At 45.5% G+C, this 230,686-nt stretch carries 204 protein-coding genes, 3 tRNA genes, 12 pseudogenes and 1 riboswitch (2 of these 220 cut by a window edge); of the genes and pseudogenes, 156 read left to right on the plus strand and 63 right to left on the minus strand.

Going from position 1 to position 230,686, the window contains the following annotated elements:
• The 5 genes from ACH19P_RS03595 to ACH19P_RS03615 all read left to right on the plus strand — a co-directional run.
• Positions 1-325 carry the 3' portion of a ClpXP protease specificity-enhancing factor gene (locus tag ACH19P_RS03595; RefSeq protein ID WP_462157134.1) on the plus strand. The gene continues 161 nt to the left of window position 1, outside the view, so only the last 325 of its 486 coding nucleotides appear in the window; its start codon lies beyond the left edge, outside the window; the stop codon is at positions 323-325.
• Positions 326-546: 221 nt separating this feature from the next.
• Positions 547-1,065 carry a shikimate kinase AroK gene (gene aroK / locus ACH19P_RS03600; RefSeq protein ID WP_347391207.1) on the plus strand — a complete coding sequence of 173 codons (519 nt, stop codon included), beginning with the start codon at positions 547-549 and terminating at the stop codon, positions 1,063-1,065.
• A 21-nt stretch (positions 1,066-1,086) separates the two neighbouring features.
• A complete protein-coding gene (gene aroB / locus ACH19P_RS03605) occupies positions 1,087-2,157 on the plus strand; it encodes a 3-dehydroquinate synthase (RefSeq protein ID WP_462157135.1) in 1,071 nt (356 codons plus the stop codon).
• The gene (locus ACH19P_RS03610; protein ID WP_462157136.1) at positions 2,157-3,581 is read left to right on the plus strand and encodes a hypothetical protein; all 1,425 of its coding nucleotides are present in this window, start codon (positions 2,157-2,159) and stop codon (positions 3,579-3,581) included. The genes aroB and ACH19P_RS03610 overlap by 1 nt, the downstream gene beginning before the upstream one ends.
• A gap of 64 nt (positions 3,582-3,645) precedes the next feature.
• Positions 3,646-4,524: a Dam family site-specific DNA-(adenine-N6)-methyltransferase gene (locus ACH19P_RS03615; protein WP_462157137.1), complete on the plus strand. Its 879-nt coding sequence runs from the start codon at positions 3,646-3,648 to the stop codon at positions 4,522-4,524.
• Here ACH19P_RS03615 and ACH19P_RS03620 read toward each other — a convergent pair.
• Entirely contained in the window at positions 4,483-4,659 is a 177-nt protein-coding gene (locus ACH19P_RS03620; protein WP_462157138.1) for a DUF2970 domain-containing protein, read from the minus strand. The two genes, ACH19P_RS03615 and ACH19P_RS03620, sit on opposite strands and share 42 nt — an antisense overlap.
• Positions 4,660-4,668: 9 nt before the next feature.
• The gene (locus ACH19P_RS03625; protein ID WP_462157139.1) at positions 4,669-4,986 is read right to left on the minus strand and encodes a hypothetical protein; all 318 of its coding nucleotides are present in this window, start codon (positions 4,984-4,986) and stop codon (positions 4,669-4,671) included.
• A gap of 233 nt (positions 4,987-5,219) precedes the next feature.
• Between ACH19P_RS03625 and rpe the strand changes: the two genes are divergently transcribed.
• The 11 genes and pseudogenes from rpe (at position 5,220) to speD (ending at position 15,450) form a co-directional block, all read left to right on the plus strand.
• Positions 5,220-5,894, plus strand: coding sequence for a ribulose-phosphate 3-epimerase (rpe, locus tag ACH19P_RS03630; RefSeq protein WP_462157140.1), 675 nt, complete (start codon positions 5,220-5,222; stop codon positions 5,892-5,894).
• Positions 5,891-6,550, plus strand: coding sequence for an HAD-IA family hydrolase (locus tag ACH19P_RS03635; RefSeq protein ID WP_462157141.1), 660 nt, complete (start codon positions 5,891-5,893; stop codon positions 6,548-6,550). The genes rpe and ACH19P_RS03635 overlap by 4 nt, the downstream gene beginning before the upstream one ends.
• A 19-nt stretch (positions 6,551-6,569) precedes the next feature.
• Entirely contained in the window at positions 6,570-7,574 is a 1,005-nt protein-coding gene (gene trpS / locus ACH19P_RS03640; RefSeq protein WP_462157142.1) for a tryptophan--tRNA ligase, read from the plus strand.
• Positions 7,575-7,637: 63 nt separating this feature from the next.
• Positions 7,638-8,220, plus strand: a pseudogene (locus tag ACH19P_RS03645) (anthranilate synthase component II).
• A gap of 10 nt (positions 8,221-8,230) precedes the next feature.
• Complete coding sequence (locus ACH19P_RS03650) at positions 8,231-9,391, plus strand: HDOD domain-containing protein (protein ID WP_462157143.1); 1,161 nt, start codon at positions 8,231-8,233, stop codon at positions 9,389-9,391.
• A 370-nt stretch (positions 9,392-9,761) separates the two neighbouring features.
• Positions 9,762-10,972, plus strand: a pseudogene (locus tag ACH19P_RS03655) (aspartate aminotransferase family protein).
• A gap of 95 nt (positions 10,973-11,067) precedes the next feature.
• A complete protein-coding gene (gene astA, locus ACH19P_RS03660) occupies positions 11,068-12,087 on the plus strand; it encodes an arginine N-succinyltransferase (protein WP_462157144.1) in 1,020 nt (339 codons plus the stop codon).
• Between the two features lie 12 nt (positions 12,088-12,099).
• Entirely contained in the window at positions 12,100-13,569 is a 1,470-nt protein-coding gene (astD, locus tag ACH19P_RS03665) for a succinylglutamate-semialdehyde dehydrogenase (protein WP_462157145.1), read from the plus strand.
• A 124-nt stretch (positions 13,570-13,693) separates the two neighbouring features.
• Positions 13,694-14,041, plus strand: a complete 348-nt coding sequence (locus tag ACH19P_RS03670) for a DUF3802 family protein (protein ID WP_462157146.1) — start codon at positions 13,694-13,696, stop codon at positions 14,039-14,041.
• 101 nt (positions 14,042-14,142) lie between these two features.
• Positions 14,143-14,550, plus strand: a complete 408-nt coding sequence (locus ACH19P_RS03675) for an OsmC family protein (RefSeq protein WP_462157147.1) — start codon at positions 14,143-14,145, stop codon at positions 14,548-14,550.
• A gap of 93 nt (positions 14,551-14,643) precedes the next feature.
• Positions 14,644-15,450, plus strand: coding sequence for an adenosylmethionine decarboxylase (speD, locus tag ACH19P_RS03680; RefSeq protein ID WP_462157148.1), 807 nt, complete (start codon positions 14,644-14,646; stop codon positions 15,448-15,450).
• 28 nt (positions 15,451-15,478) lie between these two features.
• On the opposite strand, the pseudogene ACH19P_RS03685 reads toward speD, so the two are convergent.
• A pseudogene (locus ACH19P_RS03685) lies at positions 15,479-16,377 on the minus strand (phosphoribulokinase).
• Positions 16,378-16,579: 202 nt separating this feature from the next.
• On the opposite strand from ACH19P_RS03685, the gene ACH19P_RS03690 reads away from it, so the two are divergent.
• Positions 16,580-17,455, plus strand: coding sequence for a TolB-like translocation protein (locus tag ACH19P_RS03690; RefSeq protein WP_462157149.1), 876 nt, complete (start codon positions 16,580-16,582; stop codon positions 17,453-17,455).
• A gap of 16 nt (positions 17,456-17,471) precedes the next feature.
• Here the strand turns inward: ACH19P_RS03690 and ACH19P_RS03695 are convergent, their stop codons facing one another.
• The 5 genes from ACH19P_RS03695 to ACH19P_RS03715 all read right to left on the minus strand — a co-directional run bounded on the left by ACH19P_RS03695 (position 17,472) and on the right by ACH19P_RS03715 (position 20,088).
• On the minus strand, positions 17,472-18,146 hold the full coding sequence (locus tag ACH19P_RS03695) for a site-specific integrase (protein WP_462157150.1): 675 nt from the start codon (positions 18,144-18,146) through the stop codon (positions 17,472-17,474).
• Between the two features lie 5 nt (positions 18,147-18,151).
• A complete protein-coding gene (locus ACH19P_RS03700; protein WP_462157151.1) occupies positions 18,152-18,505 on the minus strand; it encodes a DUF2750 domain-containing protein in 354 nt (117 codons plus the stop codon).
• 5 nt (positions 18,506-18,510) lie between these two features.
• Positions 18,511-19,098: a glutathione S-transferase family protein gene (locus tag ACH19P_RS03705; protein ID WP_462157152.1), complete on the minus strand. Its 588-nt coding sequence runs from the start codon at positions 19,096-19,098 to the stop codon at positions 18,511-18,513.
• 70 nt (positions 19,099-19,168) lie between these two features.
• Positions 19,169-19,450, minus strand: a complete 282-nt coding sequence (locus tag ACH19P_RS03710; protein WP_347391185.1) for a peptidylprolyl isomerase — start codon at positions 19,448-19,450, stop codon at positions 19,169-19,171.
• 95 nt (positions 19,451-19,545) lie between these two features.
• Positions 19,546-20,088: a glutathione peroxidase gene (locus ACH19P_RS03715; RefSeq protein WP_462157153.1), complete on the minus strand. Its 543-nt coding sequence runs from the start codon at positions 20,086-20,088 to the stop codon at positions 19,546-19,548.
• Positions 20,089-20,166: 78 nt separating this feature from the next.
• On the opposite strand from ACH19P_RS03715, the gene ACH19P_RS03720 reads away from it, so the two are divergent.
• Complete coding sequence (locus ACH19P_RS03720) at positions 20,167-20,661, plus strand: N-acetyltransferase family protein (RefSeq protein ID WP_462157154.1); 495 nt, start codon at positions 20,167-20,169, stop codon at positions 20,659-20,661.
• Here the strand turns inward: ACH19P_RS03720 and asd are convergent.
• Together asd and rsgA are read right to left on the minus strand one after the other, a co-directional pair.
• Positions 20,654-21,520 carry an archaetidylserine decarboxylase gene (gene asd / locus ACH19P_RS03725; protein WP_462157155.1) on the minus strand — a complete coding sequence of 289 codons (867 nt, stop codon included), beginning with the start codon at positions 21,518-21,520 and terminating at the stop codon, positions 20,654-20,656. The two genes, ACH19P_RS03720 and asd, sit on opposite strands and share 8 nt — an antisense overlap.
• A 69-nt stretch (positions 21,521-21,589) precedes the next feature.
• Positions 21,590-22,651: a small ribosomal subunit biogenesis GTPase RsgA gene (gene rsgA / locus ACH19P_RS03730; RefSeq protein ID WP_462157156.1), complete on the minus strand. Its 1,062-nt coding sequence runs from the start codon at positions 22,649-22,651 to the stop codon at positions 21,590-21,592.
• 117 nt (positions 22,652-22,768) lie between these two features.
• Here rsgA and orn point away from each other — a divergent pair, with 117 nt between their 5' ends.
• The 7 genes from orn (at position 22,769) to ACH19P_RS03765 (ending at position 29,348) form a co-directional block, all read left to right on the plus strand.
• Positions 22,769-23,314 carry an oligoribonuclease gene (gene orn / locus ACH19P_RS03735; RefSeq protein WP_462157157.1) on the plus strand — a complete coding sequence of 182 codons (546 nt, stop codon included), beginning with the start codon at positions 22,769-22,771 and terminating at the stop codon, positions 23,312-23,314.
• Between the two features lie 177 nt (positions 23,315-23,491).
• Positions 23,492-23,567: transfer RNA gene (locus ACH19P_RS03740), tRNA-Gly, on the plus strand.
• A 51-nt stretch (positions 23,568-23,618) separates the two neighbouring features.
• Positions 23,619-23,694: transfer RNA gene (locus ACH19P_RS03745), tRNA-Gly, on the plus strand.
• A 135-nt stretch (positions 23,695-23,829) separates the two neighbouring features.
• A tRNA-Gly gene (locus tag ACH19P_RS03750) sits at positions 23,830-23,905 on the plus strand.
• Positions 23,906-24,054: 149 nt separating this feature from the next.
• Positions 24,055-26,169 carry a methyl-accepting chemotaxis protein gene (locus ACH19P_RS03755; RefSeq protein WP_462157158.1) on the plus strand — a complete coding sequence of 705 codons (2,115 nt, stop codon included), beginning with the start codon at positions 24,055-24,057 and terminating at the stop codon, positions 26,167-26,169.
• Positions 26,170-26,196: 27 nt separating this feature from the next.
• On the plus strand, positions 26,197-28,167 hold the full coding sequence (locus ACH19P_RS03760; RefSeq protein ID WP_462157159.1) for a sensor histidine kinase: 1,971 nt from the start codon (positions 26,197-26,199) through the stop codon (positions 28,165-28,167).
• Positions 28,168-28,223: 56 nt separating this feature from the next.
• Positions 28,224-29,348 carry a response regulator gene (locus tag ACH19P_RS03765; RefSeq protein ID WP_462157161.1) on the plus strand — a complete coding sequence of 375 codons (1,125 nt, stop codon included), beginning with the start codon at positions 28,224-28,226 and terminating at the stop codon, positions 29,346-29,348.
• A 42-nt stretch (positions 29,349-29,390) separates the two neighbouring features.
• On the opposite strand, the gene queG is transcribed toward ACH19P_RS03765, so the two are convergent.
• Entirely contained in the window at positions 29,391-30,557 is a 1,167-nt protein-coding gene (gene queG, locus ACH19P_RS03770) for a tRNA epoxyqueuosine(34) reductase QueG (protein ID WP_462157163.1), read from the minus strand.
• A gap of 12 nt (positions 30,558-30,569) precedes the next feature.
• Between queG and ACH19P_RS03775 the strand changes: the two genes are divergently transcribed.
• The 18 genes from ACH19P_RS03775 (at position 30,570) to rplI (ending at position 48,023) form a co-directional block, all read left to right on the plus strand.
• Positions 30,570-32,057, plus strand: a complete 1,488-nt coding sequence (locus ACH19P_RS03775) for an NAD(P)H-hydrate dehydratase (protein ID WP_462157164.1) — start codon at positions 30,570-30,572, stop codon at positions 32,055-32,057.
• Positions 32,058-32,063: 6 nt separating this feature from the next.
• On the plus strand, positions 32,064-32,534 hold the full coding sequence (gene tsaE, locus ACH19P_RS03780) for a tRNA (adenosine(37)-N6)-threonylcarbamoyltransferase complex ATPase subunit type 1 TsaE (protein ID WP_462157165.1): 471 nt from the start codon (positions 32,064-32,066) through the stop codon (positions 32,532-32,534).
• The gene (locus ACH19P_RS03785) at positions 32,527-33,867 is read left to right on the plus strand and encodes an N-acetylmuramoyl-L-alanine amidase (protein WP_462157166.1); all 1,341 of its coding nucleotides are present in this window, start codon (positions 32,527-32,529) and stop codon (positions 33,865-33,867) included. Before tsaE ends, ACH19P_RS03785 begins: the two co-directional genes overlap by 8 nt.
• An 8-nt stretch (positions 33,868-33,875) precedes the next feature.
• Complete coding sequence (gene mutL, locus ACH19P_RS03790) at positions 33,876-35,717, plus strand: DNA mismatch repair endonuclease MutL (protein ID WP_462157167.1); 1,842 nt, start codon at positions 33,876-33,878, stop codon at positions 35,715-35,717.
• Between the two features lie 17 nt (positions 35,718-35,734).
• Entirely contained in the window at positions 35,735-36,652 is a 918-nt protein-coding gene (gene miaA, locus ACH19P_RS03795; RefSeq protein ID WP_462157168.1) for a tRNA (adenosine(37)-N6)-dimethylallyltransferase MiaA, read from the plus strand.
• Positions 36,653-36,732: 80 nt separating this feature from the next.
• Entirely contained in the window at positions 36,733-36,993 is a 261-nt protein-coding gene (hfq, locus tag ACH19P_RS03800; protein WP_462157169.1) for an RNA chaperone Hfq, read from the plus strand.
• A gap of 18 nt (positions 36,994-37,011) precedes the next feature.
• Positions 37,012-38,295, plus strand: a complete 1,284-nt coding sequence (gene hflX / locus ACH19P_RS03805; RefSeq protein WP_462157170.1) for a ribosome rescue GTPase HflX — start codon at positions 37,012-37,014, stop codon at positions 38,293-38,295.
• A gap of 147 nt (positions 38,296-38,442) precedes the next feature.
• Positions 38,443-39,618: an FtsH protease activity modulator HflK gene (gene hflK / locus ACH19P_RS03810; RefSeq protein WP_462157171.1), complete on the plus strand. Its 1,176-nt coding sequence runs from the start codon at positions 38,443-38,445 to the stop codon at positions 39,616-39,618.
• A 2-nt stretch (positions 39,619-39,620) separates the two neighbouring features.
• Positions 39,621-40,499 (plus strand): protease modulator HflC, encoded by an 879-nt coding sequence (gene hflC / locus ACH19P_RS03815; protein ID WP_462157172.1) that lies wholly within the window; start codon positions 39,621-39,623, stop codon positions 40,497-40,499.
• Between the two features lie 70 nt (positions 40,500-40,569).
• Complete coding sequence (locus ACH19P_RS03820) at positions 40,570-40,764, plus strand: DUF2065 domain-containing protein (protein ID WP_462157173.1); 195 nt, start codon at positions 40,570-40,572, stop codon at positions 40,762-40,764.
• Positions 40,765-41,042: 278 nt separating this feature from the next.
• Complete coding sequence (locus ACH19P_RS03825; protein WP_462157174.1) at positions 41,043-42,359, plus strand: adenylosuccinate synthase; 1,317 nt, start codon at positions 41,043-41,045, stop codon at positions 42,357-42,359.
• A 118-nt stretch (positions 42,360-42,477) separates the two neighbouring features.
• A complete protein-coding gene (locus ACH19P_RS03830; RefSeq protein ID WP_462157175.1) occupies positions 42,478-43,101 on the plus strand; it encodes a tetratricopeptide repeat protein in 624 nt (207 codons plus the stop codon).
• A 133-nt stretch (positions 43,102-43,234) separates the two neighbouring features.
• Positions 43,235-45,673, plus strand: a complete 2,439-nt coding sequence (gene rnr / locus ACH19P_RS03835; protein WP_462157176.1) for a ribonuclease R — start codon at positions 43,235-43,237, stop codon at positions 45,671-45,673.
• Between the two features lie 12 nt (positions 45,674-45,685).
• Positions 45,686-46,420 carry a 23S rRNA (guanosine(2251)-2'-O)-methyltransferase RlmB gene (rlmB, locus tag ACH19P_RS03840; RefSeq protein ID WP_347391162.1) on the plus strand — a complete coding sequence of 245 codons (735 nt, stop codon included), beginning with the start codon at positions 45,686-45,688 and terminating at the stop codon, positions 46,418-46,420.
• A 186-nt stretch (positions 46,421-46,606) separates the two neighbouring features.
• Positions 46,607-46,948, plus strand: coding sequence for a 30S ribosomal protein S6 (rpsF, locus tag ACH19P_RS03845; RefSeq protein WP_105187948.1), 342 nt, complete (start codon positions 46,607-46,609; stop codon positions 46,946-46,948).
• An 18-nt stretch (positions 46,949-46,966) separates the two neighbouring features.
• A complete protein-coding gene (priB, locus tag ACH19P_RS03850) occupies positions 46,967-47,296 on the plus strand; it encodes a primosomal replication protein N (protein ID WP_462157177.1) in 330 nt (109 codons plus the stop codon).
• Positions 47,297-47,307: 11 nt separating this feature from the next.
• The gene (gene rpsR, locus ACH19P_RS03855) at positions 47,308-47,535 is read left to right on the plus strand and encodes a 30S ribosomal protein S18 (protein ID WP_010386263.1); all 228 of its coding nucleotides are present in this window, start codon (positions 47,308-47,310) and stop codon (positions 47,533-47,535) included.
• A gap of 35 nt (positions 47,536-47,570) precedes the next feature.
• Complete coding sequence (gene rplI / locus ACH19P_RS03860) at positions 47,571-48,023, plus strand: 50S ribosomal protein L9 (RefSeq protein ID WP_347391160.1); 453 nt, start codon at positions 47,571-47,573, stop codon at positions 48,021-48,023.
• Positions 48,024-48,498: 475 nt separating this feature from the next.
• On the opposite strand, the gene ACH19P_RS03865 is transcribed toward rplI, so the two are convergent.
• Positions 48,499-48,948: a hypothetical protein gene (locus tag ACH19P_RS03865; RefSeq protein ID WP_462157178.1), complete on the minus strand. Its 450-nt coding sequence runs from the start codon at positions 48,946-48,948 to the stop codon at positions 48,499-48,501.
• Positions 48,949-49,494: 546 nt separating this feature from the next.
• On the opposite strand from ACH19P_RS03865, the gene ACH19P_RS03870 reads away from it, so the two are divergent.
• The 7 genes from ACH19P_RS03870 to ACH19P_RS03900 all read left to right on the plus strand — a co-directional run bounded on the left by ACH19P_RS03870 (position 49,495) and on the right by ACH19P_RS03900 (position 57,871).
• Positions 49,495-50,058, plus strand: a complete 564-nt coding sequence (locus tag ACH19P_RS03870) for an RNA polymerase sigma factor (protein WP_462157179.1) — start codon at positions 49,495-49,497, stop codon at positions 50,056-50,058.
• Positions 50,051-50,548 (plus strand): hypothetical protein, encoded by a 498-nt coding sequence (locus tag ACH19P_RS03875; protein ID WP_462157180.1) that lies wholly within the window; start codon positions 50,051-50,053, stop codon positions 50,546-50,548. The genes ACH19P_RS03870 and ACH19P_RS03875 overlap by 8 nt, the downstream gene beginning before the upstream one ends.
• Before the next feature lie 9 nt (positions 50,549-50,557).
• A complete protein-coding gene (locus ACH19P_RS03880; protein ID WP_462157181.1) occupies positions 50,558-51,517 on the plus strand; it encodes a DUF4097 family beta strand repeat-containing protein in 960 nt (319 codons plus the stop codon).
• Positions 51,518-51,654: 137 nt separating this feature from the next.
• A complete protein-coding gene (dnaB, locus tag ACH19P_RS03885) occupies positions 51,655-53,034 on the plus strand; it encodes a replicative DNA helicase (RefSeq protein ID WP_462157182.1) in 1,380 nt (459 codons plus the stop codon).
• A gap of 5 nt (positions 53,035-53,039) precedes the next feature.
• Entirely contained in the window at positions 53,040-54,119 is a 1,080-nt protein-coding gene (alr, locus tag ACH19P_RS03890; protein ID WP_462157183.1) for an alanine racemase, read from the plus strand.
• Positions 54,120-54,269: 150 nt separating this feature from the next.
• The gene (locus ACH19P_RS03895; RefSeq protein ID WP_462157184.1) at positions 54,270-55,250 is read left to right on the plus strand and encodes an FHA domain-containing protein; all 981 of its coding nucleotides are present in this window, start codon (positions 54,270-54,272) and stop codon (positions 55,248-55,250) included.
• A 14-nt stretch (positions 55,251-55,264) separates the two neighbouring features.
• The gene (locus ACH19P_RS03900) at positions 55,265-57,871 is read left to right on the plus strand and encodes a protein kinase domain-containing protein (protein WP_462157185.1); all 2,607 of its coding nucleotides are present in this window, start codon (positions 55,265-55,267) and stop codon (positions 57,869-57,871) included.
• Here ACH19P_RS03900 and ACH19P_RS03905 read toward each other — a convergent pair.
• The 4 genes from ACH19P_RS03905 to ACH19P_RS03920 form a co-directional block, all read right to left on the minus strand.
• Positions 57,858-58,403, minus strand: coding sequence for a hypothetical protein (locus ACH19P_RS03905; protein WP_462157186.1), 546 nt, complete (start codon positions 58,401-58,403; stop codon positions 57,858-57,860). The two genes, ACH19P_RS03900 and ACH19P_RS03905, sit on opposite strands and share 14 nt — an antisense overlap.
• Positions 58,404-58,541: 138 nt before the next feature.
• Complete coding sequence (locus tag ACH19P_RS03910) at positions 58,542-58,973, minus strand: secondary thiamine-phosphate synthase enzyme YjbQ (protein ID WP_462157187.1); 432 nt, start codon at positions 58,971-58,973, stop codon at positions 58,542-58,544.
• On the minus strand, positions 58,970-59,437 hold the full coding sequence (locus tag ACH19P_RS03915; RefSeq protein ID WP_462157188.1) for a chemotaxis protein CheX: 468 nt from the start codon (positions 59,435-59,437) through the stop codon (positions 58,970-58,972). Before ACH19P_RS03915 ends, ACH19P_RS03910 begins: the two co-directional genes overlap by 4 nt.
• Positions 59,438-59,483: 46 nt before the next feature.
• Positions 59,484-59,918, minus strand: coding sequence for a transcriptional repressor (locus ACH19P_RS03920; protein WP_462157189.1), 435 nt, complete (start codon positions 59,916-59,918; stop codon positions 59,484-59,486).
• Positions 59,919-60,034: 116 nt separating this feature from the next.
• On the opposite strand from ACH19P_RS03920, the pseudogene ACH19P_RS03925 reads away from it, so the two are divergent.
• The 6 genes and pseudogenes from ACH19P_RS03925 (at position 60,035) to ACH19P_RS03950 (ending at position 64,400) form a co-directional block, all read left to right on the plus strand.
• A pseudogene (locus tag ACH19P_RS03925) lies at positions 60,035-60,642 on the plus strand (MarC family protein).
• A 90-nt stretch (positions 60,643-60,732) separates the two neighbouring features.
• The gene (dusA, locus tag ACH19P_RS03930) at positions 60,733-61,731 is read left to right on the plus strand and encodes a tRNA dihydrouridine(20/20a) synthase DusA (protein WP_462157190.1); all 999 of its coding nucleotides are present in this window, start codon (positions 60,733-60,735) and stop codon (positions 61,729-61,731) included.
• Positions 61,732-61,870: 139 nt separating this feature from the next.
• Positions 61,871-62,077: a PspC domain-containing protein gene (locus tag ACH19P_RS03935; RefSeq protein ID WP_462157191.1), complete on the plus strand. Its 207-nt coding sequence runs from the start codon at positions 61,871-61,873 to the stop codon at positions 62,075-62,077.
• Positions 62,078-62,158: 81 nt separating this feature from the next.
• Entirely contained in the window at positions 62,159-62,641 is a 483-nt protein-coding gene (locus tag ACH19P_RS03940) for a copper chaperone PCu(A)C (RefSeq protein WP_462157192.1), read from the plus strand.
• A gap of 8 nt (positions 62,642-62,649) precedes the next feature.
• On the plus strand, positions 62,650-63,636 hold the full coding sequence (locus ACH19P_RS03945; RefSeq protein ID WP_462157194.1) for a DUF2333 family protein: 987 nt from the start codon (positions 62,650-62,652) through the stop codon (positions 63,634-63,636).
• 11 nt (positions 63,637-63,647) lie between these two features.
• Positions 63,648-64,400: a TIGR04219 family outer membrane beta-barrel protein gene (locus ACH19P_RS03950; protein WP_462157195.1), complete on the plus strand. Its 753-nt coding sequence runs from the start codon at positions 63,648-63,650 to the stop codon at positions 64,398-64,400.
• Between the two features lie 47 nt (positions 64,401-64,447).
• On the opposite strand, the gene ACH19P_RS03955 is transcribed toward ACH19P_RS03950, so the two are convergent.
• Entirely contained in the window at positions 64,448-65,032 is a 585-nt protein-coding gene (locus ACH19P_RS03955) for an SRPBCC family protein (RefSeq protein WP_462157196.1), read from the minus strand.
• Between the two features lie 115 nt (positions 65,033-65,147).
• Between ACH19P_RS03955 and ACH19P_RS03960 the strand changes: the two genes are divergently transcribed.
• On the plus strand, positions 65,148-67,340 hold the full coding sequence (locus tag ACH19P_RS03960) for a bifunctional diguanylate cyclase/phosphodiesterase (RefSeq protein WP_462157197.1): 2,193 nt from the start codon (positions 65,148-65,150) through the stop codon (positions 67,338-67,340).
• A gap of 27 nt (positions 67,341-67,367) precedes the next feature.
• Here ACH19P_RS03960 and ACH19P_RS03965 read toward each other — a convergent pair whose 3' ends face one another.
• On the minus strand, positions 67,368-68,153 hold the full coding sequence (locus tag ACH19P_RS03965) for an META domain-containing protein (RefSeq protein WP_462157198.1): 786 nt from the start codon (positions 68,151-68,153) through the stop codon (positions 67,368-67,370).
• 251 nt (positions 68,154-68,404) lie between these two features.
• Positions 68,405-69,097, minus strand: a complete 693-nt coding sequence (locus ACH19P_RS03970) for a substrate-binding periplasmic protein (protein ID WP_462157199.1) — start codon at positions 69,095-69,097, stop codon at positions 68,405-68,407.
• Positions 69,098-69,277: 180 nt separating this feature from the next.
• Here ACH19P_RS03970 and ACH19P_RS03975 point away from each other — a divergent pair, with 180 nt between their 5' ends.
• The 3 genes from ACH19P_RS03975 (at position 69,278) to ACH19P_RS03985 (ending at position 71,210) form a co-directional block, all read left to right on the plus strand.
• A complete protein-coding gene (locus ACH19P_RS03975; RefSeq protein WP_462157200.1) occupies positions 69,278-69,748 on the plus strand; it encodes a hypothetical protein in 471 nt (156 codons plus the stop codon).
• Positions 69,749-69,812: 64 nt separating this feature from the next.
• Positions 69,813-70,544, plus strand: coding sequence for an EAL and HDOD domain-containing protein (locus tag ACH19P_RS03980; protein ID WP_462157201.1), 732 nt, complete (start codon positions 69,813-69,815; stop codon positions 70,542-70,544).
• Positions 70,545-70,583: 39 nt separating this feature from the next.
• Positions 70,584-71,210 carry a paraquat-inducible protein A gene (locus tag ACH19P_RS03985; protein WP_462157202.1) on the plus strand — a complete coding sequence of 209 codons (627 nt, stop codon included), beginning with the start codon at positions 70,584-70,586 and terminating at the stop codon, positions 71,208-71,210.
• 10 nt (positions 71,211-71,220) lie between these two features.
• On the opposite strand, the gene ACH19P_RS03990 is transcribed toward ACH19P_RS03985, so the two are convergent.
• From ACH19P_RS03990 to ACH19P_RS04000, 3 genes and pseudogenes are all read right to left on the minus strand, one after another.
• Positions 71,221-72,711 carry a Ppx/GppA phosphatase family protein gene (locus ACH19P_RS03990; protein ID WP_462157203.1) on the minus strand — a complete coding sequence of 497 codons (1,491 nt, stop codon included), beginning with the start codon at positions 72,709-72,711 and terminating at the stop codon, positions 71,221-71,223.
• Positions 72,698-74,777: pseudogene (gene ppk1, locus ACH19P_RS03995) on the minus strand (polyphosphate kinase 1). Before ppk1 ends, ACH19P_RS03990 begins: the two are co-directional and overlap by 14 nt.
• 107 nt (positions 74,778-74,884) lie before the next feature.
• Positions 74,885-75,385, minus strand: coding sequence for a glycine cleavage system transcriptional repressor (locus tag ACH19P_RS04000; RefSeq protein ID WP_462157204.1), 501 nt, complete (start codon positions 75,383-75,385; stop codon positions 74,885-74,887).
• A gap of 314 nt (positions 75,386-75,699) precedes the next feature.
• Between ACH19P_RS04000 and ACH19P_RS04005 the strand changes: the two genes are divergently transcribed.
• The 10 genes and pseudogenes from ACH19P_RS04005 (at position 75,700) to ACH19P_RS04050 (ending at position 86,666) form a co-directional block, all read left to right on the plus strand.
• Positions 75,700-77,931 (plus strand): ABC transporter permease subunit, encoded by a 2,232-nt coding sequence (locus ACH19P_RS04005; protein WP_462157206.1) that lies wholly within the window; start codon positions 75,700-75,702, stop codon positions 77,929-77,931.
• A 16-nt stretch (positions 77,932-77,947) separates the two neighbouring features.
• Positions 77,948-79,597 carry a phosphate ABC transporter permease PstA gene (pstA, locus tag ACH19P_RS04010; RefSeq protein WP_462157207.1) on the plus strand — a complete coding sequence of 550 codons (1,650 nt, stop codon included), beginning with the start codon at positions 77,948-77,950 and terminating at the stop codon, positions 79,595-79,597.
• 30 nt (positions 79,598-79,627) lie between these two features.
• Positions 79,628-80,453: pseudogene (gene pstB, locus ACH19P_RS04015) on the plus strand (phosphate ABC transporter ATP-binding protein PstB).
• 47 nt (positions 80,454-80,500) lie between these two features.
• Positions 80,501-81,202 carry a phosphate signaling complex protein PhoU gene (gene phoU / locus ACH19P_RS04020; RefSeq protein ID WP_462157209.1) on the plus strand — a complete coding sequence of 234 codons (702 nt, stop codon included), beginning with the start codon at positions 80,501-80,503 and terminating at the stop codon, positions 81,200-81,202.
• 269 nt (positions 81,203-81,471) lie between these two features.
• Positions 81,472-82,149: a TIGR00153 family protein gene (locus ACH19P_RS04025; RefSeq protein ID WP_462157210.1), complete on the plus strand. Its 678-nt coding sequence runs from the start codon at positions 81,472-81,474 to the stop codon at positions 82,147-82,149.
• Positions 82,150-82,221: 72 nt separating this feature from the next.
• Positions 82,222-83,490 (plus strand): inorganic phosphate transporter, encoded by a 1,269-nt coding sequence (locus ACH19P_RS04030; protein WP_462157211.1) that lies wholly within the window; start codon positions 82,222-82,224, stop codon positions 83,488-83,490.
• A 100-nt stretch (positions 83,491-83,590) separates the two neighbouring features.
• Positions 83,591-84,505, plus strand: a complete 915-nt coding sequence (locus ACH19P_RS04035) for a hydrogen peroxide-inducible genes activator (protein ID WP_462157212.1) — start codon at positions 83,591-83,593, stop codon at positions 84,503-84,505.
• A 139-nt stretch (positions 84,506-84,644) separates the two neighbouring features.
• Positions 84,645-85,187: an RNA polymerase sigma factor gene (locus tag ACH19P_RS04040; RefSeq protein ID WP_462157213.1), complete on the plus strand. Its 543-nt coding sequence runs from the start codon at positions 84,645-84,647 to the stop codon at positions 85,185-85,187.
• Positions 85,180-85,785: a hypothetical protein gene (locus ACH19P_RS04045; protein ID WP_462157214.1), complete on the plus strand. Its 606-nt coding sequence runs from the start codon at positions 85,180-85,182 to the stop codon at positions 85,783-85,785. Before ACH19P_RS04040 ends, ACH19P_RS04045 begins: the two co-directional genes overlap by 8 nt.
• Positions 85,782-86,666, plus strand: coding sequence for a hypothetical protein (locus ACH19P_RS04050; protein WP_462157215.1), 885 nt, complete (start codon positions 85,782-85,784; stop codon positions 86,664-86,666). Before ACH19P_RS04045 ends, ACH19P_RS04050 begins: the two co-directional genes overlap by 4 nt.
• Before the next feature lie 43 nt (positions 86,667-86,709).
• Here the strand turns inward: ACH19P_RS04050 and ACH19P_RS04055 are convergent, their stop codons facing one another.
• Complete coding sequence (locus ACH19P_RS04055) at positions 86,710-86,913, minus strand: hypothetical protein (RefSeq protein WP_462157216.1); 204 nt, start codon at positions 86,911-86,913, stop codon at positions 86,710-86,712.
• A 410-nt stretch (positions 86,914-87,323) separates the two neighbouring features.
• Positions 87,324-89,825: a two-component system response regulator gene (locus ACH19P_RS04060; protein ID WP_462157217.1), complete on the minus strand. Its 2,502-nt coding sequence runs from the start codon at positions 89,823-89,825 to the stop codon at positions 87,324-87,326.
• A 139-nt stretch (positions 89,826-89,964) separates the two neighbouring features.
• Here ACH19P_RS04060 and queA point away from each other — a divergent pair.
• The 8 genes and pseudogenes from queA (at position 89,965) to ACH19P_RS04100 (ending at position 99,354) form a co-directional block, all read left to right on the plus strand.
• Positions 89,965-91,003, plus strand: a pseudogene (queA, locus tag ACH19P_RS04065) (tRNA preQ1(34) S-adenosylmethionine ribosyltransferase-isomerase QueA).
• Between the two features lie 594 nt (positions 91,004-91,597).
• Positions 91,598-92,722: a tRNA guanosine(34) transglycosylase Tgt gene (gene tgt / locus ACH19P_RS04070; protein WP_462157218.1), complete on the plus strand. Its 1,125-nt coding sequence runs from the start codon at positions 91,598-91,600 to the stop codon at positions 92,720-92,722.
• Between the two features lie 79 nt (positions 92,723-92,801).
• Positions 92,802-93,140: a preprotein translocase subunit YajC gene (gene yajC / locus ACH19P_RS04075; RefSeq protein WP_462157219.1), complete on the plus strand. Its 339-nt coding sequence runs from the start codon at positions 92,802-92,804 to the stop codon at positions 93,138-93,140.
• A 13-nt stretch (positions 93,141-93,153) separates the two neighbouring features.
• The gene (gene secD / locus ACH19P_RS04080) at positions 93,154-95,013 is read left to right on the plus strand and encodes a protein translocase subunit SecD (protein WP_462157220.1); all 1,860 of its coding nucleotides are present in this window, start codon (positions 93,154-93,156) and stop codon (positions 95,011-95,013) included.
• A 12-nt stretch (positions 95,014-95,025) separates the two neighbouring features.
• Complete coding sequence (gene secF / locus ACH19P_RS04085; protein ID WP_462157221.1) at positions 95,026-95,970, plus strand: protein translocase subunit SecF; 945 nt, start codon at positions 95,026-95,028, stop codon at positions 95,968-95,970.
• Positions 95,971-96,098: 128 nt separating this feature from the next.
• On the plus strand, positions 96,099-96,614 hold the full coding sequence (locus ACH19P_RS04090) for a hypothetical protein (protein ID WP_462157222.1): 516 nt from the start codon (positions 96,099-96,101) through the stop codon (positions 96,612-96,614).
• 70 nt (positions 96,615-96,684) lie between these two features.
• Entirely contained in the window at positions 96,685-98,472 is a 1,788-nt protein-coding gene (locus tag ACH19P_RS04095) for an EAL domain-containing protein (RefSeq protein ID WP_462157223.1), read from the plus strand.
• An 87-nt stretch (positions 98,473-98,559) separates the two neighbouring features.
• Complete coding sequence (locus ACH19P_RS04100) at positions 98,560-99,354, plus strand: YggN family protein (protein WP_462157224.1); 795 nt, start codon at positions 98,560-98,562, stop codon at positions 99,352-99,354.
• A 7-nt stretch (positions 99,355-99,361) separates the two neighbouring features.
• On the opposite strand, the gene yacG is transcribed toward ACH19P_RS04100, so the two are convergent.
• The 9 genes and pseudogenes from yacG to trmL form a co-directional block, all read right to left on the minus strand.
• Positions 99,362-99,601, minus strand: a complete 240-nt coding sequence (gene yacG / locus ACH19P_RS04105; RefSeq protein WP_462157225.1) for a DNA gyrase inhibitor YacG — start codon at positions 99,599-99,601, stop codon at positions 99,362-99,364.
• A 64-nt stretch (positions 99,602-99,665) separates the two neighbouring features.
• Entirely contained in the window at positions 99,666-101,345 is a 1,680-nt protein-coding gene (pilB, locus tag ACH19P_RS04110) for a type IV-A pilus assembly ATPase PilB (protein ID WP_462157226.1), read from the minus strand.
• Positions 101,346-101,434: 89 nt separating this feature from the next.
• Complete coding sequence (coaE, locus tag ACH19P_RS04115) at positions 101,435-102,055, minus strand: dephospho-CoA kinase (RefSeq protein WP_462157228.1); 621 nt, start codon at positions 102,053-102,055, stop codon at positions 101,435-101,437.
• Positions 102,048-102,938 carry a prepilin peptidase gene (locus tag ACH19P_RS04120; RefSeq protein ID WP_462157229.1) on the minus strand — a complete coding sequence of 297 codons (891 nt, stop codon included), beginning with the start codon at positions 102,936-102,938 and terminating at the stop codon, positions 102,048-102,050. Before ACH19P_RS04120 ends, coaE begins: the two co-directional genes overlap by 8 nt.
• A 9-nt stretch (positions 102,939-102,947) precedes the next feature.
• A complete protein-coding gene (locus ACH19P_RS04125; RefSeq protein WP_462157230.1) occupies positions 102,948-104,183 on the minus strand; it encodes a type II secretion system F family protein in 1,236 nt (411 codons plus the stop codon).
• Between the two features lie 93 nt (positions 104,184-104,276).
• On the minus strand, positions 104,277-105,968 hold the full coding sequence (pilB, locus tag ACH19P_RS04130; protein WP_462157231.1) for a type IV-A pilus assembly ATPase PilB: 1,692 nt from the start codon (positions 105,966-105,968) through the stop codon (positions 104,277-104,279).
• Positions 105,969-106,216: 248 nt separating this feature from the next.
• Positions 106,217-106,567, minus strand: a complete 351-nt coding sequence (locus ACH19P_RS04135) for a pilin (RefSeq protein ID WP_462159306.1) — start codon at positions 106,565-106,567, stop codon at positions 106,217-106,219.
• A 397-nt stretch (positions 106,568-106,964) separates the two neighbouring features.
• Positions 106,965-107,806, minus strand: a pseudogene (nadC, locus tag ACH19P_RS04140) (carboxylating nicotinate-nucleotide diphosphorylase).
• A gap of 18 nt (positions 107,807-107,824) precedes the next feature.
• Positions 107,825-108,289: a tRNA (uridine(34)/cytosine(34)/5-carboxymethylaminomethyluridine(34)-2'-O)-methyltransferase TrmL gene (gene trmL, locus ACH19P_RS04145; protein ID WP_462157232.1), complete on the minus strand. Its 465-nt coding sequence runs from the start codon at positions 108,287-108,289 to the stop codon at positions 107,825-107,827.
• A gap of 112 nt (positions 108,290-108,401) precedes the next feature.
• On the opposite strand from trmL, the gene ACH19P_RS04150 reads away from it, so the two are divergent.
• Positions 108,402-109,355, plus strand: a complete 954-nt coding sequence (locus ACH19P_RS04150; protein WP_462157233.1) for a cation diffusion facilitator family transporter — start codon at positions 108,402-108,404, stop codon at positions 109,353-109,355.
• Positions 109,356-109,360: 5 nt separating this feature from the next.
• Here ACH19P_RS04150 and ACH19P_RS04155 read toward each other — a convergent pair whose 3' ends face one another.
• Positions 109,361-110,200 carry a 23S rRNA (adenine(2030)-N(6))-methyltransferase RlmJ gene (locus tag ACH19P_RS04155; RefSeq protein ID WP_462157234.1) on the minus strand — a complete coding sequence of 280 codons (840 nt, stop codon included), beginning with the start codon at positions 110,198-110,200 and terminating at the stop codon, positions 109,361-109,363.
• Between the two features lie 261 nt (positions 110,201-110,461).
• On the opposite strand from ACH19P_RS04155, the gene zapB reads away from it, so the two are divergent.
• The 3 genes from zapB to ACH19P_RS04170 all read left to right on the plus strand — a co-directional run bounded on the left by zapB (position 110,462) and on the right by ACH19P_RS04170 (position 112,083).
• On the plus strand, positions 110,462-110,683 hold the full coding sequence (zapB, locus tag ACH19P_RS04160) for a cell division protein ZapB (RefSeq protein WP_462157235.1): 222 nt from the start codon (positions 110,462-110,464) through the stop codon (positions 110,681-110,683).
• Positions 110,683-110,979, plus strand: a complete 297-nt coding sequence (locus ACH19P_RS04165; protein ID WP_462157237.1) for a cell division protein ZapA — start codon at positions 110,683-110,685, stop codon at positions 110,977-110,979. Before zapB ends, ACH19P_RS04165 begins: the two co-directional genes overlap by 1 nt.
• Positions 110,980-111,087: 108 nt before the next feature.
• Positions 111,088-112,083, plus strand: a complete 996-nt coding sequence (locus ACH19P_RS04170) for an MBL fold metallo-hydrolase (RefSeq protein ID WP_462157239.1) — start codon at positions 111,088-111,090, stop codon at positions 112,081-112,083.
• A gap of 97 nt (positions 112,084-112,180) precedes the next feature.
• On the opposite strand, the gene ACH19P_RS04175 is transcribed toward ACH19P_RS04170, so the two are convergent.
• Positions 112,181-114,970, minus strand: coding sequence for a S9 family peptidase (locus tag ACH19P_RS04175; protein ID WP_462157240.1), 2,790 nt, complete (start codon positions 114,968-114,970; stop codon positions 112,181-112,183).
• Between the two features lie 167 nt (positions 114,971-115,137).
• Between ACH19P_RS04175 and ACH19P_RS04180 the strand changes: the two genes are divergently transcribed.
• The 7 genes from ACH19P_RS04180 (at position 115,138) to ACH19P_RS04210 (ending at position 122,131) form a co-directional block, all read left to right on the plus strand.
• Positions 115,138-115,581: a YaiI/YqxD family protein gene (locus tag ACH19P_RS04180; RefSeq protein WP_347391656.1), complete on the plus strand. Its 444-nt coding sequence runs from the start codon at positions 115,138-115,140 to the stop codon at positions 115,579-115,581.
• 22 nt (positions 115,582-115,603) lie between these two features.
• A riboswitch (TPP riboswitch) is annotated at positions 115,604-115,722 on the plus strand.
• Between the two features lie 126 nt (positions 115,723-115,848).
• Positions 115,849-117,798, plus strand: coding sequence for a phosphomethylpyrimidine synthase ThiC (gene thiC, locus ACH19P_RS04185; RefSeq protein WP_462157241.1), 1,950 nt, complete (start codon positions 115,849-115,851; stop codon positions 117,796-117,798).
• A complete protein-coding gene (locus ACH19P_RS04190) occupies positions 117,798-118,805 on the plus strand; it encodes an FAD-dependent oxidoreductase (RefSeq protein WP_462157242.1) in 1,008 nt (335 codons plus the stop codon). The genes thiC and ACH19P_RS04190 overlap by 1 nt, the downstream gene beginning before the upstream one ends.
• A 12-nt stretch (positions 118,806-118,817) precedes the next feature.
• Positions 118,818-119,015 (plus strand): sulfur carrier protein ThiS, encoded by a 198-nt coding sequence (thiS, locus tag ACH19P_RS04195; protein WP_462157243.1) that lies wholly within the window; start codon positions 118,818-118,820, stop codon positions 119,013-119,015.
• The gene (locus ACH19P_RS04200; protein ID WP_462157244.1) at positions 119,016-119,807 is read left to right on the plus strand and encodes a thiazole synthase; all 792 of its coding nucleotides are present in this window, start codon (positions 119,016-119,018) and stop codon (positions 119,805-119,807) included.
• 7 nt (positions 119,808-119,814) lie between these two features.
• On the plus strand, positions 119,815-121,353 hold the full coding sequence (thiE, locus tag ACH19P_RS04205) for a thiamine phosphate synthase (RefSeq protein ID WP_462157245.1): 1,539 nt from the start codon (positions 119,815-119,817) through the stop codon (positions 121,351-121,353).
• The gene (locus ACH19P_RS04210) at positions 121,346-122,131 is read left to right on the plus strand and encodes a HesA/MoeB/ThiF family protein (protein WP_462157246.1); all 786 of its coding nucleotides are present in this window, start codon (positions 121,346-121,348) and stop codon (positions 122,129-122,131) included. The genes thiE and ACH19P_RS04210 overlap by 8 nt, the downstream gene beginning before the upstream one ends.
• 40 nt (positions 122,132-122,171) lie before the next feature.
• Here ACH19P_RS04210 and ACH19P_RS04215 read toward each other — a convergent pair whose 3' ends face one another.
• Positions 122,172-123,095 carry a manganese-dependent inorganic pyrophosphatase gene (locus tag ACH19P_RS04215; protein ID WP_462157247.1) on the minus strand — a complete coding sequence of 308 codons (924 nt, stop codon included), beginning with the start codon at positions 123,093-123,095 and terminating at the stop codon, positions 122,172-122,174.
• Positions 123,096-123,223: 128 nt separating this feature from the next.
• Here ACH19P_RS04215 and ACH19P_RS04220 point away from each other — a divergent pair, with 128 nt between their 5' ends.
• Positions 123,224-123,703, plus strand: coding sequence for a hypothetical protein (locus tag ACH19P_RS04220; protein ID WP_462157248.1), 480 nt, complete (start codon positions 123,224-123,226; stop codon positions 123,701-123,703).
• Between the two features lie 3 nt (positions 123,704-123,706).
• Positions 123,707-124,516 carry a bifunctional DNA-formamidopyrimidine glycosylase/DNA-(apurinic or apyrimidinic site) lyase gene (gene mutM / locus ACH19P_RS04225; protein ID WP_462157250.1) on the plus strand — a complete coding sequence of 270 codons (810 nt, stop codon included), beginning with the start codon at positions 123,707-123,709 and terminating at the stop codon, positions 124,514-124,516.
• Here the strand turns inward: mutM and ACH19P_RS04230 are convergent, their stop codons facing one another.
• From ACH19P_RS04230 to ACH19P_RS04250, 5 genes are all read right to left on the minus strand, one after another.
• The gene (locus ACH19P_RS04230; protein WP_462157251.1) at positions 124,517-125,047 is read right to left on the minus strand and encodes a GAF domain-containing protein; all 531 of its coding nucleotides are present in this window, start codon (positions 125,045-125,047) and stop codon (positions 124,517-124,519) included.
• A 55-nt stretch (positions 125,048-125,102) separates the two neighbouring features.
• Positions 125,103-125,594, minus strand: a complete 492-nt coding sequence (locus ACH19P_RS04235) for a DUF3299 domain-containing protein (RefSeq protein WP_462157252.1) — start codon at positions 125,592-125,594, stop codon at positions 125,103-125,105.
• A 7-nt stretch (positions 125,595-125,601) separates the two neighbouring features.
• Positions 125,602-126,891, minus strand: coding sequence for an ABC transporter permease (locus tag ACH19P_RS04240; RefSeq protein ID WP_462157253.1), 1,290 nt, complete (start codon positions 126,889-126,891; stop codon positions 125,602-125,604).
• Positions 126,888-127,577 carry an ABC transporter ATP-binding protein gene (locus tag ACH19P_RS04245; protein WP_462157254.1) on the minus strand — a complete coding sequence of 230 codons (690 nt, stop codon included), beginning with the start codon at positions 127,575-127,577 and terminating at the stop codon, positions 126,888-126,890. The genes ACH19P_RS04240 and ACH19P_RS04245 overlap by 4 nt, the downstream gene beginning before the upstream one ends.
• 73 nt (positions 127,578-127,650) lie before the next feature.
• On the minus strand, positions 127,651-128,727 hold the full coding sequence (locus ACH19P_RS04250; protein ID WP_462157255.1) for a CDP-glycerol glycerophosphotransferase family protein: 1,077 nt from the start codon (positions 128,725-128,727) through the stop codon (positions 127,651-127,653).
• Positions 128,728-128,968: 241 nt separating this feature from the next.
• Here ACH19P_RS04250 and ACH19P_RS04255 point away from each other — a divergent pair, with 241 nt between their 5' ends.
• The 4 genes from ACH19P_RS04255 (at position 128,969) to ACH19P_RS04270 (ending at position 135,458) form a co-directional block, all read left to right on the plus strand.
• Complete coding sequence (locus ACH19P_RS04255; protein ID WP_462157256.1) at positions 128,969-130,069, plus strand: phosphoribosylaminoimidazolesuccinocarboxamide synthase; 1,101 nt, start codon at positions 128,969-128,971, stop codon at positions 130,067-130,069.
• Positions 130,070-130,293: 224 nt separating this feature from the next.
• Positions 130,294-131,124 carry a sulfurtransferase gene (locus ACH19P_RS04260; RefSeq protein ID WP_462157257.1) on the plus strand — a complete coding sequence of 277 codons (831 nt, stop codon included), beginning with the start codon at positions 130,294-130,296 and terminating at the stop codon, positions 131,122-131,124.
• Between the two features lie 147 nt (positions 131,125-131,271).
• Entirely contained in the window at positions 131,272-134,391 is a 3,120-nt protein-coding gene (locus ACH19P_RS04265) for an efflux RND transporter permease subunit (protein WP_462157258.1), read from the plus strand.
• Between the two features lie 8 nt (positions 134,392-134,399).
• Complete coding sequence (locus ACH19P_RS04270) at positions 134,400-135,458, plus strand: efflux RND transporter periplasmic adaptor subunit (protein WP_462157259.1); 1,059 nt, start codon at positions 134,400-134,402, stop codon at positions 135,456-135,458.
• A 96-nt stretch (positions 135,459-135,554) separates the two neighbouring features.
• Here the strand turns inward: ACH19P_RS04270 and ACH19P_RS04275 are convergent, their stop codons facing one another.
• A complete protein-coding gene (locus tag ACH19P_RS04275; protein WP_462157260.1) occupies positions 135,555-136,523 on the minus strand; it encodes a class 1 fructose-bisphosphatase in 969 nt (322 codons plus the stop codon).
• Between the two features lie 173 nt (positions 136,524-136,696).
• Between ACH19P_RS04275 and ACH19P_RS04280 the strand changes: the two genes are divergently transcribed.
• The 7 genes from ACH19P_RS04280 (at position 136,697) to panP (ending at position 145,390) form a co-directional block, all read left to right on the plus strand.
• On the plus strand, positions 136,697-139,126 hold the full coding sequence (locus ACH19P_RS04280; RefSeq protein ID WP_462159307.1) for a zinc-dependent metalloprotease: 2,430 nt from the start codon (positions 136,697-136,699) through the stop codon (positions 139,124-139,126).
• Positions 139,127-139,222: 96 nt separating this feature from the next.
• Positions 139,223-140,578 carry a UDP-N-acetylmuramate:L-alanyl-gamma-D-glutamyl-meso-diaminopimelate ligase gene (gene mpl / locus ACH19P_RS04285; protein WP_462157261.1) on the plus strand — a complete coding sequence of 452 codons (1,356 nt, stop codon included), beginning with the start codon at positions 139,223-139,225 and terminating at the stop codon, positions 140,576-140,578.
• Positions 140,575-141,198 carry a flavin prenyltransferase UbiX gene (locus ACH19P_RS04290; protein ID WP_462157262.1) on the plus strand — a complete coding sequence of 208 codons (624 nt, stop codon included), beginning with the start codon at positions 140,575-140,577 and terminating at the stop codon, positions 141,196-141,198. Before mpl ends, ACH19P_RS04290 begins: the two co-directional genes overlap by 4 nt.
• Complete coding sequence (locus tag ACH19P_RS04295) at positions 141,199-142,119, plus strand: ABC transporter ATP-binding protein (RefSeq protein ID WP_462157263.1); 921 nt, start codon at positions 141,199-141,201, stop codon at positions 142,117-142,119.
• A 3-nt stretch (positions 142,120-142,122) separates the two neighbouring features.
• A complete protein-coding gene (locus ACH19P_RS04300; protein WP_462157264.1) occupies positions 142,123-142,890 on the plus strand; it encodes an ABC transporter permease in 768 nt (255 codons plus the stop codon).
• Complete coding sequence (gene trmB / locus ACH19P_RS04305; protein WP_462157265.1) at positions 142,890-143,555, plus strand: tRNA (guanine(46)-N(7))-methyltransferase TrmB; 666 nt, start codon at positions 142,890-142,892, stop codon at positions 143,553-143,555. The genes ACH19P_RS04300 and trmB overlap by 1 nt, the downstream gene beginning before the upstream one ends.
• Positions 143,556-143,764: 209 nt before the next feature.
• Entirely contained in the window at positions 143,765-145,390 is a 1,626-nt protein-coding gene (gene panP, locus ACH19P_RS04310) for a pyridoxal-dependent aspartate 1-decarboxylase PanP (protein WP_462157266.1), read from the plus strand.
• On the opposite strand, the gene ACH19P_RS04315 is transcribed toward panP, so the two are convergent.
• The 3 genes from ACH19P_RS04315 to ACH19P_RS04325 are packed head-to-tail and all read right to left on the minus strand — an operon-like array spanning position 145,385 to position 148,378.
• Positions 145,385-146,326, minus strand: coding sequence for an alpha/beta fold hydrolase (locus ACH19P_RS04315; RefSeq protein WP_462157267.1), 942 nt, complete (start codon positions 146,324-146,326; stop codon positions 145,385-145,387). The genes panP and ACH19P_RS04315 overlap by 6 nt on opposite strands.
• Positions 146,327-146,332: 6 nt before the next feature.
• On the minus strand, positions 146,333-147,694 hold the full coding sequence (locus ACH19P_RS04320) for an ATP-binding protein (protein ID WP_462157268.1): 1,362 nt from the start codon (positions 147,692-147,694) through the stop codon (positions 146,333-146,335).
• Positions 147,695-148,378: a response regulator gene (locus ACH19P_RS04325; protein WP_462157269.1), complete on the minus strand. Its 684-nt coding sequence runs from the start codon at positions 148,376-148,378 to the stop codon at positions 147,695-147,697.
• 168 nt (positions 148,379-148,546) lie between these two features.
• On the opposite strand from ACH19P_RS04325, the gene ACH19P_RS04330 reads away from it, so the two are divergent.
• From ACH19P_RS04330 to ACH19P_RS04375, 10 genes are all read left to right on the plus strand, one after another.
• Complete coding sequence (locus ACH19P_RS04330) at positions 148,547-149,005, plus strand: Spy/CpxP family protein refolding chaperone (RefSeq protein ID WP_462157270.1); 459 nt, start codon at positions 148,547-148,549, stop codon at positions 149,003-149,005.
• A gap of 96 nt (positions 149,006-149,101) precedes the next feature.
• The gene (gene acuR, locus ACH19P_RS04335) at positions 149,102-149,734 is read left to right on the plus strand and encodes an acrylate utilization transcriptional regulator AcuR (RefSeq protein WP_462157271.1); all 633 of its coding nucleotides are present in this window, start codon (positions 149,102-149,104) and stop codon (positions 149,732-149,734) included.
• A gap of 73 nt (positions 149,735-149,807) precedes the next feature.
• Positions 149,808-150,791 (plus strand): acrylyl-CoA reductase (NADPH), encoded by a 984-nt coding sequence (gene acuI / locus ACH19P_RS04340; RefSeq protein ID WP_462157272.1) that lies wholly within the window; start codon positions 149,808-149,810, stop codon positions 150,789-150,791.
• A gap of 148 nt (positions 150,792-150,939) precedes the next feature.
• Positions 150,940-151,920 carry a methyltransferase domain-containing protein gene (locus ACH19P_RS04345; RefSeq protein WP_462157273.1) on the plus strand — a complete coding sequence of 327 codons (981 nt, stop codon included), beginning with the start codon at positions 150,940-150,942 and terminating at the stop codon, positions 151,918-151,920.
• Entirely contained in the window at positions 151,893-153,080 is a 1,188-nt protein-coding gene (locus ACH19P_RS04350) for a GspE/PulE family protein (protein WP_462157274.1), read from the plus strand. Before ACH19P_RS04345 ends, ACH19P_RS04350 begins: the two co-directional genes overlap by 28 nt.
• Before the next feature lie 6 nt (positions 153,081-153,086).
• Entirely contained in the window at positions 153,087-154,181 is a 1,095-nt protein-coding gene (locus tag ACH19P_RS04355; protein WP_462157275.1) for an ATP-binding protein, read from the plus strand.
• An 820-nt stretch (positions 154,182-155,001) separates the two neighbouring features.
• Entirely contained in the window at positions 155,002-156,018 is a 1,017-nt protein-coding gene (locus tag ACH19P_RS04360; RefSeq protein ID WP_462157276.1) for an extracellular solute-binding protein, read from the plus strand.
• A gap of 13 nt (positions 156,019-156,031) precedes the next feature.
• Entirely contained in the window at positions 156,032-157,663 is a 1,632-nt protein-coding gene (locus tag ACH19P_RS04365) for an ABC transporter permease (protein ID WP_462157278.1), read from the plus strand.
• Complete coding sequence (locus tag ACH19P_RS04370) at positions 157,663-158,703, plus strand: ABC transporter ATP-binding protein (protein ID WP_462157279.1); 1,041 nt, start codon at positions 157,663-157,665, stop codon at positions 158,701-158,703. The genes ACH19P_RS04365 and ACH19P_RS04370 overlap by 1 nt, the downstream gene beginning before the upstream one ends.
• Before the next feature lie 70 nt (positions 158,704-158,773).
• Entirely contained in the window at positions 158,774-159,679 is a 906-nt protein-coding gene (locus ACH19P_RS04375) for a Dyp-type peroxidase (protein ID WP_462157280.1), read from the plus strand.
• Between the two features lie 33 nt (positions 159,680-159,712).
• On the opposite strand, the gene argR is transcribed toward ACH19P_RS04375, so the two are convergent.
• The gene (argR, locus tag ACH19P_RS04380) at positions 159,713-160,180 is read right to left on the minus strand and encodes a transcriptional regulator ArgR (protein ID WP_462159308.1); all 468 of its coding nucleotides are present in this window, start codon (positions 160,178-160,180) and stop codon (positions 159,713-159,715) included.
• A gap of 226 nt (positions 160,181-160,406) precedes the next feature.
• Between argR and mdh the strand changes: the two genes are divergently transcribed.
• The 5 genes from mdh to lpdA all read left to right on the plus strand — a co-directional run bounded on the left by mdh (position 160,407) and on the right by lpdA (position 168,556).
• Positions 160,407-161,342 carry a malate dehydrogenase gene (gene mdh / locus ACH19P_RS04385; protein ID WP_462157281.1) on the plus strand — a complete coding sequence of 312 codons (936 nt, stop codon included), beginning with the start codon at positions 160,407-160,409 and terminating at the stop codon, positions 161,340-161,342.
• A gap of 283 nt (positions 161,343-161,625) precedes the next feature.
• A complete protein-coding gene (gene pdhR / locus ACH19P_RS04390; RefSeq protein ID WP_347391616.1) occupies positions 161,626-162,375 on the plus strand; it encodes a pyruvate dehydrogenase complex transcriptional repressor PdhR in 750 nt (249 codons plus the stop codon).
• Between the two features lie 88 nt (positions 162,376-162,463).
• Complete coding sequence (aceE, locus tag ACH19P_RS04395; protein ID WP_462157282.1) at positions 162,464-165,130, plus strand: pyruvate dehydrogenase (acetyl-transferring), homodimeric type; 2,667 nt, start codon at positions 162,464-162,466, stop codon at positions 165,128-165,130.
• Positions 165,131-165,140: 10 nt separating this feature from the next.
• Entirely contained in the window at positions 165,141-167,000 is a 1,860-nt protein-coding gene (gene aceF / locus ACH19P_RS04400; protein WP_462157283.1) for a pyruvate dehydrogenase complex dihydrolipoyllysine-residue acetyltransferase, read from the plus strand.
• Between the two features lie 143 nt (positions 167,001-167,143).
• On the plus strand, positions 167,144-168,556 hold the full coding sequence (gene lpdA, locus ACH19P_RS04405) for a dihydrolipoyl dehydrogenase (protein ID WP_347391613.1): 1,413 nt from the start codon (positions 167,144-167,146) through the stop codon (positions 168,554-168,556).
• Positions 168,557-168,652: 96 nt separating this feature from the next.
• Here lpdA and ACH19P_RS04410 read toward each other — a convergent pair whose 3' ends face one another.
• From ACH19P_RS04410 to ACH19P_RS04435, 6 genes are all read right to left on the minus strand, one after another.
• Entirely contained in the window at positions 168,653-168,982 is a 330-nt protein-coding gene (locus tag ACH19P_RS04410) for a hypothetical protein (protein ID WP_462157285.1), read from the minus strand.
• Positions 168,983-169,184: 202 nt separating this feature from the next.
• Positions 169,185-170,144, minus strand: a complete 960-nt coding sequence (locus tag ACH19P_RS04415) for a DUF2608 domain-containing protein (RefSeq protein ID WP_462157286.1) — start codon at positions 170,142-170,144, stop codon at positions 169,185-169,187.
• Positions 170,141-172,144 (minus strand): GMC family oxidoreductase, encoded by a 2,004-nt coding sequence (locus ACH19P_RS04420; RefSeq protein ID WP_462157287.1) that lies wholly within the window; start codon positions 172,142-172,144, stop codon positions 170,141-170,143. The genes ACH19P_RS04415 and ACH19P_RS04420 overlap by 4 nt, the downstream gene beginning before the upstream one ends.
• Positions 172,141-172,641 (minus strand): hypothetical protein, encoded by a 501-nt coding sequence (locus ACH19P_RS04425; RefSeq protein ID WP_462157288.1) that lies wholly within the window; start codon positions 172,639-172,641, stop codon positions 172,141-172,143. Before ACH19P_RS04425 ends, ACH19P_RS04420 begins: the two co-directional genes overlap by 4 nt.
• Complete coding sequence (locus ACH19P_RS04430) at positions 172,634-173,938, minus strand: hypothetical protein (RefSeq protein WP_462157289.1); 1,305 nt, start codon at positions 173,936-173,938, stop codon at positions 172,634-172,636. Before ACH19P_RS04430 ends, ACH19P_RS04425 begins: the two co-directional genes overlap by 8 nt.
• A gap of 119 nt (positions 173,939-174,057) precedes the next feature.
• On the minus strand, positions 174,058-174,603 hold the full coding sequence (locus ACH19P_RS04435) for a GNAT family N-acetyltransferase (RefSeq protein WP_462157290.1): 546 nt from the start codon (positions 174,601-174,603) through the stop codon (positions 174,058-174,060).
• A gap of 68 nt (positions 174,604-174,671) precedes the next feature.
• Between ACH19P_RS04435 and ACH19P_RS04440 the strand changes: the two genes are divergently transcribed.
• Entirely contained in the window at positions 174,672-175,343 is a 672-nt protein-coding gene (locus ACH19P_RS04440; RefSeq protein ID WP_462157291.1) for a tRNA-uridine aminocarboxypropyltransferase, read from the plus strand.
• 86 nt (positions 175,344-175,429) lie between these two features.
• Complete coding sequence (locus tag ACH19P_RS04445; RefSeq protein ID WP_462157292.1) at positions 175,430-177,526, plus strand: TonB-dependent receptor; 2,097 nt, start codon at positions 175,430-175,432, stop codon at positions 177,524-177,526.
• A gap of 81 nt (positions 177,527-177,607) precedes the next feature.
• On the opposite strand, the gene suhB is transcribed toward ACH19P_RS04445, so the two are convergent.
• Positions 177,608-178,411, minus strand: coding sequence for an inositol-1-monophosphatase (gene suhB / locus ACH19P_RS04450; RefSeq protein WP_462157293.1), 804 nt, complete (start codon positions 178,409-178,411; stop codon positions 177,608-177,610).
• 258 nt (positions 178,412-178,669) lie between these two features.
• Between suhB and trmJ the strand changes: the two genes are divergently transcribed.
• The 11 genes and pseudogenes from trmJ to ACH19P_RS04505 all read left to right on the plus strand — a co-directional run bounded on the left by trmJ (position 178,670) and on the right by ACH19P_RS04505 (position 187,517).
• Positions 178,670-179,401: a tRNA (cytosine(32)/uridine(32)-2'-O)-methyltransferase TrmJ gene (trmJ, locus tag ACH19P_RS04455; protein WP_462157295.1), complete on the plus strand. Its 732-nt coding sequence runs from the start codon at positions 178,670-178,672 to the stop codon at positions 179,399-179,401.
• A gap of 164 nt (positions 179,402-179,565) precedes the next feature.
• Positions 179,566-180,057 (plus strand): Fe-S cluster assembly transcriptional regulator IscR, encoded by a 492-nt coding sequence (gene iscR, locus ACH19P_RS04460; protein WP_347391602.1) that lies wholly within the window; start codon positions 179,566-179,568, stop codon positions 180,055-180,057.
• 34 nt (positions 180,058-180,091) lie between these two features.
• On the plus strand, positions 180,092-181,309 hold the full coding sequence (locus ACH19P_RS04465) for an IscS subfamily cysteine desulfurase (RefSeq protein ID WP_347391601.1): 1,218 nt from the start codon (positions 180,092-180,094) through the stop codon (positions 181,307-181,309).
• 34 nt (positions 181,310-181,343) lie between these two features.
• Positions 181,344-181,727, plus strand: a complete 384-nt coding sequence (iscU, locus tag ACH19P_RS04470; protein WP_462157296.1) for a Fe-S cluster assembly scaffold IscU — start codon at positions 181,344-181,346, stop codon at positions 181,725-181,727.
• 12 nt (positions 181,728-181,739) lie between these two features.
• Positions 181,740-182,063: an iron-sulfur cluster assembly protein IscA gene (gene iscA / locus ACH19P_RS04475; RefSeq protein WP_462157297.1), complete on the plus strand. Its 324-nt coding sequence runs from the start codon at positions 181,740-181,742 to the stop codon at positions 182,061-182,063.
• A gap of 91 nt (positions 182,064-182,154) precedes the next feature.
• Complete coding sequence (gene hscB / locus ACH19P_RS04480; RefSeq protein WP_462157298.1) at positions 182,155-182,682, plus strand: co-chaperone HscB; 528 nt, start codon at positions 182,155-182,157, stop codon at positions 182,680-182,682.
• A gap of 32 nt (positions 182,683-182,714) precedes the next feature.
• Positions 182,715-184,578 (plus strand): annotated as a pseudogene (hscA, locus tag ACH19P_RS04485) (Fe-S protein assembly chaperone HscA).
• Between the two features lie 3 nt (positions 184,579-184,581).
• The gene (fdx, locus tag ACH19P_RS04490) at positions 184,582-184,920 is read left to right on the plus strand and encodes an ISC system 2Fe-2S type ferredoxin (RefSeq protein ID WP_347391596.1); all 339 of its coding nucleotides are present in this window, start codon (positions 184,582-184,584) and stop codon (positions 184,918-184,920) included.
• Between the two features lie 156 nt (positions 184,921-185,076).
• A complete protein-coding gene (locus tag ACH19P_RS04495) occupies positions 185,077-185,979 on the plus strand; it encodes a sugar phosphate nucleotidyltransferase (protein ID WP_462157299.1) in 903 nt (300 codons plus the stop codon).
• Positions 185,980-185,983: 4 nt separating this feature from the next.
• Complete coding sequence (locus ACH19P_RS04500; protein WP_462157300.1) at positions 185,984-187,057, plus strand: phosphotransferase enzyme family protein; 1,074 nt, start codon at positions 185,984-185,986, stop codon at positions 187,055-187,057.
• 223 nt (positions 187,058-187,280) lie between these two features.
• Positions 187,281-187,517 carry a hypothetical protein gene (locus ACH19P_RS04505; RefSeq protein WP_462157301.1) on the plus strand — a complete coding sequence of 79 codons (237 nt, stop codon included), beginning with the start codon at positions 187,281-187,283 and terminating at the stop codon, positions 187,515-187,517.
• Positions 187,518-187,539: 22 nt separating this feature from the next.
• On the opposite strand, the gene ACH19P_RS04510 is transcribed toward ACH19P_RS04505, so the two are convergent.
• Positions 187,540-187,791 carry a YfhL family 4Fe-4S dicluster ferredoxin gene (locus ACH19P_RS04510; protein WP_462157302.1) on the minus strand — a complete coding sequence of 84 codons (252 nt, stop codon included), beginning with the start codon at positions 187,789-187,791 and terminating at the stop codon, positions 187,540-187,542.
• A gap of 433 nt (positions 187,792-188,224) precedes the next feature.
• On the opposite strand from ACH19P_RS04510, the gene ACH19P_RS04515 reads away from it, so the two are divergent.
• From ACH19P_RS04515 to ACH19P_RS04530, 4 genes are read left to right on the plus strand one after another with little or no spacing between them, the layout of a single operon-like run.
• Positions 188,225-190,147, plus strand: coding sequence for a DUF3604 domain-containing protein (locus tag ACH19P_RS04515; protein ID WP_462157303.1), 1,923 nt, complete (start codon positions 188,225-188,227; stop codon positions 190,145-190,147).
• Positions 190,144-190,386 (plus strand): hypothetical protein, encoded by a 243-nt coding sequence (locus ACH19P_RS04520; RefSeq protein ID WP_462157304.1) that lies wholly within the window; start codon positions 190,144-190,146, stop codon positions 190,384-190,386. The genes ACH19P_RS04515 and ACH19P_RS04520 overlap by 4 nt, the downstream gene beginning before the upstream one ends.
• Positions 190,370-191,026, plus strand: coding sequence for a peptidyl-prolyl cis-trans isomerase (locus tag ACH19P_RS04525; protein ID WP_462157305.1), 657 nt, complete (start codon positions 190,370-190,372; stop codon positions 191,024-191,026). The genes ACH19P_RS04520 and ACH19P_RS04525 overlap by 17 nt, the downstream gene beginning before the upstream one ends.
• Positions 191,026-192,009, plus strand: a complete 984-nt coding sequence (locus ACH19P_RS04530; protein ID WP_462157307.1) for a HupE/UreJ family protein — start codon at positions 191,026-191,028, stop codon at positions 192,007-192,009. Before ACH19P_RS04525 ends, ACH19P_RS04530 begins: the two co-directional genes overlap by 1 nt.
• Positions 192,010-192,063: 54 nt before the next feature.
• Here the strand turns inward: ACH19P_RS04530 and ACH19P_RS04535 are convergent, their stop codons facing one another.
• Complete coding sequence (locus ACH19P_RS04535) at positions 192,064-193,863, minus strand: amidohydrolase (protein ID WP_462157309.1); 1,800 nt, start codon at positions 193,861-193,863, stop codon at positions 192,064-192,066.
• 268 nt (positions 193,864-194,131) lie between these two features.
• Between ACH19P_RS04535 and ACH19P_RS04540 the strand changes: the two genes are divergently transcribed.
• From ACH19P_RS04540 to ACH19P_RS04550, 3 genes are read left to right on the plus strand one after another with little or no spacing between them, the layout of a single operon-like run.
• A complete protein-coding gene (locus tag ACH19P_RS04540) occupies positions 194,132-195,862 on the plus strand; it encodes an HAD-IIB family hydrolase (protein ID WP_462157311.1) in 1,731 nt (576 codons plus the stop codon).
• Positions 195,855-197,096, plus strand: coding sequence for a glycosyltransferase family protein (locus ACH19P_RS04545; protein WP_462157313.1), 1,242 nt, complete (start codon positions 195,855-195,857; stop codon positions 197,094-197,096). Before ACH19P_RS04540 ends, ACH19P_RS04545 begins: the two co-directional genes overlap by 8 nt.
• A 2-nt stretch (positions 197,097-197,098) precedes the next feature.
• On the plus strand, positions 197,099-198,880 hold the full coding sequence (locus ACH19P_RS04550; RefSeq protein WP_462157315.1) for a sugar phosphorylase: 1,782 nt from the start codon (positions 197,099-197,101) through the stop codon (positions 198,878-198,880).
• Between the two features lie 24 nt (positions 198,881-198,904).
• Here ACH19P_RS04550 and trhP read toward each other — a convergent pair whose 3' ends face one another.
• On the minus strand, positions 198,905-200,251 hold the full coding sequence (gene trhP / locus ACH19P_RS04555) for a prephenate-dependent tRNA uridine(34) hydroxylase TrhP (protein ID WP_462157317.1): 1,347 nt from the start codon (positions 200,249-200,251) through the stop codon (positions 198,905-198,907).
• 285 nt (positions 200,252-200,536) lie between these two features.
• Between trhP and ndk the strand changes: the two genes are divergently transcribed.
• The 10 genes and pseudogenes from ndk (at position 200,537) to ACH19P_RS04605 (ending at position 212,098) form a co-directional block, all read left to right on the plus strand.
• On the plus strand, positions 200,537-200,968 hold the full coding sequence (gene ndk, locus ACH19P_RS04560) for a nucleoside-diphosphate kinase (RefSeq protein ID WP_105200219.1): 432 nt from the start codon (positions 200,537-200,539) through the stop codon (positions 200,966-200,968).
• Positions 200,969-201,201: 233 nt separating this feature from the next.
• Positions 201,202-202,333, plus strand: a pseudogene (gene rlmN / locus ACH19P_RS04565) (dual-specificity RNA methyltransferase RlmN).
• Between the two features lie 90 nt (positions 202,334-202,423).
• The gene (gene pilW, locus ACH19P_RS04570) at positions 202,424-204,721 is read left to right on the plus strand and encodes a type IV pilus biogenesis/stability protein PilW (protein WP_462157319.1); all 2,298 of its coding nucleotides are present in this window, start codon (positions 202,424-202,426) and stop codon (positions 204,719-204,721) included.
• Positions 204,718-205,683, plus strand: coding sequence for a RodZ domain-containing protein (locus ACH19P_RS04575; RefSeq protein WP_462157320.1), 966 nt, complete (start codon positions 204,718-204,720; stop codon positions 205,681-205,683). Before pilW ends, ACH19P_RS04575 begins: the two co-directional genes overlap by 4 nt.
• 5 nt (positions 205,684-205,688) lie before the next feature.
• The gene (ispG, locus tag ACH19P_RS04580; RefSeq protein ID WP_462157321.1) at positions 205,689-206,807 is read left to right on the plus strand and encodes a flavodoxin-dependent (E)-4-hydroxy-3-methylbut-2-enyl-diphosphate synthase; all 1,119 of its coding nucleotides are present in this window, start codon (positions 205,689-205,691) and stop codon (positions 206,805-206,807) included.
• Positions 206,808-206,919: 112 nt separating this feature from the next.
• The gene (hisS, locus tag ACH19P_RS04585; RefSeq protein WP_462157322.1) at positions 206,920-208,194 is read left to right on the plus strand and encodes a histidine--tRNA ligase; all 1,275 of its coding nucleotides are present in this window, start codon (positions 206,920-206,922) and stop codon (positions 208,192-208,194) included.
• A 20-nt stretch (positions 208,195-208,214) separates the two neighbouring features.
• A complete protein-coding gene (locus ACH19P_RS04590; protein WP_462157324.1) occupies positions 208,215-208,850 on the plus strand; it encodes a YfgM family protein in 636 nt (211 codons plus the stop codon).
• A gap of 12 nt (positions 208,851-208,862) precedes the next feature.
• Positions 208,863-210,035, plus strand: a complete 1,173-nt coding sequence (gene bamB / locus ACH19P_RS04595) for an outer membrane protein assembly factor BamB (RefSeq protein ID WP_462157326.1) — start codon at positions 208,863-208,865, stop codon at positions 210,033-210,035.
• A gap of 89 nt (positions 210,036-210,124) precedes the next feature.
• A complete protein-coding gene (gene der, locus ACH19P_RS04600; RefSeq protein ID WP_462157327.1) occupies positions 210,125-211,603 on the plus strand; it encodes a ribosome biogenesis GTPase Der in 1,479 nt (492 codons plus the stop codon).
• Between the two features lie 108 nt (positions 211,604-211,711).
• Positions 211,712-212,098: a VOC family protein gene (locus ACH19P_RS04605; RefSeq protein ID WP_462157329.1), complete on the plus strand. Its 387-nt coding sequence runs from the start codon at positions 211,712-211,714 to the stop codon at positions 212,096-212,098.
• A gap of 15 nt (positions 212,099-212,113) precedes the next feature.
• On the opposite strand, the gene ACH19P_RS04610 is transcribed toward ACH19P_RS04605, so the two are convergent.
• Together ACH19P_RS04610 and ACH19P_RS04615 are read right to left on the minus strand one after the other, a co-directional pair.
• Entirely contained in the window at positions 212,114-212,863 is a 750-nt protein-coding gene (locus tag ACH19P_RS04610; RefSeq protein ID WP_462157331.1) for a glycosyltransferase family 25 protein, read from the minus strand.
• Positions 212,864-213,123: 260 nt separating this feature from the next.
• A complete protein-coding gene (locus ACH19P_RS04615; protein WP_462157333.1) occupies positions 213,124-214,233 on the minus strand; it encodes a tRNA nucleotidyltransferase in 1,110 nt (369 codons plus the stop codon).
• Positions 214,234-214,397: 164 nt separating this feature from the next.
• Here ACH19P_RS04615 and ACH19P_RS04620 point away from each other — a divergent pair, with 164 nt between their 5' ends.
• The 3 genes from ACH19P_RS04620 (at position 214,398) to ACH19P_RS04630 (ending at position 216,628) form a co-directional block, all read left to right on the plus strand.
• Entirely contained in the window at positions 214,398-215,324 is a 927-nt protein-coding gene (locus ACH19P_RS04620; protein WP_462159309.1) for an ExeA family protein, read from the plus strand.
• 10 nt (positions 215,325-215,334) lie between these two features.
• The gene (locus ACH19P_RS04625) at positions 215,335-216,315 is read left to right on the plus strand and encodes a general secretion pathway protein GspB (protein WP_462157334.1); all 981 of its coding nucleotides are present in this window, start codon (positions 215,335-215,337) and stop codon (positions 216,313-216,315) included.
• 184 nt (positions 216,316-216,499) lie between these two features.
• Positions 216,500-216,628 (plus strand): hypothetical protein, encoded by a 129-nt coding sequence (locus ACH19P_RS04630; protein ID WP_462157336.1) that lies wholly within the window; start codon positions 216,500-216,502, stop codon positions 216,626-216,628.
• Between the two features lie 27 nt (positions 216,629-216,655).
• Here ACH19P_RS04630 and ACH19P_RS04635 read toward each other — a convergent pair.
• A pseudogene (locus ACH19P_RS04635) lies at positions 216,656-216,805 on the minus strand (transposase); the annotation flags it as partial.
• A 145-nt stretch (positions 216,806-216,950) separates the two neighbouring features.
• Between ACH19P_RS04635 and ACH19P_RS04640 the strand changes: the two are divergent.
• Together ACH19P_RS04640 and ACH19P_RS04645 are read left to right on the plus strand one after the other, a co-directional pair.
• The gene (locus ACH19P_RS04640; RefSeq protein WP_462157338.1) at positions 216,951-217,514 is read left to right on the plus strand and encodes an SEL1-like repeat protein; all 564 of its coding nucleotides are present in this window, start codon (positions 216,951-216,953) and stop codon (positions 217,512-217,514) included.
• Between the two features lie 20 nt (positions 217,515-217,534).
• Positions 217,535-217,735, plus strand: a complete 201-nt coding sequence (locus tag ACH19P_RS04645) for a hypothetical protein (protein WP_462157340.1) — start codon at positions 217,535-217,537, stop codon at positions 217,733-217,735.
• A 531-nt stretch (positions 217,736-218,266) separates the two neighbouring features.
• Here the strand turns inward: ACH19P_RS04645 and ACH19P_RS04650 are convergent.
• A complete protein-coding gene (locus ACH19P_RS04650; protein WP_462157342.1) occupies positions 218,267-219,481 on the minus strand; it encodes an HD-GYP domain-containing protein in 1,215 nt (404 codons plus the stop codon).
• A 127-nt stretch (positions 219,482-219,608) separates the two neighbouring features.
• The gene (gene putA, locus ACH19P_RS04655; RefSeq protein ID WP_462157344.1) at positions 219,609-223,412 is read right to left on the minus strand and encodes a bifunctional proline dehydrogenase/L-glutamate gamma-semialdehyde dehydrogenase PutA; all 3,804 of its coding nucleotides are present in this window, start codon (positions 223,410-223,412) and stop codon (positions 219,609-219,611) included.
• A gap of 285 nt (positions 223,413-223,697) precedes the next feature.
• On the opposite strand from putA, the gene ACH19P_RS04660 reads away from it, so the two are divergent.
• Positions 223,698-224,180, plus strand: a complete 483-nt coding sequence (locus ACH19P_RS04660; RefSeq protein WP_462157345.1) for a winged helix-turn-helix transcriptional regulator — start codon at positions 223,698-223,700, stop codon at positions 224,178-224,180.
• Positions 224,181-224,374: 194 nt separating this feature from the next.
• Here the strand turns inward: ACH19P_RS04660 and ACH19P_RS04665 are convergent, their stop codons facing one another.
• Positions 224,375-224,869: a TIGR04211 family SH3 domain-containing protein gene (locus ACH19P_RS04665; protein ID WP_462157347.1), complete on the minus strand. Its 495-nt coding sequence runs from the start codon at positions 224,867-224,869 to the stop codon at positions 224,375-224,377.
• Positions 224,870-225,069: 200 nt separating this feature from the next.
• Between ACH19P_RS04665 and ACH19P_RS04670 the strand changes: the two genes are divergently transcribed.
• Both ACH19P_RS04670 and ACH19P_RS04675 read left to right on the plus strand, forming a co-directional pair.
• Entirely contained in the window at positions 225,070-226,593 is a 1,524-nt protein-coding gene (locus tag ACH19P_RS04670; RefSeq protein WP_462157349.1) for a CYTH and CHAD domain-containing protein, read from the plus strand.
• Complete coding sequence (locus ACH19P_RS04675; protein ID WP_462159310.1) at positions 226,556-227,236, plus strand: START domain-containing protein; 681 nt, start codon at positions 226,556-226,558, stop codon at positions 227,234-227,236. Before ACH19P_RS04670 ends, ACH19P_RS04675 begins: the two co-directional genes overlap by 38 nt.
• A 70-nt stretch (positions 227,237-227,306) precedes the next feature.
• Here the strand turns inward: ACH19P_RS04675 and metK are convergent.
• A pseudogene (gene metK, locus ACH19P_RS04680) lies at positions 227,307-228,459 on the minus strand (methionine adenosyltransferase).
• A 318-nt stretch (positions 228,460-228,777) separates the two neighbouring features.
• Between metK and tkt the strand changes: the two are divergent.
• Positions 228,778-230,686 carry the 5' portion of a transketolase gene (gene tkt, locus ACH19P_RS04685; protein ID WP_462157351.1) on the plus strand. The gene runs 83 nt beyond the window's last position, so the window shows 1,909 of its 1,992 coding nt (coding positions 1-1,909); it begins with the start codon at positions 228,778-228,780; its stop codon lies beyond the right edge, outside the window.

A 230,686-nucleotide genomic window follows, 5' to 3' on the forward strand; every position in this document is an offset into this window, starting at 1 on the left:
AGTAACTCAGTTTTCTATGGATAATAGTTTGCTGACTTTTAACGCACGTTTCGGTGGTCAGCCTATGCAAGTGTTTGTGCCTATGGGTGCTGTGCTTGCAATCTATGCCCGAGAAAACGGTGAAGGTACCGTATTTACTCAAGATGAGACTTACGAAGAGCAGGAACGTTCTGGAGCAGTACCATCAATTGCAGAAACTGACGAAGTGGTTCAACCGCAAAGTGGTTTAGAGGCAGTTGACAATCCAAATCCGCAAGCTAGTCGTGATAAAAGTCAGGACGACAATAAAGGCAAAAAAGGTAGTCACTTAAAAGTGATTAAGTAGCCTATTCAGATTCGGCTAAAATAGAAATCCTCTGCAAGAAAAGACTCATCGTCTTAAGTGTGTGGGATTTCTATAATCGACCGACCGCCTACTGTAATTATTTGCAGTATTATGCTTGAAAATAGGCATAAATTACTGAGATAATCTCACCCTTGAATTTTGGGGCCAGTCGCGAGGCGGGGTTTTATTTCAAATTTTAGAGTTCGTTTGTACTAAAAGATATGGCTGAGAAACGTAATATATTTCTAGTGGGTCCTATGGGGGCCGGAAAGAGCACAATTGGTCGCCACATTGCAGACCAACTACACCTTGAGTTCTATGACTCAGACAACGAAATTGAGCGCCGCACAGGTGCGGACATCGCGTGGGTATTTGATATCGAAGGCGAAGAAGGTTTCCGTCGTCGTGAAGAAGCAGTGATCACTGATCTGACTGAGCTTCAAGGTATCGTACTTGCAACAGGTGGTGGCTCAGTAGTCAGTAAAGAAGTACGTAACAAACTGTCTGCACGTGGTATTGTTGTATACCTAGAGACCCCAATTGAAAAGCAAGTTGCGCGTACACAACGTGATAAGCGTCGTCCTCTACTGCAAACTGAGGAAGCACCGAAGAACGTATTAGAGCGCCTAGCTGAAGAGCGCGAACCACTTTATCAAGAAGTGGCTGATATCGTTGTGCGTACCGATGAACAAAGCGCCAAAGTGGTCGCAAATCAAATCATCGAGAAACTTAATTTCTAAATACCTCAAGGAGAATTGCGCATGCTGGAACTAAATGTTGAACTTGGTGAGCGCAGTTATCCTATATTCATTGGTAGCGATCTTCTGACTGATAGTCAGCGGCTCCTGCACTATGTAGGCAATCGCAGACCTGTGATTGTTACCAATGAAACCATCGCTCCTCTTTATCTCGATACGCTTAGTCAAGCGCTCGCTTCACAAGCACCTTTAATATTTGTGATGCCAGATGGTGAGCAATACAAAACCTTAGAATGGTTTGAGCGCATCAATGCATTTTTACTTGAGAATAATTGTGGTCGTGATACTTGTTTGATTGCTCTTGGGGGTGGTGTAATTGGTGACCTTACTGGGTTCGTTGCAGCTTGCTATCAGCGTGGTGTGCCATTTATTCAAATTCCAACAACGTTACTTTCCCAAGTAGACTCTTCAGTTGGTGGTAAAACAGCTGTAAATCATCCGTTAGGCAAAAACATGATTGGTGCTTTTTATCAGCCTCAAGCCGTGTTTATCGATACTGCTGTGCTAGCCACTTTACCAGGCAAAGAATTTGCGGCAGGTATGGCTGAGGTGATCAAATACGGCCTTATTTATGATACTGAGCTATTTGTTTCATTAGCGGCTCAAGTGGAGTCAATTAAATCTTTGCACCCAGAGCTCTTGCCTCAGATTATCTATCGCTGCTGCGCTATCAAAGCCGAAATTGTAGCGCAAGATGAAAAAGAGTCTGGTATACGAGCTTTACTTAATCTAGGGCACACCTTCGGTCACGCCATTGAAGCGCAAATGGGTTACGGAAAATGGCTTCACGGTGAAGCAGTTGCAACAGGTATGGTGTTAGCGGCGAAATTGGCGGTGATGCGCGGTAACTTAAGTGCTGATGAATTAGCACGTGTAGTATCGGTTATTAAAGCATATGAACTGCCAACCGAGTTTCCACAGGAAATGACGTTTGAACAATTCATGACACATATGCGCAAAGATAAAAAGAACAAAGCTGGTCGCATTCGTTTTATTCTGCCAACCGAGTTTGGTCGATGTGCGCTGGTTGACGATGTGTCTGAGCAAGAGCTACAGAGTCTGCTCGCACACTAATGCAATCGCAAATTCTCCCATCACGTGAGGCGCTCGCGAAACGAATTGCCCTTCAGTTTAGTTATGGCCAGAACCTGATTCACCTTGTTGCAGGATCAGGGTTCGGGAAAAGTTATTTACTCGAGCATTTTATTACGGACCATTATGACAACTTTAACAAGGCTTATGTGCATGCCAAAGCATCGAGTCAAGATGCTGATATTCAAACCTATTTACTAGAGCATAGTTTCTCTTACCCGCTAGTAGATGTGTCGTTGTCTCTACGCGAGAACTTCTTACGCCTTGTTAAAGAGCTGGGTCCACGCGAGATCCTGTGGGTTATCGACAATGCTAAGCAGCTGTCCGAAGAGTTACTGGCTGAATTGGAATGGCTTGCACAACACGCGCCGTGTACTTTATTTGTGTTGTGTGCTTCATCGCAAAGTGGATTGTTAAGCAGCGCCATTGATATTCACCTGGAACCTTTGCCTTATGCCGAAAGCCTGCGTTTATTAAGTTACTTTTACACCAACCTTCCACACCGAGAAGATCCTATTTTTGCTGAGTTCTTAAACGAATGTAAAGGCAACCCGGCATTGTTACTACAATGGCAGCAACGTGAACAACAAATGCCTAAGGCTGAGAGGAAGGCGAATAAAACTAAATGGTTAGTCGCGGGTGGATTACTGGTTGCTTTGTTAGCAATTGGTGGCGTATATCAGTATCAGCAGCCTAGTGCCTCTGGGTTGTTAGAGGAATTATCTCAGAACCCTCAACTCGTTGAAATAAAAGCGATTGATGACGATGAAAAACAAAACGATGCGGCATCATTGTCGAATAATACCGTGATCGCAGAGGCGCTTTCGAGTCAGCATATTGAGACACCGGTTGAGCCTTTGCTTAACCCCGAGCCTCAGGTTGAAGAATCCGATGCATTGTCCAAGGGGATGCAGGCTACTACACTCATTGAGACGAAGGGTTCTACAAATTTGCAGCCAGAACAGTCAGCAGATATTAGCCAGAATCAAATAGCAGAGTCGGCATCTGCAGAAGTATTGTCTGAAGGCTCACAAATACAGACTGTTGAGGATTCCTCAGCTCCAAAAGCAACTGATTTGGTAGCAGATGATTCAATGCTTTTTGACCATGCGTGGTATCTAGCACAGAATGATGAACAGTGGCTCTGGCAGTTAACTATCATGTCTAAAGAGCAGCAGATCGAAGACTTCATAAATCGCTTTAACTTAGCTGACAACACCAAACATTACTTCAGAGCCGACAAAGGCTGGCACGTGCTTACGTGGTCAGTGGTTGGGGAGAGAGAGTCAATCCAACAACTGCGAGCTGAAATGGAAGAAAAGGTACCTGGAATAGAGCCTTATGCGAAACAAATTAAGCAGATAAAAGCCGAGATAAATTCGCAACCCGTTGCACAAATGCGGTAGAATTTGGCACCGGCTTAGGTTAAGCATACTAAGAATAAAACGTAGAAACGAGCTAGAAGAATTGATGCAGAAGAAAACCCGTGCTTTCCTAAAATGGGCGGGCGGAAAATACAGCTTGGTTGAAGACATTGCCAAGCGCTTAAACCAAGCCCAAGAGCTAACAGGGAGCACAGCATCTACCCTAGTTGAGCCGTTTGTTGGTGCCGGTTCCGTATTTTTAAACACGGACTTCGAGCATTATGTACTGAATGACATCAATGCTGATCTTATTAATCTCTATAAAGAATTAACACACGCACCTGATGAGTTTATTAGTGACGCACGCAAACTCTTCACTCAGCTAAATAATGACCCTGATATTTATTACGGTTTACGTACTCGTTTCAACGAAAGCCGAGATGCTTATGAGCGCGCGATTCTTTTTCTTTACATGAATCGACATGGCTATAACGGTCTGTGTCGCTACAATTTAAAAGGTATCTTTAACGTACCGTTTGGTAAGTATAAAAAGCCGTACTTTCCAGAACATGAAATGTACTTCTTTGCGCAAAAGGCACAGCGTGCCACATTCACTTGTCAAAGTTACAAAGATGTTTTTACGTCATTGCCAAGTGCTGCCGTCGTATATTGTGACCCGCCATATGTACCTTTGAGTAAAACGGCGTCATTTACCAGTTATGCTAAAGGAGGCTTTAACCTCGATGATCAAGCCAATCTAGCCAATTTAGCTGAGCAGGCTGCTGGTACGCAAAATACATCTGTCCTCATATCTAATCACGATACTGTCTGGACGCGCAAAATATACGAACAAGCTGATATCGATGTGCTCGCTGTTAAACGCACCATTAGTCCAAAAGGGAATGGCCGCAATAAAGTAAATGAATTGATGGCGATGTATTTATCAGGCCGGGAGTACAAACTGAACCAAGGCGACCACAGCTAAAACGAACATTACAAAAAATACGATGGCAATGGCGATGATGATACTTGGTTTGTGGTGGGTAAAATCATGCTCTCGCTTTGCGCTACTTTGCACACCAAAAAAGGCGGCAAGAACAGCTTGAATTTGAGACCACATACAATGGGATTAGTAACTTTTGTTTGAGAATTGACGAGCGTTTTTCTTGTTGTCGTCACGACTGAGTAGTTCTAACAAGTCTAAATAATGGAATTGGGCGCTTCGGCTGTCACCGGTAAACCAAGCTAACCAAGATTGCTTTGCTTGCTGGTTGGCGCATTGATCACTGCGCTCGTTTGAGTATGATGAGTTGCTTGCTGAACATACACATCCTGTATTTGCATTGGAAGAAGAGCTGCCTTGGATACTGTAGGCACCAAACATGACGGCGAACGCGGCAACGCTCCCCAGCAGCATGTGTTTTTTTACTCCTAACAACATATCCATCTCCACTCCTTAAGCTATCCGTTAAGCTTACGCAAGATTGGTTAAAAAAACAACTGAACTTTTGGGAATAATGCTGTGTTTTTCTTTAAAAATAATGGCTTTATGTTTCATAAATGTTAACTTTTTGGGTGTAACATGCTGTTTCTAAATAACTGTTAAAGTCTCGCTTGCGCGCCCGCACAGTTACGTCTTTTTTTGATACAGTATAAGCCCCCGTTCAAAGGAGTTATGTAATGAAAGAGTACCTTATCGCGCCTTCGATTCTGTCGGCTGACTTTGCGCGCCTAGGCGAAGATGTTGAGCGCGTGATTGAGGCTGGTGCTGATGTTGTGCATTTTGACGTTATGGATAACCATTATGTTCCCAATCTTACTTTCGGACCTATGGTGTGCAAAGCGTTAAGAGATTACGGCATCACAGCGCCGATTGACGTGCATCTTATGGTTAAGCCTGTTGATTCATTGGTGCCAGAATTCGCAAAGGCTGGTGCAAGTATCATCACCTTTCACCCCGAGGCGAGTGAGCATGTTGACCGCACTCTGGGTCTGATCAAAGAGCATGGTTGTCAAGCTGGGTTGGTCTTTAACCCTGCAACACCATTGCATGTACTGGAGCATGTTATCGATAAGCTTGATGTCATCTTGTTAATGTCAGTGAACCCAGGATTCGGTGGTCAAAGCTTCATTCCTCATACGTTAGAAAAACTACGACAAGTCCGCAAAATCATCGATGACAGCGGTCGTGATATTCGTTTAGAAGTGGATGGCGGTGTGAAAGTAGAAAATATTGCAGAAATTGCCGCTGCAGGCGCTGATATGTTTGTTGCTGGCTCCGCTATTTTTAATCAGCCTGACTACCAAGTGGTTGTACAACAGATGCGCGCAGAATTGGCGAAGGTCGCACAGTGAAATACGAGGCTATTTTATTCGATTTAGATGGCACGTTAGTAGACAGCGTACCAGATATGTATATCGCTACCAATTTAATGCTTACAGACTTGGCTCGTCCAATTATCTCTCACACTATGGTGAGCCAGTTTGTAGGTAACGGTATAGAGCAGCTCGTTATTCGTGCGTTAAGTGGTGATATGTATGCTAATCCAATGTTAAGCGAAACTGAAATCCAGCGCGCGACAGAGTTATTTTACACCCATTATCATGAGGTTATTGGTCAATCGAGCGGCTTGTATCCACATGTTTTGACTGTGCTGGCTGCATTTTCCCAAATCCCCAAAGCAGTTGTGACAAATAAAGCGCGTCGATTTACCGTCGAATTACTCGAAAAAATGAACTTAAGTACGCATTTTGAAGTATTGGTGTGTGGCGATGATGGAGCCAAAAAGCCCTCTGCAGAACCCGTTTTAAGCGCGTGCCAACAACTCGGTGTTGAGCCGACAAAATGCCTGATGATAGGGGATTCAAAATCCGATATTTTAGCTGCTCAAGCAGCGCATGTTGATTGTCTAGCTTTAACCTGCGGATATAACCAAGGTGAGGACCTAAGCCAGTACAATCCACAGTACCTCTGTGGGCAATTCTTAGATATAATCACGGCCATTAATTGATAAGTAACAAAGGAACATCATGAGTAAACCAGTAGTGTTAAGCGGCATTCAGCCAACAGGTGGTATGACAATCGGCAATTATGTTGGCGCCATTAACCAGTGGCTTAGTTTGCAAGAACATCATGAAAGTTACTTTATGCTCGTTGATTTGCATGCAATCACTATTCGCCAAGAGCCAGAAGTTCTGCGCTCTCGCGTGCTTGATGGTGTTGCTCTGTATGCAGCTTGTGGTATCGATCCTGAGAAAGCAGCACTGTTTGTTCAGTCGCAAGTACCAGAGCATGCCCAGCTCGCGTGGGTACTGAACTGTTACGCACAGATGGGTGAGCTTAACCGTATGACTCAGTTTAAAGATAAGTCATTGAAGCATGCAAACAACGTAAATGTTGGTTTGTTTGCCTACCCAGTATTGCAAGCTGCTGACATCTTACTTTATCAAGCAGATCAAGTGCCTGTAGGTGAGGATCAAAAACAACACCTCGAGTTGACTCGTGACATCGCGACACGCTTTAACAACTTATATGGTGAGGTATTTAAATTGCCAGAGCCGTATATCCCAGAATTCGGTGCGCGAGTGATGAGCCTTCAAGACCCACTGAAGAAAATGTCTAAATCTGACGACAATCCAAATGGCTACATTATGTTGTTAGATGAGCCGAAGAAGATTGAGAAAAAACTCAAAAAGGCAGTGACCGACTCTGATGAGCAAGCTCGTATTTATTTCGACCGTGAAGAAAAGCCAGGAGTTTCTAATCTACTGACGCTTCTTTCGGTGGCAACAAAGCGCTCTATTGACGAGCTTGTGCCAGAATATGAAGACAAAATGTATGGTCATTTGAAGAAAGACACTGCAGATGCAGTTGTGGCGATGATTGAACCTATTCAACAACGTTTTGCTGAGATCCGTGCAGACCAAACGTTGTTGGAAAAAATCATGGCTTCAGGTGCAGAAAAAGCGCGCGCTAAAGCAGAGCCAACTCTGAAGGCTGTGTACGACGCACTTGGATTTATACCTCGTCGATAGAACTCGACTGAGCTAACTTACTTCTAAAGCCAAGCTTAGCTTGGCTTTTTAATGGTAGATTCCATGTTATTGATGATTCGACAACTACGATTCATTCACCTTTAACCTAGTGCAGTATTTCCAGCGTTTAGACCAAGATGTGCTAGTCAAACGCAATGACGAGATTGATGTCGAGCAGATAAAAGAGCTAAAGCCAAAACATATAGTTTTGTCTCCAGGCCCATGTAGCCCGAATGAAGCAGGTATTTGCTTGGACGTGGTGCGCCGTTACCAAGGAGAGATACCCATTTTAGGTGTGTGTTTAGGGCACCAAACAATCGCCCAAGCATTGGGAGCTGAGGTCGTTCGAGCAAGGCAAGTGATGCATGGTAAAACTTCTTGGATTCACACCACAGATAGTGGTTTATTTGCTGGGCTCCCGAACAAAATTGAAGTATGCCGCTACCATTCTCTGGTAGTTAACCCCCAAACACTCCCTTCTTGCTTGCAAGTGACTGCTTGGACAGAGAATAACGACGGCACAATGGATGAAATTATGGGTTTGGTTCATACTTCAAAGGCGTTAGAGGGGATTCAATTCCATCCAGAAGCTATCCTAACTGAACATGGCTTGGATATGCTGCAACATTTTATAGATAGATATTAACGACCAAGGCATGGCGACAAAAGAAGAGCAAATAAGACAGCGAGTAAATGCCCTTGAGCAGCGATTTAACGATTTGTTGCTGGGACATAGCTTTGCCCAACAACAACTCGGTTTTATCAAGACTTTTGACTCCGAATCGGATGAGTCGCTGAAAAAACGCACTCTGTTGGCAGTAGAGCAAGCTGCTCAATCTAAACGCAAACAAGATACCTCAAAACAAGCACAGTTTAGGGCAAAGGTAAGTACCAACTTACATGCGATAATTGATAATGCAATCACTGCTCAGCTTGAAGACTTGGATAACCTGTATTCTGAGGTACTCGGTATTCAAGATGCAGTGCCAGCAATGATTGATATTTTAGCTGCCCGTGCTGCGAATATTAGTCGCTTGGAACCTTTGGTCAATGACCTTAGTTGGCTCGGTCGTGAGCTCGTCGCTTTGGTCAACCTTCCCCAGTATCGCCAAGAACGAAATACCCGAGCAGTGAAAATAGATACTCCAGCGCTAGCTCTACGCTATTTGGGCCTAGAGAATCTTAAGCTCACAGTCCCTACATTTGCCATGCGCCATTGGTTGCCACATAGCACTGAGCCTTTCAGCTTGCTCAAGCGAAAGCTACGAGAGTCTGCGATGACTCGTGCAATTGCATCGCATGAATTGGCGAATGCGAAAGAGCAAAATAGTTTTTCGGCCTATATCGGCTCACTGTTTATGGAATTGGGTAAAGTAACGCTGGCGAGACTCTATCTGCGTATTTTCCAGCAGATTTGGCAACGTAAAGTACGTTTGGCACGCGAGGAGGGGAACAAAGTACTCCATGATGCACTTATTGGGATTGAGCCGGATCCTCTGTACCTACGTAACTTATTTGTAGAGCGCTCGATGGAAGTTACCCGCAGACTCGTAGAAAAAATGGAGCTGCGTTACCTTCCTCTCAATGCATTACTAGATGATATTGCGCTGGCTGAGCCATACCTGCAGTCGGGAGAAGCAAAAACCATCGTGCAGGCTAGTTGCTTCAGCCAATGTCTGATGCTCAAAGAACATCAGCTTATCGAGCCAGATGAACAAGCTTTGTGGTTTAAATATGTGGGCCTCGAAGAGGATCAGATTAAACTGCTGGAAAATGCGAATTTAAACAGCTTGGCTCTAAAAATTGACGCAAATTAAGCGTCAACTGAAAATTTTTTGTAAATTTTTTTACGTATATTCATTCAAACTGCCAACATCGTTTGCCCTCACAGCCAATATAGGTCTGCTGGGATTCGTCACTGTTGGCAATATAATAGTTATTCACTCAGGGTGAAAATCTACCCTCAATCCCTTTAAACACGCGGTCTACATGAAAGCTTTGCATGAGACTTCGCTTCGATTTTCTGAAATAATGCTGCAATCCAAGTAGTGCTACTGCCACGTTAATCGTGGTTTTTACAGTGTTAACCTAGAGCAACCAAACGCACTCATTCACATATGAAGTTATTGGTTGAATCTCACTCTCACCGAGCACCCTAGCGTTAACCAGACTCAATGAGGAATGAAAATGACAGTTAATCGCGCTTTATTTGATGAAGTAATGGTTCCTAACTACAACCCGTCTGAGGTTATTCCGGTACGCGGCGAAGGTGCGCGTGTATGGGATCTAGCAAGGAAAAGAATATATCGATTTTGCCGGCGGTATCGCGGTTAACTGTTTAGGCCATTGTCACCCAGCTCTTGTTGCTGCATTAAAAGAGCAGGGCGAGAAAATTTGGCACCTATCGAACATTTGGGCAAATGAGCCTGCATTACGTCTAGCTAAGAAAATGACCGATGCAACATTTGCTGAGCAAGTGTATTTCGCGAACTCAGGTGCAGAAGCAAACGAAGCTGCTTTAAAGCTTGCACGTCGTTGGGCACTTGATAACTATGGTGCGCAAAAGTCGAAGATTATCGCGTTCAATAAGGGTTTCCACGGTCGTACATTCTTCACTGTAACTGTGGGTGGTCAGGCTGCTTATTCTGATGGTTTCGGACCAAAGCCTGGTGACATCGTGCACTGTGACTACAACGACCTAGATGCATTTAAAGCCCTTATCGACGACAACACCTGTGCGGTTATGATGGAACCACTACAAGGTGAAGGCGGCATCATTGCTCCAGAAGCTGAGTTCGTAAAGCTAGTTCGTGAGCTGTGTGATAAGCACAATGCACTGCTTATTTTCGATGAAGTACAAACAGGTGTAGGTCGTACTGGTGAAGCTCTACGCATATCAAGGGTTGGGCGTAACGCCAGATATCATGAGCTCTGCAAAAGCGCTTGGCGGTGGTTTCCCAATCGGTGCGATGCTGACAACCAAAGAAATAGCTAAACACCTTAAACCAGGTACTCATGGCTCGACTTATGGTGGTAACCCACTGGCCTGTGCAGTAGCTGAGGCGGCATTTGACACAATCAACGACCAAGCTGTGCTTGATGGCGTAAAAGAAAGAGAAGCGCTATTCAAACAACTACTTAATGACATAAACGCGAAATATGATGTGTTTAGCGAAGTACGTGGTAAAGGCCTGCTTATTGGTGCCGTTGTGAATGATAAGTTCAAAGGTCGTGCACGTGAATTCCTAGTAGCGAGCATGGAACACGGCTTAATGTCGCTTGTTGCTGGTGCTGATGTAGTGCGTTTCACGCCGTCGTTGGTTATTTCTGAAGAAGAAATCCGTGAAGGCATGGCGCGCTTCGAAAAAAGCGGTAGCAAGTTTAGTTTAAGCCGCTAGCCAGAAAGCCTGTTTAGCGTTATTTGTGAAGCTTGTACTACTGTATGTGAGTGCAAGCTTCTGTTCGGTTTAACTTTTAGGGAGTAAGCGGATCTATGATGATTCTTCGCCCAATCCGACAAGAAGATTTTCAAGAACTGCTCGTTATTGCAGAAGAGTCGGGTCATGGATTTACCTCGTTACCTTTGAACGAGGAACTACTGCGCAACAAAATTGAGCGCTCAGTCGAATCATTTTCAAAGCCTACCGACAAAGCGGGCGACGAAGGTTATTTGTTTGTTCTTGAAGACAGCGAAAGCGGTGAGATTGCCGGCACATGCGGTATTGAAGCGGCAGTGGGTCTCGATGATGCATTTTATCATTATCACCAATCAAAAGTGATTCACTCTTCACGTACACTAGGTGTATATAAGGCCGTTGATATTCTTACGCTGTGTAATGATTACACCGGTGCGACGGAGCTTTGTACCCTGTTCCTAAAAGAAAAGTTTCGCCAGAAATTCAACGGGAAGTTGCTTTCAAAGTCGCGCTTCTTGTTTATCAATCAGCACCGAGAGCGCTTTGCGCCGACAGTCATTGCTGAGATGCGCGGCGTGTCTGATGAAAATGGCAACAGTCCGTTTTGGCAGTGGCTTGAAGAGCATTTTTTCTCAATGGACTTCCCAACAGCGGACTATCTCACGGGAATTGGTCAAAAAGTATTTATTGCTGAGCTAATGCCGAAATACCCAATTTACGTCAATCTGTTGAGCAAAGAGGCGCAACAGGTAGTAGGTGAAGTGCACGACAATACCCGTCCTGCTATTGAGCTACTTAAGAGTGAAGGGTTTACCTTTAATGGTTATGTCGACATTTTCGATGCCGGTCCAACGGTTGAAGCTAAAGTTGACAATATTCGTACAGTCATGAATAGCACAATGCGCACAGTAGAAATTGGTGACGCGCAAGGTGAAACCGCGCTGATGGTTGCAAACCAATCGATTGCTGATTACCGCGCGATGGTGATAGAAGCCAACATTGATTGCAATGACGATACAACGATTATTTTAAGCCAGCACGTTGCTGATGCCCTAAAAGTGAAAGAGGGTGACAGTGTGTGCGTGGCAGCATTATAAGGAGCCATAACAATGACTCATCAAGCACAATTTATTAATGGCCAATGGCTTGCCGGTGAAGGCCACAGTTTTAGTTCGATAAACCCAGCGAACAATCAGGTTCTGTGGGAGGCGAATACAGCGACTGCAGAGCAAGTGAACTTTGCTGTAAATGCTGCACGCGAAGCGTTTATTCCATGGTCTGATAAGTCATTCGAAGAGCGTCTCGAAATTGTGAAGGCGTTTGCCGAGCAACTGAAAGAAAATGCTGAAGAGTTAGCCGTGCTTATCGCCCAAGAAACGGGTAAGCCGTTGTGGGAAACCCGCACTGAGGCTGGCGCTATGGTAGGTAAAATTGCTATCTCAGAAAAGGCGTACCTCGAGCGTACTGGTACGGTTGAAAATGCGATGCCTGTGGGCAAAGCGGTAATCCGTCATCGTGCGCACGGTGTTGTGGCGGTATTTGGCCCTTATAACTTCCCAGGCCATTTGCCGAACGGTCATATCGTCCCAGCACTTCTTGCGGGCAATACCGTGGTATTTAAGCCATCAGAACTGACGCCTGCGGTTGCAGAACTTACTTTGAAAATGTGGCAACAAGCGGGCCTTCCTGACGGTGTGATTAACCTAGTTCAAGGTGAAGTAGAAACGGGCAAAGCGCTTGCTTCACACCGTGATATCGACGGTTTGTTCTTTACTGGTTCATCACGTACAGGTCATATTCTTCATGAGCAATATGCAGGTCAACCAGGTAAAATCTTGGCGCTGGAAATGGGCGGTAATAATCCATTGATCGTTAAAGACGTATCTGATGTCAAAGCAACAGTTCACGATATTATCCAGTCGGCATTCATTTCCAGCGGTCAGCGTTGTACGTGTGCTCGTAAACTATTTCTACCTGTGGGCGCAAGTGGTGACGCAATTCTTGCGCAGCTTATTACAGCCACCAAAAACATCAAGGTGGATGTGTATGATGCGCAAGAGCAGCCATTTATGGGCTCAATGATTTCTGAAGCAGCTGCTAAAGGTATGGTGGCTGCACAACAGCAATTAATTGATTTAGGCGCGCACTCGCTGGTTGAGCTAACGCATACGCAAGGTACAGGCTTTGTGACTCCAGGGATTATTGAATGTACCAATGTGACTGACTTCCCAGACGAAGAACACTTTGGTCCACTACTTAAGGTGTTCCGTTACACGGATTTTGATGCGGCTATCAAATTAGCGAATGACACCGCATTTGGTTTGTCAGCGGGTCTATTGGGTGACAATGAAGCTGACTACGAATATTTCCTACGCCGTATTCGCGCTGGTATTGTGAACTGGAACCGACCAATCACCGGGGCTTCTAGTGCTGCACCGTTTGGTGGAATCGGTGCATCGGGCAATCATCGCGCAAGTGCATACTATGCTGCGGATTATTGCGCATACCCAGTGGCATCGGTGGAATTAGAGCAAGTCACTTTGCCTGCCACATTGAGCCCTGGCTTAAGTTTAGACTGAGCATTTGATGCTATTACCTAAAAAAAAGCAGCTTCGGCTGCTTTTTTTGCCTTTTTTATTGGCTAGCATTTAGGCTCGCTTTCTGCTTAAATCTATTAAGTATTCTAAGAAGTTAAGGTGTTTCATGGTACTCGATAGGGAAGGTTATGATGATCTCATCATGCACCTGACGCAAAATTTGGCATTGTTCGAAAAACCAGGCGTTGTAGAGCCAAATGCGCCCACAGTGATGGAGCTTATCGAAGATGTGATAGCTGAGCACGTCATGCTGATTTGTCAGCAGCACACCGAATTAGATACCGATCAGCGCAGCCAAATTGTGCGTGAAGTCGACGGTATTGTTTACGACTTGCAAGAAGTGCTTAGTTCGGTCGTGAATCACCCCGTTACCAAAGAGCAACGCGAATTTATTGATGAGTTTGCGGGCTTAATCAAAAATCTCTTCGACAATGCCGTCGCCAATTTAGCCTAACCTAGTATATAAACCTCGAAAGTAATAACTAATTGCTAGTTTGATTCGCTAGGCTGCTGATTTACAATCGCGTTGAATCAAATAAAAACAATGAGGTTAACATGCAAGCGAAAGTAAAATGGGTTGAAGGCGATACCTTTATCGGCACATCACACTCTGGCCACAATGTGGTATTCGATACGGGTAGCGACAGCAAAGCACCTTCCCCTATGGAAATGGTTTTAATGTCTGCAGGCGCATGTTCATCTGTGGATGTTGTAAGTATCCTGCAAAAAGCACGTCAGCAAGTAAAAGATGTTCAAGTTGAGCTCACTGGTGAGCGTGCAGAGACGGTTCCTCGTGTGTTCACAAAAATTAATCTTCACTTTATTGTCAAAGGCATAGAGGTTAGTGAAAAGCACGTAGAGCGTGCGGTTTCACTGTCAGCAGACAAATATTGTTCAGTCGCTTTGATGCTGGAAAAAGGTGTTGAAATCACTCATAGTTTTGAAGTGCAAGAAATCGCATAAAAAGTACTTTTTTGAGGGACCAAATTAGGCTAAAATCCGCGCTCTTTTTAAAGGCCGTTGCGGCTTTTGTGACTAGGTTGAGGTTGGTTTACAGTGAACAAGCCCTTTGACAAAATTAAGCTTCATGGTTTCAATAACCTAACTAAGAGCTTAAGTTTTAGTATTTACGACATTTGCTACGCGAAAACGGAGCAACAACGTAAAGAATACATAGAATACATCGATGAGCAATACAGCGCTGATCGTCTTACTGACATCTTAGGTGAAGTGGTAGACATCATTGGTGCGAATATTCTCAATGTTGCTCGTCAGGATTATGACCCGCAAGGGGCCAGTGTAACGATTCTGATTTCAGAAGAACCTGTGGACGAGCAAAGCTTCGATAGTGAAGAAACGCCAGGACCATTGCCTGAATCAGTTGTCGCTCACCTTGATAAGAGCCATATCTGTGTGCACACATATCCTGAATCACACCCGCATGATGGTATTTGTACATTCCGTGCTGATATAGAAGTATCAACATGTGGCATCATTTCACCATTGAAAGCGTTGAATTTCCTTATTCACTCGCTGGAGTCAGACGTGGTAACGATTGATTACCGTGTGCGTGGCTTTACTCGTGATGTGAATGGTGTGAAACACTACATCGATCACGCAATCAACTCGATTCAGAACTACATGACTGAAGACACACAAGAGTTGTACCAGATGATGGATGTGAACGTGTATCAGGAAAACCTGTTCCACACTAAGATGATGCTTAAAGAGACAGACCTAAACGCTTACTTGTTTGGTGTGACGACGGATGAACTTGCTGAAGACGAGCAAGATGAAATTCGCGAGCGTCTGAACCGTGAAATCCAAGAGATTTTCTACGGCCGCAACCTACCAGAAGCTTAATCCCATATAGCTTCTGTTTTAGCGCCAATTAGATTGGTAAATCAGTTGGCGCTAAATGTTCTAATGCCCGCTTTTTAACAAGCAACTCCTTGATTAACGGCGTTAATAATAACTCCATTGCCAAGCCCATCTTTCCACCTGGGACAACGAGTGTATTCATGCGTGACATGAAGCTGCCGTCGATCATCTGTAAGAAATATGGGAAGTCGACGTTGTCGATGCCACGAAAGCGGATCACCACAAAGCTTTCATCCAGTGATGGAATATCTTTGGCGCTAAATGGGTTCGAAGTGTCGACCGTCGGTACGCGCTGAAAATTGATGTGGGTACGAGAAAACTGCGGGGTAATATGGTTAATGTAATCATCCATACTACGCACGATGGAGTCCATTACCGCTTCGCGAGAATGGCCTCGCTCAGAGGTATCGCGAATGAGCTTTTGGATCCACTCGAGGTTAATAATCGGTACCATGCCAATCAGTAAGTCGACATGTTTTGCAACGTCGTGCTCTTCGTCAACAACACCGCCATGCAGCCCCTCATAGAACATCAAATCTGTGCCGGTATCTAAGTCTTGCCAAGGCGTGAACGTACCAGGTAATTGATTGTATGGAACCGCTTCATCGAAAGTGTGTAAATAGCGGCGCACTTTACCGCTGCCAGTTTCGCCGTAATTACTGAACAGCTCTTCTAGTGCACCAAAATCATTCGCTTCGCGACCAAAATAGCTGATATGTCGACCTTGCTGCTCTGCTTCGCGGATCTTTTATCCATTTCTGGACGCGTATAGCGGTGAAAGCTATCCCCTTCGATGAAGGCCGCATTGATATCCAAACTGCGAAAAATATGCTTAATCGCATTTGTGGTCGTTGTGGTGCCTGCACCTGATGAACCAGTAATGGCTACGATGGGGTGTTTTGCCGACATAAGTTTAATCGTTTGTTAATTCAAATACCCTTTATAAAGGTCGGCAGATGTGAAATCAAGTGGCGGGCAGGGTGTTGACATCCTCGCGTTGGCAAAGAGTTCGCCATAATTTATTGCTCTTTTGACGTGGCAAGCCACTAAATTAGCGTCGGCAAGCGAAAGCGTTTAAACTGGCAGCAGGTAAACTTAAAAAATTATAATAATGAAAAAGTATTCTACGCTTGGTGCTTTGTGTGCCGCGCTCCTAAGCTCATCAACATTTGCCCAAAGCCAAATATTCCTTCTTCACAATGATGCCAAAAATGTACCTCGAGTCGATGCTGTGAGTGAAGCGGGTAATTACAGCAATCAGCCTGTAATCACAGACAAAGGCGTATATTTTAGTTACGAGGTAGGTGAAGCGGAGTCAGCGCAAAAAGACATTTTCTTCTATGACTTTACCTCAGGCCAGCGCGCCAATGTTACCAACACTGCACAATACAGTGAATACTCACCGACAGTGACACCCAGTGGTGATGCTTTGTCTGCTGTAGTCGTTGAGCCTGGAGGTGCCCAAAGATTGTGGCGTTATGCTTTATCAGGCGCTGATAAGCCCATGCGACTAGTGGAAAACGCGTTAACGATTGGGTATCACGCTTGGGGTCCTAGCGATGATCTCCTTGTATTTGCGCTGGGCGAGCCTCATCAGGCGATGTATTTTACCCTCAAAGCGCCAAGCGATGTGAGGCATGTATCCGATAACCCAGGGCGAGCATTCAGTTATAGCCGACTGCTTAATGGTTTCACCTTTATACAAGCAGAGCAAAATTGGCTGAGTAGCTTCAACCCAGAAAGTAATGAAGTAACACAGCTTTATCGTTTGCCGCAAGACGTTCAGGATTACACCTGGGTAGAAGATGGCACGATCGCCTACGCTTCCCATGGCCGCATTTACCAAAAGCAGCTGCAAAGCGCGAAACCTGCGAAGCTCTGGTATGATTTAAGTGCACATTGTGCAGGTCAAATTACTCGTTTAAGTTATTTAGTGGGTGGTGAGAAACTAGCGTTCGTTTGTGAAATGGACAATACACCGGAGTAACTCGCCGAAAATAAGGCTAATGTCGGTCTAAAAAGCGCTGCCAGTGGCCTTGAGGATTCACAACCCGCACACCTTTGACTATTTTGTGCAGTAGTCGTAAATCTTCAAAGGTGTTGTCAGGGTAGTCTTTTAACCCCATCAGATAATAAAACCCTGCTTTGCTATTGAGTTGCATAGCGCTGATGCGAATGAATTGCTCGAAGTTGAGGCGCAGACTGCTCAATGCTGTCTTGTGACCATATTGATCCACGGTCGGCAACTGGCACTTTTGCATATAGCCTGCACGCTCCCCTTCTCCGGAAAACCAAATTCGAGCTTTTTCGCTGTAACGCCCCGACTTGGAGGGCAAATCGAACAGTAAACGGGTGTGTGCGTGTTGTTCTAAAAATGCGAGATAATCCGTTAAGCCAGCATTGAACAGTTGTGGATGAATAGGAATCTTACGAGGTTTTATCTTGCCATGAGTATGTAAGTGAAAATAAGGTGTGCTGGTATTTATATTGATATCGCATAGCTCAATGCACCCAAGCTCGTCACTAAAGCCACCAGTGTAATACGCTAGTAACGGCAGCCAAAAATGCCAATGCTTAGGTTGTTCACGAGGGGTTTTCTCATCGCCGTAGACATACCCTGAAAACAGGGTATGTAACTCCATGCTCGAAAATGGGCGTCGGCCTAAATGGGTTTTCACGGTGTTTAGTCAGTAAATGCACTTATCAGCGATTTCGCCGATAACTCCGTACACACTTGTTGATCCCAATTGATCCCCACCATGACATTGTCTTCCAGCAGTTGCGGAGCAAAATCTTCAATGACTTCATCCAAAGCCATGTCCATCGGTTCAAAACCTTGCCAATCACCGACACATTGAGCGGCGGCGAGCGCTTGTGAGTGCCAAAGTAACAGTACATCTTGTTGTTCATCGTAGGCAGAAGAGACTGACGCGATACCGCCATCGTCTGATGTTAATAGCCACACCACTTTAGTTTTCTCTACATGCTCACAGAACACGTCCCATTGTGATTCTATTTCGATATCTTGTTGGCTCATGTTAGTTACCCTTGTCTCGGATCTGTGTGTTGGGCCCACTTTGTTTGCTGATATTGCTGCAAGAAAACTTGGAGAGCGGGGTAGGCACTTAGGTTAATAATTTCTCTAAATGATAGCCAATCAATTAAGCAAAATAGACTGATGTGCAGATAATCATGTTGGATTCGTTCAACTTGAAAGTTCAGTTCTTCAAGGCACGAAGCAATGCGTTTCTTTTGCAAGGTGAAAAACAAAGCATCTGAGTCAATGTCTAGGCCTGAGCGCTGGCTCAGAAGTAACTCTACCCCTGAGTCATTGGCGGCATTAATGGTTGTCAGAATGTTCTTCTCATGCCAATTTAAAGGCGCCAAACCGCGCTGCTGGGTAATGTAATCAAATACCACATTGGAATCCAATATGACTTGCTCGCCATCGACTAAAAATGGGATCTTCGCTACTGGGCTATATGAAAGCAATTTTTCACGGCCTTCAGGTGAAAAGATATCAATGTGCTCGTAAGGAATATCTAGGTTATGTTGCTCGCAAAACATGCGTAAACGGCGAGCGTATGGAGATGTATTAGAACCGAACAATTGCATTGCTAAGCCTGCCATATTCTGAACTCTGAATTGAGAGCTTCAACATAACAGGCTTTGAAGTCAATGCAACTGAAATTTAAAGGAATTAGTCGCTGCGACTGGTTACTTCAAGAAGGTGGTAACCGAATTGTGTTTGCACGGGTCCTTGCACTACATTTAATGGTGCTGAAAATACCACTTTATCGAATTCGGGTACCATCATGCCCGGGCCGAATTCACCAAGCGCGCCACCATCTTGTGAGCTTGGGCATAACGAATGGCGCTTTGCCAGTTCTGCGAAATCAGCACCTTGTTCAATTTGTTCCTTGAGGTCGAGGCATAGCGCCTCATTATCTACCAGTATGTGTCGCGCACTCGCTAAAGCCATACTTCACTCCATTTAATGATTGTTATTAATACTGCAATATGAATTGTCCCTCAGAATGAGGGACAAAGATAAGTTTAGACAAAGATTGCTGTTTGTCATTTTAGTGCTTGTTCGACTGCGCTAACCATTTCTTTAGACATCGGTTTAGTGCGGCTGTTAAATCGGGTCACCTCTTTGCGGTCTTTAGATACAAGGTACTTATAGAAATTCCATTTCGGTGAGCTGGTTTTGTCGTTTAAGTACTTAAAGATTGGGTGAGCGTCATCCCCTCTCACGCTAGCGGGTGCAAGCATCGTGAAGGTCACGCCATAGTTTATAAAGCACACTTTCGCGGTGTCTTGTTCTTCATCTTCTTCTTGGAAGAAATCGTCTGATGGCACGCCAATCACCACGAGACCTTGGTCTTTGTATTGTTGATGCAGCTCTTCTAGCTCCTTGAATTGCGGTGTAAAGCCGCAATTACTAGCCGTGTTGACGATTAAAAGAGGAGAGTCTTTAAACTCGCAAAGGTTAATGGTTTCATCTGAGCGTAGTTTTCTCACTTCAACGTTGGTGAAGTCATCACATTGTTGCGCGAATACAGGATTTACAAAACTTGTACTGAGTAAAACCAATGCAGGAATTATTGCTTTAATCATTTTGCTCTCTTTTTAATTGTTTAGAGTCATCACTACGTTATTATCACACCAAGTGATCAACTACCATTTTAGCCAGTTATGTTCGAAAAAGCCCAGCTACATGATTTACCAGATATCGTTGCTATATATAACCAGACAATCCCGAGTCGCATGGTGACAGCTGACACAGAGACTGTGACTGTAGAGTCGCGCAGAGAATGGTTTCTGTCGCATCATGACGCCCGACCTATTTATGTTTACAAAGAACAAGGCCGCGTTGTGGGATGGGTGAGCTTTAAATCGTTTTACGGTCGCCCAGCTTACGATCAAACGGTTGAAGTGGCGATTTACCTGTGCGAGACAGTGCGTGGTAAAGGGCTAGGAAAACAAAGTGTGCAGTTTGTTGAGCACGAGGCGCAACGTTTGGGGATAACGACCTTGTTGGCGTTTATTTTTAGCCACAATACAGTGAGCTTGAAACTATTCAAAAACGCCGGCTTTAGTCATTGGGGAGAGTTGCCGAATGTCGCGAAGATGGATGGTCAATTATACAGTTTGACCATCCTAGGTAAGTCACTTGTGTTGACTAGTTAGTTCTTTTCGCAAATGGGGTGCCCATGCGCGTGACTGCCTCTGGCACTTCTGAATCAAGGAAGTCAGCTTGATTTGCACCCCACGCCATGACCACTGTTGAACCTAATTTGAAACGGCCCATTTCTTCACCCTTCTTAAGATGAATTGCACGATCACCTGTGCTTGGATAATCCCAACTAAATACGTCTTTCCCCGCTGGTGGTGTCACTGTGCCTGCCCAAATTGTTTCAATGCTGGCCACAATCGTTGCGCCGACAAGTACCATAGCTAATGGGCCCATTTCGGTGTCGAAAATAGCGACCACACGTTCGTTGCGAGCAAATAGATTAGGCACATTTTGGGCGGTCAATGGATTTACCGAGAACAGATCACCAGGGACATAGATCATACGCGTTAATGTGCCATCCACCGGCATATGAATGCGGTGATAATCCTTCGGTGCAAGGTAAATCGTGGCAAATTTGCCACCGAGAAACGGTTCTGCATCTTGGGCGTTACCGCCGAGTAAGGCTTCAAGGCTGTAGTAATGACCTTTTGCCTGCACTAATTGACCATCGAGGATATCACCCAATTGGCTAATCGCTCCATCAACGGGATGCGCAACGATGTTTTCATCTTCTGCAAGCGGGCGAATACCCGGTTTAAGAGGGCGAGTGAAGAACTCATTGAACGTAGTGTAATGTTCAGGCGCTTCGTGCAAGGCTTCGCTCATATCAATCTTGTATTGCTTGATAAACAGTTTGATAAGAGCAGTTGTAAGCTTTCCAGCTTTAGCCGCCGCTAACTTGCCTACTAGGCGAGAAACACCATGCTTTGGTAGGGCATATTGAAACGCAATCTTTACTTTGTCTAAGTTCACTGTGTAATTCTCAAAAATGTTTTATGACTATAAGGGTCTGTTTAATTGGCAGTTTACGTTATGTGCTAATTAAACACGAGGGTTTCGCGCCCCAGCGCGACCATCCGCCATGGATTCAATTATGCGGTGGTAGTTGTCAAAGCGAAACTCTGCTATGTGGCCATTCTCAACTGCTTCACGTAACAAGCAGCCCGGATCATCGAGATGTTTGCAGTCTCTAAACTTACAGCCACCTAAGAATTCACGAAATTCTTTGAAGCACCACGCTACGCGTTCTGGTTCTAAGTGCCAGAGACCGAATTCACGGATCCCGGGTGAATCAATAAGGTTTCCTCCGCTTGGTAAGTGATGTAGGCGCGATACTGTGGTGGTGTGTTGACCTAAACCACTGTTGGACGACACCTCTTGAGTGAGGATTTCCGCGTCAGGTAACAGGGAATTTACCAGGCTTGATTTGCCCACACCACTTTGGCCTACAAAGATACTGTTTTTACCAACCAACTTTTCTTTGATAGTGTCCATGCCTTCACCACTGTGGCTGCTGACAAGATGAATGTCGTAGCCGAGTTCATGGTACTCAGCCAAAATTTCGATAAACATGTCGCGATCTTCATCCTCTAACATGTCTACTTTATTAAGCAGCAACACAGGAGGAATGCCCATATCTTCGCAGGCGACGATATAACGGTCGATAATTTGAGTGCTGAACTCAGGCACGACGGCTGAAACCATCAATATTTGGTCGATGTTTGCAGCGACAACCTTCACACCATCATAGAAATCAGGACGTGTTAGCTGTGAGCGACGTTCTTCGACTAGCTCAACGACACCGGCGATATCGCCGTCACTGACATTAGCGCGACGGAATAAAACTTCATCACCACAGACTAAGCTCCCCACCGTGCGGCGGATATTACAGCGCAGAACATCTCCGTCAGGGGTTTCTATATCAGCATGTTGTCCAAAGCGACTGACCACTACACCGGTTTCTTGATGACCAAGATTATCCGAGTCGAACTCAGTTTGAGGGGGATTGTCAGTTGGGCTTTCTTTGGCGCGTTGTAAGCGCTTTTCATGGTTCGCTCGAATGCGTCGAGTTTGGCCTTTGGACAGTTTTTTCTTTTTTGCCACGCGGTCTCTGTTACTTAGCTAAGCTAAAGCTTTTAAAAAAGCTTTAGGTCTATGAGGTAAGCTAATATGATATATGTTATTGCGTTAAACCGAAAGTAAAGCAAAGGTTGGGTTGATATGGCTGTGAACGAAACAAACTTAGTGTGGTTAGATTTAGAAATGACAGGCTTAGAACCTGAACATGATCGTATTTTAGAAATTGCCACTATAGTGACCGACAGTGAACTCAATATTCTTGCTCAAGGTCCGGTTATCGCTATTCATCAAAGTGACGAGCTACTCGATTCGATGGACGAGTGGTGCACTAACCAGCATGGTAAATCAGGTTTGACAGCCCGAGTAAAAGCCAGTCAGGTGAGTGAACAGGAAGCCATGGATGAGACCATTGCCTTTTTGCAGCAATGGGTGCCAAAAGGGGCCTCGCCTTTGTGCGGGAATTCGATTGGCCAAGACCGTCGTTTCTTAGTGCGCTATATGCGTGAGTTGGATAATTACTTCCATTACCGCAGTATCGACGTAAGCACGATTAAAGAACTCGCTCGACGTTGGCACCCTGAAGTTCTCACCAAGGTTAAAAAGCAGGGATCGCACCTTGCACTGGACGATATTAAGGATTCCATCATGGAATTGCAGGTTTATCGTACAGAAATCTTCAAAATTTAAAAAAATCCCAAAAAAGGGCTTGCAAAGAGGGGGCAATATTGTAGAATCCTGCCCCGCTTAAGACGAACAGCAACGCTCAAGTTTTATGCATCTAAGAAGCGGCTTAGCTCAGCTGCTAAATTGCGAAGCCGCGACCTCAAGGTTGCGACCAGCGATAAATAAAGAGCACTCTGTGAAGCGGCACTAGCTCAGCTGGTAGAGCGCGACCTTGCCAAGGTCGAGGTCACGAGTTCGAACCTCGTGTGCCGCTCCAAATTTTCAAACCTTGCTTGGGTTTGAATCTTAACTTAAAGCATCTTATGAAGCGGCACTAGCTCAGCTGGTAGAGCGCGACCTTGCCAAGGTCGAGGTCACGAGTTCGAACCTCGTGTGCCGCTCCAAACTTTCAATAGTTTGCTCAACTGTTGAATTTTATTTTTCGAGCATCTTATGAAGCGGCACTAGCTCAGCTGCTAAATTGCGAAGCCGCGACCTCAAGGTTGCGACCAGCGATAAAACAAAGAGCACTCTGTGAAGCGGCACTAGCTCAGCTGGTAGAGCGCGACCTTGCCAAGGTCGAGGTCACGAGTTCGAACCTCGTGTGCCGCTCCAATTTTCCCCCAAGACATTTCGGACTGAATTTATCCCCTAATGTACTGTACCTTAAATAGGTTCAAGTGTTTGATTGTGCTATTTTTTTTACCTATTTAGAAAGCCTAAGCTAAGCTTTACCTAGTTATTCATTATCAAGGTGTTAGCGGATGCGTAGTCAGCCTTTAGCTAAAAAATTACTCCTAGCCAGTTGTGGTGCACTTTTTCTTGCTGTTACTTTGCTTATTGGTATTTTGTGGTGGCAATTAGAAGCTAGTAATGATGAAGCTATGAAGCAAGCCAATGCACTTATCAGTGCAGAAGTTGAACAAAAGTTATTAGCTAAGGCGGGTCAGGATGGTGAGAAAATTCTCGGCCTTATAAATGAAGCGTACCGTATTCCATATACAATGGCTGGTATTCTAGGGCGCACGCAAAGTAAGCCGTTAGCACGTGATGATATCGAAGCAATCAATCGCGCTGTTCTAACCCAAAACACCATTGTTTCGTCTATTTACTCCCAATTTGAAGATAATGCGTATGACGGTGCTGATGATCAGTACTTGTCTGGTTATCAACATTCAGTCCCTGGTCACGGTTCACTCGAAATCTATATGGTGCGCAATGCAGATGGTTCGATTGAGCAGCAGGTGGTTGAAGACGCTGATGAAAAGCATGTATCGACCGTTAATGACATGGGTATCCGAGAGGCTGAGTGGTACTTGTGCGCTATCGATACGAAAAAACCCTGTTTAATGGAACCCTACCTTTACGAAATTTCTCCCGGTAATTCAGAGATGATGACATCTCTAACAGCCCCAATTCTGGCTAACAGCCAGTCGATAGGTGTCGCTGGAATTGATTTGAATCTACCCATCTTCCAGAAAGTTACCGAAGAATTGTCCTCAGCCTTATACCAAGGGAGTGCAAAAGTATCATTGATTAGTGCAAGAGGGCTGATTGTTGGCAGTAGTCACTACAAAGCGCAGTTGGGTAAACCGCTTTCCGGTATCGTCGATAAAGCAGTTTGGCAACAGGTTGAAAGTGCCAAATCAGTTGATGTCTCGCAAATTGGTGGGCGATTTGTAGTGAGTTATCCGATCAAAGTGAAACTGGCTGACTCAACTTGGAAACTTGTGATTGAAGTACCTGAAGAACTAGCCATGGCGGGGGCAAGGCAATTACAAACAAATTTGATCGACAACGCCAATGAGTTAAAAACGGTACTCATCATTGTTGCATTAATCGTATTAGCCGCTGCAACAGCAATGATGTACTTGCTTACGCGCACCATTGTTAAACCTATCGAGCAGATCAGACTGCGGATGGAGAACCTGGCGAGTGCTGAAGGAGATTTAACGCAATCTTTGAACGTTGACACGCACGCTGAGCTTATTGCTTTGGGTAATGGTTTCAACGCCTTTATTGAGAAATTACGTACTTTGATTGCGCAATTAAAGCAGTTATCAGATCGCACTATGGGCCAAGCGAATAGCGCCTCGGAAGTCGCAGTGCATACTCAGGAAAATGTCGAGCGCCAGTTCAGTGAAATTGAAAGTGTTGTTACGGCGATGAATGAAATGAGTTCAACAGCATTAGAAGTCGCGCGCGCATCTGAACAATCAGCACAACAAACAGAAGAGATTAATCGGTTAGTTCAAGTGAGCGAGCGCAGCTTGTCACAAGCGGTAGAACAGGTGCAAACAATGTCATCTGAAATCAACGATGCCAACGATGCAGTTTCTAAAGTCGCGTCGCGTAGTAATGACATCAACCAAATACTCGATGTGATCAGAACGATCGCTGAGCAAACGAACTTACTCGCACTTAATGCCGCTATTGAGGCCGCACGTGCGGGAGAGCAAGGACGAGGGTTTGCAGTGGTCGCAGATGAGGTACGCGCATTAGCGTCGAAGACTCGCGCATCCACTGATGACATCAGCGCCCTTATTACGCGTTTACAACAAGAGGTGAGCAGTGCATCTGGCATTATTGAACAGGGAGTATCGCGAGCGGGGGACGCAGTAGCACAAACCTCAAGTGCATTCGAAGCCTTGCATGAAGTGGTTGAAAAAGTGAATGAAATTACAAATCAGGTGACTCATATCGCCACTGCTGCAGAAGAGCAAAGCTCTGTTACTGAAGAAATAAACCGCAACCTTACAATGATTTCTGATGCAGCTTCACACTTAGCTGATTTATCGAAACAAACAGGTAATGGTTCGAGAGAGCTTATCCAGCTTGTGCAAGAACAAGATGCGCAATTAAGCCGGTTGAAGACGTAAATCTGGGCGGGGAGATGCAGTCGCACTATGATTAAACGGCAAATACTTATCATTGACGCCACAAGTGTGCTCGCCATGCGCATTAAAGTATTACTCGAATTACTTGAATGCGACGTCAGGCTCGTTCATTTTTCCACTCTGGATCACGATGCGACCTTAGAGCCGGCTGATATGTATGTGATTGCTCATGGTGTGCCACTGCATATCGCACAGCAGCTAAAGCCGCAAATTGCAGAATCGAGTTTAGCCTTGCTGGCCCCAAAAGCTGAGCAAGGAGAGGTGTTCACAAATTTTGCCGAACTCAATAAGTTGTTTTTTAACGCTCAGGTCATTTACCCATTTTTTGAAAACAAAGAAATTAGTGCGCTATTTGAAAGCACTTTAGAAATTGACGGTCCGCAATCTTTATCTCTGCCCAGTGTCTTGTTAGCGGCAGAATCCGACGACGCTGAGGATATCTGCGGTTGGCTTGAAGGGGCGCATATTAAAGTCGCTCGCGCCCATTCTCTGATGGAAGTGCTGTCGATTAACACCGATCAAGATATCGATATCCTCATCACTTTCTATCGCGTGGGCAATGAAAGTGGCAGTGATATTTATCAGCAGTTGCGGCGCACAAGGCCTCATTGCCGATGTATTTTACTGGCTAAAGATAGTCACAAAGCAGAATTGCTTGAAGCTATTCGTATCGGTATAGAAAGTGTGATTGAACTGCCTGCCGATCACAATATGTTGATGCAGTCAGTGCACAAACTTTGGCAGAATGAACTTCTGAAACGCCATAATGCGCAGCTTGTTGAGCGCTTGCAAGACACCGTTGATGCATTAATAGAGAAGGATAGTCTGCTGCGGGTTATATTTAAAAATACCCCAGATGCAGTGATCATTTTTGCGCGCAATGGCGCGCTTATTGACGCCAATGATGCAGCCGCTCAATTGTTAAATATCAACAGTGATGAAGTGGGCAAAGTGTCCTTGTTCAATTTCTTAAGCCCTCAGTCCGAAGGGGAGTTGGTAAAGGCGATTGGCAGCGGCACAAGTTTAAATCAGTACCGCTGTGAGATTGAATTGCAAACCGCGCATCGGGGGCTCATCGCTATGGTGGCGTCTTTCAGTGAAGTGGATTACCACGGTGCCATAGCGTATGCAGTGATATTTAAAAATGTCACGGAGCTCAAAGAAAAACAGGCATTACTTGAAGAAGCGCGCTCAGAATTAGAATTACGCGTAAAAGAACGCACTCAAGAGTTAGAAACTGCGAAAGATGCTGCAGAAGCGGCGAATAAAAGTAAGTCTGAATTCTTGGCCAATATGTCCCATGAATTGCGTACACCGATGCATTCTATCCTTAGCTTTTCCAAATTTGGTTTAGACAAACTAAATCAAGGTGAAGCGCCAAAAGACAAATTAACAAAATATTTAGAGCGGATTCAAACAAGTGGCACTCGATTGCTTTCGTTACTGAATAACTTACTCGACTTGTCGAAATTGGATGTGGGTAAATTTCCGTTTCATCCGCAGCCTGTCAACATACGTCAATTGATTGAGGCCAGTACAGAGGACGTGTCAGGCACTGCAATCGAAAAGCACATTGAGCTGCACGTTCACTCTCAGTGCAATAATCATGAAATCGAATGTGACAGTGCGCAAATTACACAAATTATGACTAACCTGTTGGGCAATGCATTGAAGTTCAGCCCAGAGAAAAGTGCCATTCGGGTGCTTTTAAATGACAGTGTCAACGAGCTGCAAATACAGGTAGTCGATAACGGTATCGGTATACCAGAACAAGAGTTAGAACACGTTTTTGATAAATTTTCTCAGAGTAGTCAAACAGATAGAGGCGCTGGTGGAACAGGTCTCGGGTTAGCCTTATGTCGTGAGTTTGTGCTTTTACACTCAGGTCACATAGAAGCCAAATTAAACCCAGAAGGCGGCACGATAATAGAGTTGAAATTACCGCGGACACAGCCGCGAGATGCAACACAAAATCAATGACATGGACGAATTTTGACTATAGTTAATGTAAGAAATAAGTATGAAAGGACGGGCATATGACGGTGCAAAAAGTACTGGCGGTAGACGACGAGGAGTACAACCTCGAGATCATAGAAGAAATCCTTGAAGGCGAGGATTTTGAATTGAGAATGGTTGATAGTGGTCCCGCGTGCCTAGCGATTGTTGGTGAATACCATCCTGATGTCATTCTATTGGATGTCAGTATGCCGGATATGAACGGCTATGATGTGTGCCGCCAGCTTAAAGCGAATCCTGAAACTGACGATATCGTGGTGATGTTTGTGTCGGCCAGAGGCACGGTAGAAGAGCGCATGGAAGGCTATGCAGTCGGGGCAGAGGATTACATAGTTAAACCTTTTAGCCACGATGAACTGAAATCGAAGCTTATGCATCTCAAGGGATTTTTGGAAGAAAAAGAGACCTTGCAGCAGCAAGTGGATGATGCCACTTCAACCGCGTTTAACGCGATGGCGAATAGCTCCGAGATGGGAGAAATAGTCAATTATGTTGAGCGTATCGGTGATATTTGGGAAGTCGAACAACTTGGTTTAGAGCTGTTACATTGCTTAAACCGTTTTGGTTTGCAAAGTAATGCGGAGCTGCGTATTGAGGATAAAACACATCACTTCGCGCTTTCTGGGGTATGTTCACCCATCGTAATTGAGCTTTTTGACATGCTTAAAAGCCGTGGTCGACTCCATGAGTTCTCGCAGCGACTGTTGGTGAATTATGAATCGGTCAGCTTGCTGATCCTCAATATGCCAGAGCATGAGCCGGAAAAACATGGGCGTATTCGCGATCACGTATGTTTCTTAGTGAGCGTTACCGAGCAGCAATTGGGCGCTATTTTAACGCGTAAGGCGTTGGAACTCAGGCAACAGCAATTATCTGAAGCTGTGACACGCATTGAAGAGCAATTCCGTGGCTTAATGTCGTTAATGGATAACACCCGAGCTGAAAACGAGCAGGTATTTCGCTCCCTGCAAGAAGATCTTGAATCACGTATTCCGATGATGGGATTGGATGAAGACCAAGAGCTATTTATTTATAAAAAGGTTGATGACACCATTCAGAAGTCAGTTGCCAGAGCGGATTCAGTCGAGCAAGTACGGGCTGCGTTTGAACTTATCGAACAAGACCTTGCTAAGTTACTAGCTTAGGGCGTGTTGACATTTGCTATGTGTTTTTGCAGCAGGCATTAGTTAAGCGTCTCGTGGCAGTCCTTTTTGCACAGCGCGGATTAAGCGCTGTGTTTTTTTCTCAGTCGGAATTATTGCCACCGCAATCATTGAGCGCTTTCGTTCTTGCTCAGCTAAGGCCCATTGAATGTGCTCGTTAACTAGCTCATCGCCCAGAGTTAGTTTTTCTGTAAGCGCTGTGACTGTCTCCTCGCTATAGGGCGCATTACCAAGCGCAATAGCAATATTTCGCAACCAACGCTGATGGCCAATTCGGCGAATAGGGCTGCCTTCGGTGTGTTTTAAAAACGTTTGCTCATCCCAGCTAAATAGGCTTAAAAGGTCTTTGTCTTTGAGTTGCTCGCGTGCATAAAAGTCCGCTTCTTCAGTAATTTCTCCATAACGATTCCATGGGCAAATCAGCTGGCAATCATCACAACCATATATGCGATTACCCATTGCACTGCGGTATTCCAAAGGAATAGCGCCTTTAAGTTCAATAGTCAGGTAGGAAATACATTTACGTGCATCGATAACGAAAGGCTCGACAATTGCGCCGGTCGGGCACATGGTGATACAGGCCACGCATTTACCACACTCGCCTTGGCTTGATTCATTATTTTCAGGGTCGTCCACGGGCAGCGGAATGTCGATAAACAATTCACCAAGAAAGAACCAAGATCCTGCTTTTTTATCAATGAGTAAGCTATGCTTACCTATAAAACCGAGCCCTGCTTTTTCGGCGAGTTGGCGTTCCAAGACTGGGGCGGAATCCACAAAGGGACGAAAGCCCAGTTCGCTCACATGGTCACTGATGCGCTGGCCGAGCTTTTTGATGCGATTACGCATTAGTTTGTGATAGTCACGACCCAGAGCATAGCGGCTAATATAGGCTTTATTCGGGTCGTTTAGTGTTTTGGCGAACCCAGCATCCGGCGGTAGATAATGCATTTTGAGTGCAATCACTCGCACTGTGCCGGGCACAAGTTCATTTGGGCGACTGCGCTTAGTGCCATGTTCAGCCATGAAGCTCATTTCGCCGTGGTAGCCTAAATCTAACCAACGTTGTAGCTGTGATTCATATTGGCTGAGATCGATGTCACAAATCGCCGCATCAGCAAAACCAAGTTCGTTGGCCCATTGCTTAATTTGTAGGGCTAGTTCAGGATAATTAAGAGTGTCTTGAGGCAAAAGTTAACAACCATGGATTTGAGCTACAGTACTAATTTACCACAGCAAGCTTACACTCCCCAACAATTGAAGGACAACGAACCGATTGCTGCCAAGCACTGTGCCCTAAGTATGCCAGAGCTGATGACTAATGCAGGCGCGGTAGTGGCGCAATGGGTCAAGCAACATTATAGCCAGCAACATGCGGTGTTGATTATTACTGGGTGCGGTAATAACGCAGGAGATGGTTTTGTTGTTGCTCAGCAGCTTACAGACGCAGGCTATGACGTTGATGTTTGGCCACTGATGAGCCCATCCCGTTTATCTGGTGATGCGAAGTCTATGTATGATGTCTACAAAACTTCGGGTGGGCAATGTGTGCATCAACCTAGCCTGAACCGTTATGGGGTGATTGTGGACGCGGTGTTTGGGATTGGCCTTGATAGACCCCTTGAGCAAGAGCTGCATGCGCACTTTGCGCGCCTTAACGAAGCAAAAGCTACACGAATTGCGATAGATGTACCCAGTGGCGTTAATGCCTTAACTGGTGCAGTGTATGAACACGCATTTGCGGCGCATCACACCATTACCTTTATCGGCCTTAAACAAGGTTTACTGACTGGGCGTGCTAAAGCGCAATGTGGCGTATTGTGGTTCGCACCTTTGGGAGTCGACCAAGCATTTGCCCACCTATGTGCTCCCAGCACCAAGCGATTAATGCACGACCAAATGATGCAAAAGCGAGTTTATCGCCCACCGAGCGCTCATAAAGGATCAGCGGGTCATGTTCTGGTTGTTGCTGGTGGTCTGGGTATGGCTGGAGCGGCACGATTATGTGCCGAAGCGTCATTACGTTGTGGTGCTGGTCTTGTCAGTGTTGCTACTCACCCCGAAAACGCAAATGCGGTACTGCAAGGGCGGTATGAATTGATGGTACACGGCATCAAGGATGCGGGCGCATTGGTGCCTCTGATGGAAAAGGCAGATGTGGTTGCCATCGGGCCTGGATTGGGGCAATGCGAATGGGCTAAAAGTCTTTTTGAGCAGGTTCTTACGCAAGGTAAAAACATTCTTAAAGTCATCGATGCAGATGCCCTTAATTTGTTGGCTCACAATCCTGTGGAGATTAAAAATGCGGTGCTTACCCCACACCCGAAAGAGGCGGCCCGCTTATTACAAAACACTGTCGCCGACGTTGAAAGTAATCGTTTTTATGCAGCCAAAGCGCTGGCGCATAAGTTTCGTATCACGGCTTTATTAAAGGGGCCGGGAACTTTGATTGCTCATGAGCAAGGGATTCATATCAATACCAGTGGTTCAGAGGTACTAGCGAGTGCAGGGATGGGTGATGTATTATCTGGTATTATTGCGTCGTTATTGGCACAAGGCCTCAATGATCGTGATGCAGCGTGTCTGGGAGCCTATTTACATGGCTTTGCTGCGCAGCAAGCCTCAAACCAAGGTGGCAAAGGGTTGCTGGCCAGTGATTTATTTCCAGTTTTGAGATCTTTAGTAGGATAAGCGTAAATGAGTGAGCAATTTCACCAGTTTCTAGCTGATGAGTCAGCGACCGTTGCCTTTGGAAATACCCTCTCGGGGTTAGTAGCGCAAGGCGTGGTGATTTATTTATATGGTGACTTAGGTGCAGGCAAAACAACGCTTACGCGCGGTATCGTGCAAGGGTTTGGTCATAAAGGCAAGGTTAAGAGTCCGACCTATACCTTAGTTGAACCTTATGAACTTCCAGAGGTCAATATATATCACTTTGATTTATATAGATTAGCTGATCCAGAAGAACTTGAATTCATGGGGATCAGAGATTATTTTGATGATACAGCTGTGTGTATTCTAGAGTGGCCAAGTAAAGGCGAAGGTGTGATCCCTCGCGCTGACTTAAAAATCACGCTAGAGTATACAGGGGAAGCGCGTGAAATCAGTATTGTTGCTCAAACCGAGCGTGGTGCTGACGTAGTAACGAAGTTAAAAGGCAATGCTTAAAACAATTACAATCGCAAGCAAGATTACCTTAAGTAGCATACTCTTTCTGTGGGCCGTGGCCGCCTCGGCACAAAACAAGATTGAGGGTGTGCGTGTATGGCCATCGCCGGACAGTACCCGCGTGGTCTTTGATATGTCTGAAAAACCGGATTACAGCTTCTTTATGCTCAGTAATCCACGGCGTTTGGTTGTTGATATAAACGATACACAGCACCGAACCACCTATCCAGATATCGAGAAAAAGCATCAGATTATTGATGTAATTCGAGCCAGTTCACCGAAGAAAAAAGGCTCTACTCGCGTCGTATTTGAATTGACCAAACCCAGCAAACCTGTCGTGTTTGCATTGGCGCCAACAGGTCCATATAAGGACCGTCTAGTGATCGATCTCTACGATAAAAGCGATGGTCAAGAAGCGCAAAAAACGCCAAAAAATAGAGTGCTAGAAACAAATCGCGATATCGTGATTGCCATTGATGCGGGGCATGGTGGTGAAGACCCCGGTTCAATTGGTCCTAGTGGCACGTATGAAAAAGATATCACCTTACAAATAGCCAAACGCTTACAAAATTTGATTAATGCGGAGCGTGGTATGAAAGCGCACCTTGTGCGCAGTGGTGACTACTTTATCAAAGTGAATTCTCGCAGTGGTAAAGCGCGTGATAGCAAAGCTGATTTTCTAGTTTCAATTCATGCAGATGCATTTACCAGTCCTAAGCCTCGCGGTGCTTCTGTGTGGGTGTTGTCACTACGCCGAGCTAATTCTGAAATCGGTAAATGGATTGAGGATAGGGAAAAGCACTCCGAACTCCTTGGTGGTGCCGCGGATGTTATTCGCGACACGGCGAGCGAGAAATATTTGGCACAAACACTATTAGACATGTCTATGGACCATTCCATGAAAACCGGCTTTAAGGTTGCCGAAGAGACTGTTAGAGAATTAAGTAAAGTGGCCACTATGCATAAGCGCTATCCGCAAGCTGCGAGCTTAGGCGTCTTGAAGTCACCAGATATACCTTCTATCTTGGTTGAAACTGGTTTCATCTCCAATCCTCAAGAAGAGCGTTTACTGAAATCACCCTCTCACCAACAAAAGTTGGCACAAGCCGTGTTTAAGTCTATCCGCGGTTACTTCATGGACAACCCGCCTGATGACTCTTTATTTGCAACCATAAAAGCACAAAACCCGACTCGCCATAAAATCCAACGTGGTGAATCCCTGAGTGTTGTTGCGAGTCGCTATGGGGTGTCAATTGGTGCTATTAAACGCGCAAATAAATTGAAGACAGATACCGTCTATATTGGCCAAGTTCTGACTATTCCCCGAACTTAAGAGATCCTATGAGCATTGAAATATTGCCAGCGCGATTAGCAAACCAAATCGCCGCGGGTGAAGTGGTTGAACGTCCTGCTTCTGTCGTAAAAGAGTTGGTTGAAAACAGCTTAGACGCTGGAGCAACACGCATTAGGGTCGATATCGAGCGCGGTGGACACAAGCTTATTCGCATTACTGATAACGGCAGTGGGATTGCTAAAGATGAATTAACACTCGCGTTGTCGCGTCATGCGACCAGTAAACTCAAGTCGCTCGATGATCTAGAGAATATCTGTTCACTCGGCTTTCGTGGTGAGGCCCTCGCATCAATTAGTTCAGTTTCTCGTCTCACACTAAAATCAAAACCAGCTGCCCAAACTGAAGCTTGGCAGGCGTTTGCTGAAGGCCGAGATATGGCGGTTCAGGTGCAGCCAACGGCGCACCCTGATGGCACGTCCATAGAAGTTAAAGACTTATTTTTTAACACCCCTGCAAGGCGCAAATTCTTACGCACTGAGAAAACAGAGTTCAGCCACATTGATGAATTACTCAAACGCATCGCACTGAGTCGCTTCGATATCGCCTTGACGTTGACACACAATGGCAAAGTTGTGCGCCAGTATCGTCCGGTGTCGAAAGAGCAAGCTGTGAAGCGAGTTGCACAGGTCGCTGGCAAAGGGTTTGCTGAGCAAGGCATGCATTTACAAAGTGGTGACCATGGTTTGTATTTGCATGGCTGGATCATGCCCCAAGAAACACAAACAGAGCCGCAATACACCTATGTAAATGGGCGTATGATGCGCGATAAGCTCATTTTGCATGCCATTCGTCAAGCTTTTGAAGAGCATGTTGGAGCCAATCATGTGCCTGCCTTTGTGTTGTATGTGGAAATTGACCCGCGGCAAGTAGATGTGAATGTACACCCAGCAAAACATGAAGTGCGCTTTCACCAGGCACGGTTAGTTCATGACTTTATTCTGCAAGCCGTGAAGCAACTGATTGCCACTGAACAAGACTTGTTTGCTCGTCCTGAGGTTCTGCAAAATAATTCTGAAAATCATGTCACAGAGCATGTCAGTGCACACTATCCTAAATCACCTTTGCAGCCACTGGGCTATGATAACTCTCCAGCTCCAAATTCAGCATCAGCGTATTCAGGCAGCGCAGGAGGAGGCGGTGGTAGTCGCAGTTATACACCACCAAGCTTAACGCCGAGTGCCCAGAGCATCGCGCATATCAATCACTTTTATCAAGGTGTCAATGAATCGCAGGCACAGCACTTCGCAGAAGTGGGCACGGAGCAAAGTGAGCACGCGTACATGCATCGTCCAGCGTTAACTGCAAGCAACGAGGCACAGCTGGTTGATTTATTATCGCTAAAGCTCGGGCGTTGCGCTCTGGCCATCAATGGGGATTTGTATCTTAGTCACTGGCGTTATGCACTCATACCAGCCTGGCAGCTTCAATTACAGGACGAAGCTCAGTTGCTCGGCAGAGCGTTGCTGCTGCCAGTGCGTGTCGCTATCAGTAAAGAAGAAAGCATACGATTGGCGCAGTGGTCGTCTTGGTTGTCGGTTGTTGGCTTTGATTTGGAGGTGGCTGCGCAGCACGTTATGGTGAAGCGTTTACCGAGTGCCTTATATTCACTGGACGCGAAACAAGTCATTGAATGTGTACTTGATACTCCTGATACTGAAAATGAAACGGAGGCAATGTGGTTGCAATGGCTCGCACAGCACGTACCAGAGAGTTATTTTGAAAGTAACGACTTCTTAACGTGGCAACAGCAATTACAAAAATCCACAGAGATAGTTCAGCATTTGCAAGAAAAAGCCGTTAAAATAGACGTATCTGACTACCTCAAATAAATAAGCGTTTAAATTCTGTGAGTTCACTGCCAGTTATATTTTTAATGGGGCCCACAGCCTCAGGTAAAACTGATCTTGCCATCGACTTGTGTGGCCATTTTGACACAGAAGTGATCAGTGTTGATTCGGCTCTTGTCTATAAAGACATGGATATTGGCACGGCAAAACCGAATGCTGAAGAACTCGCACGTGCGCCGCATCGTCTGATAGACATTATCGACCCCGCACAAAGCTATTCAATGGCAGACTTTCGTGCTGATGCGCTGCAAAACATCAAAGAGTTGCACCAACAAGGCAAGGTGCCGTTATTGGTTGGTGGCACCATGATGTATTTTAAAGGCTTACTCGAAGGCTTATCTCCACTTCCAGAAGCGGACGAAGCCGTGCGTGCTCAGTTGGAGCAAGAGGCGCAAAAAATGGGGTGGCCTGCGTTGCATGCGCAGTTGGCGAATGTAGACCCCGACGCGGCAGCCAAAATAAATGAAAATGACTCGCAGCGAATTAATCGCGCACTCGAGGTGTATCGTATCTCAGGTAAGACCATGACTGAGCTACAAAGAACTAAAGCGCCGGCGCTTGGTTTTCCAGTACATCAATTTGCTATTGCACCGAGTGATCGCTCAGTGTTGCACGAGCGAATTGAGAAAAGATTTAAAATAATGCTAGATCAAGGGTTTGAAAATGAAGTTTTGGCCCTATATCAAAGAAACGATTTACACCCTGATTTGCCGTCGATACGTTGTGTTGGCTATAGACAAATGTGGGATTACATCGCTGGCGAAATTGGCTATGATGAGATGGTCTTTCGTGGCGTTGCTGCGACCCGTCAGTTGGCAAAAAGACAGCTAACGTGGTTACGCGGGTGGGATAACCTCACGTGGCTTGAAAGTGGGGACGGGCAAAACTTGCAACGTGTTGTAAGTTCGCTAAGCTAATATTATTGGGACGATTTTTCTTTTTAAGTATGTTCCATATATAGTTACATAATAACACCTACAAACTAAGGAAAATAACAATGGCAAAAGGCCAATCGTTACAAGACCCATTTTTGAATGCGTTACGTCGTGAGCGTGTTCCAGTTTCTATCTTTTTAGTAAACGGCATTAAACTACAAGGTAAAATCCAGTCTTTCGACCAATTTGTTATCTTGCTAGAGAACACAGTTAACCAGATGGTGTACAAGCACGCGATTTCAACCGTCGTGCCTGCCCGATCAGTGAATTTCCATGGTGTGCAAGGAACAGACGCACCCGAGTCAGAAGAAGGGAATTTTTAATCAGTAGGAGCGTAATGCTTGTTTGACCGTTATGAAGCCGGCGAACAGGCAGTCTTAGTTCACATCGAATTTCCTCATGAAGGCGATAGAGAAGACCTTCAAGAGTTAGAAATGCTTGTGTCTTCTGCAGGTGTTAGTAGTCTGGCGATTGTGCAAGGCAGTCGTCAGGCACCGCACCCGAAGCTATTCGTCGGCACGGGGAAGGCAGAAGAAATTGCTGAGATTGTCCAATTCCACAATGCAGATGTCATTATATTCAACCACGAATTAAGCCCATCACAAGAGCGCAATTTAGAAAAAGTGTGCAAATGTCGCGTGCTTGATAGAACGGCCCTTATTCTTGATATTTTTGCACAACGTGCGCGAACGCACGAAGGTAAGTTGCAAGTTGAGCTCGCTCAGTTGCGACACATTTCCACACGCCTAATCCGCGGCTGGACCCACTTAGAACGCCAAAAAGGCGGGATCGGTTTGCGTGGTCCGGGTGAAACTCAGTTAGAGACCGACCGTCGGCTACTGCGTGCGCGCATTAAAAACATTCTCAAACGTCTCGATAAGGTTGCCAAACAGCGTGAGCAGGGGCGCCGAGCCCGAAACAGAAATGAGATTCCAGGTGTGTCTTTGGTGGGTTACACCAACGCCGGTAAATCGACGTTATTTAACCGCCTGACTAATTCAGAGGTGTATGCAGCGGACCAGTTATTCGCAACTCTTGACCCCACTTTGCGTAAGCTTGAAGTGCCAGATATTGGTAGTGTCATCCTTGCCGATACCGTGGGCTTTATTCGTCACTTGCCGCATGATTTAGTTGCTGCATTTAAAGCTACACTAACGGAAACCCGTGAAGCAGACCTTCAACTGCATGTGATCGATGCGGCTGATCCACGCCGTAAAGAAAACATCGAGCAAGTGCAAGAAGTGCTTGAAGAAATCGACGCGAATGAAATTCCACAATTGTTGGTGTACAACAAAATTGATCAGCTTGAAGACGTGGAGCCGCGCATTGATAGAGACGATGAAGGTCGTCCGCGTCGGGTCTGGTTATCAGCGCAGCAAGGGCTAGGCATTGAGTTGTTGTCACACGCAATTAGCGAATTGCTTGCTAAGCAGATGCTCAACTCACAGCTGTGTGTACCGCCTAGTCAAGGTCGACTGCGTGCGGCTCTGTATAACCTTAACAGCATTAACAGCGAAGGCTATGACGAACAAGGAAACTGGTTGCTAAACGTTAACGTGCCTATGAGTGAGTGGAATAAGTTAAGAAAAGAAATCGGTGAACAAATCGATGCTTACCTTACTTAGCCATTGAAAATAGGCTAAAGTAGCCCCAGCAAAGAGATTTATTTAGTCCGTTAGTTTGACCATTTCGGCGACTAACTATGACAAACAGGGCAATGCTAAGTTACCATTGTCCTGAGTATCGAATTTAGACAACTATGGAGTAGAGCTATGGCCTGGAACGAGCCGGGTAACAATGGCAATGATAAAGACCCTTGGGATAATAAAGGTGGTCGCGATCAAGGCCCACCCGATTTAGACGAGGTACTGAAAAAGTACAGCGAAAAATTCGGTGGACTGTTCGGTGGCAACAAGGGCGGTAATCGAAATAGTGGTGGCCTAGGTGGCCCGGGATTATTTTTCGTCGTTATTATCGCACTGGTTATTTGGGCGCTAAGTGGTTTCTATACAGTAAAAGAAGCGGAGCGTGGCGTGGTGCTACAATTCGGCAAATTTGCTCGTATTGCTGAGCCAGGTCTACGCTGGAAGGCCACGTTTATTGAAAACGTGATCCCAGTTGATATTGAAGCAGTGCGCTCATTATCAGCGTCTGGTTTCATGCTGACTGAAGACGAGAACGTAGTAAGCGTTGAGTTTGAAGTACAGTACCGAGTGGTTGACCCATACCTATATAAGTACAGTGTGACTGATGCTGATCACAGCTTACAACAAGCACTCGACAGTGCGCTTCGTTATGTTGTTGGTCATGCAAAAATGGACCAAGTACTGACAACGGGTCGTGAAGATGTTCGTCAACGTACGCGTGAAGAACTCAACCAGATTATCGAACCATACAAGCTAGGTTTGATTGTAACCGACGTGAACTTCAAAGACTCGCGCCCACCGGCGCAGGTAAAAGACGCATTTGATGACGCGATTGCAGCACAAGAAGATGAAGAGCGTTTCATTCGTGAAGCAGAAGCCTATGCGCGTGAAATCGAACCGCGTGCACGTGGTCAAGTAACGCGTATGACTCAAGAAGCTGAAGCGTACCGCGAGCGCGTAACATTAGAAGCACAAGGTGAGGTGGCACGTTTCGAAAAGCTATTACCTGAGTACGAAAGTGCGAAGCAAGTTACGCGTCAACGTTTATACATTGAGGCGATGGAGCAAGTGCTCGGTAGCAGTTCTAAAGTGCTTGTTGATGTCGAAGGTGGTAACAACATGATGTATCTACCTCTGGACAAAATCATGGAGCACAGCAACAAAGGCAAACAAGTGACTATTCCAAGCGCGAACAGCATTGGTGAGTTACGTAACAAGCTAGGCACCAGTGCAGCAGATAACAGCCAAGTAAACTCAGGCAATGATCGTTTTGCTAAAGACCGTTTTAATGGAGGACGATAACCATGAGAGCATTTAGTTTAATCCTCATTTTAGCGGCTGCAGTACTTTCATTTTCGTCAGTGTTTGTGGTTCCAGAAGGTCAGCGTGCTATTGTCTTGTTGTTCTCTAAAGTACAAAAAGACGATACAGATAATGCTGTGGTATACGAGCCAGGTTTACATTTCAAAGTGCCGTTTGTTTCACAAGTTCGTAAACTCGACGCACGTATTCAAACGCTTGACGGTGTGCCAGATCGTTTCGTAACGAGCGAGAAGAAAGACTTGATCGTTGATTCATATGTGAAATGGCGCGTACAAGATTTCAGTGACTTTTACCTACGTACTCGTGGTGATAAAAACTATGCTGAAACGCTACTAAGCCAGAAAGTGAATAATGGTCTTCGTACAAACTTCGGTGCGCGTACAATCCGTGAGATTGTGTCGGGTGAGCGTAGTGAGCTGATGGCTGATGCTTTGGTTCAAGCCTCAGAAAGCGCACGTGAGCTGGGTATTGAAGTGCTGGATGTACGTGTGAAGCAAATCAACTTACCTGATGAAGTCAGTACGTCAATCTATCGTCGTATGCGCGCAGAGCGTACTGCGGTTGCAAAGGAACACCGCTCAGAAGGTCAGGAAAAAGCAGAAGAAATTCGTGCTGAAGTAGACCGTCGTGTAACGGTTATGCTGGCAGATGCAGAGCGTAATGCGCGCTCAGTCCGCGGTGAAGGTGATGCGCAGTCTGCAAACATTTACGCGAATGCATACAATAAAGATCCAGAGTTCTTTAGCTTCTTACGTAGTCTTGATGCGTATAAAAATACCTTCAAAGACAAACAAGACGTGATGGTTATTGAGCCGGATAGCGAATTCTTCAAATACATGAAGAGCGCAACAGCGCAATAATTGATTCGTATAGTAAGGCCCTGAGCGTAGAACCTCAGGGCTTTTTTTTGCCTATAGGATGCAAATACATATGACATGGCAGATTGTTCTCAGCGCCTTTGCACTGATGCTGATTTTTGAAGGGCTCGGCCCTGCTTTGTTCCCAAGAAAGTGGCGGGCTTACATGGTTCAGCTAGGGGCAACAGACGAAAAAGCACTAAAAATTATTGGCATCATTTTAATCGTGGTTGGTGGGCTACTATTCCACCTAATACAGTCGCTGTAACACACCGAGCTTAAATTAATATCAACTCGCCGAAATAACAAATCTCGATAGCTAGCTAAACATTATGTTCGCGGTGATAAAGTTTTTCTTTTGTAGAATAACTACATAAGAAATATCCCGTGTTGTAATTGCATCATTTATCCAGCACTTAATCTGGTTACATTCTTCACAGATTTGGTAAAAAAAAATCATTAGCAGAAAAAATAGCCAAAACGGGGTGATCTGTGGTGTGCTTTTCTGCTAAAATCTGCGCCTAATTTTTTCTAAGTGAATTTGCAATGGGTAAAAACGTCGTTGTATTAGGCACCCAATGGGGTGACGAAGGGAAAGGGAAGGTTGTTGACCTTCTTACAGATAAAGCATCTTTAGTAGTACGCTACCAAGGTGGCCACAACGCTGGTCACACGCTAGTGATCAATGGTGAGAAAACCGTACTGCACTTGATCCCATCGGGTGTACTGCGTGACAACGTTAAATGTATCATCGGTAACGGTGTAGTACTTGCTCCTGACGCATTAATGAAAGAAATCGGCATGCTTGAAGAGCGTGGCGTACCAGTGCGTGAGCGTCTTCTTATTTCTGAAGCATGTCCGCTAATCTTGCCTTATCACGTAGCGCTTGATGTTGCGCGTGAAAAAGCACGTGGCGCGAAAGCAATCGGTACAACAGGTCGTGGTATCGGTCCTGCGTACGAGGACAAAGTGGCTCGTCGCGGTCTACGTGTAGGTGATTTGTTCAACCCAGAGCAATTTGCAAACAAGCTTCGTGAGATCCTTGAGTACCACAACTTCACTTTAGAAAATTATTACAAAGTTGAGCCTGTAGACTTCCAGAAGACATTTGACGATGCAATGGCAGTGGCAGAGATCCTTAAAGCAATGGTTGTTGACGTGACTGAGATGCTTGACCAAGCTCGAGTAAACGGCGAAAACATCCTATTCGAAGGTGCACAAGGTACACTTCTTGACATCGACCACGGCACATACCCGTATGTAACGTCTTCAAACACGACCGCAGGTGGTGTTGCGACGGGTGCTGGTTTTGGTCCGCTTAACCTAGACTACGTATTGGGTATCGTTAAAGCATATACAACACGTGTAGGTTCAGGTCCTTTCCCTACAGAGCTTTACGACGGCCTTGATAAGCAAGACCCAGTTGGTAAGCACTTAGGCGAAAAAGGTCACGAGTTCGGTGCGACAACAGGTCGTCTACGCCGTACTGGTTGGTTTGATGCAGTGGCAATGCGCCGTGCGGTACAAATCAACAGCATCTCTGGCTTCTGTATGACTAAGCTAGACGTACTTGATGGCATTGAAACTATCAAAATCTGTACTGGTTACCAGCTTGAAGATGGCACAGTGACTAACGTGACTCCACTTGCCGCTGAAGGTTATGAGAAAGTAACGCCAGTGTACGAAGAAATGCCAGGTTGGAGCGAAAACACATTCGGTGTAACTCGCGTTGAAGACCTACCAAAAGCAGCAATTGATTACATCAAACGTGTTGAAGAAATCACAGGTGTGCCTGTTGATATCATCTCTACCGGTCCAGACCGTGTTGAGACCATGATTGTACGTAACCCATTCGGTGAGTAATCACAGATTGTGTTAAAAAAAGCTGCTACGGCAGCTTTTTTTGTGCCTAAAGATTCTAACTTTGGCACTGCATTTGCTAGATAAACAGTAATAAACCTGAGAGTGTCAAAGGAGCGTTATGCGTTTTTTACTTACCAGTTGTGTACTGCTTGCCTCTGTAATGGGCGCAGCTAAAGCCGCCGAGCCTATCGAAGCGGTGCAGTTGTACACGCAAGATGAACTGGTGAAGCTTATTCGCAAAAATGCGCACTTGAAACGCGTGAAAGACGACGATTGCCAGTTGGTGCAAGATATTGCCGCTCGCGCCAGTAAAATGGAATTACCTGCCTATCAGTTTTTATATGGTGACATGCTTGCTTACAATGTGTGTGTTGAGCGCGACGTAGAGTTAGGTGTGTATTACATGCGCCAAGCCGCAGAGCAAGGCTTAGCTGAAGCACTGGAGCAACTTGGACGTTATTATGACACTGGAAAATTGGTTCAGGCTGACAAAGCGATAGCAATTGTTTATTTGCGAGAAGCTGCAGCACAAGGGAGTTTGCCTGCGCAGATGCGCTTGGTAAAACTCTACAATAGTGGCTATGGCAGTCCGCAAGACTACGAAGATGCCTATCGTTGGCTATTCCACTCAACGGTAGTTGATACAGCAATGCACAAGCAGATAAGCACTCAATTGGCCACACTTGCGAAGAAAATGCCTGACTCTGTTGTTGCCCGCGCACGATTGCCTATGGATAACTAAGCAGCAATTCGCACCAACTTAGCCCCTTTACGGCAAAAAATCATAACCGACCCAAAACTTTAACAGTAATTCCCTGTTGCCTTTTTCGTATATGGGTTAAAATAACAGCATAAATCATAGTTTAAGATAGTGAATGACCAAACAGGATCCACACCTCGATAGAGAACAGCAAAAATACGACAATCCCGTCCCCAGCCGAGAGTTTATTCTCGACCACATAAAGAAACGCGCTAAACCTGCCACCTTCAGCCAATTGTGTAGCGAACTCGACGTATTTGAAAGTGACCGTCAAATTGCTTTTAAACGCCGTTTGCGTGCAATGGAACGTGAAGGCCAACTGCACTTCAATAAGCAGAAATGTTACGTCATTCCAGATGACAGCGGTTTGGTAAAAGGCAAGGTTATTGGCCACCGTGATGGCTTTGGTTTCTTGCAAGTGGAAGGTGAACCAAAAGATTGGTTTATTGCGCGCCACCAAATGAATATGGTGTTGCACGGCGACGTGGTGCTTGCGAAGGCTGCTTCACGAGGACAGGGCGGCAAAGTCGAAGCGCGTATTGTTAAAGTGCTTGAGAACGAGCGTGCGCCTATTATTGGTCGTTACTTTGTTGAACACGGCATGGCTGTTGTTGTGCCGGAAGACCCACGTATTACCCAAGATATCATCGTGTTGCCAGGCGCTGAAAAAGGTGCACGCCATAATCAAATGGTGCAAATCGAGATCACCCAAAGCCCAACGCGTCATATGAATGCGGTTGGCAAAGTGACCGAAGTATTGGGTGAGCACTTGGCGCCAGGTATGGAAATTGAAGTTGCACTGCGCAACCACGAGATCCCACACCAATGGCCTGAAGAGGTAGAGCAACAAGTTGCGCCGCTGGGTGAATTTGTTGAAGACAAAGACAAGCAAGGGCGTGTTGATTTGCGCCATTTACCTTTGGTGACCATCGATGGTGAAGATGCTCGTGACTTTGACGATGCCGTATTTTGTGAGCGTAAGAAATCCGGCGGCTGGCGTTTATGGGTAGCCATCGCCGATGTCTCACATTACGTGCAAAAGAGCTCACCACTGGATAAAGAAGCCATCAACCGCGGTAACTCAGTGTACTTTCCTGAGCAAGTTATTCCGATGTTACCTAAGGTGCTGTCTAACGGCTTGTGTTCGCTAAATCCTAAAGTTGACCGCTTATGTATGGTCGCCGAAATGACAGTGTCAGATGCCGGTAAGCTTTCGGGGTATCGTTTTTACGAAGCACTGATGAACTCGCATGCGCGCCTTACTTATACCAAGGTGCACGCCATCTTAGAGGGCGATGAGCGCTTGCGCGAAGAATATGCGCCGCTAGTGGGTCATCTGCAAGACCTGCAACAGATGTACATGGCGCTTAAGTCGGCACGTCAGCAACGTGGCGCTATTGAGTTCGAAACCTTGGAAACGCGCTTTGTATTCAATGCTCACCGCAAGATTGAGTCAATTGTGCCTGTGGTGCGCAATGATGCGCATAAGCTCATCGAAGAGTGCATGATTTTAGCCAACGTCGCAGCAGCACGTTTGTTGGAAAAACACGAAGCTAGCGCGCTTTATCGTGTACACGATGAGCCAGATGCGGAAAAAATGTCGCACTTTAGGCAGTTCTTAGCGGAACTCGGTGTAGAAAATCCTTTTGGTGAATCACCTGAGCCAGGTGAGCTGACGTCAGCTTTGGATAAGTTGGCCGAGCGCCCAGAGATTGAACTAATCCAAACCATGTTGCTGCGCGCGATGAAGCAAGCGGTTTATCAAGCGGATAACATTGGTCACTTTGGGTTGGCATTGCCAGCGTATGCGCACTTTACGTCGCCAATTCGTCGTTACCCTGACTTGGTAGTGCATCGTGCGATTAAGGCTATTTTGAAGTCCCAAGGCCAGCAAACCAGTGGTGCGTATGAATATACCCCTGATGAAGCCGACCAACTTGGTGAACAGTGCTCGATGACCGAGCGCCGTGCTGATGATGCAACGCGCGAAGTGGCTGATTGGCTCAAGTGTGAATATATGCAAGACCATGTGGGCATGCAATTTGGTGGGGTGATCTCATCCGTCACTAACTTCGGCGTATTTGTGCGTTTAGACGATTTGCAAATTGACGGCCTCGTACACATTGCCAGTTTGGGTGATGAGTACTATCACTATGATGGTGCCAAACATTGCTTGGTAGGCGAACGCACCAACAAGGTGTATCGCATGGGCGATAAAATCCGCGTTCAGGTTGCATCTGTATCATTAGAAGACCGCCGTATTAACTTGGTGCTTGCGAGCGACAGCGAAGACAGATACAGTCGCCGCCGCGCGAAGCCATCAGTGCGCGATCAGTTAAAGTCGGGTGATATTCCTGGTAAGGCCAAAAAACCTAAATCAGGCTCAAGAGGTCCAGCTAAATCCGGCGATAAGCCGCACGGTAAGTCAGGTAAAGGCAAGTTCAAAAAGAGCGCAGACAAAGACAAAAAGGGGGCCGTGGCGAAGAAAGCCAAGGCCAAGAAGGCAAAGAAAAAGTCTCGTGCAGGTAAAAATGCGCGCAACAAAGCAAAATAGTAGAGAGTGTTTGTGAGTAACGAACTAATTTTTGGCTTTCACAGTGTTGAAGCCATTTTGAGTAAAGAGCCAGAGCGCTTTTTAGAGATCTACGCACTAAAAGGACGCGAAGATAAGCGTCTCAATGAGGTGATTAATCAAGCGCGCAAGTTTGGTATTTCCATCCAGTTTATGCAGCGTAAAGCCCTCGATGACAAAGCCAAAGGTGAACAACACCAAGGTATCATCGCCAATGTGCGAGCGGGTAAGCAATACAGCGAAAAAGATTTAGATGACATCATCAAGCGTGAAGAAACGCCATTTTTACTGGTTCTTGATGGTATCACTGACCCGCACAATCTCGGCGCATGTTTACGTAGCGCTGACGCGGCGGGTGTACACGCCGTGGTTGTTCCCAAAGATAAGTCGGCAAAGCTCACTGCAACAGCGCGTAAAGTGGCCTGTGGTGCAGCTGAAACTGTGCCTTTAGTGCAGGTCACTAACCTTGCACGTACGTTGCGTGAGATTAAAGACGCAGGCGTGTGGGTAGTGGGCACCGCAGGTGAAACTGACACCACCTTGTTTGAAGCAAACCTTACAGGTCCGATTGCCGTGGTGATGGGGGCTGAAGGTGACGGCATGCGCCGATTAACCCGCGAACATTGCGATGTGCTGGTAAAAATACCGATGGTTGGCACCGTTTCGAGCCTGAATGTGTCGGTGGCAACGGGTATCAGTTTGTTTGAAGTGCTTAGACAACGCGCATAATAATCTGTATTCGCATGAAGCCCGCATTATCGCGGGCTTTTTTATGCTTGTAACATACGAATTAAGTTGATTAATTCACCAGCAATACGTAGAATACGCGCTCATTTCGACCTTTTAACTTTAATTCCTTGCCTTAAACCGAGTGGTCGAAACGGTGGAAGGCTATATTAACCGTAAGGAATACCCATGCGTCATTACGAAATCGTATTCATGGTTCATCCAGATCAAAGTGAACAAGTAGCTGGTATGATCGAGCGTTATACTGGTTCAATCACTGAAGCTGGCGGTAAGATTCACCGTCTAGAAGACTGGGGCCGTCGTCAATTGGCTTACCCAATCGAAAAGCTTCACAAAGCACACTATGTTCTAATGAACGTTGAAGCACCAACTGAAGTAATCAACGAGCTTGAAACTTCTTTCCGCTACAACGATGCAGTGCTACGTAACCTAGTTATGCGCACTAAAGATGCAGTAACTGAAGCTTCTCCTCTTGCTAAAGAAGAGAAAAAAGAAGCTGCTGAAGCTTAATCGTTCTGCGTGGTTGTAATGGCTGATAGGCCTAGTGAGCTTGCGCTCAACTTAGTCGAACTGGGTGGCATTATTTGTAAGGCCCCTAAATTCAGTCAAAGCCCAGCCGGTGTGCCACACTGTATCTTTGTGCTAGAGCACAGATCAATACAGTTAGAAGCCGAGCTTAACCGACAAAGTTATGTTCGTATTCAAGTGGTCGCAAGCGGCAAAGAGCATCAACCTGCAACACAATATTTGCAAGTTGAGCAACAAGTACGAGTTAGGGGATTTTTAAATCGCCACCAAGGCCGAAACGGTCTGAGTCAACTGGTATTACACGCTCAGCAAATTGAAAGAATTAATTGAGGAAAATACTCATGGCACGTTACTTCAGACGTCGTAAGTTCTGCCGCTTCAAAGCGGAAGGCGTACAACAAATTGATTATAAAGATCTAGCTACTCTTAAAAACTACGTTACAGAAAGTGGCAAAATCGTACCTAGCCGTATCACAGGTACTAGCGCTAAGTATCAGCGCCAGCTAGCAACCGCTATCAAGCGTGCTCGCTACCTAGCCCTTCTTCCATACACTGACTTACATAAGTAAGCAGCGGATTAACTGTTTTTAAAAGGTGTAGAGACATGCAAGTTATTCTACTAGACAAGATCGCAAACCTAGGTGGCCTAGGTGACCAGGTTTCAGTTAAATCTGGCTTCGCACGTAACTTCCTTTTCCCAAAAGGTAAGGCAGTTCCTGCAACTAAAGCTAACATCGAAACTTTCGAAGCACGTCGTGCTGACCTTGAAGCTAAAATCGCTGAAGAGCTAGCAGCTTCACAAGCACGCGCTGAAAAACTTGAAGCACTTGCAGAAGTGACTCTAGTTTCTAAAGCAGGTGACGAAGGTAAACTATTTGGTTCAATCGGTACTCGTGACATCGCTGACGCGATCTCTGCAACTGGTATCGCTGTAGCTAAATCAGAAGTTCGCCTACCTACCGGTACTATCCGTGAAACAGGTGAATTCGACGTAGCAATCCAGGTTCACTCAGAAGTTACTGCAACTATCAAAGTGATCGTTATTGCTGAAGCTTAATCGCTGATTAGCTTTATGTGAAAAACCGCGCCAAGGCGCGGTTTTTTTATGCCTACTTTTAGGTCGCTGATAATCATACTCATGTAGGTCGGTGCTATGCGCCGACAAAGATGTTTGTGGGTAAATCTTGTCGGGCCGCCGACGCCGGTGGTTACTGATAGGTTTTGTCGCGGTGGCGACGACACCCAAAGGGGGAGTAATTCGACTCCCCCTTTGGAAACCCCGCGAACCCGTGATTCGCAAATGCTTACGAACTCAGCGTTTTTGTTAAACGTTCCGCTTAGCTTTCAACACGGTTTAACTCGTCGTCCTGACTCGGTAAACCTAGCTCGATATCCCTATCTCGCTGTCTCAAGCACACTGCACAACAAAAGCTGATTTCTACAGCGCGAATCAAAACGGGAGACGGTAATACCTGTGGCTTATGATTGACTCATTTGCGAGCTCTTTGCGTTTGATAATAATGCATTTCTCGCTATGGTAGCTTTTTCTTTTTATTTGGGAAGTTATCATTATTATGCTTAGGTAGCAGAATATCTGATGGGTATGGATCTGAGACCGATATGCAAGAAATCACTGCATTATTCGCTTTAGTCCCTTTCTCGGTCTCAAATGATACACCTGGATACTGAATCGGTTCATGAACTTTATGATTTATAATGCATTTGCCAAAGGCGTCATGAACTTTTGATATAAAGTCACCAAGACCAACTATATCTAAAACCTTTTCTTCAAAAGGCTTAAACACGGAAACCTGTGTAATTATTTGTGTATTAGAATCAACAAAGAGCCATATCGATTTAGTTTTAATGACTTCCAAATTTCCACGCTTCTCAATTGACTGTATTTCGAGAGTAGAAAAGTCGATTGAGTTTTTATGAACTCCAATCTTATAAAGACTCGTTCCTTTCCCTGGAATAATCACAATCCTCTCCTTTGGTCTTGAGCTAAAATATCAGATGGTTAGATTACCTTCGATAGAAACAAATTCCAATTGGCGTATTTTTTTAAACTCGAATCCATATTTTAACTCGGTGTGTCAGTGATTGCCCCTTGCGTTTGCGTTGAGCCGGATGGTGTTGGTAGCACAACGAGGCAGGGATAGCCGAGTTAAGCGAATCGAGGCGGGAGGCCGAGTTTCGCTGGGTGCGTAAGCCACGCCAGTAGGCGAGACAATTAGCAAACGCTGGGGTACGGGGGGATTTCAAAGGGGGAATCGTATTATTCCCCTTTTGGGTGCCGTCGCCACCGCGACAATAACTCACTTCAAAGTGCCGTCGCCACCGCGACAAGAACTCAATTCAAAGTGCCATCGTCACCACGATCACCCAACTTTCAAACCCATCCCAAACCCCAACTATTTCCCTTTGAAAAATAAATTAAAAAATTTTTTAAAACCATTTAAACCCTTTGTACTTTTGTGCGCGTCTAATACAGTAACAAAGCAAATAACAACAACAGGATGACGCAGATGTTGGTTAATGCCGAACAGGCATTCTCACAAACACAAACGGCGCAACAGGAACAAAGCACCATTGAGCGAGCCCAGCAGGGTGACCAAGATGCCTTTTATACCCTGTATCAGAATCACGTGAAACGTGTCTATGCGCTCTGTCTTCGCTTAGTGGCTGATCATGCGCAAGCGGAAGATGTGACACAGGAAGTGTTTGTGCAGTTGTGGCAGAAGATCCACAGCTTTGATGGTAAATCACAATTCAGTACATGGTTGCATCGGGTAGCGAGCAACATTGCTATTAGCTACCTGCGAAAGCAAAAGAACTGGATTCAAAAAGTCGTAAGTAGCGAAGACACGGGTATGGAGCATGAACAGGTTGCTCAATGCCAAGAGCTCAACGGCCTTGATAAGTTGATAGTGCGTTTACCAGAGCGAGCAAGACAAGTGTTTGTGCTGCATGCGGTGGAAGGTTATCGCCACGAAGAGATTGCACAAATGATGAATATGGCGGTGGGGTCTTCAAAATCCCAATACCACCGCGCACGTGGGTTGTTACAGGAGTGGTACGAGAATGAGTAAGCCAAACTTCGAACAGTTTTTAGATGAGCAACTGCAATCGCAGCAAGAAGAAATCAGCCCAAGCCGTGATTTATGGCCAGGTATCGAGCATGCGATTAACTTGCAGCAAAGCGCCCAGCAAGAAAAAGCAAAGCGTAATTGGGCAATGCCTGCGTTTGGCACGGCAGCGGCAGCAGTATTAGTCACACTAGTTGGCTTGAACATGCCGATGCAGCAAGACAGCACCCAGTTCGCGCTTATCAGCGATGCCTATGAGCAGCAAAAACAAAGTTTGTTGGTGCAGTATCAATCGCAACCAGCACTCACAGATAACTGGAAGACGCAACTCGCTGAGCTCGAGCAAGCAGAAAAAGCGATTAAAGACGCCCTAGAAGATGACCCAAATAACCGCGCATTGCTTGGCATGTTAGCGCAAGTGTATCAGCAACAACTTGATTTAATTAATAAAGTGCATTCACCAAAACAAAGCACTGTATTACAGCATATTTAGGAGAACGACATGAAAGCATTAGCATATACCCTAGCAATGGTGCCTTGTTTAGCACTGGCAGGTGAAAAAATTGATGAGCAAATTTCTGTTCCAGCCGATGGCCGTATTTTTATCGATAATCAACGTGGTGACATCATCATCAAAGGGTGGGACAAAGCGAGTCTGCAAATCAAAGGCGAACTGGATGATAAAGCAGAAGGTTATACCTTAGAAACCCGTGGTCAACGCACTGACTTTATTGTAAAAATGCCGAAGAAATACAACAGCGGCTGGGGATGGGGTAACAACGACGATAGCGATGGTTCAAAGCTCACTATCTACATGCCAATGCAAAGTGCATTGAGCTTAGAAGGCGTAAACGTTGATGTTGACGTGAGTGAACTGACAAGCGAGAGCCGTATTGAAACCGTAAATGGTGACATCGACGCAAAAGATTTATCGGGCACATTAGTGTTTGAAACAGTTAACGGTGATGTGAATGGCACGAACTTAAAAGGTGATATTCGCTATCAAACGGTTAACGGCGATATCAATGATGTTGACTCAGAAGGTCAGCTGCGCATGACACTGGTTAACGGTGATGTAACCAGTAGCACAAAATCAGAAGACATTCGTTTTGAGAATGTAAACGGTGATTTAACGCTGCGTGCGAACACTTTAGGTAGCCTAAAGCTAAATACCGTAAACGGTGAGCTGGAAGTGTATGTAAAAGAGCTCAAAGCGAACGCACAAATTCGTGCAGAAAGTGTCAGTGGCGACTTTGATTTGTATTTGCCAACAGATGTGTCAGCACGCTTTGATTTAGAAGCACACGCCGGTGGCGATATTCGTAACGAATTGAGCAAAGATAAAGCGGTAGAAGCGAAATATGGTCCAGGTGAAAGTTTAAGCTTTACGCTTGGTCAAGGCGAAGCCGAAGTGGAAGTGACGACCATCAGTGGCAACACAAACCTGCGCAAACACAACTAGATTTGCACCTTAATTGGACAGCAACTCCCAACTTAGCGGGCCCTTGGCCCGCTTCTTTTTTAAAAATGTGACACAGCAGTTGCATAGCCCTCTTAAGCCGATAGAATAAAGCCATTGAACTCGCCGCTTGAGTAACTATGGCAAAGATAGATAAACAGGTTGATAGCCTAAAAGTACCCCCGCATTCCATTGAAGCTGAGCAGTCTGTGCTCGGTGGCCTCATGCTTGATAACGAAGCCTTTGACCGAGTGGCGGAAATTGTGGTGTCTCAGGATTTCTATACCCGCACGCACCGGTTTATTTTTGAAGCTATGGAACGGCTGGTGGAGGCCGGGCAACCTATCGATTTGATCACCATTTCTGAGTCTCTGGAAAAGAATAATCAGCTTGAAGGGATTGGTGGCTTCGCTTACTTGGGTGAAATAGCGAAGAACACACCCAGTGCTGCGAATATTTCAGCATACGCCCATATCGTGCGCGAACGAGCGGTGATCCGCGAAATGATTGGTGTTGCCAATGAGATTGCAGAAGCGGGCTTCAATCCTGAAGGGCGTGGCAGTCACGAGTTACTCGATTTGGCCGAGAGTAAAGTATTTAAAATTGCTGAACAGCGCACAAAAAGCACTGAAGGCCCGCAGAACATCCACACAATTCTAGAAAAAACAGTCGATAAGATTGAAGAGTTGTATCAGTCACCGCAAGACGGTGTAACGGGTGTGAGCACTGGTTATTCTGATTTGGACAAAATGACCGCGGGTCTGCAACCATCTGATTTGATTATCGTGGCGGCACGTCCATCAATGGGTAAAACCACCTTTGCGATGAACTTAGCCGAACATGCGGCGATGACTCGCGATAAACCTGTGGTTATTTTCTCACTGGAGATGCCCTCGGAACAGATCATGATGCGTATGCTCGCGTCATTAGGTCGGATTAACCAAACTAAGGTACGTACTGGTCAGCTCGATGATGATGATTGGGCGCGCCTGTCATCGACCATGGGGCTGTTGATTGAAAAAGGTAAGATGTACGTTGATGATGCATCGGGCCTAACGCCAACTGATGTGCGCTCTCGCGCGCGTCGTATTGCACGTGATCACGGCGGTATTAGTATGATCATGGTCGACTATCTTCAGCTGATGCGTGTACCGAGCTTGTCAGATAACCGTACATTAGAAATTGCGGAAATTTCTCGCTCACTTAAAGCGCTCGCAAAAGAATTAGAATGCCCAGTTGTAGCTCTGTCTCAGCTTAACCGTACGCTAGAGCAACGAGCTGATAAACGCCCAGTTAACTCTGACTTACGTGAATCGGGCTCAATCGAGCAGGATGCCGACTTAATCATGTTTATCTACCGCGATGAAGTGTATAACGATGACAGTATGGATAAAGGCACGGCAGAAATTATTATCGGTAAGCAGCGTAACGGTCCAATCGGTAAGGTGAGGTTAACCTTCCAAGGGCAATACTCGCGCTTCGATAATTACGCCGGACCGGCAATGGATGATGAGTACTAACGACTATGGCGCTGGCCACCGCATCAATTGATTTTTCAGCCCTTGAAGCCAATTTGGCACGTGTTAAAGCGCTTGCGCCTAACAGCAAAGTCATGGCGGTACTTAAAGCCAATGCGTATGGCCACGGCTTGGTGAAAATCGCGCAGCGCCTTGCTGCAGCGGATGCCTTCGCGGTGGCACGTATTGAGGAAGCGTTGGCATTGCGCACCGGCGGAATTACAAAGCCTATCGTATTGTTAGAGGGCTTCTTCAAAGCCAGTGATATTGAGATTATGCTGGCAAATAACTTCCAAACGATTGTTCACGATGAATACCAACTCGAAGCGTTGGAAAAAGCTCATCTGAGTGGCCAAATCAAAGTGTGGTTGAAAGTGGATACTGGGATGCATCGTCTTGGTATCGAGCCGCAACAATTTGAACATTTCTATCAGCGTTTAAAGCAATGCGACAATGTCTGTGAAGATGTGCAATTGATGACCCATTTTGCCTGCGCCGATGATGTCAATAATGCCTACAATAACAAACAACTTGCTACTTTCATGACCTTGGTACAAGGCAAGGAAGAAGCACTGTGTTTGGCCAATTCAGCCGCTATCATTAACTATCCACAAAGTCATGGCCAGTGGGTTCGTCCGGGCTTGATGATGTATGGCGTATCGCCAGTGCAAGGTCAGGTATCCGCCGATATAGGGCTTACTCCAGTGATGAGTCTGCGCAGTGAGGTTATCGCTGTGCGCAAAGTGCGCCAAGGTGAACCTGTGGGTTATGGCGGCAATTGGCAAACCGATAAAGATACGCAGTTGGCTGTCGTCGCAATTGGCTATGGTGATGGCTACCCTCGTCATGCAGTCAATGGTACGCCAGTACTTATTAATGGTGTGCGTTATCCCTTAGTCGGTCGTGTATCGATGGATATGATCACCGTCGATATTGGCGCACAGAATCACAATGTGAAAGTCGGAGATGATGCTGTGATGTGGGGGGTACACCTACCCATCGAAGAAATCGCTGACTGCGCAGATACCATTCCCTATGAATTACTATGTAATATTACCCCGCGTGTGAGCTACGAGTATTTAGACTAGTTTTTTATTTTTGTTCCCATTATGTTTACTTTTGTAGTGTAAAAGTATTGCAGCTTGTTAAGCTGTTGTTTATTTTTGCCTAAAAAAAGCAGAGAATGGAGTTTCTACCTTCTACAATGATAAATATAGGTACAGGCGCTCGGAGCAAACATGGCTTACCTAATAGAACTGGAAACGGACAAAGTAGTTTATTTACACGCCCACCATAGCTTTGGGCGATTTCAATACAGTGTGGATACACTGGTTGTTGACCCAAGCGTGTCAAAAATTCACACCATCATTGAGTGGCAAGGCAATAGCTGGCAGGTGCGTGATTTAAGCCGAAATGGCACATGGCTTAATGGTAAACGGCTCGAAAAAGAACAAAGCGAAGCATTACACTGCAATGATGTCATTACCTTTCCAGGAAATAACGCCAAAGGATTCCGCGTCGCTAATTTAGACAAGCCTCAAGACTTGTTGTTAGTACTGAACGCTAAGGGGGAACCCAGTGAGCAATCAATAGGGCTCTCTAGTTACAACCTGATTCCAGAAGAAAACCCTGAAATTGCAGTGTTTAGTCAGCGAGACAGCGGCATGTGGTGTTTTGAGCGTCTTGACGGTCCCATGGTTGATCACACGATTATCATTGAACACGATCAGGTCAGCGACAGCACCAATACATACCAGTTACATTTGAGCCGACTCGAGGCTGCAACGACCCTGCGTGAAGTGGTCAGTACGCGATTAGAAGATCTGAACTTTGTTTTTCATCTAACGTTGGACGAAGAGTCAGCAGAGTTATTGATCAAAGGGCCTCATGAGGAAGTGGATTTATGCGAGCGTTGTCACCATTATCTGACGCTCAATCTAGCGCGTTATAAGGCGCAAGACGCCGCTAAAGGCGTACATGAGTTGAGCCAAGGTTGGGTTGATACTGAAGTGATCGCCAAAGACCTAGGTATCGATTCTCGCTACCTCAATATTCAAATTCATCGCGCGCGCAAACAATTTAGTGATGCCTTGTCTCATATCCAAGGTGCCGATAACGTCATTGAGCGTAAGCTACGAAAAGTCCGCTTTAATGCCAGTAACTTTGAAATCTACAAAGGCCATCAACTGGAAGGGTCGATCAAGCGCGCGTCGAATTAAGGCAGTTTAGTACCATGCAACAATTAGCACACTATGAGCTTAAAAGGCTGGTATACCAAGGCGCGATGGGCGCGGTGTATGAAGCCTTTGATTCTAAGCTGGAGCGAGTTGTCGCTGTAAAAGTACTTCAGGGTGAATCATTAAGTGATGAAGCACACGCAGACGCCCTAAATGAAGCACGTTTCCTAGCCCGCTTAAATCACCCGAATATCATCCAAGTCTATGATTGTGCTGAGTATGAAGATTTGCACTTCTTAGTGATGGAGTTTTGTCGAGGTAAAAATTTACTGCAATATCAAAAGCAGCATTTATTGAGCCTAGAGCAAAAATTGAGTGTCCTTATCGACATCGCCAAAGGGTTAGAGCATGCCCATCGTAACGGCATTGTCCATCGCGACTTAAAGCCCAGCAACATTCTCATCAGCGATGCGGGTGTGGTTAAAGTAGCAGACTTTGGTATCGCTGAGTTCATGGGAGCAGCAGCTACCACCAAAGCCAGTGCAGGTACCAAAGGTTATATGTCACCGGAGCAGATCAAAGGGGAGCCACTTAGCCATAACAGTGATTGGTTTTCATTTTGTGTGCTGGCCGTTGAGTTTCTTTCTGGACGCCACCCTTTTGCAAACAGTGAATATACTGATATTACTCATGCTATTTGTGCCGGTGAATTTAATGACTTCGCTGATTGCGGCGAAGCATTGCCTCCTCAGTTAGTAAATATCTTCAAGCAAGGGTTATCGGTCGATCAACATGAACGCATCAACCTACGCCGTGGCACTCTCAGTAAACAACTAGAGCAAATCTTACAAATTCTTGTCCAGCAAGCCATCCTCGAACAGCAAACTGAGCCATTGAATAATTTAGAGCCTGCTCCAGAGCTCGAGCCAAATACATCGCCTCAAAAAAAGGCTCAGACCAGCCTCAAAATCAAGAATATTGTTTTAGTTGTTGCATTATTTTCGATACTCGGTGTGATGACTTATGTCGCAAAACATGCATTATATCGACCTGATGTAATCGCGATATTACCTACGCAACTAGATGAATTACCTAGTGAATTCAACTATTACGAAAGTACGATTCGAGGCGCAATTCAAAGTGCGATTTGGCAGGAACTGTCCGCGCAAAATGAACACCTTGTCAGCCACGCAGAACTGTCAATTATTGCCAAAGGAGCGGGTGATATTCTTGGGCAAAATCCTAAGCAGTATTTCCAAATGTTGGCACAAAGCACCGGCGCAAATGTCATCGTTACCAGCGTGGTTGTGTGTCAACAAAGCTATTGCTCGCTTGAAGTTGCGCGTTTAGAGGAGCCTGATTGGCAAGTAGCCGATGCCAAACAATGGCAAGCGAATATTACAGATTCTAGTAGCATGCATGAGTCAGCCCGTTTCTATACAGCGGCGTTGTTCAATCGCACTATGATTTCTGAGGCCGAAAATGAGCAACTTAAGGAACAGGTATTTGGTTACTACAGTCGTTACTATCAACACGGTGAAGTGAGTAAGGCATTTTTTGAGCAAGTTGTCAGTACGGTGGCAGAACAGCCTAACTTTGGTGTGACCTATACATTAGCTCGAGAGTTAGCGTTGCAATTGGAAAGTGTTACAGGAGACGCATCGTTCATTAAAACCGTGAATGGTTTGCTAAATGATGCACCGACGCAATACAAGCAATCATTAGGTTACTTGAGGAATCGAGCCCACTTGCTGTTAGCGTTAGGTGAAACTCAAGAAGCGGATGATTACATTCAGAAAATACGAGCACAAGGTGGAGCAGAGGCTGAGTATTACAACTTAAAGGCGTCGCTGTTTATACGTCAAGATGCACGGCAAGATGCGCGCGCAATGTTGGAAAAATCGCTAATTGCACGACCAAACATCAATGTGCAAAAGAAATTGGCGACGTTGATGTATGCGCTGGGTGAAGTTGAATCCACCAAAGCTATTTTACAAGACATAGTCAATAAAATACCGACAGAAAAAGACGCTCACCAACTGTTAACTGTTATCGCTTTGGTCGGTGGTGACTTTAAAGACGTGGTACAGCGCTATGAGTCACTACTAGAAGAAAATGCAGACCAAAAGGATTACGCCAACATCAACACGTTGAGCAACTTGTCATTAGCCTATCTTTATTCACAACATTACAGCCAAGCACAGCTTATCGCTGGGCAAGCGTATCAACTGGCTCCCAATAATTCCGCGATTGTGCTTAATTATGCTGATGCATTGACGCTCTCTGGCAGGGTAATACAGGCGAAAGAACATTATCAAATGGTCATAGACATCAATAATGGTGACGACTCTGCTTATTCCTGGTCGGATAGAGCGCAAGCCTATGCGCATTTGGGAGACTATCAGCAGGCAACGGTAGCGATTAAAGCCGCGCTCGAATCTGGTGCCAATTTGGGGGATGTGTTTTACGCAGCAGCGATTGTGTATAGTACCTCAGGGGATAAGCATTCAGCGTTGTACTATGTACAAAAGTCATTGGACTCGGGATATCATCCAAACTGGTTTGAGGTACCTTGGTTCAAGCCGTTGTGTGAAAACGCACAATTTGTGTCGTTATTGAATCAACCCCAACGGCTTTGTGCAGAGGTGGTTAATCCTCTTTAGGGCGGTCAACCACCACTCGAGGGTCTTGAGACATATAAAACTTGCCTGTACTGATTTGTTTTGCAGTGTAGCGGAAGTCAATACTCAAGGGCTGAGGCTCAGCAGAAGGTTGAACCTCAATAACTTGATCCGAAGGGGCATTGCTTTGTGCAGCATATTTGTACGTAAAGCCCACTTGTTGCACGGTGATGGTAAGTTGACGGTTATCGTCACTTAATTGTGAAGAGATATTGTAATTACAGTTACTTTCGCTATTCACATACTCAACACCATTACCGAAGAATTCCCAATCTGTGTCTTCAATATTCACGACTAAGATAGCGGCTTGGCGCTTAGCAATGCCTTGATTCTTTGCATTATTCGAGAAGGTGATATTGAATACATCCTGTGTATCCGGTACCGCCTCGTTATTTTGTATAAGCTGAGTAACCCAACGCTGCGTAGCGCTAGGTGATAGCATAAAGTTTTGTTGTGCAGTGTGGTCGTTAGGCTCGCATGGCACAATAAGCGTGCTAGATTCAGTGGCAGTCATATCTTTTCCTTGTTGTTATAGGTAACGATGGCTGTTTAACTATAGCTACTTTATTGCAATAAAAATCAAATTGTAATTGCTTGTAATAAAAGATTTTTAATTGGTTGTACCGCCTTAGTATAACGTTTACTTATGAGGCTAGGAAAAGAGCTGACCTTGTATCGTTGCAACAATGCGTCGGCGAGTGGCCATATCACGATGCTCACCAAGATATATGCCTTGCCATGTGCCTAGCACCAACTGACCATCTTTAATTGGTAGAGTAAGCTCACAACCTAGTGTACTTGCCTTAATGTGAGCAGGCATGTCGTCGTCACCTTCATAGATGTGGCGATAGAAGGGTTGGCGCTCTGGGGCTGACCAAGTGAAGTGTGACTCCATGTCTTGGCGTACCGTGGGATCGGCATTTTCATTAATTGTCAGGCTAGCAGAGGTATGCAAAAGCAACAAATGTACTAAGCCAATTTGGTAGTCTCTGATCTCTGGTAGTGCTCGAAAAAGCTCTTCATCAATAAGGTGAAAGCCTCTGCTTTTCGCATTAAGAGTTACCTGACGTTGTTGCCAACTCATAAGGTGTCGAAGCTGACTTCAATGCTGGCGTTACCGGCCGCTGAAGTGAAAGGAATCAGCAATGTTTTACCCTTACATTTATGACATATAGTGTGGCTTTTGCCTGCAACAACAATCGGTGTCGCCATGTCAAAGTCGTAACCTTTATCACCTAATAAGTTTTTTGCGCCACCTGCGACCATGTTTGTGATTTCACCCAACATGTCTGTAACCTCCTCATTGATGCGTGGAGGACGTTCACCGAGCATGCGCTCCATAACAGTGAGCGCAAGGTTTTCATCAAATGTGATAGACAAAGAGCCTTTTGTTTGTGGCCCAACCATACCAATCAAACCAGATACGTCACCCACTGCAACTTCATCCGTTTTTACGCGAGGTTTACCGGGGGCAAGTTCTGTGCTCGCCATTGTGGCAAGTACATTAAGAAGAGAAGATAAAAATGGATTGATAAACTCAACGTTCATAATCAAATACCTAAGTCACCGTATTGAAAAGTTTTGCGATGCGACTTTAAGACTGACAGCTTTGGCAAATACCATGCGCTTCAATCGTTTGAGAACTCACACTAAATCCTAATTCTAGTGCAAGTGAGCTCAGTTCATGCGAAATGACACCAGAATGCAACTCATCTACGTGACCACATTGATCACATATCAACAGTTGTACTGGGTGAATAGACTCAAAGTGATGACACAACATAAATGCGTTAGTGCTTTCGATTTTGTGGATAAACCCTTGATCAGAAAGGAAATCTAAAGCACGGTAAATCGTAGCTGGTTTTGCACTACTTTCAGTCAGTTTTAGCTGTTCTAATAAATCATACGCGCCGACACCACTTTTGGTACTAGCGAGTAATCTAAATACTTTTTCTCGAATTGGAGTGAAGCGAGCGCCCTTGCTATCGCACATTCGTTTAGCTTTATTGACCAGCGCATCTACGTTCATAACTAACCTTTTTTCCACTTTGAGCGAACTATATTAGCATACTATGCAATAGAAAAATTACTATCTCTGTATTGCGCTCAAGGTTATAATTTTGTTTTAGGTACTGGGGAGTTAGCGTGAACGAGTTACTAGCTACATTTATCTTCTTTTTTGCGGTAATAGACCCAATCGGTACCATTCCAGTCTTTATCGCTGTTACTCGCGGCGAAGATGCTGCGTTTAAACGCAAAGTCGCCTACAAGGCCGTAAGTGTGTCTGCTGTGGTTTTATTGTTTTTCGTTTTAGTGGGGAAATCCTGCTCAATGCCATCAGTATTCCATTAGCTGCCTTTCAAATAGCTGGAGGGATCGTTCTGCTTCTTTTCGCATTAACGATGATTTTTGGTGAGGGTAAACCGGAGTCAGAAATTAAAAGTATGCGCGATTCAACCGAAACAGCTATTTTCCCATTGGCAATTCCTTCTATAGCCAGCCCAGGCGCGATGCTTGGGGCCGTATTAATGACCCGTAATGAGCAATTCACCTGGGTTGAACAAGCGATTACCTCATCAGTTATGCTGGGTGTGTTGGTACTTGTGTTAGTACTTTTGTTACTCGCGCGCTATGTTCACAACCTCATTGGTGACAGTGGCGCAAGTATCATCTCTCGGGTGATGGGGCTTATTTTGAGCTCGGTTGCGGTCGCTAATATCCTCGGCGGTATCAAAGACTATTTTGCTCTGTAGTTAAAAGAGTTGTGTTGGGTGAAATTTATCGCAGAGTTGCGTATAATTCGCGCCCTTATCGCGCAACCCAGTGAACTCAGGTAATAAGCAATGACTCAAGTAACTTCAACAACACCATCATGGCATAAAGATACGTTTCGTCGTTTCAGCGTCGCGCCAATGCTGGATTGGACCGATCGTCATTGTCGTACTTTCCATCGCATCATGAGTAAAGAAGCGGTGCTATACACTGAAATGATCACCACGGGAGCGATAATTCATGGCAAAGGTGACTATCTACACTTCAACCAACACGAACAACCTGTGGCATTGCAATTGGGTGGTTCAAACCCAGATGAATTAGCGCATTGTGCCAAATTAGCCGCTGAACGAGGGTATGCTGAGATCAACTTGAATGTGGGCTGCCCATCTGATCGTGTTCAAAATGGTCGTTTTGGTGCGTGTTTAATGGCTGAGCCTAAGTTAGTTGCCGAAGGGATCGCCGCGATGAAGGCTCAAACAGATATCCCTGTCACTGTGAAAACACGCATCGGTATTGATGAGCAAGATAGCTATGAGTTTTTACTCGAGCTTATCGATGCGAATCATGAAGTAGGTTGCGATGATTTTATTATCCATGCTCGCAAAGCGTGGCTTCAAGGCTTGAGCCCAAAAGAAAACCGTGAAATTCCGCCGCTTGATTACCCTAGGGTCTATCAATTAAAGCAAGATTATCCGCACTTACATATCAGCATTAACGGTGGCATCAAGACCATCGAAGAGTGTAAGCATCACTTAGAGCATGTTGATGGTGTGATGATTGGCCGCGAAGCGTACAGTAACCCATACTTACTCGCTCAAGTTGATGAAGCCTTATATGGACAGTCGCCATTTACCTTAACTCGTCACGAAGTTGCCCAACAGATGTTGAATTACATTGATGATGAGATGCGTGAGGGCGCTCGTTTTTGGCATGTAGCGCGCCATATGCTTGGTTTATTCCAGGGGATGCCAGGAGCGCGAGGCTATCGTCGCCATCTCTCTGAAAATGGCCATAAACAAGATGCGACAGCGCAGACGTTAGTGAAGGCGCTTGAGTTTGTAAGTTAATAGCTTAATCGACCATAATTTGGTCTAAGCCACTAACATATCTTTTTTCATAATTTATAAAAACCTTACTAATCAGTGAGTTATTGTTTGGCATGCAACTTGATGATGTTTTAGTAGTTTAACATCAGGAGTATGGACAATGGCTCACTCTACATCAACACGTTTTTACCGCGACGCCCTTGGTAAAAAATTATCTGGGATTTGCTCTGGTTTCGCCAAACGTCATAATTTACCGGTTTGGCTTACACGCCTAGCTGTCATTATTCTGTTTCTTAATGCACCAATTCTAGTTGCCGCTGGATATCTGATTTGTCACTTCGTATTTGATGAAGGAATTGTTGTTTAGGTCACTGATTTTACTAAAGACACTAAGGTGTCATTAAGCTATATTAGGGTACAGTTAAAGTAAATCGATCAGGGAAGCGCTATGTTGCGTGTTTTTACTACCTTAATGGTGTCAGCTGCCGCATTATTTTTCTGTACCTTCAGCTTTGCTCATTCTGAAATCATGGTGAGTGATGCCAAAGTTCGTCAATTCTTGCCCGCTAGCACGAGTTCTGTTGCCTATTTGTCTATTATGAATCATGGTGACTCGGAGCGAGTGTTAAAAGAGGTTGATATTGAATCAATCGGTCGGGTAGAAATCCATACGCATGACATGCAAGATGGCATGATGAAAATGCGCAAACTAGATCAGCTCACGCTTAAGCCTAATGCAACACAGGTATTTCAAAGTGGTGGGCTACACTTAATGTTGTTTGAGCCAGAACAGCAGCTCAATCCAGGTGAAGATCTAAAAATGACATTGTATTTTGCTGACGGCGATCGCGTCTTTACACAGGCAAAGGTTTTTAGCCTAATGGAAGAAACGCCAAGCAGCGAAGGTGGGCACAAGCACCATCATAACTAGGAGTTAATATGTCACAGCACAAAGGAAAAATCGCTGCAGCGATCGCTGCAATCTTTCTACTTTTCTATCTTATCGCTGTTTATTGGAGCATTGAACCAGACCGTTTTGACGTACTGGAAAATGCGAAGCAACAAGCGGTACAGCGAAATGAACAACTAGTAACAGGTTATGTGACCACATCTACGCTTATCACCGTCAGCGAAACGCTTTTGCACAAACCCGGCGGTTATTTGAGTAACGATATGATGCCGCCGAGTGTGATGATGGACAACATGCCGGCATGGGAATATGGCGCCTTAGAAATGGTGCGCGATCTCGCGTTATCCATGCGTAAAGACTTTAGCCGATCTCAATCGCAATCAACTGAACATCCAGATCTGAAAAAAGCACAACCGCAATTTAATATCAGTAGCACAGCGTGGATGTGGCCAAGTGCAGAGGGTGAGTATCAAAAAGGTATCGACTTACTTGTTGAGTATCGCTCACAGATTGCAGACAGTGGTGACCGTCAAAGCCAATTTTATGCGCGCGCTGATAACCTCCGAGCGTATGTCAAAGAAGCAGAAAAGCGGCTGGGCAGTTTGAGTCAGCGATTGAGTGCGAGTGTTGGCCAAGACCGCGTGAATACGGATTTAGCAGGAGACAAAGAAGCGAACCAAGCAACCTATGCGCCATCGCAACAACAGGTGCGTACATCATGGTGGCAAATTGACGATGTGTTTTATGAATCTCGTGGCGCGACATGGGCGTTATTGCATTTCTTGAGTGCAATCGAACATGACTTTGCCGATGTGCTCGAAAAGAAAAATGCGCGAGTCAGTGTGCAGCAAATTATTCGTGAACTGGAAGCAACACAAGAGCCTGTGTGGAGCCCAATGGTTCTCAATGGTAATGGTTTTGGTTTTGTCGCTAACCATTCTTTGGTTATGGCTAATTATATTTCGCGTGCTAATGCGGCACTTATTGAATTAAGCGAGTTACTCGCACAAGGATAACTGGGGATAACATGAAAAAGTATTTACTCGCAGCGGCAGTGTCGTTGGCTACAGCAGCGCCTGTTGCACAAGCTGATACCTTATTGGGTCTGTATATCGGTGCCGAAGGATGGCAAGCAGAGCCTGAAGGTAGCTTTGGCAGCAATGGGTATGACCAACAGACATTTAATTTTGAGGACGAGACGCTGACAAGCTACTATGCAGCGTTGGAGCATCCGATTCCATTGGTTCCTAATGTTAAAATCCGTTATACAGAGATGGACATCAAGGGGATGACAACCCTTAACCAAACATTTGAATTCCAAGGTGTAGATTTTGCTGTAGGCACTGACATTACAACGCAGACGGATTTAAGTCACACAGACTATGTTTTGTACTACGAAATTCTCGATAACGGTGCGGTGTCAATTGACTTAGGTCTTGCTGCGAAGCAATTTGATGGTGATTTTTATGTATCAGATAGCAATTCTGCAGTGACAGCTAATGTGTCTGGGTTCGTTCCGCTAGCCTACGCGCGCGGTGAAGTTGGTTTGCCATTCACCGGATTAAGTGTGTTTGCCGAGGGAAGCATGTTCGCCCTTGATGATAGCTCAGTTCATGACTATCAGCTCGGTGTACAATGGGAATTTATCGATAATGTAGCTGTAGATGTTGCAGTGCGTGCGGGTTATCGCTCAATGCTGATTGAGCTAGACGACATCGATAATATCAACACAGATTTAGATGTGTCAGGTCCGTTTGCCGGCTTACAAGTCCACTTCTAATACATCTACAAGAAAGCGGCTTATAGCCGCTTTTTCTCTTTATAGGGTTAATCTTCTGAGCTTTGCAGGACCGGCTCAGGTAATTCCGCATCTGTTTTTAAATTATTTAAGCTGTGAATAATGGTGTTTTGCAGCTGGTGCTGTGCAAACCACGCGAGATAGGGCCCAAAAACAGGAATGGATACATCTCCGTTTTGTGACCACGTCACAACAGTGCCCTGTGCCGTCGACTGTATTTCTATCGAACCTGTGGATAAATACTCACTATTAATTAATACCTGAAAAAACAGTTCGGATTCTGTCATATTGATGATACTAAGCTCACCTTTGGAAGATTCACCGGACCAATAAATATTTGCACCCACTCCTTGAGATTTTGCCGGCACGACAATCTCTGCACCACTTTCAAATTGAGCAATGGCCAGCCATGAGGGCCAGCGACTCAAGTCTATAAGCAAAGGCGCGACTTGCTCCAGAGGGCGGCTAATAGTAATACTGTGTTTTGCTTGGTAACTTGGTGACAGAGTAAGGCCTAGAATTACCCAAAGCAGCACCAGTAATACTAACACTTTTAGTAATTTATTTAAGGGCTTAAGCACAATGATGATTGCCTCTAAAACGATACTTTTCAATTATAGCCTGAAGATTAGACTATACTGTTAAAGGCAAATTTTCTATTGTAAGCATAATGAATAATAGTGAAGTTAATTTCGCACCAACTCGACTTTCGGGGTTATAAGGTAGGGCATGTCATCTTCTAGCAGTGAATACATTTTTCTTAACGAAGAATTAGAGGAGCAGCCAAAGTTACTGGATGGTTATTGGGATATCTTGATAGTCGATGATGACAAGGAAATTCATGCGGTAACTGAACTTGCTTTGTCTAATTTTGAGTTTGAGGGTAAAGGCCTTAAATTTCACCATGCCTATGATGGGCAACAAGCTGTCGAATTGTTGGCGACGTTGCCGTGTATATCGGTGGTTCTACTTGATGTCGTAATGGAAACCGATGATGCTGGCTTGGTGGTGGCTAAACGTATTCGTGAAGAGCTACATAATCACTTAGTGCGTATCGTGTTGCGTACTGGGCAGCCCGGTTTTGCGCCTGAAGAGCAGGTCATTAGAGAGTATGACATCAATGATTACCGCACTAAAACAGAACTAACCCGTGCCAAATTGGCGACGACCTTGGTGACGGCTTTACGTTCTTACAATCAAGTTACGCAGTTATCTGTTCAAAGTAGCCTATTAAGCCAAGTACTCGGTGCTAATGAGGCAATTTTACGAACCACCGAATTAGCTGATTTTTGTGTGTCTGTCATCGATCATCTCGGCTCTTTCATTGGGGCGAATAAACCAAAAGGGCTTATTTGTGGTTTGTCTCGAGCCGGTGAAGTGCTTATCCATGGAGAGGCGCATTACGGTAGCAAGTTGTGTGACCAACCGCTGATTAACAGCAAACTCGATGTACAATTAATATCGCAGATTTCGGACACATTAGAATCCAAGACTCACCAACACTCAGAATTAGGAAATACTTTTTATTTTAAAGCGCATCAAGGCCAGTATGCTGTTCATCTCGCCTGTGAAACGTGCTTACAAGTGTCTTTCTTACCCTACCTTGAAGTGTTCTTGACTAACGTTGGAATGGGTCTAGACAATGTGCTTTTAGTCAAAACTCTCAAAGAAGTAGCATACGTTGATAGCCTCACAGGACTCAGTAGCCGCAATGGTTTTCTCAAGGAGCTTGAGCAACCAACCAAGCTATCAGACTGTTATGATTATGTTGTACTTATCGACATAGCAAGGTTTGCGGACATCAATGAGGGCTTGAGCCAAGAAGTTGGCAATCAATTATTGAAAAGTATCGCGCTGCGATTGCAACAAAGTTGTGTGAAAGCAAAGGTTATAGCCCGTCTAGGTGCTGATGTATTTGCTCTGGTACTCAATGAACGCACAACCCCACTTGCGCAGCTGCAGCAACATCTTGCTGAGCCATTTGTTGCCGGTGATTATCATTTACCCATTAATTTTAGTTTTGGAGTGTGCCCTCGTTCCTCATTTGGTGAAGATTCTTTGACAACGCTCAAGCGAGCGTCGATAGCACTGAGTCTGACAAAGAGCACTGCAAGTGTTAATTTTTCTTATTTTGACAGTTCAATGGAAGAACAAGCCGCGTGGCGTTTGAGTGTGGTGTCTGAGCTTCGTAAAGACTTTGAGGAGCGAAAACTTGAATTGTGGTACCAGCCGCAGATTGATTTGGCCACAAACGAGGTGTATGGATGCGAAGCGTTATTGAGATGGAAAAATAGCACGGGTAATTTCGTGCCGCCGGATGTGTTCATTCCCCTAGCCGAAGATGCAGGGTTGATAGTGGATATCGGTCAATGGGTGTTAGAACAAGCTTGTGCGATGCAAAAGCACTTAGCGAGCAAAGGAAAAGACCTGCGCATTGCAGTGAATGTTTCTGTCCCTCAGTTCAAGGTTAAAGGCTATGTAGACAAGGTTCAGGCAACGTTAGAACGCTTTGATGTATGTAGCAGTAAAATTGAGTTAGAAGTTACTGAAAGTATTGTAATGGATGACATCGCCAATGTTGTTGTAACGCTCAATGAATTGAAGAGGTTAGGCTTGGAAGTGGCAATCGATGATTTTGGTACGGGCTTTTCATCATTAAGTTACCTACAACGATTACCATTTGATCGCCTTAAAATAGATCGCGACTTTATCAAGGGAATTCCTGACCAAGACAGTGGAGAAATCGCTGAAATGGTTGTTTCTCTAGCGAAACGTCTTAATGTACGGGTACTTGCCGAAGGCGTTGAAACAAAAGAGCAAGAAGCCTTTTTGAAATCGATTGGATGTGATGAAGCACAGGGATATCTTTTTGCTAAACCATTGGATGGAATTGCGTTAAATAAGTTTTTGGGAACACAATAACGGCGCCAGTCGGCGCCGCTGATATATTTACTTCATGTGGACAGCTTTAAACGTTGCCAGCTTATCACCTTGCTCGTCTTTCAGTGTCAACATGTCACCTTTAATGTGATAAGAGAAAGTATTCGTTAACGCGTCGCTGAGTTGCTTCTCTTGTTCCATTAACTCAAAACACATTTTCTTAGTACTGGCTAAAGATTTAAAGCGCAAACCAAAATGTTGGCCTTTTACGTAGCTCCCCGTTACTTGGTTACAGCTTAAGAAGCCTGATACACGCCCGTCAGCATGAAGTGTAATTTGCGGCTCACGTTGTTTAACTTCAACAGTGTTACCTGCTACTGTCGTTGCTTTCCAGTACGTGTTGACCAGTTGTTCATTTGGTTTTGCTACACGCTCTAACATCACTTTTATAGGGCTAACGTTTTGTGTGGTGCCGAATGGGTCATTGTTTTGTGTAGTGATGTAACGCAATTCACCATTGTGCATAATCTTGGCACTGACACTGTAACGCATGCGTTCTTTTATCGAATCCGAAGGATAATTCAGTGTTACTTCATATGGGGGAGCTCCATTTAGCTCAATTGTTTGTGTTGCGATCACCTGAGCTGGCGCATCCATTCTTGATACATCTGACAAGCTGACCGTTAACATTGAGCCTGGAGGCTGTAGACTACGATCCTTGTAAAGTACTTGCACTTGCATGCTTTTCATTTGCTGTTCAACCTGCGTTTCTTGGTTTTGTTCAACAGTATTACTACATGCGCCTAACAACACACTACTTAAGGCCACAGCTGAGAAAATAACCTTTTTACTCATAATCTAAACTCCTTTAAAACTGCATTTACTTTATGTATTAGTGTATTAATTGTGCCTTAATACACCGAATTTATTACGGCCTTTTAGGCATTTAACGTGATCTGAGTCATGCTCGCATGAGATTGTTGTACGGCAATCCGTGAATACAGAACAACTCTCATATTGCTTTTTCAATTTAAGCAGATAGAACACCCGTCGTTAAAATAGGTAAGCACTGATTGTAGCCACAATAGAACGTCAAAGGAAATAATCTAAAAAATCATTGGCGACAAATATTTTTCTTCAAGTTGTTGGGGAAGCCCTTGTGACTTTAACGTCTCGATTGCAGCGTTTATCTTCGGTAATAATTTCTTATGGTCGCTACGCAAGCGAATATGTAACTGCCCTTGTGAATGCACCGCTCCAAAAGCGATTGCTAAATTCAGTTGGCGAGACCAATACAAAGCAGGTAAGTCACCGATAATCGCCACATCGATTCTCTTTTTGTGGATTGCCAAAACTAATTCACGTTCCGTGGCAAAGTCGACGCGCTTAAACTCATGATCATTATGATAATAATACCCTCTTACAGTGCCAACTGAAGCGCCAATAATCGACTGAGGTAATGCATAATTACTCACCTTACTAGGTAATGCCACGAGCACTTCTTGTACCGGGAGTAGGGCGTCTGAAAATACGAACTGCTCCAAATTCCTTTCTTCTTCAGTGAGCCAGGTTGGGCTAACAATTTCAAAATCGAGTTGTTGGTTAAGCATTAATTGCTGAGTTCGTTTAGCTGGCAACGTGACATGTTCTATCTCAATACCCGCTTGCGCCATTACCTGGATAACGAATTCATGCGAAATCCCAGGGTGTTCTTGCACTCCAGTTGAGTAAGGGTAATAGCTGCCACTTGCAGTAGCACTATATTTAAGAGGAGATGCCTGGACGCTCAGAATTAGCATGCTGAGTATGACAAACAAAAAACAGCGCAAAGGTCACATAGTCACAGTGATTAATGCCTTAAGCATAGTTTGTAAGCGTCAGATATAAAGAAAATTAATTATTGATTTTGTTTTAATAATGACATTGCTACGTTTTTGATTAATATAAAACTATCAGATTATGCAAATGTAAGGTTTCATATGCATCAGCAACGTCATATCGAAGTTGACGCTTTTGAGGCTCAGTATGTCGCTAGACAAGCCATCTTCTCCATTGATAAAGAATTGGTGGCCTATGAATTGTTGTATCGAGATTCACCAGAGAATTGTTTTCCTGCAGGAATGGGGGATTCGAAAGCGACTGGGCGTATGTTCTTTGACCTTATATTATTGCAAGGTTTGGAGAAGGTGAGCGATGGACTCACTGTGTTCATTAACCTTGCTACCGACGCATTACTTGAAAACCTCCCAGAGCTAGTCCCTGCAGAAAATACCGTGATCGAAATTGTCGAGCGCAGTCGATCGATTCCTTCTTTGGTAGAAGCAATCAGAACGTTAAACGACAAAGGCTATCATTTTGCGTTGGATGATTACGATTGTGACCCTAAGTGGGAACCACTCTTAGAATTGGTTGACTATATAAAAATAGAAGTTGAACCTGAGATTCGATAAGACCATCTCACTTATCAAAGAGTTAAAGTCTAAATATCCCTACACCCAGATTATCGTAGAACGGGTGGAAACACATTCACAAGTGCAGCAAGTCATTGCGGCAGGCGCTGATTTCTTGCAAGGGTATTTTTTCTCTGTGCCTTTGATGCTGGAATTTAAAAACATCAGCCCAGCACGCCAATCAATTTTAAAGTTATTGGCTGAGACATTGCACCCGGAACTTGATTTTAAAGAAATCAGCAAATACTTAGGGTTGGATGTGTCTTTGACGGCCCGCGTACTAAAAATGGCGAATAGTGCGAAAACGTCGCCGATAACCATTTGCTCGCTTGAGCAGGCTGTTACGTATCTAGGAGAAGACGCGATCAGGCGCTTTATTCGGATTCTAGCGCTCGGAGAGCTCGGAACAGACAAACCCACAGAATTGACAAAGTTGGGCTTGATGCGAGCGCAATTAATTGCAAATCTCATCGCACCTGCGGGCAAGCAAATGGTCGAGCAGGGCTACTTATTAGGTTTGCTCTCAGTATTGGATGCTGTGCTTGATGTGCCCATTGAAACTTTGGCTCAGGAATTCTCATTAAGCGGTGATCTACGTAGTGCGCTTTTGGATGCCAATGGCATGCTTGGGCAAGCTTTGGGTGTGGCGTATGCGAGTGAGTTATGTCAGTGGCAATTAGCTGAAGAGATACTGCAGACCATCCGTCCTGCCAGCGATGTACAAGTGCTGTATCGTTCCTTAAATCACGCACGAACGTATTGTGATGAAATGATGCGATTGCTTAGTGAAGAGTGACGCAGTACTCTCTTGGGAAAGCCTTCAGGGAGAATCATTGTGCGCCGTACTATTCTTTTATCTTTACTCATTTCCTCACTTGTCCTACTCACATATGCAGTGACCCAACCCGCGCTGACTTTGGAAGCAAAAATCGCTAAATCAGAACTGGCCAATACTGCGGTTGAAGCCATCACAGAAGATGCCCAGAGTAACAGCCGGCAAATGCTCTATTCACTGTCACAAATGCTTGGGTTAGATAAGCTAGAGGGCCACATTGATGCCTATGGCAAAACCCGAAGCATCTGGGGGACTGTCATCGAATTATTTGAGCACGATAATCGTTTAGTCGCGGTTTTGGTTGCAATGTTTTCGGTTGTTGTACCCGTGTGTAAATCTTTGATGCAGTTTGTCGTCTTGTTATTGCCAAGTGCGCGGATTTCGCCGCCATTGAGTCGTTTGAGTGGGGCCATGAGTAAGTGGAGTATGGCGGATGTATTTGTGCTGGCTCTAATTATCGCATTTTTGGGTGGCAATGCCGATGGTCACTTTGGCCAGTTAGTCATTATGAATGCATACCTGCACGAAGGTTTTTGGTTGTTTCTAGCCTACTGTCTAATGTCTATCATTATTAGCATGTTCTTAAAGCCAATAGACGGGCCAACAGAACAAGCACCTCAACACTAGTTTTTACTAATTACGACACCTTTAATGTCAAGCCGAGCTTTTTCCACTGCTCTTGCTCGGCGTCTAAGTCCGCAGCAAATAAAGAGTTCTCTTTCAACCACCGGCCTTTGAAAGACAGGTGCAAACTGTTTGCTTTTACTGCCAAGTTGAAAGGGGTGCTGGTCGCCCCTTGGCGTTTGCGATTTAACAATGCCGCGAGTCGAAACAGAGCAATCAAGCGATATAATACACCCGAGGGTAATTCAATAAACTCGGGCATTTCCCTCAGCTTCACTTTTTTGCGATGAAAACGAATTAACATTACGAGCAGGTGCTGTTGTTCTTGGGTAAAACCTGGCAGTTGCGTATTCGCAATAATGTAGGCGCTGTGCTTGTGAAGTCCTGATGAATTAATACTTAAACCGACTTCATGAAGTTGCGCAGCCCACATTAAGCTTGAAATCAACTCAGGGTCGTCGAGATGCCACGCCTCTTTTAATTGCGGATATAACCACTCCAATGTGGTGCAAATGTTTGCAGCATGTTGGGTATCCACGACGTAACGCTGGCTTAAGTTTTCAATTGTGCTCTGGCGAATATCTTTCGCTGTCAGCTTCTCTTGTAGCTCATGCAGTAACCCTTCGCGTAGCGAGTAATCACAATATTGCAGCTCCTCAATCGCGAAGTTTTGCATAATAGCAATGAGAATGGCCAAACCGCCGCAGAATGTTGCACGCCGCTCCAATGGTAGTTCTGTGAACGGAAGTGCTTCAATGTGCCCAGCGTCACACGCTGTTTTCATGAGTTTGTGTAAGCACTCTAATGTGAGTGGATTGTTTAGGTCACCCTCGTGGCAAATTGCACATAGCGTTTTTGCCGTGCCTGAGGTTGCTAACACATGTTGCCACCCTAACTGGCTAAAGGTATTGGAAATTGATTCTAACTCTTGCTCTGCGCGCACAATGGCACGGTTAAAGCGCTTTTGAGTGATTTTACCGTCTTTAAAAAACTGCTGAGAAAAGCTCACGCAACCCATATTGCGGCTACTTAATGCGCGGTGCTGATGATGCTCGCCAATGACTAGCTCAGTGCTACCGCCACCAATATCGATGACTAAGCGCTGTTCATCGTGGTGAACGTGCTGTGCCACACCTTGGTAAATTAATCGTGCTTCTTCTTGTCCGGAAATGATATCGATGTGAAACGGAAATACCGCACGAGCACGCTGCATAAAGCGTTTTATGTTACGTGCTCTGCGCAGTGTATAGGTGGCCACCACCTTAACGTTGGACGGCGGAAAATCAGCGAGTGTTACTGCAAACTGACGCAGAACATGCACGGCCCGCTCTATGGCATCATCGTCGAGATGATTTTTAGCATCCAATCCAGCAGCCAAATAGACGCGTTGCTTTTCTTTGTGTAACACCTCAAAACGACCATCGACTTCGCGAGCAAGTAATAAGTGAAAACTATTCGAGCCTAAATCGACGGCGGCATAAGTGGTTACATCATTGGTTTGCAAGGCTGGCTTCCCATTTCTTTAAAAAGTCATGTATGGCGATTTGTGAACGGATTCTTTTTCTTATTACCGCGTCGCACGTAGTTATTTTTTTGTTCGGTATCGATAATACGTGCTTTAGTTCTGTCACGCCATTGCAGCTCGAGGATCTCCAAAATGACTTGTTTCAATCTCGGACTGTAGATGGGTGTGCCGACCTCTACTCGGTGATCGAGGTTGCGCGTCATCCAATCGGCTGACGATATAAACACTTTAGTGTCATCGCCTTTACCGAACACCATCACACGAGGATGCTCTAAGAAACGGTCAACAATACTGATAATTTTTATGTTGTCACTCAATCCTTTAATACCCGGCACCAGTGAACACATGCCTCGGATGATCATGCGAATTTTCACACCTTGTTGCGATGCTTCATAGAGCTTGTCGATTAATTCCTTGTCAACTAAATTGTTGATTTTAATTAAAATATTACCATGTTTTTTCAGCTGGCATTGTTGCTCAATAAGCTCATATATACGGGCGCGAGCATTAATAGGTGACACCATTAAGTGGTTGAATGTAAAGGGCTTGTAGCTATGCTCGATGAATTTAAAAACGTTGTCACATTCTTCACACAGTGCTGGGTCTTTGGTGAAGAGACTGAAGTCGGTGTATATCTTGGCCGTTTTTTCGTGAAAATTACCCGTGCCTATGTGGGCGTAGGACACAATTTGTCCTTGTTCTCTGCGGTGAATAACACACAGTTTTGAGTGCACTTTTAACGAAGGAATTCCAAAGATTACCTTGATGCCTGCTTCATCCAATGATTTAGCCCATTGAATGTTATTTTGCTCATCAAAACGGGCTTTGAGCTCAACCATGACGGTGACTTTTTTACCATTTTTGGCGGCATTAATAAGTGAACCAATCAGACGTGAATGGCTGGCGACACGATAAATATTCACTTTGATATGCAGCACGTCAGGATCGAAAGAAGCTTGGCGCACATAGTTCAAAAAGTGATTAAAGGTGTGATAGGGGTAGTACAGCAGAATGTCGTCGTTTGAAATGGCATCAAATACGCTGCTGCAGCTATCGAAACTATGCGAACGGATAGCTGGAAGAGGTTTATTCTCCAAATATCTGCGGCCAACATTAGGAAACGATAAAAAGTCCCTGAAGTTACGGTAGCGCCCCGCTGGAATCAGTGCGTCAAAACGGTTAATGCCCATGCGTTTACGCAACACTTTAAGCATGTCAGCTGGCATGGTGTTGTCGTAAACGAGGCGCACTGGCTCAGAACGCAAACGCTGTTTAAGCCCTTTTGACATTTTGTCTAATAGGCTTTCTTCAATCTCATCATCGAGATTGTACTCGGCATCGCGCGTAAGTTTGATTGAATAGCCACGCAGTTTCTCGAATTTAAAGAAGTTCGCGAACACGTCTGCAAGATAAAAATGAATGATGTCATCGAGCAATACGATGGTCTTATGTCGTCTCGTTCTTTCGGCTGGGAGCTGGATGAAACGCGGTATCCGATTGGTGGGGACCTCTAGTAAGGCATAGTTGTTTTTTTCTTCACGCATTTCCACGAACAAATACGTCATTGTGTCGTTGATGTTCTCTGCGTAATTTTTATTTTGGTTAAGTAAGATGGGGGATAAGTGTTCGACTATCTCAGTTTTAAAATATTCACCAAGCCACTGCTGGTGGTTTTCACTGAGGTTATCCGGGCGCTCAATATGAATATTATGCTCGTTTAGGCCCTTTAAGATATCTTCATAAGCAACGTTAAAATCGTGCCCTAGTTTGAGTACTTTTTCCTGAATTAGCTGCATTAAGGCTTCGTCTTCTTCGAAGTCAGTGTCAGGTAATTTGTTAAGTAAGATACGGCGTTTTACATCAGCAACACGCACCTGGAAAAACTCATCGAGGTTATTAGAAAAAATACCTAGAAAGCGAATACGCTCAATGATGGGATTGTTTTTGTCTTTGGCTTCTTGCAATACACGCTCGTTGAACGAAAGCCAACTGAGTTCTTTAGGGTAATAGCTGGTGGATTGCATAGCGATTTGTTCAAAGTTCATAACGTACTTATATAAACAGCTTGGCTAAGTACGCTAATTTATTACTAATATATGACCGAAAGATGACACGTTCCGTACCTGCGCCACCTTTCAATCATCTGTTATCACTAACTTTCTACATCAACAATCACGTCGGGAGTGATTGATTCAAGGGCCTCAATAACCGCATCTCGGTTCATACCTGGAGGCAGTGAAACAGTCGCAACTGCACTGAACAGAGGAACTCCCCAGTTCGGTGCGCTTTGTTGCTTTGACGTTAAGTGAGTGATATTCGCGCCTTTGTGGCGAATGACTGAAGCAAGTTCTTGGACAATACCAGGGCGGTCATTTCCAGTAATGACTAAGTTGATTTGCTGAGGCGCTTCGTCCTGAATAATTTCACCCGATTCAACACGGATTTCCAGTTGAACCAAGTCATTTAGAGCATTCTGAAGCTCTCTTAAGTGTTCTTCAGCTACTTCAACTTGAACGATCCCCGCAAACTTACCAGCCAAATGTGAGAGGTTGCTGGCCAACCAATTACCGTGATGATTAAGGATAACTGAGGAAAGGTCTTCAAGTAGACCCGGGCGGTCTTTGCCAAGGACGGTTAATACTAACTGCTGCATAAGATAAGATTTCTTTATTATTGTGAGTTGAATACGTGTTCAAAAAGTAATACAAAAATATCAGAAAACTCGTTAAGGCAATGTTAATTAACAAAATTTATAAGGATTTGGTAATTTCGAGTGTCTAACACAAGCAAGTATTGACCCCTTTTCTGGGTTTGTCCAATTCTTCGCAACAACCAATCTTTGATTGTGTTTTTTACCTTTATTTACTGAAGTTTGCCGTATTTTAGTATCTGTTTGAGGGTTGTGTAACAAAACTGTCATTTTGATGAAATATAATCCGCGCATCGTAAAGATTTAAGGGTAAGTTGATGACTTCAAATCCGCAAAACCTGTCATTTAGCACGGATAGAAGCCGTCTGTTTAAAGACAAAATAGCGCAGTTCAGTATCACCTCTGGTGGGGTAATGGTACTTGTGGCGTTGTTGCTTATATTTTTCTATCTCCTCTACGTAGTACAACCTATTTTTGAGTCTGCTCATATTCAAGAGCGCGATAATTTTAGTGTCGCAACGAAAGACGTCGTAGGTCTCGGTCTCGAAGAGCAAACTGAAATTGCTTATATGCTTGAACGCAACGGCACCGTTGATTTTTACAACATCCAAAAGCAAGGTTTCGGGACGCAAATCGCTGAGTTGCATGCTGAGCTACCAGCATCAGTAACCAGCTTCGCTAACAGTGCTCCGCATCAAGGCTTGTATGCCTATGGTTTGGACAACGGTGAGGTGGTGGTTGTAAAACCTAGCTTCCGCGTCACCTTCCCTAATAACCAACGCAAATTAACACCGGTATTGAATTATCCACTAGGTGAAGCGCCTTTAGTGGTAGACGGTGAAGGTGAAGCGATTAAGCGTTTTGCGTTTGCGCAAAGCGAAGAAAAGCTAGCGGTTGTTGCCCTTACTGCTGACAAGCGTGTTGTTTTCAGTGCATATGTTGGCGAAGAAAACTTCATGACTGGAGAAGTAGAGTGGGTTGCTGAGCAATCAGAGCTAGAAATCGATGGTCGAATTGATGAGTTGCTCATTACACCGGATGCAAGTCGCGTTTTCGTTCGCTCTGCAAACCAAGTATATATCTTCGACACGCGTTATATTGATGAAATTGAACTGACTCAAGTTCTTGCTGCGAATGAAGAAAATGCCAACATTATCTCAGCGCAATTGCTTGCTGGCGCAAACTCTTTAATGCTTGCAAACGACAACGGCGAAGTATCGCAGTGGTTTGAGGTGAATACCGATGAAGGTAAAGCCTTTAAGAAAATTCGCGCATTTGAAACCTCAAAACAAAAATCTATCAACATCTATTCTGAGTTCTATCGCCGTACATTCTTTACGACTGATGCGAGCGGTGAGTTAGGTGTGTACTACACCACCAGTGAAGCAGAGCTTTGGCATGGTAAAGTGTCGGATGGCCCAATTAAGAACTTTGCAGTGGCACCGCGTGCAAATGCAGCATTAATCCTTGCTGATAATAAAGTGAGCGTTGTCGAAATTGAAAATGAGCACCCTGAAGTAACGTGGTCTGGCTTGTGGCAAGAAGTATGGTACGAAGGCTATCCTGAGCCAGATTATATCTGGCAGTCTACTTCGGCAAGCGATGACTTCGAGTCTAAATTCTCGCTCGTGCCAATCTCATTCGGTACGTTAAAAGCGGCGCTATACGCGATGCTGTTCGCGGTTCCAATTGCATTATCGGCAGCTATTTACACAGCGTACTTTATGTCGAGCGAGCTGCGTAAAGTGGTGAAGCCAACGGTTGAAATTATGGAAGCATTACCAACGGTGATTCTAGGCTTCCTTGCTGGTTTGTGGCTAGCACCTTTGATTGAAGAGAATTTGCCAGCCATTATTGCGCTGTTAGTGCTATTGCCTATTGCTATCTTATTGACGGCATTTGGCTGGAACAAGCTACCTGAGCATATTCGTCATCGTATTCCTGAAGGCGCCCACTCTGTGATCCTTATTCCTGTTGTGTTGTTCATTGGTTGGTTGTCATTTGCCATGAGCGGCTCAATCGAGCTGTGGCTGTTTGGTGGTAACGTGCGTCAGTACATCACCAACGAATTGGGTATGACCTTTGACCAACGTAACTCTTTAGTTGTGGGTATCGCAATGGGTTTTGCGGTTATCCCAACCATTTTCTCAATTGCAGAAGACGCTGTATTCAGTGTGCCTAAACACCTCTCAAATGGTTCACTTGCCTTAGGTGCAACGCAATGGCAAACACTTGTGCGTGTAGTACTACTAACTGCGAGCCCAGGTATTTTCTCTGCGATAATGATGGGGTTAGGTCGTGCTGTGGGCGAAACCATGATCGTGCTTATGGCTACGGGTAACACGCCAATTATGGATTGGAGTATTTTCCAAGGTATGCGTACGCTCGCTGCCAACATTGCTGTAGAGATGCCAGAATCAGAAGTAGGTAGTTCGCATTACCGTATTCTATTCCTAGCTGCATTTGTGCTGTTTATTTTCACTTTCGTCTTTAACACGCTTGCTGAATTTGTTCGTCAGCGCCTGCGTGAAAAGTACAGCTCACTGTAATTAAGGGAGAAACGACATGATAAGACAATGGTTTAAGTCTGGTTCTCCTTGGATTTGGATGACCGGTGGTGCGGTAAGCATCAGTTTGATTTCAGTTATTGGTTTGTTGGCATTAATTGCATGGCGTGGTTTGGGTTTCTTCTGGCCGTCAGAAGTACATGAATTTCACGTTGAAGGTTCACAACCTAAGCAAACAGTTATTGGTGAAATATATGACCGTGAAGTGGTGCCTGCGAGTCGAATCCGTCAATCGGGCATCGACTTAGGTGATTTCCAAGGTGAAGAAGTCACACGTTTCTTGGTAAAAACAGGTAACCGTGAGTATGTTGACCTGGATTTTCGTTGGATTCTAGAAACAGACATTCAAAGTCAATCAACACCTGAAAATTTAGCTGTGTTTGAACGCTCTAAAAACGGTAACTTCTACGGCTATATTGAAAAAGTCATCGAGAACGGCAAAGAAGTTCAAGGCGACAAAATCACTAAACTCGAGGAACTAGTTGAGCGTGCTGTGGATCTGAATGATCGTGCATTGGACCTACAAAACGGTGACATTGGCCACATTAACTATGAGTTAGAGCGTTTACGTTTAAAAGAACGTGCGTATGAGCTTGATGAAGAACTAACACATGAGCGTGTTGCTGAGCTTGAAACTGAGCGTAAAGCATTGCGTGAGCAATACAAAGAGCTAGAGAAAACACTTTTCCAACTGCGTGATGAAGCGAAACGTGACCAAGTGGTTGTAAAAGACATGCGTGGTGAGCTGGTAACATTACCGCTGTATCAAGTGCTTGATTTTTGGCAGCCGAACAACATGGGCTTTTTCGCTAAAGTCGGCCACTATTTTGGTCAGTTAGGTAAATTCTTATCTGATGACCCGCGTGAAGCAAACACCGAAGGTGGTGTGTTCCCTGCGATTTTTGGTACCGTATTTATGGTTATGTTGATGGCGGTAATTGTGACTCCATTTGGTGTGGTTGCAGCAATTTACCTGCATGAGTATGCGGCGAAAAATGCCGTGACTAAGATGATCCGCATCGCGGTAATCAACTTAGCAGGTGTACCATCAATCGTTTACGGTGTCTTCGGTCTTGGTTTCTTCGTGTACATGCTTGGTGGCAGTATTGACCAATTGTTTTACCCTGAAGCGTCACCTAGTCCAGTATTTGGTACGCCGGGTGTTATTTGGTCAGCATTAACACTGGCAATTTTGACGCTACCTGTTGTTATCGTATCAACGGAAGAGGGGTTATCACGTATTCCAAGCCAAGTGCGTCAAGGTTCACTCGCTTTGGGCGCGACCAAAGCAGAAACTTTATGGCGTATTGTTGTGCCAATGGCGAGCCCCGCGATTATGACCGGTCTCATCTTGGCTGTTGCCCGTGCGGCAGGCGAGGTAGCACCACTGATGCTAGTAGGTGTGGTAAAAATGGCGCCAACACTTCCGCTTGATGGCAACTTCCCATACGTGCATTTAGACCGTAAATTTATGCACTTAGGTTTCCATATTTATGATGTAGGCTTCCAAAGCCCGAACGTAGAAGCTGCGCGCCCACTGGTATACGCAACAGCATTCTTACTGGTAACAGTGATTATTGCTCTGAACATCACCGCGATTGGTATTCGTAACCACTTGCGTGAGAAGTTCCGCGCGCTAGACAACTAATGTAAAGATTTGAGATAGGTAAAAAACGTTATGATTACAGTTGCAACAGAAGTTAACGCAGACAACGCGCTAAAGTTGGATTTAGAAAATCTGACGCCAGAGCAAACTGCATTACAAATTAAAAACCTCGATCTTTACTACGGTGACAAGCAAGCATTGACTAATGTAAGCATGGATATCCCGAAAGGTCAGGTAACTGCATTCATCGGCCCATCAGGTTGTGGTAAATCAACGCTTTTACGTTGTATCAACCGTATGAACGACTTAGTGGATACGTGTCGTATCGAAGGTGAGATATTGCTGCATGGTGAAAACATCTATGACAAGCGCGTAGATGTAGCCGCGCTACGTCGCAACGTTGGTATGGTATTCCAGCGTCCAAACCCATTCCCTAAATCTATTTATGAGAATGTGGTCTACGGTCTGCGCCTTCAAGGTATAAAAGAAAAGCGTAAGCTTGATGAAGTGGTTGAAAAATCATTGCGTGGTGCAGCGTTGTGGGACGAAGTAAAAGACCGTCTTCACGACAGCGCGTTCGGCCTTTCAGGTGGTCAGCAGCAGCGTCTTGTTATCGCGCGCTCGATTGCTATTGAGCCAGAAGTATTGCTTCTTGATGAACCAACTTCGGCACTCGATCCAATTTCGACATTGGTAATCGAAGAGCTAATCAGTGATTTAAAAGACAAATATACGGTTGTGATCGTTACGCACAACATGCAACAGGCCGCTCGTGTATCAGACCAAACAGCGTTTATGTACATGGGTGAATTGATTGAGTATGCAGATACAAACACGCTATTCACCACGCCGAGTAAAAAAGAAAACCGAAGACTATATCACTGGTCGTTATGGTTAATATGTGATGCTTGCTATCATTAATGGGTAAGAATTAAGAAGGGCATTATGGAACACAATATCAATAAGCACATTTCTGGTAAGTTCAACGAAGAGCTCGAAAATGTGCGAAACCATGTGTTGAGCATGGGTGGTTTAGTTGAGCAGCAACTAAACAGTGCACTTGATGCTGTTGCTAAAGGCGACAGCGAACTTGCAAAGAAGGTAAAAGAAAACGATTACCGTGTGAATGCGATGGAAGTCAATATTGATGAAGAGTGCACACGCATTATCGCCAAGCGTCAACCAGCTGCAAGTGATTTACGTTTGGTAGTAGCTATCGCTAAGACGATAGCTGACCTAGAGCGCATTGGTGACGAAGCTGAGCGGATTGCTAAAGTGGCACTCGACTCGTTCACGAAAGATCAGCAAGGCTTGCTCGCGAACATGGAAAACATGGGTCGCTTAGTCGCTAAAATGCTGCACGATGTACTCGATGCATTTGCGCGTATGGACGCACAGAAGGCGTTCGAAGTGCACAAAGCGGATGAAAAAGTAGACCGTGAATATGAAGCGCTAACGCGTCAAATCATGACGTACATGATGGAAGACCCGCGCTCAATTCCGCGTGTGATGGAGCTCATCTGGTCTGTGCGTTCACTCGAACGTATCGGCGATCGCTGCCAGAACATTTCAGAATATGTGATTTACTTTGTTAAAGGTAAAGACATTCGCCATGTCTCACAAGAGACCATTGCGAAGACCCTTTAATTAGGTTTATCAATAAAGTGGGCAGAAAGGACTTTTGCCCTTTTTTATGCTTGTTTTTTTCAGTGTTTTTGAGTTGGCAAAACAATGATGAATTGAGCATGAAAATTCATGCGTTTGGGCGATTAATGGGGTAAAATTACGCCCGAAGCATATACGATATAAATCGAAAATAAATTTAAAACTAGTCGTGATTCTAGAAGTAATAGTAGGGCACTTCTATGACTAATTTATGACGATTTTATTGCAAACTAAGATTCAAAGGGTCAGTTATGCCTAGTAATGCGTTTTTAGGGGTTTTTGCAAAATCACCTATTAAACCAATCGAAGATCATATCAAGAAGGTACACAAAGCCAGCGCCATGCTTATCCCGTTTTTTGAGCACGTGTTCGAAAAACAATGGCATGAAGCGGAAGAGTTACGCCTTAAAATTCGCTCACTAGAACGTGAAGCCGATGATTTAAAACGTGAAATTCGTTTAAATCTGCCGCGTGGATTGTTCTTGCCTGTTGAGCGTACCGATCTACTCGAGCTGATCACTCATCAAGATAAGATTGCTAATAAAGCAAAAGACATCGCTGGACGCGTTGTTGGTCGTGAAATTATTATTCCAGAATCAATTCAAAAAGACTTCTTGCAGTACTTATCTCGTTGTGTGGATGCAACTAAACAAGCATCAAAAGCTATCAATGAACTAGACGAGTTGTTAGAAACTGGCTTCCGTGGTCGTGAAGTAACACTTGTTGAAAAAATGCTAGTGGAACTAGATGCTATCGAGCAAGACACGGACGACATGCAAATTAAATTGCGTCAGGAATTACGTCGCATCGAAGACACAATGAACCCCGTTGACGTGATGTTCTTATATAAGATCATCGAATGGGTGGGTGATTTAGCAGATATCGCTGAACGAGTAGGTGCTCGTTTAGAAGTCTTGCTAGCCCGTTAACATTGCCAGGATTTAACACAATGAGCAGCTCAGTGTTAAATCACACAAAGTTAAAACAATAAGGTTTTTCTGATGGATATTATTTCGTCCTACGGTACCGTGTTAGTGCTTGTAGCCGCAGCGGTAGGTTTCTTCATGGCTTATGGTATCGGTGCAAACGATGTAGCCAATGCTATGGGTACTTCTGTGGGCTCTAAAGCTCTAACGATCAAACAAGCAATCATCATTGCGATGATTTTCGAATTTGCTGGCGCCTATTTGGCTGGCGGTGAAGTAACATCAACGATCCGTAAAGGTATTATTGATGCCGCCCCATTCGCTGATATTCCTGAGTTAATGGTCTTAGGTATGATTGCAGCGCTATTTGCTGCGGGTACGTGGTTATTGATTGCCTCTTTCCTAGGCTGGCCCGTTTCTACGACTCACTCAATCATTGGTGCAATCATTGGTTTTGCACTAGTAGCAGTGGGCAGTGAAGCAATTCAATGGGCTAAGGTCGCGGGCATTGTTGGTAGCTGGATTGTTACCCCGGCAATCTCTGGTTTCATTGCTTACCTCATCTTTATGAGCGCGCAAAAGCTGATTTTTGATACCGATAAACCACTTGAAAATGCGAAGCGTTTTGTACCTTTATACATGGGTCTTGCTGGTTTTGTTATGTCACTTGTGACTATCAAAAAAGGCTTAAAGCACATCGGTGTTAACTTGGGTGCTGTTGAAGGCTACGCGCTTTCAATTGGTATCGCTGTAGTAATTGCTATCATTGGTAAAATCGTCATTCAACGTATGAAGATGGACCCGAAAGCGGATAAGAAAATGCAATTCAACAATGTTGAAAAAGTATTCGCTGTCTTGATGGTATTGACTGCATGTTGTATGGCATTCGCACACGGTTCAAACGACGTCGCTAACGCAATCGGCCCACTAGCAGCGGTTGTAAATATCGTTGAAAACAACGGTGAAATCGCAAAGAAAGCAGCGCTTGCTTGGTGGATCTTACCACTTGGTGGTATCGGTATCGTTGTGGGTCTTGCCGTTCTGGGTAAGAAAGTAATCAAGACGATTGGTGAAGGTATCACTCACCTAACACCAAGTCGCGGCTTCGCTGCTGAGCTTGCAGCTGCGTCTACTGTGGTTATCGCCTCAGGTACTGGTCTTCCTATCTCTACTACGCAAACCTTGGTTGGCGCAGTATTGGGTGTAGGTATGGCACGCGGTATCGCGGCATTGAACATGAGCGTAATTAGAAATATTGTTGTTTCTTGGGTAATTACGTTGCCTGTTGGTGCTGCACTTGCTATTGTAATCTTCTACATATTACGAACAGCATTTGGCGTATAAAGTGTAGGCGTCATACGCCTACCACGACTAAAACAGTCTTTTAGCTTGAAAAGATCTCAACGCCCTAGGTGTTGGGGTCTTTTTATTTGTGGGCATAAATATGACAAACCTTCCCAGTATTAAGCAGCTACAGTATCTTCTTGCCGTGCACCAGCATCAGCATTTTGGCCGCGCTGCGGCCGCCTGTTACATAGGTCAATCCACTCTCAGCAGTGCGATTCAAAATCTTGAAGAAAACTTGGGTGTACAACTAATTGAGCGTGAAAATCGCAGCTTGATGTTTACCGCCATTGGCGAAGAAGTAGTAACTAAAGCCAAGAAAATAATTGATGATACGATGAGTGTGAAAGAACTTACTCGTAGTCACCTGCATCCATTGAGTGGCACGCTCACTATCGGTATTATTCCAACTATTGCGAGCTTTGTTGCAGCGCCATTGCATTGTTTTAGTAAGGCAACATTTAAAGACCTTAACTTAGTCTTGGTTGAAGACACCAGCGACAATCTGCTTGATAAGTTGGAGCATGGTCACATCGATATCGCGCTACTGGCGTTACCTTATGAAACCAGCCGCTTCCATACGCAAATTCTTGCTAAAGATAAATTCTACCTAGTTCATCACAAAGACTATCAAATCGATGAGCATGTTGATTACAACGAATTGCCAGAGAACAGCGTGTTCTTGCTGGAGCGCGAGCATTGTATGACGGGGCATGCTCTCAGCGCCTGCAACTTAGAACGAGCTAGCTGTATAAATCCATTTGAAGCGGCAAACTTACATACTCTGCTTTCTATGGTGGAGTACAAGCTCGGCGTGACCTTCTTACCGCAAATGGCTATAAACGCTGGCATATTGGATACCAAGCCACTGGTTGCCAAAAGCTCTGATTCTGATGCACACCGTGATGTTGGTTTGGTGTGGCGTAAAACCACAGGACGAATTGGTGATTTCAGGCTCTTTAGCGATAAAGTGGGCGAATTTTTGCGTACGTGTTGTACAGTAGGCAGTGAATAAGTGTACTTTATAACACGATGAAAATATTGAACTAAAGCGGCATTGGCCGCTTTTTTTGTATTTTAGTTAAAATTATTCAAACTTTTTATTCTGACAATGCAACTAACCTAATAACACGATAACAAGATTGCACAACAACGTGATTTTTAATACTGAAGAACGGCTCATAAGAAAAGCGCAAAGCGGTAGTAATAAGGCTTGGTTGGCGCTCGTCAGGCAGCATGAGAAGCGCCTATATAACCAATGCCTGAGGTTATTGCGCCATCCGGATGATGCCTTAGATGTGATGCAAGAAACCTTAATCAGTGCGTATCAAGGTTTGAATAAATTCGATGGCCGAAGTCAGTTGCACACGTGGCTTTTTCGTATTGCTTATAACAAAGCCGCAGAGCACTTTCGTCGCCATCGAGAGCATCAGAGTATGGATTCGGTGGCAGAGCCAAGCAGCAATGTTTTGCACATGGAGCGCCCGCTGATGCAGGCACAGCAGAATCAGCAAGTTGTTGAGCATCTAGCGAAGTTACCCTTTGAGCAAAGAGTAGTCGTCGAAATGAAGTTTTTTCAGCACTGTACATTTGAAGAAATTGCCCAGCAGTTGGATGTGTCTCCCAACACTGTGAAAACCCGTTTATATGCCGCTTTAGGTCGCTTAAAGCCGCAATTGGAGGTGAGCGATGGCTGATCAACCGTATCTAGAAGCTCTATTCGAGCGCGCATTAGAAGGTGAGCCGTTAACCGAAGCGCAATGGGAAGAGCTTAATCAAGATCCTATTTTTGCGCAGATGCTAGACCAAGCAAAACACTGGCAACAAAGCGCAGCACAGTTTGAAGAACAAGAAGTGCCAGCGCAGTGGCAAGCACAACGATTATTTACATCTTCGTCATCATCCACTGCTTTCGTACCCTGGCTCGCAGCCAGTGTGATGGCCGTAGTAATGGTCTTTGGAGGAGCCAAAGTCATGGAGACGAATGAGCAACTTGTCGCGCAGATTAAACAGCAACAACAGTCTATTGAAGTACAACAACAGCAAATGCAACAGCTCAGTGACGCGCTTTTTGCGCAATCACAATGGCAGCAACAGGCGTTGGCTGATGTGGCTACGCAAACAGTCGATATCGCCCGCAGCGAACGTCAAGATGCGTTGTCAACATTGGTTGATTACATCAATACTCAACGGGCTGAAGATAATGCTTACCTACGATTGCAACTTAATGATATTGCAGAACAAATTGAACAGCAGCCGCCGTACAGCACGGCTTATAATGTAGAGAGTAAATGATGAAAAATTACGTTTTAGCAAGTGCCATGGCACTGGGTGTGTTTTCACTCACAAATTCGGCTCAAGCTTCAGAGTTTGAATCGGTCAATCGCCAAATCAGCATTGTAGAAAATATTCTGAGCACAGCTCTGAAACAAGACCTATCGCTCAACTCAGTGCAGATATCCAGTACTTACCTTGCACAGCAAGGAGTACTGTATCGAGTTCGTTTGGATAACCATTTTGTCTTTGTTTCTGAAATTGCAGATGTTCCGTTGCCTCCTTTACCACCAGAGGTCGTCATTACAGCAGATTCAATGACGATGAGTGACGGCCATGTGGAATTTATTAATGGCGATATAGAAGGTGGTGAGCATGAGGAAATTATTATCTCACTCGAGGGAATTCGCGAACAATCTGAGCAGATGCGGGAGCAAGCCGAGCAGCAAAGGGAGTTAGCATTTAGACTGCGTGAATTGAATCGTGAACAACGCGAGATTGAAGTTCAAACAAAATTAAGTAATGAAACCAAAGAGCTATCTGAGCAGTTAACTCAAGTTGAGCGTGAAATAGTGAAGGTCAAAGAGCAAAAAGATGCCCTAAGTGCCAAAAATAAAGTGTTGGTAAAAAGAGTCAAAGCTGAACGACTAAAGCAAAAAGAAAAGCAGCAGGAAAAGCAGCAGGAACAGTTAAAATCAGCATTAACCAGCGTTGCCAGAAGTCTGTGTGATTATGGTGTAGGTATGCGTGACATCAAAGACGATGAATATGTGAACATTGAATTTTCCCAATCTCGCGCAAAGCATATGGCCGTCTTTAAAAAGGCTGATATTAATCGTTGTGTGAGTGGCAAAATGGACTACCAAAAGTTGTTAAACAGCGCGCAACAATACTCGCTCTAAGCAACTAACCAACTTAGTAATGTTCCCCTCTCTGGGTGTAAATCTAGAGGGGGGTTTTTGTTCCTGCTTGATACTTCTCCATCGTCGGGAGAAAGAGCAAATACACCCAAATGACTAGGTTAAAGTAGGGGACCAAACCCAGTCCTAAATATAAACGCTCGGGGTAGCCTTTTTGTTTGGCATGAGCATAGCATTGATAAGCAATAAAAACGTTTACGCACAGAAGCAGAGTTACTAAAAAAATCATACCTATATCCTTTACTCTGGGGGATATACAAAACGATGTAGCCCGCAGATTTACTGTTTACCTCCTCGCTAACGTGTAGCTAGCGAATCGGCGTCCTCACCATTACTGGTTGTGTACATTCCTTTGTGGGTCGTTATTAGTATTATACCAACTAGCAAAACTCCTTAATCATTTTGATGGATTAAACTCGTTGCTACCTGTGTTAAAAATTTCTCTTTTAGAACAACTAAATATCGAAATTTTAGCCTTGTTATCAACGCAGTTTTATTGCCTCAGAATAGATTACTTAATTAAGCTAATTGGTATTACCGATTACCTTCGGTGTTTTTCATAGCGCACCAAGAAGCTTCAAGTATAGCTAACTGAAATTAAGGCGAGAGGTATCGTTGAAAAAAAACGCGAGACGATTGTTAGTCTGATGTTTTTGCAGCGATTATTTTTTGATTATTTTCTAAGGCGTATAAAGGAGCGGGTTTGGCTATGTAATAACCCTGTGCGTAATCAACACCTATTTCTTTAAGAAGATGATAAATTTCTTTATTTTCAACGTATTCTGCAACTGAGCCCTTCGAAAGTGACTTGGCGATATCATTGATAGCTTTAACCAGCGCATAATCAATTGGGTCACGTTGCATGTCGCGCACAAATGAGCCGTCAATCTTCACATGCTGTGCAGGGAGGCGTTTCAAGTAGTCAAAGGTGCTAAAACCTGTGCCGAAATCATCAATCGAAAAATCACAGCCTAGTTCGTTGAGTGCTAATATCATCTCTCGCGTCGCTTCTAAGTTACCGACACTCGCGCTTTCGGTAATCTCAAAAATAACCCGCTTTGGATCGACTTGATACGTCTGCAGCATGTCTTTGATATGTGGTAATAAACGGTCGTCGAGCAGGGATTGAGCTGACAAGTTTATGGCGATGCGTTGAATTTCAGGATGTGTGCTTAAATCCTCAATGGATTGACGCACCACACACTGGTCCATTAGATAACTATCGTTAAGCATTTCTAATGCGGGGATGAAATGATTGGGATAAACAAGTTCATCGTTAATTTTCAAGCGCAGTAGCGCTTCATAGTAAGCGATGCGTGAGCGTTTAATATCCCACACCGCTTGATAGTGCAATTCAATGTGATTTTGCTGTAACGCAGAACGCACGCTGTGACCCCACTCTAATCCAGACTGCATTGCATTACTTTGTGAGTCTCTTGCATCATAGCAATGGACCAAGTTTCGCCCTTGGCTTTTGGCGATATATAAGGCGATATCGGCTTGCTTTAAGCACTCACTTGCGTCTTTATTTTTTACCGATATTTGCGTAACACCGATTGAGCAGCTGATTGAATAGACTTGTTCTTGGCAGTGGAACTGGTGACTATCAATGGCCATACATATTGATTCGGCGATAATATGGGCATCAAGCAAGGAGGTATCTTGCAAGAGCATGGCAAACTCATCTCCCCCAATTCTAAAAATCATATGCTGTTCTTCGATATGTTGTAAGAACAATTCTGCGACCTCTTTGAGGACTGTGTCGCCCTCTTGGTGCCCTTTACTGTCATTGATGATTTTAAAATGATCGAGGTCGATGTAGATAAGCGCATGCTCATCTTGATTTTGTGTGCCGCTGCACAAGGAGCTTAGTTGTGAATCGAAACAGTAACGGTTGTATAGTCCTGTTAGGGTGTCATGAAGCGCAAGATGCTGAAGTTTGAGCTCTGCCTGTTTACGCTCTTCAATATTGTCGATTGAAACAGTAATAACATCGCCGTTACTGGTATCACTGACGTGCTGTAATCGGCACTCGAACCAGACTAGTTGCTTGTCTTTGGTCCATAACTGAATTTCAATTTTCTTACGTTTCGCTTGAGTTTGACTAATAGCTTGAAGCGTAGCGCTAAGTCGTTGTTTGTGTTCCTCATAGCAATAATCAATGAGTGATTGACCGATACTTTGTTTGAGACGAAATCCTGTATTGCTTTCCCATGCAGGGTTTATAAAGCGAATTTTTCCATGACCATCAAGCTCCATGACTACTGTGTTTAGGTGCATCAAGATACGTTGGTGCGCGGAGTACAGCTCCTTGTATTTAGATTGGCTTTGGCTCAGTTGCGCTACTTTCTTTTCAAACTCGCTGTAACTGGCAATAAAGTCTTCGCGGCGAGCAGCATGATCGCACACCTTCATGAGCAGGGCATCATCGTATGGGCGGCGGATGAAGTCCGTTACCCCACTGAGTAATAATTGTTCTGCATAATCAGCGTCTTGGCTGTCAATGATAGTCACAATTGCTTGACTAGCATTGTGCGCTAAGATGTTTTGTACCAGTGTATTAGCACTTTCGGCGTTGGCGATACTGGCATCAAGCAAAACAATAGCAAAGTGCCCTTGCAAATAGGTACTTAGAGCTTCTGAGGCGCTGTTACAAATTTGCACTGCAAAGTTAAGCGCTAATGCATTGCTCATTTGCTGTGCTTTTTCATTGTCGCCTTCGAGTAATAGCAAGCTTAAGCGGCTGGATTTTTCCAATTGTGTAGAAAGTACATTGGCCAAAATTTGTGGTAACAGATCTTGGCGCTCAATTGGCACGACGGCATCTATGCCATAACTCCGCGCGGTGGTTTCTGCAATTCGCTCGCAATAAAACGGTGGCGTCAAAACGATAGGTGTGTGTTTTGGTGTTTTCAGTAAGCCTGAGCGGATCATACGAGAAAAACGCCAGCCATCGATTTGGCCAACGTCTAACCCTGTGATCACTAGATTGACAGGTCGCTCTTTGAGTATGCTAAGTGCTTGTTGAGAATCACTTAGCTCAATGACGTCAAATATTTCCAAGCGTCCCAGTGTTCGCTTTATTAAAGCGCGCTCTGCAGCACTGGCGTTGACTATCATTAAACTCAGCGGCATTGCCATATTTACTACCTGAAGTTCTGAATTTGTTTTTAGAACTGTAGGTTATAGTGAATTGAAGGGACAGACAAGTTCAGACGCTTGATTTCATACTAGGTAATCACTAGACTTGGCGCGATTTTAAGCACCCGGAGAGTCTGATATGCGCGTGGCCGATTTTAGTTTTGATTTGCCTGAAGAGTTAATAGCCCGCTTCCCTCAAAAAGAGCGAAGTGAAAGTCGCCTTTTAAAAGTCGATGGAAATTCTGGGGCGACGTCACATCATATCTTTAAGGACATTATTGATTTCATTGAACCGGGCGATTCTGTTGATCTTCAATAACACTAAGGTGATCCCTGCGCGTATGCACGGGCAAAAAGCCTCAGGCGGCAAGGTGGAAGTGTTGGTTGAGCGAGTACTAGACAACAAACGTGTTCTCGCTCACGTGCGCTCAAGCAAATCACCCAAACCGGGTACTATGCTTATTCTCGAAGGCAAAGCCGAGATGGAAATGGTTGGACGCCATGGTGAGTTATTTGAATTGGTGCTTCAAGGTGATGCGTCAGTGTTAGAGACTCTAGAAGAAATAGGGCACATGCCATTACCGCCTTACATTGACCGCCCTGACAACGACGAGGATAAGCAACGTTATCAAACTGTATACGGCGAAAAGCCTGGTGCTGTTGCAGCACCTACGGCCGGTCTGCATTTCGATGAAGCATTGATGCAAGGTTTAAGAGATAAAAACGTCGACATGGCATTTGTTACTTTGCATGTGGGGGCGGGTACATTCCAGCCTGTGCGTGTGGACAGCGTTGAAGATCACCACATGCATTCGGAATACATTGAAGTACCCGAAGATGTTGTTGCTGCAGTGCAAGCTGCAAAAGCACGCGGTGGCCGTGTGATCGCTGTAGGTACAACGTCGGTGCGCTCCCTTGAGTCGGCTGCTAAAATCGGCGGTGGCACCTTGAAAAGTTACTTCGGTGACACGGATATCTTCATTTTCCCGGGTTACAAGTTCAATGTGGTCGATGCCATGATCACTAACTTCCATCTACCAGAATCAACATTAATCATGTTAGTCAGCGCATTCTCAGGGCAAAAGCACATCATGGATGCGTATCACGAGGCGATAGCACAGCGTTATCGTTTCTTTAGTTACGGTGATGCGATGTTTTTGACTAAGCAAACCGACTAGAGCTGTGTCGGTTTTTTGTGGCCAGTCTCGTGCTGGCTATTGCGATTTTTGCAGGTGCCTTTATAGGCCATTAATCAGTTTTACACAGGCACCAGCAGGTATCGATCGCCCCGTTAGGATTCGCGCTGTAGAAATCAGCTTTTGTTGCGGAGTGTGCTAGAAACAGTGAGATAGGGATATCGAGCTAGGTTTACCGAGGTAGGATACCTCGTTAAACCGTGTTGAAAGCTAAACGAAGCGTTTAACAAAAATCTGGGTTCGTAAGCATTAGCGAATCACGGTTGCCCTAGGAGTTCTTAGAGGAAATGGGCAAGCATTTCCTCTAAGCCGGCGTCGGCGGCCCGACAAAGCCTGAATTTGACGGTCACAGCTGCGTGGCTGTAAGCAATTTACCCTGCCGGCATCCATGCCTCCACCTCCTCGCGCTGCGACGATACTTAATCGTCGTTCACTCGTCGCCCCTTTTATTTGTTCGATTCGCCCCAATTCATAGTATTGCTTGCACAAAAAAGGTAGAATCGGGCGGTTAAATTGCGTACTCAAGCGCAACAGTTTTGAAGAGTTGGACTGTTTTTCCGACCGATTGAGGATCACATGAAGTTTGAACTAGATACAACCGACGGTAAAGCTCGCCGCGGTCGCTTAATTTTTGAGCGTGGTGTTGTTGAAACACCTGCATTTATGCCAGTAGGTACGTACGGTACCGTGAAGGGCATGACCCCTGAAGAATTGAAAGGCACAGGTGCGCACATTTGCTTGGGTAACACCTTTCACCTGATGCTCCGTCCAGGTACAGAAATTATCAAGCAACACGGTGATTTGCATGATTTCATGGGCTGGGACAAACCAATTCTTACTGATTCAGGCGGTTTCCAAGTATTCAGCCTAGGTGCAATGCGCAAAATATCTGAAGAAGGTGTGTTGTTCAGCTCGCCGGTGAATGGTGAAAAGATCATGCTTAGCCCTGAAAAAGCGATGCAAGTGCAACGCGATTTGGGTTCAGACATCGTCATGATTTTCGATGAATGTACGCCTTACCCAGCGACTGAGAAACAAGCGAAGGACTCAATGGAGCTCTCGCTACGTTGGGCAAAGCGCTCGAAAGAAGGCCATGGCGATAATCCATCGGCACTTTTCGGAATCATCCAAGGTGGCATGTATCCTGAGCTACGCGCACAGTCGCAAGCTGGTTTAGAAGAAATCGGTTTTGATGGTTATGCACTGGGTGGTCTATCGGTGGGTGAGCCAAAAGAAGACATGATCAATATTCTTGATCATCGTGCATACAAAATGCCGGAGCAAAAGCCACGTTACCTAATGGGTGTGGGTAAGCCGGAAGACATCGTTGAAGCCGTACGCCGTGGTATTGATATGTTCGACTGCGTGATGCCTACACGAAATGCCCGAAATGGCCATTTGTTTATCACTGATGGCGTTGTGAAAATCCGCAATGCAGTGCATAAGACGGATACTTCACCGCTTGATAGCGAGTGTGATTGCCATACCTGTACGAATTTCTCTCGAGCTTACCTTCATCACTTAGACAAGTGTAATGAAATACTCGGCGCACGATTGAATACCATCCATAACTTACGCTATTACCAGCGTTTAATGGAAGGTCTTCGTGAAGCAATTGCTGCTGGAGAGCTTGACGCGTTTGTAGCAGACTTTTATGCTCGCCGTAATATGCCAGTTCCAGAACTCGCAGAAACAGAATAACTGCTAGCCCGCCTTGTGCGGGCTAGCGTGTAAATTAAGACAATAAAATTATTAGTTACTTAGTGAAGGGGAAAACCTGATGAGTTTATTTATTTCAAACGCTCACGCGAGCGCGGCAGGTGCTGCACCAGCTGGTGGTGGTTACGAGATGCTAATCATGCTAGCTATCTTCGGCCTTGTATTTTACTTCCTTATCTACCGCCCTCAGGCAAAGCGTGTAAAAGAGCACAAGAGCCTAATGAGCGCGTTAGCGAAAGGCGATGAGGTACTTACTCAAGGTGGTCTCATCGGTAAAATCACCAAGGTGTCTGAAGAAAAAGACTTCGTGATGATTGCACTAAACGACCAAGCTGAAGTGACGGTTCAAAAAGCGTCAATTTCTGCAGTGCTTCCTAAAGGCACAATGAAGTCACTATAAAAAGGAAAGATACGTGTTAAATAAGTATCCGTTATGGAAGTATTTACTCGTGCTTTTAGTGCTAGCGGTAGGGGTGCTTTATGCTACCCCTAACATCTACGGCCGAGATCCTGCTATTCAGGTAACTGGTGCCAAAGGTGCAGACGCAGACTTAAGCGCACTTGATACTGTAAATACCATCCTTACAGAAAATAAAATTGAATCGAAATCGAGCAAGCTCGAAGACGGGCAAATCCTAGTTCGCTTTAAGAACGTAGAAGAACAACTCAAAGCACAGGATATTTTGCGCGACAACTTAAGTGAAGATTACATTTCAGCTATCAACATGGCGCCGGCTCAGCCTGAATGGCTAAAAGCGCTGGGTGGTAACCCAATGAAGCTGGGTCTTGACTTAAGTGGTGGTGTGCATTTCACCATGGAAGTGGACATGGTTACCGCAATGGACAATGCACTGAACCAGATGGAACAAGACTTCCGCTCAGATTTACGTGAAGAAAAACTACGTTATCGTACGATTCGTCGCGTTGCCGGTGCCGATTCAGTGCAAGTGGTTATGCGTGATGCCGCTGACAAAGCAGCGGCAGAGAAATTCTTGCAAGGTCGCTACCCGAACTACCTGTTCAATGATGACGGTAACAACGAAGAAGGCTTTGTTGTAGCGATGAGTGAATTGCGTATCAAAGAATTACGTGATTACGCTATCAAGCAAAACGAAACCATCATTCGTAACCGTATCAACCAAATTGGTGTTGCCGAGCCAAATGTACAGCGTCAAGGTGCAGAGCGCATCATCGTGCAATTGCCAGGTGTACAAGACACCGCTCGTGCGAAAGAAATTTTGGGTGCGACAGCAACGCTAGAATTCCGCGAAGTTGACCAAGATGCTGATCCAGGTCTGGCTTTGCAAGGTCGTGTGCCTCCAGGCTCTGAAGTCATTAACGATCGTTCAGGTCGTCCAGTGGTACTGAAAAAACGCGTTATTTTGGAAGGTAGCCACATTACTGGTGCCCAATCGAGTATGGATGAATATCAACGTCCACAGGTGAATATTTCACTTGATTCGAAAGGTGGCGCGAAGATGGATGCATTTACCAAGCGTGCTATCGGTAAGCCAATGGCAACGGTATTTATTGAGTACAAGCCATCGGGTAAGATTGATGCTAACGGTAAAGCTCTGCCTCCGATCAAGGTGGAAGAGGTGATTAACGTAGCAACGATTCAGGCTCGTCTGAACCGTAGTTTCCGTATCACCGGCCTTGATAGTCCGGCAGAAGCGCATAATCTCAGTCTATTACTCCGAGCAGGTGCGCTTGTTGCGCCAATTCAAATCGTTGAAGAGCGTACGGTTGGTCCTAGCCTAGGTCAGGAAAACATTGAAGCCGGTATGACTGCAGTTGTACTTGGTTTTGCGTTTGTACTCGCGTTCATGTTGCTTTACTACAAAGGTTTTGGCCTTGTTGCGAACCTTGCACTTGCAGCTAACCTTGTGATGATTGTGGGCGTGATGTCGATGATCCCAGGTGCAGCGCTCACCTTGCCAGGTATTGCCGGTATCGTACTGACCGTCGGTATGGCAGTAGATGCTAACGTGCTGATTTTTGAACGTATCCGTGAAGAGTTGGCCGATGGCCGTAGCCCTCAACAGGCAATTCACTTCGGTTACGACAGTGCATTTAGCACCATTTTTGATGCCAATATCACCACACTTATCGCGGCGATTATCTTGTTTGCAGTGGGCACAGGTCCAATTGCAGGCTTCGCAGTAACCCTTGCGATTGGTATTTTGACATCGATGTTTACCGCAATTGTTGGTACACGTGCCGTGATCAACTTAATCGTTGGCGGCAAACGCATCGAAAAGCTGTCGATCTAGGAGCAATCAAGCATGCAATTATTAAAAGTAAAAGGCACTTTGCCATTTATGAAAGCACGCAAATTAGCAATGGGTTTCTCCATTTTGCTGATCCTCGCTTCTGTTGCGTCGTTTTTCGTAAAAGGTCTTAACTTTGGTTTGGATTTCACTGGCGGTACAGCCGTTGAAGTTGGTTTTTCACAACCAGCAGAGCTGAGCACTGTACGTAAAGTACTTGCTGAAAATGGCTTTGCAGAGGCGTCTGTACAGTTATTCGGTTCGAGTAAAGACGTACTCGTGCGCCTTCCTCCTCAAGGTGAAGGGGTGAAAGCGGAAGTAATCGGTAACCAAGTAATGACTGCACTGAAGCAAGCGGATGCTGATGCACAAATGCGTCGTATCGAGTTTGTTGGCCCAAGTGTGGGTGAAGATCTCAAGGAGCAAGGCGGCTTAGCGATGCTAACCGCGCTTATTTGTATCTTGCTCTACGTTGCATTGCGCTTTGAATGGCGTTTTGCATTGGGTGCGGTATTTGCGTTATTCCACGATGTGGTTTTGACAATGGGTTTATTCTCTTTGTTAAACCTTGAGTTTGATTTAACCATTTTGGCGGCAATACTCGCGGTAATAGGTTACTCACTCAACGATACTATTGTTGTATCTGACCGTATTCGTGAAAACTTCCGTAAAGTACGCACTGATGACACACTCGAAATTATCGATATTTCACTCACACAAACATTGAATCGTACCTTGGTAACGTCAATCACCACTATTTTGGTATTGATAGCCTTGTTCGTATGGGGCGGTCAAACCATTCATGGCTTTGCTACTGCGTTATTGTTTGGTGTGTTCATCGGTACTTACTCATCAGTATACGTAGCAAGTTCTGTTGCTGTAGCACTGGGTGTAAGTAAGGAAGACCTTATTCCAGTAGAAGTGGAAAAAGAAGGCGCAGACTTAGACGCTATGCCTTAATTTGTGTTTTCACAGAGGACAATGCCGCTCGTATCGAGCGGCATTTTTTTGTGCTAATTTTTTGAGTAAGCGACCTTATACCAACTCGCTCTATTAAGTGGGTTGGTATTGAAATGAAGGATGACTGTGTGAAACGCTATTTTATGTTTCCTCTTTTATTGCTGCTCGCAGCGTGCGGCAAAGCACCAGCGGATAGCGAGACAAGCTCAGAAGCACCTATGCTCGTAGTGCAGAGCTATCAGCAGCAATTGCACAGCATGATGATGAAGCTGCAACTTGGAAATGAGTATAAATCGCTTCATGGCGACACTGAGCATTTAGCTGCACTTTCGTTGGTCCTGTTATCGACGCACAATGCAGCATTTAGTCAGTGTGAAGGTTATTTGGCACCAGTGATTTCTACCGCTTTGCAATTTTCAGGTATGCCAAGCCATGAAATTAAACATAAATTCTTGGATGAAGGAATGCTGCCGGAATTTGACGATCCTTTGTGCTACCACATAAAAGAACTTGCTACTCATCCTTCTTATATGGCGGCGTTATCGGTAGAGCCAACAACAGTCAATTACGCTGAAATTGCTCTGCAATTAAGAGAACTTCAAGAGCATTTATTGTTGCTGTACCCATCATTGCGGGAAAAGTAACCACTTCATTTTATTGTCATAATTCACTGTTAATGTACGTTGTTGTTTGTGCTTTTAGTGTGGTAAGCGAGTGAACGCCCAATTGGCAGGTGAATTGACGCAGATATTGCAGCGTGGAACGATCACAACTGTATTCCAACCTATTTTTGCCATTGATAGGCAGCAAATCCTCGGTTATGAGGCGCTAAGCCGAGGCCCTAATGATAGTGCTCTTTGTTCCCCGGGTGCTTTATTCAGCTGTGCAACAACACTCAACAAGTTGTCTGAACTGGAACTGCTTTGTCGTGAGACGGCTATTAAGACGTTCGCAGTACTTAATCTCCGTGGTAAATTATTTCTAAACGTCAGCCCGAATACTCTACTCGATCCTGAACACCCAAAAGGGCAAACTCTCAGCTTGTTGAAAAAGCATGGTTTGGGGGCGCATCAGGTAGTAATTGAATTAACGGAGCAGGACAAAGTAGACGATACCAATTTGTTGCTCAGTGCCGTAGAGCATTACCGAGAACTGGGCTTTTCCATCGCCATTGATGATTTGGGGGCGGGTTACTCGGGGTTAAAGCAATGGTCAGAGATTCAACCTGATATAGTGAAGATAGATCGTTATTTCATAGATGAATGTGACTGTAGTGTCGTTAAGCGCGAGTTCTTAAAATCCATATCTGAACTTGCCAAAGCCACTAATACACGCGTAATTGCTGAGGGGATTGAGCGCCCTGAAGAGCTTCATTTATTATCCAAATTAGGTATTAACAATGTACAGGGCTTTCTTTTAGAAAGACCATCTGCTCAGCCAAGTATCGAATTTAATGCGCACATGTTCGAGGCCAAAAGCATGGCTAAAGTGCTTGAGTCAGAGCAAGATCATTCTATGTCGATTGGTTGGTTGGCAATATCTCAATTAGCTGTGAGTCAACGAATCACATGCAAAGAGGCTCAGAAAGTATTCGAGAGTGATAAATCTTTAATATCGGTTGTTGCCGTTGATGACGACAATAAACCGATCGGAATGCTTTATAAAGAGCAACTTACTGAAATATTCGCGTCCCATTACGGGCATGCTCTATTCGACAAGAAGGCGATTGGGGCGGTGATGGATCGCCAACCATTTATTGTTGATGAAAATGAAAAGCTAGACAGTGTTAGCCAGCGAATCTCTGACAGTGATGTTGATATTCGCCGAGATATTATAGTGACACGAGAGACGCACTATATTGGCGTGGTGCCACTAAAGCATATTCTTAAACACATGACCGAAGAAAAAGTGAGAAATGCGCAACACGCGAATCCGTTAACTATGCTGCCAGGCAATATTGCCATTAATGACGCAATTGAGCAGCGTATTTATAATCAAACTCCTTTTACACTTGCATATTTCGACTTGAATCATTTTAAACCATTCAACGATCTCTACGGGTATGCAAAAGGTGACGCGGTCATTAAGTTAGTTGCAGATTTACTACAAGAACAATGCCATGCGTCTCACTGCTTTCTGGGGCACATAGGTGGAGATGACTTTATGGTCATTTTTGATGATGAAAACGCATTGCCAATTTGTCAGAAAATCGCTTCAGAATTTGATGTTCTCGTCTGCGATTATTTTAATGCTGAGCATATTAGAGCCAAAGGCTATTGGAGTCATGATAGGCAAGGTAAGGCGTGTTTTACACCCTTGCTCTCTATTGCTATCGGCTTAGTCAGCCCAGATGTCGCTCATTGTCAAAATGCCCATCAAATTGCAGCACTCGCCGCCGATGCCAAGAAAGAAGCAAAATCACAAACCGGTAGTTATGTCTTTGAGTGTCAACGGACCCAACCTGCGGCCCCATTATATCGTTTAGACCATTATCAGGCATAGGCAGCTCACAACCCCCCTTTGGCATATTGTTATTTGCTTATTTGTGACACTTTGATAATCTTTGGCGCAGTTTTTATGGGGAATGTTATGAAGCTTCGTCACCTAGCTATTTCACTTAGTTTAATTAGTGCATCTGTGAGCATAGGTGTCAATGCTGCAAGTGCCGAGCACAAGCAATGTGACGTAGAGCTTACTCATGGTTTGATAATCACCGAAGATACAATTCGAATTGTCGATAACAACCAAACCCGAGTGCAAATAAACCATGGGAATCAATTACTCGTAAAAGGGCAGTGGATAGAATTAAATGCTCAAGAGGCTCAGGTGCTTGAGCAATACAACAAGATGATCAGGGATACCGTTCCAGAGCTGGTTGATTTGGCCACAGATGGCGTCAATATTGGCCTGAGTGCCATTGAAAATGTTGTGACTGGATTGTCTGACAAAGAGCCTCAAGAGTTGAAAACTCAACTTCAATATGTAGAGCGTGCACTGCGTGATAAATTCAAACGTGGTGATGATTTTTTCTATATCGCCCCCCAATCGCTGTCTAAACTGGACGACTTCTTTGCGCAGGAAGTATCAAAAAAAATTCATACCGCTATTCAAGGCTCTTTGGGAGCTATGTTGGTTTCATTAGGGGATGCACTGCAATCTCAAGAAGGCAATATAGAAGATCGCATCAGTGATGTAGGTGAGCGTATGGATATTATTACTTCTGAAATAGACAAATCATTGCAGAAAAAGGCAGAGCAACTGGCGCAGAAATCTCAAGAGTATTGCAACTGCTTAAATGCGCTCGATAGAACGGAATCGAAACTTCAAAAGATTGTGCCTGAGTTGGCCGATTTTGATTTGGTAAAAATAAAATCGGGCAGCTAAAGCGACGCTAATCTTTGAAGAAAGAATCTTCACTCTGAGCTAACATCGCTTCAACTTCTTCAATAAATGCTTGTGCATCACCATGTTTTTGCTCGGTTGATAGCGGGGTAGAAATAGTATTGGATTCAGAAGACCACTCACCTAGGTCAATCAGTTGACAACGCTTCGAGCAAAATGGTCGAAATGGACTCACTTCTCCCCAAACAACATCATTGTTACAGGTAGGGCATTGAACAGTTGTTGGCATTACGAATTATCCTAAGGTGTCCGCTAAGGCCGCCAGTGTAACCAACGGACCGGCAAATTTGAAGCTACAATTGCGTCACGCGATTGACTTCAGAAATTGACGTAACGCCTGCAGCGGCTTTGTGTAGACCCGATTCACGTAGCGTGGTGAAACCATCGTTCTTAGCCAGTCTAGCTAGGTCTAAAGAGCTTGCTCCATCCATAATTGCTTGTGCCAGCGGAGGTGTAATCTCCATGACTTCATACAAACCTGTGCGGCCCTTAAAGCCATCTGTGCACTCATCACAGCCGACTGCTTTATACAATTTCAGGCGACTCAGCTGCTCTTCTGTAAATCCTTGATTTAATAGCTCATCATGGGGAAGTTTATCAGGCTCTTTACAATGCTTACAGAGTTTACGAGCTAATCGCTGGGCAATAACCAACGTTACCGAGCTTGCAACATTGTAGGCTGGTACACCCATATTCAATAAGCGTGTTAGCGTCTCTGGTGCAGAGTTAGTGTGTAGGGTCGACATAACCAAGTGCCCTGTTTGTGACGCTTTAATCGCTATTTCAGCCGTTTCCAAGTCACGTATCTCACCAACCATCACTACATCTGGATCTTGACGTAAGAAAGCTCTGAGAGCGTTAGCAAAGGTCAAGTCAGCTTTAGTGTTGATTTGGACTTGGTTTATACCTTTAACGTTTATCTCTACTGGGTCTTCAGCGGTGGAAATATTACGCTCGGCGGTGTTGAGTATACTTAGACCTGAATACAAAGACACCGTTTTACCCGAACCCGTCGGGCCCGTAACTAGAATCATACCGTGAGGTTGACTTAATGCACGAAGATACTTTGCTTTTTGATCTTCTTCATAACCTAGAGCATCAATACCCAAAGAGATATCTGAGGAGTCGAGAATACGCATAACGATTTTCTCACCCCAAAGGGTAGGCAAGGTACTGACACGAAAATCTATTTGATGACTTTTAGAAAGCGAGATTTTAATACGACCATCTTGCGGTTTGCGCTTCTCGGATATGTCCATTTTCGCCATGACTTTAATACGGGCCGCAATGCGGTTTGCAAGCGCCCACGGTGGGTGAGCCATTTCGTGTAGTACGCCATCAATACGAAAGCGTACGCGGTACTCACCGTCATAAGGTTCAAAGTGTAAGTCCGATGCTGAGCGGTTGATGGCATCTCGTAAAATTTTATTGATGTAGACGATGATAGGCGCATCATCATCTGAATATTGATCTTCATCGACAACATTTTTGGCTTCTTCTTTATGAAGTTCAGCCAGCTCGTCGGTGTCTTTTTGAGATAATTCTAGCGCATGGGTTGCATCGAATAGCCGTTCAATCAGCTTGTCAATGTGCTGAAAGTCTGCCAATACAACATCGCATTGCAAGCCAGTACTGAATTCGTAGTTTTCGAGGGCACCATAATCAGTTGGATCAGAAACAGCTAAAACGAGTTTTGAGCCCTTTTGGGTAAGGGGGATAACCCGGTGCCTGCGAATTAACTTTTCTTTGAGTAAATTTTTGTCGATTCGGTTTTCGTCAAACTGACTAAGATCGAAAAGAGGGACGCGAAATAATTCAACGCATTGATTGAGCAGCTCGTTGTGGCTCATGTTACTGCAACGGACAATCAACTCTGCCGCACTACTACAGCGATCTTGCTCCAGTTTAACCTTGTCATTGTCAAGGCGACCTAGAGTTATAAATTTACGGATCAGTGGCGAATTGATGTTCATACAATACCGATATAACGCAGTTAAAGTCTAATTATAATAAGCTTATAAAAATTAGGTTATTACAGAGTATAACGTTATTGTTGTCTATATTAGCAAGATTGCAAACTAGCTAAGTGTAAATAGCATTGATGATAACGTAATACTTTATTTTTTAGCTCAGAAATAGAGCTCGTATTACTGATGATATCATCACTTTTTCGTACTTTCTCGGTACGGCTCATTTGAGATTCAATTATTGTTCGAATGTGTGACTGCTGTGCACTGTCGCGAGCGCTTGCTCTGGCGACTTGTAGGTCAACGGGCAGGTCAATTAATAGCGTACGGGAGCAATATTTATCTAAGTTATTTTCGAATAGCAAGGGCGCTTCTAAAATCACGTAGCCGCTTTGCGCCTGATTGAGCTGGTCAAGCATTTCAGCCCTAATCATGGGGTGTAGTAGGGCATTCAACCACGTTTTTTCTTCGTTATTACTGAAAATAATGGCCCTGAGTTTCGCTCTATCTAACTCTTTTTCAGGTGTAAGAATATCATCACCGTATCGTGCGGTGATCGTGATGAGGCCCTGAGTACCCGGTTCGACAACTTGGCGAGCCACTTTGTCGGCATCGACAATGTCGATGCCTAATTCTTCAAAGTGCTGGCTGGCGGTTGATTTACCCGAACCGATACCACCAGTCAAACCCAATATCCAAGGCGTAGTATTAGCCAAGTACCATACTCATATATGTTGATTGGATTTGCTCACCCCACAGCAGCGCAATCCATCCAGCTATCGCAATGTATGGGCCAAAAGGAATCGGAGTGGCTTTGTCTTTGCCTTGAATTGACAGCAGAGTGATACCAATAACTGCACCAACAACGCTCGATAGGAGAATGATCAGAGGCAATGATTGCCAACCGAGAAGCGCTCCAAATACTGCGAGTAATTTGAAATCACCATATCCCATACCTTCCTTGCCAGTGACTAATTTAAACAACCAGTACACGCTCCACAAACTTAAATAACCAATTGCAGCGCCGATAATGGCCTCACTTGGTGGGATGGTTATACCAAACACACTCGCAATGAGCGCCAGCCATAAAAGTGGCAATGTGATTTGATCCGGCAACAACATGTGATCGATATCAATAAACGTCAGTGCCACTAGCGCCCAAGTTATTATGATAAATAACAAGGCAAGTGATGTTGCACCCAACTGCCAAGCCACGACCAAACTAATCGCAGCAGTTAATGCTTCAATAGCTGGGTAACGCTTTGATATAGGCGCTTTACACGTTGCACACTTTCCACCGAGTATTATCCAACCTAAGACTGGGATGTTATGCCAAGGTTTGATCTTTGCATTGCACTTTGGACAGCTTGAGCTTGGGGTTATGAGGTTAAAGGTCTTGTTTTCTTCGTTAGAATCCGAGCTATTCAGCTCGTCAGCAAGAAGAAGCCGACATTCGCTCTGCCATTGGTTTTGCATCATTTTTGGAATGCGGTAGATCACCACATTTAAAAAGCTACCAATAGCCAGCGATACTAAAAAAACCGTGGTCATAAAAAACCACGGCTGAGATTGCATCAAATTAATTACTTCTGAGAACATAGGGTTTTACTAACCGCCTACTACTTGTCCTAACTGGAAAATTGGAAGATACATGGCAATAATCAAACCACCAATCAGTACCCCCAGAACGGCCATAATCATTGGTTCTAGTAAGCTAGATAGGCCATCGACGGCATCGTCTACTTCCTGCTCATAGATGTTTGCAACTTTCGCCAGCATGTCATCGAGTGACCCCGATTCCTCACCGATGGCGACCATTTGAATAACCATATCCGGGAATATGTTTGAGTTACGCATCGCCCAGTTCATTGGGTTGCCTGAGCTCACCTCAGACTTAATCTCTAAAATCGCATCTCGATACACGGCGTTTCCGGAAGCGCCCGCCGCTGAATCTAGAGCATCCACTAGTGGAACACCCGCCGCAAATGTGGTCGATAATGTCCGAGCATAACGTGCGACGGCGGCTTTGTTTAAAATCATTCCTATGACAGGCAGTTTTAGAATTGCAGCGTCGACTTTGTCACTGAATTGTTTATTCCTCATTCTCGCTTGTTTAAATAAATAGCCACCAACTCCAAGCCCTATTACTGCTACCCACCAATAGCTTTGCATAAATTCTGAAATACCTATCACCATCAACGTGAATGCTGGTAATTCGGCGCCAAAGCCAGCAAATATTTCTTGGAATTGAGGCACCACGAAAATGAGTAGAATTGATGTTACTAAAGCAGCAACAACAATAACTGCAGTGGGATAAAATAGTGCCTTTTTGATTTTAGATTTAAGTGCTTCTGCTTTCTCCTTATAAAGAGCAACGCGGTCAAAAATTCTATCTAATGCACCCGATTGTTCGCCTGAAGCGACTAGGTCGCAGTATAAATCATCAAAGTATTTAGGGTGTTTGCGAAGCGCTGTACTGAGCGGTTGACCCGCTTTTACTTCATCTCCGATAGTACGTAGCAGTGATTGCATCCCCTTATTTTCTGAGCCATCAGCAATCATGTCGATAGCTTGCACTAAAGACACACCAGCCAACAACATAGTCGCTATCTGCCGTGTTAACATCGCAATTTCTTTAGCTGTAATTTTTTGCTTGCCACCACCAAACAAAGGTCTTGGCTTTTTCTTTACTTTTGATGGGGTTATGCCTTGCTTTCTGAGTTGAGCTTTAACTAAGGCAATACTAGAACCATTCAGTTCACCTTCGAGCTTTTTACCACGAGAGCTAACACCAACCCACTGAAATGTGTCTAGTTGATTTATTTGTTGTTTTTGCTTTGCCATGATTCATCCAAAACCCTGATTTATCACTCTATATTAACATGATGTTTAAGATTTGCTTATTTTAAGTATAAGCTATTTCGATTAATTTGGGGTCTACACATTGGTTACACGATTCACTTCAACCAAGCTAGTCACTCCTTGTGCTGCTTTTTTCAAGCCAGACGCCCTTAGGTTATTGACACCTTCTTGCTTAGCTACAGCTGCAATTTCTAATGAATTACCACCGCGCATAATGATTTCTGCAATTTTAGGTGTGATTGGCATTACCTCATAAATACCGACACGGCCTTTATAACCTTCGGTACATTCGTCACAGCCTTTGGGTTTAAAAATGGATAAATTTACTATCTGGTCTGGGGTGAAACCTTGCTTGACGAGTTCCTCATGGGGCAACGTTTCTTCTTCTTTACAGTGGTTACACAACCTACGAGCAAGACGCTGTGCAATAATTAAGCTAACAGAACTGGCGATATTATAAGATGGCACGCCCATATTCATTAATCGAGTTAGTGTTTCTGGTGCTGAGTTGGTGTGCAAGGTTGATAGCACTAAGTGACCAGTTTGTGCCGCTTTGATAGCTATTTCTGCTGTTTCTAAGTCACGAATCTCACCGACCATGACCACATCCGGGTCTTGACGAAGGAAGGCTCTTAGTGCGTTTGCGAAGGTCATATCTGCACGGGCGCTAATTTGTACCTGATTAATACCTTCGAGGTTTATTTCAACAGGGTCTTCGGCAGTCGATATATTGCGTTCTGTGGTATTGAGAATATTTAAGCCAGTATACAGAGAAACCGTTTTACCTGAGCCGGTAGGGCCCGTTACCAAAATCATGCCTTGCGGTTGAGCAAGTGCGTTCATATACAAGTCTTTTTGTTCAGGTTCATAACCTAATACATCGATGCCTAACATTGCGCTTGAACTGTCCAAAATACGCATAACAATTTTTTCGCCCCACAAAGTAGGCAAAGTACTTACACGAAAATCGATGCTTTTTTTCGCGTTTATTTTTAATTTTATGCGACCATCCTGAGGTTTTCTTTTCTCAGCTAAGTCCATGTGGGACATAACTTTGATACGTGCAGCGATACGGCTTTCTAAATTTACCGGCGGCGAAGCGATTTCATGAAGTACGCCGTCAACACGAAAGCGAATGCGATAGCGTTTTTCATAAGGCTCAAAATGCAAGTCAGAAGCACCACGTTTAATTGCATCCATCAAAATTTTGTTGATGTAAACAATGATGGGGGCATCATCCTCTTTTGAATTGACATCCGTGGCTAAGTTTTTCTTTTTGCCATCATCCGCCTCGACTCCTTCGAGGTCTTTCATATCCCCTTCAGATAAATCGAGACCTGATGCGCTGTCAAATACAGATTCTATCGCTTTGTCGAGGTAATCATAGCGTACAACCACGACTTCTGTTTGCATGCCTGTATTGAATTCATAGTCTTCAAATGCGTTAAAATCAGTCGGATCCGCGGTGGCAATATAAAGTGTCTTACCCTTTACAGCGATAGGTAAAAGGCGATGTTTGCGAATCAGCTTTTCATTTACAAATTCAGAACTGGGGAGAGATTCATTATCGAATAGAGACAAATCAAATTGAGAAACATGAAACATCTGACTTGCACGAGCTTGCAATTGCTCAGGTTTCATATTTGCAGCTTTACAGATTAGTTCAGCTAAGCTGGAATTGTGCTCATTTGAGGTGTTACTTAATGAGCTCAGCTCTAACACCCCCAAGTTGGCAAGTCGTCTAGCCAATGGTGAGTTTAAGTTCATGATTTAGATGGTCTTACAAAGCATTTATATAAATCTAACACATTTAGCGATATCTAACATCATATGTGGGGATTTTTACCAAACACTGAACTCGGAATCCTAATCAACACTAGACTTACTTCGAATTGTTGCTAAGAAGCATAGCGGCTCTTCAAAAGATACTCTGGATTTCTATTTGAATTGGCGTTCTTTACGAGGGAGTAAAAGTAGAGCGCAGGATTGTCCCTGCGCTCCTGTAAGATAATAAATTATGCACCTGGAGTAAGAACGCAATTACCACCGTTTGACATATCACAGCTGATAGAGCCAGTGCCTGGGTCAGCAGGATCTGCAGTTATTGCGGTGTCGAAGTCTACCACAGTGTCAATAGTGTCACAGGCTGACGTGTTAGGAACTGTATATGTAGTAACATTCGGGTCATGCAGTTCTGCAAGTGCTGTCTTTGCATACGCATTTACTTCAGCTAAACAGGCATTGTCAGCCGAACGGATTGTGTAATTTTGATACGCTGGCAACGCGATAGCTGCAAGGATACCGATGATCGCTACTACGATCATTAATTCGATAAGGGTAAAACCCTTTTGTTGTTTGCGGGTCATTTTTTCCATTTTCCTCTCCTAAAGGATTATTGGGCAAAGTTAAGGTAACCTGAGTAACTGGCTTCACAAATGTAAAAACAATCACTCTAAACGTGAACAAAGCCCTAGTTAATTTGGGCAAAAAGCTTCATTCACTAGGAAGACCTAATCACGTTAAGTTAAGCAAAGTATAGTCGATTTTCAAATAGCAACTAGCTTTCGCATTAAATTAACAGCCAATATAAGCTTCCATTGTTACAACTATATTGATTTATAACAAAGTATTACTTTTTTTTACAAACCTAATTCTTTGAAACTAGATGCTACCATGTGATTTTTGCTTTGGGTAGTCCCTTTTATAACAAAATGTAACATCTGTACCTTGGCTTGCAACTTTTTTGTGCACGCTGAACGCAAATTAAAAACGCATTGATAAATCAATTGCTTTTACGTGCTTAGTTAGCGCGCCGCTCGACACAAAATCCACGCCAACGTTAGCATATTGTTGCAGCGTGTCCAGCGTAATGTTACCAGAAACCTCCAATTTTGCCTTCCCTGACGTCATTTTGACCGCTTCACTCACATCTTCCAGAGAAAAGTTATCGAGCATAATGATATCAGCGCCCGCAACTAATGCTTCTTGAAGCTCGGTTAGATTTTCTACTTCCACTTCCACCGGCTTTTCTGGGTGGTTGGTTCGCGCTTGAGTTACTGCTGCAGAAATGCCGCCACAAGCCGCGATATGGTTTTCTTTTATTAAGAACGCATCGAACAATCCAATGCGATGGTTGTGACCACCGCCACATTTTACTGCATACTTTTGCAGTGCACGTAAGCCTGGAATGGTTTTACGTGTATCGAGGATTTTCGTGTTTGAACCAGCAAGTACTTCAGCGTAAACAGAAGCCGCTGTGGCCGTTGCGCTAAGTGTTTGCACAAAGTTAAGGGCGGTGCGCTCAGCCGTTAAAATTGCGCGGGCATTGCCTTTGGCAGAAAAAGCAGCTGGTCGGCAGTGACCTTGTCGCCATCTTCAACTTCAAAAGACAGCTCAACACTTGAGTCTACCTGCTTGAACACTTCCTCTACCAAAGCCTTGCCACAAAATATCGCGTCTTCTCGGGTGATTACTTTTGCATGAGCTTGTTGATTTGTAGGAATAAGTTGTGCGGTGATATCGCCGTCTTGGGCGCTTTGTCCATCTAAATCTTCAGCCAGTGCTTGTGCAACCAAGCGAGAAATTAAATCTGTATTCACAGTCATTACAAAATACCTATAAATTTATACTGCACCGTCGAAGTCGAGCTGACGCCAAGATTCGAAAACAAACACTGCCACCGCATTCGATAAGTTCATACTACGGCTGTTGGCCTGCATCGGAATACGCACACGTTGATCTTCTGGTAAGGAGAAAATGATGTCTTCAGGAAGGCCGCGTGTTTCAGGGCCAAAAAGTAGCGCATCACCTTGCTGGTAATCAACTTCATGGTGATACTTTTTACCTTTAGTTGTACACGCGAAGATGCGCTTTGGCTGTTGTGAGTCGATGTAGCTTTGCAGATTTGCGTGACGCTGAACTTGAGAAAACTCATGGTAATCCAATCCCGCACGTTTAATACGCTTGTCATCCCATTCAAAACCTAATGGCTCGATTAGGTGTAATCGATACCCTGTGTTGGCACATAAGCGAATAATATTTCCCGTGTTTGGCGGGATTTCAGGCTGAAATAATATGATGTCTAGCATAGTGATAATCGGAACATGCTCGCCAACAGGCGTTGCGTGGCTAAAATTGGCGTAAGTATATCAAATTTAGCTACAATAACGCACTCCCAGTGATTTAAAGAGAGCAATTTTGGTGGCCAACGAAGTAAACGATGTAAAACCAGCTAAAGGTAATACCCAAGGTTATGACTTTTGGGTGAAGCTTTCGAGTTTAAGTACGTTGGTGTTAGTAAGCCTTATGATCGCCGCAAAAGCATGGGCATGGTTAGCTTCAGGTTCGGCTGCGATGCTCGGCTCGCTGACAGATTCGCTATTGGATGTCAGTGCCACCTTGATGAACTTTTTTGTGCTTAGTTATGCGCTGAAACCTGCCGATGATGACCATCGCTTCGGCCATGGCAAAGCGGAAGCCTTGGCGGGTTTGGGGCAGGCGGCATTTATAGCGGGGAGCGCTTGCTTACTTGCTTTCCATGCTGTTGAACGTTTTATTAATCCGATTCAAGTAACCCATTCATTACTCGGTGTATGGGTGAGTGTCTTTGCTATTTTCTGCACCCTAGCTGTGGTCTTTGTGCAGTACCAAGCAATTAAAAGAACTGAATCAGTGGCACTTAAAGCGGACTCTTTGCATTATAAAGGTGATTTACTGTTGAATTTAGCAGTGTTGGTCGCGTTGTTATTGGCTTATTTTGGGGTGATGGGGGCTGATCCAATCTTTGCCGTGTTCGTCGCCGCTTACCTACTTTACAACGCATGGCAAATAGCGACAGAAAGCGCAGCTCATCTAATGGATAAAGAACTACCAGAAGAAGAAAAAGAGCAAATTGTTGCTGTTGCTTGCGCTCACAAATCTGTGCATGGAGTCCATGCGCTAAGAACACGACAGGGCGGTAAAATCCGCTTCGTGGAATTTCACCTTGAGCTCGATGACAACATAACCCTTATGCAAGCGCACCGTATAGCTGATGAAGTTGAAGTGCTAGTAAAAGAAGCATTTAGTTTGCAAAAACACCCAGAGTTTGGTGGTGAGGTGGATGTTCTCATCCACCAAGACCCAGTTTCTGCGGTGCGTAAAACTAACCTGTAAGCACGTTATTCAGTGACCAGCTGCTCTGCTCTGTAAAAGCCAGTTTTATCACTGAGTAGGGATACGAGCTCAGGCAACACTTCGTGCATTGTTTGCATCAGGGTGTAAGGGGGGTTGATGGCAATCATGCCAGAAGCGGTCATGCCGTGGACGTCAGTATCAGCACTGGTTGCGAGTTCAAAAAGTTGGATGTTTTTGATGCCGCTTTGAATCAAACGTTGCTCAACTCTATCAATACGTTCTCTATCTACCACCGGATACCACAACAAATAGGTGCCGCTATTGAATCGTTTATGCGCTTTGACCAAGCTATCTACAGCCTTGTCATAGTCGGTTTTGATCTCATAAGGCGGATCCATCAATACACACGCTCGGCGTGACAGTGGTGGCACCAGACCTAACAAACCTTGAAAGCCATTTTCGCCTTTCACACGCAAAGAGCGTTTGCCGGCCATATTTTTCTCAAGCAAGGCTAAATCTTGCGGGTGTAACTCAAAAAACCAACCCTTGTCTTGTTTGCGTAGGAATTGCTCAGCCACTTTCGGGGAACCAGGATAGTGCGCAAGAGCATTAGTTTCATTGAGGCTCTTGATTAAATCTACATATTCAGTGATAGCCGCTACTTTGCCATGGTATTGCCACAATTTCGCGATGCCATCTTCGTACTCTTTGGTTTTTTGCATGTCTGCATTTTCAAGGGCAAAGTAGCCAGCACCGGAGTGCGTATCAATGTAATCAAAAGGCTTGTCTTTTTTCACCATATGTTTGAGTGACTGTGCAAGCACCAGATGCTTTAAAACATCTGCAGGATTTCCGGCATGAAAGGAGTGGCGATAACTGAGCATAGTGATTCCGTAACTGTGTGTATAAACGTATTTTACTGATATTTGCCTAGGAGCGACAGGCAAAATCGGCGCATCTTAAAAATAACTAAAAGGTTAAAAATTAATCTGATTACGTAAACACCCGCTGAACTAAAGTCGTTTGAAAATGAACCGCTTGTTAATACTGGCAAAATTTACAGGAAATCGGCTACAAGTCCTAGCTTCGCTGGTCATATTGCTTTACATTTGCATACTCTAATCAACAGTTTAAAGAGCGCATTTATGAATCAAGATACCCTTTCCCAACTCGAACAACTGGTCGATAAACTAATTGCACGCAATTCAGAATTGAGCCAAGAAGTAACAAGTCTGCGTGAAAACTACGCAAAGCTCCAAGACGAGAATGAAACTCTGCAACTTGAAGTACTAGAAAGCGAAGAGAAGCAAAAAGAAACGAGCACCACCTTGAGTTCGCTACTTGAGAAACTTCAAGCGGCTAGCTAATGAGTGACCAAGGGAACAGTGTGAAGGTTAACTTGCTTGGCAAAGAGCACCAATTTGCGTGCCCTTCAGGACAAGAACAAGCTTTGCGCGCTGCTGCCGAAAACTTAAATATCAGCGTTGAGCAAATGCGTACGCGTTCTGCAGTTCGAAACGATGAAAAAGCGCTCCTTATGGCAGCACTGAATTTGTCTCACGAATTGTTGGAAGCAAAATCGCAGCTGCAGCAACGTAGCGTTCAAGAGCACGCACTGTGCGACAAGCTCAAAGCAGCTTTGAATGAACATGAACCGAAGTAAAGGCGCGATCAGCGCCTTTTTTATAGCCTGATTTTCTTTGTAGTCTATAAATACACTGCGCACTGCTGCAGAAAAGATAATAAACGTCATCAGATTCAGAGGAAAGCCATGAAACGACAATTAGCTACTCTCATTGCCGCGCTAGCAATAGCAAATCAAGCACATGCTCAGCAAACGTGGCACAGGGCCTCCCCACATGTGGACTTTGTACAACAAAGTGAAAAGCTGCGTTTTTATGATTCCAACCAAGCACTCGTTCAAGGGGAGAAGTGTGCGTTGTTGGTTGATGCGCCAGGAGAGTTTGCACAAACTGAGGCGTTCATTACCCAACTCAAAGGTAAATTAACGGTACCGCTTTGTTACCTTGTGGCCTCACACGCCCATGATGACCATTTATTGGGATTAGCCATGGTGCAACAGCAGTTCCCTGAAGCACAGCTGGTTGTCCATGAGCTCTTAGGCACATCGTTTCATCGCGCTCACGAGCAATTAAATAAGCGCTTAGATGGATTTGCGAAAAGTATCGCCTTAAGCGAGCAACGTATGGATAAGCTCCCTGAGCAGGAACAGGCGCCGTGGCAAGAGAAAATCAATCGCGCCCAAATAAGGCTCACGCAGTGGCAAAGCCTTAAATTTGCAGATCCAAAACTCGTTATTTCTAAGCCTAAGTTACTCGATTTAGGCGGCTTGCCGGTGCAGATCATGCCCTTTGCTGCGCACACAGAAGGCGATTTAGTGGTATTGGTCGAGGATGATAAAGTGCTGGTAGGTGCCGATATTGTTGATACCTTGCCGTATCCCGGCGAGGGAGATTTTGATGTGTGGCTCAACACGCTTACCGGATTTTCCGCATTACCTGTGAATTTCGTTCTGCCAGGGCACGGCGAGATGATGCAATCTTCTGAGTTACAGGCACCCGCTAAATGGCTCAAAGCCATTCAAGCGCATGTACAGGCAAATCCAAGTATGGATTTGGCGGCGTTGGTGGAGAGCTTCCCGAAAGACTTTGAGCCTAAAGAAGAGGGCTTACAAAAGCGTGCTTATGCGATGTTTTTGGAAGCAGGTATCAAACGCGCAAAACAACTCGCAGATAAAAGCGAATAAATGCAGGTGATACTGCAAAAAAAGGCAAACCAATGTGGTTTGCCTTTTTCTTACGCTGAGCACAGTCCGTGCTCAGATAATTTGCATTTAATCCGTATTATTCTTCAGCAAACTCAATGCCTTCGGTCATCCATGTTGGTGCAGGCTTGCCTTTGAGGTGATGGTCAAAGTACTGCATCATGCGAATCGAGAAATCGACCTGATTCGGGAACTTCTTGAGGTGATGCGGTTCGCCTTCATATTCTAAGAAAATCACATCTTTTCCTGCACGGCGCAGCGCGAGATAATATTGAATACCTTCTTGCCATGGTACCGCGCCATCGTCATTACCGAACATGATCATGATCGGTGTATTCACTTTGTCAGCAAAGAACACCGGTGAATTTTCAATATACAGCTCAGGGGCATCGTATAGTGTCTTGCCAATACGACTTTGGCCCGTTTCGTACTGGAACTGACGCGCAAGACCTGATTTTAAACGAATACCACTGTATGCCGAGGTCATATTTGAAACCGGCGCACCAGAGACAACCGCTTTAAACATATCGGTTTGCGTCACCATAAATGCACTTTGGTAGCCTGCCCACGAATGGCCTTGTAAACCAATTGCATCTGGGTCAGCAACACCCGAATCAATCAAGGCTTGTGCTGCATTAATCATGGTTTTAGTTGATGATGGCCCCGGGTGACCAATCTCAAAACGAATATCCGGTAAGAACACCGCGTAACCATTAGACGTAAACATCGGGAAGTTAGGACGGTGATTCAATTCCATTTTGGGGAAATCAAAGCGGCGTTGGCTCATGTAGCGGTAAAAATAAATCACTACTGGTACGCGTTTGCCTTCAACGTAATCTGCAGGCTTAATCAATACGCCTTGCAAATCTTCACCGTCATAACCTTTGTAACTTACCAGTTCAGGCTTTTGCCCCCACTTGAAGTTGGCTAATTGTGGGTTGAGATCCGTGACTTGCTTAGCATTTGCAAGGTTTTCACCTGCAACCCAATAATCAGGGAATTGCGAGTAAGTTTGTTCAGTGAATAAATACGTTTTCGCCTGTTTGGCTTTTTTCACCACATCGAATCGTGCATCCCCATCGCGCAACATGCTCAAAGAGTTATCCGCAAGGTTCAACTGTGCAACGCCCGTTTGTTTGTTTTGCAGATCAAACACGCTCAGCATGATTGCTTCATTGGCAGCAAAGCCGAGCTTATCGCTATCAAGATTGATTGCGCGGTACTGTTTGTTGCTGTTCTTGCCAGAAGTGAGCGCTTTTGCCTCGCCAGTTTTAACATCAAATGCCCAAATATCATGCTTTGAGTTAACTAGCACTTTGGAACCATCTGCGTACCAACCCGCTACACCGTAACTGCTGATTGGAGATGGGTAGTCATGTTGATCGTCAGCAAATACCGCATTAATTGCTTTGCTTAACGGTTTTACCTTGTTGCTGCCCAAGTCTTTGAGTTGCCATACGCCTTTGTCAAAGAAAACCGCATGTTGCCCCGTGGGGGAGAGGCTAGGACGATGCGGGTGTTCGGCCACAATGAGTTTTTTCTCACCGGTTTGCACATCAACCGCATAGTAATCACTGTAGAAGCCCTTGTAGGTGATTTGTGCCAAGTAGGGCTGATTGTTGTAACCAAGCAGGTAGCTGGCTTCTTTATTTAAACGTAGTTCTGGCACTTGTGCGTCTGCAAGTTGCACAACTTTGTCACCATCAAGATGGTACACCGCCTGGTAGTGGCGATATTTGTTTTCTTCGTTCCAGGTAATCTCTGCACGTGGTTTAATTTCAGCGTCGCTGTGGTGCCACATATTCATCTTAGCTTGCGCCATGATGGTGTCGTAATCACGCAGTGATTGCTTGTCTTTGTACTTGTACTCTTTCGCTTTGGGCTCAAGATTAGGGCGCGCCGTAAAGTACAAACGTTTGCCATCTTCTGACCAACTTAGTTTGCCTTTTTTACCTGCTTGCCAATTGCTTTTTAGGTCGCGTAATTGGTTGTCTTGCACATTGAAAAGCATCGTGCGGTAGTTACGGCGACGACTGTCGTCATTTACATAGTTACCCGCATTGAAAGCGACTAAATTCTGGGTGGGGTGCCAGTCAATAGCGCTTAGGGTGACGCCTGGCTCATCAATTAAGGTCGCCGTTTCTAAGTTCTCTAACGTTATAAGGTTGACTTGGTTGGCACTGCCATCTGCACTGATGCTGTTATAGAGCATGGCTGAGCCGGTGTGGCTAAGTGCATAGTCGAGTACTGATTCGTACGTACTTTGTTCGCCTGATTTTAGGTCGACCAAAATCAGATTAAAGGCCTTGTCTTTCTTGTCGGCTTTAATTTCAGCCTTTTTATCTTTTTTTGCGTCGCCAGGCTTGTCTTCATCATCCGCTTTGTTTGCTTTGACATCATGACGATACGCGAGCCAGCGACCATCGTCTGACAGTTGGTAATCTTTGACCTCGGTAAACACTTGTTGCTCACCTGTGGCAGTGTTCACTAACACAAGGTTGTTTTTGAGCTTTTCTTTTGCTTTTTTATCCGCCGTTTCACTCTCGAGCAGAGAGGGCACTTGCATAAACGCAGCCCATTGGCTGTTTTTATTGAGTTGTGCTTTGGTACCGCGTTCAACCGAACTGATCAGTGCATTAGTTTCAAGGTTATACACGAGGCCTTGTGCATCGCCGCGATAAGGTGTTGAACTAAAAGCTAAAAACTTACCTTGCTCACCAAGGACTGTTGATTTGGGATAGTTAAAATCGAATACATCGCTGAATTCGAGAGCCTTTTTGGCACTCTCTGAGGCCAATGCGTCGGTGCTCGCCAGTGGACTTAGTGTTGCCACAAGCGCTGCGGTTAGTAGGGTTAATGCAGGTTTCATAAAAGCCGCTTCCTTATTATTTTTGCCCCATTGTATGCGATTAAAAATCAAGCGCGAATAAACGCGATAAATTACTTCTGGAGACGATGAATCGCCAAGGTAAGGAGCCGTTTTTATTTGTGATGATGGCGCGTATACTCATGTTTTAAATTTTAGTGATGATGCCTATGACTATTTGGGTTGATGCTGACGCCTGTCCGGTGGCAATTCGCGAGATTATTTGTCGCGCAGCAGTAAGAACAAAAACCACCACAGTATTTGTGGCTAACCAATATATTCGTTTACCCGCGTCTGACTTTTTACGCATGCAACAAGTGATGCAGGGTTTTGATGTCGCGGATAACGAAATCGTCAAGCAAGTGCAAAGCGGTGAACTGGTGATCACCAGTGACATCCCACTGGCATCGGAAGTGATAGATAAAGGCGCGTTGGCCTTAAATACGCGTGGCGAGCTCTATACTAAGGAAAATATTAAGTCACGCTTGAATATGCGGGATTTTATGGACACACTGCGCAGCAGCGGTATTCAAACTGGTGGCCAACCGCCGCTGAGCGCGCAAGATAAACAACAATTTGCGAATCACCTTGATCGTTGGCTTGCACAACGTTAATCATCTAGGCTAGACTGCTGGCGAAAACTTGTCGGAGTGCCCTAACCAAATTATTTGGTATATGAGGGCTGAGATCGCAATTGCGGGATCCGTTAACCTGATCAGGCTCATACCTGCGTAGGGAACAAGCTAGCCTCGGCACGCTTGTGCCATTTGGCACAAAATAAGCCCAGCCTCAGCTGCGCGCATGCGCACGGACCAAAGGCAAATACCCTTGGTATTGCCACCTCCAGACAAGACTAACTCAACCAATAAGTGAGCAATGTCATGTCAACAACGAACAAACCAACTCGTCGTCAAACTCGAGAAGCAGCAGCCAACTATATTCATAACCTGACTGGTCAGCCTTTTCCAAATTCGCACAAAGTCTATGTTGAGGGCGCACATCCGGGCGTGCGCGTGGGGATGCGTGAAATTACCTTGAGCGACACCTTTGTCGGCGGCACAGAAGAGAACCCAGTGTTTGAAAAAAACGCGCCTATTCGAGTTTACGATACCTCGGGCCCATACACCGACTCTAGCTTTGAGCTCAATGTTCGCAAAGGCTTACCACAAATGCGCCGTGCTTGGATTGAAGGGCGTGACGACACCGAAGTTTTGCCAAGTAAAAGTTCGCAGTTTGCCCAGCAGCGCATGGCAGATGAAGGCTTAGATCATATTCGCTTTGAGCATTTACCTGAGGTGCGCCGCGCCAAAACGGGTAAAAATGTAACCCAAATGCACTATGCCCGCCAAGGTATCATTACCCCAGAAATGGAGTACATTGCTATTCGTGAAAACATGGGCCGTGTACAACTGAGTGAGCAGCTGCGTAAAGAGCAACACCAAGGGCACTCTTTTGGTGCCAGCATTCCCGAGTTCATCACACCTGAATTTGTGCGCGATGAAGTCGCTCGTGGGCGTGCGGTGATCCCAAACAACATTAACCATCCAGAATCAGAACCGATGATCATCGGTCGTAACTTCTTGGTAAAGGTGAACGCCAATATCGGCAACTCATCAGTCACTTCGTCGATTGAAGAAGAAGTGGAAAAAACGGTGTGGGCGACGCGCTGGGGTGCCGACTCCATCATGGACTTATCAACGGGCCGCTACATTCACGAAACCCGAGAATGGGTTGTGCGTAACTCGCCTGTCCCAGTGGGTACAGTGCCGATTTATCAGGCGCTTGAGAAGGTCAATGGCGTAGCCGAAGATCTCACATGGGAGATTTTCCGCGACACTTTGATTGAACAAGCTGAGCAAGGAGTGGATTACTTCACCATCCATGCCGGCGTATTGCTGCGTTATGTGCCGATGACAGCAAAGCGAGTGACGGGCATTGTTTCACGCGGTGGTTCTATCATGGCGAAATGGTGTTTGGCGCACCATAAAGAAAACTTTCTCTACACCCATTTTGAAGAGATCTGTGAGATCCTCAAACAATATGATGTGTGTTTCTCGTTAGGGGATGGGTTGCGTCCGGGCTCGATTGCTGATGCTAATGATGAAGCGCAGTTCAGTGAATTACGCACCTTAGGCGAGCTGACCAAGATTGCATGGCGCCACGATGTGCAGGTGTTTATCGAAGGTCCGGGTCACGTGCCAATGCATATGATCAAAGCCAATATGGATGAGCAACTGGCGCACTGCGACGAAGCACCTTTTTACACGCTTGGGCCGCTGACCACAGACATCGCCCCAGGTTACGATCACTTCACCTCGGGCATTGGCGCAGCGCAAATCGCCTGGTATGGCTGTGCCATGTTGTGTTACGTGACGCCCAAAGAGCATTTAGGCTTGCCGAATAAAGATGATGTAAAAGAAGGCCTGATCACCTACAAAATTGCTGCGCATGCCGCCGATTTAGCTAAGGGTCACCCAGGTGCGCAAGAACGTGACAATGCCTTATCTAAAGCACGATTTGAATTCCGTTGGCTTGATCAATTTAACCTGGGTTTAGACCCAGAACGAGCGCGTGAATATCACGATGAAACTTTGCCGCAAGAGTCGGGCAAAGTCGCTCACTTTTGCTCCATGTGTGGTCCTAAATTTTGCTCGATGAAGATCACACAAGAAGTACGTGATTACGCCAAAGATCTGGAGCAAAGAGGCATCGACCCAAGCACCTTAGGTGAAGAAATTAATGTGCGCATGGTGGATGTGGAATCTGAAATGAAAGCCAAATCTGATGAATTCAAAGCTTCGGGCAGCGAGCTTTATCATAAGGCTTTTTAATGAAAAAAGTCGCAATTGTTGGCTTTGGTGTGTGCGGTCGGGTGGCCGCACTCATGCTTGCGAAGCAATATGAAGTGCACGTGTTTGAGCGCGATGACGCACAGGCACTAAACAGCGCGGGTTATGTGGCGGCAGCTATGTTGGCGCCGCTTGCAGAGTCCGTGCATGCGAGCGCAGAGGTCGTGCAATTAGGGGTTGAGTCATTAGCGTTGTGGCCTAAGTTGCTGGCGCAATTAGAGGCTGAAGTGTTTTTGCAAACAGCTGGTACGGTGGTGGTGGCACATGCGCAAGACAAAGGTGCGATGACCCACTTTTGCCAGCACCTAAAACCCGCACTTGCAGGCACACATGTGCCACAAACGCTGAACCAGCGCGAGTTGGTGAAACTGGAGCCACAATTAGCGGCGCGTTTTCACAGTGGCGTGTATTTACCGGGTGAAGGGCAGCTCGACAATCTTGGTTTTTACCAGCAAAGCTACGAATCCTTGAATAATCGTGGTGTGCAGTTTCATTTTCAAAATGAAACCACCCCCGAGTTGCTCAGTGAACAGGGCTTCACTGCGGTGATTGATTGCCGTGGACTCGGGGCGAAAAGCGCAATTAAGCTGCGTGGTGTGCGCGGGGAAGTGGCACGTGTTATTGCTCCTGAAGTGACCCTCACTCGGCCAGTACGGTTAATGCATCCGCGTTACCCCATTTATATCGCGCCTAAAGAGCATGGGCATTTTGTCATTGGTGCTACGGAAATTGAATCGCAAGACTTGCGCCCCCCGACAGTACGCAGCACCTTGGAGTTATTATCAGCGGCGTATTCTGTGCACAGCGGCTTTGCCGAAGCGCATATTGACGCGTTACAAGTTGGCTTACGCTCCGCTACTGAGGACAACAATCCATGTGTGACTCACGAAGGTAACATTACGCGAATCAATGGGCTATACCGCCATGGCTACATGATTGCCCCCGCGGTGGTGAAACAGGCGCTGTCTCATCTCACGACTTCTGTATAAAGGAGAAAATCAATGCAAATCTACATTAATGATGAAGTGTTTTTAGTATCTGAGCTAGCAAGCGCAGAGCAAGCTATTTCGCAGTTCGACGCCAAACCACCTTTTGCGCTGGCGCTCAACGGCCAATTTGTGGCCCAGCAGGACTATGCTCATACACTACTTAAAGCAGGAGACCGCATTGATATCCTCTCTCCTATCCAAGGGGGTTAAATGAGTGACTTATTGAATATCTACGGGCAAGAATTTAGCAGTCGTTTATTAATTGGTTCTGCACTTTACCCTTCGCCGAAGTGCATGAGTGACGCCATTCGCGCGAGTCAAAGTGAGATTGTGACTGTGTCTTTACGTAGGCAGCACTCGGCGGCCGCAGGGGACGACTTTTGGCAGCTGATCAAAGAGACGGGACTCACCGTGCTGCCCAACACCGCGGGGTGTCACAGTGTGCAAGAAGTACTTACACTGGCGCAAATGTGCCGCGAAGTGTTCGCCACTGACTGGATAAAACTAGAGCTAATTGGTGATGAGTACAACTTGCAACCGGACCCTATCGCACTACTCGAGGCCGCTGAAAAGCTCTTGGCATTAGGCTTCAAAGTGCTGCCTTATTGCACTGACGATCTGGTTATTTGCCAACGACTCGTTAATCTTGGTTGTGAGGTTATTATGCCTTGGGCTGCACCAATTGGTACTGGTAAGGGCATACTAAATCCGTACGCTATTCAAAGCATACGCGAGCGATTGCCTGAGGTTACGCTAATCATTGATGCGGGACTCGGAGTACCCTCGCATGCGTGCCATGCAATGGAAATGGGCGTTGATGCCGTGTTGCTCAATTCCGCCATTGCTGGGGCGAATGATCCTGTGCTCATGGCTAAAGCCTTTGCCAATGCCACGCTTGCTGGTAGGCAAAGCTATTTAGCGGGCGCCATGGCAGAAAAATCCACCGCTGTGCCTTCAACACCCACCTTAGGTATGCCAGTATGGCACCAGTTTAACGAGTGAGAGCAGTATGAGTGAAGTAGTATGGACCATTGCTGGTTCTGATAGCGGCGGTGGCGCAGGTATTCAAGCAGATTTACATGCAATGCGCAGCTTTGGCGTACATGGGTGCAGTGCAATAACGGCACTTACGGCACAAAATAGTGTGGCGGTTGAAGCACTTAATGCGGTGTCGTTGCCTGTGTTGGAATCGCAGTTACAGGCCTTAGCCACTGACCTACCACCCAAAGCCATTAAAATTGGCATGCTGGCTAACGTGCAGCAAATTCAGCTCATTGCTGAGCATCTTCGCTACTACCGTGATAAATGGCCGCAACAGCCAGTGGTGGTGTATGACCCCGTTGCCATCGCCAGCAGCGGTGACAGTCTTATCGAAGAAGACGTGCAGGCAGACATCGTTGATGCAATAAAAACTCACTTGTTGCCGCTGGTGGATGTGGTTACTCCCAATGTGCATGAAACGCAAATGCTTACCGGAGTCTACCTCATTGGTCCAAGTGCGATGCGTGATGCGGCATCAAGGTTGCAGCAATGGGGTGTGAACAGCGTCATTATTAAAGGTGGCCACTGGGATTATCCGCAAGGCTATTGTGTTGATTTTTGTCTTCACGGCGACCAAGAATACTGGTTGGGTAATGAAAAAGTAGTCACACCGCACAGTCACGGCACAGGCTGCTCATTATCCTCCGCTATTGCAGCGTGTTTGGCCAAAGGCTACCCACTCAAAGACGCATTTATTCTTGCCAAAGCTTATATCAATGCAGGTTTGAAAGTTGCCCAGCGTTATGGCGAGGGCGTAGGGCCAGTTGCCCATACTCAGTTCCCTGAAAACCTCGATGATTTCCCGCAAGTCATTGAGCCCGGCAGTTGGCTTGGTGATGCACTGGATTTTGATAGCGATCCAGACTTTAACTATGCCGCAGGTTTTGCCGCTTGCCCTGAAAAACTGGGCTTGTATGCGGTGGTTGATTCACTAGCATGGGTAGAGTTGTGCTTGGCGCACGGTATCAAAACCTTACAATTACGCATAAAAGACGCAGGCTCACTTAATCTCGAGCAAGATATAAAACGAGCTATTGAACTTGGACGCGAACATGATGCTCAGGTGTTTATCAACGACCATTGGCAGTTGGCGCTTAAACATGGTGCATACGGCGTGCATTTAGGCCAAGAAGATCTGCACTTAGCCAACCTCAAAGTGATTCAAGATGCAGGTATGCGCTTAGGGCTTTCCACTCATGGTTTTTATGAGATGTTGTTGGCCCACAACTACCGTCCAAGTTACTTGGCGTTTGGGGCGATTTACCCAACCACGACCAAGGATATGACGGGGCAAATTCAAGGTCTAGAGAAGCTCACGCATTTCGTGCCTCTCATGAACAGGCATTATCCGACAGTAGCAATTGGCGGCATAGATGTAACCCGCTTGCCAGATGTCGCAAAAACTGGGGTCTCCAGTATTGCTGTGGTACGCGCGATCACCGAAGCATCGGACCCCGCAGCGACTATCGCGCAACTGCAACAACTGATGGTGCAATACGGTGACTAATGACATACAGCAAAGTAGCGCTTTGAGTGCTAAAGAGCAGCAGCGATACGCCCGCCAGATCATGCTCGATGATGTAGGAATGAATGGGCAGCTAAGGCTCAAACAGGCCCATGTCTTGGTTATAGGTTGCGGTGGGCTAGGCTCTGCGGCATTGATGTATTTGGCCAGCTCAGGTATTGGGCATCTCACCTTGATGGATGATGATAGGGTGGAGCTGTCAAATTTGCAGCGGCAAATACTATTTAAGGTGAACCACTTAGGTCAAGCCAAAGCGAAGGCTGGCGCAAAAGTGCTCGCGAGCTTGAACAATGAGATAGTCATTGAAGCGGTTACCCAAAGAGCGGATTCAGATAATTTAGCTGCCTTCATTAAGCGCGCTGATATTGTGCTTGATTGCAGCGATAACTTTGCCACTCGTTATGCGATTAATCGCCTATGTTATCGTCTCAAAAAGCCACTGGTAAGTGCTGCAGCGACGGGTTATCAAGGTCATGTTGTGAGTGTTGATTTCTCCAACGCAGGCAGTGCCTGTTATGAATGTATTTTCCCCGAGCGCGATGATAACCCAGTGGCTAACTGTGCGACGCTAGGCGTGATTGCGCCACTGCTTGGTGTGATGGGGTCGCAACAAGCACTTATTACGATTCAGGCGTTGCTAGGGACAGGTGAGTTCGGCGTACTGCATAGCTATAACGCCAAAAGCTTACAACAAAAGCGTTTTACCGTGGTTAAAAACCCCAGCTGCGCATGTTGTGGGCAACAAAAAGCCGAGCAATGAAAGCTCGGCTTTTTACTGTACTTACACAGACGTTTTGGGATTAACCCGCGAATGCGTCTTGTAGAGGTGGTACAACTTGCTTCTTGCGGCTAAGTACGCCATCAAGCCATACTTTCGAGTCTTTGATCTCTTCGCCGTATGCTTTGACCACAATGCTTTCATCGTCAGAAGCGATAAGCATTTGTGAGCCTTCTTTCATAATGTCGGTTAAAAGTAGCAGCACGCTGTGGCGGTTGCCTTCTTCTTTTAGCTTGGCGATGTCGGCTTCAAGATCTGCTTTAATGTCATCGAATACCGCTAGGTCGATTACTTCAAGCTGGCCGATACCCACCAGTTGACCATTCATGTTGAAGTCTTTGAAATCACGCATTACTAGGTCGCGTACAGGCGTGCCTTCAACCGCTGATTTTACTTTGAACATGTCCATGCCTAGCTCTTTAGGGTCGTCAACGCCCGCGATTTCCGCGAGTGCTTCAACACACTTGATGTCAGCCGTGGTACACGTTGGTGATTTGAAAATAACGGTGTCGCTTAGGATTGCGCACATCATCAAACCAGCAATGTTTTTCGGAATTTCAACATTGTAGAAGTCGTACATCATCTTGATGATAGTGTTTGAACAACCTACTGGACGAATCCAACACTCAAGCGGTGTTGATGTTGTTAAATCACCTAGTTTGTGGTGGTCAACTACACCAACAACAGTCGCTTGGTCAATGTCATCTGGTGCTTGTGTTTTTTCAGTGTGGTCAACGATGTAAACGTTTTCGCCAGCGTAGCTCATTTTCAGCTCTGGCGCTTCAAAACCAAAGCGATCTAAGATGAACTGAGTCTCTGGTGACACTTCACCTAAACGGGTTGGAATTGCTTCTTCACCGATTTGGTTTTTCAAATACGCAAGTGCGATTGCACCGCAGATAGAATCAGAATCAGGGATCTTGTGCCCTACTACATACATTGCCATTGTGACGCTCCTAAAAATTTTGCCGCTATTGTAACAATAATTAACCGGTATGCGGTAGCAGCAAATAGGCTGCTTATCAGGGACTTTTTGGTTACACTGAGGGTTAGTTTATATCTAAGGTGTCATAGATGGCCGTAATCAAATTATCCCGCAAAGGTTGGAATAACCTCATCATATTTGCCATGTTGATTATGATCTTTTTATTCAATGGCTTGCACCATAAGTTGGGGGGAGTTGACGAGCCTGTTGGACCACAGCCAATTCTTCCTGAGCAAAGTTATATTTTAGCGCTGGAATATCCAGGTGTTCGTATTGAACGCATTGGCACCAGCTGGCGTATACAAGCAGAGCAACTACAGAACGTTGAGCAGGTGCAGCTAGAAAATATCATCGCGGCGTGGCAAAGCACACAAGTAGACCTTGGAGCCAAAACCAGCGCGTCGCCTATGTTGGTGGCGACCCTCTCCTTAGCGGGCGAAGCGCAACCTTGGGTGTATGTGTTATACCCAGATGGGCAGCAGTATCAGCTATTTGACCGCCAGCAACAGCGCTGGTTGCTATTGAGCAAACAACAAGCACAACAATTATTTATACAATTAGAAGGTTAAATCATGCCTGAACTTCCAGAAGTTGAAGTGAGCCGTTTAGGCATTGCGCCACATATTGAAGGGCGCACCCTCACCAAAGTAAGTATTCACCAACCTAAACTTCGTTGGCCTGTCAGTGAACAGGTTTATACACTCGAAGGTAAGCAGATTGAAGCGGTCACACGTCGTGCCAAGTATTTATTGTTACATACCGATGAAGGCGCGGTGATTTTGCATTTAGGAATGTCGGGCCATTTGCGTGTTGTCGACATTAACGAACCACTGAAAAAGCACGACCATGTGGTGTTTGAGTTTGATAATGGCTTGAGCTTGCGTTTGAATGACTCGCGCAGATTCGGTGCCTGTTTGTGGCAAGACCTAGACAGCATGCACTCTGTTTTCAGCAAACTAGGACCAGAACCACTAACCGAGGATTTTGACGCCAAGTGGCTGTTTGAAAAGTCACGCAATAAGAAGCAGCCCATAAAACAGTTCTTAATGGATAATCATGTGGTGGTTGGGGTCGGTAATATTTACGCTAACGAGTCGTTGTTTAAAGCCGGTATTCACCCCAAGCGTGAAGCGGGTAAAGTGAGTTTAGCGCGCTATAAAAAACTGACGCCGATTATCAAAGAAACGTTGGCTGCGGCTATTGAGCAAGGCGGCACAACATTGAAAGATTTTGCGCAAAGCGATGGTAAGCCAGGTTATTTCGCGCAGCAGCTATTGGTGTATGGGCGCAAGGGGCAGCCGTGCATGACTTGTGAAACAGAGTTAACTGAAATTCGATTAGGTGGACGTAGCACTGTTTATTGCAAACAGTGCCAAAAGTGATCAGTCCAAGTTCATGGCAATGAGCGAGGCCAGCGCAAACAAATGCATGGCCTCATCCAGAGCAAAGCTAGTATCGGTACGGGCGATGTTTAAGGTACCGTAACATTTTCCGCGATATAGCATGGGGGCATCCAGGCAGCTGCTTAGTCCACCTTCATACAACATGCGACAATCTTGGTACGACTCCAATGCTAAGTCGTGGCACAACATTAACTTTTGCTGTTTGTAGACTTGGCCAACGAGGGTGAAATCGACGGGTAATGGCACATTGCGCGGAATTGCCTGATTGCCCTCGACCGCGTGTAAGGTCATATACCCTTCTTGAGTAGGCAGAGCAATACTCGCTCTGTCCCAACTCATCAGTCTTGATAACCAACTAGAGGCCACCGAGAGTACTTCTTTTTGTGTTCGCGACTGCGCTAACGACATTACAAACAAAGGTGAAACGCCGACAAGCTTATGCTGGTAGTCAAAAAAACTTCCCGCATCAAGTGACCATATATTATCCGTATTATGGTTGAGAAAAGACATTCAGCGCGTCTCAGTTGTTTCTGTATTGGGTATATCCATTAAATATCAAAATGGCTTAAAGCTCAAACGGTGCGACACCTATTCCTTTTAACGTATAGCCTGTTTTCGCTATATCACCACTCCATTTTTCGGTACTGATTACGCCAGTCACTACAATCGCATCGTAAAGGCTCTCGATTGGTACGCCATCAGTAATAGTCACATGGACAATTTGATTCGGTGGCGGCGGTGGCACATGGATACAAGCACCGAAATAAGGCACTAGAAGAAATTCAGTGATCACTTCGCTGTCACCTTCGAGTGGTACAACAAAGCCCGGTAAACTGACGGTTTTGCCGTTATAGGTAGTGACGACTGGCGCATCGAGATCCGGTTGCACCCAGTTTTGGTCGGCACCTTCGTGCGACGATGCTGAGTTTCGGGTATCAACAGCAATATGGCCTTCGGGTACTAAGTCTTCCCAAAAAATTTCAATCGGTTCGTTGGCAAACGAACTGATGGCGAATGTGGCGACAAAGGCCGTCAAAAGATAACGAAAACGCGTCATAATAATCCTAAGTTTTAATGCTCATCCCATCATGAAGGGAATAAAAATACGCACGGACTGCCGGAAGTAAACCGACCAACCAGCCAGCGCTAATAATACCTGCGACAAGCAAGAGTTCATAGTGTGATAACACGTTCAGCGTTACGCTAATACCGCCATAAGCCTGAAGCATAGGTTGGGTGCTTAATAGCAATAGGTAACTCAGAGCTACGCCTAGCGCTGTGCCTACTACGCTTATCAGTAATGACTCTAAACTCATCAAGGAGAAAATGTGCCACGGTTTGGCGCCCACAGAACGCAAAATGGCTAACTCGCGTCGCCTTTGTGAGAGGTTTGCAAGCAAGGTGGTGAGCATGCCTAACAGGCTGACGACCAGTACTACTGCGGAAAACAAAATGAGCAGCTTCTCGACAATGGCCAGCATTCCCCACAATTCGCGCAGCGTAACCCCCGGCATAATGGCCATCAATGGTTCTGCTTTATAGGTATTGATATTACGGCGCACCTGCAAGGTGTACAAAGGGCTGTCGAAACCAAGTAAAAAAGCGCTTATTTGTGTGGGCTGACCTATCAAATCCTCACTCGATGTATGACTTTCATCTAAGTGTTCATCGCCTTGGTGATGCTCATGGTCGTCATGATGTGCTGGCGCAGAGCCTGAATTGGTGTGCATCTGCTCGATAGCAATAAGCGGCACATGCAAGGTTTTATCCACTGGGGTGCCCGTTGCCTCGAGAATACCGACTATGGTTAACGGGTTTTCATCATGATTGTGGAAACTCGTATTGCCCATACCATGTGCAACAACGATGTTATCACCAAGCTGATAGCCTAGTTCAGCTGCAACTTGTGCTCCTAACACCACTTCATCAGCGTGCATGAATGCACGGCCTTGGTTGAAGGCAAGTGTTTGCTTCTTGCCAAATTTGAAGTGCTCAAAGTAGCCAGGGGTTGTGCCTAACACCGCATAACCCTTGTGAGCATCTCCCAAAGACAGCGGAATCGACCACGCAACGCCCCGTTTACTGCTGATATCTTGATAACTTTGCCAGCTCACCCCGTTGTTCATATGGCCAATGTGAAATACCGAGGCTAACAACAGTTGAATGTCGCCTGTGCGCGCGCCAACAATGAGATCTGTGCCAGATACCGTGGCCGCGAAGCTTTCTTTGGCTTGTACTCGCACACGTTCGATGGTTAGTAGCAACATCACGCTGATAGCAATGGTGATCACACTTAATAACACGCTGGCTTTGCGGTTGAGCAGACTCTTGCTGGCGAGCTTGATGAGGATCATGACTGCACTCCTTGCAATTCATCAAGGTGCACAACCCGAGAGAATAATGACGCTAGGCTGTGCTCGTGGCTAACAAAGATAACCGTGGCACCTGTTTTGTCGGTTTGCGCGAATAACAACTCAATGAACGCCTTGCGGTTAGCTTCATCTAAAGCCGACGTTGGCTCATCGGCAATAATGATTTCAGGGTCGCCAATCACGGCGCGAGCGGCGGCCACTCGTTGTTGCTGGCCAATGCTCAAGGTGTTTACCGCTTTGTGATGGTGTTGTTCATCGAGACCCAGTTGCACAAGTAAGTGCTTGGCAACCGTCGTTAAGGATTCGTTGTGCGACTGCGCACGTTGTTTACGCAACGTGGAAAATTCACACGCCAGTGTCACATTTTCAATAGGGTTAAGATAAGGCAGTAAATTAAAGCTTTGAAAAATATAGCCAATGTGGTCTGCACGAAATTGGTCGCGCTGCGCACTGCTAAGCTCATGCAATGCAGTGCCATTAAGCTCAATGCAGCCTTGCTGAGGCACTTGAATCCCTGCAAGCAATGACAGCAAGGTTGATTTACCCGAGCCACTTGGGCCATGCAGGAACAAATGCTCGCCTTGTTTGACATGCAAAGCGTCAATTTTAAGGGTTGGGGAGGCCGACTTTCCCAGCCAAGAGAACCACAACTTATCAATTTTAATCATGTGTTTTCACGATTCGCGCGACGTATAAATGTGACTGTATCACACACGCTTTTGCGTGTTCAGCCCGTTGCGACTAAAAGCGCCAATAGCCGAGTTTTTTGCGCATTCTAAATTGGCGAATAATGTTTAAAGGTTTGCGTTTGAGCTCTTTGCCATCGGTATCAATCAAGTCATTAGTTGCTTCGAGTACACGTTGGCTTGAAAGGCCATCTTGATAGGGATGGAGCTGTTGGCAAAAGGCTTCGATTTCTTGCATTAATGGCGCAGGTTGAGTCAGCACATGGTCGATGGCCGCTTCCACCTCATCCGCTTCGGTGACATTTAAAATGTGTGGGCCCGGAGCCTGATTATTAAAGGTGACAACTGGGCGGCGCAACAACAAGAACATTAATAAGATAGATGAAGTGTCACACAGCATCACATCGGCTGCTTGCAACAAAGGGATGACATTGTCTGTTTCGATAAAGGTGAGGGTGTCATCCTGCATTGCTTTGTATTGGTCCACAATTTCTGTTGCCATCTTCGGATGAAATTGCACCAAAATACGATATTTGCCGCTGTCGCGCAGTTGTTTTACTTGCTCTATTAATTTTGGGGCAAGCGAGAGGCGTTTTGAAAAAGTTGAGCAAATTAATAATGTTGGGCGCGTATCCGCCTCTGATTTATAAGGGTTATTGGTAATGTCACTAAAGAGCGGATCGAGCATGGTCCAGCCCGTTTCGCGCACTCGGAAAAATCCCATTTCTTTCGCCTGCTGGGCAAATGGACCTGTGGTGTTAGGGCCTTGTGTACAGTAAAGATCGAAACAGCCACGAATAGTGAAGTGATCGTTCTTACCGCGACTGTTTAATTTGCCGGCATCAAAACCGTGGAAAACAGCAACTTTTTTACCAGGGAAAAAGGTTGGCAGAATATTCGCTGGCGCAAAAGTGGCATGAGGATTCCACGCTTTGATGTCATCAATACTATGAAGTTGTTGTTCATCCTCAGCTAAAAAGTCAGGATTGACCTCCGTACCTTCTAAAAACCACTTTACTTCACCACCGTGAGTGCGAATTTGCTGCTGAAGAGGGCGCAAAATTGCATAAGAGTAATTTTGCGAGATATACATTAAATAACGTTTGCCCTGAGTGCTTTGCGCCAATTCCACTTCATCGCCCCTAGCGTAATATGATGAAAGTTAGTTTACCGCAATATGAAGAGTGAGTGACAGCGTAAATCGGTGCTTTTCCTTCGGGATGAAAAAAGATAGGACAAAAGTCCGCTATTGTCGGCGTTTTTCTTTATCTTCGGCCTAACCTAGCTTATCATAGCGCGCCTAAAGCCATGGGCTATTTTTAAGCTCATGCACAGTAACAGAATTGATGCGATCAGCCCCTTTTGGAGTAGCCATGAGCAATTATAAAGTCTTAGACGTTAACGACGATTTACCCATCCGAACTAAAGGACCCGTCCACAGTGGTAAGGTTCGTTCAGTATATTGGTTAACCGAGCAAGACAGCGCCCGATTGATTGCTGAAAAGGGCTATGCCGTACCCGCTGGTACTGAATTGGCGATCATGGTTATTTCTGATCGTATCTCTGCATTTGACTGCATTTGGCAAGGTGAAGAAGGCCTTAACGGTGTGCCGGGTAAAGGCATCGCTTTGAACGCGGTTGCATCACACTGGTTTAAGCAATTTGATGCAGCCGGTTTAGCAGGTAATCACATTGTTGATATCCCTCATCCGTACATCTGGATTGTTCGCAAAGCAAAAACGGTGAAAGTTGAAGCGATTGCGCGCCAATACATTACCGGCAGCATGTGGCGTGATTACGCAAAAGGTATCCGTTCTTTCTGTGGCATCGACTTACCAGAAGGGCTAACGGCGAATCAAAAGCTGGATGAAGTGCTCATCACACCATCCACCAAAGGCATCATTGAAGGCCTTGAGGATGTGCCAGCAGTAGATGACGTGAACATCACGCGCAAAAACATTACGGACAACTTAGACGCCTTTAACTTCAGTTCAGAAGAAGACGTGGCTAAGTATGAACACCTGTTAGTGCAAGGTTTTAATGTGATCAGCGCTGAGCTGGCGAAATTGGACCAAATCTTTGTCGATACTAAGTTCGAATTTGGTTACGTTGAAGATATGAATGGCAACGAGCAACTAATTTATATCGATGAAGTAGGTACTCCTGACTCATCACGTATCTGGGATGGAGCAGCATTGCGCGATGGTAAGATCATCGAAAACTCAAAAGAAGGTTTCCGCCAACTGCTTATCAACAATGTGCCAGACAGCGATGTGTTGTTAAACAAAGACCGCATGGCCGAGCGTGAAGAATTAGCTCGAGGCTACAAATTACCGGTCGATGTGATGATGCAAGTGTCGAATACTTATGTGGGTATTGCGAGCAAAATCATTGGTGAAACTCTCGAAATTCCAGTGGACCCACGCAGTGAAATTATCGCTATTCTTGATAAAGAATATCAGTTAATCGACTAATCAAAGTTCACGCGAAAAAATACCGCTTACAAAACGTAGCGGTATTTTTTTGTCTGTATTTTTCACTTACTTCACAATCAACAACCCCTAGTTGCGAAATACCCTAGCTTTCAAATGCGTCCTCCCTCACAAACGGTGGTACAAAACATCATTGCAGTGGTGAGGCAGCCCCAGTTCTGCTAACTTCCTATACTCAGTGACAATTTCAAAGAACTAGGTGGTCTATGAGCCAGCAAATAACGGTAATGCAGCTAGATGCGCTACTACCCAATCCAAAACTCGTTGTATTTGATGCGGGCATGGTGATGCCGGGTAAATCGGGAGACTATGCGCCTGCGGCGGTGATCAAGGGCGCAAAGCGCTTCGATATTAAATCAGCGCTTGCGGATACCTCAAGCCCGTGGCCCAGCACCTTGTGTAATGCGGCGCAGTTTGAACAACACATGCAAGCAGCAGGCGTGGATCACGACTCTGAAGTGGTGGTGTATGACGACCAGGGCTTATTCAGTGCCGCCCGGGCGTGGTGGATGCTCAAAGCGTTTGGCTTTGACAACGTCAAAGTGTTGCGCGGTGGTTTACCTGCGTGGCGTAATGCCGAACTTCCCGTGCAGCAAGGCTGGAGTGAGACCGGGGCGCTCGGTGATTTTAAAGCAGTACCACAAGGCGCACATTTTATTGATACGCAAGCAGTGTTAGCGGCCATAGATGATAGCAGCACATTGCTGTTAGATGCGCGACCTGCAAAACGCTTTCATGGTGAAATGCCTGAACCGCGCGAGGGCATGCGTGCAGGGTGTATACCAAATTCTAAGAACTTACCCTATGGCGATATTGTGCAAGACGGTGAGTTGTTACCGCTTGAGCAGTTACGCGCTAAATTGGCGCAGTTGGTTGGTGAGCAAACACGTGAATTACAGTTCAGTTGTGGCTCAGGCATTACCGCGTGTATTTTAGCCCTAGCTGCGTACGAGTGTGGATATCACAGTTTACACGTCTATGATGGCTCGTGGAGCGAGTGGGGTGCTCGGCAAGAGTTGCCGCTAGCATCAAGCTAAATTGTTACGAACTATGTCAGTAGTGTCGTTTACCGATGAAAACCCTCCGTTCATCGGTAAAATGTAAATTGTGTAAATGAATCGAGGTAGGAACTGCAATCAGGCTGTTCTAAACTAGCAGCATTGTTGTAACAGGCCTGCCACATTATGAACTTGACGCGAACGTCCCTCAAAAGCCCCGCTGCCATAGCTGTGATTTTGGCGCTTATTACTTTGTTCGGCATCTTAAGCATTTTCAAATTGCCAATTCAGTTAACCCCTGATATTGAGCAGCCTCAAATCACCATTTTCTCAGGGTGGCGAAGCGCGGCACCAGAGGAAATTGAATCTCAGATAATCGAGCCACTCGAAAACGCAGTGAAGAACACCCCTGGCGCATTGGCTGTGACTACCCAGATCAATCGCGGTAACGGGAGCATAAATCTGAGTTTTGAAGTTGGCACCGACATGCAACAAGCAATGCTTGATGTACTGACGAGTCTTAATCAAGCTCCGCCGTTACCACTGGACGCCATTGATCCTATTGTGACAGCAGGCGCTAACGGTGGTGCGGGCTCAGGAGGCCCAACCGCAGCGTCGTTACTGATTGTACCCACGGCGCCCCGAGATAACCCGGATATGGCCGAATATCAGAAGGTAATCGAAGACATTGTCGAACCGCGGTTGGCGCGCATCCCTGGCATCGCAAATGTGAATCTGGCGAGCCAGCGTCCGCAAGAATTACGAGTAACATTTGACCCCCATAAAGCCGCGGCATTAGGCATTGGCGTAAACCAAATAGCGCAAGCCTTGAGCAGTGCAACAGACGCATCCGGTGGCGTAGCAGACGTAGGGCGTCGTCAATATACTGTGCGTTTTACTGGTCAGTATGATACTGACAATTTAGGCGATATGCGCATTGCATACAGTGCAGGGCGACCCGTCTATTTGCGTGATGTCGCTCGCGTTGAAGAAACCTTAGTCGACCGTCAAAGTATGACGCTGCGAAATGGCAAGCCAGCCTATTACATCACGCTAACAAGAACCAATGAATCCAATACAGTTGCGGTACTTGATGGGGTTAATAAAGCCATAAAAGAACTTAATGAAGGAGCGCTCGGCGCAGAAGGGTTGGCACTGGAACTGAGTTTTGATGCCTCTGTTCATATTCGAAACGCCCTTGATTTAGTCAAAAGTAATCTTGGTTTGGGGGTGTTACTGGCTTGCGGCATCATGTGGCTATTTTTCCGGGGATGGCGCGTCACCTTGATCATTGCGGCGACCATTCCTATTTCGCTGATGGTGGCTTTTTTAGCGCTGAATCTATTTGAGCGTAGCCTAAATGTGATCTCCCTTGCTGGGCTGGCTTTTGCGGTTGGCTTGGTACTCGATGCGGCCATTATCGTCCAAGAAAACATTGCGCGGTTGCGCGAAGAAGGCATGGATAACCACAAGGCGGTGCTCAAAGGAGCAACGCAAGTGAGTGGGGCTTTATTTGCGTCTACCGCAACCAGCGTGGCGATATTTTTACCTATCTTATTTATGGCGGGTATTGAGGGGCAGTTGTTCTCTGACTTAGCGCTGACCTTGTCTATTGCGGTCATTGCCTCCTTGGTCAGTGCCATCACCGTAATCCCTGTTGCGAGTAAATATCTATTGAAATCGCAATCCCTGCGCGATCCCTTTGCACCTTATTGGAAAAGACTAACAGCCATGATCATGACGCTGACGAGTAGTCGCACCAAGCAATGGGCATGGATAGTAGGGTTAATAGGCGGTTCTATCGCCGTGACGATGCTGCTGTTACCGCGAACAGATTTTATGCCGCGGGCTCCGACCGACGGCTTTTTCTATTCATTGATCTTACCGCCTGGCGGCACCATCGAGTTTATGGAAGAAGAAGTGGGGGAGCGGGTAAAAAAACGTGCTATGCCTTACTATTTGGGAGACAAAGGACCGAAGATTAAAGATTTTAACTTCTATGTGTTTGGTACTAATGCCGGTGGTTTTATTTATTCAGATGACCCCACTCGGGTGGAAGAATTGATGGAAGTCGCAAGGAACGAAATCTTCGCTGGCCTTCCCGATACACAAGTGTTTTTGTTCCGTGGTTCGATGATTCAAGTGGCCAATGGCGGTGACGGTCGTGCAATCGACTTAGATATTACCGGGCCGGATCTAAATACCTTGATGGCGGTGGCCAGAACCGGCATGGATGCCGTGACAACCCATATTGGAGGAGCAACAGCCCGACCTTTTCCTGCATTAGACTTATCGGAGCCAGAGCTGCGTTTAATCCCTGATGACCGGCGTATTTCCCAAGCTGGACTCAATCGCCGTGACGTTGCCCGTAATATCCAAGCATTTACTAGCGGTCTGTTCGTGAGCGAGTACTTCAACGGCAACGACCGCATGAATGTGATCCTGCGCTCTCAACAGTGGGATACCCCAGAAGAATTGGCGCAGTTGCCACTTGCCACCCCACAGGCAGGCATTCAAACCTTGGGTGAGCTCACTCGCATTGAACGCACCGTTGGCCCATCGCAGCTGCGCCGAGTCAATGGCAAACGTACGGTGACCGTACAAGTGACACCGCCACCACAGATGTCATTGGATGAGGCGCAAAGTTTGCTACTGACCAAGGTGTTGCCCCAAATGAATGCGGTCATGCCAGCAGATACCAGCCTAATTGTCTCTGGTAATGCTCAACAAATGAATTCGGCCATTGACGAAATGAAGATCAACTTTGCGCTGGCATTGTTTATTTTGTTCTTGCTTATGACCGCCTTGTTCAAGTCGATGAAAGATAGCTTGCTGGTATTGTTGGTTATGCCGCTAGCTGTTGGTGGCGGGGTGTTAGCGCTTGCTGCATTAAACTTATTTACGTTCCAATCACTGGATTTGTTAACCATGATTGGCTTCATTATTCTGCTTGGTCTGGTGGTGAATAATGCCATCTTGCTGGTGGATCAGACCCGTGCAGGGGAGCGCACAGGGTTAAGCCGAGATGCGGCGGTGGAGCAGGCCATATTACTTCGCGCTCGCCCAGTTTATCTCAGTACACTGACGAGTTTATTTGGCATGTTGCCGCTGATGCTCATGCCTGGGGTAGGCTCTGAAATTTACCGTGGCTTGGCTACCGTAATCGTTGGTGGCATGGCTGTGAGTGCCCTATTTACCTTAGTACTGATGCCGAGTTTGTTGAAGCTGGGCAAGGCGCAATCGGGCGACGCCCGTGTAACTGAATTGCAAGACGAGCCAGCGCTGTCGCTGGTCGCGAACAAGTGAGAATAGAGATGAAAGCAAGCCTTTTATTAGCGCTGGCCCTTGTCAGCATTGGCGCTCAAGCAGCGTCGGAACAAGCCTTACCGGTAAAAGTGGACACTGTGATTGAACAACCATTGGATACCCATATCCGTGTACATGGTACGGTGTACGGTGTGAAGGATGTGGACCTGACCGCAGGCAGTGATGGCTTTTTAACTTTCGTCGCTGAACCTGGCAGCGAAGTAAGCCAAGGAGAAGTCGTAGCTCGTATTGATTTAATGCCCCTAGAGCTGCGTAAAGCAGAGCAAGAAGCCTTGATCCGCCGCGCCAAAGTCATGCAAAAGTTCAATGAGCGAGAGCTAGAGCGTTTATTGAAACTGATGAAAAAGGACAGTGCCGCACAAAATCAAGTGGATAAGCTGCAAACCGAAGTGGAATTAGCGCAAAGTGACATCGAATTAGCCCAGTTACGATTACGCCAACTTGACGATCAAATTGCACGGGCAACCGTGAAAGCGCCGTTTAGTGGGGTGGTAAGCCAACGCATGCGTTATGCTGGTAGCGATGTAACCAAGGCCAGTCCACTGCTAACGTTACTCGACAATAAGAATAAAGAAGTACGTCTCTATGTGCCGGTTAAATATTTGAGTTACATCAAAAAGGGGCAGGAACTGAGTATCAGCAGTGGTGATTTAAATGACCTGCAAGTAGGGCAGGCGAGTATCAGTGCCATCATTCCCGCCACAGATGCTAAATCACAAACGTTTGAACTCAGGGCTCGCCTAGAACAGCAACAAGGACTGCGCTGGGCAACCGGTCAACTTGTGGAAGTCGATTTACCGATTCAAACTGATGTGCCTGTATTACAAGTCAACCGAGATGCACTGATACTGCGCAGCAATGGCGTGTACGTGGTAAAAGTAGACGAAGATTACAGCGCTCAGCGGATCAAAGTGAGAGTCGGTAAGGGCGATGGCCAGTTCGTGGTCATAACCAGTGAACAGGACAACCTAAAAGCGGGCGACAGAGTGGCAATCCGTGGCGCAGAGCGTTTGCAAAGCGGACAGAAAGTGAGTATCGGCGATTAACGCCATTGTCTGCTACTTACATCGATGAAAAAAGGGCCTCTAAGGGCCCTATTTCGTCACGTATAGAGCAGCTTCAGCTGCTTAGTCCGCACAGATTTATTTGTGGTAGCTCAAACAGGTTTCCACTTCATCTTTCGAACCTAAAATCACCGCAACACGCTGGTGAATTTGCTCAGGTTGAATATCCATGATGCGCTCATAACCCGTCGATGCAACACCGCCAGCTTGTTCAATCAACATCGCCATTGGATTTGCTTCATACAACAAACGCAGTTTGTAAGGTTTCTCAGGATTTTTCGTATCTGCAGGGTAAGTAAACAAGCCACCGCGCGTTAATACGCGATGCACATCACCTACCATGGCTGCAATCCAACGCATATTGAAGTTTTGACCACGTGGGCCAGTTTTCCCTGCTAGCAGATCGGTAATGTAGGTTTGCATTGCCGGTTCCCAGTGGCGCTGATTTGATGCATTGATAGCAAATTCATTGGTTTGCTCTGGCACTTTTGCAAAATCAGTAGACAATAAAAACGAACCATGGGTTTTATCCAAGGTGAAAATACGCGTCCCTTTACCAGTAGTAAGCGCTAACATGGTTGATGGGCCATATAAAACGTAGCCTGCAGCTACTTGATGATCACCTTTTTGTAAAAAGATATTCGGATCGCTCGCATCAGCGTCCTTAGGTACTTGCATGATAGAGAAGATGGTACCAACCAGTGAATTGATATCTATGTTCGATGAGCCATCCAGTGGGTCAAAGGCAACGATGTATTCGGCGTCTGGGTTGCCTGCTACGGTGCCGGGTTCTTCTTCTGAAGCAATCGCTTTAACGTACCCTGACTCAAGCAAGATGTCTTTGAGTAATTGATTGGATAGTACATCTAGCTTTTTCTGTGTTTCACCTTGAATGTTTTCATCCAAAGTTGAGCCAAGCACACCCGAAAGCGCACCTTGACTGACGCGGAAAGAGATTTCTTTACAGGCAGCCAAAATAGTACGAATGAGTGAGACTAGTTCGTGTGAACAACCGTCTTCAAGCAATACCGGAGGGAGTCGTCGCATCCTAAATGTTCCTAAGTTTATGGGCTCTAAACAGTTATTAAAGTGAGAGAGCACTGTTTAGATTACGCTGTGTGTTTATCGCTTTGTGGTTGTAGATTGTATACAGAGGGATATACTCAATGCATATCAACCCACTATCCATCAACGATACCAATAACAACAAAGTGAGAACCATGCCAACTAAGCAGATAATTCGCATCGTCATGATTATGTTGTTGCTGCCTATGATAACCCAAGCGCACGCAGCAATTAAGTCTATAAGCCAGTTTACGCAAAATATGAGCAAATATCCTGGCTACTTCACCTTCTATTACGCAAATGAAGAGGGCAAACTTTACCTTGAAGTAGATAAGCTTAGAGCACCATTCTTACTACAACAAAGTTTACCTTATGGTGTGGGTTCAAATGATATTGGTCTAGATAGAGGGCAACTTGGCGGCACTTATCTAGCCCAGTTTGAGCGCATGGGCAACAAAGTGATGCTTCGGGCATTGAATACCTATTATCGCGCTTCCAGCACAAACAAAGCGGAGCAACAAAGTGTGAATGAAGCCTTTGCTTCAAGCATTTTATTTGGCTTTGAAGTCAAAGCAGGCACAGACACGCGCGTATTGATTGATTACACACCCTACTTGCTAACTGATGTACACGGTGTCAGTCGTACTTTGAGTGCTCGTAAGCAAGGCAATTACAGTGTCGACACGAGCCGCAGTGCGGTCAATATGGCGCGAACAAAGTCATTTGTAAAAAACACTGAATTGGAAGCAGTACTGACATTCACTGGCAACAATCCCGGTGAATACGTGAAGCAAGTGAGTGCAGACCCTTATGCTATCAGTGTAAATATGCATCATTCATTGGTGGAATTGCCTGATAACAACTACACCCCGCGTGTATTCCACCCTCAGTCTGGCTATTGGAGTATTGAGCATAAGGATTACTCAGCCCCACTTGGGGAAAGCATGTTTGTGCGTTATATCCCTCGTCATCGTCTCGCTAAAAAGAATCCTGAACAAGCGATCAGTGAACCTGTAAAACCTATTATTTACTATTTAGACCCAGGTGTACCTGAGCCTGTTAAAACCGCATTACTTGACGGTGCGCGCTGGTGGAATATGGCATTCGAAAAAGCGGGTTATAAGAATGCGTTTCAAGTAAAGGTATTGCCTGAAAACGCCGACCCAATGGATGTGCGTTATAACGTGATTCAGTGGGTGCACCGAGCAACACGTGGTTGGTCTTATGGCAGTTCGGTTATTGATCCTCGTACAGGCGAGATTATCAAAGGTCACGTAACCTTGGGCTCATTGCGAGTACGCCAAGATATTCTCATTGCAGAAGCATTGGCTGCGCCTTACAAGACAGGTAATGAAGTGACTGCTGAGCTGCAAGCTATGGCACTGGACCGCATTCGTCAGCTCAGTGCTCATGAAATCGGCCACACTTTAGGGATTGCCCATAACTTTGCGGCTTCACCGAAAGCGCGTGCGTCGGTGATGGATTATCCGCATCCATTGGTGAGCTTGAACGACCAAGGTCAACTTGATACCTCAAAAGGCTACGCATCCGGTATGGGGGGGTGGGACGAGCAAGTGATCAAATACGGCTACAGTGATTTCGGCAAACAAAACGAACAGCAAGCACTGAATAAGATCCTGCGAGAGAATGATGAACTAGGTCTTGAGTTCATTTCTGACAGAGATGCACGGGCGCAAGGCGGTGCTCACCCTACTGGTCATCTTTGGGATAACGGTGAAAACCCAAGTGCAGAACTAGAGCGTGTGATGTCGCTGCGTCAAAAAGCGTTAGCGCGATTCGGTATCGAGAATATCAAAGCCGGCACATCGCTATCGCAACTCGAAGAAGTATTGGTGCCTCTTTATCTATTCCACCGTTATCAAGTTGAAGCAGCGGTTAAGTTGATTGCGGGTGTTGATTACAGCTACGAAGTACGCGGCGATAGCGACGTTCAAGGTACACGAGTAGTGGAAGCTGATATTCAACGTCAAGCAATGGCAGCCATGATGCGCACATTAGATGCGAAAGAATTGGTGCTGCCTGAATCAATCATTGCGTTAATTCCACCTAAAGCTTATGGCGAATATACTACACGAGAGAGCATTGTTGGTCGCACCGGTATCACGCTAGATGCAATGGCGCTACCTGAGGTGGCTGCAAACCACAGTTTAGGTTTGTTATTACACCCGCAACGTGTAAATCGATTAGCGCAGCAAGGAGCGCGCTCTAGCGAGGCTTACAGTTTAGATTCATTGTTAGCGACTATGGTGGAGCGCATCTTTGATAACGAACATGCCAATGCCATGGAAGCAAAAGTGCAGCATCGTGTTCAGTGGTTGACGGCGCAGCATTTCGCGACCCTGATTTCGAGCGAGAAAGTTGCTCCTGAAGTGCAAGCACAATTCAAATTCTACCTTAAACGTGTCGCTGATGATTATCGTCAGAACAAGTTGCTAGGCAGTGTCAGTTCTGGGGAAAGTGCATTTAAGCAACACCTTGCCGATGCGATTAATCAATTCCTCGAAACAGGCAATTGGCAGCAAAGTTTCAAGCCTTTACCTTTGCCACCAGGCTCACCTATTTAGCAGCATGCCCTAGCTAGCTAGGGCTAAATTTGGCATCATATGCAGCCGCGTAGAGTCATGCTCTGGGCGGCTTTATTTTTAGTACTGGAAGTCATTATGCACATACATATTCTCGGCATTTGTGGGACCTTTATGGGCGGTATCGCGGCGATAGCGAAAGCGCTGGGTCACCACGTAACGGGTTCAGATCAAAATGTTTATCCACCAATGAGTACGCAACTCGAAGAGCTAGGTATTGAATTGGTGCAGGGATACGACACTGCACAACTCGAACCCGCTCCAGATGTGGTGGTCATTGGTAATGCGATGAGCAGAGGCAACCCATGTGTTGAGTATGTGTTGGAAAAAGGGATGCGTTATACGTCAGGCCCTGAATGGCTCAAAGAGCATATTTTGCGTGACAGCTGGGTGCTCGCAGTGGCCGGCACTCACGGTAAAACAACCACAGCCAGTATGCTTGCGTGGGTGTTGGAATATGCCGGATTGAAGCCTGGTTTCCTCATCGGTGGCGTAGTACAAAATTTTGGTATTTCTGCACGCGTGGGGGAAACGCCTTTTTTCGTCATTGAAGCAGACGAATACGACACCGCCTTTTTCGATAAGCGCAGCAAGTTTGTGCACTACCTACCACGTACCTTGATTTTGAATAATTTAGAGTTTGATCACGCTGATATTTTCGCTGATTCTGGTGCCATTCAAACTCAATTTCATCACCTTTTGCGCACCTTGCCTGCAAGTGGCAAAGCGATTTACCCAAGCGATGATAAAGCCTTAGTTGAGGTTATCGACAAAGGCTTTTGGAGTGAGCAAGAAACTCTAGGTAAGGCACAATGGGACTATGAATTAATAAACGCTGATGGCAGCGAATTTACCGTGCTATTTGAAGGTGAATCACAAGGAGTTGTCCGCTGGCAAGCCATCGGCGAGCACAACGTGAAAAATGCACTGATGACCATCGCTGCAGCACGACATGTGGGCATTCCTGTTTCCAGCAGCATTGCTGCATTGGGAGAATTTGTGTCTCCTAAACGCCGAATGGAACACAAAGGCACGGTGGCCAATGTGGATGTGTACGATGATTTTGCTCATCACCCGACAGCAATCGCCACAACCCTTGCTGGATTGCGTGCTAAAGTTGGCAATGAGCGTATCATTGCAGTGCTCGAGCCGCGTTCAAACACCATGAAAATGGGCGTACACCAAGAAACTTTGCTTGATTCATTACAGGCAGCCGATGACGTGTTCGTTTTTGAGCCTGCAAATCTCGGCTGGTCGCTGCAAGAACGCGCGCAACAAGCGGGAGCGCACAGTCACACCGATATTGACGCCATGGTGGCAGAGATAGTTGCAACAGCCACACCCAATAGCCATGTGTTAGTGATGAGCAATGGCGGGTTTGGTGGTATCCATCAAAAGTTACTTGATGCCCTAGCACAAAAGGAAACATCATGAGTACATTCAAAGAGCCAATTACCCTCGCGTTTAGTGGGGCTTCGGGCGCACCATACGGTTTAAAGCTGTTACAGGTGCTGATTGAGCAAGGCCATCAGGTGTTTGTGTTGATCTCCAGTGCCGCACGTGTCGTATTCGACACCGAATCGGGTATCAAGCTTTCAGGCAATGAAGACAAAGCGACTGAGCAACTCAGTGATTTGGTGGGTGCTGTAAAAGGCCAGCTGAAGGTGTTTGGTAAAGACAACTGGTTTAGCCCTGTCGCATCGGGTTCCGCAGCGCCGAAAAAAATGGTGGTATGTCCATGCAGTGCAGGTACAGTATCCGCAATTGCTACCGGTGCTTCAGACAACCTGTTGGAGCGTGCGGCCGACGTAGTGATCAAAGAACGCGGCCAGCTGATTTTAGTGCCAAGAGAAACACCATTCAGTGAAATTCATCTTGAAAACATGCTTAAACTAGCGCGCATGGGCGTGACCATTATGCCTGCTGCACCGGGGTTTTATCATCAACCTGAATCCATTGACGACTTAGTTAATTTTATGGTCGCCCGCATCTTAGACCATTTGGGGATCGCGCAAACACTTACCTCTCGCTGGGGTTATGGAGAGCAAAAATAAATGACCATTGCATTGAATATTCAAGGGTTAAAGAAAACCTATAAAAACGGCGTAGAAGCCGTTAAAGGTATTGATTTACAAGTTGAGCAAGGCGACTTTTTTGCTTTGCTAGGTCCCAATGGGGCGGGGAAATCCACCACTATCGGGGTGATCTCTTCATTGGTAAATAAAACGTCGGGCAAGGTTGAAGTCTTCGGCCACGATATTGATACCCAGCTTGAAGATGCCAAATCTGAGCTGGGATTAGTGCCGCAGGAATTTAACTTCAGTCAATTTGAAACTCTGCAACAAATCTTAGTGAATCAAGCGGGGTACTACGGTGTACCGCGAACCGAAGCGCATAAACGTGCTGATAAATACCTCGCTCAGCTTGGTTTGCTTGATAAAAAAGACAAAGCAGCGCGTACGTTATCCGGTGGTATGAAACGCCGTTTGATGATTGCCCGTGCGCTTATGCACGAACCCAAGTTGTTGATTCTTGATGAACCAACAGCAGGCGTAGACATTGAGTTACGTCGCTCCATGTGGGATTTTTTACGTGAAATCAACAAGCAAGGCGTAACCATTATCCTCACTACGCACTACCTAGAAGAAGCTGAATTGCTGTGTAAAAACATCGCCATCATCGATAAAGGCATCATTGTTGAGCACACCACGATTAAAGCGTTGCTCGCCAAGTTAGACAAAGAGACCTTTGTGTTGGACTTAAAACAACCTGTTCAACCGGTGAGCCTTGATGGCTATCAGTTTACCCTTACTGACGAACATACGCTTGAAGTTGAAGTTGCTAAGTCTCAAGGTTTGAATGGCGTGTTCAGTGCTCTGACTGAACAAGGCAACACAGTGTTGAGTATGCGTAACAAAGCAAACCGTTTAGAAGAATTATTCGTTGGCTTGTTGAATCAAGGGCGAGGGGAGTAACCAATGTTGAAATATGGCGTTGCGCTTAAAAGTATTTGGATCAAAGAGTGTATTCGCTTTTTGCGAATTTGGGTGCAAACCTTAGTACCCCCGGCAATCACTATGACTCTTTATTTCGTGATTTTTGGTAGTTTGATTGGCTCACGTATTGGCGAAATGGGCGGCTTCAGTTACATGGAGTTTATCGTCCCTGGCTTGATTATGATGTCGGTGATCACCAACTCATACTCAAATGTGGCATCCAGTTTCTACTCCACCAAGTTCCAAAAAAGCATTGAGGAACTCTTAGTCGCGCCCGTGCCAAACTACATCATAGTTCTGGGTTACATGGGCGGCGGTATGGCCCGTGGCATGTTGGTGGGCTTGATTGTAACTGTGGTCTCTCTGTTCTTTGTGGACATTCAAATCCACAACATTTTTGTCATTGTGGCAACGGTGATTTTAACCTCGGCCGTATTTGCTTTAGGCGGCTTAATCAATGCGGTTTATGCTAACAGTTTCGATGATATCAGTATTATCCCGACTTTCGTATTAACGCCGCTGACCTACTTAGGTGGGGTGTTTTATTCAATCACCTTGTTACCCGATTTTTGGCAGGGCGTATCCCAAATTAACCCAATTATCTACATGGTGAATGCCTTCCGCTACGGTTTCTTAGGTGTTTCAGATGTGAATATCTGGTTCGCATTCAGCGTGTTATTGGTATTTATTACGGTGCTATTCACCGTGGCACTGACTTTAATCCGCAAAGGTGTGGGGCTGCGTCACTGATGAGCGAAGCAAATTCAAGGTCAATTGTATCTAATCAACCGAGCTTGCATGACAAGCTCGACGAAGTGGTTAATAAGCATTTACAGGCCGAATTCAAAAAGCCAATCGCGGCGCATACGCAAGCTGCATTTGATGAAGTGAATGAAAAGGTTAACGCATTTGCTGGGCCTATCATTCTCGATTCATGCTGCGGTGTTGGTGAAAGCACGGCAAACCTTGCTAAGTTGCACCCTGAAGCCTTGGTCATTGGTATCGATAAGTCTGCGCACCGCTTGGATAAACACGATGTGCAATATCGTCAAGACGAGGATGCGCACTATATGTTGGTGCAGGCGGATTTAAACGACTTCTGGCGTTTAGCCGTGCAAGCAAAATGGCAGCCAACCCATCATTACTTGCTGTATCCAAACCCGTGGCCTAAAGCAAAGCATTTGCAACGTCGCTGGCATGGTGCAGCGGTGTTTCCAAGCATTGTACAACTCGGCGGTAAACTCGAGCTGCGCAGTAACTGGGATATCTATGTGCGTGAATTTGCCCGTGCATTGCAACTTGCTGGTCATCCAACTCAAGTAAGCGAGTACGCAAGTGACATCGCAATCACTCCTTTTGAGCGTAAATATTGGGCCAGTGGCCAACAAAGTTATCGTCTGGTTGTTGACCTTTAAGTGAATAAAAGGAGCTCATTTTATTGTCCGTAAAATGGGCTCATCATCGCCATTTGTGGTGTTAATGTCGCAAAAAATTCATGCAACTTTCTTAAATTTGACCAAAGCTGCAAGACTTTTTTTGGTGATTGCTATAAAGTGAGCGCAAGTAAATTGAACCGCTTGATGCAATTTGCCACCGTAATCAAGCCAACCCAATTAGGTATGTCATGAGTGATAAGCGTTTTGCCGTTGCATCAGAACAAAGCTTGATGCGCGTCTTTACGGTGCCCGAGGCACCGGACTCAACGCTCAGCAAAATAGAAGCCGAAATATCCAGTAACTTGGCGGGCTTCCTGAACGAAAATATCGCTGCGGTAGAGAAGCCGCTGCATGAAATCGAGCGTGATTTCGAGTCTGCGCAGATCCCAGAAGAACCTATGTTTGTCAGCGCTCATGCTCAAGACATCATGGAAAAGCTGGTTGCGCACTCTGTGCATACCGCTGCACCGAGCTTTATTGGTCATATGACGTCGGCATTGCCGCATTTTGTGCTGCCGCTATCAAAATTAATGGTGGGCCTGAACCAGAATCTGGTAAAGATTGAAACCTCCAAAGCCTTTACTCCGCTTGAGCGTCAAGTGATCGGCATGCTGCATCACATGGCCTACGATCGTGACGAAGATTTCTACAATAAGTGGATGCACAGCGCTAAAACCTCCTTAGGGGCATTCTGCTCTGGCGGTACCGTGGCTAATATTACGGCACTGTGGATTGCGCGTAACCGCTTGCTTAAGCCTGAAGGTGACTTTAAAGGTATTGGTGCGCAAGGCTTAGTGGCGGCGATGTTCCATTATGGCTACAAAGGCTTAGCGGTCTTGGTATCGGAGCGTGGGCACTATTCCTTAGGTAAATCTGCTGATTTACTCGGTATTGGCCGTGACAACTTTATTTCTATCCCAACGGGTGAAGACAACAAAGTTGATGTGGAAGCTATGCGTAAAGAGGCGCTCGCCTTGCAAGCGCAAGGCATTAAAGTTATGGCCATTGTTGGTGTTGCTGGCACCACCGAAACAGGCAATATTGACCCACTCAATGAGATGGCCGACTTAGCACAAGAGATTGATTGTCATTTCCACGTTGATGCCGCATGGGGCGGGGCGACGTTACTGTCAAATAATGCTCGCCACTTACTCGCTGGGATTGAACGTGCCGACTCCATCACCATCGACGCACACAAGCAAATGTATGTGCCCATGGGCGCGGGTGTGGTGCTGTTTAAAGACCCAAGCGCGACCGATGCCATTGAACATCACGCCGAGTATATTCTGCGTAAAGGCTCTAAGGATTTAGGCAGCCATACGCTCGAAGGCAGTCGCCCGGGGATGGCAATGCTGGTGCATGCGTGTTTGAGTATTATTGGCCGCAAAGGCTATGAAATGCTGATTGATAAAAGCTTGGACAAAGCTCGTTACTTTGCCGACTTAATCAAGGCAGAACCGGATTTTGAACTGATCTCAGAACCTGAGCTGTGCTTGCTTACCTATCGCTACGTGCCAGAAGCAATCAAAGCGCGTTTAAAAACAGCTGATGAACAAACCAAGCTGGATATCTATGCTGCGTTGAATCGCTTCACTGCAAGTATGCAAAAGCGCCAGCGTGAAGCGGGGCGTTCATTCGTGTCGCGTACGCGCTTAACGCCAAAAGCCTACGGCTATCAACCGACAGTGGTATTTCGAGTAGTGTTAGCTAACCCGCTCACCTCGAAACAAATCCTTCAGGATATTCTTGAAGAACAGCGTGAGTTAGCCCTTTCTGATCCTATGTACAAAAAGTACTTATCTAAATATCTATAACTGATTACAGAAATTTAGAAAGTCTCTGAGCAGGGCTTTGCGAACAGTATCATGTTCGCAAAGTAGCTCATGCTTTGCACCTTGATACGTTTTCAAAATGCCATAATTTTGCCCGTGGATGAAATCCGCATAGGGTGAGGTGTCGACCACCGTATCTTTTTCCGCTGCGGCAATAAATAATGGGACAGGGCATTCACTTTTTCTAAGTTTATCAATCGCTTTAAAAGCGGCGTTGAGCCATTTAAAAGTGACCCCACCGAGCTGCAATTCAGGGTAGCTATTATACAAAGCGCGAAAACGCCGGTAACGCTCTTGTGAATGTGTGAGTTCATTGTCACTAAAAGGCACTTCGGCGTAGGGGCCGTGGCCCGGTACATAGTTATCACCCTTAGTAAGGGTACATACTGTGCTTGCCCATAGTTTCGCAAGCCAAGGTTTCGTTGAACCAGTGTGGATCTGCAGCATCGGCGCACTTAAAAATACACCTGCAAATTCTTCAGGATAGGTGCACACGAAATCGAGGGCAATGGCGCCGCCCATGGAGTGACCTAACAGTATCTTTTTGCCCTGCCAGTGATGGTTAACGACGTGAGTGATGAATTGGTGTAGGTCGGCTTTGTAGTCATCAAAATGACCAACGTAGCCCTTATTGGCATCTTCTAAATGGCGATAGGAGCGGCCTTGCCCTTGGTGGTCAACAATAAACACAGCGACATTATTGCGGGCAAGTTCCCACAACAACTCTTGATATTTTTGTGCCGCTTCAATGCGACCAGAACTAATGACGATTGCGTAATCAGCGTTGTACGGTAGATGGTATGCATAAAACAATTTACCGTGCTTTGTGTCCAAAAAATCAGAAGTCATATCGTGCTGCCAAAAATGCTCGATGGCTTCATCATTTTTAGAGAGCAAAGCTTCGCTGGAATAAAACATTCAATATTAGTTCGTAGGCAAGTGGATGCTCGCTACTAAACCACCTTGTGGATGATTTTGCAACTCCAGTACCCCATTGTGCGCCGCAATGGCTTTGCTTGCGATAGCCAACCCTAAACCGGTTCCACCACTTTGCCGAGTTCGGGCACTGCCCACGCGATAAAACGGTTCGGTAATGTGTTTGAGCTCACTATCTTCTACACCAGGGCCATCATCATGAATAGTTAAAACGATGGATTCTGCATTGTATTCTAGGTTCACATCAACATGGGATTGCGCATATTTAATCGCATTACGCAAAAGGTTCTCTATCGCGCTGGCAATCAGTTGCGGGTCGACTTCAAGTGTGATGTTGGCGTCAACGGTTGGCAATTGGACTTGCTTATCCAAAGACTGGGATTCAAATTGCGCATCATTGAAAACAGGTGTTAACAGGTGCTCCAGAGCAATCGGTTCTGTTCGCAAAGATTGTTGGCGGTTCTCCAAGCGCGACAACATCAAGATGCGTTCAATCATAGAGTCTAACAGTTGTGCTTCTTTTTCTATGCGAGTGAGTTGTGTATTGGTTGGCTCATCAGCATTATCCTGTGCTAACGCACACGCTAACGATAAGCGCGTCAGTGGCGAGCGTAGTTCATGTGAAATATCGCCTAATAGCGAACGCTGGCTATTTACTAAGGTCTCGAGTCTTTGTGCCATGCTATTAAAATCTTTGGCTAAATCTCCCAGTTCGTCACTGCGGCTCGACGCAATGTTCACGCGGGTATCCAGTTTACCTTCTGCAATCGCATTAGTGCCTTGGCGCAATGAGTTTATGGGTCCTATCAGTGTACGAGTGAATAGGAAGCTCAATAACATCGACGCGGCAATGGCGACGGTAATCTTTACCCAATGCGGCATGAGTCTTAGGCGGAACATCCACGGCACAGGGCCACCGCGTTTGATTTCAAACAATTGAAATTGGCCGTCTGGTAAGTTCACCACTTGTGGTCCAATGGCATGAAAATGCTCATGAAAAATGATTTGTGGAGGCATCTCTAGACGGAAGTTGAGCAGGCTTAAATCATCTTCATCTAGGGTAGTAAAATTGCTATAGGAAATGTCTTTTTCTGGAGAGTACAGATAAATATTTTTACGCCCTTTGATTCTTGAGCGATTTATCACTTCTTGTGCTGTAGCGTCATGTTTCTTCGCCGACATTTCCAGCCCTCGGCCTAAGCGATGCAATTGACGTGCATCTTCTTGGCGCAAGGGTTCATAGCTTATTTCACTAAAACTAACTGAACTCAAGGCCGCTAATGAGGCCACAGTGGCTGCCAATGTTAGCCAGAACCACAGGAAGATTTTTACATACAGCTTATTGAACACTTAGGCATCTCCGATAAGAACATAGCCGGCACCGCGCACCGTACGAATACGTTCATTCTCAATATGCTCGGCAACTTTTTTACGTAGGTTACTGACATGCATATCGATGGAGCGATCATAAGGAGCAAGTCGGCGCCCAAGTACCTGCTCGCTAATTTGTTCTTTGCTAACAATGGCTCCTGGTTCTTGCATCAACAGGTGCAGAATGGCAAATTCGGTGCCGGTCAGGGTGAGCACCGCCCCCGCAGCCTGCGCGCTGCGACTGTGCATGCACACAGACAAATCGGCGAAATCGAGCTCTGCTTTTGGCTGGCTATTGTTGATGTGCTCAATTCGGCGCGTAATCGCTTTTACACGAGCGAGAAGCTCTCTGTGATTAAACGGTTTTGGAATGTAATCGTCGGCACCGAGCTCTAAGCCAAAGATACGGTCAAAGTCGTCGCCTTTAGCTGTCAACATGATCACGGGTACAAGAGATTGTGATCGCAAGCGTTTAAGTACCTCAAACCCATCAATTGTTGGCAACATAACGTCCAGTAGCACCAGTGCGTATTGATCAGTAAGCGCAAGTTCGAGACCTTGTTCGCCATCATGAGCGCAGTCTACCTCGAATCCTTGGTTTTGGATGTATTCACTCAACATGTTTGCCAGTTCAATATCATCATCAACTAGTAGAATTCTCATTGTTTACTCTGTGTTGTGTTGCTTAATTATGTTCATAGTAACTGAATGCTTTACCCCATTGCGACACCTTTACACAACCTTTACATAGCGCTGACGTTGCTTTGCATTGCAGCCGCTAAGCTTGTAAGCAAATATAGTTCACAACCAAGGACAACTTAGGAGTCCACTATGAAATTGAATAAATTACTTACAGCAGCCGTTATCACCATTGGTTTAGCATCAACTACCGCGATCGCTGGTAAAGGTGAGCATTTTAAACATGAGCGTGAGATGTTTGGTGAGCGCATGAGCCAATACTTAGCGCTCACAACAGAGCAGCAAGATCAGATTAAGGCGATTAAAGACGCGCAAAAGCAAGAACGCCCTGAACGTGGTGACAGAGCTGAGCAAAAAGCGCAATTTGACGCACTGACACAAACGTCTGAAAGCTTCGATGAAGATGCAGCGCGCGCAATGATCACTGCAAAGCAAGCAGACCACCTTGAGCGCCAAATTGCGCACATGAAAGCCAAGCACCAGATTTGGAATATTCTCAGTACTGAACAGCAGCAAAAGCTTGTTGAAATGAAAGAGAAGCGCAAAGAGCGCCACGCGCAAAAGCGAGCAGAAAAACGTGGTGAGCGCTAGTCGTAACTATGCTGAAAATGGGAGCCTGAGGGCTCCTTTTTTATGGGGAAGACTTTTTATTTGTAATTTAATAGACGATCGGTCTAATATTGAGTCATGACAGTTTCAAAAAATAAACCTCGCAGAGGTCGTCCGCCCAAAAGTCACAGCAATGAGCACGATACTCGTGCTGCGCTTATTCGCAGTGGTTTAGAGCAGCTCACCGAAAGTGGTTTCGCCGCTTCGGGAATAGATGGCATCTTAAAAAAGGTGGGCGTTCCCAAAGGGTCTTTCTATCACTATTTTGCCAGTAAAGAGGCATTTGGCATGGCGGTGCTTGATAGCTACGCAGCATACTTCGCGAAAAAGTTGGATATTTTTTTGTTGGATGAATCTTATGCACCACTGCAGCGCGTGCGAAACTTTGTGACTGACGCTCAGCAAGGAATGGCCAAACACGAATTTAAGCGCGGTTGCTTGGTCGGTAACCTAGGTCAAGAGGTCGATTTGTTGCCCGAGAGTTTTCGCCAACCTCTTATACAGGTTTTTTGTGATTGGCAGCAAAAACTGGCGCAGTGTTTTTATGCAGCCCAACACAATGGTGAGTTAGCCGCTTCGGCGCAATGTGATGCGCTGGCCGAATACTTTTGGATTGGCTGGGAAGGGGCGGTAAGTCGCGCCAAGCTAGTGAAAAGCTCAGCCCCCTTAGAGAGTTTTTATTCTCAATTTATGATGAGTTTGCCAAAGTAGTATGGGCCCTTGGCCGTTTTGCGGATTCATTGTGTATTTTTGTAGACGATTGGTCTAATTTCAGGAGAGCACGATGTTCAGTGGCGTTTTAATCGAAAAAGATGAGCAAGGTTATCATGCAAACGTAAAGCAACTTGATGACAGTATACTGATGCAAGGTGACGTTACCCTAAAGGTTGAGTACAGTACGCTCAACTATAAGGATGCGCTTGCAATCACAGGTAAAAGCCCGGTGGTCAGGCAATTTCCAATGATCCCGGGTATTGATTTGGTGGGTACGGTTGAGCAAAGCGAAAGTCCGCAATTCAAGGTCGGCGATCAGGTGTTATTAAATGGCTTTGGCGTAGGCGAAGTGCATTGTGGCGGGCTTGCACAAAAGGCGCGTTTGCAGAGCAAATGGCTGATACCGCTACCAAAAGCTTTCTCTCCAAGCCAAGCCATGGCCATTGGCACTGCCGGATATACTGCTATGTTATGTGTTATCGCACTACAGAGAAATGGTGTGTCACCGGACAAAGGCGAAATACTGGTAACGGGTGCCAATGGTGGTGTTGGCAGTTTTGCCATTCATATTCTCAGTAAATTAGGTTACACCGTGGTGGCATCAACAGGTCGCCTTGAGGAATCTCCCTATTTACACCAACTTGGTGCTGCAGAGGTTATTGATAGGCAGACATTGAGTGAGCCAGGTCGTCCACTCGCGAAAGAGCGTTGGGCTGCAGTGGTAGACTCAGCGGGTAGCCACACGCTTGCCAACGCCTGTGCGAGTACGCAATATGGTGGCGTGGTAGCTGCGTGTGGTTTGGCTCAAGGTATGGATTTTCCAGGAAGTGTGGCACCCTTTATTTTACGCGGTGTGACACTTGTTGGCATCGATAGCGTGATGCGACCACTTGAGGACAGAATCGAAGCTTGGCAACAGTTAGGCGATATTATCGACCCAACAGTATTTGCTGATGTTGCGGTTGAAGTGAGTCTAGGTGATGTTGTAAGTACAGCCCAAGCGCTCATGGATGGACAGATACGTGGGCGGGTTATCGTCAACGTAAACAAGTAGGTACCTAAACTTGTACCTAGATGAGCAATCTTCTAGGTACAAATTACTTCCTGACTTCAAATTCCACTAAAGTCTGTTCTACATCAATCTCGTAAGTCTCAAATCTGTCTTATATTTATGAGTAAAGCTAATACGTTTTACTGAAATTATGCCGTTTGCTAGCCAAAATAAAATTGATGCTGCTCTTGATATATTGGACCGCGAGCAGTTTGTTATTTCCAAAGATTTAGATGAGCGTGGTCTGGGGCATGGTCTGCCAACTGAGGATATTATCCGAGAATTATTGAGCGCCTTACCTGACCCTGGGCAAGATATTGATGTGATGCATATCGGCGCAGGCTCTGGTTACCTCAGTGCAGTGTTAGCTAAGCTATGTCATTTCGTCATTGCGGTTGAGAGAAATGTTCAACTAGCTGAGTTAGCAAAGCGAAACCTGCAAATTATCAATCAAGCCAATGTTAGCGTTATCAGCGATGACATTGCGAATGTTGGAACCCGTGATAAGCCTGTGCAGTGTGTAATTTGTACGTGCTTTTTAGATGACGTGAAGTGCCTTTTAGACTTTATGTCTGAGGGGGCGAGCCTTATTCATTTCAGTGGTGAATTTAATACACCACAGCTTCTTCATTATCAAAAAGAACGGAATGAACTTAAGTTTAAAGGCTGTGTGGGAGAGCTAGACTTTCGCACTCATAGTCATTTAGTCATAGATATTCCAAGACTTAACGACAATTCCAGTGAACCAGTGATCAGTGCTGTCGAAGATAAAAAGACGCTCAATGAGCTATACGAAATGTTGCAACCTGAGCTGATAAATAATTACTCACGCAACTACTTAGAACTTCACCGGATTTTGCCTATTTACGAGAGTGACAACGTTATTACTTTAGTGACCGATAGTCATGAGGTTAGCTATGATGACTTGCGTAGAATGCACCCGTGTAAACAAGTCGATTGTCGCGTGATCCCTGCAGCAAATTTCAAGCGACTTTGGTCTCATCTGGATGTCGTTTCTCGCGGCACGGAAATTTTCAATGAACTCAATGAAGAACAGACCCCCCAGAAGACTTTGAAAAAATCGACACCACTATCAACCCATATTTGGTCTCGGTTTACGAAGACTTATTAATAGAAGCAATTGGTGAGCGAGCCAGTGATATTCACTTAGAAATATATGGAGGTCATGTTCGCATAAGACTTAGAGTTGATGGTGAGCTCCATGATTTTACTCGTATTCAGCTGCGAGAAGATGAATACAATGGTTTGGTCAATGTCATCAAAATTCGTTCGCAGCTAGATATCTCAGAGCGTCGTCTACCTCAAGGAGGACGAACAAAGCTTAAATATGGCAGTGAGGATTATGACCTTCGGGTGCAAACCCAACCGACATTGCATGGAGAGCATATTATTGTTCGTTTGCTTAAGCATACGGGCAGAGCGATGACGATGGAAGGTCTGGGAATGCCTTCTAAGATTGCTGATTACTACCGACGATTGCTAAAAAACCCTGTTGGGTTGGTATTGGTCGTTGGGCCTACAGGGTCAGGTAAATCCACCACCTTGTATGCGGGTCTACAGCAACTTGCAGACGATGGCACTCGAAAAGTGCTTACTATTGAAGATCCCATTGAATATTCGATTGATAATGTTCAGCAAAGCCATGTTAGGCCGGATATCGGCTTCACATTCGCTCAAGCGCTTCGTGCCTTTGTCCGTGAAGATCCCGATGTAATTTTAGTGGGTGAAATCCGGGATTATGAAACTGCACTAGAGGCGATAAGAGCATCTCAGACAGGTCACTTGGTGTTATCAACACTGCATAGTAACGATGCGGTGGATGCGCTGCAGCGTTTATACGATTTGCAAATTCACCCCAACTCGATAGCAAGCGAATTACTTGCTGTGATCGCACAGCGTTTAGCGAAACGAATTTGCCCCCATTGTAAAGTCGAGGACTCCCCTAATGAAGCGCTGCTCAGTGAAGTCTTTCCGGATGGTGTACCGACAAAATTTAAGTGTTATCGAGGCGAAGGCTGTGATCACTGTGGTCAACGTGGTACGAAAGGTCGAATTGCTGTGATTGAGTACTTATACGCAAATAGTGACATTCGAAAAGCTATTTCAAATAAGCCTGATGTTGAGACATTACGTTTGATTGCATTGGACTCGGGATTAATTACGATGCGAGACAGCGCGTTAGCACATGTTATTAGTGGGCAAATAGCACTCAGCGAGCTACAGAAAATACTACCTCAAGATCGTATGTCTCCAGAAAAAAGAGGGGAGTGATAGTCGATGAGTAATGAGCTTAAATGTCAGCAACGTATTCCGGCCGAAGCGGAGTTTGGGGAGGAGTTGAATCGTCTGGCTGATATTGACCCTATTACCCCACCTTCAGGTTGGTACTTATCCCCTTCAACCATTGAAAAGTTTATTGTTGGTGACAAACAACTGGGAATCGAGACCAAATTTTTTGCTCCCTCTGGTGTAGTTGCTCGTGTTTTAGTTAATCTCGCTGCAGGGAGAGGGAGTTTGTTATTAGGGGAGCCGGGAACTGCAAAGTCGCGCTTTTCTGAACTACTTAGTGCCGCGATTTCAAACGACTCCTCTTATGTGATTCAAGGTGGAGCCATAAAAGAAGTGACACAGCTACTCTATACTTGGAATCAACACTCTGTTTCAACGAAGGGGTTTTGTGTTGAGTCTTTGGTGCCTACGCCACTATTTAGAGCTATGGAACTTGGCAAAATAGTCCGCTTTGAAGAGATTTCCCGATGCGAACAACCAATACAAGATGCAATCTTGAGTCTTTTGTCTGAGCGGGTGATCAGTATTCCAGAGCTTCCACATGAACAAAGTCTGCTGTATGCCAAGGCGGGGTTCAACATTATAGCTACGGCCAATAATTTGGATGTGGGTATTAAGGAGATGAGCTCCGCACTAAAAAGGAGAATGAGCTTCGAACATATCTGCCCGATAAAGCGACTGGAGGATGAGATTGTAGTGGTCAAGCGGGAGGTCTCAAAGCTGAATTTGACCGCTGGGTTATCAGTTGCATTGAGTGATGAGGTGTTTGAGGTAATCACAACCATTTTTCATGAGCTGCGCACAGGACAGACATGTGACGGGATCACGACAGATCGTTTATCTGGCGCGACGATGTCCACAGCGGAAATTATTTCTGTTGCGCATGCTTTTTGTGTCCACGCACATTATTTTAATAACGGTGATATCAACTTTGAGGATATTGCCCACTCTCTGATTGGCGCAGCGCTAAAAGATGAACCTGCAGATAAGCGGCGTTTGTTGCATTATTTTGAATCGCAGATTTCGACTAGAAGTGGCAAAGTGTGGAAGGCATTGTATTCACAGCGGCATTTGTTACGTTAACGAAATACCGGATAAGCGAGCAAAAAAATACGCGACCGTAAAGGTCGCGCTGACGGAATTTTCTAGCATCCTGCCAGTATTGAAGCAAGTTCAATTCCCTGTAATCACTGCGTGATTATCCGCTGCATGTGCGGCGGTTTCATCCTTGTCCCCTTTTCCTGTGACAGCCTGTCAATGAGTGATGTGGACTAAATGTAGTTCGCATTTTTATACACAATACTCAGGTTCATTTCTTCACATCCTGTGTCTCAACGTCCTGTTGAAAATCCTTGGGTGAACCAATCCTATCATCCTGAGTGCTGTCCTTGTCGTGTGTAGCTCCGTTACACGTCCCTTTTATACTTCCTTGTTCTTCGCATCCCGCGATGAGTTTGTCCTTTTCCGTTACAACATTCCGTTGTGCTGTGCTTCCTGCACCTGTCCTATATTTTCCTGCACTGAGTGTGCTTTGAGCGTCCTGCTCGAGTGCTCTCTTCCGTGAACATCGGTTTTCCTTAACTTTACCGCTCGTATGCCCTTACAAGCGATGGATACAGTATATGGGATAGAAAGCGGGATAACAGTCAATCAGCGGTAATGTAAAGTTAGTCACATTACTGAAATAAAACATAAAGTTATTAAATATCAATCGGTTGTAATTTTTTAGCCGTATTTTTAAACATCAGATAGCGCAATAACCTGCTCGTTTGTGAGATATATCTCACAGTGAAAATGGGGAAGCCGGAAGTTGTTCAGCTCGCTGTCAGTTTTGCACTGTACATTTCTCTTCTAAATAGTAAGATGCGCTTGATAATTATTTTTATTTAAATTGGAGGCTTTAATGAGAAAAGCAATTGGACTCGCAGTAGCGTCTGTCATCTCGGTATTGGCATCTACGGCTGCTGTTGCAGAGGAAACTGTTAATATTTATTCCTTCCGCCAACCTTTTTTGATTGAGCCTATTTTAGAAAAGTTCACGGAACAGATTGGGGTTAAAACGAACGTCGTGTTTGCTAAAAAAGGCCTTATCGAGCGTTTAAAGCGCGAGGGCAAGCATACTCAAGCCGACCTCGTTCTTACTTCCAACTTCAGTGCACTCATGCAACTTGAAGAAATGGCGCTGACGCAAGAGATTAACAGCGACGCTGTTGACGCCAATATTCCAGCTGGTTTTCGTGACCCGCAGGGTCAGTGGGTAGCATTGACTAAGCGGGTACGTAACGTGTATTCATCAAAAGACCGCCTAGGCAAACTCGATACGCTGCGTTACGAAGACCTAGCGACAGATGCATACGAAAACAAGGTGTGTATGCGCCCAGGTAAGCATCCTTACAACCTAGGACTTGTTGCTTCTATGATCGCCCACCACGGTGAAGTAGAAACTAAAAAATGGCTTGAAGGCCTCAAAGCAAATCTAGCTCGTAAACCACAAGGTAATGACCGCGCACAGGTTAAAGCCGTGAAAGAAGGTTTGTGTGATGTGGCAATCGGCAACAGCTACTACTTCGGTAAGATGATTGAAGATGAGCAACAAAAAGCATGGGCAGATTCGGTCTATATTAATTTTCCTAATCAGCAAGACCGTGGTGCACATGTGAATGTTTCTGGTGTGGTGCTAACTAAACACGCCAAAAACAAGGAAAATGCCTTGAAACTGATCGAGTTTATGACCGACAATACGGCACAAAATATGTATGCCTCTGTCAATATGGAATATCCGGTGAAGCCGGGCGTGCCATTGTCTGAACTTGTTGCCTCTTGGGGCGAGTTCAAAGAAGACACTCTGCCATTGTCTGAGATCAGCAAACACCGCGCCGCGGCGTTAAAACTGCTTGATGAGGTTAAATTCGACCTGTAATTAATGGGTATCAATGCAGTTTAAATTTTCGCTGTCATCGTGGCAGCTGATTGCATGGACGACAGGCTTAGGCCTGTCGTTACCTTTGTGCTTCCTTATTTTTGAATCCTTACAAAGCGACCCCGAGGTGTTTGCCCACCTGTGGGACACGGTGTTGTGGGATTACATCAACAACACTGTGTTGTTGATAATGGGTGTTGCCCTTCTTAGTTGCGTGATCGCCTTACCCTTGGGCTGGCTGGTGGCGTATTGCGATTTCCCCGGCAAAAAGCACTTTGAATGGGCACTTATGCTTCCGTTGGCGATGCCCACTTACCTCATTGCCTACGTGTATACCGATTTGTTTGATTACGCAGGTCCTGTGCAGATTGCACTGCGTGATTATTTTGGTTGGCAGTCCCCCGAGGATTATTGGTTTTTCGATATTCGTACCTTAGGTGGTGCGACAGTCATGATTGCCTTAGTGCTTTATCCGTATCTTTTCCTCATTTTCAAAACTGCGCTCAAAGAGCAATCTCATAAATTGGTGCACGCAGCGCAAGTCATGGGGCATAGTCCAACAAAGAGCTTTTTCACTGTGAGCTTACCTTTAGCACGCGGTGCGATAGCGGCGGCGATTGCGCTTATCAGTATGGAAGCGATGGCGGATTTCGCGACTGTGAGTTATTTCGCAGTAAGTACGCTAACAACGGCTGTCTACGATACCTGGTTTGGCTATTACTCATTAACTGCCGCAGCGAAAATATCTGGGATTATGCTTTTGATTTTGTTCGTTGCCATTGTTGTGGAGCGTTACTCGCGCAGAAACCAAGCAGTGTTTGAGCGCCAAACTCAATTGAGCAATGAGCCGTTATATAAGCTAGCTGGCAGCAAAGCGTGGGCGGCAACCGCATTTGCTAGCTTTATTCTCTTGATTGCATTTGTTATCCCTGTGGCCGTGCTACTAGAGTATGCCGTCCACTATTTCGATAGAGCGTGGAATAACGAGTTTTTCATCTATGCATGGCATAGCCTAAAAATCTCTGCATTGGTGAGTATGGTAACCATATTCCTGAGTATTTTAGTGGTTTACTCGCAACGTTTAGCACCGAGTAAATGGAGCCTTTGGCCAGGACGACTTGGGAGCACGGGCTACGCGCTACCAGGTACGGTATTAGCGATAGCTGTGTTGTTACCTCTCACAACATTTGAAGACTACTTCAATCAGTGGCTTGAATCATCAAGTTGGCAGCCGGGCTTGTTTTTGAGTGGTACTTTATTCGCTATTATCTTTGCTTATGTTGTGCGCTTTTATGCTATCGCCCATGGCAGCATTGAGTCGAGTTTTAGTCGTATTAGCCCTAATTTAGATATGGCCAGTCAGTCGATGGGACGCAGCCCAAGGCAAACGTTGACGAGCGTACATATTCCCATTTTACGACGCGGCATTCTCACAGCGGCATTGCTGGTGTTTATCGAATGTATGAAAGAGTTACCAGCAGCGTTATTGCTAAGGCCATTTAACTTTGAAACACTGGCGACGCATGTATTTCAATATGTCAGTGATGAGCAATTGGAACTGGCCTCGGTCGCGGCCGTGTTTATCGTCGTGGTTGGGTTAGTCCCGCTGTATTTTATTAATCGCTCAATGGAACATAAACACTAATGTCAGCAAAACTACACTTGGAAAATATTAGCTTTAACTACGGCGAACGCGCTGTGGTCAATGAACTAAGTTTGCATCTGGGTGACAATGAAATTCTGTGTTTATTAGGGGCCAGTGGTTGTGGCAAAACGACGACATTGAAGGCGATTGCGGGTTTGTTGCGTCCGCACTCAGGTGTTATTCGCCTTGGCACTCAAATCGTGTGTGATAGCAATAGCTTTGTGGCGCCGCAACATCGCAATATTGGCATGATGTTCCAAGATTACGCGCTCTTTCCGCACCTGAGCGTGGCGCAGAATATTGCCTTTGGTTTACAAGGAATGTCGAAACATGCGCAAACTGAGCGCGTAAATGAAATGCTGGCTTTAGTTCACCTTGAGGAATGTGCTGGGCGTTATCCGCACCAGTTATCAGGGGGACAGCAACAACGTGTGGCCATAGCTCGTGCGCTCGCATACAAACCAAGTTTGTTATTATTGGATGAGCCATTTTCGAACATAGACCATCAAGTTCGCTACCAACTTATTGCCGACATTCGCCACATTATTAAAGATCAGCAAGTGTCTGCTATTTTTGTGACCCATTCGAAAGAAGAAGCCTTCGCTTTTGCTGATACGTTAGCGGTGATGCACGAAGGACAAATTGCCCAGCAGGGCACTCCCCAAGCGTTATTTCATCATCCTCGTTCACGCGTTGTGGCTGAATTTTTGGGTGAAGGCCTATACCTTGATGCGCAAAAACAAGATGACTATCACTTCGAGACGCCTTTTGGTGTGGTTAAATCGCAACTTGCAATTGCCGGTGGGCAAAGAGCGGGTCAGCTCTATGTGCGCCCCCATGAGTTGCGACTCGTTGCTGACGATAATGGGCCGGTGACGGTTATCTCGAAGCGCTTTGTTGGCACCGAATATGTGTATCGAGTGCGCGTGTTTGACCAAGAGATTGAAGTGCCTGTGAGCCAACCTGAACAAGAGTTTTTGCCGACACAAAGGCTATCGATTACAATTACCTCACATTCGGTAAATTTCTTTACCAATTAATCGCCTATTCAGAGCGCTTGTGAAAGCGCTCTTGGCCTATAAAAATAAAAACCAAAGGAACTTTGCATACATGCCCAAAGCGCAGTCCGGCGTTTGTGCGCAGGCGAATTTACATGGCCTGCATCTGTTTTTTAATGTCCTCGATGGTCATGATGAAACAGTCAAAAGCAAATTAGCTCAGCTAGTTGAGTTGCAATCTGAGTATGACGACCGTTTCTCCGAAGCCATGGTCTCGAGCTTTGTTGCGATTGGTGCACAGTATTGGCCCCACTTTTTCCCTCAAGCCATGCCTAATGAATTAGCAAGCTTCCCAAGTGTATCCACATCTGAACACAGTATTGGCGTGCAGCCGTTTGATTTATTTGTACAAATTCGCTCCGACCGAGAAGATGTGAATCACTTATTTGGTCAACGAGTATTGCAGTTACTGGCACCAGATGTTGAGCTCGTAGAAGAAATTACCTGTTTCCGTTTTTTAGATGGTCGGGATTTTAATGGCTTTGTGTATGCGCCCGATACGCCACATGGTCGTCAAAAAATGCTTACTGCGCTGATTGATGACTCTGACGCTGATTTTGCTAAAGGCAGTTATGTACATGTGCAGCGCTTCACACACAATCTAGGGGCATGGCAAGCGTTATCCGTTGAAGATCAAGAAATCTTGATGGGGCGCACTCGTTTGGACAGTGAGTTGTTGATGCCTCTTAATGCCAACAGTCATGCTGTGTGCACTGAACTGAAAGATGAGAAGGGACAGCCACTGATACTTCATCAAGGTATGCCATTTGGCACTATGATGAAACAAGGCTTATTATCGGTGACCTGCAGCGCAACGGGCAATGCTTTTGCTCAGATGTTGCGAAGCCAGCTGGGGGACCACACTCATTACGATGGTTGGTTGGACTTTACTCAAGCTGATATGGGAGCTGCATTTTTTGCTCCCTCAGTGGAATTTTTGAAAAGTCTGAAAAACTAGGGGGTGTTTGCACACCCTCAAAATTAATGCGCACTAGACGTTATCGAATAGCTTACGTACACGCTCAAGCGTCAAATCGATTTCTGACACCTTCGCTGGAGCAATAAAAATTGTATCGTCACCAGCAATCGTGCCCAATACGCCATCTGCTTTACCTAATGAATCCAGTAAACGCGCAATCAACTGCGCAGCACCTGGGCTAGTTGTGATGATAATCATCATTTCATTGTGAACAATATCAATGACCAGCTGGCGAAGTGGCGACTTGGCTGTTGGCACAGCGAGTTCGGCAGGAAGGCAGTACACCATTTCTTGTTTGGCGTTACGGGTTCTTACCGCACCAAACTTACTTAGCATGCGCGATACTTTGCTCTGGCTGATGTTGTCGAAGCCTTGCTCTTTAAGAGCGTCGACAATCTCACCTTGTGAACCGAAGTTTTCTTCTTTTAAGATCGCCTTAAAGGCTTTTACCAAAGCTTCTTGTTTTTCTTGCGCTTGCATAATGTCTTCTTCTTTGCAAATTGTTGTCATTATTCTACCTAAGATGTCAGTGTATTTCATCTTAGGTCAAACTTTACAGTTAAGTTTACGACTATGGTCGAGATTATCCTCAAAATAACGACGATTAATTTGTCTTTAGCGCCTATTTTCATTATCTTTATGGCCATCAATTGGTCACACGACCCAAATCTCTACTAACTAGTCTCGTTTTTTACGGAGAATTAAAATGAAAGTTGCCGTTTTAGGTGCTGCCGGTGGTATCGGTCAAGCGCTATCTTTACTACTAAAAAATAGCCTTCCAGCAGGTTCTGAGCTTTCGCTATACGACGTAGCGCCTGTTGTTCCTGGTGTTGCTGTAGACCTATCACACATCCCAACTGCTGTTACAGTTAAAGGTTTCGGTAAAGAAGACCTAGACGCAGCGCTAAGCGGTTGTGACATCGTTTTAATTCCAGCAGGCATGCCTCGTAAGCCTGGTATGGACCGTGCAGATTTGTTCAATGTGAACGCAAGCATCGTTCAAGCGCTAGCTGAAGGTATCGTTAAAAACTGTCCTAAAGCGATGGTAGGTGTTATCACTAACCCAGTTAACGGCACTGTGCCAATCGTTGCTGAAGTATTCAAAAAAGCGGGTACTTATGACCCAGCTCGCGTGTTCGGTGTAACGACGCTTGACGTTATCCGTGCTGAAACATTCGTTGCTGAGTTAAAAGGTCTAGACGTAAGCGCTGTAAAAGTACCTGTGATCGGTGGTCACTCTGGTACAACTATTCTTCCACTTCTTTCACAAGTTGAAGGTGCTACTTTCTCTGATGAAGAAATCGCGGCACTTACAACACGCATTCAGAACGCAGGTACTGAAGTTGTTGAGGCGAAAGCGGGCGGCGGTAGCGCGACACTTTCTATGGGTGCGGCAGCAGCGCGTTTCTGCCTATCACTAGTGAAAGGCCTACAAGGTGAAGACGTAATCGAGTACGCATACGTTGAAGGTAACGGTGAAGATGCACAATTCTTTGCTCAGCCAGTACGCCTAGGTAAGAACGGTGTTGAAGAACTTCTTTCTTACGGTGAACTAAGCGCGTTTGAGCAAAAAGCAAAAGACGACATGCTTGCTACTCTGAACAAAGACATCCAAGAAGGTGTCGACTTCATGAATAAATAAGCTAGCTATATTAATTAGTTAGTCTTGTTTTAGACGCAGTTCTAGAACAACAAAAAGCCTCTGCAATGTGATTGTGGGGGCTTTTTTTATGCTCTACAATCACACAATAACTGGTATGACCATTTGCTGTAGCAATAAAAAGACTTTAATTTTTGTCCATATATTCCATACTGATGTGAATAAATTTTGAGTCATTTATGGGCATTTTTGACAGCCTAGGGCGAATCTGATACCTTATCTGCACTTTTTGGTATGACCAATTTACCCAAAGCTAAAAATAACAATGTCATTAAAAGTCAAAGCAGCGAAACTTTCAGATGTGATCCTAGCGCAACTTGAGAACATGATTCTGGAGGGGTCACTGGCGCCTGGAGAGAAGCTTCCCCCTGAGCGTGAGTTGGCCAAGCAATTCGAAGTATCCCGTCCTTCGCTGCGAGAGGCGATTCAAAAGTTGGAAGCAAAAGGGTTAGTTACCCGCCGTCAAGGTGGTGGCACTTTTGTAAAGAATCAACTTGAAGAGGGGTTAAGTGATCCACTGTTTGAGTTGATCAGTAAACACCCTGAGTCGCAATTTGACTTACTTGAGTTCCGTCATGCCCTTGAAGGGATCGCTGCTTACTATGCCGCTTTACGAGGTACTCAAACTGACTTTGTTAAGGTCAAAGAAAGTTTCGACAAGATTGCACAAGCCAGTGATGATTTGTCTGCGAAGGCTAAAGCCATCAATGCATTTCATTTTTGCATCGCCGAAGCATCACACAATGTGGTGTTATTGCACTTAGTGCGTGGCATGCAGGCTTTGCTAGAACAAAATGTACTGCAAAATTTGCAAGTACTCATGAAGAAAACAGCGGTGTCGCAGCAACTTGCTGAGCATCGTCAAGTGCTGATGGATGCCGTTATTGAAGGGCACCCTGAAGAGGCACGTTTAGCCAGTAATGCGCACTTAGCATTTATCGAAGAAGCATTGCTTGAAGCAACCAGAGAACACTCACGTATTGAGCGTTCCCTGAGACGTACCCGAGCACAATAAAATAAGCTGTAAGCCCCTGTGGAGCGTTTGCTCACACGGGGCTTTTTGGCATTTTAAATTCGTATTTTAAACATAAGGAAAACTCCATATGTCTGAAGTCAATAAAGTTGACGTAGACGCATTTGAAACCCAAGAGTGGTTACAAGCCCTTGAGTCTGTAGTGCGTGAAGAAGGCGTTGAGCGAGCGCAATTTATTCTTGAGCAAGTGTTAGAACAAGCGCGTTTAGATGGCGTTGATATGCCAACCGGCACAACAACTAACTACGTTAATACCATTCCTGCAGACCAAGAACCTGCGTATCCGGGTGATGTAAACATCGAGCGCCGCATTCGCTCTATCATCCGTTGGAACGCAATTATGATTGTTCTGCGTGCGTCTAAGAAGGATCTTGACTTAGGTGGACACATGGCGTCTTTCCAGTCGTCAGCGGCATTCTATGAAGTGTGTTTTAACCACTTCTTCCGTGCACCGAATGAGCAAGACGGCGGTGATTTAGTTTATTACCAAGGTCACATTTCACCGGGTATCTATGCACGTGCATTCGTTGAAGGTCGTTTAACGGCTGAGCAGCTAGACAACTTCCGTCAAGAAGTAGACGGTAACGGTCTGCCTTCATACCCACACCCGAAATTAATGCCTGAGTTCTGGCAATTCCCAACGGTATCGATGGGTCTGGGTCCAATCGCTTCTATCTATCAAGCACGTTTCTTAAAATACCTAGATGGTCGTGGTCTTAAAGACACGTCTAATCAACGCGTATACGCATTCCTCGGTGATGGTGAGATGGATGAGCCAGAATCACGTGGTGCGATTTCTTTCGCTGCTCGTGAAGGCCTAGATAACCTATGCTACCTAGTTAACTGTAACCTACAGCGTCTAGACGGCCCAGTAATGGGTAACGGCAAGATCATCCAAGAGCTGGAAGGTCTGTTCAAAGGTGCAGGTTGGAATGTAATTAAAGTCGTGTGGGGCAGTGGTTGGGATAAGCTTCTTGCTAAAGACACAACAGGTAAGCTACTACAACTGATGAACGAAACAGTTGATGGTGACTACCAAACATATAAAGCGAAAGATGGTGCCTACGTACGTCAGCACTTCTTCGGTCGTTACCCTGAAACAGCAGCGCTAGTTGCTGATATGACAGACGAAGAGATCTTCGCGCTTAAGCGTGGTGGTCATGAGCCTTCGAAACTATTTGCAGCGTTCAAATCAGCACAAGAAACCAAAGGCCGTCCAACGGTAATCCTTGCGAAAACAGTAAAAGGTTACGGCATGGGTGATGCGGCTGAAGGTAAAAACATCGCGCACCAAGTTAAGAAAATGGACATGACGCACGTAGCGCATCTGCGCAGTCGTCTTGGTCTTGATGACTTGGTATCGGAAGAGGATTTAGCAAATCTTCCGTACCTAACGCTTGAAGAAGGCTCGAAAGAGTACGAATACTTACACGCCCGTCGTAATGCGCTTCACGGTTACACACCACAGCGTCTTCCTAACTTTAGCGAAGAGCTAGCATTACCTCAGTTAGACGCTTTCAAGCCACTACTTGAAGAGCAAAAGCGTGAAGTGTCAACGACCATGTCTTTCGTACGTACATTAAACGTATTGTTAAAAGACAAAGGCATTGGCAAAAACATCGTGCCAATCATTGCCGATGAAGCGCGTACATTCGGTATGGAAGGTCTGTTCCGTCAAATCGGTATTTACAACCCGCGCGGCCAGAACTATAGCCCAGAAGACCGTGACATCGTTTCTTACTATAAAGAAGACCAAGGCGGTCAGGTACTGCAAGAAGGTATCAACGAGCTAGGTGCAATGTCTTCATGGGTTGCTGCAGCAACATCATACAGCACCAACGATCTACCAATGATCCCGTTCTACATCTACTACTCAATGTTTGGTTTCCAACGTGTAGGTGACATGGCGTGGATGGCAGGTGACCAACAAGCACGTGGTTTCCTTCTTGGTGCAACGGCTGGTCGTACAACGCTTAACGGTGAAGGTCTACAGCACGAAGATGGTCACAGCCACATTCTTGCTAACACAGTGCCTAACTGTATTTCTTACGACCCAACATTCGGATACGAAGTGGCAGTAGTCATCGAAGACGGTATCCGTCGCATGTACGGTGAGAACCAAGAAAACGTGTTCTACTACCTGACTTTGATGAACGAGAACTACCATCAACCAGCAATGCCGGAAGGCGCGGAAGAAGGTATTCGTAAGGGTATTTACAAGCTAGAAAGCTATGCGGGCAGCAAAGGCCAAGTACAGCTTCTAAGCTCAGGTACGATCATGAATGAAGTACGTAAAGCGGCGCAGATTCTTAGCGACGAGTACGGCATTGCTTCAGACGTGTTCTCAGTGACGTCATTCAATGAAATTACCCGTGATGCGCAAGATGCTGATCGTTACAACATGCTTCACCCTGAAGCAGATGCAAAAGTGCCTTACCTTGCAACAGTGTTGGGCGATGCACCAGCAATTGCTGCGACTGATTACATGAAGAACTATGCAGAGCAAATTCGTGCCTTCATCCCAGCTGAGTCTTACCGCGTACTAGGTACAGACGGTTACGGTCGCTCGGATAGCCGTGAAAACCTACGTCGTCACTTCGAAGTGAACGCAGGTTACGTGGTAGTTGCAGCACTGACTGAGCTAGCTAAACGTGGTGATGTTGAGAAGTCTGTAATTGCTGACGCAATTAAGAAATTCGACATCGACGCAGACAAGATTAACCCGCTGTACGCTTAAGAGGTTAGCAATGACTATTGAAATTAAAGTACCAGACATTGGTGGCGATGAAGTTGAAGTAACTGAGATTCTTGTAGCTGTTGGCGACAAGGTTGAAGTTGAGCAATCGCTTATCACTGTGGAAGGCGACAAAGCCTCTATGGAAGTTCCTGCAAGCGAAGCGGGTGTGGTTAAAGAAATCAAGATTGCTGAAGGTGACACGGTATCAACGGGCACCTTGATCATGATTTTTGAAGGTGCAGCGCAAGAAGCTGCTCCTGCACCAGCAGCACCTGCTGTAAGCGCGGGTGCTAGCGCAAGTGTTGAAATTAATGTACCAGATATCGGTGATGATGAAGTTGAAGTCACTGAAATCATGGTAAGTGTTGGCGATACCGTTGAAGAAGAGCAATCAATCCTGAGTGTTGAGGGCGACAAAGCGTCAATGGAAGTGCCAGCGCCACAAGCGGGTGTTGTTAAAGAAATCAAAGTAAACGTAGGCGATAAAGTGAAAACCGGTTCGCTTGTGTTTGTCTTTGAAACGGCTGGCTCAGCGCCAGCACAAGCACCTGTAGCTGAGGCTACTGCGCCAGCACAAAGTGGTGGTGTTGAAATCAAAGAAGTGGTTGTACCTGATATCGGCGGTGACGAAGTTGAAGTGACCGAAGTCATGGTGAGTGTTGGTGATAGCGTGTCAGAAGAGCAATCTATTCTGAACGTTGAAGGTGACAAAGCATCAATGGAAGTGCCAGCTCCTTTCTCTGGTACGGTTAAAGAAGTAAAAGTGAATGTAGGCGACAAAGTAAGCACAGGTTCGCTTATCTTCACCTTTGAAGTACAAGGCTCAGCGCCCGCGGCCGCACCGGCTGCTCCAGCAAGTGCGCCAGCCGCTGCGACGCCAGCTCCTGCTCAAAAAGCAGGTGGCCCAGCGCCAGCGAAACGTGAAGACTTCGTTGAGAACAGTGACTATGCTCACGCATCACCCGTTGTTCGCCGTTTAGCACGTGAGTTCGGTATTAACCTTGCAAAAGTAAAAGGCACAGGCCGTAAGAACCGCGTTATTAAAGAAGACGTGCAGAACTATGTGAAAGAGCTAGTGAAGCAAGTTGAATCAGGTAATGCTGGCAAAGGCGGTAACGGTGCTGGTGTGGATCTTATTCCATGGCCGAAAGTGGACTTCAGCAAGTTCGGTGAGGTCGAAGAGAAGAAACTTTCACGTATCCAAAAACTATCGGGTGCAAACCTGCATCGTAACTGGGTGCATATCCCACACGTTACACAATACGATGAAGCGGATATCACCAGCCTAGAACAATTCCGTAAAGAGCAAAACGCTCTTGCTGAGAAGAAAAAGCTAGGTGTTAAAATTACTCCTCTTGTGTTCGTAATGAAGGCAGCAGCGAAAGCGTTGGAAGAATTCCCAACCTTTAACTCGTCGCTATCAGAAGACGGTGAAAGCTTGATCCTGAAAAAGTACGTGCACATCGGTATCGCTGTAGATACGCCAAATGGTCTTGTTGTGCCAGTGGTACGTGATGTGAACAAAAAAGGCATCATGGAACTGTCTCGTGAGCTGATGGAAATCTCAGTAAAAGCACGTGATGGCAAGCTGACATCTTCAGATATGCAAGGCGGCTGTTTCACTATTTCGAGCCTAGGTGGCATTGGTGGTACAGCATTTACACCAATCGTGAATGCGCCAGAAGTGGCTATTCTAGGTGTGTCTAAGTCTGACTTTAAGCCGAAGTGGAATGGTAAAGAGTTTGAGCCGCGCTTAATGGTGCCGCTAAGCTGTTCATACGACCACCGTGTAATTGACGGTGCGTTGGCAGCACGCTTTACTGTGACGCTGGCAAATTACCTAAGCGATATTCGCAACTTGGTAATGTAAGACAACTTTAATCCCAGTAAACGGTTTTTACTGGGATTTTTATACATGGCAATGATACAATCTTTGCACAATTTTTGTGAGCAATGACCGTTTAATGAAATTATTCGTTATTGCTTCCCGTTCGGACAAAATAAGGTAATAGCATGAGCAACGAAATCAAAACACAAGTCGTTGTACTAGGCGGTGGTCCTGGTGGTTATTCTGCAGCTTTCCGCGCTGCAGACTTAGGTTTAGAAGTCACTCTAGTTGAGTCACGCAACACGCTAGGTGGTGTGTGCTTGAACGTTGGTTGTATCCCTTCTAAAGCACTACTTCACGTTGCTAAAGTTATTGATGACGCAAGCGAAATGGCGTCTCACGGTGTATCTTTCGGCAAGCCTGAAATCGACCTAGACAAAATCCGTGATTGGAAAGAGTCTGTAATCGGTCAATTGACTGGTGGTCTAGACGGCATGGCGAAGATGCGTAAAGTGAAAGTAGTGAATGGCTACGGTAAATTCACTGGCAGCAACACCATCGACGTTGATGGCACAACGATTACGTTTGACAATGCTATTATCGCTGCGGGTTCTCAGCCTGTTAATCTACCTTTCATCCCAGAAGATGATCGTGTAATCGATTCAACGGGTGCGCTTGAGCTTAAAGATGTTCCTGAGAAGCTACTTGTATTAGGTGGTGGTATCATCGGTCTTGAGATGGGTACTGTTTACCGTGCTCTAGGTTCACAAATCGACGTTGTTGAATTTGCTGACCAGCTAGTACCAGCGGCTGATAAAGACGTTATCAAGATTTACCAACGCTACGTAAAAGACAAGTTCAACGTAATGCTTTCTACTAAAGTAGTTGCTGTTGACGCTAAAGATGACGGTCTATACGTAACATTCGAAGGTAAGAACGCGCCAGCTGAACCAGTCCGTTATGACAAAGTGCTTGTTGCTGTAGGCCGTACTCCTAACGGTAAGCTTCTTGACGCTGACAAAGCGGGCGTAAATGTTGACGAGCGTGGCTTCATCAACACTGACAAGCAAATGAAGACAAACGTAGACCACATCTTCGCAATCGGTGACATCGTAGGTCAGCCTATGCTTGCGCACAAAGCGGTTCACGAAGGTCACGTTGCTGCAGAGGTTATCTCTGGTCAGAAGCACTTCTTCGATCCTAAGTGTATTCCTTCAATCGCGTACACAGATCCTGAAATTGCGTGGGTTGGTGTTACTGAGAAAGAAGCGAAAGAGCAAGGCTTGAAGATTGAAACTGCGGTATTCCCGTGGGCGGCATCAGGTCGTGCAATCGCTTCAGCGCGCACTGAAGGTCAAACTAAGCTTATCTTTGATAAAGACACGGGTCGTATCATCGGTGGTGCTATGGTTGGTATCAACGCAGGTGAAATGCTGGGCGAAATTGGCCTAGCAGTTGAGATGGGTGCAGACGGTGAAGACATCGCGCTAACTATCCACGCTCACCCAACGCTGAATGAATCAATCGGCCTTGCTGCAGAAATCTTTGAAGGTTCAATCACTGACCTACCAAACAAAAAGGCAGTAAAGAAGAAGTAATTACTTTTTCACACTGAATAAAAAACCCGGTTTTCATGCCGGGTTTTTTTATGTGTGCTGGTGAAGCACTTTATGAGACTCTTTTCTTGCCCATTGCTAACCAATATGACGGTTTGAAGGCCAATAGCCTTGTTGGCAAAGGTACATGAGTTGTTGGCACGCTTTAACGAAGTCCGAACCATTTCTCTCAGACAGCATAGCATCACTCAATTGCTCCTCAGACAGCTTAGGTTTTACTTCTTGTAATGCTTCAAAGGTACTTAATACTCGCTCGGATAAACCTTGGCGTTCGTGCTCTGTGTTCTCAACCCACACTGGCATGTATTCATAACAAATAACGCTATCGTCTAAATAGTGCATAGGTTGGCTAGCATTGCACTGTAAAAGTGTGCTGCTTAGCGACATAAAGCAATCGGTTCTGTTCATGGCTTCTCTTCCCTCATTAAGCCGGTGTTAATTTAAGTGGTTAGTTCAAAATATAGCCTAATTTTAAGGGGAGTTTATTACAGGGTATTACAAGTTGAGGCTGTTGCTGCGAGCATAGTCACAAAAGAAGTGGAGAAAAAATAATGAAAATAAAGAGATGCGAATTCTGTCGCATCTCTTTATGGCATAAAAAGTTACAAATTTAATTTTTTGCTGAACAGGGATGAGTATAACTGGGGTGCAAAAAGTTACTTTTCATACCAGATACAATATTGCACCAGCGTTCAGTGGCCTTATTTTGGTATTGTTGCGCCATTTCACCTTGTGTAAATGCCTGTTTATGGTCTGCTAGTGCGGTATAGTGAAAAGCAACCAGCTGATATTCGTGCTGGGCTGCAAAGGCTTTGTGAACACTTTCTACATTCTTAAGGGTGTCATCGATAAACAGTACGTGATTTAAGCGTGCATCAGCGGGTTTATCTTGGTTGTACTGCTGCAAGAAGCATAAAAGATTGTTGCCTTTGTCCTGACCTGCCAAATACATCACCCCCGAGCGATAAGAAATACTGCGAGTGGAACCGCTATCACATGACATATAAGGACTGGCTAAGCTACTCAACCCTGCAAATTTAGGTGCGTTGGTATCAATGTGATTGAGTAAGTTAGATGTAGATGCAATGTGTAGTTCTGTGAATTGGTCTTCTGTTGCCGAAATAGTCTGATTACCGCGCGCCGTTTCAACCATAAGGTGAACACCCATTTGCGCTAACGCAGTGAGGACTGTGGGGACATCATCTTTGGTATACACCATAGTATTGAGTGCAAACAGTAAGTCAGACGCTTCAATCAAATCGGCGCTGTTATCAGCAATACGCATGGGTGCGTGTGCTTTAACTAGTTCACTTTGCCATGAATACCACGCTGCACCGCCGAGATACTGGCAGTTATCTGAATCTTTCGCGTCGGGGCAAGCAATCATAGTGAGTGTGTCGTCATTGTCCATTACCACCAATGTATTATTCGGCTTCCCCCATGCGATGACTTGTTCACTGAGGCTCCGAAATGAATCAGTAGTGTGCAGTGCTTGAGTTTCGCGTGCATGTGCGCCAAGCGAGGCGCACCCCATTAAGCAAGTGAGTGCGAGAACGGCTGTTTTTATCACGAGCTTGCTCCTTGCGCATCTTCGAGCATATAGCCCGCAGCTTGAAATGCCAAAGCGGCTATAGTCAGTGTTGGGTTTCCGGTTCCTATCGTTGGAAATACTCCACTACCCACCATGTATAGATTGCTGTGATCCCATGACTGTTGGCGATGATTGAGCACCGATGTTTTGGGATCTGAACCCATTCGGTAGGTACCCACAATATGCCCTGCACCATAAAACTTAAAGTTGTGTAAGGTGCCGGCAGTGTCTCGGTACTGAAAGTTATTCGATGTTGCATCTGGGGTATTGCTCAGATTGGGTTCACCGGGATCTTGGGTGTATTCGGTAGCGCCCATCTTATTAAAAATTTCCGTGGTTACTTTTTTAGCCGAGACAAAGGCTTCGCGCTCATAATTCGAGGCTAATCGATAGGTCACTTTAGGGCGCGGTAAACCCAAGTTATCTTTGAGGGTATCCGATAACTCAACGCGGTTATCAGGATCCGGAAGCTGCTCAATTAAATAGCCCAAGCGTAGTTGACGGGTGTACACCTGATTAAGGGTTTGCACCAGTTGTTCGCCAAATAATTTGGCGTTCGCAGGCAGCTTGGTATTAAAGCGCAATGGCTGCCCCTGCTCGTTGACTGAATCACCATTAAGTTGTGAATTATTTTGTCCAAACACAAAATCGGCGAGAGTCGTACCTGGATCATTTGCGGCCCATTGCCATCCTTCATTACCTATTTCAATGCGGTATGCGGAACGTTGATGGCGAAATTCACCATCACGTAAAGACTCGACACCACCTGTTGAAAGAGGGCCACGGTAAGGGTAAACGGGCTCTTTTGCTAATCCCCAGCCAAGATACATAATGTGGTCCATCAGGTTGCGACCCACTTGATCACTACTGTTGGCAACGCCTGTTTCAAATCCTGGGTTCTTGTTCGACATGAGCAGGAGTTTTGGTGTCTCAATGGCATGAGCGGCAAGTAGGAATTGCTTCGCGGTGACGGAGCCTTTGCCTGTGGCAATGCCATTAGCCGTGGTGTAACTCAGATAATCTACCGCACTCACCTGTTGCGTATTAGGATCGAGTTGAATATTGCACGCGACATGTTGATACCAGATATCTACATTGCCAGTTTGTTGCGCTCTGGCAAGCGTTACGGTGGCATCGTACTTAGCTTGGATAGGGCAAATGGGGATACAGTTGGTATTGCCCGCACACTGACGGCGCTCACCAGGACGAGAATTGCGTCCCTGTGGTGTGGGTGTGACATACACTGGGTTACCCTCATAACTCCAACCAGTCACTGCGCTTTGGTAGGCAACATCTTGCATCGCAGGTGTAATCCCCGGCATGGGGTAGTCGTAATTCGCGCCGTATTGGCCTGTAGGGTCAACATTAAACTGGCTGTAAAGTTTGTCGATTTGGACTTTGTCGCCAGCGACGTTAATTTCATTGACGGCCATTTCATAGAACGGCACAAGGTCTTGATAAAATTGCTCGCCGTTAGGCCAATCGACCCCTTGTTTATAAAGGGTGTGTAATGCGAAATCTTGTGGAAACAATCTCAGGCAGGTGCCTAGCCAGTGCCATGTTGTGCCACCACCTATGCGTTCATATGAACTGGCAAATGCAAATTTGGCATTGAGGCTTGTACCTGTCACGCCTGGGTCTTGGTCTGGGTAATCGAAATAGCACTGCGTTGGTTTTCGCCATGAACCCACTTGTAATACGGTATAACGGGGGGTGTTTTCTTTAGCTGGGTCGGGCAAACCAAGAGGGTTGTCTGCACTACTTGGCACAGCTGCTTGCGTGGCTGGCGGATAAGGGCTTTCAGGGGTTTTCGCAGCAGCCTTGTAAAAGGTATTCATATAATTGGAGCGGTCAGCGGGAATGGCAGGGCCACCTTCTAGAATAAGTACTTTTTTACCCACCTTACCGAGTTCATAGGCAACGATGCCTCCAGCGATGCCAGCGCCCACTATTACCACGTCATAATCTGTGTTATTCATGATTGTGCTCCCTCATCATCATTAGTGTTTCCTGTGTAATCACTCAGTGGTGCTGGGGCTTGTGCCCAATAACCATAACGCAGGTCAGAATCTCCCATTGGGTGTGCTTGCATTACTTGCCATACCAATGCTTTGCTGTATGAAGTCGCAGAAATAATGTCAAAATCAGTGCGGCTGTTATTTGCCGCGACAGTCGGCCAAGCGCCCATATACCAAAGGTAAATAAGGGCCCGACATGCAAAAATGAAATCAGAACCACGCGCATCATCAAGTAGGTATTCACCGATTTGCGTTGGTGTTTTTCCTTGACTACTGAGAACTTCGTAGGCGCTGAGAATATCGCTGCTTAAGCCCCCATGTAGCGCATCGATTTTTTCTTGCCACACCTTCAAGTAGAGGGTTTTCATATCGTCTACATCCAGTGATGGGGCGATGATGCTTTTGTTGAAGCCTGTCAGTAGCGCACTGAGTTCGACAAAATTAGTAAGATCACTCATTGTTGCCTCCTTGGGCTTGGGCACGTTGCAGCAAATAGGTGAAATCAGATGGCTCACCGTTGGTCATCGTGGCGTTGTTGTGGCAATTGATGCAGCTGGAGGAAGTTTGTTTCACTTTGCCTTGGATGTATGTCTCTAATGTCGTGTTAGCGAGGAACTTAGGAGCGGGTGCGCCTGTGGGATCGGTAGTGCTGTCTGCATCAGTCGGCCATTGCGTGCTCACAAGTTCGTAATTAACCCACACAGAATCACTTTGCGCTTGTTGCAGCATGGCATGATATTTGGCATTGAGCGCTGTAGTTGCTTCATCAATAGCAATAACGCGTTCAATTTGAGAGGGTGGGGTGTTTTTATTGCTTGGATTCCAAGGGCGCGGCGGCGGTGTATTGACCGCGGTGCAATTCTCGCAATTGGCATTGTAGTAATTGTAGTGCGACTTACTTGCTGGCTGGCCTTGTGTGGGCACGTTGTCGATGTGCTCAAAGGTAGACCAAACCCATTGCGGTGTACCTTGCATCTTTGTGCCAATGTGAAACCCGACCAAACCGACGGCCTGCTCAGAGCAATGCGCTTTGACGCCTGCATTCTCATCGGGATTGTCATAGACATAGGCTTTGGTGGTGTAGAAGGTACTTGTATCGTCGCCATCCCCCATCACTTTCCACGCCGCTTTGATCATGATGGCGCCATCTTTTCCTGTGGCGCTTTGTGGGAAGTCAGCTTCTTGAGCGAATTGGGTTTGCCCTTCTTGGCTATACAAAGCGTTATTAATGATGTAATCGAACATCACTTGATTGGTGAGAATTTCAAAACGTGTATACAAACCGTTTTGGTCAATCAAGGGACCGGTTTGAAACGGTTCACCACTTTCATCAAGCACATTGGGTGTTTTACCAACTTGTGAGAGCAGTATAGCTCCGTTGGGCGCGTTACATACGCTGGGTGGCGGATTATGCTCTCCCCATGCGGGTGGTGTTTTTCCGTTAGGTAAAAAAATGTCGCGACTTTCTTTGTAATGTTGCCACACTACCATATCGCCTGATTCGCCAATGACTCTCGTTGTGTCGGCTTGCCCATCGGCAGTTGCGGGCCAGTTTAGAGCAATAAAGGATTGCCACGAAAAAACATCAAACGCATGTTGTAGGGCGTCTAAAGAGCCTCCATCTGGGTCGATGTCTACGGGGAGAACCGGGCTCAGTGAAGTGGCGCTTGCGACTTGAGGTTGCTTGGCATTCGTTAAATATGCCGCTGCTGCACAGGCACATAGGATTGCTGCACCAACGATGGAAGGTTTCATAGGGGCTCCTTGAAACTACTTTGTTAAATTTTGCAAAACAAATTATTTACAAACTTTTAACAGTGTAGTTCAAGGTAACCGAAAAAGAACATTACATCAGCTTACAATTGCTAACGTACTTAGCCTGCTACATTTTTTTCGTAATAAACAACATCCCAATCACCCATAGGGTCATGGTGGGTGTAACTTCTTACATACTGCATGCCGAGTTTCTTCATCACAGCAACAGAGCCTAAATTGGCTTCTTCAGCGATAGCGCAGAAGTGTGTCGCATTGGATTGTGCAGCCAGTGTATTGAGAATGTGTTGCGCCGCTTCCGTTGCATAGCCTTTGCCCCAAGTCATTTGTTTGAAACGCCAACCCAGTTCTAAATTATGCCAATGTGGTTGCTCTGAGAAAAACTGGTAGGGTCTGACCAAAATCCATCCAAGAAATTGTTGCGATGATTTTTCTGTTACTTGCCAAAGCCCCCATCCTTTTTCCGGGTTGAGGTATTTTGCAAGGCGCGGCAGAGCCACATTATCTATGTCTTCGCGAGTACTCGCTTTACCGCCATTGATGTGTTTCATCACGGCAGGGTCTTGATCTAGCTCGTAAAACAAATCACCGTCTTCAAGGGACATAAGGCGGTAGGTGAGACGCTCACTGTCGGTCATGGTTATCATATGAATTGCTCCTTATTTGCTCTACAATACGCGCCCCTGTCAAAGTGCAACACCAGAGAACTAGGCGAGTGACGAATTCAGTATTAAAACTGCGAGCCCAACAAATAGCAATGGCAAAACGTGAATATAAAGCGCGTGGAAGTAAACTTAGTCGTTGCGAGCAATGTTTGTTGGCAGAGTCTTTATGTATCTGTGATGGAGTTGAGCCAGCGCAATGCGACGCTGCGGTGTGTATGCTGATGTATCACAATGAGAGCTTTAAGCCCTCAAACACGGGTCGTTTAATTGCCGATATCGTACCTGATAACTACGCCTTTCGTTGGGATAGAACCGATCCAGATGAAGCATTATTAGCCTTGATTGCCAATCCACAATATCAACCGTTTGTAGTCTTCCCAAGCGAAGGAATTGAACCAGAGCGAGTGTGCACCTCGGTCGCACGCCAAGATAACAAAACACCTTTATTTATCTTTTTAGATGGCACGTGGCGGGAAGCTAAAAAAATGATTCGTAAGTCGCCGTATCTGGACGGCTTGCCCGTATTATCAATCAGTCCTGAACGTTTATCCGACTACCGTTTACGCGTTGCGCCACATGCCCATCAACTCGGAACCGCAGAAGTGGCCATCATGGTGTTGGCTTTAGCGGGCGAACACCAAGCGGCCCTCAAACTGGAAGAGCATTTTATTGCGTTTCGAAGTGCATACCTTAAAGGAAAGCGCTCTAAGCTGGATGCGTAACACTTTGCCTGCAGTTGTTCATTTAGTGACATGATTTTGCTAGACTCGGTGTCCTAATTAAATCCAGTAGGGACACCACCCCCAGCATGAATGCACGTTTATGTTTATTGGCAACGGCTGTTGCCCAAAGCCTGAGTTTTAGCGCCTTCGCAGATGACCGTGATATCGAACGTATTATTGTGACAGGTGATTTTAAAAGTGAGTCTATTCAGGAGCTTAGCGCTAGCGCAAGCCTTTTCTCTGAGATCGAAATCGCGTCTCGTGATGCCAAATATCTAGATGAACTGTTAAACCAAGCTGCCAATGTTAACTTTACTGCTGGCGCCTCACGTGGCCGTTTTGTACAGGTGCGTGGTATTGGCCTGCGTTCACAATTTGTGGACCCAATTAATCCATCTGTAGGTATGATCATTGATGGTATTAACTATTCAGGTCTTGGTGGTGCGGCGATGTTGTTCGACGTTGACCAAGTTGAAATCTATCGTGGCCCGCAAGGAACTCGCTTTGGCGCCGATGCACTAGCCGGTATGATTCACATGGAAAGTGCCGATCCAACGCTCGAACCAAGCATTAAAGTAAAACTCGGCATGGGTACCTACAACTCGTGGGATGCGGGTGTGGCCGCTGCAACTGGTTTTGGTGAAAAAAGCAGTGTTCGTGCGAGTTTCTACCAAAACAAGTCAGATGGTTATATGAAAAACGCCTACCTTGGCCGCGATGACACCCAAGGTATTGATGAGCAAGTAGCTCGTATAAAGCTGCACTCTCAGTTAACTGAGCATTGGCGTATTGAGTTGGTTGGCCATTTTATGGACATCGACAATGGCTATGATGCATTCACGCTCGATAACAGCCGCACCAGTGTCGCTGACCAGCCTGGTAAAGACGTGCAAGAAAGTAATGCATTCAATCTCAGTAATATCTACACCGGATTCGATTTCGCTGATGTGGAACTGAACCTTTCAGCATTAGATGCTGATTTACTTTACAGCTATGACGAAGATTGGGTGTGTAATGACCCAGCACAACCGGCATTATGTAAAGCGGGTTTGCATCCTTGGGGTTATAGCTCAACGGATAGTTATCAACGCGATAGAACAGACAATACAGCCGAATTGCGTTTTAACAGCAAAGGCGGCAACTGGGTAAGCGGTGTGTACTACCAATCTCGAGATGTTGACTTACTGCGCCAATATACGTGGAACGAAGGGGATTTCACTTCCAGCTACGAAAGTGAAAACATCGCTTTGTATGGCCAAATCGAAACGCCAATCAGTGATAAGACTCGCCTTGTGACGGGGTTGCGCGTTGAGCGCAACGAAGGCGATTACAGCGATATCTACGGCGTGAGTGAATCTATCGACGATACCATGGTTGGCGGTAAAGTCGCCCTTGAATACCAAGTGGTACCACGCACGATGATCTACACCAGTGTTAGCCGTGGTTATAAAGCAGGTGGTATCAATGCCGAAGCAATTGCCAAAGCAAACGATGAAGGCCTCAGCCAAGATGCGGAGTTCTTTTTGAATCATCGCACCTTTGATCCGGAATACCTGTGGAATGCAGAGTTTGGCGTGAAGGGTAAATCGGCTGACCAGCGTTTGAATCTGCGCATAACAGCCTTCTACATGTACCGCGACAACATTCAACTGAAAGCGTGGAAAACTGAAGGACAGCAATTTGCAGGTTACTTCGATAACGGCAGCAGCGGTGATAACTACGGTTTAGAAATTGAAGGAGAATACGCCTTATCTCCGCGTTTAACACTGAGCGGCAGCTTAGGTTGGCTAGAAAGTGAAATTGATGGCTTCGTGACCGCGGATGGTGTTGACCAAAGTGGCCGAGAACAAGCGCAAGCGCCGAATTATCAATACGCGATGAATGCGCGTTTTAATATCACCGATGCACTAGCAGTGAATGTAGGGATGGAAGGCAAAGATGAGTACTACTTCTCAAACAGCCACAACTCACAATCGCCGAGTGTTAACTTGTTAAACGCAAGCATCGCTTATCAAGCAGACTACTGGGGCTTGAACTTCTGGGTGCGTAATGCGCTGGATGAAGACACCTACAATCGTGGCTTCCAATTCGGTAATAACCCAGTAAATGAATACGCCACGCAGACTTACGTGCAATATGGTGAGCCGCGTGTAGCAGGTGTCAGCTTTAGTTATGAGCTGTAATTCTTAGCTCAAAGCAGGCACAAAAAACGCGAGTCACTTCATCTAGAAGGCTCGCGTTTTTTATTGCCGACCACTCAGTGATTATTTCAATAATGACTCAGTAAGTACCGGACGAATTTCTTTTACAAGTGCTTGTGCTAGCTTCGGTGAACCACACACGATGTTGCCACTTTTCTCAAAGTTTGCACCACCGGCAAAGTCCATCACCAAACCACCTGCTTCTTTAACAAGTAGTTGACCAGCAGCAGTGTCCCAAGGCTTCAAACCAATTTCGAAGAAACCATCAACACGACCAGCAGCTACATATGCCATGTCTAATGCCGCAGAACCTGCGCGACGGATGTCAGCTGTGTGTACGAACAGTGCTTTGAACGCTTCAAGGTATGCATCCATGTGGTGCTTTTGCTTGAATGGGAAGCCCGTCGCTAACACTGTGCCAGATAAGTCTTTGGCGTTGCTAACACGGATACGCTTGCTGTTTAGCTGAGCGCCTTGACCACGGCTTGCAGTGAATAGCTCACCACGGATTGGATCGTAAACCACAGCTTGTTCAATGCGGCCTTTCACTTTTAGCGCGATTGATACTGCGAAATGAGGGATGTCTTTGATGAAGTTAGTCGTGCCATCAAGAGGATCGATAACCCATTGGTAGTCTGCATCTGAACCGTTGTGTTGACCAAGCTCCTCGCCCACGATGCTGTGGTTAGGATACGCTTTTAAGATGGTTTCGCGAATTACGGCTTCCGCTTCTTTGTCTACGCTAGTAACAAAGTCGTTGCTGCCTTTTTGAGTGGCTTCAACTTTTGATAAATCTTCACAGGCGCGCAAAATCACCTTACCTGCGTTTCGCGCAGCGCGAATCGCAATGTTTAACATTGGATGCATAGCATTACCTTTGGGTTGTAAAAGAACAATATTTTGAGCGGGCGTATTCTAACGATTTTACCGCCAAAGTAAATAAAGTTTACAAAAATAATTGGTGTTTTTTTATACACCCTTTGTTGTTGCTTCATTTACTTGAAGAAATTTCACACCCCCTAACAATGTATATTGCGTAAAGGTTACACAACAAAGGAAGGCATGAGGGCGATGCTTATGCTAAAATACCGCCCAATTTAATTATTGATAGAGTAAACACTTTCCATGGCGTTAGAGAACATTCGCATCGTTCTGGTGAACACTTCCCATTCAGGTAATATTGGCTCAGCAGCTAGAGCCATGAAAACAATGGGTTTTAGTAACCTTTATTTGGTTGACCCTGCGTGTGAAATTGATAGTCACGCAAGTGCATTGGCTGCGGGTGCAACTGATGTCCTAGGTAAAGCGACGATCGTCTCAACTCTTGAAGAAGCACTTGAAGGTTGTAGTTTGGCCATTGGTACGAGTGCGCGCTCGCGCACGTTGAGCTGGCCAATGGTTGACCCGCGTGGCTGTGGTGAAAAACTGGTGAGTGAATCACTACAAGGTCCTGTTGCGCTGGTATTTGGTCGTGAAAACAGCGGCCTAACAAATGAAGAACTGCAACTGTGTAACTATCATGTATGCATTCCTGCAAACCCTGAATACAGTTCATTGAATCTTGCGATGGCCGTGCAAACGCTGTGCTACGAAACGCGTATGCAGTTCCTCGACCGTCAAGAGCAAACACCTGAAATTGATGAAACTGAGTATCCAACTAATGAGCAGATGGTGCGTTTTTATGAGCACCTTGAAAAGTCATTCAGTGACACAGGTTTCATTCTTAAACAACACCCCGGGCAAGTCATGACCAAGCTTAAACGCTTGTTTAACCGCGCCCGTCCAGAGCAGCAAGAGCTAAACATTTTACGTGGCATGCTGACTTCTGTTGATAAGCACACAAAAGCAGACAAATAGTCTTTTTCATCACCAGTGTGAATAGTGATAATACTTGACTAAATTAGTCGGGTAATTACAATGTCAGTTAATACCTGAGTATTTCACTCAAGTACTTCGAGTAAATACTTGACTCTATTACTCAGGTAATTAAAATTCACACTCTTGATGAGAATGGGGGCGCTATGAAGTTAACATCTAAAGGCAGATACGCGGTTACCGCGATGCTCGATGTTGCTCTACACACAGATGTTGGGCCTGTTCCCCTTGCCGATATTTCAGAGCGGCAAGAAATCTCGTTGTCTTATTTAGAACAGTTATTTGCCCGCTTGCGCAAGCAAGGTCTGGTGACCTCCGTACGCGGTCCTGGTGGCGGATACCTGCTTGGAAAACAAGCCAGTGACATATCAGTGGGTGATGTAATCAGCGCCGTAAATGAGTCGGTTGATGCGACACGTTGCCACGGTGCCAATGGCGGATGTCAAAGTGGCATGCGTTGTTTAACACACACATTGTGGTCTGAGTTAAGTCAACGAATCGAAGAATTTTTACACGGTATCACCTTAGCTGAGTTGGTTAATAAATCCGACATTAAAGAAGTGGCTATTCGCCAAGACAAAAGCCTAAGTGATGCCCTGAGCCAGTTAGAAAACATAGAAGTTAGCTGTCAATTGTAAGCAACGTCGATGTTGCCGTGAAGCGGAGAGAGTAATGAAGTTACCAATTTATTTAGATTATGCAGCAACAACACCAGTGGATCCGCGTGTTGCCGAAGAAATGATGCAGTGCCTGACAATGGATGGCAACTTTGGTAACCCAGCATCACGTTCACACCGTTTCGGTTGGCAAGCAGAAGAATCGATTGACCAAGCGCGTCATGACATCGCTGATCTTATCAATGCTGACCCTCGTGAAATCGTATTCACTTCGGGCGCTACAGAATCTAACAACCTTGCAATTAAAGGTGCGGCAAACTTCTACAAGAAGAAAGGTCAGCACGTTATTACTGTACGTACTGAGCACAAAGCGGTTATCGACACCTGTCGTGAACTTGAGCGCCAAGGTTTTGAAGTAACCTATATGGACGTTGAAGAAAACGGCCTACTTGATCTGAAAAAGCTTGAAGCTGCAATGCGCGATGACACCGTATTAGTGAGCGTAATGCACGTAAACAACGAGCTAGGTGTGATTCAAGATATCGCGACGATTGGTGAAATGTGTCGCGAGCGTAAAATCATGTTCCACGTAGATGCGGCGCAAAGTGCAGGTAAAGTAAAAATCGACTTACAAGAGTTGAAAGTTGATTTCATGTCTTTCTCTGGTCACAAAGTCTACGGTCCTAAAGGTATCGGTGCGCTTTACGTACGTCGTAAGCCACGTGCTCGCCTAGAAGCGCAAATGCACGGTGGTGGTCATGAGCGTGGTATGCGTTCAGGTACATTGGCGACGCACCAAATCGTAGGTATGGGCGCGGCATTCCGTGTTGCTAAACAAGATTTCGATAAAGATCACGCACACATCAGTGCGCTTCGTGAGCGTCTAATTAATGGCATCATGAAGGACATGGATGAAGTGTATTTCAACGGTGCACCAGAGCACTCAGTGCCAGGCATCGTCAACATCAGCTTCAACTTTGTTGAAGGTGAGTCGTTGTTAATGGCGGTGAAAGACATCGCAGTTTCTTCTGGTTCGGCATGTACATCAGCAAGCCTTGAGCCTTCATACGTATTACGCGCCCTGGGCCGTAACGATGAGCTAGCGCATAGTTCAATTCGTTTCAGCATCGGTCGCTTCACAACGGAAGAAGAAATCGATTACACCGTAAAACTAATTAAAGACTCAATTGGCCGACTACGCGAAATGTCTCCTCTTTGGGAGATGCATCAAGAAGGCATCGATTTAGAGTCGGTTGAGTGGGCACATCATTAAGCCTTGGTAGTAACCAAGCAGCGAGGTAAAGGTTATGGCATACAGCGATAAAGTAATTGATCACGTAGAGAACCCACGCAACGTTGGTTCTTTAGACAAGAACGATCCAAACGTAGCGACAGGCATGGTGGGTGCACCAGCGTGTGGTGACGTAATGAAGTTACAAATTAAGGTTTCAGAAGAGGGCGTAATTGAAGACGCAAAGTTCAAAACCTATGGTTGTGGTAGCGCGATTGCTTCTTCATCACTGGTAACTGAGTGGGTGAAGGGTAAGACATTGGACGAAGCAGCGACCATCAAAAACACTGATATCAGTGCTGAGCTAGAGTTACCGCCAGTGAAAATTCACTGCTCAATCCTAGCGGAAGATGCGATTCAAGCAGCAATCAAAGATTACAAGAGCAAACACGCAAAATAAGGCAGTAGTAGTATGGCAATCACATTAACAGATGCAGCAGCAGAGCGCGTAAAAGCGTTTTTAGACAACCGCGGTAAAGGGTTGGGTTTACGTGTGGGAATTAAAACCACAGGCTGTTCTGGTCTTGCCTACGTCCTTGAGTTTGTCGATGAGCTTAGCGAAGGTGATGAAACCTTCGAGCACAAGGGTGTAAAGGTTATCGTTGATGCAAAAAGCTTAGTATACATTGATGGTACTGAGCTGGACTTCACCAAAGAAGGCCTCAACGAAGGGTTTAAGTTTAACAACCCGAACCAAAACGGCGAGTGTGGTTGCGGCGAGAGTTTTACTGTTTAACAAGCACTTATCGAGCGAGCCTTGCGCTAAATTAGGTTTCGTATTTGCTTAAGCCCTACCTAGGTAGGGCTTTTCGTTATAAAGGTTTTCTATGCGTTATTTTGAATTGTTCTCAATCCCAGTGGATTATGACATCGACCTGCAAAAGGTCAGTGCCCATTATCTTGACCTGCAACGCGCAGCGCATCCTGATCGCCACAGCGGCGGCAGTGAGCGCGAAAAGCTGTTGGCAGTGCAAAAAACAGCTGAGATAAATGACGCGTTACAAACCTTGAAGCACCCAGTAAAACGTGCCGAATACATGCTTGCAGAGCTGGGCGTGGAAATTCGTGGTGAGCAACAGACGCTGCAAGATCCGATGTTTTTGATGCAGCAAATGGAGCTGCGTGAAGAACTGGAAGATGTTAAATCCAGCAGCGATCCAGATGCCGCCATTGCCAATCTCGAACAGCATATTAAAGAATTGAACAGCGAATACAGTGACGAACTTCGCATGTTACTGGCCAGTCACGACGAAAATGATTGGCAAAAAGCGGCGGATCACGTGCGCAAACTCAAGTTTGTCTATAAATTAAAAGATGAACTAGAACGCGTTGAAGACGAATTATTTGATGACTGAACAGCATTGAGCATAAAGGTTTCATAACACACATGGCATTACTGCAAATCGCTGAGCCGGGGCAAAGCACGGCACCTCATGAACATAAACTCGCAGTGGGTATCGACCTAGGTACCACCAACTCTCTGGTTGCAACCGTTCAAAGCGGTGAAGCACGCACCCTTACTGATGTACTTGGCAACGCTATGCTGCCATCAGTTGTCCGTTACCTCGAAGAAGGCCATGTGGTTGGTCAAGAGGCGGCTGCAAAAGCAGCTGAAGATCCACACAATACCCTCGTTTCGGTGAAGCGCTTCCTTGGTAAAACGCAAGCTGAGATTGAAGCGAGCTACGGCCAACTACCTTATGATTTCACTGACACAGACGGCAGCTTGCACATTCGCACGCGCCAAGGTGATATCAGCCCTGTGCAAGCATCAAGTGATATTCTCAAAGCACTGCGTGAGCGCGCAGAGCAAAGCTTTGGCGGCGATGACATCACAGGTGCTGTAATCACAGTGCCTGCGTATTTCGATGATGCCCAGCGTCACAGCACAAAAGATGCAGCGCAGTTAGCTGGAATCAAAGTATTACGCCTTTTGAACGAGCCAACAGCGGCAGCCGTGGCGTATGGCCTAGATTCAGGTCAAGAAGGTGTGATTGCTGTTTATGATTTAGGTGGCGGTACATTTGATATCTCTATTTTGCGCTTAAATAAAGGCGTGTTTGAAGTACTGTCTACAGGCGGTGACTCAGCCCTCGGTGGGGATGACTTTGATGCCTTGCTTGTTGAGTATTTTAAGCAACAAACCGCAGTACAAACCTTATCAGCGAATACCTTGCGTTTGTTCATGAACAAAGCAAGAGCCTGTAAGGAAGCGCTAAGTAGCTACGCAAAAGTGAATGTAGGTCTAGAGTTCGATGGTCAATCACACATGGTTGAAGTCACCCGTGAGCTATTTGATGAATTGTCGGCGCCACTTGTTAAGAAGACGCTGCGCAGTTGTCGTCGTGCTATTAAAGATGCGGGCATTAGCACAGAAGAAGTGCTGCAAGTGGTGATGGTTGGTGGTTCTACTCGTATGCCTATCGTGCGTGAGCAAGTGGGTGAGTTTTTTGCAAAAGAACCACTAACAAGCATCGAATCCGAATCGCGTTGTAGCCATTGGTGCAGCCATTCAAGCGGATATTCTGGTGGGCAATAAACCAGAAGCAGACATGTTGCTCTTAGACGTATTGCCATTGTCACTTGGTTTAGAAACCATGGGTGGTTTGGTTGAGAAAATCATTCCGCGTAACACCACCATTCCAGTCGCGCGCGCGCAAGAGTTCACGACCTTTAAAGACGGGCAAACAGCAATGTCGTTGCACGTGCTTCAAGGTGAGCGTGAGCTAGTTGATGATTGTCGTTCACTGGCTAAATTTAGCCTCAAAGGCATTCCGCCAATGGCAGCGGGCGCTGCACATATTCGCGTGACTTTTAATGTGGATGCAGATGGCCTTTTAAGCGTGACGGCGATGGAAAAGTCAACGGGCGTGCAAGCTGAGATTCAAGTGAAGCCTTCGTTTGGTTTATCGGATGACCAAGTGGCCGATATGCTTAGAGCTTCTATGACTAACGCCAAAGAAGATATGCAAGCGCGTATGCTTAAAGAGCAACAAGTAGAAGCGCTACGTGTGAATGAAGCGCTTGAAGCTTCGCTGGCAACTGACAGTGATTTACTTGATGAGCAAGAATTGGCGACTTTGCGTGAAGCCATGGCCGATCTGAAACAAATCAGTAAAGCCACGAGCGAGCCGCAAGAGATTAAGAACGCAATTGAAAAAGTGGATGCGGCAAGTAGCGAATTCGCAGCACGCCGTATGGATGCATCTATTAAAAAGGTCTTAACTGGCCAATCTGTTGATGAGGTTTAAGTAATGCCACAAATCATCTTTTTACCCCATGAAGAATTATGCCCTGAAGGCGCTGCTATTGAAGCGAAATCAGGTGAGACTGTGCTTGATGTTGCGCTAAAAAATGGCATCAGTATTCCTCATGCTTGTGAGAAATCATGTGCGTGTACCACCTGTCATATCGTTGTTCGCGAAGGTTTTGATTCTCTTGAGGAGAGTGATGAACTTGAAGACGATATGCTAGACAAAGCATGGGGCCTTGAAGCTGAATCGCGTCTAGGTTGCCAAGCAAAAATTGCTGACGAAGATTTGGTTGTAGAAATCCCTAAATACAACCTAAACATCGTCAACGAAGAGCACTAAGCACTTCGCGCCATCACAAAAAAACCGCGGCCAAATGTGCCGCGGTTTTTTATGTTTGATGATGTGTATATGCCAAAGTGCTATAGCCAAGGTTGTCATTGGACATTACCTTAAGGCTAGGTAAACTTGCTGTTTTAAATGTGATGGAAGAGGGCTATGCAGCCGCAGATTAGCTTAGTTATATTGGCAGGTGGCCTGGGCTCTCGATTTGGGGGCGCCAAACAAATTGCTCGTTTACCAGGTATCGAAAGCACAATCATGGAATTGAGTATCGCTGATGCTTATGATGCAGGGGTTCGACACCTTATTATCATTATCAATGCAGCTGTGTGTGATGCTATTAAGCGAGAAATTCTGCCCAATTTACCCGCTGATCTAGACGTCGATTTGGTGGAGCAGCGTATTAGCGATGTTCCTGATGAGTTTACTTCGCTCGCGCAGCAGCGTACCAAACCATGGGGCACCGGACATGCTTTGTTGTGCGCAAAATCAGCGATCCGTGACAAAGCGATTGTGATCACAGCGGATGATTATTACGGTGACATTGCCTTTGAACAAATCATCACGCATTTTCGCCGTTGCGAGAACTGGGGGTGTGTCGCGTACCCCTTACTTAATACCTTGTCAGAACAAGGCGGCGTAAACAGAGGGATTTGCACTCTTAACGAAGCGCAGCAGTTAATAAGCGTGGACGAAGTACTCAATATTCATTTTGAGGATAAGACCCTTGTCGGAACCAACGCACAGCAAACTAAAATTGAATTAGATAACAATGCCCTCGCTTCTATGACTTTTTGGGGAATTGATTTACGTCTGTTTACTTTATTGGAACAAAACTTCCATGAGTTTCTGTCAATTCATGACAACGGTGTCAAAAAAGAGTATTATCTTCCCGATCAAATTCAGTACAGTATTGATACATTAGGCGTCGCTGTTGACGTTTACCCAGCACAACAACCTTGGTTGGGTATGACCTATAAAGATGAACTTCCCGTGTTGGCTCAAAAAATTTCCGCACTTAAGGGATTGACCGGCGTACAACACGTCATCGAAGAATAATTACATGAATACAGAAAGTTATGCGCAGGCAATAGCGCAAAATTACGGCTTCGACCCAGATAGCGTTAGTGTCAAACCTATTGGTAACGGCCACATAAACACCACCTTGTTGCTTAAACACAGCCAAGGTGCCGTTGTGGTGCAAAAACTTAATACTCAGGTCTTTCCAGAGCCAGACAAGCTTGTTGCCAATGCCCGTAAAATTGAACAACACCTCAAAGAGAAGCGCATCGCGGGCACCTACGCATTAGAAATAATTGAGCATCTCCCAAGCGTAAATAAGCATTACAGCGTCAACATTAATGGTGATACGTGGCGCGCGCTCGCGTTTATTGGCGAAAGCCGAAGCGAAGAGGTGGTGCAAAATGCAGAGCAAGCAAAAACGGCGGCCAATGCATTTGGACAGTTCGCTGCTGCATTGCAAGATTTTGATGCGAACTCTCTGTACCCAGTTATCAGGAACTTTCACAACCTAGCCATGCGTATGGATATGCTTGAGCAAGTTGTGGCCGCGGACAAAGTCGGCCGAGTCAGCGAAGTGCAAGAGCAGTTGGCGTTTTGCCGTCAGCAAATGCATTTAGTTGAACAGTTGGCGGCTGTGGAAGGGGAGATTCCGTTGCGCCCATGCCACAACGACACCAAAATCAATAACATGCTCTTTAGCACCCGTGACAATAGCGCCAAAGCGGTGATTGATTTAGATACCTGTATGCCTGGCTTGTGGCTATTCGACTTTGGCGACATGGTTCGTACTTTTTGTTCTCCAGAGGCGGAAGACAGTACCAACCTAGATAAAGTTGTAGTGCGTGAAGATATCTTCGCTGCACTGGTTGAAGGTTACATTGAACCACTAAACGAGCACATTACCGCACAAGAAAAGGCGAGCTTTTGGCTTGGCGCACAAGTGATGCCATTTATGATAGGTGTGCGTTTCTTAACTGATTATCTCGATGGTGATAATTACTTTGGGATTAAACACCCTCGTCATAATCTTGATAGAGCCAACAATCAATTTGCCCTATATCGCAGTGTTGTGGCACAGCAAGACTCACTTAAGGCACTTATTTGTAACGCATAACCACTTAGCCCAATTACTCTGTTGGGCTTTTTTATATCCTTCTTTACTAAAACCTGTCCGGCCATGGACACATCAGTGTCCGAATACGGACAGTTTTCGATTGCGTGAAATTCCAAATTAATCATCAACCTTTTGTTTTTAAATGATTTTAAATTTTGGCACGCAGCTTGATATACACATAGCGTAGTTTCAATACACTTAAATTAATATCAAGGATATAGACATGAAAACACGTTACATCACATTATTTGCAAGCGTACTAATGATGAGCACAGCGAGCCAAGCAGCAACGTTGACACAGGAAATTGAAACAGCAGTCAAACAAGCTGCGCAAGAAGCGCTTGTGCAGTTGATGGAGTCACAAAAGAAAACACTGAAAGAGACCGCCATGAATTGGGTCTTTGATGGTAAAGCTCAGCCACAGCCTGCGCCTGAGCAACCTACTAAAAAAGCGAAGTAATATGCAGTGTTATTTAGCTGAGTTAGCTCGATTGTGTAAGTGACACGTATTTATCAGCGAGCTCAGCTAAGCTTTCTTTGTACTGCGGATCAGGCTTAATGCAGTCGATAGGGCACACACTCACACACGTTGGATTATCATAATGCCCCACACATTCTGTACATTTTGACGGTTCAATCTGATAAATCTCTTCACCCATGTAAATCGCGCCATTAGGGCACTCAGGCTCACACATATCACAGTTGATGCATTTGTCGTTGATTAATAAAGCCATTTCTTTTTTACACTTTGTTTATTTTAAATCAAGCGAATAACCCGCCAAAAAACAGGGTTAATTTTACATGATTTAAAGGTGTGATGGAGTATTAATTTTAACGAACATTACGAATTGCTGTTGCGCTGAGAGTTTGAGCTCACTCGACTGTGTTTGTCACTAAAATTGAACTTTGAATCTTGTTCCTAAAAGTATTTAAGTCGTTTGTAACTAGTCATTATTTATACTAATTATAACATTAGGAGTGAGCAAAAATGCTGCACTCAATCCAAGGACAATTTGTTGGAGCTATTTACATTGGGAAGTGAAAAAGACAAACCAGCTGTAACTTTCTTTTTATTTCAACCAATACTTCTAAACCATAGAAGCGATTAGGATTCGACACTGTTGTTTTAATCCAATACAACAACCAATTTGTATTTGAGAAATAATTATGAATAAATTCATTGTTTCAGTTGTTATCCTCCCCATAGCGCTCAGTGCTGGCTGTGGGCAAGAAAAGCAAACACAGAGTGAGCCAAAACCAGTCGTTGCCCAGAGCGACGTAGTTGCGCAAACGCCTGCTAAAAAAATAGATGAGAATCCGCTAAGAAATGTTTATTGGGGAGATACTCATAACCATACCGGTAACTCGTTCGACGTGTTTTTATTTGGTACGCCAAACTCCACCCCTGAAACTGCTTATCGCTTTGCTCGTGGTGATAAAGTAGAAAGCCCAACGACAGGAAAACCTTGGCAGCTATCGAAACCACTCGATTTCCTTGTGGTTGCCGATCATGCGGAGTTAATTGGTTCGATTCCATTGATGTATCAAAACACACCGGGAATATCTGATACTAAAACAGGGAAAGCTTTTCTTGCTATCGCACCGAACAAATCTGAAGAGAATATGCAGAAGCTTTACGATATTCTCAATTATGCCGCTTTTGACCAACCCAATGAAGCCAACCTAGGCGCACAAGACTTGATTAATGATTTTGGGGGCGCAAAAGTCAAAGAAGCGTGGACACGCTATGTAGAAACGGCTGAGAAGTATAATGACCCCGGTAACTTTACCACATTAATTGGTTGGGAGTGGTCCTCGAATAATCGTGGTGCAAATCTTCACCGCGTCGTGTTTATGCCCCAAGGTGGAGATGTCGCTAAACAGTTTATCCCATACAGTGCACTGGAAAGTGACGACCCAGAAGATTTGTGGGATTGGCTAGAAGCAACAAGCCAAGAAACGGGTGCTGAGTTCGTAGCAATTGCGCACAACCCAAATATTAGTTTGGGGCTCATGTTTGCAGAAACTCGCCTTAATGGTGAACCAATCGATCAAGAATATGCAAAGCAGCGTATGAAGTGGGAGCGCTCAATAGAGATCACGCAGATTAAAGGTGACTCAGAGGCACACCCAGCCTTATCACCTAATGACGAATTTGCCGATTATGAAGTGTATGACTTCGCGTTGACACCAGACGGTGCGCGCCCTGCACCGACAAAGGCCGACTACGTTCGTTCAGGCTTAAAAACAGGCTTAGAGTTGGAGCATAAAATGGGCGCTAACCCATATAAAGTTGGCTTTGTAGGCAGTACTGACTCGCACACAGGCATGTCAGCTGTAGATGAAGCGAACTTTGCGGGCAAAGGTCAACATGACTCTGAACCGTCTAAACGCGCGCATCCTACTGGCATCGGTTCATCCAAAGGCTGGGATATGGGTTCTGCTGGTTGGGTAGGTGTGTGGGCTGAAAGTAATACGCGCCAAAGTATTGTAGATGCATTCCAGCGTAAGGAGGTATATGCCACAACGGGTCCTCGTATAACCCTGCGTGTATTTGGTGGCTTTAACTTTACAGCCAATGACATTGGCCCTGATATGGTTGAGACCGGGTACAGTAAAGGCGTGCCAATGGGGGGGGATTTAAATCAGCCGAACGATGACAGCCAGGTTGGATTCTTAATTTCGGTACTCAAAGACCCGGATGGGGCTAATTTAGATCGTGTTCAAGTTATTAAAGGCTGGCTCGATGACGAAGGTGTTTCGCAAGAGAAAATATACGATGTTGCGCTCTCAGACGGCAGAACAGATGGAAGTGTGAAAGTGGGTAACACGGTTGATGTGAAAACCGGTAAGTACACCAACACCATAGGTGCACCCGAGTTAACCGTATTTTGGAGTGATCCAGATTTCAAATCAGAGCAAAACGCATTTTACTACGTCAGAGCACTGGAAATCCCGACTCCTCGTTACTCCCTATACGATGCCATTGAACTGGGTATTGATGTTGAGGAAACAGGGCACCCAGCGACTATTCAAGAGCGAGTATACAGCTCACCTATTTGGTACAACTCACGCAAAGAGAGCTTATGAGACAATGGATAAAAGAGCCGCTTCTGCATTTTATAGTTTTAGGAGCGGTTATTTTTCTGGTGTATAGCCAGATGAATGTGGATTCAGATGACGATTATCGAATCGTCATCGATGACGCTAAAGTCAATCACATGAAAACACTTTGGCAGTTGCAGTGGAAAAAGGAACCGACCAAAGAAGAACTTGAAGGTCTTCTTGAGCGCTATGTTCGTCAAGGAGATCATGTACAAGGAAGCTAAAAAGCTCAATCTTGATCAGGATGATGAAATTGTCAAAAGACGCTTGTCACAAAAAATGGAATATTTGGCAAATGATCTCACGCAAATTGTCGCTCCTGCAACCGATGAAAACCTTAAACAGTACTTTGAAGACAATTATAAGAAATATGAATTACCGCCCAGTTACTCATTTAACCTCATAACAATCAGTAATAATCAGCATGAAGAGCCCGCTCATCTTGCAATAAAAGTACTTGCTGCTGCAGATAAGAAATCCAAAGAGTCGTTACTTAACAAAGGCGATCCCCTTCTGTTGCCAGCGCAGTTTGAGGATGCCTCCAAAGAGCAAATTGTGAAAACCGTCGGTACCTCATTTTATGATGCATTGTCAGGACAACCGCTCAATACTTGGGTGGGGCCCATCTCTTCAGGCTATGGCGAACACCTTGTATTTATTTCTGATATGAAAGAGCGGCGATTGCCGGACTTTGCTACTGTGCGCAAAGAAATTCAACGAGATTATGAATTTGACATGCAAACCCATGCAAAGGGGGCGATTTATCGCGAGATGAAAAAGCAGTACACCGTTGTCATCGACTCTGAGCTGTTCAATAGCCATCAAAAGCAAACAGTTTCGGCCTCATTATCTGGAGTTAGATAATGCGACTCTATCGATGGTTATTTGTTTTACTGGTTGCATTGTGCTGCTTTTCCAGTAGTGCACATGAAATTCGCCCTGCTTATTTACAAATTCAGCAAACTTCAGACACCAACTATCGAGTTCTATGGCGGGTACCAGCCAAAGGAGATATGGTTCTTAAATTGACTCCAGTATTTTCCGAGGACTTCACGCTTAGTGAATCTGGCCCACCGAAACTGGTTGAGGGCAGTATGGTCTATCAGTATGTATTGACAGGTGAGGAGGATTTACAAGGCAGTTCACTGAGAATCAACAACCTCGAAAAAACCATGGTTGATACATTAATCACCGTCGAGTATTTGAGTGGTGAAAAAGTCACCTTGATGTTAAAGCCGGATAAACCCGATGTCACCTTGCCCCATAAAGTAACGTCATGGCAGGTTGCAAGTACTTACACTTTCTTAGGTGTTGAGCACATTTTGCTGGGGTTTGATCATCTTTTATTTGTTCTCGCCTTACTCATTATTTCCGTTGGTATAAAAAAACTCATACAAACCATTACTGCTTTTACCTTGGCGCACAGCATTACATTGAGTTGCTCTGTGCTCGGGTGGGCAAAGCTTCCCGGTCCCCCTGTCGAAGCGGTTATTGCGCTTAGTATTGTATTTTTAGCGGTGGAAATTTTAAGAGTTCAAAATGGAACGCCTACCTTAACGAGTCGAAATCCTTGGCTGGTGGCATTTATATTTGGTCTTTTACATGGATTTGGCTTTGCTGGTGCGCTCGCTGATATAGGGCTGCCACAGACAGAAACCCCCTTGGCCTTGGCAACGTTCAATATTGGCGTTGAGTTAGGACAGCTTATTTTTATCGCCATTGTACTGGCAATAAAGTGGGCGTTCATTAATTCAATACCCAAGAACCGTTTCTTTGAACGATTGGTGCCCTACAGTATAGGTACCATCGCAATGTTCTGGACAATAGAGCGCATTTCTGGTTTTTGAGCCATTCACAAGCGTAAAAAAAGAAGGCCGTAATAATACGGCCTTTTTATTGACTTAACGGTGGGTATGAAGGAGTTTGGCTGATGTCATCGCGGACGTCGCTATTTTTGAACAAGACGCAGAATTGATGCATTGTATTTTTGCTGTTTCTTCATCTTCGTCTTCATCTTTTAGATAAACTACATCCCCCTCTTTTATAGTCACCAGTACTTCTAGGTTAGCGATACCCGATGGGTCTATAGTCAAGGGGTTGCCAGACAAGACAACCATATCTGCGAGCTTGCCTGGTTCCAGTGAACCTTTTCTCGCTTCTTCTTTATACTGAGTCGCAGCCCAAATGGTTTGCGCTTTCAACCCTTCTAGCGCAGACACTCGTTGCTCAGGGCCAATTTCTCTACCAGTACGGCTCACACGGTTCACCGTTGCTGAATACACCCGCATTGAATTCGGAAGTGCCACCGGTGAGTCATGGTGTGAAGTGAAAATCATATCCAACTCTCTCGCCCAGCCAGTCGGTGAGATATTTTGCGCACGTTCGCCACCGAGCACTGAATCCATATGCCAATCTCCCCAATAGTATGTATGCATAGGGAAGAACGATGGGAAAATACCGAGCTCTTTAAACGCTTTGACTTGGTCTTTTCGTGTGGTTTGTCCATGAATTGCAACAAATCCACGATCTGGCTTACCGTGTTTTGCTTCGCTGGTTTTAATACCTTCGATAAGTTGGTCGATTGCAGCGTCACCATTGACATGGGTGAGCAATTGCCAACCATTCTTGTGTGCAAGCTCGATGTATTCGGCCGCCTTTTTATCAGTCAGACTCGGGTAGCCTGAGTAAGTAGAATCAAGACCTTCGGGGGGAACTAAATAGGGTTTAGTAAGCCATGCTGTTTTTCCTTGTGGTGAACCATCTAGGTTGAGTTTGGCCCCGGCCACCCTAAATCCATTCATGTACTCTTTTGAATAATAAGGTGGTTTTAAGCTGTCTTGAGCTATTTGGATATCTGGATAAGCAGCAACATCAATCAGCAACTTACTTTTCATAGCTGCATTATACATTGTGGTAACAGCTTCATTAGATGCGCGCCCTTCTTGTGCAGTGGTATAGCCAAAGCGGGAGTACAATCCGATACCAGCGTTGAAAATGACTTCGTTATCTTGTGCGTTAAGCTTTGAAAAGAGTGGGGTAAGTAACCTGAAGAAGGCCGTTTCTTCAAGCACGCCATTCGGGGTTTTACCATCGTTTTCACGGCGAATTTTACCGCCATCAGGATCCTCACTGTTAGCCGTTAAACCTGCTAACTCAAGTGCTTTAGTATTGACACTAGCAAGGTGACCAGATTGATGGATGATGATGACAGGAATGTCTTTGGCAACGGCATCTAGTTCATGACGAGTGGGGTGGCGCAGCTCTTTGAGTTGTGAGTCATCATAACCAAAACCCAAAATAGCTCCAAGGCCACTATTGTTGGGCAATTTCGCCCACTTTCTCAATGTATCTTGAACATCGGAAATAGAGGTGACGTCACCATCAGGGGGCGCGAGGAGATTGGCAGAAAGCGCTTGTATACCGGTATTAAAAACGTGGCCATGACCATCAATAAAACCCGGGATAAGCGTATTGCCTGCTAAGTCGACAATATCAGTATTCTCACCTTTTAACGCCAATATGTCCGCCTTAGAGCCTACCGCAAGAATAACACCGTCTTTGACAGCAAGAGCTTCAACAGACGGTTGTTTATCATTGACTGTAATGATGTCCCCATCGACATAAATAGCGTCAGCATATTGCGTTTGTGCCAGCCCATTTGTAGACAAACAAATACTCAGTGCGAGTAATGCTTTTTTCATAAATCTTCTCCATAAGAATTCAGAAATACGTTTACAACCATTTTAGAAACAGCAGTCCAATCATAGTTGCAAGTAAAAGGTTTAGCTATGGTGGAAAGGGCTTTGTTTTAATTTTATACATTGGGGCATAGCGGGTTTAAATTTGCACTACTTTAGTGCAACAAGATTTGCTTTAAATATTAACACTATGTTTTTATTGAATTTAATTTTTTGGCCTAGCTAATGCACTAAGCTTTGTTACTAGGAGCGCTATGAGAAGGGGTGTCAAATGATGGACATCAATGCATTTTTAATGCGACACAAGTTGGGGTCTCACTATGCTCAGCAAATTGCACAGTATTTTGAGTCATTAGCCAAGCAATTACTGGCGAATAAACAAAAAGGCAACGCCTTGTTTGTGACTATTAATGGTGCGCAAGGGTCTGGTAAAAGCACGTTGGCAGAATTTCTAGCTCAATATATAAGTAGTGAGACTGAGTTCAATGCCTGTGCATGTTCAATTGATGATTTTTATTACCCCAAAGCAAAAAGAGCGGCATTAGCAAAAGAGATTCACCCTTTATTTGCCACGCGAGGCGTTCCCGGCACGCACGATATCCGGCTGTTACAACAGGTTTTGGATAAAGTGGAGCAGGGGAAGTCTCCTGTTGCAATCCCCCGATTTGATAAAGCGTATGATGACAGAGCTAGTGCTGAATTGTGGCAACAACATACCAAACCAATCGATATTTTTATTCTGGAAGGGTGGTGCGTTAGCACTCCTGCGCAAGGCAATAGCGCACTAGAACAACCTATCAATCAATTAGAGCAAGAACAAGATGCTCAAGGGTGCTGGCGTCGATGCGTTAATTCGTGCTTGGCCAACGAGTATCAAAATGTGTTTAATCGTGCAGATATCCGCATCATGCTCAAAGCACCGAGTTTCGACACTGTACTTGCGTGGCGCTGGCAACAAGAGCAAAAGCTAATTGAAAAAGTAGGTACCACGTCGCAAACAATGAGCAAGGAGCAGGTTGCTGACTTTATTAGTTATTTTGAGCGTTTAACCCGTCATAGTTTGTGTAAACTGCCAAATATGTGTGAAGTCGTCTTTGAATTAGACGCGCAGCGCACTATCACGGCTTATCACAATGCCTTACCTGCACAGGGTAATACCCTGCCGGTTATTTTCACTGACCTCGATGGCACCTTACTTGACCACACTACTTACCGATGTGATGAAGCACAGGAACTGCTAACAAAATTAGAAAATGCGGGTGTGCCAGTTATTATCAACAGCAGCAAAACTGCGGCTGAGATTATTCCACTTTGTCAGAAACTCGCTATTCATGACCCTTTTATCGCTGAGAATGGCGCCGTGCTGTATATCCCTAAAAACTGGTTTGATAGCCCTCCGGAAGGAGCGCGCCATGAGGGAAGTTACTGGGCGATTCCATTTAGCCCTAGCAAACTCACGATCCATAAAGTCTTGGAGGTGTTAAAGCAACAATTTGGTGCTTACTTTGAGAGTTTCACTGACTTAGGGCTCGAAGGTGTGGCACGTTTGACCGGGCTCAGTGGAGAAGCGTTAGCGCATTCTTTAACACGCGAGTATTCAGAACCACTCAACTGGCTTGGCAGTGCTGCGCAGTTGCGAGAGTTTACTGCAGCGGCGCGTTCTTTAGGGTTCACCGTTCTCAAAGGCGGGCGCTTTGTGCACCTAACCCAAGGTGCGGATAAAGGAGTGGCGCTTCGTTACTTTATGGGGCTGATGCAACAGCAGTTTAATCGTGAATTACACAGTATTGCTTTAGGGGACAGTCACAATGATGTGGCAATGCTAGAGGCAGCTGATACGGCCATTGTCATTGCGAATCCAACTCATAAGACACCCATTCTAAATAGAGAATGTGCAATTTTTAGTGTGCAAACTGGCCCGCGGGGTTGGCGAGAAACGCTGCAAAATTTAGCGCTCATAAAAGATCAAATCAATGCATCGGAGGTGCGTGAATATGGCTGATTTTCACCAAAATGGCATAGTAACTACGCTACACAATATAGCACTACGTTCAACAGAAGAACTTGAAAGTGAATTACTGCAGTTCTCAAAAGAGCGTCCGATGGGGCTGATCCTACCTTCTCTATTTTCTGAATTAGAGGGGCCGGCACTGGGAAACATTGTTGAACATCTGTGTCAGGTACCTTATCTGGACGAGATTGTGATTGGCTTAGATAGGGCAGATGAAGCGCAATATCGTTACGCGTTGACATTTTTCGAAAAGCTACCACAAAAGCATCGCGTTTTGTGGAACGACGGCCCGCGTTTACAGGCCCTTGATAAGGAATTACAAGAGTTGGGAGTGGCTCCTAAAGAGCTCGGAAAAGGGCGCAACGTTTGGTATTGCATGGGCTATATGCTTGCAGCGTCAAAGGTCGAGTCGATTGCACTGCATGACTGCGACATTCTAACCTATGACCGTCAACTGCTGGCGCGCCTTATCTACCCAGTCGCGCACCCGCGCTTCAACTACGAATTTTGTAAAGGCTTTTATGCTCGTACAGCCGAAGGCAAAATCAACGGTCGTGTTTCTCGGCTACTTGTAACACCGTTACTGCGTTCCTTTAAAACAGTTTTAGGCACAACCGATTACCTCGAATACATGGATTCGTTTCGTTATCCCCTAGCTGGAGAGTTCTCTTTCCGTCGTGATGTATTAAACGACATCCGCATACCGAGTGACTGGGGATTGGAAATTGGTGTGCTCTCTGAGATGTATCGAAACTACGCACATAATCGATTGTGTCAGGTCGATATCGCACAAACCTACGACCATAAACACCAAGACTTGTCCTTGGGTGACAAAAATGCCGGCTTATCGAAAATGTCTGTGGATATTACCAAGGCACTCTTTAGAAAGCTGGCTACGCAAGGGCAAACGTTCACCACAGAAACAATTCGCTCGCTTAAAGCCACTTATTATCGTATCGCTTTAGATTTTGTTGAAACGTATCACAACGATGCGCTGATGAATGGTCTGAGTTTGGACATTCACCAAGAAGAGAAAGCGGTGGAGATGTTTGCACAAAATATCATGCACGCGGGTCAGCACTTCTTAGACAACCCAATGGAAACACCGTTTGTGCCAAGTTGGAATCGGGTCGTGTCGGCAAAGCCGGATGTTTTTGCCCGCTTAAAAGAAGCGGTTGAACTCGATAACCAAGAATTCGCTGCATCCATGCGTAAGGCGGGTTAGCAATGGCGGCCTCTGAAGCAGAGCTGCATGCACGTGTCAGTCATCAGCTCACAAATATTTATCGAGATTTGTTAACCTCAAAGGAATTAGATGCACTCGCTGGTGAGTTGATTACTGAAATGCTGTGCAGTGACCGAGTGCGCAATCCTACGCCACATAAAAACCGTTGGGATCAAAGCGATGTGGTGTTGATATGCTATGGCGATTCCGTAAACAAAACAGCCAATTATGAACCACACACGGTTGCTATTGAGCCGCCGTTATCGACATTAAAATATTTCCTTGATGAATATACTCAGGGCGTGATTAATTCAGTGCACATTCTACCGTTTTATCCATATTCGTCCGACGAGGGGTTTGCGGTAATGAACTATGTGCAAGTGAATGAGTCTTTGGGGAGTTGGCAGCATATCAATGCTATCGCCAAAGATTACCGATTAATGGCGGACTTAGTGATCAATCATTGTAGCGCCAAAAGTCGCTGGTTTGATAATTTCATCAACGGGAAAGAGCCCGGCAAAGGCTATTTTAAAACAGCTGCTCCGGATAGCGATCTATCTCAAGTAGTCCGTCCGCGCACATCGCCTCTTTTGCAAAAAGTTGAAACAGCTCAAGGGGAGCAGCATGTGTGGTGCACCTTTAGTCACGACCAAGTTGACTTTGATTTTGCCAATGCACAGGTATTAATTGAATTTGTTCGTATTATTCGTTTTTACTTGGAAAATGGGGTGCGCTTATTTCGTCTCGATGCAGTGGCATTCCTATGGAAGGAGTTGGGAACCAATTGCATCAACCTAGCGCAGACGCACGAGGTCGTCAGGCTATTACGAACCTTGATTGAACACGTAGAGCCATCTGCAATAATTATCACCGAAACCAACATCCCTAATGAACAGAACCTTGCGTATTTTGGTAATGCCAATGAAGCGCATTGTGTCTACAACTTCTCTTTACCGCCTTTGTTGCTTCATACCCTGACAACCGGTAATTGTACTGCGTTGAAAAAATGGATGATGGGGATGCCACCGGCGCAAAATGGCACAGCCTATTTTAACTTTATCGCATCTCATGATGGTATCGGATTGCGTCCGGCAGAGGGCTTGTTAAGCGAAGCACAAATTAACTCGCTGGTGGCGTGTATGCAACGTTTCGGTGCCAAGGTGAGCTTGCGTAGTAACAATGATGGCAGCGTATCTCCTTATGAAATAAACATTGCCCTTATTGATGCGATGCAAGGCACTGAGCATGGCCCGGACAAACACACTCTCGCGCGGTTTTTGTGCGCTCATGCAATTATGTTTGCACTTGAGGGGATCCCTGGGTTGTACATCCATAGTCTCGTGGGTACTGAGAATGATGTGGAACGCTTTAATAACACCCAACACAACAGAGCGATTAACCGCCATCGCTGGCATCTAGATTGTTTAGAGCAAAAGTTACAGGATGAAGATAGCCTGCATTATAAAGTGCATCAGGGGATGTTGAAGTTACTAAAAATTCGCACTCAACAAGATGCGTTCCATCCCAATGCCACACAGTTCACATTGCATTTGGGGGAGCACATATTTGGTTTTTGGCGGCAAAGTGCAGACCGACAACAAAGCATCTTCTGCCTATTCAATATCAGCGACAAAGTGCAAACGTTGGGCTTAGGGGATTTGAATTTGGTGAGTATGCAACCATGGCATGACTTGCTCAGTGGGGAGACATTCACGAATATGGAACATATTCTCGAACTACAAGCTTACCAAGCGGTGTGGTTAACGAATGTTCGCTCAAGGTGAAATTCACCCTGAGCGTTAGCGATACTATTTTTGAAATGGATTGCGGGTATCTTGCCCTTGTTCTAGATTACGAAGCAGTATCGCTTTATCTAGATTGATATCTTCAGGCAATGGAATGCGTACGATGTGGCCTGAGCCTTTTGCGTCATCAATTGATTCACCTTTTTTATTTTCCATGTGCTCTAGATTAAAGTTGATGTTGCCCTGTGGCGTCATTAACTCCAAGGAATGACCAGTACAAAACTTGTTTTTAACGTCGATTTCAACCAATCCATTATTGGTGCGACCAAGTACTTCACCCACAAACTGTTGTGAGTCAGACACAGAGTGCCCGTACTCATAGTTTTGATAATCTTGATGGGCGTGACGCTTTAAAAACCCTTCTGTGTATCCACGATGGGCTAAATGCTCCAAGCTCTTCATGAGATTGGGATCAAAAGGTTTCCCTGCCACGGCGTCATCGATTGCGCGGCGATACACTTGTGCCGTGCGTGCGACGTAATAGAATGATTTGGTACGTCCCTCAATTTTCAAGCTGTGGACACCCATGCGAGTCAGCGCATCCACATATTGCACTGCCCGTAAGTCTTTTGAGTTCATGATGTAGGTGCCGTGCTCATCTTCAAATGCGGGCATGTATTCACCCGGACGACCTTGCTCTTCGAGCATAAAGACTTCTTTGGTAGGTTCACCCAGTCCCAGAGTGGGGTCTATTTTATGCACCACATCACCCGTTTCAGTTTCCTCACCAGGTTTCACATCATAACTCCATCGACAGGCGTTAGTGCAGGTACCTTGGTTTGGGTCACGCTTATTAATGTACCCACTCAGTAGACAACGGCCAGAATAAGCCATGCACAAGGCTCCATGAACAAATACTTCCAGCTCTGTATTCGGGCAAAGCTCACGAATTTCGGCAATTTCCTCAAGGGAAAGCTCGCGCGAAAGAATGACTCTTTCAATGCCTTGTTTGGCCCAAAATAATACACTTGCGTAGTTCACGGCATTGGCTTGTACGCTCAGGTGAATGGGCATATCAGGCCATTTTTCACGAACCAGCATGATTAGGCCCGGATCAGACATGATCAACGCGTCGGGCTTCATCGCAATGACAGGTTCAATGTCGCGCAGGTAGGTCTTTACCTTGCTGTTATGAGGAGCAATGTTGGATACAACATAAAGCTTTTTATTGAGAGAGTGTGCTTCGTTGATACCTAACTCAAGGTTAGCAAGATTAAATTCATTGTTACGCACGCGCAGACTGTAGCGCGGTTGTCCCGCGTAGACTGCGTCAGCGCCGTAGGCAAAGGCGTAACGCATGTTTTTTAAACTGCCCGCAGGGCTGAGTAATTCTGGAGTAAAGAGTGACATAGTAATTTCCTTGACTGAGTCCGAGTCAGTGCAGGTAAAAAATAGCGGAGGATTCTAGCTTGTTGCTAAGGCCGCTTTTTTGATTTGGATCATATCGAGTGAAAATGTTTAACACGGCGTTTAAAGTAAGCGTGACTTCAGGGCTTTAGAGTGTAGGGAAAGTGTCACAATCGGGTGCTAGGGTTATGTGCTGTAACAATGTAGTAGGATTTTCATGCTAAAGCGCGTATAATTCGCGCCCTGTAAAGTATATCACTTAAAATTTAACGTTATTTGGAGCAAAAAATGGCTTTAGAGCGTACTTTCTCTATCGTTAAGCCTGATGCGGTAGCTAAAAACCACATCGGTGCAATCTACAACCGTTTCGAATCTGCTGGTCTTAAGATCGTAGCATCTAAAATGGTTCACCTTTCACAAGAGCAAGCTGAAGGCTTCTACGCTGAACACAAAGAGCGTCCTTTCTTCGGTGCACTTGTTTCTTTCATGACTTCTGGCCCAGTAATGGTTCAGGTTCTTGAAGGTGAAGACGCAGTTCGTAAAAACCGTGAAATCATGGGTGCTACTAACCCAGCTGAAGCGGCTGCAGGCACTCTACGTGCTGATTACGCAGACAGCATCGACGAAAACGCGGTACACGGTTCAGACGCTCCTGAGTCTGCTGCTCGCGAAATCGCTTACTTCTTCGCTGAAGAAGAAATCTGCCCACGTACTCGTTAATCTCGAGTTCAAAGCAGATACAGAGAAGGGCTTTCGGGCCCTTTTCTTGTCTTCCACCTAAACTTGGAATAAGCACATTGACGCTATCACAACGCGATTATGAGTGTTTACCCCAAGATTAGGTTTCTTGAGCACACTACCTTGATAATTGGTCGTTCAAGAAATTGCTATAATGGTTAAATTGTGTACAATTGCCGCCTTCGTTTTATCTGCCACCTGACAGAGGTATGTTCATGGCCACATCTGAGAAAAAAATCAATTTACTCGATTTTAATCGCCAAGGAATGCGCGACTATTTCGCATCTATTGGTGAGAAGCCTTTTCGTGCTGATCAGGTCATGAAATGGATTTACCATTTCGGTATTGATAATTTCGAAGACATGAGCAATCTAAACAAGAAGCTAAAAGCACGTTTATCTGCTGAATGTGAAATTCGTGCGCCTGAGATTTCTGTAAAACAACCTTCAGAAGATGGCACGATTAAATACGCTTTATTGCTAGATGGTGGCCAAGAAGTAGAAACCGTCTGGATCCCTGAAAAAGGATCGCGCAACTTTATGTGTATCTTCACAGGTAGGCTGTGCATTGGAATGTACATTCTGCTCAACCGCGCAACAGGGCTTCAATCGCAACTTAAAAGTATCTGAAATCATCGGTCAGGTTTGGCGTGTAGCGAAAGATATTGGCCTTCATGGTGACAGCACTCGCCGTCCTATTACGAACGTAGTAATGATGGGTATGGGCGAACCTTTGCTTAACCTGAAAAACGTTGTGCCTGCGATGGAATTGATGATGGATGACTGGGCGTTTGGTCTTTCCAAGCGTCGTGTAACGCTCAGTACTTCAGGTGTTGTACCTGCGCTTGATTTGCTCAAAGAGCAAATCGACGTGGCCCTAGCCATTTCATTACACGCGCCAAACAACCCACTTCGTGATGAGTTAGTGCCAATCAATAAAAAGTACCCGATCGAAGAATTCTTAGCGGCGTGCCGTCGTTACATCGATGGTTCGAAAGCAAACAAAGAAGTCACCGTAGAGTATGTGATGTTGCAAGAAGTAAATGACAGCACAGATCATGCTCACGAGCTGGTGAAAACGCTTAAAGGTACGCCGTCAAAGGTGAACTTAATTCCATTTAACCCGTTCCCTGGCAACGAATATGGTCGCTCGAGTAATTCGCGCATTGACCGTTTTTCTAAAGTGCTTCAGGCAGCAGGCATCACTACCATTGTACGCAGAACACGTGGTGATGATATTGATGCCGCATGTGGCCAACTAGTCGGTGATGTCGTCGATAGAACAAAGCGACTGGCAAAGCGTCAAGAGCGAGAGAAGAACGCTATTGCAGTCAACGTGTCGCAGTAACAAAAAAAAAGCCCTTTTTTCAAAAAATTGATGAAACAAAAGGGCTTTTCGGTAATATAGGTGCAATAACGGAATAAACGAGGCTCAGCCATGCGCAAGCTGTTAGCGACCAGTATCAGTTTACTCGCCCTAGGTGGGTGTGTAACCGAAAGCACTTATGTGGGCAGTGACAAGCCTGTTGTCGAAAAGAAAATCAATAATGTAGAAGCCGCCCGAACCAGAATATCCCTCGCGCTAAACTATCTTGCTCAAGGTGACAGCACCCAAGCTAAATACAATTTAGAGCGTGCTGCCAAATTTGCTCCCGAACTGCCAGAAGTTCACTATTCAATGGCTTACTATTATCAAAAGGTAGGCGAGACGCAGCGAGCCAAAGACGCTTATGACAAAGCATTAAGTATTGAACCTAATGATCCAAATACCCTGAATAACTACGGGGTATTTTTGTGTGATATTGGTGAGTACGAGGCAGCAGTGGATAAATTCATGGCTGCAATTGAAGTGCCTAGTTATTTACGCGTTGCTGAAAGCTATGAGAATTTGGCGCTGTGTGCACTCGAATTTGACAAATTTGATGCTGCTGAGGCCTTCTTAGAAGATTCATTGCAACACAGTTCTTTACGTCCGACGAGTTTAATTAATCTCGCGGCGGTTAAATACGCAAAAAGTGATTTCCATCATGCGCAACAAGTACTCAAACGTTATGAGCGCACTGGCCGAGTTTCATCTCGCTCATTGTTGTTGAATTACTTGATTGAAGAGCGCATGGGGCACATTGAAGTTGCTCAAAATATCGCAAAAACCATTGCAGTCACATACCCGACCTCAATTGAAGCGCGGATTGTGCGTGAGCAAAAATACAGTGCGAGCGAATTTGAGCAGCTCCGTGAGCAATATCGTCGACATCAGATTAATGAGCTTCAAAGCAGCATGAATGGACAAACGATTGTTGCCAAGCCAAAAATTAAAGTGGTGAAGAAGAAAGCGCCGCAAGCGGTTCAAGAACAGACAGTAACGCAAACCAATAGCGACGCACAGGTTGAATCTGCGGCTGTTATCTCTGTTGCTACGCCGACGCCAGAGCCCATTGTGGAAAATGTAGTCACTCAAAATAGTACTTTTGACGCGCGTGATGACGTGACAGTGAATGAGTCACAAACAATGAGCGCCGACGTTACGACCGTCGACAACACTGACACACAAAGTAACAATGCCCAACAAACTGAAGCCCTCGCTAATCAAACATCAGTTACTGAAGACGACAAAGCGCAACAAGTGGCATCAACACAAAGTGAGCTAACAGAACCCACTGAATCGGTAGCAGCGCAAGCGGCAACCCCAGCTGATGATGTTGTAGAAGACGTCACACAGGCACAAAGTAACCTCACTGAATTAGACGAATCAGCGGCTGAAAAATCGAACAGTGCTGACGAAGCTGTCACACAACTCGTTCAATCACAAGACACTCTGGTTGAAACAGGCGAAGAAGTATCATTAGCGCAGCCAGAGCAGGGTGCCGCTGAAGGTGAGACTGACAACTTGATTGCACAGCCAGAGCTTGAAACAAGCAGCGTGTCAGTAGAGGCTAACGATAAGACGACAGAAACAGCCCAGAATAACGTCAAGCAAGCTGTGCAGAGTGGCGAAGAAAAAGTACTCGAATCGTCAACGCAAACAGCTGTTGATGACGTTGTTGAGCAAGTGCAAGAAGCTCAGCAAGGAAGCGAATCAGATGTAGTTCCGAGTGAACAAGAGCAGAGTGCTGCTGATATTCAGAATGAGGGTTCGAACGAGCGTTGGATTGAAATCTCAGAGCAACAATCAAATCCAGCTGCAGAAACGTCAGAGGTTGTGGAACAACAAAAAGATGCGTTACAGTCTGAGCTTGCTCGCGAGTTTGCTGCGCAAACAGAAATCCCACAATCAGCCATACAAGAGCAGCCTAGTACACTTGCTGAAAATGAGGAATCGGCTCCTGCACTATCTGAATCAGCAGAAGAAGTGACATCAGATGTGCAAGAGGACACAGAGCAATCAGCGAATAAAGTGGCTGCGCTTTCAACGGATAGTGGTGAAACCCCTTATCATGTGATGGGTAAAGGTGAAACCTTGTTCAGCGTTTCAGCGCGATACAATATTCGTCTTAGTACACTTAAAGAATGGAATAATCTAAAAAGCGTTGATCGCGTGCGCAGTGGGCAAAAAATTTACTTAGCCCGTCCGTACAATTATCATACGGTTAAAGACGGCGAGACTCTGTCTGAGATATCAAAGGAATATAATATCTTGATGCAGAGACTGATAGAGTGGAATCAGCTTGAAGAAGGAGCTAAGTTGGTCCCTGGTGATAAAATTTACCTGGTAGAGCCTAAGAATCTTCAACTATGAACGAAAGCGAAGAAACAACACCTGAGCAAAACAATGAAGGTGTATCGCCAACAGAAATAGGTAAAGCGTTAACTCAAGCGCGCGAGCGGTGTGAGTTAACGCAAGAGCAGCTTGCTAAGAAATTAAACCTCACAATGAGGAAGCTGGGCGATTTAGAAAACGGCGAGTTTGACAAACTCGGTGCGCCCATTTTCGTGCGGGGTTACATCAAAGCGTACTGCAAAGTGGTGGGTATAGACCCAAGTGAACTGTTGCAGGCGTATGAGCCAAAGCAAGAAACTAACACTCAGGCATCGATGCAGAGCTTCTCAAAACGCACAGAGAAAGAAGCTCACGATAACCGACTTATGTTATTCAGCTACATCATCATAGCTATCATTATTGGCTCATCATTGTATTGGTTATGGCAGAATTCTGATTCGTCTGTAGAGCAATCTTCGACTTCAAACGCAGCAAGTGTGGCTGAAATGTCGAGAGCGAGTAAACTCGAAGAACAACCCCAGAGTCGTGACGAAGCTCAACAGGATCTGAACCAAGCTCAAAACAGCGAATCACTGAGTGAATCATTGCAACAACAGCCAGAAGCAGCAGATTCATCAGCGCAGTTAGATGATACAATGCATTCGGGTGTAGATGCCCAAGCAACACAGCCAACGATTCAACAGGTGGCGCGGTCAGAGCCGAGCGAGGTTCTGAGTGAGCCTTTAGCACCGGGAGAGCAAAAGGTCATTATGCGCTTTAGTGGTGAATGTTGGGTGGAGGTTCAAGACGCCAAAGGCAAGCGTTTAGCCTACGATATTAAGCGAGCGGGTCAAGCTATCGAATTAATAGGCGTTGCGCCTTTTGCTGTGACCTTAGGCAAACATGATGTTGTAGAAATTACACTCAATGGTAACGCGGTCGATATTTCTCAGTTTCCAAAAAACCGTTTAGCCAAATTTTCATTACCGTTAACAGAGTAAGTAGTATGTTTTCAGAGTCACCGATTAAACGTCGTAAGTCCACGCGTATCTATGTAGGCGATGTGCCCATTGGTGATGGTGCACCCATCGCAGTTCAATCCATGACTAATACGGACACCATGGATATTGATGCGACGGTTAAACAAATTCAAGATATTGCTCAAGCAGGGGCCGATATTGTACGTGTATCTGTGCCGACAATGGCTGCGGCCGAAGCATTCAAGAGTATAAAAGAGCAAGTCGACATTCCGCTGGTAACCGATATCCATTTTGACTACCGTATCGCCCTTAAAGTGGCAGAATACGGAGCAGATTGTTTACGTATCAACCCAGGTAATATCGGCAATGAAGAGCGAATTCGCGCAGTGGTTGATGCTGCTGGCGAGCGTAATATTCCAATTCGCATCGGTGTTAATGGTGGCTCTTTGGAGCGTGACCTGCAAGAGAAATACGGTGAGCCTACTCCTGAAGCATTACTTGAGTCGGCAATGCGCCATGTAGAAATCCTACAGCGTCTTAACTTTGACCAGTTTAAAGTATCGGTTAAAGCGTCGGATGTATTCTTAGCTGTGGGTGCATACCGTCTACTGGCAAAAGAAATCGATCAACCATTGCACCTGGGTATTACTGAAGCCGGTGGTTTTCGTTCTGGTTCAGTCAAGTCCGCAGTTGGTCTTGGTATGCTGCTAGCTGAAGGTATAGGTGACACTTTGCGTGTTTCTTTGGCTGCCGATCCTGTACAGGAAATCAAAGTCGGTTTTGATATTCTAAAATCCCTACGTATCCGCTCTCGCGGAATCAACTTCATTGCCTGCCCAAGTTGCTCGCGCCAAGAGTTTGATGTGGTCAGTACTATGAACCAATTAGAAGAACGCCTTGAAGACGTCGTCAAACCCATGACTGTGTCAGTGATAGGTTGTGTTGTGAACGGGCCAGGTGAAGCGTTGGTCAGTGATGTTGGCCTTGCTGGTGCTAACCGTCGTTCTGGCTTGTACATTAACGGTGAGCGCCAAAAAACGCGTATCGATAATGACAACATCGTGGATGAACTTGAGCAACATGTTCGTGATTATCTTGCTAAGAAAGAAGAGCAAGAACAGATCGATATCAAATTAGTTGATTAAGCATTACGCTACTACTTGGTGAGCGCGCCGCAAAAGGCTATAATGGCGCGCTTAATTTATCAGCGCTTTTTCTGGCTGAGCACAGCCTTTAACAGAATTTTTGGGATTATCAGTGGCAAAACAAATTCAAGCAGTTCGCGGAATGAACGACACCCTTCCTGGTGACACGCAAGTATGGCAAAAAGTAGAGGAAACTCTGCGTCAGTGTGTTGCTTCGTTTGGTTATCAAGAAATTCGTTTCCCAATTGTTGAATCAACTGACTTATTCAAACGCTCTATCGGTGAAGTAACTGATATCGTTGAAAAAGAAATGTATACGTTTGAAGATCGTAACGGCGATAGCTTAACGTTGCGCCCTGAAGGTACGGCTGTGTGTGTACGTGCAGGCAATGAAAATGGTTTGTTGTACAACCAAGAACAACGCTTGTGGTACATGGGGCCGATGTTCCGTCATGAGCGCCCTCAAAAAGGTCGTTACCGTCAATTCCACCAGTTTGGTCTAGAAGCCTTTGGTATTGCTACCGCGGATATTGATGCTGAAGTGATCATGTTGACAGCGCAATTGTGGAAGCAGTTTGGTATCAGTGACTATGTGCGTTTGGAGTTGAACTCATTAGGTTCAAACGAAGCACGAGTGGCGTATCGCGATGCGCTTGTTGCCTACCTTGAGATGCACCAAGATAAATTAGATGAAGATTCGAAGCGTCGCATGCACAGTAATCCATTGCGCGTGTTGGACAGCAAAAATCCAGATGTACAAGCAGTATTGGTCGACGCACCTAAGCTGTCTGAGCACTTAGATGAAGAATCGCGCGCACATTTCGCAAATTTATGTGAACGTTTGGACGCTGCGGGCATCGAATACCAGGTTAATGAAAAACTAGTGCGTGGTCTTGATTACTACAATCGTACAGTTTTTGAATGGGTTACCGAAAGTTTGGGCGCACAAGGCACCGTGTGTGCCGGTGGCCGTTACGATGGTCTTGTTGAGCAACTAGGTGGCAAAGCGACCCCTGCTGTTGGTTTCGCCATGGGTATGGAGCGTCTTGTTCTATTACTTCAAGCGCTTGATAGCGTTGGCGAAATCCGTCGTAATGCGGATGTGTTTGTTGCTGCTATGGGCGACAAAGCAAGCATTCAGGCGCCTGTAATAGCGTCAGACTTACGTGCAAAAGTGCCGGGTTTGCGTGTACTCGTGCATGCAGGCGGTGGTAACTTTAAGAAACAATTAAAACGTGCTGATAAAAGTGGTGCTGAAGTGGCACTAATTTTAGGCGAAGATGAACTCAATCAAGGTGTAGTGACGGTTAAATACCTACGCGAAGAAAAACCACAGGTCACTGTATCCTTGGATGAAATTACCCAGCTGTTGGCTGAACTGATCTAGACAAAGTCTAAGAGGGTATGATGGAAATTTATTCAACAGAAGAACAACAAGAAGAAGCGATCAAAGGCTTTTTTAAAGAACACGGTGTATCGATAGCACTTGGTATTTTGATTGGTTTAGGTGGTTTGTACGGCTGGAAGGCATACAACCAGCACCAAATTACAACGGCAGAACAAGCATCAGATGCGTTCAACAAAGTGGTTGAAAGTTCTGCAGATGAAAACGCTGACGTGCTAGCACAAAGCGAAGCGTTTATTGCTTCACACGAAGGTTCAAGTTACGCGGTATTAGCTGCATTCGTAGCTGCTAAAGAGGCTGTCGATGCCGACAAGCTAGATGTGGCTGCAACTAAGCTGGCGTGGGCGCAAACGAATGCGAGCACCAATGAGTTAAAAGCGATTGCGACTACGCGTCTTGCTCGCGTACAACTTGCTCAGCAAAACTTTGACGCGGCGATGGCTACGTTAAATGCTCAGTTGCCAGCAAGTTATGAAGCGGCTGTAGCTGAGCTTAAAGGTGATATCTACCTAGCGAAAGGCGACAAAGATCAAGCACGTACAGCATACCAAAGTGCTGCTGACAAAGGGGGCTTAGAAAGCAACCCATTGTTACAAGTCAAATTGGATGATTTAGCTGCACAAACGCCAGCGGCGTAGGGAGCACGTGCAATGAAAAAGGTTACGCTTGCGGGTATCGCATTATGCATGGCATCGCTTGTAGGTTGTTCTTCAAGTGATGAAGAAGAATTAGTATTGCCTGAAATCAATAACCAATTTGAGACACAAGTTATTTGGCAAGAAAGTGTTGGTGATGGTGTTGCCCATTATTTCTCACGCTTACAGCCTGCGTACTATAAAGAGAGTGTGTATGTCGCTTCACGTGATGGTGAAGTAGAGGCACTTTCACTCGAAAACGGTGACACTCTGTGGCACACCGATGTGCGTGAAGACAATGGTTTTTTGTTTTGGGGCAGTGATGAAAGTGCCAAGCTTTCAGGTGGTATTTTGCAAGCCTATGGCAAATTGTTTGTTGGCTCTGAGCATGGTCAATTGGTAGCACTTGACCGTGAAACGGGTGAAGTGGTTTGGCGTAAGAGTGTCCCAGGTGAAGCACTTTCTAAGCCTGCGGCAGGCGATGGTCTTGTGTATATCAATTTGGCATCAGGACTACTACTCGCACTGCACCCAGATACGGGTGAAGAGCGCTGGCGCTATGAGCAAGAAGTTCCACCACTGACTTTACGTGGTTCAAGTGCACCCACTGTTGCCAACGGTGGTGTGTTAGTGGGCGAAGAAACAGGCAAGTTATCAGTGCTTATTTCCGACAGCGGCTTTGCTGCGTGGCAAGCAGATATTGCTCAGCCTAAAGGTGCTTCTGAGTTTGAGCGTTTAGTGGATGTTGATACAGAGCCAAAAGTAAGTGGTGCAAATGTGTATACACTTGCCTACAACGGTAACTTGGCAGCAGTAGATATTCGTACTGGTAACGTTGTGTGGAAACGTGAATACAGTAGCTACCGCGAGTTTAGCATCGTGGGTAGTACAATCTATGTGGTAGATAGCGATGGTGTTATCTATGCTTTAGATAAGAACTCAGGTATTGAACGTTGGTCACAAGCCGCTTTACGTGGTTGGTACATTACAGGTCCTGCGGTGTTAGGCAATTACCTTGCAGTGGGCGACCAAGAAGGTAACTTGCATTGGTTAGACATCAATAACGGTGAGCTTGTATCACGTCATGAGTTTGATGGCTCGGGTTTCTTTGTTGAGCCAATCGTGGCGGACGACCGCTTGATTGTTATCACCCGTGATGGTGAAGTTAGCGCAATTAAAGCGCAGTAATCTAGTTAATTGGGCATCGCCCTAAGATAGGCTTCGCCTTAGGCCATTTGGCTGCGGCGGAGCTTTTTTGTTATTTGAAGAGGTACATTATGCTTCCTGTGATCGCCTTAGTTGGGCGACCTAATGTCGGCAAATCGACATTGTTCAACCGCTTAACTCGTACAAGGGATGCGCTTGTCGCAGACTTTCCTGGCCTAACACGTGATCGTAAGTACGGCCAAGCGAGTTACGATGGCTTTGACTTTATCGTTGTTGATACTGGCGGTATCGATGGTTCTGAAGAAGGTATCGAAACCGAAATGGCCGAGCAGTCGCTTCTGGCGATTGAAGAAGCAGATGTGGTGCTTTTCCTTGTTGATGCACGTGCTGGTATGACGGTTGCTGACCAAGCAATCGCACAACACCTGCGCAAACAAGAAAAGAAAGTATTTTTAGTTGCCAACAAAACAGACGGCATTGATGCTGATTCTAATTGTGCTGAGTTTTATCAATTAGCCATTGGTGAGGTCTATCAAATTGCCGCCGCGCACGGTCGTGGTATTACAGGTTTGCTTAGCAGCGCATTACAACCTGTGATTGAAGAAATCGCCAAAGAGCGCCAGCAATTAATGGAAGATGATCCATTCTCAGCGTATGACGGTGAAACGCACGAACACGATGAAAGTGATGACGGCGACGAGCATGAAGACCTTGCAGATAAAGCAATTAAATTGGCAATTATTGGTCGTCCTAACGTAGGTAAGTCAACGCTTACTAACCGAATTCTCGGTGAAGAGCGAGTGATTGTTTATGACATGCCAGGAACGACGCGCGATTCAATTTATATTCCCATGACGCGAAATGATCGTGAGTACATTCTTATCGACACTGCTGGCGTACGTAAGCGTAAGAAAGTCAGTGATGTGGTTGAAAAGTTCTCGGTCATTAAAACACTTAAAGCGATTGAAGATGCAAACGTGGTGTTGCTCGTTATTGATGCGCGCACCGGTATTTCTGATCAAGACTTAAGCTTGCTTGGCTTTGCTTTAAACGCCGGTCGTTCTTTGGTATTGGCAATCAACAAATGGGATGGTTTAGACATGGATGTGAAAGATCGCATCAAGTCCGAACTGGACCGCCGATTAGGCTTTGTTGATTTTGCCCGTATTCACTTCATTTCTGCGTTACACGGCACCGGTGTGGGGCACTTATTCGAGTCGGTTGAAGAGGCGTATGATTCAGCGACTAAGCGCATAAGCACAGCGATGCTGCGTCGAATCATGGACATGGCGCAGGCCGATCACCAGCCACCATTGGTACGTGGTCGTCGTGTGAAGCTGAAGTATGCGCACGCAGGCGGTTATAACCCGCCACGTATCGTAATTCACGGTAACCAAGTACATGAATTGCCTGACAGCTATAAGCGTTACTTGATGAACTATTACCGTAAAGCACTCGACATCATGGGCACGCCTATCAAAATCGAATTCCGAGAAGGCGATAACCCGTATGCGGGTAAGAGTAACAAGATGACCTTGTCGCAGCGCCGCCGATTAAGAAAAATTGGCCAAGAAAGCAAAGGCAAGTAATCAATAATAAGGAGCGCTTTAACAGCGCTCTTTTTTTTGGCTATTTTACCAACAGCAAATCTTGTGCTGTAATGTAATTTATTGATTTTCGGTGAGATAGTGAAGTAGATGGAATGCGTCGGTACAACCATTTTTGTTGACAGTGTGGAGGAAGTGTTAGACTTCTATTACCAAGCGTTTGGCATTCCAACTGCCTATATCGATGAGCAAGGCACATATGGTGAATTGGACTGTGGTCAGAGCGTTATCGCTTTTGCAGCGCACACTATTGCACAGCCACACTTTCGACAAGGCTATATTCGCTCTCACCCAAAGCAACCCACACTCGGTTTCGAACTGAGCTTTGAATGTGAAAATGTCCCTCAAAGTTTTGCTAAAGCGGTTGAAGCAGGCGCTGAGCCTCTGAGCTCACCTTCACAAATTGATGGCCAAACTGTGGCATTTTTACGCGCACAAGAAGGGACGCTGATTCGTTTATTTACTCATAAGAAGTAACTTAAGCAAAAAACGTTAGTGTTTCCCAAGCTGTTCTAATGGCTGATAATTAGGTTTGGTGACGAGTCGCTTTATTTCAAACGTAATGCGCTGGCGTAATCGTTTCCAAGTACTGTAGCGCACAGACTTACGGGCGCTTAGTCTATCAATTTCGCTGTCACATTCGAACGGGGTGGCGATGTTTGGTTGGCACATAAGCACGTTTAAATTTGTTTGCCACCATGGTTGTAGGCTGATGTCTGCTGGCATGTAGAAATTTTCATACATGGCGAGCATTTTTTCTGCACCACACCTTGTTACTAACTGCGCGAGCATAGAGTTAGGTACTTTTTGGGGATAGCAAATGGAGTGCGTGGCAGTAATTTGGACTTTTTTGCGTACTTTCTTTGCTTTCTTGCCGCTATAAAACTTTATCGTGTCCCACTGCGGGTTGGTGATAACAGAATCGATAACCTCATGAACATGGGACGCGAGGCAAGTATCATCCTCTAGCAACAACAGCACGTCATAATCAGATGCCAAGAAGGTTGTTAGGGCTTTTTTGTGTGACAACACGCAGCCTATTTCCCCAGCACTTAATGGCTTATGGTAGTTTTTCTGGTTACGTACCTGATCGTATTGTGCGAGCTGCTCAGGAAGCAAGTTGGCGCCATCGACTGCAGGGACGACTTCATAATCCAAGCTCAATGCATTGAGTTCGTTGGTAATGCGTGCCAGCCTATCTTGGCTTCGTTCAAGGTTGATGACGTAGGTTATTAGACGCAAATTGACGCTCCGTACTGCCAGAGATAGCAAGGCTATTGCTATGACATCCTGTCTTTATGATTGTCGCATACTATCTGACTTTGCTCACAAAGTGTCAATATTAGACCCGTGAAAAGTAGCAATAAAGTTGTATATTGAGGTCGGCGTATATGGCAAAAAAGCAGCAAAACACATTCATACAACAGCCATGGCATAATCAATTTTCAGCATTGAGCTGTCTTGTTATCGCTTGGTGACATGAATAGTTAACTATATGTATGTTAATGTGTTTGCAAGCACGTATTTATCGCCTCCATACGCCCTTGTGCCAACGCATCTTTAATTTTTGCGCCCGTAATGCCTTGGTTAATATAGGTCTGAGCATTCACTTTTTGCGCCGTTTCTGCAGTCTCTATGAGCAAGGCTTTGGTAGAAAAATGGCCACCCACATAACATTCGTAGGCATTGATCACGTTCTCTAGGCGTTGTGGTCGACGCCAAATATCCAGTTGATTGAACATCATTAACAGCGCTTCTGCGCACCATTTTGTTTGTGATAACTGCCCGTGGTGTGCTGCCAGAGCTTCAGATAACTCTATAAATTGATTAGGTACACGATAATGCTTATAAAAGGTTTGCCTACCTTCGGCATCCAGTTCAATCATGATCACAGCAAATTGACAGGCTTCATCGAAGTGATGCTCTCGAGCAAAGGCGATTTTGATACTAAGTTGCGCATTGATGTCACTCCATCTTTTTGACAATTGAGGACTGAGAATTGACAGAGCGTCACACTGAAAAAGTATTTCCAAAAATACATTTATGTATCCATCACTGAGCGCTTTATGGCATTCCATCCACACTCTTTCTGGAGTCAGCGCTTCTAATTCACCACTGTGGACGATGTGGGTCATGAGTGCCAAGGTTTCTGGAGCAATAGTAAAGCCGAGATAATGATAGCGGGCACGAAACCGAGCAACACGCAATACGCGCAGAGGATCTTCACTGAATGCGGGGCTTACATGACGTAAAATGCGATTTTCTAGATCGGCACGGCCGTTGTATGGGTCGATTAACTCCCCTTGGTCATTCTGGGCTATAGCATTGACGGTTAAGTCGCGTCGCTCAAGGTCTTGTTCTAGTGTAATACTGGGATTAAAGTCGCAAATAAACCCTGTGTAGCCTTGGCCTTGTTTACGCTCGGTACGCGCAAGTGCATGCTCATCTTTACTTTGCGGGTGCAAAAATACCGGGAAATCTTTACCAACTTGGGTGTAGCCTAAGCTTTTCATTTGCTCGATAGTCGCACCGACGACGACATAATCTCGCTCTTTGATTTCTCGCCCTAATAGTTGGTCACGGACAGCGCCACCGACTAAATATACTTGCATCCGTTTCTCCTCGCTTACACACTCGCAATGATTGCGATTGTATCAGAGTTTTCTCATGCCCGTTTTTTTGTCATTATAGTGGCGCGAATAATTAATCATCGATGTCGCTAATGTAAGCACCTTTGCAAAGGGGGCAAGAGTTGGCACATGCTAAGGAACTGTTTGTGTATTTAGATTACTTTGGCTTGACTGAAAAACCATTTTCGATTGCGCCAAACCCAGAATACTTATACCTCAGTGAACGTCACAAAGAAGCACTCGCACACCTTACCCACGGTTTAGGGGAATCTGGTGGCTTTGTGTTGCTTACAGGGGAAGTGGGTACCGGGAAAACAACGGTTACTCGTTGTATGTTGGAGCAAGTACCGGATTCAACCCAAGTCGCTTTTATTCTTAACCCTACACTTTCAGAACTGGAGCTCTTAGCGAGCATTTGTGACGAGTTAGAAATTGAATACGACCATAATAATGCAACGTTAAAGACATTGACTGACCGCATAAAAGCGCGCTTATTAAGCAACCACGAGAATGGTCGTCATACTATGCTCATTATTGACGAGGCACAGCACCTTGCTCCGCAAGTACTGGAGCAACTTAGGTTATTGACGAACTTAGAAACAAACCACAAAAAATTACTGCAAATTATTTTGGTTGGTCAGCCAGAACTCCAAGCATTGTTAAGAAGAAACGAGTTACGTCAACTCGCGCAGCGTATCACGGCACGTTATCATTTACTGCCGCTGACAATCGCTCAAGTGGATGCATATATCAAGCATCGTCTTAAAATTGCAGGTGGGCGCCAAACCTTATTTGACTATGCTGCGGTTAAGCACATTCACCAATTAACTGGTGGCATTCCGCGATTGATTAACTTGTTGTGCGAACGGGCGCTACTTGGCGCGTATTCAGCACAAGTCAATCAGGTTAGTAAAAAACTCATTACCCAAGCTGCGCAAGAAGCGCTTCCTGAAACTATGGCAAATGCGAGTCAATCAGGGGCAGGCAGTAAAGGTGTCGGGCGAATGTTGGCAACCCTTTGTGGGGTCGCTGTACTGTTTGCCGTTGGCATCGGTTTATCTTATTTCATTTAAGGCTGTATGTATGTCCTTGCTATTAGATGCTATGAAGCAATCTCAAAACACCTCTGAAGCACCAGAGCCAGAATCCTTTGAGCAACAGCAGGCGTTGTATTTTTATCGTCGTCTGAGTATTGCATTAGTCAGTATTCTTGGTGTGTTAGCAGTTTTATGTGTGGGCTACTTTGCTGGGAAGTGGTGGCAAAACCAGACGCCGAAAATAGAAACACCATCTGTAACTAAGCCAGTTGAATCCGTGCAGTCAAGTGCAACAGAGGTGAGCAATACTGCTGTTGCACAAGTCTCAGCAGGACCTAACCAAGCCAATGCCCAAGTGAATCAAGCAGTGCAAGGGCAATTAAATCCAAACGCCTTACAAATGCCAGCGCAATATGCGCAGCCGTATCAGCAAATGGTACCTGTTTATGTGATGCCACAAATGCCGCAAGCGTATGGTCCAGGAACCTATATGCAGTGGGTGCCTGCTTATGGTAATCCAATGATGGCGAACCAAATGCCTGCCAATGCGATGCAATATCAAGCAAATCAGTATGCGCAACAGCCTGTTGATATGAGTCAGTATAAGGTTGTGGGTAAGCCGATGAATGAACGCGATTATCAAGCTCAAAGTGAATCACCTATTTATGATGATTCTGCCCTCAATGGGGTGTCCAATGATCTAAAACGTGCATTTGCAGATGCTGTGGCAGCAACGGAAAACATGGATAACATGGATACCGTCAGCACCACCACCCAAGCAGGGGCGATGATTGAGCCAATAGAACTCTTACCTGACTCTATTCAAGGACGGATTCCTGCATTGGTCTATCAAGCGCATATATACGCAACAGACGAAGATAAGCGTTGGATCAAACTCAATGGTTATGAACTGTATGAAGGCGATACCATAGGGCGCTTGAAAGTAATAGAAATCACTCCAGAGAAGACCATCTTACGAGTTGATAATGTCGAGTTTTCGCTGCAAGCCATGCAAGATTGGCCTTAACTCAAGCGGCGTAAGTGAGAGAAGGAAAAGACTGGCTTAGGTAGCCAGTCTTTTGCGTTATGAAAGCACTGAAGTTTTAAAGAAGCGCAGCAAGTCTAAATTAAACAGTTCGGGCTTAATGGCCGCTTCTAGGGTGACATCCATTAGCGCGCATCTATGTGCTGTCAGTCTCGCGAGCAGCACAATGCTACATGACCTTGATTGCACCTTTGATGCGGTGGGTAATCTCACTGAGCGAGCCCAAAACTTTGGTGATGGCGGCAGTAATGCGGACTTCTGTGAGTTATCCCCTATGCCAACTTATACCGTCTAGACAAAACAACAATGCATGCAGGCACTACTTTGATTCCACCCTCTCACGGTAATGCTCAAAAGAATGTCCAGAGAAAGGGTCTTGCCCACATAGGAATGCGCGACGCACACAGCGAGATATGCAGTGATAGTACGGGCAGTCAGATAGGGTGATTTGGTTTTTACGCAGTATTGCCAAGCTTTTCTCCTCTAGGAGATGAGCAATAAAATTGTAGTCAAATGCGGGAAAAGTGTGAAATATTAAGGTGGGTGCCTAGCTAAGTTGTCATTACAGGCTTATTGGAGGCCTTATTCAATCAGCAAAGGGGCCGATGAGGAAATAAATGAAATATATTCTTATTGTATTTTCTTTAATTATTTTTCAAGTTAAATCTTATAATTCAAGTGGGGATGAAAATATAATATCTCTTGATATGATTATGGATGATATTGAAAGTTTTCAAGTTCTTGATAAAGAACATACGATAAAGACTTTAAATGATTATGTGAATGAAGGTAGTTCTACCGCAAGTTATATACTGGCTTTTATATATTATACGGGTTCTTATGGGAAGAAAGTCGATATCGACAAGGCTATTAGCCTTCTCTCACTACCAGTAGAAAAAGGAAATCCCGACGCAAAGCATTTATTGGGTACTATACTTATAACCTACGAAGAAATTGATAATGCGAGGTATGGAGTAAGTTTATTAGAAGAGTCATTTCAGGATGGAGTCATGGATTCTTCCATAAATTTATACCATGCTTATAAACATGATAAGTATAAAAATATCAACTTTCTTAGCAGTGCTTTGAAGATGGCTTCTGAGCAGGGGGATTATATGGCAACTGTTTACTGGGGACATGTAATCCTAGATAGAGCTATTGCCAAAAAAACCATAACTTGATCAGAGATGGAGTTCTTTATTTGAAAGAAAAGTTTAAGTCAGGAGAATATACAACTGAAGTCAAAAAAGATATTTACTACTTGTTTGTTGGTATTTATGGTCACCCAAACTCCCCTTTGTATGATGAATTTTTAAGAGATTTTTACATGAAAAGAGCTGCGGAAAATGGCCACCCAATGGCAGAAAGATTCGTGCAGGAATACTTAAATGAGAGGAAATGAGCAGGCGAGGGATCAGGTGTTGCATACTAAGAAATGTATCAAAGTTGGCCTGATTCCAACTCAAAGGCTAACACTCGCTCTTTACAAACTTTAAGAAGTAAGACACCCATTTTAAGGAGTTACATTAGGAAGGCGCAGAGCAAACCCTATACTTGGCCTCGTAGCAGAAATAACACGTTTTTGTGTTCAATATGATTAACGCAAACAGGTAAAACCGTCTGAAATGTCCATATTTAGGAATTCCAGATGTTAAAAGGTCAAGAGAGAGGGCTCTCTATTAATAGCGTTTTTGGATACTTTGGTGAGCGATGTTGTTAGTTTAAGCCTGTTATCATTGTAAAACAGCTTACTCGTAAAATTTCCTTTAAACTATTTGAAAGGTGTTTAGAGGTGATTGAAATCACTCCAGAAAAGACCATCTTACGAGTTGATAATGTCGAGTTTTCGCTGCAAGCCATGCACGATTGGCCTTAACTCAAGCGGCGTAAGTGAGAGAAGGAAAAGGCTGGCTTAGGTAGCCAGTCTTTTGCGTTATGAAAGCACTGAAGTTTTAAAGAAGCGCAGCAAGTCTAAATTGAACAACTCAGGTTTAATAGCCGCTTCTAGGGTGACATCACTTCTGCCTTTAGCAAGGTTCACATCTTCCACTTCCACATAGCGTCCGTGTTTGGCGTTGTAAAACACTTTTACGGTAGGCTTGAGTGGATTGCTCGGATTACTGCGCGACACAATGCCCACTTTTTGGTTACTTAACTTAACCAGTGTGCCGACTGGATGCACCCCAATGCATTGAATAAACAAAGTCAGTAAGGTTTCATCGAACTTACTACCAGCACCTTCATTCAGTAATTTAAATGCTTGAATAGGGGTCATGCCGACCTTATAAACACGTTCTGCTGTGAGCGCATCATAAACATCAACGATGGACGCCATACGAGCATATAGGCTCAGTTCTTCGCCTTTAATTCCAAAAGGGTAACCTGTGCCATCAATGCGTTCGTGGTGATAGCCTGCAATATCTACAGCAACGCCCGACAAACCCGCTTGTTCAAGAATTTCTTTACTAAAGCGCGCGTGTTGTTGGACTTCTAAAAACTCTTCCTCGGTTAACTTTCCGGGCTTATGAAGAATATCGTCAGAAATTTTGATCTTCCCAATATCGTGAAGTAGGGCACCAGTGGCCAGTTCATGGGTAAGTTGAGTATCTAGACGCAGATGCTTAGCAAAAATAGTGATCAGGATGGACACATTGATCGAGTGTTCCATCAAATAAGCATCTTTCTCCCGCATTCTGGTTAAGCACGTCAGCGCATCTTGCTGGCGAAACACCGAATCCATGAAACCTTGGGCTACGTCTTTAAATGGTGCCACATCAATAACAAGGCCAGCTTTGATGTCTGCGAACGCTTTCATTTGTAGGCTTTTAGCTTCGTTATACAAGGCACTGGCCTTACTCATTTCGGCATCTACACTGACACTGGAAGACCATGGATCAGTCGCAGAGGGAGTCGATGATGAAGGCTCGGCTGGTTTGTCTTGTGCTTGTGGCTCAGTAGGTTTGTCTTTGGTAAGCGTTTTGGACGGGTCGATAACAACCTCAAGAACGCCGACATTTTTTAATTTTTCAATGGCGGAAGCGGTTTTCACCCACCCTTGATTTTTGATCTTCACAGAGCCCGTTTGTTTACTCACTTGGACAACAAACATGCCTGCCTTGAGTTGGTTAATGGAAATCGTCTCTTGCATAGTGACTTGGTATATCAGAAGTATGTATTAAACATAGCAAAGAATAGGTCTTCTAGGTAGCAGAACACTTGCGCTAGAACAATAAAAAAGGCGCCTAACGGCGCCTTTTAATTCAATAGCTTACAATTTATTCATCATCTTCAACGAGCGTCATCAGTGAGGTGTTACCTCCCGATGCCGTCGTATCAACGCTGATGGTCTTCTCCGTAAGTAGACGATTGATTAATGTATCGTAATACTCAGAGGTGATAACCGGCAAAATTGCACCTTTACGGTTGGCAAGTTGCTGGGCAAAGTAACCTAAACGTGATGAACGCGCTGCGACCACGGCACCTGCTAGGTGCGGGTGTGCCAAGATTGCTTGTAGCTGATTTGGCTTAGCAACTTGCAGTACGCCTTCAGCAACACCTGTAGCGATGAATTTATCACGGAACGCCAGCGCTTCCTCGTAGAACAATTCAGAAGCAACAGTGATTACTGTGTTACCCGCAGCAAGTGCTGTGATAATCGAAATTGCCCAGAAGTTAAACGACGTGCTCTTATCCGCGTAGCACACTACACAACCGCGCGGCTCGAGGTACAGGATATTTGATTCACCTGTTGGTCCTGGCAGGATTGTTGGTTGCTTCATGCGCTTTTCAATGCGATTAAGCTGTGCGCGTGCGTCGCTTAGCGTTTGTGCTAAGTCATCAGCTAGCTCGTCGATAATTTCAACGGTTGCTATTTTTGCAAGTAACTGACGCATTGCAGAAACTCGGTCGTTCAACGCTGTCGCACGCCAGATTTTCTCATCGCGCATTGACGCAACCATCAGCTCTTCTACTTTTTCAGCAGCACCGGTGTAATGGTGTTGATCAGCTTCGTCAGCAGGTAAGTTAGTCATCTGGACGTTATCTGGAGATGCTTTTTCTTTCACAAGACGAAGCAAGTAGTTTGGACCACCCGCTTTAGGACCTGTACCAGAAAGGCCTCGACCACCAAACGGTTGCACACCAACAATCGCACCGATCATGTTACGGTTAACGTAGACATTACCTGCGCGTGATTGACGTGCTACGTATTCACAACGCTCTTCAATACGAGAGTGAACACCCATGGTTAGGCCGTAACCTGTCCCATTGATTTGGTCGATTACGTTGTCTAGCTCATTGGCTTTAAAGCGAACAATGTGTACAACAGGGCCAAATACTTCGCGCTTAAGTACCGACAAATCTTTGATTTCGTACAAACGTGGCGCGAAGAAGTAAGCACCATTTTCGCTGTTATCAGGGATATCACATTGGTAATGCAGCGTTGCGTTACCTTTTAGGTATTCCACGTGCGCATTCAATGCGTTTAGCGCTTTTTCATCGATTACTGGGCCGATATCCGTAGAAAGGTAAGCAGGATCGCCAATATGCAGCTCTGCCATCGCACCTTTAAGCATAGCGATAATGCCATCTGCTACATCGTCTTGTAAGAACAATACGCGCAATGCAGAACAACGTTGACCCGCACTTTGGAAACCAGACTTAACCACATCATCAACCACTTGCTCAGGAAGTGCAGTTGAGTCAACGATCATACAGTTTTGACCACCTGTTTCAGCAATCAAAGGTACCTGCATGTCATTTCGTGCCGAAAGCGTTTGTGAGATCAGTGTGCCTGTTTCGGTAGAACCGGTGAACATTACCGCTTGAATACGCTCATCAGGAACTATGTGTTGACCTACCTCGCTACCACGAGCGACAACTGCCTGCACAACATTCTTTGGTAGACCAACAGATTGCATAAGCTCAATGGCGCGCAGCGCGATAAGGCTTGTTTGCTCTGCTGGTTTAGCGATTACAGTGTTACCTGTCACAATCGCTGCTACAACCTGACCTAGGAAGATGGCCAGTGGGAAGTTCCACGGGCTGATACACAGTACTACACCGCGCGCTTCAAAACGTTCGTCTTTCGATAACTCTTCAGCGCGAGCCGCATAATAACGACAGAAATCTACCGCTTCACGTACTTCATCAATACCGTCTTGAGTGATTTTACCGGCTTCTTTAACACACAGTGCAACCAGTTCGTCATGGTGACGCTCAAGGATGTCCGCTACACGGCGCAATAGATCGGCACGCTCTTTAACAGGCGTTGCTGACCAAGAGATAAACTCTTTCTCTGCGTTGGCTAGCAGAGTTTGCATTTCCTCACCAGAGTGAAGACGGTGTTGGCCAATGATCTCTTTGTGGTTCGCAGGGTTACGTACCGCAAGATTACCTTCAGCAACTTGGTCCTCTGAAATGAGGTGTTCAGCGAACCATGTATCCATATTTTCTTTTAACGGTGTGATCACGTTAATATCAGTTAGGTCCATGCCTTTAGAGTTCGGACGTTCATCACCGTAAAGCTCGATAGGTAACTTGATTTGCTTGTTGTACTTGTTACGCAAACCTTGCAGAGTTTCTACAGGGTCAGGCAGTAATTCTTCTACCGGCTTAGTTGTATCAACAATCGCGTTAACGAATGATGAGTTAGCACCGTTTTCTAGTAGACGACGCACAAGGTAAGCAAGTAGATCTTCGTGTTGACCAACAGGTGCGTACACGCGACACTGAATCTTTTCTTGCGTAACGACTTGGTCAAAAAGCGATTCACCCATGCCGTGTAGACGCTGAAATTCAAAGCCTTCGTTATCACCTTTGGCAACTTCAAGAATGGTCGCAGCAGTATACGCATTGTGCGTTGCAAATTGAGGATAAAGTGCATCACGCGCTTCCATCATCTTAATTGCACAGGCTTTGTAAGACACGTCAGTCGTTGCTTTACGTGTGAATACAGGGAAGTGGTTTAGGCCATCTTGTTGTGTGGTTTTGATTTCAGTATCCCAATAAGCACCTTTAACCAAACGCACCATGAGTTTACGGCCAACGCTACGAGCTAGGTTGGTTAACCACTCAATCACAAAGATAGCGCGCTTTTGGTATGCTTGAACGGCTAAACCGAACCCTTGCCAATCACCTAGTTCTGCGTCGCTGAATACTGCTTCAATGATGTCTAATGAGATATCAAGACGGTCAGCTTCTTCCGCATCCACCGTAAGGCCAATGTCATATTGCTTTGCAAGCAGCGCAAGCTCTTTGAGTTTTGGTACAATTTCTGCCATTACGCGGTCACGGTGTGAAAATTCATAACGTGGATGAATTGCTGACAACTTAACAGAAATACCTGGGCTCTTAACTGGGCCACGGCCATTTGCCGCTTTACCGATGGCATGAATCGCCATCACATAGCTGTTGTAGTAACGTTCAGCATCACGCATTGTGCGCGCGCCTTCACCTAGCATATCGTAAGAGTAAACGTAGCCTTTGCTTTCTGCTTCAGCAGCGCGTTCGATTGCTTCGTTAATCGTTTGACCCATTACAAATTGCTTACCCATGATCTTCATCGCGAAGTTCACAGATTTACGAATAACAGGCTCACCTAAACGACCCACGGTGCGCTTTAGCAGACCGAATTGGTCTTCTTTGTTTTTGTCACTGTAGTTAACCATTTTACCGGTTACGAGCAAGCCCCAAGAAGAAGCATTTACAAACAGTGAGTCGCTCGCACCCAAGTGTGAACTCCAGTCACCTTTAGCTAGTTTGTCGCGAATAAGTTGTTCTTGTGTTGCTTTATCAGGCACGCGAAGCAGCGCCTCAGCCAGACACATTAACACCACGCCTTCTTCGCTTGATAGCGAGAATTCGTTTAACAGCGCGTCAACACCGCTTTGACCATCTTGGTCTTTACGGATATTTAATACCATTTGACGTGCGCGCTCCCAAGCGCGGCTTCGTGCCGTAACGCCTACTTCTGCCAACGGAAGAATATGATCGATTACTTCGTTCTCATCGATACGGTAGAAATCACGGATCTTCTGGCGGACAGGGCATTCTGTAATCAAATTGCCTTCAAATAACATAAGCAACCCTCAAAATAACGGAGTCTAAACATAGCAACTGTACCCAGCACCAAAAGGTGAGATGGTGGGGCCTCGGTTACGACAATTACTACATTGTAGGTTCTAACTGCGAGAGTGTAGATTTTTCCCTACATGGATATATTTGTATGCGGTTAAGATTGCACTCTTAATGAATACACATTCGCGGGCATTCTAAAGAAAATACCGCAGAATATGCTGGTTTAATTTTGGGAATTACGATAATTTACAGGGTATATTCGCAGCATGCCCGTATAAAATTCTGTTATGTCGCTTACAGCCAAATCTCGCACTCTCGATAGAATCGATTTAGCCATCTTAGATGCCCTGCAAAAAAATGGTCGGATCTCTAATGTCAATCTGGCCAAGCAAGTTAACCTGAGCCCGAGTCCCTGCTTAGATAGGGTAAAACGTTTAGAAGCGGATGGTTTTATTGAAGGCTACTTCGCAAAACTCTCTGAACAGAAGCTCAATCAAAGCTTGCTTGCTCATGTTCAGGTCTCTTTGGTCACATCTAACACCTCGGTGTTTAAAACCTTTAAAGAGCACATTGTCAAAACCCCGCAAGTCGTTGAATGCGATATGGTCGCGGGTGGCTATGACTACTTATTGAAAGTGCGAGTGAGTGATATGAATGAATATCGTCAGGTGCTCGGTGATCTTGTTGATATTCCGGGAGTAGGCACTCATCACACTTACATGGTGATTGAAAAAGTAAAAGAAGACACAGGTCTGCGCATTGATTTGTAGCTTACAGTCCCGTTTATTAAATTCACCCCATCCAAGATAAAAAAAAGAGCGCCGAAGCGCTCTTTTCACTCAATGCATTTTGTACTTGGTAAGCTCTGCTTACGCCCAACCGTCGTAGCGTTTTCTACGCGATAAGAAGATTGTCAGAATAATACCCAAAAACAGACCGATAAAAGCAATTGCACCGCCGTACGTCAATAATTGACGCTTCTCTTTGAACGCAAGCTTTGTTGTTTATTTTGGATTGCATCGCGCTCTGAAATCGCGGTTGCTAGCTGTTCTTGCAGTTGTTGGTTTTGATCCTGCAAACTGCTGTTGAGGTTCTGCAATTCTGGAATCTGGCTTTGCGCATCGCGCAATGTTTGCTGTGTGTTGGCAAGTTCTTCACCAAGTTGCTCGAATTTGATTCGCAAACTTTGGTCTTGGTTGATGTACTGCGCCTCAACCCAACCTTGGCGTTCTTTGTCGTCAACGATTTCATAAAAACCATTCGTTTCTGTGCCGGTTACCAATGTGATTTCTGTTCCCGCATTGATAGAGCCCAAAATACGATAATTTTTACCAGCACCTGAGTGCATGAAAATATAAAGTTCGTCACTGATGTAAGCAGTACTCTGTTCGGCACTCACGGCCTTGGTAAAAAATGCACTTGTTACGAATACGAGTGCAACAAACAGGTGTTTTAGCATTCAACTAAACCTTGTCTACGTAAATAAGATGTTTATTGAGGCATAGTATTGGCTGGAGACGACAATGGCAAGGGCGATTTTGTAACCCAGCACTGTCAATAAGCGGTTAATAGCACTGGAAGAATACGCAAAAAGTTTGCATTCGTATTCGGCTTTGTTTATGTTGTCCTCTTGTCAATTCCATTGGTCTTTTCGAACGCATGGACACTGAGATAGAGCTCAAATTTTTAGTATCTGAGGCGGTCATCCCGTCAATCCCAGCACTGATCACACAGTTTGCCAAAACCGTTACCAACAAACCTTCACGCAATCTCCAAAACGCGTATTTTGATACCCCGAGTCGTGAGCTTAGAGCGCTCGACATCGGTTTGCGCACGCGTTGCTGTGATGGTGTGTGCGAGCAAACAATTAAACTCGCTGGAGATAACGTTGGCGGTCTGCATCAACGTCCAGAGTTCAATTTGCCTATAGAAGGCAACCGCCCCGAGTTGAGTGAGTTTGACGCCAGTATTTGGCCTCATGGTGTGCAAGTTGAGGCGATTGCCGAAAACCTGTATCCATTGTTCAGCACTAATTTTATTCGCCGAACTTGGTTGGTGGAAACGCAATCAGGTACTTTAATCGAGGTTGTGCTTGATAAAGGTGAAGTAGCGGCCAACTCGAGCGTGGAGCCTATTTGTGAACTTGAAATTGAGTTAATAAAAGGTGAGCGCAGCGAACTGTTTTTATTGGCCGAAAAGCTCATCGAAAATTTACCGCTGCGCATGGGCTTGTATTCCAAAGCTGCCCGTGGGTATCGCTTGGCAGATGACACACCTCTTAGTGCCAGTAAAGAAATCGAAATGGTTGCATTGACCAATGAAGATAGCCAAGAGCGAGCACTGGAAAAGTGCCTTAATCACGGCATTACCTTTGTGCAAAAACACGAGCAGTGTTACTACCAAAAACCCACATTAAAGACACTGAAGCGGATCACCGATGGGGTAAGCCTGATTCGCCACAGTTTGTGGTTGTTCAAAGATATTGTTGAAAAGCAAGCGACAGAGCGTTTGCGTACTGAGCTTAAGTGGTTATTGAATGAGTTGAGTTGGGTAGAAACTGCTATTCAATTGAAGACTTTTACCTCTAAAAAACACGCGTATTATAAGAAAATCAATGCCGCCCCCGATTTGGCACACGTAATTGATGACTTAAAAGATGTGCAACCGACGATTGAAGACGTGCAGCAGATCTTTACCAGCAAACGCTACAATTTACTACTCCTTGATTTAACTATCTGGTTAACAGAGCGCGGTTGGCGTCAATCTTGGGGGCAGTCCCAATTTCAAGCTGCAGAGCGCAATATTCATGACATTGCTGCGCAGTTGTTAGAAGCTGATTGGCATGAAATGCGCGCTTTAGTGGAAAATGAAGAGCCGCTCTCAGCACATGAATATTTAAATTTAAAACAAAGACTTGAACGTAATCTATTGAGTGGTTGCTGTTTGGGAGCGTTGTTCAACGAAGAGGCACGTTTGAACTTCCGCGCACCATGGTTGGATATCGTGCACGGAACGTTCGAATTGTTCACCCTGCATTATCTTGAGCAACTATGCCAAGGTAAAGACAGTGAAGAGCTGGAAAAAATCCAAGCGTGGCTGTCGCAAAAAACGGAATATTTGCTCAGTGCTATGGAACAAAGTCGTGATGCCACGCGCAATACCCAGCCTTATTGGCGCGATTAGTGTTGCTCTAGTCGTTCTACCTCAGTCGGTTGCAGCGCAGCCGACTTGGCGTACTTGGAAAGCCCAAGACCAATTAAACGTATCCTTTGCTAAAAATGAACAAGGACGATACGCCATCAAAGCGAAGGTATTGATAGCTAATGCCAACGCGGCACAATTTGTTAGCCTATTACATGATACTGAGCATGCGCCTGATTGGCTTGAAGGTGTTAAACAAGTGCGCTTATTGGCCAGTCCACAACCTCATCATTCCCATGTATTTACACTGCTCAATTCCCCTTGGCCAGTCGCTGATAGGGAGCTGTACAGCCTTTCGTGTTATGAAAGGCTCAATGAGGCGCAAACGAAATTGATAATTAAAGCGGTTCAATCTGACTCAGAAGTTCCCAAAGGCCGCGTGCGGATTGAAGACTTGCAGGCATCTTGGCTTATCAGCGAGCAACCAACTGGATTGTTGCTCGAGTACGAGGTTGAAGCCGATCCCGCGGGGGCGATCCCCAACTGGATAAGCAATAAAGTGTCGCTTAAAAGCGTGTATCGGACCTTGAGTAACTTGCGCGCGCGGTTGGCTAATACTCAGGTTATGAGCCCCATGCCGTTAACAACGGGCCAGTGCCAGGACTTTAGCCAAAGCAGTGATTAATACCAACCCGCATAAAATAAAGGCATAAAAAAAGCGCTCAATGAGCGCTTTTCTTGTATTTACTTGGCTATTACAGGCCAGCGTCCGCACGAAGTGCTTCAACTTTGTCTGTCGCTTCCCAAGGGAATTCTTCACGACCAAAGTGACCGTATGCCGCAGACGGCTGGTAAATAGGACGCTCAAGGTCAAGCATCTGGATTAGACCGTAAGGACGTAGGTCGAAGTGCTTGCGGATTAGCTCGATTAAACGTGCTTCGTCTAGTTTACCTGTGCCGAATGTTTCAACGCTAATAGATGTAGGCTCAGCAACACCGATTGCGTAAGAAACTTGAATTTCACAACGATCAGCTAAGACCAGCTGCTACGATGTTCTTCGCAACGTAACGTGCTGCGTATGCTGCTGAACGGTCAACTTTTGATGGATCTTTACCTGAGAATGCACCACCACCGTGACGAGCCATACCGCCGTATGTATCAACGATAATCTTACGACCAGTTAGACCACAGTCACCCATTGGCCCACCGATAACGAAACGGCCAGTTGGGTTAATGAAGAACTTAGTCGCAGAAGTGATTAGTTCAGCAGGAAGTGTTGGCTTGATGATAGTTTCCATCACCGCTTCAACAAGATCGTCCTGAGAAATAGTGTCACAGTGCTGAGTCGATAGTACTACCGCATCGATACCCACAGGTTGACCATTTTCGTATGCAAATGTTACCTGAGACTTAGCGTCTGGACGAAGCCAAGGTAACTCGCCGCTCTTACGTACTTGCGCTTGGCGCTGTACAAGGCGGTGTGAATACGTGATAGGCGCAGGCATTAATACGTCTGTTTCGTTACACGCGTAACCAAACATTAGACCTTGGTCACCCGCACCTTGGTCTTCAGGGCGCGCACGGTCAACACCTTGGTTGATGTCTGGAGACTGTTTACCAATCGTATTTAGGATCGCACATGAATCAGCATCGAAACCCATGTCTGAGTGTGTGTAACCGATTTCACGAACTGTTTTACGAGTTAGTTCTTCGATATCAACCCAAGCGCTAGTGGTGATTTCACCACCAACCATTACCATGCCTGTTTTAACGTATGTTTCACACGCTACACGGGCGTGCGGGTCTTGCTCCAAAATAGCATCTAGTACCGCATCTGAAATTTGGTCAGCGATTTTATCCGGGTGTCCCTCAGACACTGACTCAGAAGTAAATAAATGTTTTGCCATTGGTTTTTCTCACAAGTCTCGCGCTTCCCATACACGTCACCAATTAGGGTGCAGCGCTGCATAAAAATAAGGCGCGTATTCTAGCTAAATGATCGCACCTTGCCTAGCTATTTTACGCCTAGACGTCCAAATTACTCATTTTCAGTCTTATAGCCAATTAATATGAGTAATTTTAAAGTCACCTATATTGGCCACAAGTTTTAATTGCAGGGGGCCTGTGAATAAGTAAGAATGGGCCTTTATCTTATCCTTCGCACGTTCGCTAGCATGAGCAAGTGCGGAGCTTCCAGCGCAAACACATTAAAGGTAGGAGAATTCATGCCATCACGCAAAGAACTTGCAAACGCCATTCGCGTCTTGTCTATGGACGCGGTTCAACAAGCTAAATCAGGTCACCCAGGTGCCCCTATGGGTATGGCTGATATCGCCGAAGTCCTATGGCGTGACTATTTAAAGCACAACCCAACCAATCCAGATTGGGCTGACCGCGACCGATTTATCCTGTCAAATGGCCATGGTTCAATGCTGATTTATTCGCTTTTACATTTAAGCGGCTATGACCTACCGATGGACGAAATTAAAAACTTCCGTCAACTACATTCAAAAACCCCAGGTCACCCTGAATATGGTTACGCACCAGGCGTTGAAACCACTACGGGCCCGCTTGGTCAGGGGATCACTAACGCGGTAGGTATGGCTATCGCAGAAAAAGCGCTTGGCGCTCAATTTAACCGCGCTGGACATGACATTGTTGATCACTATACCTACACCTTCCTAGGTGACGGCTGTTTAATGGAAGGTATCTCTCACGAAGCCTGTTCATTAGCTGGTACCTTGGGTCTAGGTAAGCTCATCGCATTTTGGGATGACAACGGCATCTCAATTGATGGTGAAGTAGAAGGTTGGTTCAGCGACGATACGCCTGCGCGTTTCGAAGCATATGGCTGGCATGTAGTGCGTGGTGTTGATGGTCACGACAGTGATGCTATCCGCGCTGCAATCGAAGAAGGCCGTGCAAATTCAGAGAAGCCAACGCTGATCTGTTGTAAAACAGTGATTGGTTACGGTTCGCCAAACAAATCGGGTAGCCATGACTGTCATGGTGCACCACTAGGTGATGACGAAATCAAAGCTGCGCGCGAATTCCTAGGTTGGGATCATGCACCATTTGTTATTCCACAAGACGTTTACAGCGAGTGGGACGCAAAAGAAGCAGGTCAACAACACGAGCAAAACTGGAACGAAAAGTTCGCTGCATATAAAGCGGCGCACCCAGAACTTGCTGCTGAGTTTGAGCGTCGCCAAAAAGGTGAATTACCTGCTGATTGGGCCGAAAAGTCACAAGCATACATTGAGCAACTACAGGCAAACCCAGATAACCCAGCAACACGTAAAGCATCACAAAATGCATTGAATGCATTTGGTCCTATGTTGCCAGAATTCATGGGCGGCTCAGCTGACCTTGCTGGTTCAAACTTGACGCTTTGGAGCGGTTCTAAAGGCCTAACCAGTGAAGATGCATCGGGTAACTACGTATTCTACGGTGTGCGTGAGTTCGGTATGTCGGCAATCATGAACGGTATTGCACTGCACAAAGGCTTCATCCCTTACGGCGCTACTTTCCTTATGTTCATGGAATACGCGCGTAACGCGGTACGTATGGCCGCATTGATGAAAACACCAAGTATCTTCGTGTACACACACGATTCAATCGGCTTGGGTGAGGACGGTCCAACGCACCAGCCTGTAGAGCAAATGGCAAGCTTACGTTACACGCCAAACTTAGTGAACTGGCGTCCATGCGACCAAGTAGAGTCGGCGATTGCATGGCAACAAGCGATTGAGCGCAAAGGTGGTCCTACATCATTAGTGTTTACTCGCCAAGGTCTTGCGCAACAAGCGCGTACAGCAGAACAACTTGCGAACGTTAAAAAAGGCGGTTACGTGTTGAGTTGTGACGGTAACCCTGAAGTGATCCTCATCGCTACGGGCTCAGAAGTGCAACTCGTGGTCGATGCTGCGGCAGAACTTCGTGCGCAAGGTAAGCAAGTACGTGTGGTTTCAATGCCATCAACAGATTTGTTCGACGCTCAGGATGCGCAGTACAAAGAATCAGTGCTTCCAGCAGGTGTAACGCGTCGCGTAGCAGTAGAAGCAGGTATTGCTGACTTCTGGTACAAGTATGTAGGTTTGACCGGTAAAGTAATTGGCATGACCACTTTCGGTG

The sequence above is a fragment of the Pseudoalteromonas sp. GB56 genome, assembly GCF_054923835.1.

Bases quoted from the DNA above. Each gene is read 5' to 3' on its own strand.
- aroK (WP_347391207.1), top strand. From the start codon at position 547: ATGGCTGAGAAACGTAATATATTTCTAGTGGGTCCTATGGGGGCCGGA.
- aroB (WP_462157135.1), top strand. From the start codon at position 1,087: ATGCTGGAACTAAATGTTGAACTTGGTGAGCGCAGTTATCCTATATTC.
- ACH19P_RS03610 (WP_462157136.1), top strand. From the start codon at position 2,157: ATGCAATCGCAAATTCTCCCATCACGTGAGGCGCTCGCGAAACGAATT.
- ACH19P_RS03615 (WP_462157137.1), top strand. From the start codon at position 3,646: ATGCAGAAGAAAACCCGTGCTTTCCTAAAATGGGCGGGCGGAAAATAC.
- ACH19P_RS03620 (WP_462157138.1), bottom strand. From the start codon at position 4,659: ATGTGGTCTCAAATTCAAGCTGTTCTTGCCGCCTTTTTTGGTGTGCAA.
- ACH19P_RS03625 (WP_462157139.1), bottom strand. From the start codon at position 4,986: ATGGATATGTTGTTAGGAGTAAAAAAACACATGCTGCTGGGGAGCGTT.
- rpe (WP_462157140.1), top strand. From the start codon at position 5,220: ATGAAAGAGTACCTTATCGCGCCTTCGATTCTGTCGGCTGACTTTGCG.
- trpS (WP_462157142.1), top strand. From the start codon at position 6,570: ATGAGTAAACCAGTAGTGTTAAGCGGCATTCAGCCAACAGGTGGTATG.
- ACH19P_RS03650 (WP_462157143.1), top strand. From the start codon at position 8,231: ATGGCGACAAAAGAAGAGCAAATAAGACAGCGAGTAAATGCCCTTGAG.
- astA (WP_462157144.1), top strand. From the start codon at position 11,068: ATGATGATTCTTCGCCCAATCCGACAAGAAGATTTTCAAGAACTGCTC.
- astD (WP_462157145.1), top strand. From the start codon at position 12,100: ATGACTCATCAAGCACAATTTATTAATGGCCAATGGCTTGCCGGTGAA.
- ACH19P_RS03670 (WP_462157146.1), top strand. From the start codon at position 13,694: ATGGTACTCGATAGGGAAGGTTATGATGATCTCATCATGCACCTGACG.
- ACH19P_RS03675 (WP_462157147.1), top strand. From the start codon at position 14,143: ATGCAAGCGAAAGTAAAATGGGTTGAAGGCGATACCTTTATCGGCACA.
- ACH19P_RS03690 (WP_462157149.1), top strand. From the start codon at position 16,580: ATGAAAAAGTATTCTACGCTTGGTGCTTTGTGTGCCGCGCTCCTAAGC.
- ACH19P_RS03700 (WP_462157151.1), bottom strand. From the start codon at position 18,505: ATGAGCCAACAAGATATCGAAATAGAATCACAATGGGACGTGTTCTGT.
- ACH19P_RS03705 (WP_462157152.1), bottom strand. From the start codon at position 19,098: ATGGCAGGCTTAGCAATGCAATTGTTCGGTTCTAATACATCTCCATAC.
- ACH19P_RS03710 (WP_347391185.1), bottom strand. From the start codon at position 19,450: ATGGCTTTAGCGAGTGCGCGACACATACTGGTAGATAATGAGGCGCTA.
- ACH19P_RS03715 (WP_462157153.1), bottom strand. From the start codon at position 20,088: ATGATTAAAGCAATAATTCCTGCATTGGTTTTACTCAGTACAAGTTTT.
- ACH19P_RS03720 (WP_462157154.1), top strand. From the start codon at position 20,167: ATGTTCGAAAAAGCCCAGCTACATGATTTACCAGATATCGTTGCTATA.
- orn (WP_462157157.1), top strand. From the start codon at position 22,769: ATGGCTGTGAACGAAACAAACTTAGTGTGGTTAGATTTAGAAATGACA.
- ACH19P_RS03755 (WP_462157158.1), top strand. From the start codon at position 24,055: ATGCGTAGTCAGCCTTTAGCTAAAAAATTACTCCTAGCCAGTTGTGGT.
- ACH19P_RS03760 (WP_462157159.1), top strand. From the start codon at position 26,197: ATGATTAAACGGCAAATACTTATCATTGACGCCACAAGTGTGCTCGCC.
- ACH19P_RS03765 (WP_462157161.1), top strand. From the start codon at position 28,224: ATGACGGTGCAAAAAGTACTGGCGGTAGACGACGAGGAGTACAACCTC.
- ACH19P_RS03775 (WP_462157164.1), top strand. From the start codon at position 30,570: ATGGATTTGAGCTACAGTACTAATTTACCACAGCAAGCTTACACTCCC.
- tsaE (WP_462157165.1), top strand. From the start codon at position 32,064: ATGAGTGAGCAATTTCACCAGTTTCTAGCTGATGAGTCAGCGACCGTT.
- ACH19P_RS03785 (WP_462157166.1), top strand. From the start codon at position 32,527: ATGCTTAAAACAATTACAATCGCAAGCAAGATTACCTTAAGTAGCATA.
- mutL (WP_462157167.1), top strand. From the start codon at position 33,876: ATGAGCATTGAAATATTGCCAGCGCGATTAGCAAACCAAATCGCCGCG.
- hfq (WP_462157169.1), top strand. From the start codon at position 36,733: ATGGCAAAAGGCCAATCGTTACAAGACCCATTTTTGAATGCGTTACGT.
- hflK (WP_462157171.1), top strand. From the start codon at position 38,443: ATGGCCTGGAACGAGCCGGGTAACAATGGCAATGATAAAGACCCTTGG.
- hflC (WP_462157172.1), top strand. From the start codon at position 39,621: ATGAGAGCATTTAGTTTAATCCTCATTTTAGCGGCTGCAGTACTTTCA.
- ACH19P_RS03820 (WP_462157173.1), top strand. From the start codon at position 40,570: ATGACATGGCAGATTGTTCTCAGCGCCTTTGCACTGATGCTGATTTTT.
- ACH19P_RS03825 (WP_462157174.1), top strand. From the start codon at position 41,043: ATGGGTAAAAACGTCGTTGTATTAGGCACCCAATGGGGTGACGAAGGG.
- ACH19P_RS03830 (WP_462157175.1), top strand. From the start codon at position 42,478: ATGCGTTTTTTACTTACCAGTTGTGTACTGCTTGCCTCTGTAATGGGC.
- rnr (WP_462157176.1), top strand. From the start codon at position 43,235: ATGACCAAACAGGATCCACACCTCGATAGAGAACAGCAAAAATACGAC.
- rpsF (WP_105187948.1), top strand. From the start codon at position 46,607: ATGCGTCATTACGAAATCGTATTCATGGTTCATCCAGATCAAAGTGAA.
- priB (WP_462157177.1), top strand. From the start codon at position 46,967: ATGGCTGATAGGCCTAGTGAGCTTGCGCTCAACTTAGTCGAACTGGGT.
- rpsR (WP_010386263.1), top strand. From the start codon at position 47,308: ATGGCACGTTACTTCAGACGTCGTAAGTTCTGCCGCTTCAAAGCGGAA.
- rplI (WP_347391160.1), top strand. From the start codon at position 47,571: ATGCAAGTTATTCTACTAGACAAGATCGCAAACCTAGGTGGCCTAGGT.
- ACH19P_RS03870 (WP_462157179.1), top strand. From the start codon at position 49,495: ATGTTGGTTAATGCCGAACAGGCATTCTCACAAACACAAACGGCGCAA.
- ACH19P_RS03875 (WP_462157180.1), top strand. From the start codon at position 50,051: ATGAGTAAGCCAAACTTCGAACAGTTTTTAGATGAGCAACTGCAATCG.
- ACH19P_RS03880 (WP_462157181.1), top strand. From the start codon at position 50,558: ATGAAAGCATTAGCATATACCCTAGCAATGGTGCCTTGTTTAGCACTG.
- dnaB (WP_462157182.1), top strand. From the start codon at position 51,655: ATGGCAAAGATAGATAAACAGGTTGATAGCCTAAAAGTACCCCCGCAT.
- alr (WP_462157183.1), top strand. From the start codon at position 53,040: ATGGCGCTGGCCACCGCATCAATTGATTTTTCAGCCCTTGAAGCCAAT.
- ACH19P_RS03895 (WP_462157184.1), top strand. From the start codon at position 54,270: ATGGCTTACCTAATAGAACTGGAAACGGACAAAGTAGTTTATTTACAC.
- ACH19P_RS03900 (WP_462157185.1), top strand. From the start codon at position 55,265: ATGCAACAATTAGCACACTATGAGCTTAAAAGGCTGGTATACCAAGGC.
- ACH19P_RS03905 (WP_462157186.1), bottom strand. From the start codon at position 58,403: ATGACTGCCACTGAATCTAGCACGCTTATTGTGCCATGCGAGCCTAAC.
- ACH19P_RS03910 (WP_462157187.1), bottom strand. From the start codon at position 58,973: ATGAGTTGGCAACAACGTCAGGTAACTCTTAATGCGAAAAGCAGAGGC.
- ACH19P_RS03915 (WP_462157188.1), bottom strand. From the start codon at position 59,437: ATGAACGTTGAGTTTATCAATCCATTTTTATCTTCTCTTCTTAATGTA.
- ACH19P_RS03920 (WP_462157189.1), bottom strand. From the start codon at position 59,918: ATGAACGTAGATGCGCTGGTCAATAAAGCTAAACGAATGTGCGATAGC.
- dusA (WP_462157190.1), top strand. From the start codon at position 60,733: ATGACTCAAGTAACTTCAACAACACCATCATGGCATAAAGATACGTTT.
- ACH19P_RS03935 (WP_462157191.1), top strand. From the start codon at position 61,871: ATGGCTCACTCTACATCAACACGTTTTTACCGCGACGCCCTTGGTAAA.
- ACH19P_RS03940 (WP_462157192.1), top strand. From the start codon at position 62,159: ATGTTGCGTGTTTTTACTACCTTAATGGTGTCAGCTGCCGCATTATTT.
- ACH19P_RS03945 (WP_462157194.1), top strand. From the start codon at position 62,650: ATGTCACAGCACAAAGGAAAAATCGCTGCAGCGATCGCTGCAATCTTT.
- ACH19P_RS03950 (WP_462157195.1), top strand. From the start codon at position 63,648: ATGAAAAAGTATTTACTCGCAGCGGCAGTGTCGTTGGCTACAGCAGCG.
- ACH19P_RS03960 (WP_462157197.1), top strand. From the start codon at position 65,148: ATGTCATCTTCTAGCAGTGAATACATTTTTCTTAACGAAGAATTAGAG.
- ACH19P_RS03965 (WP_462157198.1), bottom strand. From the start codon at position 68,153: ATGAGTAAAAAGGTTATTTTCTCAGCTGTGGCCTTAAGTAGTGTGTTG.
- ACH19P_RS03970 (WP_462157199.1), bottom strand. From the start codon at position 69,097: ATGCTAATTCTGAGCGTCCAGGCATCTCCTCTTAAATATAGTGCTACT.
- ACH19P_RS03975 (WP_462157200.1), top strand. From the start codon at position 69,278: ATGCATCAGCAACGTCATATCGAAGTTGACGCTTTTGAGGCTCAGTAT.
- ACH19P_RS04000 (WP_462157204.1), bottom strand. From the start codon at position 75,385: ATGCAGCAGTTAGTATTAACCGTCCTTGGCAAAGACCGCCCGGGTCTA.
- ACH19P_RS04005 (WP_462157206.1), top strand. From the start codon at position 75,700: ATGACTTCAAATCCGCAAAACCTGTCATTTAGCACGGATAGAAGCCGT.
- pstA (WP_462157207.1), top strand. From the start codon at position 77,948: ATGATAAGACAATGGTTTAAGTCTGGTTCTCCTTGGATTTGGATGACC.
- phoU (WP_462157209.1), top strand. From the start codon at position 80,501: ATGGAACACAATATCAATAAGCACATTTCTGGTAAGTTCAACGAAGAG.
- ACH19P_RS04025 (WP_462157210.1), top strand. From the start codon at position 81,472: ATGCCTAGTAATGCGTTTTTAGGGGTTTTTGCAAAATCACCTATTAAA.
- ACH19P_RS04030 (WP_462157211.1), top strand. From the start codon at position 82,222: ATGGATATTATTTCGTCCTACGGTACCGTGTTAGTGCTTGTAGCCGCA.
- ACH19P_RS04035 (WP_462157212.1), top strand. From the start codon at position 83,591: ATGACAAACCTTCCCAGTATTAAGCAGCTACAGTATCTTCTTGCCGTG.
- ACH19P_RS04045 (WP_462157214.1), top strand. From the start codon at position 85,180: ATGGCTGATCAACCGTATCTAGAAGCTCTATTCGAGCGCGCATTAGAA.
- ACH19P_RS04050 (WP_462157215.1), top strand. From the start codon at position 85,782: ATGATGAAAAATTACGTTTTAGCAAGTGCCATGGCACTGGGTGTGTTT.
- ACH19P_RS04055 (WP_462157216.1), bottom strand. From the start codon at position 86,913: ATGATTTTTTTAGTAACTCTGCTTCTGTGCGTAAACGTTTTTATTGCT.
- ACH19P_RS04060 (WP_462157217.1), bottom strand. From the start codon at position 89,825: ATGGCAATGCCGCTGAGTTTAATGATAGTCAACGCCAGTGCTGCAGAG.
- tgt (WP_462157218.1), top strand. From the start codon at position 91,598: ATGAAGTTTGAACTAGATACAACCGACGGTAAAGCTCGCCGCGGTCGC.
- yajC (WP_462157219.1), top strand. From the start codon at position 92,802: ATGAGTTTATTTATTTCAAACGCTCACGCGAGCGCGGCAGGTGCTGCA.
- secF (WP_462157221.1), top strand. From the start codon at position 95,026: ATGCAATTATTAAAAGTAAAAGGCACTTTGCCATTTATGAAAGCACGC.
- ACH19P_RS04100 (WP_462157224.1), top strand. From the start codon at position 98,560: ATGAAGCTTCGTCACCTAGCTATTTCACTTAGTTTAATTAGTGCATCT.
- yacG (WP_462157225.1), bottom strand. From the start codon at position 99,601: ATGCCAACAACTGTTCAATGCCCTACCTGTAACAATGATGTTGTTTGG.
- pilB (WP_462157226.1), bottom strand. From the start codon at position 101,345: ATGAACATCAATTCGCCACTGATCCGTAAATTTATAACTCTAGGTCGC.
- ACH19P_RS04120 (WP_462157229.1), bottom strand. From the start codon at position 102,938: ATGTTCTCAGAAGTAATTAATTTGATGCAATCTCAGCCGTGGTTTTTT.
- ACH19P_RS04125 (WP_462157230.1), bottom strand. From the start codon at position 104,183: ATGGCAAAGCAAAAACAACAAATAAATCAACTAGACACATTTCAGTGG.
- pilB (WP_462157231.1), bottom strand. From the start codon at position 105,968: ATGAACTTAAACTCACCATTGGCTAGACGACTTGCCAACTTGGGGGTG.
- ACH19P_RS04135 (WP_462159306.1), bottom strand. From the start codon at position 106,567: ATGACCCGCAAACAACAAAAGGGTTTTACCCTTATCGAATTAATGATC.
- trmL (WP_462157232.1), bottom strand. From the start codon at position 108,289: ATGCTAGACATCATATTATTTCAGCCTGAAATCCCGCCAAACACGGGA.
- ACH19P_RS04155 (WP_462157234.1), bottom strand. From the start codon at position 110,200: ATGCTCAGTTATCGCCACTCCTTTCATGCCGGAAATCCTGCAGATGTT.
- zapB (WP_462157235.1), top strand. From the start codon at position 110,462: ATGAATCAAGATACCCTTTCCCAACTCGAACAACTGGTCGATAAACTA.
- ACH19P_RS04165 (WP_462157237.1), top strand. From the start codon at position 110,683: ATGAGTGACCAAGGGAACAGTGTGAAGGTTAACTTGCTTGGCAAAGAG.
- ACH19P_RS04170 (WP_462157239.1), top strand. From the start codon at position 111,088: ATGAAACGACAATTAGCTACTCTCATTGCCGCGCTAGCAATAGCAAAT.
- ACH19P_RS04175 (WP_462157240.1), bottom strand. From the start codon at position 114,970: ATGAAACCTGCATTAACCCTACTAACCGCAGCGCTTGTGGCAACACTA.
- ACH19P_RS04180 (WP_347391656.1), top strand. From the start codon at position 115,138: ATGACTATTTGGGTTGATGCTGACGCCTGTCCGGTGGCAATTCGCGAG.
- thiC (WP_462157241.1), top strand. From the start codon at position 115,849: ATGTCAACAACGAACAAACCAACTCGTCGTCAAACTCGAGAAGCAGCA.
- ACH19P_RS04190 (WP_462157242.1), top strand. From the start codon at position 117,798: ATGAAAAAAGTCGCAATTGTTGGCTTTGGTGTGTGCGGTCGGGTGGCC.
- thiS (WP_462157243.1), top strand. From the start codon at position 118,818: ATGCAAATCTACATTAATGATGAAGTGTTTTTAGTATCTGAGCTAGCA.
- ACH19P_RS04200 (WP_462157244.1), top strand. From the start codon at position 119,016: ATGAGTGACTTATTGAATATCTACGGGCAAGAATTTAGCAGTCGTTTA.
- thiE (WP_462157245.1), top strand. From the start codon at position 119,815: ATGAGTGAAGTAGTATGGACCATTGCTGGTTCTGATAGCGGCGGTGGC.
- ACH19P_RS04215 (WP_462157247.1), bottom strand. From the start codon at position 123,095: ATGGCAATGTATGTAGTAGGGCACAAGATCCCTGATTCTGATTCTATC.
- ACH19P_RS04220 (WP_462157248.1), top strand. From the start codon at position 123,224: ATGGCCGTAATCAAATTATCCCGCAAAGGTTGGAATAACCTCATCATA.
- mutM (WP_462157250.1), top strand. From the start codon at position 123,707: ATGCCTGAACTTCCAGAAGTTGAAGTGAGCCGTTTAGGCATTGCGCCA.
- ACH19P_RS04230 (WP_462157251.1), bottom strand. From the start codon at position 125,047: ATGTCTTTTCTCAACCATAATACGGATAATATATGGTCACTTGATGCG.
- ACH19P_RS04235 (WP_462157252.1), bottom strand. From the start codon at position 125,594: ATGACGCGTTTTCGTTATCTTTTGACGGCCTTTGTCGCCACATTCGCC.
- ACH19P_RS04240 (WP_462157253.1), bottom strand. From the start codon at position 126,891: ATGATCCTCATCAAGCTCGCCAGCAAGAGTCTGCTCAACCGCAAAGCC.
- ACH19P_RS04245 (WP_462157254.1), bottom strand. From the start codon at position 127,577: ATGATTAAAATTGATAAGTTGTGGTTCTCTTGGCTGGGAAAGTCGGCC.
- ACH19P_RS04255 (WP_462157256.1), top strand. From the start codon at position 128,969: ATGAGCAATTATAAAGTCTTAGACGTTAACGACGATTTACCCATCCGA.
- ACH19P_RS04260 (WP_462157257.1), top strand. From the start codon at position 130,294: ATGAGCCAGCAAATAACGGTAATGCAGCTAGATGCGCTACTACCCAAT.
- ACH19P_RS04265 (WP_462157258.1), top strand. From the start codon at position 131,272: ATGAACTTGACGCGAACGTCCCTCAAAAGCCCCGCTGCCATAGCTGTG.
- ACH19P_RS04270 (WP_462157259.1), top strand. From the start codon at position 134,400: ATGAAAGCAAGCCTTTTATTAGCGCTGGCCCTTGTCAGCATTGGCGCT.
- ACH19P_RS04275 (WP_462157260.1), bottom strand. From the start codon at position 136,523: ATGCGACGACTCCCTCCGGTATTGCTTGAAGACGGTTGTTCACACGAA.
- ACH19P_RS04280 (WP_462159307.1), top strand. From the start codon at position 136,697: ATGCCAACTAAGCAGATAATTCGCATCGTCATGATTATGTTGTTGCTG.
- mpl (WP_462157261.1), top strand. From the start codon at position 139,223: ATGCACATACATATTCTCGGCATTTGTGGGACCTTTATGGGCGGTATC.
- ACH19P_RS04290 (WP_462157262.1), top strand. From the start codon at position 140,575: ATGAGTACATTCAAAGAGCCAATTACCCTCGCGTTTAGTGGGGCTTCG.
- ACH19P_RS04295 (WP_462157263.1), top strand. From the start codon at position 141,199: ATGACCATTGCATTGAATATTCAAGGGTTAAAGAAAACCTATAAAAAC.
- ACH19P_RS04300 (WP_462157264.1), top strand. From the start codon at position 142,123: ATGTTGAAATATGGCGTTGCGCTTAAAAGTATTTGGATCAAAGAGTGT.
- trmB (WP_462157265.1), top strand. From the start codon at position 142,890: ATGAGCGAAGCAAATTCAAGGTCAATTGTATCTAATCAACCGAGCTTG.
- panP (WP_462157266.1), top strand. From the start codon at position 143,765: ATGAGTGATAAGCGTTTTGCCGTTGCATCAGAACAAAGCTTGATGCGC.
- ACH19P_RS04315 (WP_462157267.1), bottom strand. From the start codon at position 146,326: ATGTTTTATTCCAGCGAAGCTTTGCTCTCTAAAAATGATGAAGCCATC.
- ACH19P_RS04325 (WP_462157269.1), bottom strand. From the start codon at position 148,378: ATGAGAATTCTACTAGTTGATGATGATATTGAACTGGCAAACATGTTG.
- ACH19P_RS04330 (WP_462157270.1), top strand. From the start codon at position 148,547: ATGAAATTGAATAAATTACTTACAGCAGCCGTTATCACCATTGGTTTA.
- acuR (WP_462157271.1), top strand. From the start codon at position 149,102: ATGACAGTTTCAAAAAATAAACCTCGCAGAGGTCGTCCGCCCAAAAGT.
- acuI (WP_462157272.1), top strand. From the start codon at position 149,808: ATGTTCAGTGGCGTTTTAATCGAAAAAGATGAGCAAGGTTATCATGCA.
- ACH19P_RS04345 (WP_462157273.1), top strand. From the start codon at position 150,940: ATGCCGTTTGCTAGCCAAAATAAAATTGATGCTGCTCTTGATATATTG.
- ACH19P_RS04355 (WP_462157275.1), top strand. From the start codon at position 153,087: ATGAGTAATGAGCTTAAATGTCAGCAACGTATTCCGGCCGAAGCGGAG.
- ACH19P_RS04360 (WP_462157276.1), top strand. From the start codon at position 155,002: ATGAGAAAAGCAATTGGACTCGCAGTAGCGTCTGTCATCTCGGTATTG.
- ACH19P_RS04365 (WP_462157278.1), top strand. From the start codon at position 156,032: ATGCAGTTTAAATTTTCGCTGTCATCGTGGCAGCTGATTGCATGGACG.
- ACH19P_RS04370 (WP_462157279.1), top strand. From the start codon at position 157,663: ATGTCAGCAAAACTACACTTGGAAAATATTAGCTTTAACTACGGCGAA.
- ACH19P_RS04375 (WP_462157280.1), top strand. From the start codon at position 158,774: ATGCCCAAAGCGCAGTCCGGCGTTTGTGCGCAGGCGAATTTACATGGC.
- argR (WP_462159308.1), bottom strand. From the start codon at position 160,180: ATGCAAGCGCAAGAAAAACAAGAAGCTTTGGTAAAAGCCTTTAAGGCG.
- mdh (WP_462157281.1), top strand. From the start codon at position 160,407: ATGAAAGTTGCCGTTTTAGGTGCTGCCGGTGGTATCGGTCAAGCGCTA.
- pdhR (WP_347391616.1), top strand. From the start codon at position 161,626: ATGTCATTAAAAGTCAAAGCAGCGAAACTTTCAGATGTGATCCTAGCG.
- aceE (WP_462157282.1), top strand. From the start codon at position 162,464: ATGTCTGAAGTCAATAAAGTTGACGTAGACGCATTTGAAACCCAAGAG.
- aceF (WP_462157283.1), top strand. From the start codon at position 165,141: ATGACTATTGAAATTAAAGTACCAGACATTGGTGGCGATGAAGTTGAA.
- lpdA (WP_347391613.1), top strand. From the start codon at position 167,144: ATGAGCAACGAAATCAAAACACAAGTCGTTGTACTAGGCGGTGGTCCT.
- ACH19P_RS04410 (WP_462157285.1), bottom strand. From the start codon at position 168,982: ATGAACAGAACCGATTGCTTTATGTCGCTAAGCAGCACACTTTTACAG.
- ACH19P_RS04420 (WP_462157287.1), bottom strand. From the start codon at position 172,144: ATGAATAACACAGATTATGACGTGGTAATAGTGGGCGCTGGCATCGCT.
- ACH19P_RS04425 (WP_462157288.1), bottom strand. From the start codon at position 172,641: ATGAGTGATCTTACTAATTTTGTCGAACTCAGTGCGCTACTGACAGGC.
- ACH19P_RS04430 (WP_462157289.1), bottom strand. From the start codon at position 173,938: ATGAAACCTTCCATCGTTGGTGCAGCAATCCTATGTGCCTGTGCAGCA.
- ACH19P_RS04435 (WP_462157290.1), bottom strand. From the start codon at position 174,603: ATGATAACCATGACCGACAGTGAGCGTCTCACCTACCGCCTTATGTCC.
- ACH19P_RS04445 (WP_462157292.1), top strand. From the start codon at position 175,430: ATGAATGCACGTTTATGTTTATTGGCAACGGCTGTTGCCCAAAGCCTG.
- suhB (WP_462157293.1), bottom strand. From the start codon at position 178,411: ATGCATCCAATGTTAAACATTGCGATTCGCGCTGCGCGAAACGCAGGT.
- trmJ (WP_462157295.1), top strand. From the start codon at position 178,670: ATGGCGTTAGAGAACATTCGCATCGTTCTGGTGAACACTTCCCATTCA.
- iscR (WP_347391602.1), top strand. From the start codon at position 179,566: ATGAAGTTAACATCTAAAGGCAGATACGCGGTTACCGCGATGCTCGAT.
- ACH19P_RS04465 (WP_347391601.1), top strand. From the start codon at position 180,092: ATGAAGTTACCAATTTATTTAGATTATGCAGCAACAACACCAGTGGAT.
- iscU (WP_462157296.1), top strand. From the start codon at position 181,344: ATGGCATACAGCGATAAAGTAATTGATCACGTAGAGAACCCACGCAAC.
- iscA (WP_462157297.1), top strand. From the start codon at position 181,740: ATGGCAATCACATTAACAGATGCAGCAGCAGAGCGCGTAAAAGCGTTT.
- hscB (WP_462157298.1), top strand. From the start codon at position 182,155: ATGCGTTATTTTGAATTGTTCTCAATCCCAGTGGATTATGACATCGAC.
- fdx (WP_347391596.1), top strand. From the start codon at position 184,582: ATGCCACAAATCATCTTTTTACCCCATGAAGAATTATGCCCTGAAGGC.
- ACH19P_RS04495 (WP_462157299.1), top strand. From the start codon at position 185,077: ATGCAGCCGCAGATTAGCTTAGTTATATTGGCAGGTGGCCTGGGCTCT.
- ACH19P_RS04500 (WP_462157300.1), top strand. From the start codon at position 185,984: ATGAATACAGAAAGTTATGCGCAGGCAATAGCGCAAAATTACGGCTTC.
- ACH19P_RS04505 (WP_462157301.1), top strand. From the start codon at position 187,281: ATGAAAACACGTTACATCACATTATTTGCAAGCGTACTAATGATGAGC.
- ACH19P_RS04510 (WP_462157302.1), bottom strand. From the start codon at position 187,791: ATGGCTTTATTAATCAACGACAAATGCATCAACTGTGATATGTGTGAG.
- ACH19P_RS04515 (WP_462157303.1), top strand. From the start codon at position 188,225: ATGAATAAATTCATTGTTTCAGTTGTTATCCTCCCCATAGCGCTCAGT.
- ACH19P_RS04520 (WP_462157304.1), top strand. From the start codon at position 190,144: ATGAGACAATGGATAAAAGAGCCGCTTCTGCATTTTATAGTTTTAGGA.
- ACH19P_RS04525 (WP_462157305.1), top strand. From the start codon at position 190,370: ATGTACAAGGAAGCTAAAAAGCTCAATCTTGATCAGGATGATGAAATT.
- ACH19P_RS04530 (WP_462157307.1), top strand. From the start codon at position 191,026: ATGCGACTCTATCGATGGTTATTTGTTTTACTGGTTGCATTGTGCTGC.
- ACH19P_RS04535 (WP_462157309.1), bottom strand. From the start codon at position 193,863: ATGAAAAAAGCATTACTCGCACTGAGTATTTGTTTGTCTACAAATGGG.
- ACH19P_RS04540 (WP_462157311.1), top strand. From the start codon at position 194,132: ATGATGGACATCAATGCATTTTTAATGCGACACAAGTTGGGGTCTCAC.
- ACH19P_RS04545 (WP_462157313.1), top strand. From the start codon at position 195,855: ATGGCTGATTTTCACCAAAATGGCATAGTAACTACGCTACACAATATA.
- ACH19P_RS04550 (WP_462157315.1), top strand. From the start codon at position 197,099: ATGGCGGCCTCTGAAGCAGAGCTGCATGCACGTGTCAGTCATCAGCTC.
- trhP (WP_462157317.1), bottom strand. From the start codon at position 200,251: ATGTCACTCTTTACTCCAGAATTACTCAGCCCTGCGGGCAGTTTAAAA.
- ndk (WP_105200219.1), top strand. From the start codon at position 200,537: ATGGCTTTAGAGCGTACTTTCTCTATCGTTAAGCCTGATGCGGTAGCT.
- pilW (WP_462157319.1), top strand. From the start codon at position 202,424: ATGCGCAAGCTGTTAGCGACCAGTATCAGTTTACTCGCCCTAGGTGGG.
- ACH19P_RS04575 (WP_462157320.1), top strand. From the start codon at position 204,718: ATGAACGAAAGCGAAGAAACAACACCTGAGCAAAACAATGAAGGTGTA.
- ispG (WP_462157321.1), top strand. From the start codon at position 205,689: ATGTTTTCAGAGTCACCGATTAAACGTCGTAAGTCCACGCGTATCTAT.
- ACH19P_RS04590 (WP_462157324.1), top strand. From the start codon at position 208,215: ATGGAAATTTATTCAACAGAAGAACAACAAGAAGAAGCGATCAAAGGC.
- bamB (WP_462157326.1), top strand. From the start codon at position 208,863: ATGAAAAAGGTTACGCTTGCGGGTATCGCATTATGCATGGCATCGCTT.
- der (WP_462157327.1), top strand. From the start codon at position 210,125: ATGCTTCCTGTGATCGCCTTAGTTGGGCGACCTAATGTCGGCAAATCG.
- ACH19P_RS04605 (WP_462157329.1), top strand. From the start codon at position 211,712: ATGGAATGCGTCGGTACAACCATTTTTGTTGACAGTGTGGAGGAAGTG.
- ACH19P_RS04615 (WP_462157333.1), bottom strand. From the start codon at position 214,233: ATGCAAGTATATTTAGTCGGTGGCGCTGTCCGTGACCAACTATTAGGG.
- ACH19P_RS04625 (WP_462157334.1), top strand. From the start codon at position 215,335: ATGTCCTTGCTATTAGATGCTATGAAGCAATCTCAAAACACCTCTGAA.
- ACH19P_RS04630 (WP_462157336.1), top strand. From the start codon at position 216,500: ATGCTACATGACCTTGATTGCACCTTTGATGCGGTGGGTAATCTCACT.
- ACH19P_RS04640 (WP_462157338.1), top strand. From the start codon at position 216,951: ATGAAATATATTCTTATTGTATTTTCTTTAATTATTTTTCAAGTTAAA.
- ACH19P_RS04650 (WP_462157342.1), bottom strand. From the start codon at position 219,481: ATGCAAGAGACGATTTCCATTAACCAACTCAAGGCAGGCATGTTTGTT.
- putA (WP_462157344.1), bottom strand. From the start codon at position 223,412: ATGTTATTTGAAGGCAATTTGATTACAGAATGCCCTGTCCGCCAGAAG.
- ACH19P_RS04660 (WP_462157345.1), top strand. From the start codon at position 223,698: ATGTCGCTTACAGCCAAATCTCGCACTCTCGATAGAATCGATTTAGCC.
- ACH19P_RS04665 (WP_462157347.1), bottom strand. From the start codon at position 224,869: ATGCTAAAACACCTGTTTGTTGCACTCGTATTCGTAACAAGTGCATTT.
- ACH19P_RS04670 (WP_462157349.1), top strand. From the start codon at position 225,070: ATGGACACTGAGATAGAGCTCAAATTTTTAGTATCTGAGGCGGTCATC.
- ACH19P_RS04675 (WP_462159310.1), top strand. From the start codon at position 226,556: ATGCCACGCGCAATACCCAGCCTTATTGGCGCGATTAGTGTTGCTCTA.